Annotated in this window: 189 protein-coding genes, 3 tRNA genes, 6 rRNA genes, 4 pseudogenes and 2 riboswitches (2 of these 204 cut by a window edge); of the genes and pseudogenes, 36 read left to right on the forward strand and 166 right to left on the reverse strand. The window is 42.3% G+C overall.

The window, feature by feature from the left end:
* From ACZ42W_RS11390 to ACZ42W_RS11485, 20 genes are all read right to left on the reverse strand, one after another.
* Positions 1 to 900, reverse strand: the 5' portion of a protein-coding gene (locus ACZ42W_RS11390; protein ID WP_464165482.1) for an acetyl-CoA hydrolase/transferase family protein. Its footprint begins 429 nt before the window's first position; 900 of the gene's 1,329 nt are visible here — the first part of the coding sequence; it begins with the start codon at positions 898 to 900; its stop codon lies off the left edge, out of view.
* A 358-nt stretch (positions 901 to 1,258) separates the two neighbouring features.
* The gene (locus tag ACZ42W_RS11395; RefSeq protein WP_464165483.1) at positions 1,259 to 2,401 is read right to left on the reverse strand and encodes an acyl-CoA dehydrogenase; all 1,143 of its coding nucleotides are present in this window, start codon (positions 2,399 to 2,401) and stop codon (positions 1,259 to 1,261) included.
* A 113-nt stretch (positions 2,402 to 2,514) separates the two neighbouring features.
* Positions 2,515 to 3,354 (reverse strand): 3-hydroxybutyryl-CoA dehydrogenase, encoded by an 840-nt coding sequence (locus tag ACZ42W_RS11400; protein WP_464165484.1) that lies wholly within the window; start codon positions 3,352 to 3,354, stop codon positions 2,515 to 2,517.
* Between the two features lie 44 nt (positions 3,355 to 3,398).
* A complete protein-coding gene (locus ACZ42W_RS11405; protein WP_464165485.1) occupies positions 3,399 to 4,544 on the reverse strand; it encodes an acyl-CoA dehydrogenase in 1,146 nt (381 codons plus the stop codon).
* Between the two features lie 582 nt (positions 4,545 to 5,126).
* Complete coding sequence (locus ACZ42W_RS11410) at positions 5,127 to 7,241, reverse strand: sigma 54-interacting transcriptional regulator (protein ID WP_464165486.1); 2,115 nt, start codon at positions 7,239 to 7,241, stop codon at positions 5,127 to 5,129.
* A 292-nt stretch (positions 7,242 to 7,533) separates the two neighbouring features.
* Positions 7,534 to 8,403: an aldo/keto reductase gene (locus ACZ42W_RS11415; protein WP_464165487.1), complete on the reverse strand. Its 870-nt coding sequence runs from the start codon at positions 8,401 to 8,403 to the stop codon at positions 7,534 to 7,536.
* A gap of 80 nt (positions 8,404 to 8,483) precedes the next feature.
* Positions 8,484 to 9,995 carry a glycerol kinase GlpK gene (glpK, locus tag ACZ42W_RS11420; protein WP_464165488.1) on the reverse strand — a complete coding sequence of 504 codons (1,512 nt, stop codon included), beginning with the start codon at positions 9,993 to 9,995 and terminating at the stop codon, positions 8,484 to 8,486.
* 126 nt (positions 9,996 to 10,121) lie between these two features.
* Entirely contained in the window at positions 10,122 to 11,129 is a 1,008-nt protein-coding gene (locus ACZ42W_RS11425) for a lipoate--protein ligase (RefSeq protein ID WP_464165489.1), read from the reverse strand.
* Positions 11,130 to 11,146: 17 nt separating this feature from the next.
* A complete protein-coding gene (locus ACZ42W_RS11430) occupies positions 11,147 to 12,883 on the reverse strand; it encodes a LytS/YhcK type 5TM receptor domain-containing protein (RefSeq protein WP_464165490.1) in 1,737 nt (578 codons plus the stop codon).
* Between the two features lie 81 nt (positions 12,884 to 12,964).
* Entirely contained in the window at positions 12,965 to 14,359 is a 1,395-nt protein-coding gene (gene dsdA, locus ACZ42W_RS11435; RefSeq protein WP_464165491.1) for a D-serine ammonia-lyase, read from the reverse strand.
* A 96-nt stretch (positions 14,360 to 14,455) separates the two neighbouring features.
* Positions 14,456 to 15,361: a GNAT family N-acetyltransferase gene (locus ACZ42W_RS11440; protein WP_464165492.1), complete on the reverse strand. Its 906-nt coding sequence runs from the start codon at positions 15,359 to 15,361 to the stop codon at positions 14,456 to 14,458.
* 319 nt (positions 15,362 to 15,680) lie between these two features.
* A complete protein-coding gene (locus tag ACZ42W_RS11445; protein ID WP_464165493.1) occupies positions 15,681 to 16,619 on the reverse strand; it encodes a DMT family transporter in 939 nt (312 codons plus the stop codon).
* 307 nt (positions 16,620 to 16,926) lie between these two features.
* Complete coding sequence (locus ACZ42W_RS11450; protein ID WP_464165494.1) at positions 16,927 to 17,781, reverse strand: DUF6544 family protein; 855 nt, start codon at positions 17,779 to 17,781, stop codon at positions 16,927 to 16,929.
* Positions 17,782 to 17,843: 62 nt separating this feature from the next.
* Positions 17,844 to 18,386: a TetR/AcrR family transcriptional regulator gene (locus ACZ42W_RS11455; RefSeq protein WP_464165495.1), complete on the reverse strand. Its 543-nt coding sequence runs from the start codon at positions 18,384 to 18,386 to the stop codon at positions 17,844 to 17,846.
* A 476-nt stretch (positions 18,387 to 18,862) separates the two neighbouring features.
* Positions 18,863 to 19,732 carry a ribosome small subunit-dependent GTPase A gene (gene rsgA / locus ACZ42W_RS11460; protein WP_464165496.1) on the reverse strand — a complete coding sequence of 290 codons (870 nt, stop codon included), beginning with the start codon at positions 19,730 to 19,732 and terminating at the stop codon, positions 18,863 to 18,865.
* A gap of 528 nt (positions 19,733 to 20,260) precedes the next feature.
* Positions 20,261 to 20,674, reverse strand: a complete 414-nt coding sequence (locus tag ACZ42W_RS11465) for a DUF3830 family protein (protein WP_464165497.1) — start codon at positions 20,672 to 20,674, stop codon at positions 20,261 to 20,263.
* A 107-nt stretch (positions 20,675 to 20,781) separates the two neighbouring features.
* Entirely contained in the window at positions 20,782 to 21,390 is a 609-nt protein-coding gene (locus tag ACZ42W_RS11470) for a hypothetical protein (RefSeq protein ID WP_464165498.1), read from the reverse strand.
* 15 nt (positions 21,391 to 21,405) lie between these two features.
* A complete protein-coding gene (gene floA / locus ACZ42W_RS11475; protein WP_464165499.1) occupies positions 21,406 to 22,410 on the reverse strand; it encodes a flotillin-like protein FloA in 1,005 nt (334 codons plus the stop codon).
* Between the two features lie 52 nt (positions 22,411 to 22,462).
* A complete protein-coding gene (locus tag ACZ42W_RS11480; RefSeq protein ID WP_464165500.1) occupies positions 22,463 to 22,942 on the reverse strand; it encodes an NfeD family protein in 480 nt (159 codons plus the stop codon).
* 48 nt (positions 22,943 to 22,990) lie between these two features.
* Complete coding sequence (locus ACZ42W_RS11485; protein ID WP_464165501.1) at positions 22,991 to 23,584, reverse strand: DUF1836 domain-containing protein; 594 nt, start codon at positions 23,582 to 23,584, stop codon at positions 22,991 to 22,993.
* 364 nt (positions 23,585 to 23,948) lie between these two features.
* Between ACZ42W_RS11485 and ACZ42W_RS11490 the strand changes: the two genes are divergently transcribed.
* The 3 genes from ACZ42W_RS11490 (at position 23,949) to ACZ42W_RS11500 (ending at position 27,342) form a co-directional block, all read left to right on the forward strand.
* On the forward strand, positions 23,949 to 25,178 hold the full coding sequence (locus ACZ42W_RS11490; RefSeq protein WP_464165502.1) for an aminopeptidase: 1,230 nt from the start codon (positions 23,949 to 23,951) through the stop codon (positions 25,176 to 25,178).
* A gap of 251 nt (positions 25,179 to 25,429) precedes the next feature.
* Positions 25,430 to 26,299, forward strand: coding sequence for a DMT family transporter (locus tag ACZ42W_RS11495; RefSeq protein ID WP_464165503.1), 870 nt, complete (start codon positions 25,430 to 25,432; stop codon positions 26,297 to 26,299).
* 206 nt (positions 26,300 to 26,505) lie between these two features.
* On the forward strand, positions 26,506 to 27,342 hold the full coding sequence (locus tag ACZ42W_RS11500) for a CvfB family protein (protein ID WP_464170972.1): 837 nt from the start codon (positions 26,506 to 26,508) through the stop codon (positions 27,340 to 27,342).
* Between the two features lie 234 nt (positions 27,343 to 27,576).
* Here the strand turns inward: ACZ42W_RS11500 and ACZ42W_RS11505 are convergent.
* Both ACZ42W_RS11505 and ACZ42W_RS11510 read right to left on the reverse strand, forming a co-directional pair.
* Positions 27,577 to 28,788: pseudogene (locus tag ACZ42W_RS11505) on the reverse strand (DEAD/DEAH box helicase); the annotation flags it as partial.
* A 73-nt stretch (positions 28,789 to 28,861) separates the two neighbouring features.
* Positions 28,862 to 30,112: a DUF401 family protein gene (locus ACZ42W_RS11510; protein WP_464165504.1), complete on the reverse strand. Its 1,251-nt coding sequence runs from the start codon at positions 30,110 to 30,112 to the stop codon at positions 28,862 to 28,864.
* A 439-nt stretch (positions 30,113 to 30,551) separates the two neighbouring features.
* Here ACZ42W_RS11510 and ACZ42W_RS11515 point away from each other — a divergent pair, with 439 nt between their 5' ends.
* Positions 30,552 to 31,127: a hypothetical protein gene (locus tag ACZ42W_RS11515; protein WP_464165505.1), complete on the forward strand. Its 576-nt coding sequence runs from the start codon at positions 30,552 to 30,554 to the stop codon at positions 31,125 to 31,127.
* Between the two features lie 101 nt (positions 31,128 to 31,228).
* A complete protein-coding gene (locus tag ACZ42W_RS11520) occupies positions 31,229 to 32,581 on the forward strand; it encodes an MATE family efflux transporter (protein ID WP_464165506.1) in 1,353 nt (450 codons plus the stop codon).
* 122 nt (positions 32,582 to 32,703) lie between these two features.
* On the opposite strand, the gene ACZ42W_RS11525 is transcribed toward ACZ42W_RS11520, so the two are convergent.
* From ACZ42W_RS11525 to ytvI, 12 genes are all read right to left on the reverse strand, one after another.
* Positions 32,704 to 33,906, reverse strand: a complete 1,203-nt coding sequence (locus tag ACZ42W_RS11525; protein ID WP_464170974.1) for an LUD domain-containing protein — start codon at positions 33,904 to 33,906, stop codon at positions 32,704 to 32,706.
* 35 nt (positions 33,907 to 33,941) lie between these two features.
* On the reverse strand, positions 33,942 to 34,934 hold the full coding sequence (locus tag ACZ42W_RS11530) for a (Fe-S)-binding protein (protein WP_464170976.1): 993 nt from the start codon (positions 34,932 to 34,934) through the stop codon (positions 33,942 to 33,944).
* A gap of 321 nt (positions 34,935 to 35,255) precedes the next feature.
* Positions 35,256 to 35,870, reverse strand: a complete 615-nt coding sequence (gene thiE / locus ACZ42W_RS11535; protein ID WP_464170978.1) for a thiamine phosphate synthase — start codon at positions 35,868 to 35,870, stop codon at positions 35,256 to 35,258.
* 37 nt (positions 35,871 to 35,907) lie between these two features.
* Entirely contained in the window at positions 35,908 to 36,726 is an 819-nt protein-coding gene (gene thiM / locus ACZ42W_RS11540) for a hydroxyethylthiazole kinase (RefSeq protein WP_464165507.1), read from the reverse strand.
* Positions 36,705 to 37,922, reverse strand: a complete 1,218-nt coding sequence (gene cytX / locus ACZ42W_RS11545; RefSeq protein ID WP_464165508.1) for a putative hydroxymethylpyrimidine transporter CytX — start codon at positions 37,920 to 37,922, stop codon at positions 36,705 to 36,707. The genes thiM and cytX overlap by 22 nt, the downstream gene beginning before the upstream one ends.
* Positions 37,919 to 38,722 (reverse strand): bifunctional hydroxymethylpyrimidine kinase/phosphomethylpyrimidine kinase, encoded by an 804-nt coding sequence (gene thiD, locus ACZ42W_RS11550; RefSeq protein WP_464165509.1) that lies wholly within the window; start codon positions 38,720 to 38,722, stop codon positions 37,919 to 37,921. Before thiD ends, cytX begins: the two co-directional genes overlap by 4 nt.
* An 82-nt stretch (positions 38,723 to 38,804) precedes the next feature.
* Positions 38,805 to 38,916: riboswitch (TPP riboswitch) on the reverse strand.
* 52 nt (positions 38,917 to 38,968) lie between these two features.
* A complete protein-coding gene (locus ACZ42W_RS11555) occupies positions 38,969 to 39,667 on the reverse strand; it encodes a response regulator transcription factor (RefSeq protein WP_464165510.1) in 699 nt (232 codons plus the stop codon).
* A gap of 185 nt (positions 39,668 to 39,852) precedes the next feature.
* Positions 39,853 to 41,286, reverse strand: a complete 1,434-nt coding sequence (locus ACZ42W_RS11560) for a sensor histidine kinase (protein WP_464165511.1) — start codon at positions 41,284 to 41,286, stop codon at positions 39,853 to 39,855.
* An 8-nt stretch (positions 41,287 to 41,294) separates the two neighbouring features.
* On the reverse strand, positions 41,295 to 42,047 hold the full coding sequence (locus ACZ42W_RS11565; protein ID WP_464165512.1) for an ABC transporter permease: 753 nt from the start codon (positions 42,045 to 42,047) through the stop codon (positions 41,295 to 41,297).
* Positions 42,019 to 42,759, reverse strand: a complete 741-nt coding sequence (locus ACZ42W_RS11570; protein ID WP_464165513.1) for an ABC transporter ATP-binding protein — start codon at positions 42,757 to 42,759, stop codon at positions 42,019 to 42,021. Before ACZ42W_RS11570 ends, ACZ42W_RS11565 begins: the two co-directional genes overlap by 29 nt.
* A 72-nt stretch (positions 42,760 to 42,831) precedes the next feature.
* Positions 42,832 to 44,091 carry a hypothetical protein gene (locus ACZ42W_RS11575; protein ID WP_464165514.1) on the reverse strand — a complete coding sequence of 420 codons (1,260 nt, stop codon included), beginning with the start codon at positions 44,089 to 44,091 and terminating at the stop codon, positions 42,832 to 42,834.
* Positions 44,092 to 44,441: 350 nt separating this feature from the next.
* Entirely contained in the window at positions 44,442 to 45,506 is a 1,065-nt protein-coding gene (gene ytvI, locus ACZ42W_RS11580; RefSeq protein WP_464165515.1) for a sporulation integral membrane protein YtvI, read from the reverse strand.
* A 300-nt stretch (positions 45,507 to 45,806) separates the two neighbouring features.
* On the opposite strand from ytvI, the gene ACZ42W_RS11585 reads away from it, so the two are divergent.
* Complete coding sequence (locus ACZ42W_RS11585; RefSeq protein WP_464165516.1) at positions 45,807 to 47,129, forward strand: radical SAM protein; 1,323 nt, start codon at positions 45,807 to 45,809, stop codon at positions 47,127 to 47,129.
* A 199-nt stretch (positions 47,130 to 47,328) separates the two neighbouring features.
* On the opposite strand, the gene ACZ42W_RS11590 is transcribed toward ACZ42W_RS11585, so the two are convergent.
* From ACZ42W_RS11590 to ACZ42W_RS11655, 14 genes and pseudogenes are all read right to left on the reverse strand, one after another.
* Positions 47,329 to 48,075, reverse strand: coding sequence for an aspartate/glutamate racemase family protein (locus ACZ42W_RS11590; protein ID WP_464165517.1), 747 nt, complete (start codon positions 48,073 to 48,075; stop codon positions 47,329 to 47,331).
* A 120-nt stretch (positions 48,076 to 48,195) separates the two neighbouring features.
* Positions 48,196 to 48,966: a fumarylacetoacetate hydrolase family protein gene (locus ACZ42W_RS11595; RefSeq protein ID WP_464165518.1), complete on the reverse strand. Its 771-nt coding sequence runs from the start codon at positions 48,964 to 48,966 to the stop codon at positions 48,196 to 48,198.
* 145 nt (positions 48,967 to 49,111) lie between these two features.
* Positions 49,112 to 50,437, reverse strand: coding sequence for an MFS transporter (locus ACZ42W_RS11600; RefSeq protein ID WP_464165519.1), 1,326 nt, complete (start codon positions 50,435 to 50,437; stop codon positions 49,112 to 49,114).
* Between the two features lie 359 nt (positions 50,438 to 50,796).
* The gene (locus ACZ42W_RS11605) at positions 50,797 to 51,999 is read right to left on the reverse strand and encodes an MFS transporter (RefSeq protein ID WP_464165520.1); all 1,203 of its coding nucleotides are present in this window, start codon (positions 51,997 to 51,999) and stop codon (positions 50,797 to 50,799) included.
* 451 nt (positions 52,000 to 52,450) lie between these two features.
* The gene (gene recQ, locus ACZ42W_RS11610) at positions 52,451 to 54,745 is read right to left on the reverse strand and encodes a DNA helicase RecQ (RefSeq protein ID WP_464165521.1); all 2,295 of its coding nucleotides are present in this window, start codon (positions 54,743 to 54,745) and stop codon (positions 52,451 to 52,453) included.
* 155 nt (positions 54,746 to 54,900) lie between these two features.
* Positions 54,901 to 56,721 (reverse strand): carbon starvation CstA family protein, encoded by a 1,821-nt coding sequence (locus tag ACZ42W_RS11615; RefSeq protein ID WP_464165522.1) that lies wholly within the window; start codon positions 56,719 to 56,721, stop codon positions 54,901 to 54,903.
* Positions 56,722 to 56,912: 191 nt separating this feature from the next.
* Entirely contained in the window at positions 56,913 to 57,662 is a 750-nt protein-coding gene (locus ACZ42W_RS11620) for a LytR/AlgR family response regulator transcription factor (RefSeq protein WP_464165523.1), read from the reverse strand.
* A gap of 24 nt (positions 57,663 to 57,686) precedes the next feature.
* Positions 57,687 to 57,830, reverse strand: a pseudogene (locus ACZ42W_RS11625) (cobalamin B12-binding domain-containing protein); the annotation flags it as partial.
* Between the two features lie 7 nt (positions 57,831 to 57,837).
* A pseudogene (locus tag ACZ42W_RS11630) lies at positions 57,838 to 57,960 on the reverse strand (GntR family transcriptional regulator); the annotation flags it as partial.
* A gap of 209 nt (positions 57,961 to 58,169) precedes the next feature.
* Positions 58,170 to 58,724, reverse strand: coding sequence for a Vitamin B12 dependent methionine synthase activation subunit (locus tag ACZ42W_RS11635; protein ID WP_464165524.1), 555 nt, complete (start codon positions 58,722 to 58,724; stop codon positions 58,170 to 58,172).
* Between the two features lie 44 nt (positions 58,725 to 58,768).
* A complete protein-coding gene (locus ACZ42W_RS11640) occupies positions 58,769 to 60,634 on the reverse strand; it encodes an ASKHA domain-containing protein (protein ID WP_464165525.1) in 1,866 nt (621 codons plus the stop codon).
* 351 nt (positions 60,635 to 60,985) lie between these two features.
* Positions 60,986 to 61,618: a cobalamin B12-binding domain-containing protein gene (locus ACZ42W_RS11645; protein ID WP_464165526.1), complete on the reverse strand. Its 633-nt coding sequence runs from the start codon at positions 61,616 to 61,618 to the stop codon at positions 60,986 to 60,988.
* An 89-nt stretch (positions 61,619 to 61,707) separates the two neighbouring features.
* Positions 61,708 to 61,887, reverse strand: coding sequence for a hypothetical protein (locus ACZ42W_RS11650; protein WP_464165527.1), 180 nt, complete (start codon positions 61,885 to 61,887; stop codon positions 61,708 to 61,710).
* Between the two features lie 61 nt (positions 61,888 to 61,948).
* A complete protein-coding gene (locus ACZ42W_RS11655) occupies positions 61,949 to 63,124 on the reverse strand; it encodes a uroporphyrinogen decarboxylase family protein (RefSeq protein ID WP_464165528.1) in 1,176 nt (391 codons plus the stop codon).
* 228 nt (positions 63,125 to 63,352) lie between these two features.
* On the opposite strand from ACZ42W_RS11655, the gene ACZ42W_RS11660 reads away from it, so the two are divergent.
* The gene (locus ACZ42W_RS11660; protein ID WP_011459365.1) at positions 63,353 to 64,546 is read left to right on the forward strand and encodes an IS256-like element ISDha1 family transposase; all 1,194 of its coding nucleotides are present in this window, start codon (positions 63,353 to 63,355) and stop codon (positions 64,544 to 64,546) included.
* A 439-nt stretch (positions 64,547 to 64,985) separates the two neighbouring features.
* On the opposite strand, the gene ACZ42W_RS11665 is transcribed toward ACZ42W_RS11660, so the two are convergent.
* The 14 genes from ACZ42W_RS11665 to ACZ42W_RS11730 form a co-directional block, all read right to left on the reverse strand.
* Positions 64,986 to 69,233: an acyl-CoA dehydratase activase-related protein gene (locus ACZ42W_RS11665; protein WP_464165529.1), complete on the reverse strand. Its 4,248-nt coding sequence runs from the start codon at positions 69,231 to 69,233 to the stop codon at positions 64,986 to 64,988.
* Between the two features lie 417 nt (positions 69,234 to 69,650).
* Positions 69,651 to 70,520: a PGRP and LysM peptidoglycan-binding domain-containing protein gene (locus tag ACZ42W_RS11670; RefSeq protein WP_464165530.1), complete on the reverse strand. Its 870-nt coding sequence runs from the start codon at positions 70,518 to 70,520 to the stop codon at positions 69,651 to 69,653.
* Between the two features lie 86 nt (positions 70,521 to 70,606).
* The gene (locus tag ACZ42W_RS11675; protein WP_464165531.1) at positions 70,607 to 71,071 is read right to left on the reverse strand and encodes a type II toxin-antitoxin system RatA family toxin; all 465 of its coding nucleotides are present in this window, start codon (positions 71,069 to 71,071) and stop codon (positions 70,607 to 70,609) included.
* Between the two features lie 26 nt (positions 71,072 to 71,097).
* Positions 71,098 to 71,505 carry a YbaN family protein gene (locus ACZ42W_RS11680; protein WP_464165532.1) on the reverse strand — a complete coding sequence of 136 codons (408 nt, stop codon included), beginning with the start codon at positions 71,503 to 71,505 and terminating at the stop codon, positions 71,098 to 71,100.
* Between the two features lie 105 nt (positions 71,506 to 71,610).
* Entirely contained in the window at positions 71,611 to 74,868 is a 3,258-nt protein-coding gene (locus ACZ42W_RS11685) for a DEAD/DEAH box helicase (RefSeq protein ID WP_464165533.1), read from the reverse strand.
* Positions 74,869 to 74,890: 22 nt separating this feature from the next.
* On the reverse strand, positions 74,891 to 75,229 hold the full coding sequence (locus ACZ42W_RS11690) for an arsenate reductase family protein (RefSeq protein WP_464165534.1): 339 nt from the start codon (positions 75,227 to 75,229) through the stop codon (positions 74,891 to 74,893).
* A 215-nt stretch (positions 75,230 to 75,444) separates the two neighbouring features.
* The gene (locus ACZ42W_RS11695; RefSeq protein ID WP_464165535.1) at positions 75,445 to 76,248 is read right to left on the reverse strand and encodes an aminotransferase class IV; all 804 of its coding nucleotides are present in this window, start codon (positions 76,246 to 76,248) and stop codon (positions 75,445 to 75,447) included.
* Positions 76,245 to 78,299 carry an aminodeoxychorismate synthase component I gene (gene pabB / locus ACZ42W_RS11700; protein ID WP_464165536.1) on the reverse strand — a complete coding sequence of 685 codons (2,055 nt, stop codon included), beginning with the start codon at positions 78,297 to 78,299 and terminating at the stop codon, positions 76,245 to 76,247. Before pabB ends, ACZ42W_RS11695 begins: the two co-directional genes overlap by 4 nt.
* A 237-nt stretch (positions 78,300 to 78,536) precedes the next feature.
* On the reverse strand, positions 78,537 to 79,463 hold the full coding sequence (locus ACZ42W_RS11705; RefSeq protein ID WP_464165537.1) for a hypothetical protein: 927 nt from the start codon (positions 79,461 to 79,463) through the stop codon (positions 78,537 to 78,539).
* Positions 79,464 to 79,687: 224 nt separating this feature from the next.
* Complete coding sequence (gene tig, locus ACZ42W_RS11710) at positions 79,688 to 81,055, reverse strand: trigger factor (protein WP_464165538.1); 1,368 nt, start codon at positions 81,053 to 81,055, stop codon at positions 79,688 to 79,690.
* An 844-nt stretch (positions 81,056 to 81,899) separates the two neighbouring features.
* Positions 81,900 to 82,016 (reverse strand): 5S ribosomal RNA (gene rrf, locus ACZ42W_RS11715).
* A gap of 138 nt (positions 82,017 to 82,154) precedes the next feature.
* A 23S ribosomal RNA gene (locus ACZ42W_RS11720) occupies positions 82,155 to 85,067 on the reverse strand.
* Positions 85,068 to 85,247: 180 nt separating this feature from the next.
* Positions 85,248 to 85,323 (reverse strand) — tRNA-Ala (locus ACZ42W_RS11725).
* Positions 85,324 to 85,515: 192 nt separating this feature from the next.
* Positions 85,516 to 87,081 (reverse strand): 16S ribosomal RNA (locus ACZ42W_RS11730).
* The 16S, 23S and 5S rRNA genes sit together here with 1 tRNA gene alongside, the layout of an rRNA operon.
* A 409-nt stretch (positions 87,082 to 87,490) precedes the next feature.
* Between ACZ42W_RS11730 and ACZ42W_RS11735 the strand changes: the two genes are divergently transcribed.
* Positions 87,491 to 88,183: a YczE/YyaS/YitT family protein gene (locus ACZ42W_RS11735; protein ID WP_464165539.1), complete on the forward strand. Its 693-nt coding sequence runs from the start codon at positions 87,491 to 87,493 to the stop codon at positions 88,181 to 88,183.
* A gap of 85 nt (positions 88,184 to 88,268) precedes the next feature.
* Here the strand turns inward: ACZ42W_RS11735 and ACZ42W_RS11740 are convergent, their stop codons facing one another.
* The 8 genes from ACZ42W_RS11740 to ACZ42W_RS11775 all read right to left on the reverse strand — a co-directional run bounded on the left by ACZ42W_RS11740 (position 88,269) and on the right by ACZ42W_RS11775 (position 96,572).
* Positions 88,269 to 88,868, reverse strand: coding sequence for a flavodoxin family protein (locus tag ACZ42W_RS11740; RefSeq protein WP_464165540.1), 600 nt, complete (start codon positions 88,866 to 88,868; stop codon positions 88,269 to 88,271).
* Positions 88,869 to 88,978: 110 nt separating this feature from the next.
* Positions 88,979 to 90,169: an amidohydrolase family protein gene (locus ACZ42W_RS11745; RefSeq protein ID WP_464165541.1), complete on the reverse strand. Its 1,191-nt coding sequence runs from the start codon at positions 90,167 to 90,169 to the stop codon at positions 88,979 to 88,981.
* Positions 90,170 to 90,204: 35 nt separating this feature from the next.
* Complete coding sequence (locus ACZ42W_RS11750; RefSeq protein ID WP_464165542.1) at positions 90,205 to 90,597, reverse strand: PaaI family thioesterase; 393 nt, start codon at positions 90,595 to 90,597, stop codon at positions 90,205 to 90,207.
* 51 nt (positions 90,598 to 90,648) lie between these two features.
* Positions 90,649 to 92,343, reverse strand: coding sequence for a M3 family oligoendopeptidase (locus ACZ42W_RS11755; protein WP_464165543.1), 1,695 nt, complete (start codon positions 92,341 to 92,343; stop codon positions 90,649 to 90,651).
* A gap of 273 nt (positions 92,344 to 92,616) precedes the next feature.
* Positions 92,617 to 92,943, reverse strand: a complete 327-nt coding sequence (locus ACZ42W_RS11760) for a YggT family protein (RefSeq protein WP_464165544.1) — start codon at positions 92,941 to 92,943, stop codon at positions 92,617 to 92,619.
* 252 nt (positions 92,944 to 93,195) lie between these two features.
* Positions 93,196 to 94,143 carry an AmmeMemoRadiSam system radical SAM enzyme gene (gene amrS / locus ACZ42W_RS11765; RefSeq protein WP_464170980.1) on the reverse strand — a complete coding sequence of 316 codons (948 nt, stop codon included), beginning with the start codon at positions 94,141 to 94,143 and terminating at the stop codon, positions 93,196 to 93,198.
* Positions 94,144 to 94,243: 100 nt separating this feature from the next.
* On the reverse strand, positions 94,244 to 95,506 hold the full coding sequence (gene amrA, locus ACZ42W_RS11770; protein WP_464165545.1) for an AmmeMemoRadiSam system protein A: 1,263 nt from the start codon (positions 95,504 to 95,506) through the stop codon (positions 94,244 to 94,246).
* Positions 95,507 to 95,657: 151 nt separating this feature from the next.
* Positions 95,658 to 96,572, reverse strand: a complete 915-nt coding sequence (locus ACZ42W_RS11775; protein ID WP_464165546.1) for an RluA family pseudouridine synthase — start codon at positions 96,570 to 96,572, stop codon at positions 95,658 to 95,660.
* Positions 96,573 to 96,840: 268 nt separating this feature from the next.
* Between ACZ42W_RS11775 and ACZ42W_RS11780 the strand changes: the two genes are divergently transcribed.
* From ACZ42W_RS11780 to ACZ42W_RS11790, 3 genes are all read left to right on the forward strand, one after another.
* Positions 96,841 to 99,069: a cell wall-binding repeat-containing protein gene (locus ACZ42W_RS11780; protein WP_464165547.1), complete on the forward strand. Its 2,229-nt coding sequence runs from the start codon at positions 96,841 to 96,843 to the stop codon at positions 99,067 to 99,069.
* A gap of 459 nt (positions 99,070 to 99,528) precedes the next feature.
* Positions 99,529 to 101,187, forward strand: a complete 1,659-nt coding sequence (locus tag ACZ42W_RS11785; protein ID WP_464165548.1) for an L-lactate permease — start codon at positions 99,529 to 99,531, stop codon at positions 101,185 to 101,187.
* 260 nt (positions 101,188 to 101,447) lie between these two features.
* A complete protein-coding gene (locus ACZ42W_RS11790; protein WP_464165549.1) occupies positions 101,448 to 102,020 on the forward strand; it encodes a xanthine phosphoribosyltransferase in 573 nt (190 codons plus the stop codon).
* Positions 102,021 to 102,195: 175 nt separating this feature from the next.
* On the opposite strand, the gene ACZ42W_RS11795 is transcribed toward ACZ42W_RS11790, so the two are convergent.
* The 14 genes from ACZ42W_RS11795 to ACZ42W_RS11860 form a co-directional block, all read right to left on the reverse strand.
* The gene (locus tag ACZ42W_RS11795; RefSeq protein WP_464165550.1) at positions 102,196 to 102,561 is read right to left on the reverse strand and encodes a DUF4363 family protein; all 366 of its coding nucleotides are present in this window, start codon (positions 102,559 to 102,561) and stop codon (positions 102,196 to 102,198) included.
* Positions 102,562 to 102,575: 14 nt separating this feature from the next.
* Complete coding sequence (locus ACZ42W_RS11800) at positions 102,576 to 103,304, reverse strand: DUF421 domain-containing protein (protein ID WP_464165551.1); 729 nt, start codon at positions 103,302 to 103,304, stop codon at positions 102,576 to 102,578.
* A 192-nt stretch (positions 103,305 to 103,496) separates the two neighbouring features.
* Positions 103,497 to 105,620 (reverse strand): ATP-dependent helicase, encoded by a 2,124-nt coding sequence (locus ACZ42W_RS11805; RefSeq protein ID WP_464165552.1) that lies wholly within the window; start codon positions 105,618 to 105,620, stop codon positions 103,497 to 103,499.
* 6 nt (positions 105,621 to 105,626) lie between these two features.
* Positions 105,627 to 106,553 (reverse strand): MBL fold metallo-hydrolase, encoded by a 927-nt coding sequence (locus ACZ42W_RS11810; RefSeq protein ID WP_464165553.1) that lies wholly within the window; start codon positions 106,551 to 106,553, stop codon positions 105,627 to 105,629.
* 329 nt (positions 106,554 to 106,882) lie between these two features.
* On the reverse strand, positions 106,883 to 107,383 hold the full coding sequence (locus tag ACZ42W_RS11815) for a heterodisulfide reductase-related iron-sulfur binding cluster (RefSeq protein ID WP_464165554.1): 501 nt from the start codon (positions 107,381 to 107,383) through the stop codon (positions 106,883 to 106,885).
* 22 nt (positions 107,384 to 107,405) lie between these two features.
* Entirely contained in the window at positions 107,406 to 107,711 is a 306-nt protein-coding gene (locus ACZ42W_RS11820) for a DUF2325 domain-containing protein (RefSeq protein WP_464165555.1), read from the reverse strand.
* Between the two features lie 146 nt (positions 107,712 to 107,857).
* Positions 107,858 to 107,990, reverse strand: a riboswitch (molybdenum cofactor riboswitch).
* Between the two features lie 227 nt (positions 107,991 to 108,217).
* Positions 108,218 to 109,456, reverse strand: a complete 1,239-nt coding sequence (locus ACZ42W_RS11825; protein ID WP_464165556.1) for a DUF438 domain-containing protein — start codon at positions 109,454 to 109,456, stop codon at positions 108,218 to 108,220.
* A gap of 13 nt (positions 109,457 to 109,469) precedes the next feature.
* Positions 109,470 to 109,697, reverse strand: coding sequence for a DUF1858 domain-containing protein (locus ACZ42W_RS11830; RefSeq protein WP_464165557.1), 228 nt, complete (start codon positions 109,695 to 109,697; stop codon positions 109,470 to 109,472).
* Positions 109,698 to 110,406: 709 nt separating this feature from the next.
* Positions 110,407 to 111,594 carry an MFS transporter gene (locus ACZ42W_RS11835; RefSeq protein WP_464165558.1) on the reverse strand — a complete coding sequence of 396 codons (1,188 nt, stop codon included), beginning with the start codon at positions 111,592 to 111,594 and terminating at the stop codon, positions 110,407 to 110,409.
* A gap of 163 nt (positions 111,595 to 111,757) precedes the next feature.
* Positions 111,758 to 112,015, reverse strand: coding sequence for a PadR family transcriptional regulator (locus ACZ42W_RS11840; RefSeq protein ID WP_464165559.1), 258 nt, complete (start codon positions 112,013 to 112,015; stop codon positions 111,758 to 111,760).
* A 4-nt stretch (positions 112,016 to 112,019) separates the two neighbouring features.
* A complete protein-coding gene (locus tag ACZ42W_RS11845) occupies positions 112,020 to 112,412 on the reverse strand; it encodes a rhodanese-like domain-containing protein (protein WP_464165560.1) in 393 nt (130 codons plus the stop codon).
* A 99-nt stretch (positions 112,413 to 112,511) separates the two neighbouring features.
* Positions 112,512 to 112,739: a thioredoxin family protein gene (locus ACZ42W_RS11850; protein ID WP_464165561.1), complete on the reverse strand. Its 228-nt coding sequence runs from the start codon at positions 112,737 to 112,739 to the stop codon at positions 112,512 to 112,514.
* A gap of 52 nt (positions 112,740 to 112,791) precedes the next feature.
* On the reverse strand, positions 112,792 to 113,808 hold the full coding sequence (locus ACZ42W_RS11855) for a permease (protein ID WP_464165562.1): 1,017 nt from the start codon (positions 113,806 to 113,808) through the stop codon (positions 112,792 to 112,794).
* Between the two features lie 97 nt (positions 113,809 to 113,905).
* Positions 113,906 to 114,274 (reverse strand): ArsR/SmtB family transcription factor, encoded by a 369-nt coding sequence (locus ACZ42W_RS11860; protein ID WP_464165563.1) that lies wholly within the window; start codon positions 114,272 to 114,274, stop codon positions 113,906 to 113,908.
* A 313-nt stretch (positions 114,275 to 114,587) separates the two neighbouring features.
* Between ACZ42W_RS11860 and ACZ42W_RS11865 the strand changes: the two genes are divergently transcribed.
* A complete protein-coding gene (locus tag ACZ42W_RS11865) occupies positions 114,588 to 115,187 on the forward strand; it encodes a hypothetical protein (RefSeq protein WP_464165564.1) in 600 nt (199 codons plus the stop codon).
* A 335-nt stretch (positions 115,188 to 115,522) separates the two neighbouring features.
* On the opposite strand, the gene ACZ42W_RS11870 is transcribed toward ACZ42W_RS11865, so the two are convergent.
* From ACZ42W_RS11870 to ACZ42W_RS11995, 26 genes are all read right to left on the reverse strand, one after another.
* The gene (locus ACZ42W_RS11870; RefSeq protein WP_464165565.1) at positions 115,523 to 117,193 is read right to left on the reverse strand and encodes an FAD-dependent oxidoreductase; all 1,671 of its coding nucleotides are present in this window, start codon (positions 117,191 to 117,193) and stop codon (positions 115,523 to 115,525) included.
* A gap of 5 nt (positions 117,194 to 117,198) precedes the next feature.
* Entirely contained in the window at positions 117,199 to 117,792 is a 594-nt protein-coding gene (locus tag ACZ42W_RS11875) for a class I SAM-dependent methyltransferase (RefSeq protein WP_464165566.1), read from the reverse strand.
* 63 nt (positions 117,793 to 117,855) lie between these two features.
* A complete protein-coding gene (locus tag ACZ42W_RS11880; RefSeq protein ID WP_464165567.1) occupies positions 117,856 to 118,203 on the reverse strand; it encodes a glutaredoxin domain-containing protein in 348 nt (115 codons plus the stop codon).
* Between the two features lie 118 nt (positions 118,204 to 118,321).
* On the reverse strand, positions 118,322 to 118,537 hold the full coding sequence (locus ACZ42W_RS11885; protein ID WP_464165568.1) for a hypothetical protein: 216 nt from the start codon (positions 118,535 to 118,537) through the stop codon (positions 118,322 to 118,324).
* Between the two features lie 16 nt (positions 118,538 to 118,553).
* Entirely contained in the window at positions 118,554 to 119,102 is a 549-nt protein-coding gene (locus ACZ42W_RS11890; protein ID WP_464165569.1) for a TlpA disulfide reductase family protein, read from the reverse strand.
* Between the two features lie 15 nt (positions 119,103 to 119,117).
* Positions 119,118 to 119,834, reverse strand: a complete 717-nt coding sequence (locus ACZ42W_RS11895) for a cytochrome c biogenesis CcdA family protein (protein WP_464165570.1) — start codon at positions 119,832 to 119,834, stop codon at positions 119,118 to 119,120.
* 20 nt (positions 119,835 to 119,854) lie between these two features.
* Positions 119,855 to 120,544: a hypothetical protein gene (locus ACZ42W_RS11900; protein ID WP_464165571.1), complete on the reverse strand. Its 690-nt coding sequence runs from the start codon at positions 120,542 to 120,544 to the stop codon at positions 119,855 to 119,857.
* Positions 120,534 to 120,725: a histidine kinase gene (locus tag ACZ42W_RS11905; protein WP_464170982.1), complete on the reverse strand. Its 192-nt coding sequence runs from the start codon at positions 120,723 to 120,725 to the stop codon at positions 120,534 to 120,536. The genes ACZ42W_RS11900 and ACZ42W_RS11905 overlap by 11 nt, the downstream gene beginning before the upstream one ends.
* Complete coding sequence (locus ACZ42W_RS11910; RefSeq protein WP_464165572.1) at positions 120,718 to 120,921, reverse strand: DUF362 domain-containing protein; 204 nt, start codon at positions 120,919 to 120,921, stop codon at positions 120,718 to 120,720. The genes ACZ42W_RS11905 and ACZ42W_RS11910 overlap by 8 nt, the downstream gene beginning before the upstream one ends.
* Before the next feature lie 85 nt (positions 120,922 to 121,006).
* Entirely contained in the window at positions 121,007 to 122,365 is a 1,359-nt protein-coding gene (locus ACZ42W_RS11915) for a radical SAM protein (RefSeq protein WP_464165573.1), read from the reverse strand.
* A gap of 319 nt (positions 122,366 to 122,684) precedes the next feature.
* Complete coding sequence (locus tag ACZ42W_RS11920; protein WP_464165574.1) at positions 122,685 to 123,305, reverse strand: methyltransferase domain-containing protein; 621 nt, start codon at positions 123,303 to 123,305, stop codon at positions 122,685 to 122,687.
* A 113-nt stretch (positions 123,306 to 123,418) separates the two neighbouring features.
* The gene (locus ACZ42W_RS11925; RefSeq protein ID WP_464165575.1) at positions 123,419 to 123,577 is read right to left on the reverse strand and encodes a hypothetical protein; all 159 of its coding nucleotides are present in this window, start codon (positions 123,575 to 123,577) and stop codon (positions 123,419 to 123,421) included.
* A gap of 81 nt (positions 123,578 to 123,658) precedes the next feature.
* A complete protein-coding gene (locus tag ACZ42W_RS11930) occupies positions 123,659 to 124,948 on the reverse strand; it encodes an FAD-dependent oxidoreductase (RefSeq protein WP_464165576.1) in 1,290 nt (429 codons plus the stop codon).
* 156 nt (positions 124,949 to 125,104) lie between these two features.
* On the reverse strand, positions 125,105 to 126,592 hold the full coding sequence (locus ACZ42W_RS11935) for a hypothetical protein (protein WP_464165577.1): 1,488 nt from the start codon (positions 126,590 to 126,592) through the stop codon (positions 125,105 to 125,107).
* Between the two features lie 3 nt (positions 126,593 to 126,595).
* Positions 126,596 to 126,961, reverse strand: a complete 366-nt coding sequence (locus ACZ42W_RS11940; protein ID WP_464165578.1) for a hypothetical protein — start codon at positions 126,959 to 126,961, stop codon at positions 126,596 to 126,598.
* A gap of 12 nt (positions 126,962 to 126,973) precedes the next feature.
* A complete protein-coding gene (locus ACZ42W_RS11945) occupies positions 126,974 to 127,600 on the reverse strand; it encodes a cytochrome b N-terminal domain-containing protein (RefSeq protein ID WP_464165579.1) in 627 nt (208 codons plus the stop codon).
* Entirely contained in the window at positions 127,597 to 128,052 is a 456-nt protein-coding gene (locus ACZ42W_RS11950) for a QcrA and Rieske domain-containing protein (RefSeq protein WP_464165580.1), read from the reverse strand. The genes ACZ42W_RS11945 and ACZ42W_RS11950 overlap by 4 nt, the downstream gene beginning before the upstream one ends.
* A gap of 15 nt (positions 128,053 to 128,067) precedes the next feature.
* Positions 128,068 to 128,964, reverse strand: a complete 897-nt coding sequence (nrfD, locus tag ACZ42W_RS11955) for an NrfD/PsrC family molybdoenzyme membrane anchor subunit (RefSeq protein WP_464165581.1) — start codon at positions 128,962 to 128,964, stop codon at positions 128,068 to 128,070.
* Positions 128,965 to 129,014: 50 nt separating this feature from the next.
* The gene (locus ACZ42W_RS11960; RefSeq protein ID WP_464165582.1) at positions 129,015 to 129,590 is read right to left on the reverse strand and encodes a 4Fe-4S dicluster domain-containing protein; all 576 of its coding nucleotides are present in this window, start codon (positions 129,588 to 129,590) and stop codon (positions 129,015 to 129,017) included.
* A gap of 11 nt (positions 129,591 to 129,601) precedes the next feature.
* On the reverse strand, positions 129,602 to 131,809 hold the full coding sequence (locus ACZ42W_RS11965) for a molybdopterin-dependent oxidoreductase (RefSeq protein WP_464165583.1): 2,208 nt from the start codon (positions 131,807 to 131,809) through the stop codon (positions 129,602 to 129,604).
* A 2-nt stretch (positions 131,810 to 131,811) separates the two neighbouring features.
* Positions 131,812 to 132,393: a YeeE/YedE thiosulfate transporter family protein gene (locus ACZ42W_RS11970; RefSeq protein ID WP_464165584.1), complete on the reverse strand. Its 582-nt coding sequence runs from the start codon at positions 132,391 to 132,393 to the stop codon at positions 131,812 to 131,814.
* On the reverse strand, positions 132,394 to 132,924 hold the full coding sequence (locus ACZ42W_RS11975; RefSeq protein WP_464165585.1) for a YeeE/YedE thiosulfate transporter family protein: 531 nt from the start codon (positions 132,922 to 132,924) through the stop codon (positions 132,394 to 132,396).
* 22 nt (positions 132,925 to 132,946) lie between these two features.
* The gene (locus ACZ42W_RS11980; protein WP_464165586.1) at positions 132,947 to 133,798 is read right to left on the reverse strand and encodes a cytochrome c3 family protein; all 852 of its coding nucleotides are present in this window, start codon (positions 133,796 to 133,798) and stop codon (positions 132,947 to 132,949) included.
* 410 nt (positions 133,799 to 134,208) lie between these two features.
* On the reverse strand, positions 134,209 to 134,487 hold the full coding sequence (locus tag ACZ42W_RS11985) for a metal-sensitive transcriptional regulator (RefSeq protein WP_464165587.1): 279 nt from the start codon (positions 134,485 to 134,487) through the stop codon (positions 134,209 to 134,211).
* 237 nt (positions 134,488 to 134,724) lie between these two features.
* The gene (locus ACZ42W_RS11990) at positions 134,725 to 135,852 is read right to left on the reverse strand and encodes a 4Fe-4S binding protein (protein ID WP_464165588.1); all 1,128 of its coding nucleotides are present in this window, start codon (positions 135,850 to 135,852) and stop codon (positions 134,725 to 134,727) included.
* A gap of 110 nt (positions 135,853 to 135,962) precedes the next feature.
* Positions 135,963 to 136,424 (reverse strand): DUF2680 domain-containing protein, encoded by a 462-nt coding sequence (locus tag ACZ42W_RS11995; protein WP_464165589.1) that lies wholly within the window; start codon positions 136,422 to 136,424, stop codon positions 135,963 to 135,965.
* Between the two features lie 190 nt (positions 136,425 to 136,614).
* On the opposite strand from ACZ42W_RS11995, the gene ACZ42W_RS12000 reads away from it, so the two are divergent.
* From ACZ42W_RS12000 to ACZ42W_RS12020, 5 genes are all read left to right on the forward strand, one after another.
* A complete protein-coding gene (locus tag ACZ42W_RS12000; protein ID WP_464165590.1) occupies positions 136,615 to 137,310 on the forward strand; it encodes a response regulator transcription factor in 696 nt (231 codons plus the stop codon).
* The gene (locus ACZ42W_RS12005) at positions 137,303 to 139,096 is read left to right on the forward strand and encodes an ATP-binding protein (RefSeq protein ID WP_464165591.1); all 1,794 of its coding nucleotides are present in this window, start codon (positions 137,303 to 137,305) and stop codon (positions 139,094 to 139,096) included. The genes ACZ42W_RS12000 and ACZ42W_RS12005 overlap by 8 nt, the downstream gene beginning before the upstream one ends.
* 226 nt (positions 139,097 to 139,322) lie before the next feature.
* The gene (locus ACZ42W_RS12010) at positions 139,323 to 139,952 is read left to right on the forward strand and encodes a YeeE/YedE thiosulfate transporter family protein (RefSeq protein WP_464165592.1); all 630 of its coding nucleotides are present in this window, start codon (positions 139,323 to 139,325) and stop codon (positions 139,950 to 139,952) included.
* Between the two features lie 10 nt (positions 139,953 to 139,962).
* Positions 139,963 to 140,193 carry a sulfurtransferase TusA family protein gene (locus ACZ42W_RS12015; RefSeq protein WP_464165593.1) on the forward strand — a complete coding sequence of 77 codons (231 nt, stop codon included), beginning with the start codon at positions 139,963 to 139,965 and terminating at the stop codon, positions 140,191 to 140,193.
* A gap of 15 nt (positions 140,194 to 140,208) precedes the next feature.
* Entirely contained in the window at positions 140,209 to 140,700 is a 492-nt protein-coding gene (locus ACZ42W_RS12020) for a YeeE/YedE thiosulfate transporter family protein (protein WP_464165594.1), read from the forward strand.
* A gap of 44 nt (positions 140,701 to 140,744) precedes the next feature.
* On the opposite strand, the gene ACZ42W_RS12025 is transcribed toward ACZ42W_RS12020, so the two are convergent.
* From ACZ42W_RS12025 to ACZ42W_RS12070, 10 genes are all read right to left on the reverse strand, one after another.
* A complete protein-coding gene (locus tag ACZ42W_RS12025; RefSeq protein WP_464165595.1) occupies positions 140,745 to 141,647 on the reverse strand; it encodes a selenium metabolism-associated LysR family transcriptional regulator in 903 nt (300 codons plus the stop codon).
* A 97-nt stretch (positions 141,648 to 141,744) separates the two neighbouring features.
* A complete protein-coding gene (locus ACZ42W_RS12030) occupies positions 141,745 to 143,271 on the reverse strand; it encodes a hypothetical protein (protein ID WP_464165596.1) in 1,527 nt (508 codons plus the stop codon).
* Between the two features lie 11 nt (positions 143,272 to 143,282).
* The gene (locus ACZ42W_RS12035) at positions 143,283 to 143,696 is read right to left on the reverse strand and encodes a hypothetical protein (protein ID WP_464165597.1); all 414 of its coding nucleotides are present in this window, start codon (positions 143,694 to 143,696) and stop codon (positions 143,283 to 143,285) included.
* 64 nt (positions 143,697 to 143,760) lie between these two features.
* Positions 143,761 to 144,384, reverse strand: a complete 624-nt coding sequence (locus ACZ42W_RS12040) for a cytochrome b N-terminal domain-containing protein (RefSeq protein ID WP_464165598.1) — start codon at positions 144,382 to 144,384, stop codon at positions 143,761 to 143,763.
* Between the two features lie 68 nt (positions 144,385 to 144,452).
* A complete protein-coding gene (locus tag ACZ42W_RS12045) occupies positions 144,453 to 144,881 on the reverse strand; it encodes a Rieske 2Fe-2S domain-containing protein (protein ID WP_464165599.1) in 429 nt (142 codons plus the stop codon).
* 124 nt (positions 144,882 to 145,005) lie between these two features.
* A complete protein-coding gene (nrfD, locus tag ACZ42W_RS12050; RefSeq protein ID WP_464165600.1) occupies positions 145,006 to 145,944 on the reverse strand; it encodes an NrfD/PsrC family molybdoenzyme membrane anchor subunit in 939 nt (312 codons plus the stop codon).
* A 1-nt stretch (position 145,945) separates the two neighbouring features.
* Positions 145,946 to 146,491, reverse strand: a complete 546-nt coding sequence (locus ACZ42W_RS12055) for a 4Fe-4S dicluster domain-containing protein (protein ID WP_464165601.1) — start codon at positions 146,489 to 146,491, stop codon at positions 145,946 to 145,948.
* A gap of 10 nt (positions 146,492 to 146,501) precedes the next feature.
* Entirely contained in the window at positions 146,502 to 147,080 is a 579-nt protein-coding gene (locus ACZ42W_RS12060) for a TorD/DmsD family molecular chaperone (protein WP_464165602.1), read from the reverse strand.
* A complete protein-coding gene (gene phsA / locus ACZ42W_RS12065) occupies positions 147,080 to 149,326 on the reverse strand; it encodes a thiosulfate reductase PhsA (RefSeq protein ID WP_464165603.1) in 2,247 nt (748 codons plus the stop codon). Before phsA ends, ACZ42W_RS12060 begins: the two co-directional genes overlap by 1 nt.
* 50 nt (positions 149,327 to 149,376) lie before the next feature.
* Entirely contained in the window at positions 149,377 to 149,982 is a 606-nt protein-coding gene (locus ACZ42W_RS12070) for a rhodanese-like domain-containing protein (protein ID WP_464165604.1), read from the reverse strand.
* 236 nt (positions 149,983 to 150,218) lie between these two features.
* Between ACZ42W_RS12070 and ACZ42W_RS12075 the strand changes: the two genes are divergently transcribed.
* Entirely contained in the window at positions 150,219 to 151,232 is a 1,014-nt protein-coding gene (locus tag ACZ42W_RS12075) for a rhodanese-like domain-containing protein (RefSeq protein WP_464165605.1), read from the forward strand.
* A 550-nt stretch (positions 151,233 to 151,782) separates the two neighbouring features.
* Positions 151,783 to 152,304, forward strand: a complete 522-nt coding sequence (locus ACZ42W_RS12080) for a ferritin (protein ID WP_464165606.1) — start codon at positions 151,783 to 151,785, stop codon at positions 152,302 to 152,304.
* A gap of 211 nt (positions 152,305 to 152,515) precedes the next feature.
* On the opposite strand, the gene ACZ42W_RS12085 is transcribed toward ACZ42W_RS12080, so the two are convergent.
* From ACZ42W_RS12085 to ACZ42W_RS12140, 12 genes are all read right to left on the reverse strand, one after another.
* On the reverse strand, positions 152,516 to 156,151 hold the full coding sequence (locus ACZ42W_RS12085; RefSeq protein WP_464165607.1) for a bifunctional glycogen debranching protein GlgX/4-alpha-glucanotransferase: 3,636 nt from the start codon (positions 156,149 to 156,151) through the stop codon (positions 152,516 to 152,518).
* A gap of 25 nt (positions 156,152 to 156,176) precedes the next feature.
* Positions 156,177 to 157,607: a glycogen synthase GlgA gene (gene glgA / locus ACZ42W_RS12090; RefSeq protein ID WP_464165608.1), complete on the reverse strand. Its 1,431-nt coding sequence runs from the start codon at positions 157,605 to 157,607 to the stop codon at positions 156,177 to 156,179.
* 19 nt (positions 157,608 to 157,626) lie between these two features.
* On the reverse strand, positions 157,627 to 158,697 hold the full coding sequence (glgD, locus tag ACZ42W_RS12095; protein WP_464165609.1) for a glucose-1-phosphate adenylyltransferase subunit GlgD: 1,071 nt from the start codon (positions 158,695 to 158,697) through the stop codon (positions 157,627 to 157,629).
* Positions 158,698 to 158,721: 24 nt separating this feature from the next.
* The gene (locus tag ACZ42W_RS12100) at positions 158,722 to 159,912 is read right to left on the reverse strand and encodes a glucose-1-phosphate adenylyltransferase (protein ID WP_464165610.1); all 1,191 of its coding nucleotides are present in this window, start codon (positions 159,910 to 159,912) and stop codon (positions 158,722 to 158,724) included.
* 39 nt (positions 159,913 to 159,951) lie between these two features.
* On the reverse strand, positions 159,952 to 162,360 hold the full coding sequence (locus ACZ42W_RS12105) for a glycogen/starch/alpha-glucan phosphorylase (protein ID WP_464165611.1): 2,409 nt from the start codon (positions 162,358 to 162,360) through the stop codon (positions 159,952 to 159,954).
* On the reverse strand, positions 162,341 to 164,269 hold the full coding sequence (gene glgB, locus ACZ42W_RS12110) for a 1,4-alpha-glucan branching protein GlgB (protein WP_464165612.1): 1,929 nt from the start codon (positions 164,267 to 164,269) through the stop codon (positions 162,341 to 162,343). Before glgB ends, ACZ42W_RS12105 begins: the two co-directional genes overlap by 20 nt.
* Before the next feature lie 188 nt (positions 164,270 to 164,457).
* Positions 164,458 to 165,195, reverse strand: a complete 738-nt coding sequence (gene truA, locus ACZ42W_RS12115; protein WP_464165613.1) for a tRNA pseudouridine(38-40) synthase TruA — start codon at positions 165,193 to 165,195, stop codon at positions 164,458 to 164,460.
* Positions 165,196 to 165,442: 247 nt separating this feature from the next.
* A complete protein-coding gene (locus tag ACZ42W_RS12120; RefSeq protein WP_464165614.1) occupies positions 165,443 to 166,354 on the reverse strand; it encodes a PEP/pyruvate-binding domain-containing protein in 912 nt (303 codons plus the stop codon).
* 4 nt (positions 166,355 to 166,358) lie between these two features.
* Positions 166,359 to 168,050, reverse strand: a complete 1,692-nt coding sequence (locus tag ACZ42W_RS12125; RefSeq protein WP_464165615.1) for a PEP-utilizing enzyme — start codon at positions 168,048 to 168,050, stop codon at positions 166,359 to 166,361.
* 22 nt (positions 168,051 to 168,072) lie between these two features.
* Complete coding sequence (locus ACZ42W_RS12130) at positions 168,073 to 168,681, reverse strand: TetR/AcrR family transcriptional regulator (protein WP_464165616.1); 609 nt, start codon at positions 168,679 to 168,681, stop codon at positions 168,073 to 168,075.
* 255 nt (positions 168,682 to 168,936) lie between these two features.
* Complete coding sequence (locus tag ACZ42W_RS12135) at positions 168,937 to 169,434, reverse strand: peptidylprolyl isomerase (protein ID WP_464170984.1); 498 nt, start codon at positions 169,432 to 169,434, stop codon at positions 168,937 to 168,939.
* A 208-nt stretch (positions 169,435 to 169,642) separates the two neighbouring features.
* Positions 169,643 to 170,671 (reverse strand): DUF7309 domain-containing protein, encoded by a 1,029-nt coding sequence (locus tag ACZ42W_RS12140; protein ID WP_464165617.1) that lies wholly within the window; start codon positions 170,669 to 170,671, stop codon positions 169,643 to 169,645.
* 262 nt (positions 170,672 to 170,933) lie between these two features.
* Here ACZ42W_RS12140 and ACZ42W_RS12145 point away from each other — a divergent pair, with 262 nt between their 5' ends.
* Positions 170,934 to 171,473 (forward strand): DUF2284 domain-containing protein, encoded by a 540-nt coding sequence (locus ACZ42W_RS12145; protein WP_464165618.1) that lies wholly within the window; start codon positions 170,934 to 170,936, stop codon positions 171,471 to 171,473.
* 121 nt (positions 171,474 to 171,594) lie between these two features.
* Positions 171,595 to 172,554, forward strand: a complete 960-nt coding sequence (gene msrB, locus ACZ42W_RS12150; RefSeq protein WP_464165619.1) for a peptide-methionine (R)-S-oxide reductase MsrB — start codon at positions 171,595 to 171,597, stop codon at positions 172,552 to 172,554.
* A gap of 71 nt (positions 172,555 to 172,625) precedes the next feature.
* Here msrB and ACZ42W_RS12155 read toward each other — a convergent pair whose 3' ends face one another.
* Entirely contained in the window at positions 172,626 to 172,709 is an 84-nt protein-coding gene (locus ACZ42W_RS12155; RefSeq protein ID WP_464170985.1) for a hypothetical protein, read from the reverse strand.
* Positions 172,710 to 172,797: 88 nt separating this feature from the next.
* On the opposite strand from ACZ42W_RS12155, the gene ACZ42W_RS12160 reads away from it, so the two are divergent.
* The 3 genes from ACZ42W_RS12160 (at position 172,798) to ACZ42W_RS12170 (ending at position 176,538) form a co-directional block, all read left to right on the forward strand.
* The gene (locus ACZ42W_RS12160) at positions 172,798 to 174,204 is read left to right on the forward strand and encodes an MFS transporter (protein ID WP_464165620.1); all 1,407 of its coding nucleotides are present in this window, start codon (positions 172,798 to 172,800) and stop codon (positions 174,202 to 174,204) included.
* Between the two features lie 635 nt (positions 174,205 to 174,839).
* Positions 174,840 to 176,012 carry a TraB/GumN family protein gene (locus tag ACZ42W_RS12165; protein ID WP_464165621.1) on the forward strand — a complete coding sequence of 391 codons (1,173 nt, stop codon included), beginning with the start codon at positions 174,840 to 174,842 and terminating at the stop codon, positions 176,010 to 176,012.
* Between the two features lie 148 nt (positions 176,013 to 176,160).
* On the forward strand, positions 176,161 to 176,538 hold the full coding sequence (locus ACZ42W_RS12170) for a desulfoferrodoxin (protein ID WP_464165622.1): 378 nt from the start codon (positions 176,161 to 176,163) through the stop codon (positions 176,536 to 176,538).
* A gap of 108 nt (positions 176,539 to 176,646) precedes the next feature.
* On the opposite strand, the gene ACZ42W_RS12175 is transcribed toward ACZ42W_RS12170, so the two are convergent.
* Together ACZ42W_RS12175 and ACZ42W_RS12180 are read right to left on the reverse strand one after the other, a co-directional pair.
* On the reverse strand, positions 176,647 to 176,910 hold the full coding sequence (locus ACZ42W_RS12175) for a thioredoxin family protein (protein ID WP_464165623.1): 264 nt from the start codon (positions 176,908 to 176,910) through the stop codon (positions 176,647 to 176,649).
* A 61-nt stretch (positions 176,911 to 176,971) separates the two neighbouring features.
* Positions 176,972 to 178,729 carry an ABC transporter ATP-binding protein gene (locus ACZ42W_RS12180; protein ID WP_464170987.1) on the reverse strand — a complete coding sequence of 586 codons (1,758 nt, stop codon included), beginning with the start codon at positions 178,727 to 178,729 and terminating at the stop codon, positions 176,972 to 176,974.
* Positions 178,730 to 179,242: 513 nt separating this feature from the next.
* Between ACZ42W_RS12180 and ACZ42W_RS12185 the strand changes: the two genes are divergently transcribed.
* Entirely contained in the window at positions 179,243 to 179,374 is a 132-nt protein-coding gene (locus ACZ42W_RS12185; RefSeq protein WP_464165624.1) for a hypothetical protein, read from the forward strand.
* A 235-nt stretch (positions 179,375 to 179,609) separates the two neighbouring features.
* On the opposite strand, the gene ACZ42W_RS12190 is transcribed toward ACZ42W_RS12185, so the two are convergent.
* A complete protein-coding gene (locus ACZ42W_RS12190) occupies positions 179,610 to 180,812 on the reverse strand; it encodes a glycosyltransferase (protein WP_464165625.1) in 1,203 nt (400 codons plus the stop codon).
* A 195-nt stretch (positions 180,813 to 181,007) separates the two neighbouring features.
* Positions 181,008 to 181,526 (reverse strand): TIGR00725 family protein, encoded by a 519-nt coding sequence (locus tag ACZ42W_RS12195; RefSeq protein ID WP_464165626.1) that lies wholly within the window; start codon positions 181,524 to 181,526, stop codon positions 181,008 to 181,010.
* Positions 181,527 to 181,783: 257 nt separating this feature from the next.
* On the opposite strand from ACZ42W_RS12195, the gene ACZ42W_RS12200 reads away from it, so the two are divergent.
* The 3 genes from ACZ42W_RS12200 to ACZ42W_RS12210 are packed head-to-tail and all read left to right on the forward strand — an operon-like array spanning position 181,784 to position 184,533.
* Positions 181,784 to 182,692, forward strand: coding sequence for an efflux RND transporter periplasmic adaptor subunit (locus ACZ42W_RS12200; protein WP_464165627.1), 909 nt, complete (start codon positions 181,784 to 181,786; stop codon positions 182,690 to 182,692).
* Positions 182,676 to 183,371 carry an ABC transporter ATP-binding protein gene (locus ACZ42W_RS12205; RefSeq protein ID WP_464165628.1) on the forward strand — a complete coding sequence of 232 codons (696 nt, stop codon included), beginning with the start codon at positions 182,676 to 182,678 and terminating at the stop codon, positions 183,369 to 183,371. Before ACZ42W_RS12200 ends, ACZ42W_RS12205 begins: the two co-directional genes overlap by 17 nt.
* A complete protein-coding gene (locus ACZ42W_RS12210) occupies positions 183,361 to 184,533 on the forward strand; it encodes an ABC transporter permease (protein ID WP_464165629.1) in 1,173 nt (390 codons plus the stop codon). The genes ACZ42W_RS12205 and ACZ42W_RS12210 overlap by 11 nt, the downstream gene beginning before the upstream one ends.
* Positions 184,534 to 184,563: 30 nt before the next feature.
* Here ACZ42W_RS12210 and ACZ42W_RS12215 read toward each other — a convergent pair whose 3' ends face one another.
* Positions 184,564 to 185,214, reverse strand: coding sequence for a superoxide dismutase (locus ACZ42W_RS12215; RefSeq protein WP_464165630.1), 651 nt, complete (start codon positions 185,212 to 185,214; stop codon positions 184,564 to 184,566).
* Positions 185,215 to 186,101: 887 nt separating this feature from the next.
* Between ACZ42W_RS12215 and ACZ42W_RS12220 the strand changes: the two genes are divergently transcribed.
* The 7 genes from ACZ42W_RS12220 to ACZ42W_RS12250 all read left to right on the forward strand — a co-directional run bounded on the left by ACZ42W_RS12220 (position 186,102) and on the right by ACZ42W_RS12250 (position 193,042).
* Positions 186,102 to 187,721: a spore germination protein gene (locus ACZ42W_RS12220; protein ID WP_464165631.1), complete on the forward strand. Its 1,620-nt coding sequence runs from the start codon at positions 186,102 to 186,104 to the stop codon at positions 187,719 to 187,721.
* 23 nt (positions 187,722 to 187,744) lie between these two features.
* Positions 187,745 to 188,917: a Ger(x)C family spore germination protein gene (locus ACZ42W_RS12225; RefSeq protein WP_464165632.1), complete on the forward strand. Its 1,173-nt coding sequence runs from the start codon at positions 187,745 to 187,747 to the stop codon at positions 188,915 to 188,917.
* A 9-nt stretch (positions 188,918 to 188,926) separates the two neighbouring features.
* On the forward strand, positions 188,927 to 190,033 hold the full coding sequence (locus ACZ42W_RS12230) for a GerAB/ArcD/ProY family transporter (protein ID WP_464165633.1): 1,107 nt from the start codon (positions 188,927 to 188,929) through the stop codon (positions 190,031 to 190,033).
* Complete coding sequence (locus ACZ42W_RS12235) at positions 190,030 to 190,248, forward strand: hypothetical protein (RefSeq protein ID WP_464165634.1); 219 nt, start codon at positions 190,030 to 190,032, stop codon at positions 190,246 to 190,248. Before ACZ42W_RS12230 ends, ACZ42W_RS12235 begins: the two co-directional genes overlap by 4 nt.
* A gap of 67 nt (positions 190,249 to 190,315) precedes the next feature.
* On the forward strand, positions 190,316 to 191,419 hold the full coding sequence (locus tag ACZ42W_RS12240; protein ID WP_464165635.1) for a GerAB/ArcD/ProY family transporter: 1,104 nt from the start codon (positions 190,316 to 190,318) through the stop codon (positions 191,417 to 191,419).
* A gap of 301 nt (positions 191,420 to 191,720) precedes the next feature.
* Positions 191,721 to 192,824, forward strand: a complete 1,104-nt coding sequence (locus ACZ42W_RS12245) for a GerAB/ArcD/ProY family transporter (protein ID WP_464165636.1) — start codon at positions 191,721 to 191,723, stop codon at positions 192,822 to 192,824.
* A complete protein-coding gene (locus ACZ42W_RS12250) occupies positions 192,824 to 193,042 on the forward strand; it encodes a hypothetical protein (protein ID WP_464165637.1) in 219 nt (72 codons plus the stop codon). The genes ACZ42W_RS12245 and ACZ42W_RS12250 overlap by 1 nt, the downstream gene beginning before the upstream one ends.
* A gap of 598 nt (positions 193,043 to 193,640) precedes the next feature.
* Here ACZ42W_RS12250 and rrf (ACZ42W_RS12255) read toward each other — a convergent pair.
* From rrf (ACZ42W_RS12255) to ACZ42W_RS12330, 16 genes and pseudogenes are all read right to left on the reverse strand, one after another.
* Positions 193,641 to 193,757 (reverse strand): 5S ribosomal RNA (gene rrf, locus ACZ42W_RS12255).
* A gap of 135 nt (positions 193,758 to 193,892) precedes the next feature.
* Positions 193,893 to 196,951: ribosomal RNA gene (locus tag ACZ42W_RS12260) — 23S ribosomal RNA — on the reverse strand.
* 168 nt (positions 196,952 to 197,119) lie between these two features.
* Positions 197,120 to 197,195, reverse strand: a tRNA-Ala gene (locus ACZ42W_RS12265).
* Between the two features lie 193 nt (positions 197,196 to 197,388).
* Positions 197,389 to 199,051: ribosomal RNA gene (locus ACZ42W_RS12270) — 16S ribosomal RNA — on the reverse strand.
* A gap of 228 nt (positions 199,052 to 199,279) precedes the next feature.
* Positions 199,280 to 199,353 (reverse strand) — tRNA-Gly (locus ACZ42W_RS12275).
* A gap of 181 nt (positions 199,354 to 199,534) precedes the next feature.
* On the reverse strand, positions 199,535 to 200,518 hold the full coding sequence (locus tag ACZ42W_RS12280) for an ABC transporter substrate-binding protein (RefSeq protein ID WP_464165638.1): 984 nt from the start codon (positions 200,516 to 200,518) through the stop codon (positions 199,535 to 199,537).
* Positions 200,519 to 200,661: 143 nt separating this feature from the next.
* A complete protein-coding gene (locus tag ACZ42W_RS12285; RefSeq protein ID WP_464165639.1) occupies positions 200,662 to 201,417 on the reverse strand; it encodes an ABC transporter permease in 756 nt (251 codons plus the stop codon).
* Complete coding sequence (locus tag ACZ42W_RS12290) at positions 201,408 to 202,169, reverse strand: ABC transporter ATP-binding protein (protein ID WP_464165640.1); 762 nt, start codon at positions 202,167 to 202,169, stop codon at positions 201,408 to 201,410. Before ACZ42W_RS12290 ends, ACZ42W_RS12285 begins: the two co-directional genes overlap by 10 nt.
* A 22-nt stretch (positions 202,170 to 202,191) precedes the next feature.
* Positions 202,192 to 202,800, reverse strand: coding sequence for a TetR/AcrR family transcriptional regulator (locus ACZ42W_RS12295; RefSeq protein WP_464165641.1), 609 nt, complete (start codon positions 202,798 to 202,800; stop codon positions 202,192 to 202,194).
* A gap of 202 nt (positions 202,801 to 203,002) precedes the next feature.
* Positions 203,003 to 203,875: an MBL fold metallo-hydrolase gene (locus ACZ42W_RS12300; RefSeq protein WP_464165642.1), complete on the reverse strand. Its 873-nt coding sequence runs from the start codon at positions 203,873 to 203,875 to the stop codon at positions 203,003 to 203,005.
* 32 nt (positions 203,876 to 203,907) lie between these two features.
* Complete coding sequence (locus ACZ42W_RS12305) at positions 203,908 to 205,524, reverse strand: AMP-binding protein (protein ID WP_464165643.1); 1,617 nt, start codon at positions 205,522 to 205,524, stop codon at positions 203,908 to 203,910.
* A gap of 942 nt (positions 205,525 to 206,466) precedes the next feature.
* Positions 206,467 to 206,697 (reverse strand): hypothetical protein, encoded by a 231-nt coding sequence (locus tag ACZ42W_RS12310; protein ID WP_464165644.1) that lies wholly within the window; start codon positions 206,695 to 206,697, stop codon positions 206,467 to 206,469.
* 95 nt (positions 206,698 to 206,792) lie between these two features.
* A pseudogene (locus ACZ42W_RS12315) lies at positions 206,793 to 207,112 on the reverse strand (4Fe-4S dicluster domain-containing protein).
* Positions 207,113 to 207,194: 82 nt separating this feature from the next.
* Positions 207,195 to 209,564, reverse strand: a complete 2,370-nt coding sequence (locus ACZ42W_RS12320; protein ID WP_464165645.1) for a molybdopterin-dependent oxidoreductase — start codon at positions 209,562 to 209,564, stop codon at positions 207,195 to 207,197.
* A gap of 129 nt (positions 209,565 to 209,693) precedes the next feature.
* The gene (locus ACZ42W_RS12325; RefSeq protein WP_464165646.1) at positions 209,694 to 209,930 is read right to left on the reverse strand and encodes a double zinc ribbon domain-containing protein; all 237 of its coding nucleotides are present in this window, start codon (positions 209,928 to 209,930) and stop codon (positions 209,694 to 209,696) included.
* Positions 209,931 to 210,175: 245 nt separating this feature from the next.
* Positions 210,176 to 211,462 (reverse strand): CoA transferase, encoded by a 1,287-nt coding sequence (locus tag ACZ42W_RS12330; protein WP_464165647.1) that lies wholly within the window; start codon positions 211,460 to 211,462, stop codon positions 210,176 to 210,178.
* Positions 211,463 to 212,001: 539 nt separating this feature from the next.
* Between ACZ42W_RS12330 and ACZ42W_RS12335 the strand changes: the two genes are divergently transcribed.
* A complete protein-coding gene (locus ACZ42W_RS12335) occupies positions 212,002 to 214,050 on the forward strand; it encodes a sigma-54-dependent Fis family transcriptional regulator (RefSeq protein ID WP_464165648.1) in 2,049 nt (682 codons plus the stop codon).
* Positions 214,051 to 214,121: 71 nt separating this feature from the next.
* Here the strand turns inward: ACZ42W_RS12335 and ACZ42W_RS12340 are convergent, their stop codons facing one another.
* The 12 genes from ACZ42W_RS12340 to ACZ42W_RS12395 all read right to left on the reverse strand — a co-directional run.
* Positions 214,122 to 215,408, reverse strand: coding sequence for a CoA transferase (locus ACZ42W_RS12340; RefSeq protein ID WP_464165649.1), 1,287 nt, complete (start codon positions 215,406 to 215,408; stop codon positions 214,122 to 214,124).
* Positions 215,409 to 215,524: 116 nt separating this feature from the next.
* Complete coding sequence (locus tag ACZ42W_RS12345; protein WP_464165650.1) at positions 215,525 to 217,357, reverse strand: acyl-CoA dehydrogenase; 1,833 nt, start codon at positions 217,355 to 217,357, stop codon at positions 215,525 to 215,527.
* A 296-nt stretch (positions 217,358 to 217,653) separates the two neighbouring features.
* Positions 217,654 to 218,043, reverse strand: a complete 390-nt coding sequence (locus ACZ42W_RS12350) for a hypothetical protein (protein ID WP_464171155.1) — start codon at positions 218,041 to 218,043, stop codon at positions 217,654 to 217,656.
* Positions 217,989 to 218,966 (reverse strand): GntP family permease, encoded by a 978-nt coding sequence (locus ACZ42W_RS12355; protein WP_464165651.1) that lies wholly within the window; start codon positions 218,964 to 218,966, stop codon positions 217,989 to 217,991. Before ACZ42W_RS12355 ends, ACZ42W_RS12350 begins: the two co-directional genes overlap by 55 nt.
* A 244-nt stretch (positions 218,967 to 219,210) precedes the next feature.
* A complete protein-coding gene (locus ACZ42W_RS12360) occupies positions 219,211 to 220,152 on the reverse strand; it encodes a 3-hydroxyacyl-CoA dehydrogenase family protein (protein WP_464165652.1) in 942 nt (313 codons plus the stop codon).
* 32 nt (positions 220,153 to 220,184) lie between these two features.
* On the reverse strand, positions 220,185 to 221,207 hold the full coding sequence (locus tag ACZ42W_RS12365) for a ketopantoate reductase family protein (RefSeq protein ID WP_464165653.1): 1,023 nt from the start codon (positions 221,205 to 221,207) through the stop codon (positions 220,185 to 220,187).
* A gap of 316 nt (positions 221,208 to 221,523) precedes the next feature.
* Positions 221,524 to 223,116, reverse strand: coding sequence for a class I adenylate-forming enzyme family protein (locus tag ACZ42W_RS12370; RefSeq protein ID WP_464165654.1), 1,593 nt, complete (start codon positions 223,114 to 223,116; stop codon positions 221,524 to 221,526).
* 289 nt (positions 223,117 to 223,405) lie between these two features.
* The gene (locus ACZ42W_RS12375; protein WP_464165655.1) at positions 223,406 to 224,194 is read right to left on the reverse strand and encodes an SDR family NAD(P)-dependent oxidoreductase; all 789 of its coding nucleotides are present in this window, start codon (positions 224,192 to 224,194) and stop codon (positions 223,406 to 223,408) included.
* 115 nt (positions 224,195 to 224,309) lie between these two features.
* A complete protein-coding gene (locus ACZ42W_RS12380; RefSeq protein WP_464165656.1) occupies positions 224,310 to 225,872 on the reverse strand; it encodes a 4-hydroxyphenylacetate 3-hydroxylase family protein in 1,563 nt (520 codons plus the stop codon).
* A gap of 231 nt (positions 225,873 to 226,103) precedes the next feature.
* Positions 226,104 to 228,134 carry an oxidoreductase gene (locus ACZ42W_RS12385; RefSeq protein ID WP_464165657.1) on the reverse strand — a complete coding sequence of 677 codons (2,031 nt, stop codon included), beginning with the start codon at positions 228,132 to 228,134 and terminating at the stop codon, positions 226,104 to 226,106.
* 209 nt (positions 228,135 to 228,343) lie between these two features.
* Positions 228,344 to 228,997: a TetR/AcrR family transcriptional regulator gene (locus ACZ42W_RS12390; RefSeq protein WP_464165658.1), complete on the reverse strand. Its 654-nt coding sequence runs from the start codon at positions 228,995 to 228,997 to the stop codon at positions 228,344 to 228,346.
* 369 nt (positions 228,998 to 229,366) lie between these two features.
* Positions 229,367 to 230,686, reverse strand: the 3' portion of a protein-coding gene (locus ACZ42W_RS12395) for a heterodisulfide reductase-related iron-sulfur binding cluster (RefSeq protein WP_464165659.1). Its footprint extends 738 nt past the window's final position; only the last 1,320 of its 2,058 coding nucleotides appear in the window; its start codon lies off the right edge, out of view; its stop codon occupies positions 229,367 to 229,369.

The raw sequence follows: 230,686 nt of genomic DNA on the forward strand, positions 1-230,686 counted from the left end.
ATCATTCACATAATCTACAGCGTAACTGGCACACATGGGATTATTGTTCAGAAAATCATAGGTTTTTTGCGTCCCCATTGTAAACGCATATGCTATCTTGTTGCGATCGATATTTTTCTTGGCTCCTGTAACCCGGCCAGATTCAACCATATCAACCATAGAATCCGTAAACATTTCTGTATGAATTCCCAGGTCCTTCAATTCGGATTGTGCCAGCATCTTGCCCATAGCATTTGGCATACCACCAATGCCAAGCTGAATGCAGCTACCATCTACCATTTCCGGTAAAATAAAGGAAGCAATCTTTTCGTCGATTTTACTTGGAGTTGTTGAAGGAAGCTGGAGCATTGGACGATCGGATTCAACAATCCAATCCACCTCTGAAATATGGATATTCTCGTCCTGTCCGCCTAAGCATCGTGGAAGGTAAGAATTAACTTCGAGAATAATAATTTTAGCCTTTTCGCATAGGGCTTTTGTATGGGAGACCTGGGGACCAAAATTAAAGTAACCATGCTCATCCATCGGTGTGACTGTAATCATTGCTACATCGACATCGGCATACTTCCGATAATATCCAGGAAGTTCGTGATAAAGCATGGGAATATACCAACATGAGTTTTGGTCATGAAGCTTACGATCTAAACCACTAAAGTGCCAGTTGTTAAAGGTAAAATGCTCTGCGTTAGGATCAACTTTTACTACCTCTGGCATCCTTAAAGAAGTAACCGCTCGAATCTTTACATCCTTCAGTTCGTCTTTGCGTGAAGCCAGAGCCTGATCGAGAGCAATAACTTGACCTGTGAATGAGCCATAATCTACCCAATCTCCAGATTTTACTACGCGAACTGCATTTTCTGGAGTTGTGAGTTTCTCACTATATTGTTCTTCGTAACTCAAATAAACCCCTCCGCTTATTTTATAATCTTAGGCACTTAATAAATCTTCTAGACTAGAATTTTAGCAATATCCATTGTGTCTGGATTACTATCAGCTATATCATTATTGGGTTTTGAAATCGACTGATAAGAGAAAATATATGGCCCACGTTGATAATGAGGGGGCGTTGCTTTTTTGCATACGCCCCTTATAAGCGACCAGTTCCTGAAATAGGTGGGTGAACTCCCACTTACACTAATTCTAAAAATAGGGTGAATTCCCCATATTACCTATCGGAAACTATCACTTATTGACGATTATTTCGAACTATTTAACAGCTAATATGAATTCAGAGGGCGAGTTACCGCAAGATAGGTCTTTAGCCCTTTAAAATATGGCTACCAATAACAACTCGATGGATCTCGCTTGTGCCTTCATAAATTTCTGTAATTTTTGCATCACGCATCATACGCTCTACCGGATAATCACGGGTGTAGCCATATCCACCAAAGATTTGTACCGCTTGAGTAGTAACCCACATTGCAGTCTCTGCGGCAAACAATTTAGCCATAGCTGCAGCCTTTGAAACTGGTTTGTGTTCAGTAGCTAGATAAGCGGCTTGATAAACTAGAAGTCTAGCGGCCTCAATCTGGGTTGCCATATCGGCTAATTTGAATTCGTTCGCTTGGAACTTAGCAATAGGCTGACCAAACTGAACTCTTTCCTTAGCGTATTTAAGTGCTTGCTCATAAGCACCTTGGGCAATCCCAAGTGCTTGGGAGGCAATCCCAATTCGTCCAAAATCTAAGGTAACCATTGCAATCTTAAAACCTTGACCTTCTTGGCCTAAGAGGTTTTCAGCAGGCACGCGAACATTTTCGAAGACAAGCTCGTAAGTGGCTGAGGAACGAATTCCCATCTTTTTCTCTTTTTTACCAAAGCTAAATCCAGGCATACCCTTTTCCAAGATGAAGGCAGCAATACCCTTATTTCCTTTGCTCTTATCCATCTGAGCAGTTACAACATATGTATCTGCTTCTTTACCGTTAGTAATAAAGATTTTAGATCCGTTGATAATATAGTCATTTCCGTCTTTGACAGCAGTCGTGCGAGTACTGGAAGAATCAGAACCAGCCATAGCCTCGGTCAGTCCAAAGGCTCCCATTTTTTCTCCTTTTGCCAATGGAGTTAAATATTTTAGTTTTTGCTCCTCGGTTCCAAAGAGATAAATTGGGTTAGCGCACAAACTGGAGTGAGCGGATACGGTAACACCGACTGATGCATCCACTCGGGAGAGCTCTTCTATTGTAATCGCATAGGTTAAGTAATCTGCCTCAGCACCGCCGAATTTTTCAGGAAAGGTAAGTCCACAAAGCCCAAGCTCTGCCATCTGGTTCCAAATCTCGCGTGGGAACTCTTCTTTTTCATCCCGCTCTTCAGCCCCTGCTGCACACTCATTCTCAGCAAAATCTCGCACCATTTTCTTCATCATTAAGTGGTCTTCAGTTAATTCAAACATCATTTTTACTTCGACTCCCCTCAAATATTATATGTTAGGGCTATTTTTAATTATCTGGATGCCCTTTACATCAAGTGTAGCTCCGTAAATTAGAATTATATTTATTTAACATTGACTTAATAATTATAGAAACCTCTTCCAGTTTTACGCCCTAACCAACCTGCCTTGACATATTTGCGTAAAAGTGGGCAAGGACGGTATTTGTCACCGAGTCCTTCGTGGAGAACGTCACATATAGCGAGTACCGTATCTAGTCCGATGAGATCAGCTAGTTCGAGAGGTCCCATAGGATGATTTGCTCCGAGTTTCATACAATTATCGATTGCTGCAGGCTTAGCCACTCCCTCATTGAGTGTCCAGACGGCTTCATTAATCATGGGAATGAGAATTCGATTTAAGACGAATCCTGGGGCGTCATTGACTTCGACAGGTGTTTTGCCCATTTCAAGGCCTAATTTCTCAATTTGTGCATAGACCTCATCACTTGTTGCTATACCCCGGATAATTTCGACAAGCTTCATAACAGGGACTGGATTCATAAAGTGCATACCGATTACTTTATCGGGGCGGTTAGTACACGCTCCAATTTCTGTAATTGGTAAGGAAGAAGTATTCGAGGCGAGTATAGTATGTTCAGGACAGACTTCATCAAGTGTCTTGAATATTTGTTCCTTAATCTTCATATTCTCTACGGCAGCTTCAATAACTAAATCTGCAGTTGCTGCATCTTGGAGCGAGGTACTTGACTTAATACGGCCAAGCATACTTTCCTTATCCTCAGCTGATAATTTCCCTTTTTCTACAGTGCGGTTTAAGTTTTTCTCAATTCCTTTTATACCTTTAGCTACAAACTCTTCTTTAATGTCATTTAATATGACATTATATCCCGCTTGGACAGCGACTTGAGCAATTCCAGAACCCATTTGACCTGCTCCAATGACCATTATGGTTTTCATGATATTCCTCCTCATTTTTACTCTCTTAAATCTGAAGTTTTAATCTATATGCTATTTCTTAAATGCTTTGCAATTACAATACGTTGAATCTGATTCGTTCCTTCGTAAATCTGTGTAATCTTAGCATCGCGCATATAGCGTTCGACTTTGTACTCCTTCGTGTAACCATATCCCCCGAAGATTTGCACAGCATCTGTAGTGACTTTTACTGCGGTGTCACTGGCGAACATTTTCGCCATGGAAGCTTCTTTGCTATACGGGAATCCTAAAACTCGGTTTGCTGCCGCTTGGTAGACGAGTAAGCGAGCCGCTTCCAGCTGAGTTGCCATATCTGCAAGCATGAACTGAATCCCTTGGAAATTCATGATCGCCTGATTGAACTGAACCCTCTCTTGAGAATACGCTAAGGCAGCCTCGAAGGCTGCTTGACCGATCCCTAAGGCCTGTGCCCCAATGCCGATTCGTCCGTCATCGAGTAAAGACATAGCGACTTTGAAGCCTTGTCCTTCTTGACCAAGTCGGTTCTCTACCGGAACAATAACATCTTCAAAAATTAGTTCACAGGTTGAGGAACCATGTAAGCCCATCTTCTCTTCTTTCTTACCGACTATAAAACCCGGAGTATCGGCATCCACGAGGAAGGCGGTGACTCCATTGGGACCTTTAGAACGGTCAGTGGAAGCCATAACGGTATATACACCAGCGTAGCCTGAGTTTGTAATAAAGCGTTTACTGCCATTTATAACATAGTAGTCGCCTCGTCGCTCCGCTGTTGTAACCAAACTTGACGCATCTGAACCAGAATTCTCTTCCGTGAGAGCGAAAGCTCCGATTATTTCTCCTCGTGCGAGCTTCGGTAGGTATTTTTGCTTTTGTTCTTCCGTCCCGAAGTAGAGTATGGGGAAAGTGCCGATGGATGTATGAACGGCAAGGATGACGGCTGTTGATCCACAACCGCGGGCGATTTCTTCAATGGCTAGGATGTACGATATGAAGTCCGATCCCGATCCACCATACTCCTCAGGAATTGGAATCCCCATGAGGCCGAGTTCCCCCATTTTCTTAATTAAATGAAGGGGAAATTCGTGAGTCTCATCTGTAATTACGGATTGTGGTATCACTTCTTCTTCCACGAAGTCTCGTACCATCGTACGCATCATACGTTGGTCATTGGATAGTGTGAAGTTCATTTACTCCGCCTCCTCGTTGCGAATAATTACTCGCTGTGAACTTCATGCAATATCCGTCTCTTTGTGCGGACCTGCTATAGATGGCAGTGATTCCTAGGGCGCTTAGATGGAAAAGTGCTAGATTCCTCTCCAATTCGTTGAATTTAATTACTATTTTGAATTTTTTAATTGTTTAATATATATTGCAAGAAGCATGCCATTCACTAACACTTCTTCACTGTATTGAAAATATATTTCTTGAGAAAGAGTAGAAAATATATTGAGAATGTTCAAAAATGACTTCAATGACCAGATTTCAAAATCTTCAAAGCGACTCTATAAGCGGGTCTCGAGAATCAAGCAACGAACCATGATTAAAGAAGACATAAGGAGAACCTAATTCAGATACTATCAATAAAATTAAAATCCTAGACTATTATGAAATATAAGAAAATTTGCACATATATTGTGATTGTGAGCTTTATGTGTTTGTGTCCGTTATTTGATACAGTGCATCTGGTTAAACAGAGTTAATATGTCGAAATCTGCTTAATATCATCATTGTCGCAAAAAATAGACAGTGTCTCGATTTAGAGACACTGTCTATTCCACGATATTAAGTTTGGCCATTTTTTTATAAAGAACAGAACGATGAATTCCGAGGATTCGTGATGCATGAACTTTGTTTCCTTGGACACTCCTCAATGCCCCTCGAATAATGTCCCGCTCTGCCTCCGCTAAAGCGAGTTCTAATGTTTTATCAACGAGATGAAGAGAGGCCTCTTGAATTCCAGGTAGGGAGAGATGCTTTGGTTGAATCCAAGTCTCGTCACATGAGACCATAGCTCGTTCTAGAATGTTTTCCAGTTCTCGAATATTTCCTGGCCAGTCATATGCGCATAAAGCTGAGAGACTCTCGGGAGTCAAACCATGGATTAATGTAGCTAATCGATTATTAATTTTTCGAATAAGCGCTTTTGAAATCGGGCCTATATCCTCTCTACGTTCCCTGAGAGGTGGCAGTTCTATCGTGAGTACATTTAGACGGTAATAGAGATCCAGGCGAAACTTGTGTTCCATCACCATTTGGTGTAAATCTCTGTGCGTAGCAGCAATGATTCGCACATCAATCTTGATCGGCTCAGTTCCACCGAGGCGCTCCACTTCTCGCTCTTGAAGGACACGTAAAAGTTTGGCTTGCATGGCTAGGGTCATGTCGCCAATCTCATCGAGAAAAATTGTCCCTTTGTCAGCGAGTTCAAATTTACCAGGTTTTCCACCTTTACGCGCGCCAGTAAAAGCTCCTTCCGCATATCCGAAAAGTTCCGATTCGAGAAGGTTTTCTGGAAGTGCAGCACAATTGACTTTAATACAAGGTCCTTTATTCCGTATACTCGATTCATGAATGGCATGTGCAAAAACCTCTTTACCCGTGCCGCTTTCTCCCAGAACCAAAATGGTGGATGTCGTTTGTGCAGCACGATTGGCTAAAGACTTTGCCTTTTTCATGATCGGGCTTTCTCCAATGATATCGTCAAAAGCAAATCGAGGCGAGTGAAATTTACCCAATTCTTCCTTATAATAAGCGAGGTTTTCTTCTAAACGCATGACTTTCTTGGCAAACATCTTAGCGATCTCCATGTTCTTAAAAAGGGTTTTTCCAATTGCGCCAACGACCTTTCCATCCCGTTCGATCGGAACGCGCATGATGATAAAATCCCGACCACCCACATGCCAGGCTTCCCCAAATTGGGCCAGACCTGTTTTTAGAGTCTGCGGGAGTTTAGAATCCGGGCTAATCTCCTGGATATGTTTGCCTATGACGTCCTGAGACTTGAGTCCCATCACATCCAAAAAGAACTGATTCATAAGGATAATACGTTCATGATCATCGATGACAACCATTCCCTCATACGAGTTCTCAACGACTGCTTCGAGTGTAGCCATCAGCTTTTCATTCGTACTTAAACGATGGGTCACAGCATCCAGTTCTGTTACATCTTTTAAAATGGCTACCGCTCCGAGGAGCTTCTCCTCCCCAAACATTATGGGCAAGAAATCCGCGTAAGTGTTGACGTCCCCAAATTGCACACGAATTCCCCGGAGTTCCTGTCCAGTTTCTAATGCTTGATAAGTTAGTGAGTCGGGGAAGAATTTCTTGATATGCTGCCCCATGACTTCTTTTTCTTGGAAGCTTAACGTCTTTTCAGCCGATGGGTTATAAAAGACGATTCGACCTTGAGAATCAATGGCGAGAATCCCATTATGAACAGACCCGATGATTCGACTGATAAAGTAATCAAGATCCCGAAGCATTTCTCGTGTAGCCTTCGTGATATGGGCTAAGCGAAGTTCACCTTGGAGATGGTCTTCTCGGTTAGTGACAAAAGCCGAAGCCCATCCTCGATTTATAATATGATCGATATTCTGAATGAGGCCATCTTCTTCGTAAACAATACGTTCTGGCTGGCGGATCAAGGACTTGACTGGAGCTAAAGGATTAAAAACTTGACTCGCAAGACAATCTAGAATATCTAAGCTTTCAAGGACCCCACGTAAACAGCCCTCGTCATTAACAACTGCCACACTCGAAATCTGATGCGATAAAATAAATTGGAGGGCCTCCTTCAGAGGGGTTTCTTCGTTGATCGAGGGAGTAGGTGCTATACATTCATGACATTCTAGCAAAGAGAGTCCAAGTGATATAAATTGTTCCACCTTATCCCCCCTTTAGTTTCAATCTCCTTCTGGTCTTGCTAAGCAAATGCAGCCACGCAAAATTCTACTGGATACTGTCAGCTGAACATAATGCACTCGAATTCTGTTTTATTAAAAAAGTAATTTATTATATCATAATTCTGAAAGTTTGGATATTTAAATGTAATTCACTCTAACTTCCCTTTTTCCCTGCCTGTAAGGATAAGTATTTTCTCGGATTTAGTATACAGGAATAATTAAGAGCTCCAGTTGGAGCTCTTAATACCATATCGTCTTAGATTTTAGATAACCTTTATAGCATATCCAAGAAAGTTTTTCTCGTTGGTGCTGGGAATTCATTCGACAGCTTTTCTAAATCATCGTCTGTAATCTTGAGTTCTGCCACCAAAGAGTTTTCATTTACATGGTCGATTGTTCCCGCCTTCGGAATCGCAACGACATTTTCCTGCTTCAACACAAAATACAAAAGCAATTGTTCCGGTGTTATGTCATACTTTTGAGAGATGGCTTTAATTAACTTATTTTCTACCAGGTCTTTTCTCATGTTTTGGTTGTGAGCCATAGGGCAGTAGGCCATCATCGGGATATGATGATCTTTTAGCCAAGGCAGCAGGTCGTATTCAGCACCTCGAGAATTCAAATGATACAACACCTGATTGAAAGCACATTTGTTCCCGTGCTTTATGTTCCAAAGTTCCCTCATATCCTGGGTGTCAAAATTGGATACGCCCCAATTTCTAATTTTTCCACGAGTAACAAGCTCATTCATACATTCTACTGTTTCAGAGAGTGGAATGTTCCCTCTCCAATGAAGCAGATATCCATCAAGATACTCCACACCCAATCGTTTCAAAGAAGCATTGCAGGAATCAAAGATATTCTTACGCCCTGCGTTATGCGGGTATACCTTCGATACAAGAAACACATTCGTTCTTTCATATCTGCTAATCGCCTCTCCCACCAATTCCTCTGACCGTCCATCGCCGTACATTTCCGCTGTATCGATTAACGACATACCCATTTCCAAGCCAAGTCGAATTGCCTCAACTTCCTGTTTCCATTGATTCTGCTGTTCACCCATATACCAAGTGCCCTGTCCCAGCTTTGGCATCAATGAACCATCAGGTAGACTAATGTTGTGTTTACTACATCCTACTTTCATCTTTAAAACTCCCTCACTTTTCCCTCAGTTCCTATGTGCCATAATTCTATCTCTATTTATTGAACTGTCGTTCCAAAGGTTTAGATGTCACTTTCTTCTCGTTTCCAGTCTTTAACGCGAGAAACGGCTTTCTGCCACCCTAAATAAAACCTCTTACGTTTGTCGTTGGGCATCTGAGGTTTAAACTGGTCATCAATTTGGTACCTTTGAATGAGTTCTTCTGTATCCGGCCAGAAGCCCGTAGCTAGCCCAGCCAGGTAAGCGGCACCAAGAGCAGTCGTCTCGATGCATTTGGGGCGTTCGACTTGAACTCCTAGAATATCCGCTTGGAATTGCATCAGGAGATTGTTGGCAACAGCACCCCCATCGACTTTTAGAAGCTTTAAAATAATTCCTGAATCCGCTTCCATTGCAGTTAGGACGTCCTTCGTCTGATAAGCCATCGATTCAAGGGCTGCTCTTATGATGTGATTTTTTCCACTTCCGCGTGTGAGACCGAAGATGGCACCTCGGGCTCGCATATCCCAGTGAGGGGCCCCTAATCCAGTAAAAGCAGGCACGACATACACTCCCCCATTATCAGGGACTTTGGAAGCAAAGTACTCTGAATCGGATGCGGTTTCGATGAGTTTTAGTTCATCACGAATCCATTGGATAACCGCTCCAGCAACGAAAATACTTCCTTCAAGCGCATAGGAAACTTGACCGTCAATTCCCCAAGCAATCGTTGTCAAAAGACCACTCTGAGACTCAATTATTTGGTTTCCAGTGTTCATCAACATGAAGCAACCGGTCCCATACGTATTTTTCGCCATGCCTGGTTCGAAACACGTTTGCCCAAAAAGAGCCGCTTGTTGATCTCCAGCAATTCCAGCGATTGGAATTGCATGTCCGAAAAATCCCCCAGGTGCTGTATTTCCGTAGATATGACTTGAAGGCTTAACTTCTGGGAGCATAGAGGCGGGCACTTGAAGTTCCTGTAGAAGCTCTTCATCCCACTTAAGCTCCCGAATGTTATAAAGCAACGTTCGCGAGGCATTGGAATAATCAGTGACATGCACTTGGCCTTGCGTAAGTTTCCAGACGAGCCAGGTATCCATGGTTCCAAAGAGAAGTTCTCCTCGTTCTGCCCTTTCACGAGCGCCCTGCACATGATTGAGGATCCACTTAATTTTCGTTCCAGAAAAATAAGCATCTACCACAAGACCTGTCTTTTTTCTGAACATAGGTTCCAGACCTCGAGCTTTTAAGTCATCACAAGTCTCAGTCGTTCTCCGACATTGCCAGACAATGGCTGGATGAATGGGCTTGCCCGTATGTCTATCCCAAACGACCGACGTTTCCCGCTGATTCGTAATTCCGATGCCTGCAATTTCTTCTGGATATATTTGTGATCGGGCAAGAAGTTCCGCGATCACCCCGTATTGTGTGCTCCAGATTTCCTCAGCATCGTGCTCTACCCATCCTGGTTGCGGATAATACTGAGAAAATTCCTTTTGGGCGATGCCGATAATGTGACTGTCACGGTCGAAGAGGATAGCGCGACAGCTTGTTGTGCCTTGATCGAGAGCGAGGATGTATTTTTTGTTCATGTGTAATCTTCCCCTCCGAAAGTTACAGAAGAATAAAGTAAGTCCTCGCAAAAGAGGCTTATTTCTTGTAAATCTGTTTCAAAAATATAAATGTGTAGGGTATAGATTTAAAGATTTTCTTCAGTATTAAAGCTCCTCAATTTTTGTTTTGAGCCAATGTTTCATTTCCTGAATCACTTGCATATCCTCTTCTGCACCCTTTACGGTATCCAGTGCTTGGAGTATGCTTTCACTCTTTAAGGGGAGGTCGACGAGAGACGAACCGATGTGCTCGATAAGATTTGCATTCATTGCATCAGAATAAATCTTTGACTCAGTGATTCGACCATTGCGAAGAGTCAGGCCAAGGTCAATGCCCCCCCAAGGGAAGCGAGTTTCAAAGATGACATCGAATTGAGGAGTCTTCCCATAGAGCCAATCCCAGGAAGAATACTTAGTATAGAGTTCTTTCAAGTCATGGTCAGTATTCTTGATAAGAATGGGTTCTGGGCATTCCCCATAAAGTTCTTGAAAGCTTAGTTTCAGGGTTTCCTTCATCTTCTCAATCGTCAGTGCGGGCAAGTAATTGCAAAGATTGGTGATTCGGGACTGAACTGAATCGACTCCTTTGGCAACCATCTTTTCCTTAGAGACTTGAAGATATGAGGCGACTTTATTAGCATCGACATCGATGAGTACCGTACCGTGGTGATAGGCTTTATTCTCTTCGAAGTAAAAGGCATTTCCGGAAAACTTCTTCCCGTCCACTGTTAAATCATTACGTCCGCTAAATTCAGCCTGAATCCCAAGCCTCTTAGTCGCTTGGAGAATGACTTGGAGTTGTTTATGAAGGTCATAGAGGGAGCGATCCATAATAAACGTAAAATTAAGATTCCCTAAGTCGTGAAATACTGCTCCCCCACCAGAAAGTCTGCGGGCGAGCTTTCCCCCATCACTTTCAAGCTTAGTACAACGGCATTCCTTCCATGCGTTTTGGTTTCTACCGATAACAACAGTATTTTGATTTTGCCAAAGATAGAGAATGACTTGATTTTCCTCCACATTTCGTAAAAGAGACTCTTCCAAAGCAAGGTTATGCCACGGATCATAAGAGTCCGAAAGCACGATTTTGCTTTTAACAGATTGATTGATCATGGTTAACATCCTCTTTCTTAAACAGGGACTTTAAACCAGACACACGTCCCCATCTTTAATTCACTATCGATATGAAGGCGAGATTCCTCGCCAAAATGATAGGTAAGTCGTTGATTGACATTATACAGGGCAAGTCCTGTCCCTTCTTGAGATTCGGCTCGACTGTGAAGTAACTCTGAAATTCGTTCAGGAGAGATTCCATTGCCGTTATCTTTCACTGAAATAACGGCATATCCCTCTTCTTCAGTGACGCGTATGAAGATCTCCCCGGTCTTTTCTAACCCTTTTAGGCCGTGCCTTATCCCATTTTCAACAAGAGGTTGGAGGGTAAGCGGGGGCAAGAGAACATGTTCGAGCTGAGGATTGACATCAATTTTTGCGCTTAAGTCCTCAGTGAAGCGAGCCTGCTCTATGTCCAGATAGGCATGGGTATGGTCGAGTTCCTGCTTCAGTGTAACAAACTCATGAAGAGATGAATTAAGGTTCTGTCTGAAAAAATACCCTAGTTGTATAAGAAGCTTCCGAGCCATGTCAGGCTTTGTTCGAATGAGAGAAACAATCGTATTCAAAGAGTTAAACAGAAAGTGAGGATTAATCTGTGCCTGTAAGGCTTTGATTTCCGCTTCACGAATGAGCTGGGCCTGGTTTTGTGCCGCGACGACTTCAAGCTGATGTGAGAGAAGTTTGGCAAGGCCTTGAGCCACCTCAATATCGACGGGTTTAATCTGCTTCGGGTTAGTAAAGTAGAATTTAAGCACCCCTATGACTTCATCCGATTTCTTTAAAGGGATGATAATTGCAACTGCGAGAGGACATCCTTTTTGCGGACAATGAATTTCATCGAGCGATTTTGGTATATACATCTCACCAGTATTAAGAACCCTCTTTGTTGCTTCAGTTAATACGGTGTGGCCAGGTAGGTGATGATCATCCCCTATCCCGACATGAGAGAGAATTTTTTCATGATCCGTGATAGAGACTGCGGACACATTCGTTGTCTTTAATAGAAGTTTGGAAATCGCTGTTGCTGATTCTTCTGTGATCCCTTGACCGAGGTGAGCAAGCATTTGATCTGCAATATGAAGAACTTTTTGGGCTTGATTCGCTTCGATGCGATCCTCTTCGTGTATGACAGAGCGAATGATTGCAATAAAAATGGCAATACCGATACTGTTAGCGAAAATCATGGGAAGGGCAATGACCTGTACTAAAGCCACTGCACTTTCCCAAGGTCGTGCAACAATAAGGATAATCAACATCTGTGCCGTCTCGGCGATCACTCCAGTAAGAAGCGCTTTAGAAGTTGAGACAATTCTGCGACTTCCAAGCTTGTAATATACAAGTCCAGCAATTAACCCTTCAGTTACCGTGGAAATTCCACAGGCCAAACCTGTGAAACCACCCAGTAAAGCTCGGTGAATGCCCGCGATGAGGCCAGCCCCAAGGCCAACCCAAGGACCTCCTAAAAGTCCGCCTATCGCCACTCCGACGACACGCGAATTTGCAAGGGCCTCCTCAAAACCCATTTGGTCAACACGGGGAGCCCAAAGAAACGAATGAGTACTAGGGCGAATCGAAATCCCCGTATAAGTGCCCACGATTCCAAATAACCCAAAGACGATTGAGAGTTTGATAATTGTCCCAAAATCGAGCTTATGATCGATGAGATTGCGGAACGTGGTTAGGCGCGTGACTAGGAACGCGATGGCAACAATCAATCCGATATGTTCTATCATTAGAAATAGAAGTTGCACAGTTAGGAAACTCCTTTACTTTGGATATGAAGATAAGCAAGTGATTTTTGACTGATTCAAGCTTGCCCGATTATCGAAAGATCAATGTGTACGGTTCAAATATTGGTTCATTACATCACTTGGGACTAAACTCCCACCAGTCGCCCAAACAACATGGGTGGCTTTATTCATTTTGTTCTCTAAATCGAATCGCTTTAGATACCTCTGTCCTGTTTCGGCTCGTAAAAGTCTTGCCACTCCAGGTATACCAGCAAGTGCGGAAGGCTCTAATTTAAGGTTCTCAGTTTCATTTAGGGCCATAAGCAAGCTGAAGAGTTCTTCATCATTAATAGTATAAACTCCACTGAGTAAGCTTTCAATCGCCTTTCCTACAAAGCTGGAGGGCCTGCCTACGGCTAACCCATCGGCTTCGGTCTTGTTATCAAGCCCTATATCTTGAACTGCAATCTGATCATGGAGTCCAGTTGCAAGTCCTAAAAGCATACAGGGAGAATGAGTTGGTTCAGAGAAGAAACAATGGACACTTTCACCGAAAACTTGCTTCAAACCATAAGTTACTCCTCCCGGCCCACCGCCTACACCGCAGGGAAGGTATACCAAGAGCGGATGTTCGGAATCAACCCTAATATCTAGCTCATCCAGCTGACGCTTTAAGCGCAAGGCAGACACCGCATAGCCCAAAAATAAGTCACGGGAATTCTCATCATCCACAAAATGACAGTTGGGGTCTTTTTTTGCTTGCTTTCTCCCTTCTTCCACTGCTTTGCTGTAATCTGAAGCGTATTCGATGACCCGAACGCCCTTTGAACGTAGGAGTTCCTTTTTCCAAGCCTTCGCATCCGAGGACATGTGTACCGTGACCTGGAAGCCAAGCTTCGCTCCAATCACGCCGATACTTAGGCCGAGATTTCCTGTAGACCCCACAGCTATCGAGTAGTGGGAGAAGAATTCTTTGAACCTCGGAGTATTTAGGATGGAATAATCGTCGCTAAGGGTGAGCATACCGTTCGAAAGAACGAGGGCTTCCGCAAGTTTGAGAACTTCATAGATACCACCTCGAGCCTTAATTGAACCAGATATCGGGAGATGGCTATCGCATTTGAGCCATATTCGTCCGGGTATAACAACGTCATAGCGTTTTTCAAGATATCTCTGCATGTTTAAAATAGGGATAAGAGACGACTCAATAAGTCCCCTAGCTGGGTGAGTTTCTGGAAACGCCTGGGCGATATAAGGTGCAAAGCGGAGAAGTCTTTCTTCTGCCTCATAAATCTCTTCTTCTGCTATTGGAGATGAGTTTTGTGGCGTATTCGAAGATCTAGAGTAATCTGCCCCGGATGGAGCTTGAGATAGAGATTTTGTATTGCATTTTGGGTTGATCCAGAATACCTCTTTAGCAGAGATTAAATCCTTGAGTACAGGGTATTCTAAAGTCCATTCTTTAATCGACTTGCCCTTGATAAAAGAAGTGTCCAAGTGAATTTTGCCTCCTCATACCGGTTTTGTAAAATGGAAACTTTAAAGGGTAATACCTTAATAGCAAAACATATCGCTCTGTGCATTAAAACGCCTCTATAAATCTCCTTTACTCACTTCAAAATAATCCATAGTCGATGTTACCTCAAAGCCACATGAGCTATATAGATTCAAAGCACTTTTATTCTTAACTTCTACTTGAAGCATGATGTCTTTTAAGTCTCTTTCTTTTAGCTTTTCTATCGCCCTACCGAGAATCTCTCTTCCATAACCCTTTTTACGATACTCTGGAAGGACTCCTAAACCATAAATACCTCCTACTTCATCACCAAATTCCAAATGAACTTTCCCTATTACTGTGTGATCAATCTCTGCTAAGTAGATACTTGTCCCACTCTGTTCTTCTTCCTCAGGCTTAATAAGATCCTCTTCTTTGAACTCAATCTCAAAATAAACTGCGTTTTGCATTGCGATTTCTTTCGCATCTTGATTGGTCGCTTTTCTCAAAACTACATTATTCAAGTTTAAATCTTCCTTTGGATTGCAACTCAAAAACATCTCATATTCTGAGTGATCATGGTTAGCTGCACAGTTACGCTTGATAAATTCAAGTCCAGAGAGAGAATTGTTATCACAAAGTAAAAGCATTTTTTGTGATTCTCTTTTGCCCCATTCATCTTTAACGAAAGAGAATAACGTTTTAAATACACCCCTCCTTCTATACTCAGGATGTACCATACCATTAACTTCTATGGCATCTCCACCAAAATGGCATATACCGATATAACCAATAAGATTATCCTCATCATAATACATAAATTCATTAATGTTATTTATGCTTCCGTTTAGTGCCTCTGACCTACGTAATTTGTAATCGAGCTCTAACTTTAATGTGGATTGATTCAGTTCTGAACAAAGCTTTTGAAGATTATTGATATCGGTATAGTCCTTTTGATCTAATTTTTCTTTTAATTTTAAATGAGGATTTATTAGGTCTCCCATGGCCTTTCTTTCCCTCCTGACGATACCCAGCTCCTACTTCCCCAGCGGATATTGATCTAAATTTCTCTGAAGAGCAAGGATTGTATTTTTCTCAACAAAACAACCCAGCCAAGCAACAAAGCTCTTTCAAGGTTCTGACACGAGGAGATGAAGGCAGCAGTTTCTTCAAGTTGTTCCTCGCTTAGGGAGACTATAATCATATTATCCAAAATAAGCTCCTATCTTTGTTTAAAACGAATAAAGGATTCCCTACCCCCAATTCATAATCAGGTTGTAAAGGAAATTAAACTTCGATTTCTTTAGTCTACGAAGAATACTTTTACTCTCCTTGCCCAAAGAAACTATGTAAAGTCATACCGAGAATAACAAGAAGAATTCCAACGATTGACCAAGGTGCAGGGTACGGACCTTGAAGGATTACCAATTCTCCTAAAAGTGCAAAAATAACTTCACCAGACTGTGTTGCTTCCACAGCAGCAAGCTTATGAACATTACCCTTCGTCATATCTGTTGCCGAGAAAAAGAGTATCGTTGCTATAACACCGGAGGAAAGGGCGACGATTACAGCTTGCATCGTCTGATTCTCGCTTGGAAGCCCGACTTCAGCTACCCCAAGAATCGATAATACAAACCAAAAAGGGAGGCTAGCGAGGGTCATTCCGAGGACACGTTGATAGGTATCGAACCGTTGCTCACACGCAACCATCATTTTGCGATTACCTAATGGGTAAGCAAATGCAGCAACTAAAACAGGCATTATCCCGAATAATACTTCTTTGGCCGTAAGAACTTGGGCCTGCTGTAGTTGAATTAAAGCAATTCCCATTAAAATAATCATAGAAATGGCTAAGCCTTTAAAAGGTATTGATGATCGGACTTTTTCTAGTCCAGTTCCATTTTGAATCGCGGTGTGAAAAAACGGAGCAAGGAGTGAGCCTGCCACGATCGTAATCTGCCACAGGCTTGCAACCAACCAGGCTGGTCCATAAGCTGCTGCAAAACAAAGTGGCGCATAGAAAAGACCAAAACCCACGGTACTCCATCCCAGCCAGATCGAAGGTCTTTTACGCATATCTAATAAAAGAGGCCTTAAATTCCCTCTCACCATAACCAATATAAGTAGAGGCGGCACCATAAAGACATATCTTAGCACTGCACTCCAGATCCAACTTCCACCGGATAGATCCATAGCTCGATTTAAAACAAAAGTTACTGCAAAAAAGAATGATGCTAAAATTCCAAGTACAATTGCCTTCAAACGTTTTCCATCCTATTTATAATATTCCAATTTCTTGTAGGAGTAAGAACATATTATTTAAATTATTATTTCTTTATCGAGGACTTAAAACCTTTAATTTTGAAAAACTCATTTGCATTTGTTTTAATTTACTTTTTCCTACTCCATATCCACTAGTTTCTAAATACTTATGCATGATTCGACACAAAGAAAAGGATCCGAAGTATCCCGTAGGACAAATCGGATCTATTTTGCATCCTTTGTTGAATTACATATGGGTCAGACTATTCCCTAAGACACATGGTGAAATATCAGTTTCATTGACACTCTAGAATCGTGCTGCTTTGTTGTATTCCATTTCCTTGACTTCAAAGTGGTACCAATGGAAATCTCCAGTTTTTAATTTCCAAATAAGATCACCTTGAGACGGAACTCTTAGCCCGTTAAACTCCTTGTATTCTGTCATAACGCAAGACCACGTTTCCAATCGGTACTCCCCATCGAAATCTCCATAGCGCTGGGCTACAAAGCTTAGAACCTCGCCTTTTTCGTTAAAAGTAAACACTCCAGAAGCATTTACTCCCTTGTAACTCATGGTCGCTTTGGCTGAGTTCGAGTCGATCCCTTCCCATTGGATATAGTCACTTAGGGCTGCTGTAGGAAACCACATGGTCTCTGCGAGATAGCGTAAGAGAGTTCCTTGATCGACTTCTTTTCCGCTTCCATTGGCAACGGTTATAAGGGATAAGAGTTTAATAAGCATATTTCCGCTACCCTCAATATACTGATCCCGTCCAACAATGTGGAACAGAGGTGCAGCTTTAATATCAACCGCCCAGATAAATCCGGGTTCTTCTGTTCTAAAGAATTGTTCCACTTTGGCACTCATCCAGGGCTGATCTGCTTTCAATCTCATGGTAACATCTTGCTTTGTCCGTACTGCGACAATACTCTCTTTGCCAATGACTTGAGAGTATTGCAACCAGTTTTGAACTGGTCGTGGTAAAGCTTCAAGGTCTGCACTCTGTATAATTTCATGTTTATTTTCCACGACACTATATAACTCTTTAACATCCTTATCAGTTTTTTGGTTGAATTGGAGATTTGCGATCATTGAAACAATAACAACCAACACTACAATGGCGACGAGTACACTTAGGATTACAAGAACAACTCTACTCATGATTCGGCCCTCCTTAACGGTTTTGACCTGCCATCTTTCTTCGGTTTCTCTTCGAATCGGATTCAATAAATGGGATGGTGTTCCTCCTTTCTAACTATAATCCCCTGAAATAAGAGGTTAAAATGCTGATTGATTAAACGATCGACCTGATCCGCCGAGATATCTTTCTCAACTAGAAGTTTAATAATGAGCCCAAAGGTTGCAGTCCAGATAATTTGAGCGGTCAGTTCCGAATCACAAAGGGAATAACAACCTTGCTCTACTCCCCTTTCGAGATTTTCGCATAAGACTCGCATTGTCGGACTCTTTTCCGAAATTCCTTTCTCAAGCAAGCCTGTTCTTTTCAAAATAGAAGGATCATCATTCAGCATTACCGCTTTATACTCTTCAGGTATGGAAAGAGCTACTTTAATATAATTTTGAAAGATCTCTTTCATTTCTTTTACAGGCTCATTTTCATTGCGTTTCACGGAACGGATCGAAGTGAGGATCTGTCCGAAGCCTTCATTAACTATGGTTTCAATAATTTCGTTTTTGTCCTTAAAATAATGATAGATAATCGCGGGAGAATAATCCATGGCATTGGTAATCTTACGGATGGACAACCCTTGGATCCCCTCCTTGGATATTATATTTCTAGAGACCTCCAATATAATATTTCTAATCTCTTCTTGTTTCTCTAACTGCCTTTTCTTACCCAATGTTGTACCGCCTTCTTTTATCAACCTAAACTCTATTTAATATTTGAACACTGTTTAATTTAATTATAGATTACTGTACAAGTTTAAGTCAAGTGCGAGAATACACTTTTTACGAAAGCGATATATGTTCTAAGAAAGTTTATATATGTATTAAGGAAGCTTACATCCATTGGGTTTCAACTCGTTTGGGGTTCAAAAAGTCAATTAGACTTTTCGCACTTGTTGGTTTAACATATCCTGGGCTTTTCCACTAATCTCCCGACTAAAGAAATAGGAGTCAAGTATCTGATAGTCATTAGATAAACATAAGACACGTGGCAAGGTATATTAACCCTTACCACGTGTCTTGATATAACTGCGGCTAGACATTTAACAAAAGCCTAACGTTGGCTTCGGTAGTGTTCCTTAAGCTTCTGGTTAATCTTTTTCCATTTCTTTTTCTCTTCAAGATGCTCGAAAAGATTTGTTTTACGCGAAATATAACTTGCTTCCTTCTGTAGCTTTTTGAAGCTTTCATAGCGTTCTTCGACGAGTGAGCCTTCAGCAAGTGCTCTTTGAATCGCACAGCCTGGCTCAGTCTCATGCAGACAATCGGAAAAGCGACAACGGCTGGCATACTCATAGATGTCCTCAAAAGCATCATATAGCCCATCACCTGTTCCATAGAGCTGAAGCTCGCGCATCCCAGGGGTGTCGATGAGAAGCCCGCCTTGGGGCAACACAAAGAGTTCGCGAGAGGTTGTGGTATGACGTCCTCTGCTATCGGCTTCCCTGACTTCGTTGGTTTTCTGAACCTCTAGGCCAAACAATTGATTGACAAGCGTAGATTTTCCAGCTCCAGAAGATCCAAGTAAGGCTACAGTTTTACCAAGACTAACGTAGTGTTTGAGTCCGTCTATTCCTTGGCCGGTTATACAGCTGACAGGGTGAACTGGGACTCCGGGTGCTGAGGCTTCGACCTCCTTGACTTTTGCCTGAACATCCTCACAAAGATCTGATTTACTTAAGAGGATGACTGGACTTGCCCCACTTTCCCAGGCCAGGGTAAGATAGCGCTCAATTCTACGAATATTGAAATCAAGGTTAAGTGCACTGACGAGAAATACCGTATCGATGTTTGTGGCTATGATTTGCTCTTCAGATGTTTTACCTGCAGACTTCCGAGAAAATTTGCTTTTTCTTGGAAGAATAGCTTGAATTATCGCAAGCTGTGAGTCTAAATCACTCTGTTGCTCTACAAGATGATCCAAGACAACCCAGTCCCCTACCGCTGGAAAATCGCATCGCTCAAGTGCTGAATAGCGCATTTTACCAGATACAGTAGCCCAGATTTCCCCGATTTCCGTGTAGACTTGAAACCGATTTTTATGCTCAGCAGAAATGCGGCCAATTTGAAAACCGCTTGCCAAATAGGGTTGGAAAAGCGTAGCAAAATGATCATTCCAACCAAGATCTTGTAAACTTAATTTTGAATTCAGATGGGAACCCTCCTTGACGTTGTTTTAGTCGCGGAAGTCCCGTTTTAGACGAGATTACTAAATGAGACGGTCCCCGCGACGTTGAGAATAAGCGTGAGTAGAAACAATGACAGATTCTTTTTTAACCATAATTCAACACCTCGCTAACACTAGAATACATTCATTGTATAAAATTAACAGGAATAACGCAAGAAAGGATATGTAAATTCGCCAATCAATGAGATCATTATCTGAATCGTACGATGATAGTAAAAAAGGCCCCCAAGACCGAAAGTCGAGGCAACCTTTAAAACTAAATTCTTATAGTCTCTCTATTAAAACATCCTGTGCGCCTTCCCAGAGTACAGTTCTTCCTAACTCGGGGAGTTGATCGAGTCCTTCGACTATGGTAAGGAAATGATTCCCCGCGAGTTGTCCCATTTTACTTGAAAAGCAGGTACTCCCGTAGGGGAATAGAATTTCTGTTTCACTAATTCCTCCGGGGTAGAGTAAAACTTCTCCTTTAGAAGGATGGCTCGTATGATTTTCAAAATCCACTCCAAACTTAAAATCTCCAAGTGGAATCCAAGTTGCTTCCCCGCTCCATCTCACGTGAATCATTTTACTCTTGAAGGGAAGATGACTCAAGAATACAACACAGGTTTTTGGTGCTTGATCTTCTTCGAGCCTCGCCTTAAACGTAAATTTTCCTACAGTTATCTTTAAAAAGGTCATGAAGTGCCTCCTTTAGCTTCCTAAGATTATTTTACACCTGAATCAGGTAGGAAGACAAAACTTGCCCCGCGACCCTTTGGTCTTGGGGCAAGTCGAATATTATAGATTTAACGCCTACGAGCGTATGACCATCCACCACGTGCTCTGGGTTTTCCGAGAACTTCTGCCCAGATTACTCCCTGCATTAAAGAATCATCCGTTATTCCAGGAAAACGTGTTGGACTTTCCTGTAGTTTCGGCTCTCTGGATCGAACTTCTTTGGGAGTAGGTTCAAGAAGCCCTCCACGATCCGGAATATCTTTACTTTTAGGCGACTCTTCTGTAGCATAGTTTCCTTCTGGTTCATTGTATCCCTCTGCTCCAATGGTGCCTTCACTTCCGAAGGTTCCTTCTGTGCCCCAGACACCTTCAGTATCTCGGGAGCCTTCGCTACCTGACATACCTTCCGTTCCAAAGCCCTCAGTCTTAGCATAGCCTTCTCTTCTTAGCTCTTCAGGACTTGGACGGATTGTTCTTTCAGGCTGGTGTGTCTGTGGCTTAGGATCGAATTCTTGAGGGAACCATTGGCGTTCCAGCTCCTCCATCCTCTCTCTCCAAGTCTCCTGAGGAGGAGAAGGATTTTGTCGTCGGTTCTTCGGTGCTTTATTCTTAGGATTAAACATGGTTACAATCGCATAGATAAAGATAATTATAGGTAAGAAGGAGAAAAAATCCATCTAAATTTCACCGCCCTACTTTTTAGGGGTAACATCGACTGTAGGATTGTTTTTATCCGATTTGGCAATGCTTTCACGCATGCTGGTATCGGCCAAAATATTTTGCATATTGTAATAATCCATGACGCCCATTCTTCCTTCTCTTAAGGCTTCCGCCAGAGCCTTTGGAACTTCAGCTTCGGCTTCAACGACCTTTGCGCGCATTTCTCGGACGGAGGCGACCATTTCTTGTTCTCTCGCAACAGCCATTGCGCGGCGTTCTTCTGCTTTAGCCTGAGCAATTCGTTTATCAGCTTCTGCTTGGTCAGTCTGGAGTTGAGCACCAATGTTCTTACCGACATCGACGTCAGCAATATCAATGGAGAGAATTTCGAAAGCTGTTCCAGAATCAAGTCCTTTTGCTAATACTGTTCGTGAAACCACATCTGGGTTTTCAAGTACTGCTTTATGGGAATCTGAAGAACCAATACTCGTTACGATTCCTTCCCCTACACGGGCGATGATGGTTTCTTCACCCGCTCCACCGACGAGCCGTTCAATATTAGCCCGAACGGTGACACGTGCTTTCACACGAAGTTCGATCCCGTTCTGAGCTACAGCTGAAACAATCGGAGTTTCGATAACTTTCGGGTTAACAGACATTTGAACGGCTTGAAGCACATCACGACCTGCAAGATCAATCGCAGCTGCGCGTTCAAACGGAAGTGGAATTGCTGCACGTTCAGCGGCAATCAAGGCGTTTACTACTTTATCAACATTACCACCTGCAAGGTAGTGTGCTTCAAGTTGGGCAGTTGTGATATCTAAGCCTGCTTTATGAGCTTTGATTAAGTTGTTAACAATTTTTGACGGTGTAACGCGGCGTAAGCGCATTCCTACAAGAGTAAAGATACCAACGTTGACACCTGCAGCTAAAGCTGAAATCCAGAGTCCAACTGGGATAAAGGTAAAGATAATACTGATCACGATAAGGACTAGTGCGAGAAGAAGTAAAGGCATAAGTGTTCCAATTCCAATCATGTTTTCCGCCCGATAAACGGGCTTCACCTCCCAAATTTAATATTTACACTTTTTACTTTGAGATTTCACGTACGATGACCCGTGTTCCTTCTACCTCAATTACTCTGATTCGTGCTTCTTTTGCTATAAATCCTCCCTCAGTCACGACATCAATTCTATTTCCGTTAAAATCTGCCGTTCCCGCTGGTCGTAATTGACTTAGGGCAATCCCTTCGCACCCAAGAAAACACTCAAGATCTTTGTTGGGTGCAACATATCCATCGCTTTTTGTTTGGGTAGTGGTTAAGGAAAGCCGCTTCCAAAGTCGCTTAGTCTTAGGGAATCGAAAGCTTAATACAATCAGAATACCCAGCACGAGTAGCATACTACATACGTATGCAATACCTTGAGCTGTAGAATCCGCAACCATAAAAACCCCTGTGGCTAAGAGTATAACTCCTACAGTACCGAGGATGCCCCCTGGAACAAATATCTCGAGAAAAAGTAGAATGACTCCTAACACCAACAAAGTAATGATCCATCCAGTCCCCATGTTACTCCCCTCCTAGATCAACATGTATATATAATTATATGCAGAGGCTCATGATTCCTTTTCCTGCTCTGAACTATTAGAAATGTTTTTCAACCAATGTTGAGCAATCTGTTTGTAAAGATTACCGCGGGCTAGTAGATTTAGTATAACTAAGGTCGCTGCGACTTTCTCTTTATCAACATCATTCATTTCTTCCCCAGCTAAGGATTCATTGACCTCTTTGGGTAACTGCTCAAGTGATTTCACCCAATCTTGTTGGGTGCGATCAAAGATCTCGCTGTAATACCGGTAAAGCTTAGCTGGATTGATCCTATCATCGGAATTGTCATCAAGCGCTTGGTTCACAAACCCGAGTAAGTTAGATGCTTCCTCCAAGGTCAGAATATTCCTGAGGTCATTGAGTAGAAGAATATTGGCTACCTGCTCTCGGTTGTACTTTTTCTTTTGGGGGTGGGGCAGATATTTTCGTCGAACCCAGTTCTGAATATGCATATTGTTAATATCATTCTGACTTACTCGTTGGGCGACTTCAACGACTTGGGAAAGCATCATAGAGTCTAACTCTAGATAGGGTAAGGCTTTGGATTTCGGTTCAAACTGATTGGCAATCTCCAATATTTCATTTAGATAGTTTGAATTCATTGAATCACCTCCTCAAGAACCTATGTTTGTTTTGTTCTTACCATCGAATTAGTGTGTCGTGTACCGGATATGTTATGTTCTCTATAATGATATTATATGTTCATTATGAACATATGTCAATATATATTTAAACGTATAATAAGTTCATATGATTATTATTCACTTTTAAAGCAATGTTCTAACACCCCTCCCTACAACACTTCATAAGAGGTTAATTTTAATCTAATGCTTAGAATGTGTTATAATCTTTCATTAGAGGTAAATAATTCCCACATAAGAGGCAAATAATTTCCGTATAGTTTTTACAGTATAATTCTGTGCCTCCATTAAAATTTACCCCTTGATACGAAAGGAGATACCACTTATGAATGAACAAATGCTTGAAAAGTATGCACGTCTTATCGTTAAGACGGGAATTAATCTCCAGAAGAACCAGGTTCTCGTGATTAAATCCCCGCTTGAGTGTGCTTCAGTCACTCGAAGGGTTGCAGAGATAGCATACCAGGAAGGAGCAAAGGATGTCGTCGTTTTTTGGCAGGATGAACTTTTCTCAAAGATTAGGTATCTCCACGCTCCGGAAGAGATTTTCGATCAATTTCCAGAATGGCAAAAGGAGTTTTATCTCTCTTATGTTCGCCAAGGAGCAGCCTTCTTGACTATATCAGCCTCGGATCCAGAACTGATGAAAGATGTTAATCCACAAAGAATGGTGAGAGCTCAAAAGGCGAGTAATGTTGCTCTAAAAGAGTTTCGTGATCGCCTCATGAGCAACCAGAATGTCTGGTGCGTAATTTCCATACCGACGGTTGCTTGGGCAAAGAAAGTTTTCCCAAACGTTTCAGAGCAGGAAGCCATTGAAAAGCTTTGGGACGCGATCTTCAAAGCTGTACGTGCTGACCAGATGGACCCGGTCTCTGCCTGGGAAGAGCATAAGGCAAACCTCAAGCGAAGTATGGAATTTATGAATTCGAACCGGTTCAAATCGTTGCATTATACAAATTCCCTTGGAACGGATCTTGTTATTGATTTTTCGGAGGATCATCTTTGGGTTGCTGGTGCGGACTTTACTCCGGAAGGAGTAGAATTTATCGCGAACATGCCGACAGAGGAAGTCTTTACCCTTCCGACAAAGACAGGCGTTAATGGAAAAGTCATCAGCTCCATGCCCTTGAATTACAATGGAAATTTAATCGAGAACTTCTCGCTGACCTTTAAAAAGGGTCGAATCGTTGATTTTACCGCAGAAGAAGGGTATGAGGCCTTAAAAAGCCTTATCGAGACGGATGAAGGCTCCCACTACCTTGGAGAAGTGGCCTTAGTTCCCCATAACTCTCCTATCTCCAATTCGAAGATACTCTTCTACAACACCCTCTTTGACGAGAACGCTTCCTGCCATTTGGCCATCGGCAAAGCATATCCAGTCTGCCTTAAAGACGGTGAGAAACGAAGTAAGGAAGAATTGGAAAAGGTTGGGGTCAATGATTCGTTGGTTCATGAAGACTTTATGATCGGAACAGCCGATCTTGAGATCTTAGGAACTACCACAGATGGTAAAGAGATTCCAGTCTTCACTCAAGGAAATTTTGCTTTTTAAGCTGGCCCGTAACATAAACTTCTTTCAGACGCTTTTAAGGAATGAGTTGTACATTTGCTCATTCCTTTTTACTTTTTCTAAAAAAGGAATGAGGGGATTTCTACTAGTAGTAAAGACCAGTGGTCTTTAGGCTAACATAAAATTTGCAGGAATATGCCAGTTTGAGGCGAATTCCTTTAAACAGAAGCTTATGCGGTAAATTACCCTAGAGGAAATTGCTTCTGAATTTTTAAAATATCGAGGGAATATTGATGAAGAAGAATCAAGCAGGTTCACTTTATTTAGCGCTTGCTGCATCCATCTGGGGTGGTATGTACGTCGTGAGTAAAGTAGTTCTTACGAAAATACCCCCTTTAGAGTTAGTCTGGCTACGTTATGCTGTAGCATTTATTACCCTGATTATCCTAGGAATGATGACTCGTCAATCTTGGCACATTAGAAAACGAGATCTCCCTCTTATCTTAATTATCGGCGCAATTGGGTATGCTCTGTCCATCTGGGCCCAGTTTATGGGAACGAAGCTCTCCTCCGCCCAGATGGGCGCTATGATTACCTCCGCTACCCCAGCATTTATGGTTATCTTTGCTCGTTTACTTCTCCAAGAGAAAATCACCTTTCGTAAAGGCTTATCCATTACGTTGGCGACTATCGGGGTATTGTTCATCGTCGGTGTAGATGATCCAGGTGAGGGATATCAACTGGGCGGAATTTTCCTAGGGATCGCCGCTTTAACTTGGGCGTTAATGTCTGTGCTGGTAAAAAAAGTCCCAAGTCATTACTCACAAATTGTCATTACCACCTATGCGGTCCTAGTTGCGATGATATTGCTAACACCTTATGCACTTTATCAGATGAGTTTTAATCACCTTCAGGTGCTCTTACAACCCGAGATAGGAATGGGAGTTCTCTATCTTGGAGTCGTTTCAACTGCTGTTGCTTTCTTTCTTTGGAACAAAGGCTTGCAGATGGTTGATGCTGGAAGTGGAGGACTCTACTTCTTCTTTCAACCGTTGGTTGGAACGCTTCTCGGTTGGTTTTTCCTCGGAGAACAGGTAGGATTTGCTTTCTGGGTGGGGTCTTTGCTGATTTTGGGAGGGGTGTTATTGGTACTCAGAGAATAGACCGTAACCCCCTCTACTAGAGGGCGTTCAGCTAAGGCAGAAACCCTACGGAAGGTGTACGATTGTCTACAAACTAGACCGTTAGTCAAGCAAATTTCCTTCCTTACTTCTTTGTGGTATAATCCTGATTAATAGCTACCAAATCATCATACATAAACTATTAAAACTCGCTTGTGTAGCGAGTTTATTTTAAGGAGGGTCTTATTATCATCCAGGTTGGAAAGATCAATCAACTCAAAGTCGCAAATATGGCTTCATTTGGGGTGTATCTCGATGCGGAGACTGGAAATCGCAAGGATAACGTCTTACTGCCAGGCAATCAGTGTCCCGACAATGTCAAAGAGGGTGATGTTTTTGACGTTTTCGTTTACCACGATTCGGATGACCGCCTCATTGCAACGACTCAAAAGCCTCTGGCTCAAGTGGGTGAATTAGCTTATCTTAAGGTTACTGCTAAGACACAGATTGGTGCTTTTTTAGATTTCGGATTGGAAAGAGGCCTCTTTCTGCCCTTCCGAGAGCAAAAATACCCGATCGAAGTAGGTAAGAGTTATCTTGTCCATCTCTATCTCGATAAAAGTGGGCGACTCACATGTACGACGAATGTTTATGAGCTTCTACATGCGAATTCACCCTATCAAAAAAATGAAACCGTTATGGGAACTGTTTATCAGATCAACCCCGAGATTGGAGTTTTCGTCGCGGTGGACAATCAGTACCTGGGACTCATTCCTCGTACTGAGAATTTCTCGGAATTAAAATGTGGTGACCGGGTTCAGGCTCGGGTCATCCGAGTTCGTGAAGATGGCAAACTCGATCTCTCCCCTCGTGGCCTCTCCTATGAACAAATGAATGTTGATGCAGAAAAGTTAATTAATGCGATGAATGAGAATCATGGGCTACTTCCCCTCAATGAAAAAGCCCGTCCAGAGGAAATTGAACGGGTTTTCCATATGAGCAAGGCAGCCTTCAAGCGTGCCGTCGGTACGTTATTAAAAAATGGCCGAATAAAAAAGACTGTGGATGAATTAAGGCTTCCGTGAACCCGACTTTCTAATCGAGGATTTCTGGGGTCGGCCAGCAGGATCCCTTAGAGCCGATTTATTGGGATAGTCAGGTGTGCTGTTAACGCGAGGTGGGGTATGTTTCCTGTCACTTCCCTTGGGTTCGCGCGTATTCGTAGTCGATAGCGTGCCGCTTTCGATAGGTCTAACTGCACGGTTAGATGGATTTCTTTGGTTGCGACCTGGCGTTGGATCTGTGAGTTCATTCCTTTGGGACCGGTTCTTCTGAGAGTAAAATTTTTCAGAAGGAGTCGGTCTTTTTTTGGTGGAATTCGAAGAACTAATCCGTGTATCAATAATGACTCCTTTAGACATATCTTTCGGGTCGATATGAATTTTGAATTGAGTTTCCACTTTCTTTAGTAGTCCAAGTTCTTTTTCATTTACAATGGATATTGCTAATCCGCTTTGACCTGCTCGACCAGTTCTTCCAACCCGATGCAGATAAAGCTGAGGATCTTCAGGTAAATCAAGGTTAAAGACATGGCTAATTCCATGAATGTCTAGACCACGAGCTGCGAGGTCTGAAGCGACAAGAAGCTGAAACTTTCCACTTTGAAATTCGGCCATCGCTTTTCCGCGTTCAGATTTTACAGTACTACCATGAAGTCCAACCGCATTGAGGCCATGGAATTGAAGTTTTTCTACAGTGACTTCGATTTCTTCACTTTTATTGATAAAGACAAGGGCTCGGTCAGGGTTAATTATTCGGACGAGTTTTCTTAGCACCTCGAATTTATCTCGTTGTTCTGCGAGAAAGTACTGATGAGTGATGGTCGGAGCGACTTGGGTCTGATTGCTGACTCGGACAACTTCAGGATTTTTAGCAAGTGCTTTGATTCGTTCAAGTATACTCGGGGCCATCGTAGCAGAAAAAGCCAAGAGTTGTCTATCTCTTAGTGTGGTTTTAATCACGGCTTCTACCGTCTTTAAATTATGATCATCGAGCAAACGATCAGCCTCATCAAGGACAATCGTTTTGATGGTTTGGGAGCTGATTTTTCTTTTCTGAATAAGTTCAAGAATTCTCCCACTCGACCCCACGATGAGTTGGGGTTTTTCTTTTAATTTATCAATCTGGCGGGTGATATTTACATTCCCGATGATAACTGCAGAGGTCACAGGAAGTCCAGAATTCTGAGCAAGACGCTCAATCTGCCTATGGATCTGTAGAGCGAGTTCATGAGTCGGGGCCAAGATGAGACCTTGTGTTTCCCTTTTCTGAGTATCTAGGGATTGGAAGATTGGGAGTAGATAAGCAAGCGTCTTCCCTGTCCCCGTTTCAGATTGACCGATAATATCTTTCTTGTCCAGAATCAAAGGAATACTTTCTTCTTGAATTGCCGTGGGTTCAAGTATTCCTTCTACTTTAAGCGCGGTGATCAGCGCTTTGTAAAGATTTAGAGTATCGAAGGATGTTTTCATAGAATTCAAATCCCATCTATATAAATTGATAACTTCAGCTCAAGTTCGATATCTTAATTTAGTATACCCTTTTTTAAGTGAATTGAGTTAACATGACAACAACTATAATGATCCCTTCCAGGAAAAGTACAGGTCTTAGGGCTTTAAAGATGTCGGCCTTGAAGTATTCTCCTGTTACAATAAGACATAGATGAGCGGGTGAAAGCATTGCTCCCGCGATGGCCATGATATAAGCCGTCGTAGCCGTGTTGATACTACCCGGGGCAAGTGCTGCGAGAATCGGGAAAATCACAGCGACGGACCCTTGAGGGGACCCTGTAAGTAGTCCTACAATGAATGAACTGAAACCCAGCATGATCACGATAGGTATATTCGTACCTTGAAAGATTGCAACCAATTCTTGAACCAATCCTGAGGCCGTTAATACATGCTGGAAGAGCATAATACTGATGATTCCCCAAAGAAGTTTTCTGTCAAAGGACTCTGTCAGCATTTTGACCACTGTGTTCTTATCTAACCGGAGAAGGAAGACCAGACCAAAGACAACTAATCCCATTGAAATCGCTGCGCTTAAGTGGAAGCAGACTACGAAAATAATGTTCACGACAATGGGACCGAGCGCAAGACATAAGTAGCGAGTAGAAATCGTAGATGTCTTAGCGGAGTCAGAGTTGAGTGAATTGGAGTCGCTAATCGTAGCTTCACTTAAAGAATCTTCTTGCTTCTCAGAACGAAATCCCTTTCCCGTGAGTATGAACACTAGCCCTAAGACTAAAGCAATAAGCGTATATCCAGCCATATGTGCCACGAAGGTACTAAGAGGAATGGAAGTAATTTGACTTGCGAGGAGCACTCCTGGAATGATGGGATTCGCATATTCCCAGATATGCCGAAACCAGTAATTGATCGTTGCTTTCTTTTCCGGTGACAAGGGATAATTTTTGCTCGCATGTTCTACCATCGGTGCAGAAAAAATTGCTCCTCCCAAAGAAGGTAGTAAACCTAAGAATGCAGGCATGAAAGCGAGGAGAACTCGGTCACTACGAAGTAAGGATTTCATAGATGACATAAATCCTGCTATGGTTCCACTTGTACGCAAAAGATGCTCGAGGCACATAACGAAAAACATCGCTAATACGACTTCCCACGTACTACTCTCCATTACAGTCGATCGAACAGCGATAAATGCTTTTCCGAAGGTCGGTGAGGCGAGTAAAAATAGTATAGCTGAGCCGGCTAACATGGCATGCCCGATCTGAACATGCTTTCTTAGAAGCCAAACTACAAGAATAAGAGTAGCAAGGATTTTTGCAACGATGATCATTGAATTAAACGTCCCTTCAACAAAATTTTGAACAAAAAATTGCTTCAAATCAATTTATATCCTAAGTTCAACTAAGTAACTTAATACTATTCTACATATTTAGACAAAATCCTCTAAATTAAAAAACTACGACCTACTTCTAGTCGTAGTTTTTTTAACACATTCCAACGTCTTTTCTACTCGTGTACCTCTTTGCCCGCTCCAACGATTACGACTCGCACTGAAATTACCTCCATTACGATGAACTAAATACCACTTAGATAAAATTAACAGCTATTCGTGAAGTATAGCAGAATTCCTTCTTGTGTTCATCATAAAACTAGCATAATCACCTTATCAAGTGAGTCGCACAAAGGGAGTAAATTTCATTTAATGGAATGTTTCCTCTAATTAAGTCATATGTATATCCCGAAAATCTAATATAAATTAGGGGGCTAGTATGTTCGGAAGAAATAGAAAAGACTGGTCCACAATTGTAGTCACGGGTTCCACAGCAATCTTTGCGATTATCTCGCTTATTAGTGTTTATGTTACCGTGAATTCCTGGCAAACCCAGAGAGAAGCTGCACGGCCTTACTTTACATTTAAAGAATCCCCGACTGTAGAATTAGTTAATCAAGTAAGCTTCGAATTTAAATTCCGCAATGTAGGATCCCATCCAGCTACTGAATTGACAAGTAAGACCTTGGTCTTTAATCAGGATCTATCTGGAAAACCTATCTTGATCGATGAATATAGTGTCGTCAATGATATCCCACGAGACACAGTGTCGAGTTTGTTGGTTCATTTAGATCCCAAGGAAATTAACCCAAACTTACCGAATATCCGCTCTTATTACATTGTGATTAGCTTGAGATATGCGGATCCAATTCTTAAAGATACCTATAAGCAGATTATCTATATTAAATGGCCTGGTGTAATTGAGAGGCAAACGCAGCCTCTTATACATGTTGAAGCAAGCGAAAAGCAGGCGATAGAAAAATATATGAAGTCTTTTCATTTGTCCGATGGCTAACCGCCATTATTGGTTCAAGATTGCTTGGATTTTCCTTCTCTTTCTGATAAGATGTTCATCATGCAAGATAACATCCTTTAGTTTGAAGGGAAAAACTACACATGAAACAAACATTTTCAATAAAGCAGAAAATGAACCAATTTCTTGCGATACTCCTCCCCATATTGATTACCCAAGTTACAATGTTTGCCATGACATTCTTTGATGCCGTAATGTCAGGACAAGCAAGTGCTATTGACTTGGCTGGAGTGGCGATTGGCTCAAGCCTTTGGGCACCCATTAGTACAGGCCTCGGAGGTATTTTCATTGCGATAACACCCATAGTTTCACATTTAGTGGGTGCAAAGAAGGATAATGAGGTACCCTATAAAGTGTTTCAAGGAGTGTACTTAGCCTTATTCCTTTCAGCATTCATAATTCTTGTAGGGAGCTTTACGCTCGATGGGATTCTTTCCCTGATGGATTTAGACGCTCCAGTTCGAGCGATTGCCCGAGGATATCTCTCAGCCTTAGCCTTAGGAATTCCGCCTCTCTTTGTCTATCAGGTACTACGCTCATTTATTGATGCACTAGGAAGAACACGAGTCTCTATGAGCATTGCACTTCTATCCTTACCTATCAATGTATCGCTTAACTATATCCTTATCTATGGTAAACTTGGCCTTCCGGCTTACGGTGGAGTTGGTGCAGGTATTGCAACGGCTTTGACGTATTGGTTCTTGGCTATTATAGCAGCATGTATCGTTATCCGGCACCCTTCATTTTCAAGGTATCATGTCTTCAGCCATATCTATCCTATTTCTCTTAAAACTTGGCAAGAACAGTTAACGATCGGAATTCCAGTTGGTTTTTCTATCTTCTTCGAGACCAGCATCTTTGCAGCGGTGACCTTACTTATGAGTGGCTTTAATACAGTGACTATCGCTGCACATCAAGGCGCAATGAATTTCGCCTCAATGCTCTATATGGTTCCCTTAAGCTCCTCGATGGCCTTGACCATTTTGATCGGCTTTGAAGTGGGAGCAAGGCGATTTAAGGATGCACGACACTATTCCTATCTTGGGCTCGGAACATCTGTAAGTATGGCCTTACTCACTGCTATCACGCTCCTTCTTTTCCGAGAGCAAATTGCCGGTTTTTATACAAAGGAGCTTGAAGTGATCCAGCTCACTCAACAATTTCTCCTCTATGCTTTGTTCTTCCAATTCTCAGATGCCATTGCTACTCCGATTCAAGGAATCCTACGTGGTTATAAGGATGTCAATGTTCCCTTCCTTACTGCTCTCCTTTCATATTGGTTGATTGCCTTGCCAGTGGGTTACCTCCTTGCACATTACACGTCTTTTGGAGCTTTTGGATATTGGGTCGGGTTGATTTCCGGAATTTTATTGAATGCTATCTGCTTGTTAAGAAGACTTTATCTTGTTCAGCGCAAACAGGCTTTTAACCCTTGATGATGAACCTTAGAATAAGAAAACACTCAGTGAATTTATGATATGCTACCTTAAGGGCAGACATTTCATTACTCCTGAGTGTTTTCTTCGTATAATGAATAGATTATTTAATGAATAGATTATTAGTCCATTACTTCTCCATTGACGAGCCTTTTTCTAAGTTCTCCTACCATAGAAGGAACATCGATTTGCATTGGACAGCGCTCAACACAACGTCCGCAACGCAGACAGTTATAGATTTGAGGAGCAGTAGCGTCTAGTCCGCCCGAGGTAAAAACGTTCCAAATCGTTCCGATTCCTCCAAGATACGTTTCTCCAAAGGTGCCTGCCGTAATTTGGAAGACCGGACATTCATACATACATCCACCACACCGCAAGCAGTGTAACGCTTGCTTGAAGTCGTCCTCTGCCGCCATTTCGTCTCGCCCGTTCTCTACAAAGATAACGTAAAATTCCTTCGGGCCATGTGCTCCGTAGGTTGTAACTTTCTCGATGTCTCCTGTTTTGCTCGGACCTGTCACGATATTGACATACGAGGGAACTCCATATTGTGCATATCGCCAAGTGACCTCGGCGACTTTCATAGCTTCTTGGAACGTGGGAACAAGTTTTTCTGTGCCGACGATGAGGAGGTGAACAGGGGGAACTGATGTTGATAAACGGACATTTCCTTCGTTTTCGATAATAACAAAGGCCCCAGTGTCTGCGGCCACGACATTTGCTGAGCTTATTCCGACATCTGCCGCAAAGTATTTATCCCTCATGAATTCTCGGACTGCAGCTACTTCCTTTGCGATATCTGGCTCAATTTCGCGACCAAAGAAATTCGTAAAGATTTCAGCGACTTTCTCCCGAGGAACGTGAACGGCAGGAGAGAGAATATGCATCGGCCGATCTTTTTTGAGTTGAAGAATGAATTCTCCGAGATCAGTTTCCCAAACCTCGTTTCCTTCCTCCTCTAAGTACTCTCGGAGATGTAGTTCTTCGCCGAGCATGCTTTTGCCTTTGACAACTGTCTTATTCTTGCCGATGATTTCGCTTGCCATGACTAAGGCCTCATGCTTATCTTTCGCATAGAAGGCTTTTCCTTTATTACGTTCAACAGACTCCATTGCTTGAGCCAGGAGTTCTTTTCTTTTTATTACAGATTGACGTTTAATTTCCCTTACTTCTGCTGCGAGTGCAGGAGTATGCGGGAAACGTTCCATAGTTGCATCCGTTGTTTCCCGGTATGCTTTAACTGCACGGGTAATGGCTTTACGGATATTATCATCGTTTTGGGCGCGGTTGATATCCTTAGAGTATTCTCCATACCCTTTTTGCATATCGATGGATTCATTTTTTGATTTCGAAAATACACTCATCCCACGATCCCCCTATATAGGAACTCGATCAAGTCCTCAACACTTTCTTTGTCCTGTTTCTCTGCAGAGCCATGAAGAGCAGACAAACAGTAGGGACAGGAGGTTAAAAAGACGTCTGCACCCGTTTCCTTGAGCTCATCCACTCTACGACCAGCGATCGTATGGGAAAGTTCAGGAAAAAGGAGTTTACTCGGGCCGCCGCAACACGTTGTCCAAGCGCGATTCCGTTTTGGTTCTTGGATTTGAACCCCAGCAGCATTCAAGATATCACGTATTTCATCAGTGATTTCCAACTCACGTGCTAAACGACAAGAATCATGAATTGCCACGGATTGTGTAGTATTGAATTTAGGAAGTTTCTCCCTTTGTTCCCAAACGAGCTCAACAAACGTTTTTACTTTGATGTCGTGAAGAATTCCAAGTTTTGGGTAAACTAATTTTATGACCTCAGCTGCGTGAGGGGACAAACAAACGATGGTTTTGGCATTACTTTCCTTGATGACCTGAGTAACCTTTTTACCGTATTCGGTTAGGTCTTCCCAGTAACCCAGTTCATAGAGGAGAGCCCCGCTATAAAGCTCATCTTCGGCCGAATAACAAAGGTCATAGCCTAATCCTTGAAGGATTCGTGCTGCTTTCAAACAAACAGAATTGAAGCGATCTTTATCTTTAGCCAGTACCGAGGCATAAATTTTCTCCGCATTGATGCCAGCCTTTTCTATAATGTTTCTGACTCCCAATAACATCGAAAAGCCCTTACTGGTCGCATCCACGACGGTCATCGTTTTAACTAAGGAATCGATGAACGGAAGGAGTTGGTACTCCCCACCTGTATAGAATAGTAGATCTCCCGTTTTCGGTAAATTAAGTTCCTTCGCCCAGACCGAAATCTCAGTCCCTTTCAAGGCTAAAGGATTTCCGTGTTTTACAATATTCCCTCTAATTAATTCTAACACCGGTGGCATTTTACGTTCCACCATAGGTAGCATCTCAGCTAGTCGTGTTGCCACGAGCTCCACCGCCCTTCTCGATCTCTCTATACCTCTTGAGACGTATACTTATAGAATACTCAAAAAGGGATCGGACTGTAAACTATATTTGCGTATGTATTATGTATTATTGTTAACACATTTATAAGATTTTGTATACAAGATGCATTACAGTGCACTGGAACTCTATCAAAACGAGGTAATTAGTGTGTACTAATAACCTTAATGTGCATCACATATTGTTGTGTGAGAAGTTGAAAAAGTAAAAACCCAGGAAGTGACTATTTCCTGGGTTTTTACTTGCTGCGATTACTCAGCTAATTATCCCTTAATTCTTTCCAATAAATCTTTCGCTGCTTTTTGGACATCTTGCTTGGCAAGAATTGCTGAAACTACAGACACTCCTTCAATTCCGGTCGCCATGATATTACGAACATTCGTCTCGTTGATTCCGCCGATGGCAACGACTGGGATCGAGACGGACCTTTTTATTACGGCTAACTGCTCTAATGAGACTGTTTTCGCATCCGGTTTTGTTGGAGTGGCATACATCGCACCCACCCCTAGATAATCTGCCCCTTGCTGTTCAGCAAGTATAGCTTCATCTAAAGTGCTAGCAGATACTCCAATGATTTTATCTTTTCCAAAAAGCTTTCTTACTACGGTTAAGGGTAGATCATCCTGACCAATATGAAGTCCATCGGCTTCAATCGCTAGGGCGATGTCGAGTCGATCATTAATGATCAAGGGGATTTGATATCGGGAGGTAATCTCCTTCACCGCGAAAGCGATATCGAGGAATTCTCGGGAGGAAACAAACTTTTCCCGGAGTTGGATGAGGGTTACTCCACCGCGGATGGCTTGCTCAATGCTTTCGTACAGATCACGTTTCGAGAGGCAATCTCTGTCTGTAACGAGATAGAGCCGGTAATCTATTTTTGTCTTATGAGCTGAATTAACTGTATGATCTCCGTTAACTTCGTTCACAGCGAATCCTACCTCCACTTGCCAAGCTATCAGGTGTCAGGTTGTAGATAGCGTCAAAGAGCCGCGCTTTGAACGTACCGATTCCTTCTTGCGGATTTAAGGATTGGTAAGCTGCTTCTCCTGCTAATCCCATGGAGGCAATCCCGGCTACAGTTGCTGTTAAGTAATCAGAATTTGCACCACAGTAGGCCCCGACCAAGGAAGTGGACATACAACCCGTCCCACTCACATCAGAAAGAATTCGGTGTCCATTTTCAATCAAATAAACTCTCTCCCCATCGGACACGATATCGGTTTTCCCTGTGATTGCAATGATACAACACCATTTAGAAGCGAGCTTCTTTGCGATCTCTGTACCATTCTCTTCATTTGCGACAGAATCAACTCCCTTAATCGCAACATTAAGTCCGGACAGAACCTTAATTTCAGACATATTGCCCCGGATGACATCAGGCTTAACATCTTGGATGAGTCTTTCAGCTGTTCGGGTACGAAGTTCGGTTGCGCCGACACCGACAGGATCGAGGATAATCGGAATCCCAAGGGATTTTGCTTTCTTTCCGGCCACAAGCATGCTCTCGATGGTTCGCTCATTTAGAGTTCCTATATTAATCACGAGTGCAGAGGCAAAGCGGACCATTTCCTCTACTTCTCCAATATCATCGGCCATCACTGGGGAAGCCCCAATCGCTAAGACGATGTTTGCACAATCATTGACTGTGACGTAATTCGTAAGGTGATGGATGAGTGGGCTCTTTTTCTTCACTGCCGCCAAGCTTTCGTTCAAATCTTTACAGATTTCCATTGACTCGTCAACCTCCTCGTTATTATGTGAAGTAAACCGGTAATCACCATAACTGGAATCGTCGCTCCTAAGATAAAATCAAGCTTAATTATTTGATAGTATATAATCGTACCCAGAGTACACACTGCAAGAGAACCCCAGTGGACAAAGTTTCCAGTGTCTATCGATTTCTTTTTGAGTATGAAATAATCGGTCAAGAGTATCGCAAAGAGGGGTGCAAAAACAGAACCGATCGCATACAGGAAGGTTTCGTAGTTCTCCATAGGCAAGGCAATGGAGAGGGCTGTTCCAATCGCGGTTATGACTAATGCCACGTATTTTTCATTTAACTTAGGAAAAATATTGGTAAATGTGACTCCAGCAGAATAAGCATCTAAAAAGGTCGTAGTTATCGTAGCAAGAACAATGATTCCTAGGGCAACGATTCCGAGATTCGCTGCGATCAGCATGCCTGAAGGGTCTGGGTCATTTGCGACAATGGCAGAGCCCAATCCAATGATGTACATCCAGCTACTTCCGATAAAGTAGCCGAGCCAACTCCCCCATGCCCCTGCTTGCTTCGATTTAGCATAACGGGTATAGTCAGCAATTAAAGGTATCCAGGATAAGGGCATCACGACCGCTAATTCAAGGGCTGATCCAAAGGACATTTCCCCTGTAGTAGGTCTTAAGAAAAGTTCGTTATTGCCGAAGATGATTACGCTTAGAACAAGGGTGAGGACAAATAGCAAGACGACCGCAATGTGGTTAAGTCTCTTCCATCCCCTATCCTTTCCTAACCAGACCCAAACAAAGATAAAGGCTCCTATGATGAGACTCCAAAAGGTCTGATGATCAAAGGACAACGTAATTTTTGTGATTTGGTTTACCGAGCGTGCCCCTGAAAGAATCATGATTGCTGTCCACCCGAGGAGCTGTAAGACATTAAGTGCGGAAAAGATATACGAACCATACTGACCAAAGGAGATTCGGGTCGTTACTAAGGCAGGAATTCGTTTTTCCGTTCCGATGATTCCTGCGAGTACAAGCAAGGTTGTACCGACTAGATGTCCTAAGAGAATTGCACCTAATCCGAGCTTAAAGCCCAGGGGTGCAAGAAGCCCACCCGCCAAAATTTCTGCGACTGAAATGGAGGCGCCGAACCAAAGGGTTGTAAAATTGAAAAAGCCTAAGTTGTTTTGCGTTTCAGAGTTCATTCTATTAAGCCTGCCTTCTTATAAAGTGTGTAGAAGTGATGCGTGGGGCCCACTCCTTTCCCGATATCGAGGGAATGCTGAATTGCGATTGTAATATATTCCTTCGCTTCTTTCACTGCTTGAGCGATATCATAGCCGAGCGCAAGATTGGAAGTAATCGCTGAGGAAAGGGTACAGCCCGTTCCATGAGTATTTTTCGTTTGAATCCTGGATGCGGAATAGTAGGTATATTCCTTGCCATTAAACAAAATATCTGTAGAACTGTCTTCAAGGTGTCCCCCTTTAAGAAGAACATTACTAGCACCCATCTGATAGATCATTTGTGCAGCTTCTTCCATATCTTTTAAGGTACGGATCCTTCGCTTAGTCATGACCTCGGCCTCGGGGATGTTAGGAGTAACAAGGGTCGCTAAAGGTAAGAGTTTTTTGATAAGGGCTTCTTCAGCATCTTGATTTAATAAGTGGTAACCACTTTTTGATACCATGACAGGATCCACCACGATATTTACAGGGTTGTAGCGTTGTAACTGTTCCGCAATGACCTCAATTGTCGGGATTTTTGAGACCATTCCGATTTTCACGCCATCAACTTCAATGTCTTCAAAGATGGCTTCGGTTTGCTTAACAATGACTTCTGAATCAATGTCTTGGACCGCAAAGACTCCCTGTGTGTTTTGTGCAGTAACCGCAGTGATTACACTCATCCCAAAGACCCCATGCGCGGAAAAGGTTTTGAGGTCGGCTTGGATTCCCGCCCCACCACTACTATCTGAGCCAGCGATTGTCAGTACTTTCTTCATATTTCATTCCTCCTTGTCTGTGAGCCATTTCTCCACTTCAAAACAAAAAAACTCAACCCAGAATAGGGTTGAGCTCTTTTTTAAAACAGAGTGTAACGCTACCTACGCTGGCATTATCCAGTTCAGGTTAAAGGGTCTTAGACTTTGTTGGGTCTATATCTCAGCCGGCCTTTCCAGCTCCCCTGCCTTAAGTATGTGGTTGTAAATTCAATCTAGCACTCGTTAGATGAGATGTCAATAGCTAAGTCATACTCTGAACCGGTACCCCGCTCCCCAAACGGTCTCAATATACTGAGGTTTCGAGGGGTCCGATTCGATCTTTTCACGAATTCGTGCTATATGTACTGTGACGGTAGCTGAATCCCCCAAAGATTCTAGCCCCCATATACGCTCAAAGAGATCCTCCCTGCCGAAAACTCGGTTAGGGTTCTGTGCTAAGTATAGTAGTAGATCAAATTCTTTCTGGGCTAAGTTTACTTCTTGGTTGTTCACGAAGACTCTGCGCGAGTCTTTTTCTATTCTCAGGCCGCGAATCGTTATGGCAGTCCTCTTTTTAATCCCTTCACTGAAACGGTGTTTAAGTCGTTCATAATTATCGATATGAGCTTTGACTCGAGCGACAAGTTCCCCGGGACTAAAGGGTTTGGTGATATAATCATCTGCCCCAAGGCTAAATCCTTTAATCTTATCAATCTCTTCCTTCTTGGCAGAAACGAGGAGAACTGGAATATCCTTTTCATCCTTCATGCTCTTTAGAATTTCTAGGCCATCAAGCCCAGGCAACATAATATCTAGAATGATGAGATCATACTCGTTATTCTGAATGGCTCGAAGTCCATCTACACCGTCGGCGCATAGGGAAACATCGAACCCAGCAACTTCCAGATAGTCTCTTTGAAGCTCTGCAATGCTGGAGTCATCTTCTACAATTAGAATCTTTTTCACTCGAGCTCCCTCCTAATAAATTACTTAAAGAACATGTACTTGACCCGTAAGTGTAGCGAATTTCACAGTACGAAAGTCCGATTGTCCGATTGTCGTGAAGACAATTGCACTTGTTTGATGACAACGCACTGGTTTCGTAGGTTTCGAGCTTAGCTGAACAATTGTGCGGAAGAACATCAGCTTTGTTAAATCCTCGGTAGCGAAATCATAATACTTGTTCCTTTATCCTTATGGCTAACAGCCCAAATTTGCCCTTCATGCCCCTCCACAATCTGCTTCGCGATGGCAAGTCCTAAACCGCTTCCCTTGATCTCACTTCGCGCCGTATCAGAGCGATAAAACCGATCAAAAATTTGAGGAACATCCTTCTCTGGAATCCCTGAGCCGTTATCTCGTAATTCGATGATCAGACTAGAATGAGTTTCTCTAAGAAAGACTGTAATCTGCCCCACTTCTTTATCCATGTACTTTCGCGAGTTATCGAGGATGTTCATGATGACTCTTCTCATTCGTTCTCGGTCGAGGAGAATTTCCCTCCGTTCTTTAAGTTCACTCACGAAAGAAAGTTTAATATTGTTTTGTTCTAACTCGTGTTCACTTTCGAGTAAGCCATCTTCGAGAAACATCGCAACATCCGTTCTCTCAAAGTTATAGGGAATTTGATTCATATCAAGCTTAGCGTAGAGCAGTAGGTCATCAATCATGGTATCGACCTGCAGAGCCTTAATATAGATGGTTTTCAGGTACTTTTCCTTCTTCTCCAGAGTTTGAGGGATACCATCAAGTAAGCCCTCGACATAGCCTTTGATAGACGTGACCGGGGTTTTTAAATCATGAGAGATACTTGAGATAAGTAATTTACGGTTGTCCTCATACTTTAACTGTGTATGGATTGATCCCTTCAATTTTAGTCTCATAAGTTCCAGATCACGGCAGAGCTCTTGAATTTGTTCATCCCCTTCTTCGACAATCGGATGATTTAAATTTCCCTGGCTAATCTCGGCGGCAGCCTTTTGCAGATGAGTAAGAGGCCTTAAAATACTACGACTAAACTGATAGGAGACAATGAAGTTCGTAATCACAAAAGAAAGTGCAAAAAGTATCCCTGCAAAGAGGAGTAAACTCGTGAGATCCATTACCGACCCATCAATCGGGGCAAGGAGCAGAATGTTTCCAGCTGCTCCATCATGAAAATTTAAATCAAGGGACTGCACAGTGTAGGATACATTCCCGATAGGCACAGACGCTCTTCCACTTTTGGGATTCGAGGCTTTAATGAACTTTGCTACATCGATTTTATTGAAATTTCGTGAAGAAAAGAGAATTTGATCGTCCTTTAAAATGACGACTTCTCCGTTAATTCCTGCAAGGCGCTCTTGTAAATGGCTTTGAAAGCTTACGTCCTTCACGACTTCAGGATTCACTCTCAAAAGACTTCTCTCACCGCCGATGAGTTCGTACTTGATTTCAGTTAAGGTCTGTACACTTTCAAAAGGTAGACTCTTATCGGATATCTTTCCCACGATAAAGATAAAAGCCAAAACACTAATAACAGTAATCAATACGGGAATGATTACTGTTGAAGCGTTGGCTAGAATTAAGCGCCGTTTGAGATTCATGCCTTCACCTAAAACTCTTTTTTATCAAACAAGTAAAAACCTGCTGTAAATAACATTATAGCATATCCAGCCATAATCAATAATTGCCGAAGAATTTTACTCCAGGGGAAAGAGTTTGCTAACCAGATATTATACCAATCCAGATAGGACGTGATAAACAAGCCAGAGTATTGGGAAAAGGCTAGTCCTAAAACCTTAAGAACCGCAAAGGCTAAGATGGCCACAAAAAAGACAGAAATTCCACTCTTAAAAAAATTAGCTAATAGCACAATCGCCAAAGCAAGAACAAGCATGGGGATAAAGCTCACAAAATAAGAGAGAAGCGTCTTAGCAAAAGCCCCAAACGTTGCAGAATTCGCATTGAAAAGGAATCCGGCAAAGGTGGAAAATACAAGTAGTAATAGAAGATTAGCTAAGATAAAGAATGCGATGGCGGTAATTTTCGCACTAAAAATCTTAAATCGACTGACAGGACGGGTTAACATAATTCGCATTGTATTCTGAGAAAACTCTCCTGAGAAACTGTCTATGGCGACTAGTGCAGTAAAAAGCGGCAGTATGCTGTTAACCACTACTGATAAGACCAACATGGGGAACTCGAGACTCCCAGCTCCTCTCAATCCGAAACCCGTTCTCACTCCGACGACGAGAAGTTGCCCAATGACGATCATCAATAGGGATAGAATAATCGCAACGGTTACTTTTTTCTTGCGATAAAGTTTATCAAGTTCATTAACGAGCGCAGCTTGAAACACGGCCATTTCTCTCTACCTCACTCACAAAGTAATTCTCTAAGGTCGCATAGTTTTTCAGGATATCCTGGGTACTTTGGACATTAAGGATTTTGCCATTATAGATGACCCCAATACGATCACAGGTAAGCTCCACATCGTGGATTAAGTGGCTGGAGATGAAAAATGTCGTCTGTTCAGTCTCTGCAAGGTGCTTAATGAGTTTACGTATATCTATCATGCCCTCGACATCAAGCCCATTCAGTGGCTCGTCCAGAATCACAACTTTAGGACGAGAAAGAATGGCGGCTGAAAGTCCCAGACGTTGCTTCATCCCCAGGGAAAACTTACGAGGTTTTTCCTTTTTATACTTAAGCATCCCCGTAAGTTCTAGGACTTCATCAATGCGCTTATCATCTACGGACGGATAAAAGCGAGCGTGCTGCTTAAGATTCTGGTAAGCACTAAGGTAGGGATAAGATTCAGCTATCTCAATAATACAGCCGACCTGTGCCATCGCTTCTTCATATTCGTCCGTTATACTATGTCCAAAGATCTTGACATCCCCATGATCCGCTTTAATCAACCCAGTCATGATCTTCATGGCCGTAGTTTTTCCAGCTCCATTCGGACCCAAAAAACCAAATATATCTCCTTTAAATATATCGAGATTAATATCATTAATGCCCCGACCATTGTTATAGAGCTTGGTCAAGTTCATAATTTCAATGACTTTTTCCATTCTCATAAACTCCTCCTAAGAATGTGTAAAGGAGCTGCCGGGAAGGATCCCGGCAGCCATTAATAAAGGGCGCTACTCTATCACAAGACTAAAGGACGAATCGAACATAAATCCTCCACCCATATTGGTTTGATTAAGGTGGAAATTGACTTTTCCAAAGTATTCATCAAGGTAAATGTTTCCTTCAATCTTACCACCTTTTTCTGTGGTGATCTCAAAACGTGCATCTCGTGAAGCTTTATTTCCGAACGGAGCGTTGAAAGTGAAGTCTTCAACCTTGTTGCTCGAATTTTCAAAGTCTGGTTTATACACTTCATGGTAGCGTCCAGTAATCCCTTCGCTATCGATTCCAGTGATTTCTAAGAATCGTTCCCCAGCTTTGGCAAATTTACCGTCTTTTTCGGTTAAGATATCATTCTTATAAGTAGCGACGAATTTTTGTGGATTCGTGAGTTCTGGTCCCATATTGGGTACCATGACTTGCTTTACTACTTCTTTGCCTGTGAGGTCAGGTTTAGAAACAGTGGTAGAATTCACATCTTTCAATTTGCCGAGCACTTCCACGCTAATCTCATGAACCTGTCCTTGAGAATCCTTACCAGTAACGGTCGCTGTTCCTAAGATGCTTTCCATAACACCATCTTTATCTATCGCTGCAGACCCCGTAACTTCTTTGACGAAGATATCCTGGGTAAGGTGTGGCCATTCGCTTGACATTCCGTTTCTACCGTTAAACTCTTGTTTTAACTGAAAGGAAGCCACCGCGTTGACAAGGGCTGGGATTTGCATTTCCGTTAAAGAACCTGTCAGTTCTTTACTTCCGTCAGAGTTATCCTTCACGATGACATGGTCTTTGAGACTCCCGACGACTGCATCAACGATCCGCTCCACGTCTTCTGCCCCATTTTCTACGAAGGGATTCGTGAATTGGCGGAGTTCACGGTCTTGAGTATATTCCGTGATATAGTATTTTTCATCCGATCCGATACCGCGTCTGATATCTGACTTATTATCAGAATAGGTATAGTATGAACCATTGTTTCCTTTAACACCTTCGCTTGTGTTCGTGGTTTCAGTTGCACTTTTCTTACGATCATTTTTCTCGACATGATTTTCCGACTGAAGGGTTTTCCCGTTGTCCTTTATAACATAGGTCATGTCGATGGTAAAACTATCAAATTCTCCACTAGCCTTTTCCGCGGTTACCTTGAGCCCATCTTTTAACTGATCGTACCCGCTCTTGCTCGTGATATCCGCAAGTGCAGTGGTGGCAAAAAGCAAAGTACCGATTGTAAAGCTTGCAAGCATTGCTGTCTTTTTTTTGATTTTCAATTATTTCACTCCTTTTTAATCATCCGGAAGCTTCCATATCTCTATTCTAACCCCTAGGTCTTGATTAATCTTAAACAGAGTATAAACAATATATAAACAAAACTTGCTTCAGGTGGAGTTTCAACTCTACCTGAAGTATAGTTGAGTTATCCAGGGGCTTAACGCCACTTATCTTCAGCTTAAAGTAGCTGGAGTCTTAGTGGCGGTTTGCCATCGTATAAACTAAACTTAGCAAATAAAAAAGGCAGCTCAGATTTGAGCGACCTCGTTATCTTTTGAGTCGAAATAAAGTGAACCGGTCATATCACATTAAGCGTTCAATGGGTTAAATACAAAAGATCAAGGTACGATCAGATCTTAAGCCGATAACGAATGACCTTCGCCTTCACACATGCCTTATAAAGTATAAGCATAAGTGGACCTAGGAAAACACCAAGGACCCCTAAAGCCTTGAACCCAACCCAGATGCAAATCAAAGTCGTCAAAGCACTTAATCCGATTCTCTCTCCAAGAATTTTCGGTTCGATAGCTCGGCGTAATACAGTGATACCAATAAACAAGATGATTAGACCAAAACCACGAAACATATTTCCTTGTGTAAGCGAAAAAATTCCCCAAGGGACAAGTACAGAACCCGTTCCAAGAATAGGTAGAATGTCCACGATGATGATGAGGAGCGCAATTGCCATAGCATAGCGTACTCCGAGAAAAGCTAATACGCTAAAGCTTACAAGATATGTAATCGTGCTGAGAATGACTTGTGCTTGCAAAAAACCAACCGTAGCACGGCGTAAGTCTGAAAGAATGACTTCAAGTTTTTCCCTCGAACTCTCCTTAAAATAAGAATAGAACCGTCTCTTAATATTGTTTAAATCAAAGCTTATCATGTAAAGGGAAACAAAGAAAAGAATACATACAATGAAGAAATTAGGGATCGCCGCAGTTAAGTTAAATGTCTGAATACCGAGGCTTGAAAGCAGGTTCACATCCGATAATTGACGCACAAACCCTGTATAAGACTGTTCAATTTGTGAGCCCATCTCAGGGGGAAGGATAAGAATAAAATCATTGATCTGCTGAAACAATTGTGAAAACCAGGTTTGAATGGTTGGGATATTCCTCTGAATATATTTAACTAAATCAATGGCTTCACGAATAATTTTCGTAGATATAATGTAAGAGAAGGCTAAAATGACACCTAAGAAAAGAAAATAGGAAAGGTTCACGGCAATCGGTCGTTTGGCCTTAAATCTCTTCATGAGCCTTTGGTTAAAGGGTTCTAGGAGTAGTGCGAAAAGAAAAGCAAAAATAAAGGGTGTAAGAAACGGTAATGTATGGTAGATAAGCAGCGGTACCAAAATAAACGCGAGAATCACGAGCAGGGTGACCGCGACCTTTTTTATGTATTCTTTCATGTATTGGTACTCTCCCCTATCCTTCTAATCGACCTTACACCTCATTTTAGGGCATTATATGTCGTTTGGCAATGTATATCATAGGATGTCGAAATACGCTAGTCTCTTTGGGATAAAATTCTATTCCCCACTACAGACTAATAGGAAAATCCATTCCGAGAAGTATCCCCTGAAGACTTATAGGCAAATAAAATACTCGCTTGTTAAACTATAGAATTTCTTAACAGTTTAGTTGATTTGAAGGAAACCCATAACCAATTGTCGAACTTTCAGTTAATACGTTGATATAAGGAGTTCACGATGATTATTAAATTAACAAATGAGACTCTGTCTGAAATTAAGAATCCAGATTTCTCTCAGTACGCTCAGATTTATACCCGAGTATATGATCACTTTATTGAGCAAGTCGAATCGACTGGAATGGAACTTGATCAAAATTTAGAGGAGGAAGCCAGTCTTAAACTCGAAAGGCTCCGCGAGAAAAAGGCTCACTTTAGGAATTCAGATAAAAGCATTACAACACATTGGATCTCCTCCGCCTGTGAGGCCTGTCAAAAGGGTGTTGGTACAGTTACTTTGTATGTCTCCTTAATGTGTCACCGAAACTGCTTCTTCTGCTTTAACTCCAACCAGGAAAGCTACGAACAATTTACACACCAGAAGCGAAATTGTGTAGAAGAACTCGGGCAAATGTTTAAGCAAGGTCAGAAGCTCTCTCATCTAGCCTTGACCGGAGGGGAACCTCTTCTTCATAAGAAAGAGATGCTGGAATTTTTCCAGTATGCAAAGGAAATGTCTGCGCGTACACATACACGGCTTTATACCTCCGGTGATTTTCTCGACCGGGAAATCCTTCAAGAATTGAAAAATGTAGGTCTTAAAGAAATTCGGTTCAGTATCAAAATGGAAGACCCAGAACAGATTAAAAAAGAAGTGTATGAGCGGATCGCTCTTGCAAAGGAATATATCTCCGATGTGATGGTTGAGATGCCAGTTTTACCCGGTAGTTTATTTGAGATGAAAGAGGTTCTCCTCGAACTTGAAAGAATCGGCATCGCGGGAATCAACTTACTCGAGTTTTGCTTTCCCTTTCATAATGCAGAAGAGTTTAAAAAACGCGGGTATAAAGTGAAGAATCCCCCCTTTGAAGTGCTCTACGATTACTGGTATGCTGGGGGACTCCCTATTTCACGTAGTGAGCTCGAGTGCCTTGACCTGATGGAATTTGCCCTAGAGGAGCAGCTGAAAATCGGTGTGCATTATTGCTCTCTCGAAAATAAGCAGACCGGCCAAATTTATCAGCAAAACCAGGGTCAAAAAGTGTCCAATCTAATGTTCTTTTCCCCCACCGAATACTTTTTCAAGTCTGCAAAAGTCTTCGGAGAGGATATTGAAAAAGTCCGGAAGGTATTTAAGAAAAAAAATATATCCCAGTTCCAGATCAATACGGACTATCAATTCCTGGAATTTCACGTGAGTCAAATTAAGCTTCTTAAAGATTTGGACATCGAAATCGGGATTTCTTCGAATATCATGGAAACCCGTGAGGATGGTAAATACCTTAGAGAGCTTAAGATTGATTTAACCTATCCGAAAGAGTTTGATTTGAAGAAGGATGTTTAGAAGAACACGAATGTTCATTCAATAACTTCTATCTGGTAGAAACTCATACCCAACTCTCTCTTTGATCCTAAAAAGATCTTTCCTTATATATACTTCCTGTACCAGTATCAATCCGATTTACAATTGGACTGAAAAAACAAAGGATTCTAGCAAAACTTCGCTGGAATCCTTTGTTTTTTGGAATAGGTTCGAGTATCTATTAGCGTGTGCGATCTAAAACTGCGGCCAGAGCTGTTGGCAACCCCTTGTTCGGTTTCACAGGGGGTTGAGCAAAACTCCCTTTCACTGCAAAGCCTGGATTAAGAGCAATCAGCGATTCACAATGACGAACTGCACTAGACACACCATCTACTACGGGCACTGGCAATTGTCCTTCAAGACTACGAGCAAGCCCAGCTAGAGGTGCTCCTGCTAGAATGATGACGTCAGCACCATCCTTCTCGACTGCCTCGATGGCAAGTTCTTTTAATCGCTCAGCGTGATCTTCCTGTACAGTGCCAATATCTCGTAACGTATCATTCAAGGACCGGATGCTTGCCAGACGTGTAGTCAGATGACTACGTTCGACAGTTTCCAAGTACCAAGCCTTGATCCGTGAAGAAATAGCGATAATGGAGAAACGTTGACCTAAGAGACAGGCCGATGCCAGAGCTGCTTCAGTCATTCCCACTACAGGAACGTTGAGCATTTCTTTTATACCCAAAAGTCCAGGATCACCAAAAGCGTCAATAATTACACCGTCATATTCACCCTTACGCTCAGCCGCAACGCAAGCTGAAGCATATCCACCGATAAGAGCTTCCATTCTGGTTTCTATATATGCTACGCCAAAAGGTGCCGTAGCAAATGTTAGTTCTGTGCCAGGGGAAGCAACACGCCGTGACTCATTCGCAATAAGTTCTGTGACGCTCTCAGAAATGTTCGGGTTGATAACTAAAATCCTCATTACATTTCACTCTCCTTTTTACTTTCGGAAGATGCACATTCAGTTCCCTTTCGCAATTCTCAAAAAGCAGTTCTAAAAAGGGTTTTCCGCGTTAGATTGCATTGTGTAAAAAGAAAAATATTATTCTTGGAAAGCGATAACACTATTTGTCAAACGCCCGATTCCCTCGATTTCGAGATCTACTCTATCGCCTGCTTTCATCAATCCACCATATCCACCCGGTGTGCCAGTGAGGATAATGTCGCCTGGTTCGAGTGTCATAATATGAGAGATGTAGCTAATGAGATAAGGAACGTTCAGGAACATTTGATGGGTATTCCCATCTTGATAAAGTTCCCCATTAATCCAGGATCGAATTCTTATATTTTCCCATGACATATCGGTTCGAATGATAGGACCTAAGGGTAAAAAAGTGTCAAAGGACTTCGATCGTGTCCATTGACTATCAACCCTCTGCAAGTCTCGAGCCGTTACGTCGTTAGCAATGGTATAACCTAAGATGAAACTTTCAGCCTCTTCGATACTCACACGATGGGTTCTTTGACCGATGATTATCGCTAATTCGGCTTCGAACGTTAACTCTTTTACCTCTGGCCAATGAATGATCTTCTCGTCTGGACCAATGATACTACTCGTGGGCTTCATAAAAAGTAGTGGATCAGGTGAAATTTTCAAATCTTCGCCTGTCGGGTAATTTAACCCGACGCAAACGATTTTTGAAGGTAAGCACGGGTTGATTAATTGCACTTGAGAGGTATCGTATACAGCTCCTGTTCTTTGGGAAGAGACGAAATACGAGCCAGTCAGTTCATAAATTTCATTCCCTTGTAATTCTCCATAGGTTACTTTTTCTTCTTGCAAAAAGCGTACGTATCCCTTGATTTTTCTCACTCCCACTCCTATTAAATCCAAAGCACTCTAATCAAAGGTGCCCGTAGACGAGAATGTCCACGGGACACCTAATTGCCCAATAATTTGATTGGAGCTTATCTTGCTTTAATAGTCTCACTCAGGATCTCTACGATACTGGTAAAACTTATGCTACTCCTATTTTCTTTTCGTAGTTAATGATTGAACCCGCGATAGCAAGAAGGATGCCTGCTCCAACGAAAATCATAAGACCAGCGTGGAACGACCCAGTGAATTTAACGATTAAACCGATGTAGATAGGTGTGATAACCCCAGCAATGTTTCCAGCAAAGTTCATGCATCCGCCAAGTACACCGACGTGATGACGTTGCCCAATTGCTGCTGGAACACTCCAGAAGATACCAGCCCAACGCAAGAAGAACAAGGCAGTGGATAACGTAGCAATCGCCATGGTTAAGGAAGTTGCTCTTGAGAGTATGAAGATAGAGGCTGCGGTTGCGAGACCTGCTATTGCAAAGCAAGTTTTCATAACCGTGTTATATTTACCACCAGCTTCACGCCATTTGTCAACGACGACACCACCAATGAGCTCACCAATAAATCCACATCCAAAGATGACTAACGTGGAGAATCCAATAGCCTTAATATCAATGTTCTGAGTCTTAGCGAGGAAACTTGGTCCCCAAGTTAATAGACCATAGAATACGGTGTTGAAGGAGAACCAACCTAAACACATACCCCAAAAGTTTTTGCTTGTTAAGTATGTCCCTGCATTAAGCTTAGTCTTGGTTTCTTTTTGAGCCGCTTCGTATTCTTCAGCTAAATGCGTCTGGATATACTCACGTTCAGCCTGATTAACTCCCTTGTGGGTAGCTGGATTTCCCCTAAGGATATAATAACAGAAAATTCCAAGGACAATGGTCAATATACCAGCACCAATGAGCGCCCCGCGCCATCCACCAAACCAAGCCATGAAAGCAATGATGATTGGTCCACCGACTGCTGTTCCCAATGGAGCACCACTATCGATGATTGTCGCTCCTCTAGCTCTTTCCTTACTTGGAAGCCAAACACCCTGCAGTTTTGCTCCGGCAGGCATAATTGGAGCTTCTGTGACTCCGAGGAGAACCCGGAAGAACATAAGTACGCCCGCGCTGTTTACAAACCCGGTCATAGCTTGAGCAATTCCCCAGCCCACCGCCGAGCCAAGTACTACTTTTGATGGGTTAACCCTATCAAGGAGGAAACCAGAAGGAATTTGCATTGAGGCATAACCCCAGAAGAATGAACTTAGGATGAGTCCGACTAATGCGGGATCCAACATTAAGTCCTTCTGGATCGCCGGCATGGCAATGGATAAAACCGCACGGTCAACGTAATTGATTGTAACAAGTACTAACATAGCAATGAAAACGTGCCAACGTACCTTGGTCGGTTTAACGTTACTTAGCAGGGAGTTTTTTTCCCAATTCTCTTGTTTAATAACAGACATGATATTACCTCACTTCTTTCTTTTTTAAAATTACAAATAGTTGGGTGGATAGAGATAACTTCTTAGAGTTTTTCAGTTTTATAAGTTGGCTTCGTGTGAGTTTATATTCACAATGAGAAATGCTTTTGAGAAACCTCCTTCCCTGCAAGTGTGAACTGCAGCATGAGTACTGTCGACAGTATGCTGTCTTGAATGTAATATTCGCCATATCTTGTATTTATCCTTCATACTTTTCCACAAATTCAGAAAAAATTATTTCATTAACAATATTGTGTTTATCCATTAGATTAAACAAAAAAAGCGACTGAAAAGGTCGCTTTCATCTATTCAAATGGATTAACTTTAAGCGGTACTAGATGTTACCTCGAACTAGTTATTCCACTTTCAGCCGAGGGTCTTGCTATTTTAATTCGACTGGTCGCCAGGAGATTAATTACTGCGATGACCGCTCCGCCAATAAACACGTACTCATACCCTAATTTTAGCCAGATAAAGCCTCCCACAAAAGGCACAATCATGGAAAGTATATGATCCAGGGTTGTTCCCATCGAGAGAGTTGGAGAAACATCCTCTGGAACTATGGCAATTTTCTTGAGATAGGTAGCTCTCGCCATACCTGCAGCCATAAGCATCTGATCTAAAATAAAGCAAGCAAAGATAAAATAAAGTGCGAGTTCCCCTTTTCCGATTCCTTCGAAGAAGGTTTTTGAAAAGGCATAACCTAGACATACGAAGATTAGGATCGCTGCTTCCCCAGCCAGAACAAACCGCTCTCCAACTTTATCAATTAAGTGGCCGACCAAGGGTTTAAAGAAAATACCTAGCCCTGCGATGAAAAAGCCTAATAAGGCGAAAGTACTTACTCCTTGGTTGAAAACCTTAATCAGAACCCAGGGAGCAAAGGTGATGAAAATTTGCTTTCTAGCACCGAATAAGATATTCAGCCAGTAGAAAAGAGTATATTCTTTCTTAAGCACAAGCTTGAAGCCTTTAGGATTGTCCTTTGGGGTATGCGGTGTCATCAGTATAAGGAGAACAGCCGAGCCCAAAAAAGCGATTGCTCCAATTAGATAAACAATTTGATAAGTGACCCGAATATTTCTAAAAATGAGTGCAAAAGTTAAATTTGCTATGAGAAAGACAAAGGTATTTGCTGCGTTAATCTGGCCTAAGCGTTTTCCCATATTTGCGTGATCTGAAAGATTCATCGCTATACTGTTGGAGAAAGGCATAAAGAGGTGCTGCCCCATACTATACATGAGGAGCCAGACGACCATCACAGTCAGTTCAGTAGAAAAGAAACCCATCCCTAACATTCCAAGGGCGGCCAAGACATTTGCTACAGCCGCGACACGGACATCACCGAGAAAAAGAAGAAGTGTGGATACGAAAACCACTGCAAAACCAGGAAACTCGCGTGGAACCTCGAGTAAGGTTCTTTGAGAGACTGTTAAATGAAAGGTATCGTTTAGAAAATTATTAAAGAAAGAATTATCGATGCTTTGTGTAATACCAAGCAGCGCACTTGCAAGTAAAAAAAGTGTAAAGTCCCTCTTATTCATATCTTATCTCCTCATAACCTCTATCTCTTTTTATCCTCTTATCTCTATTTAATATTGCATCTCGTTATTCTCTGACAGGGTCTTTGTCGACGAATATATTCATTATAAATCAGGTACTCTTTCAGTACTAGCATCATTCAAAAGTAAATTGCTAATATTTGTACGGAATTCAGGGGGCTTCATTTTTAGATCGAAATTTCGTCAGCGAATCGGGGCAGGCTCCAAGGGCATCCAAGTTGTAAATTATTCCAATGATCTCAATAAAAGGATTTCTAGCTCTTTTGATTAATACGAAACTCATGCCACTCCTGAAAGCTGCATAGATAGGTCTATTAAAACTAAGAGTGAGCCGATACAAAACTGAATCGACTCACTCTTAAAATTACACGTATTACGTTACAAAGGTAAATAAATTTCCTGCATCTTGTATGAATCCAGGATCTCCAAGTGTCTAACCATTGTTTTTCGCCAGCACCACCTTAATCGTCATCCAATCGATCTCATCCGGTAAAGCATCTTTTATGGGGCGCAACTTTTCTCGTCCCACGTGTTGAACGACGTCGAGAATGAGCTGTTCTTGCCCAGAGGGAATAAAATCATTCCAGGCTGGAGAGTGCACTTCCTGGAAAGCACGGATGATATGATCCTGGATAGTCGGTAGAGAAAACTTCCTTAACTTGGAGATTTCTTCGAGGGAGTTTCCCTCTTGATACATAGTGTAAGTGATGATATGGCTAGGGATTTTATCTCCCTTATTCGCTGATTTTTGATCATCAACTAATGTATCGGTTCCTAATGAAGAATTTTTTTTATAACCCGAATTTAGAACATTACTTTGGTGTTGTGAGCGATTAGTTAATGAGCTATAGGTAATATGATTCTGGGTCGAAATCTTTGTAGAGATACCATGACTCTTATCTATAGCTTTATCTTTAGCTATGTCTTTATTCTCACCCTGAAAGTTTGGCTTATGCTCCTGCAAATACTCCTGGATAGCTGTCAGAAACATATCCCCATACTTCTCAAGCTTTCGTTCCCCTACCCCACCGAGACGAATAAAGGTAGCATGATTCTTCGGGCAAGCTTCTGCCATCTCACGCAAGGTACTATCCGCAAAAATCATATAAGGAGGAAGGTTCTCTTTAGCAGCAATCTCACGACGCAAAAGTCTAAGGTGTTCAAAGAGACTAAGGGACTCTTCCCTCTTTTGCTCAACTTTTCGGGGGATCTTCTGATACACTGGTTCTTCCCCTTTAAGTACAGGAATCGCTTTGGCTCCGAGTTTGACGATAGGGTACTCACCTGTCGTAAGGCGTAGAAAATCCTCTGAAATAAAATAGTTAATCTGATCCTTTATTTCTTGGACAGAGCGGTCTCGCATTAATCCATAAGTGGAAAGTTTGTCAAAATTAAGTTCTAGGACCTTTTTATTTCGTGACCCTTTTAGGACTTCGGCAATTAAATTCATCCCAAACCGTTCATGTATCCTGACGATACAGGAGAAAATTTTCTGCGCATCTACAGTTACATCGACTGTCTCCCGGTCATCAGTACAGCTTCCGCAGTTCCCGCATTCTTCAGCAACTTCGGTTTCTCCAAAGTATTCTAGAATAGTTTTACGTAAGCATCGGGTCGTATGACAATAATCCACCATATCCTGTAGTTTCTTAAGTTCATTAGCTTTCCGCTCTGGATGGAAGGTCGTTGTCTCGATCATATACCTTTGTAAAACTACATCCTGAGGTGAAAATAAAAGGATACATTCGGAAGGTTCTCCATCCCGTCCTGCACGGCCAGCCTCTTGGTAATAGGACTCCATGTTTTTCGGCATGTTGTAATGGATTACATAGCGAACATTAGACTTGTCAATCCCCATCCCGAAGGCATTCGTTGCCACGATTAGAGGTGTCTTATCGTAGAGAAAAGCTTCTTGACTTTTCTGACGGTCGAGGTCCTTCATTCCAGCATGGTACTTCCCAACGGGAAGTCCTTTTCCTTTTAAAAAGGTTTGTAGTTGGTCAACCTCTTTACGGGTTGCGGCATAAATGATTCCGGACTCCTCAGCGTGTGCAAGACAGTAATCAGATAGGAATATCTTTTTATTTTCCCCTCTTAGGGTCGAAAACGTTAGATTAGGCCGGTCAAAGCCAGTTACAAAGATATTAGGAGATTTAAGCTTTAATAGACGTACGATATCTTCCTTGACTTCTTCTGTGGCTGTCGCTGTAAAGGCCCCGATGAGCGGGCGCATAGGTAGTGTATCGATGAAAGAACCGATCCGCATATAGCTTGGACGAAAGTCATGACCCCATTGAGAGACACAATGCGCTTCGTCGACAGCAAGAAACGAGATATCCAAGGATTCTAAAAGAGTTAGAAAACTCTCCGTCTCTAAACGCTCAGGAGCAACATAGAGAAGCTTGTACTCTCCCTGTCGCGCCTTCTCTACTCTAGACCAAGCTTCCTTCATGGAAAGCGAACTATTGATGAAAGTTGCAGGAACACCGGCATCTTGAAGAGAATCTACTTGGTCCTTCATGAGGGAGATAAGTGGTGAAATAACGAGAGTAACCCCCTCGAAAAGTAGCGCTGGAATCTGATACGCTAACGATTTTCCCGCACCGGTCGGCATAATAGCAACGGTATCTTTTCCTTCAATCAAACTTTGAATCACTTTTGACTGGCCTTCTCGGAATTGAGAGTATCCAAAGTACTTTTTTAAGGCTTCTAGGGCTTTTTCGATCATAAAAAGTCGAACCTCTACTTTCCTTGGTTCCTATTTTCTCTATTCGTTACACGATTTAGATTTTCCTCTAGCTAAATATAAAGAAACCCGAAAATGGACTTTGATTCAATGTCCATCCTCGGGTTGAAATTTGATTTAATCAGCTAATACACTATTTACTTAGCAGCAAGCTCGCGAACGATTTTTTCATGTTCGACTTGCATTTCCTTCATTACCTTTTTATCGGCGATGATTTTTCTCCACTTGGTCATCGCATCAAAGACGATGATTAAGGATAGTACAGCCATAATGACAGAAAGAGCAATATTTACTGATAGTCCTTTCGGAATATACACATGAGTCAGATTATAATAGGAGGCAACAAGTGTGGTTATAAAGAGAAAGACGAACGGAATGAACGTTGTTAAGGCATAAGCGATACGTCCAGTGTTTTTGAGGATAAGGGTAGTTCCAACAACCAAAGCTAGCGAAGCAAGTAACTGGTTCGAAACTCCGAATAAGGGCCAAACCGTTGAAATATCTCCTCCAAATAAGAGGTATCCCCATGCAGCAGAGACAAGAGCCGCTGAGATAATCGCACCAGGCCACCAGTTAATTTGCTTAAAGGGTTTGATGACGACCCCAATCATATCTTGTACCACATAACGTGCAGAACGTGTACCTGCATCTACTGCAGTCAGAATAAATACGGCTTCAAACATAATGGCAAATTGATACCAGTAGGCGAGAAGGTGGCTTAGTCCAGGAATATTACTAAATACATAAGACATACCTACTGCTAAGGAAACAGCACCACCTGGGCGTCCAGCTACATCTTCCCCGATCATCTGACTTAACATCGGCAATTTATCCACATGCATGCCAAGATTTGCAAAGACGTCTGGCATAGTGTTGATAGCAAAATAGTCACCGACTGGAAGAACTGAAGCCGCAATTAAAGCCATCATTGCAACGAAGGATTCAACAAGCATACCGCCAAAACCAACAATTTTTATATCCTTCTCATTATCTAACATTTTGGGGGTAGTTCCTGCAGCAATCAAGCTATGGAAACCTGAAATCGCACCACAGGCAATAGTAATAAAGACGAAAGGCCAAACTTTACCGCCAATAATGGGTCCACCACCATTAACGAAATTGGTAACAGGAGGCATTTGGAGAACTGGATTAACAAAGATAATCCCAAGAGCAAGCGCCCCAATAGTACCGATTTTCAAGTAAGAACTTAAATAATCTCGAGGTGCAAGTAAGAACCATACTGGCAAAGCGGCAGCAAGGAATGCATAAATAGGAAGACCTAATTTAAGAACCGTCTCGCTGTAATCAAATAAGGGAGCAAGTGCAGAATTTTTAATTGCCGGTCCAAAAGCTACAGCGAGAAGAATAAGCACAACTCCGATGGCGGATGCTTCGCCTAATTTTCCAGGACGTATATAACGCATATAGAGTCCAATAAAGATAGCAATTGGAATCGTCATGACGACTGTAAATGAGCCCCAAGGATTATGCTTTAGAGCGTTGACAATAACGATAGAAAGCCCAGCCATAGTAATCAAGAGAACGAACAAAACTGCGATGCCTGCAGCCACACCTGTAACAGGTCCAATTTCTTTCTTAGCAATTTGGGCGATGGATTCTCCATTATGACGGATGGACGCAAAAAGTACGACCATATCATGGACAGCTCCCCCAAGTACACCACCAACGAGAATCCAAATGGCACCCGGAAGATATCCGAATTGTGCGGCGAGAACGGGTCCGACCAAGGGGCCAGCCGCAGCAATAGCTGCGAAGTGGTGACCAAAGGTTACCCAACGATTAGTAGGTACGAAGTCATGGCCATCTTCAAGGCGTCTAGCCGGGGTTGGAATATTCGGATTGACGGCTAGCACTTTGGATGCCATAAAGGTTCCGTAAAGGCGGTAGCCAATAACAAGAACACAGGCAGTAATAATTAAGAGATAAAGAGCATGCATGTTTTCCCTCTCCTTTTTAAAATGTTTAAAGTATTATTAGAACTGAATTTAGTATATCGCTTCAAATATTAGCTGAGGGGAAAACATACAAAATACGCAAAAAAACGTACCTAACCTGTACGTTTTTTGACCTGATTAACATGAGTGAAATCTATACTGACTGAAAATATTGAGCTTACTAATACATCGAATCAAAAATTTAATACACTTCGTACCTCTTTGATATATGTTCTACTAACTGGTACTGTTGACGATTTGTGGTCTTTCATCACCAAATTGTAAGCGCCATTAAACCAGGGTATGATTTCCCTAACCATTTCGGGATTAACGAGATAGCTTTTGTGAGTTCGTAGGAATCCTAGCTTATTTCCCAATTCGTTAAGGTTAAATCCTGTGGTATACTCACGCTCTTTCGTTGTGATAATGACCTGACGTTCGCTAATTGAACAGAAGACAATTTCATCAGGATCGAGTAGGATAATTCTCTCTTTTTCTTCAATTGGAAGCTTCGATTTCTTAGGCTTTTCGAGGAGGGAGAGAATTCGATTTAAGGGCTGCGATTCGGAACTATTAATCATCCGCTTTACCCTATCCATGGTTGAATGCAATCGTTCCTCACTAAAGGGCTTAAGAATATAGTCTACAGCATTCACTTCAAAGGCTTCCAAAGCATGCTGATCAAAGGCCGTAGCAAATACAATCACAGGTAATTCACTGGGTTCATAAAGAAGGCTTAATTCTCTACATACGGTTAATCCAGACATATCTGGCATTTGAATATCAAGAAAAACTAATTGTGGCTTAAGTTCGGATACCTTCTTTATAGCTTCCTTTCCATTCTTCGCTTCTCCTACCACTACAATCTCAGGTATTTGTTGCAAAAGATAATTCAATTCGTCGCGGGCTGGTGCTTCGTCATCAACGATTAAAACATGAATCATGGGGTCACCTCCGATTGCAATGACTTAAGTATTCCCCAAAGCTTGGCAAATCTCATATACCTTTGTGACATCATTGGCGCAATAATCTACGCCAGTAAATTCTTTTACCCTCTCATTCGCGGGGTATCCCCCCTCAACCACCTTAACCTGATCACGTAATCCTCCCTCTTCCATACTCAGTAGGCAGTGCTTCACCAGGTTTAAGCTCTCCGCGTAGAATTTGCCCCTCGAGAAGTTTCGTAAGCTGATAGTATATAGGAATCACAGAATTTTTATCGATAGAAGCTTCTTCATTCACACTTTGACACCTGTCTTTTCTCTGAATAGGCTAAAAATATGTCTCAAAGATTATACGGACTCTTTTTTCTTAGTTTGGCTGAGTTGACACGTTTTTTGTAAGTGACAGAAGTGGCAATGGGTCTTACCTTCTGTGTCTGGAATATTATTACCAACACCCATCACCACTGCAACAGATTTCCGCGGCATGATCAAATTGGAAGAATTCAGTCACAAATTGATTCTTTCCGCTTGAAGAAAATGAAATAAGACTTGAAGATCCTCAAGTCCTTTCCAGTAGGAATGTCCAGGACCCAGTGCAAAAGTACATTTCATATCCATACCGTGGTAGATTTCTTCTAAATGTTTTTGTACTATGTATATCAATTTTGTGAGATAGGCAGTTCCCGTAGCATCCAAGGCAAAGGCTTCGGATATTTTGCCCCCGTCTCGGTAGTGGGACAAGCGTTCTTCTATCCCTTCGCCAATTGTAACTGAATATATAACGAGCTTTTCTGCTGTACCCGCTACCTTGGTAAGAACGGCGCTGGTTAAAACCTTTCCGTCTTCAAGATATAGTTTTTGCCCTTCTACTCCTTTAATATCCACCTCACGCCAAATGGCTTTGGGGGTAATCCAAGTTGGGGCTTCATCGAGAATCCGACGATGAAGCTCGACCAGACTAGATCGAGGCGGACGCTTCGAGTAATCGGCCCCTTCTACTTCAAAAACATCTTCGATAGTAACCTCAGGCAAGAGGAGATCCATAATCACACAATCTTTCATGGTTTTTATCTCCTTCTAATCTTCACTTTATATTAATTCACGTTTTATTTTAACATAAGAGCATTCACGAATTCCTCTTGAAATGTCTTTTGTGTAGAGAGCTCGATGTGTTCAGCGATCAGAGCTAAGCGTTCTGCCCTCTCCATTTCTGCCATGGAAAGTAGAGCAAGTTGTGCGCCATTCCCTGCGGCGTTTCCTATCGATTGAATAATTTCAGGAGATACCTGAGGTAGAAGCCCGATTTCTAAGGCACTTTCTTTCTTAATATAATTGCCGAAAGCTCCTGCCAAATGAATTTGATTGAGCTCTTCCGCCCCGACTCCTAAATGATCAAGAAGAATTCGGACCCCTGCAAGGATTGCCCCTTTGGCGAGCTGGAGCTCTCGAATATCCTTTTGCGTAATGGTAATATCCTCACCAGTAGCGGTGTCTTCCTTCCACGCGAGGATAAATTCTCGGTTTCCGTCTACCTCGCGAATTCTCGATTGCAATAATAGTGGAAGTTTTTCCTTCTCACTTTCTAAGTGAATCATTCGGCCTCGCGAATCGATAATTCCTGCTTTCAGCATTTCCGCAATCGCATCGATAAGACCCGAACCACAGATTCCTCGCGCTTTTTCCTGGCCGATGATCCCAAGTTCAACATCGGAGGTGATCAGTACACGCTCGATTGCTCCCTCTGCAGCCCGCATACCATGCTTTACCCCAGCTCCTTCAAAGGCGGGACCAGCAGCTGTCGAACAGGTGAGAATTCGTCCCTTTCCGACCAAGACCATTTCTCCATTCGTCCCGATATCGACCAGCAGATGAATTCCTTCGAGCTGATCAGCCTGTGCTGCGAGCATAACACCTACTGTATCCGATCCAACATATCCGGCGATAATTGGTAAAACGCTTACAATCCCGTTACCAAGGATTTGAAGCCCTAACTCAGAGGCTTTGACGGTAACTAACTGACGAAATCCTGGGATAAACGGTGCTGGGGCGAGATATGTCGGGTCGATTCCAAGAAACAAATGACTCATCGTAGTATTCCCCACTACAACGGCTTGGTAGATTTCATCTCTTTGAATCGCTTGTTCTTCACAGAGACGGGCTATAATTTGATTGAGACCACCAATGACTTGAGTTTGTAACTGGTTTAGCCCTCCGGGCTGATCAGAAGCATAGGTAATTCGTGTGATAACGTCAGCGCCTGCTCCTTGCTGGGGATTCGTTAATGCTCCCCGAGTAACGACCTTTCCCGAGTTTAGGTCTAATAAATACACCACTAGGGTAGTCGTGCCGATATCGATAGCAAGCCCGAAGGATCGTGCTTGGGTATGACCTGCTTCAACAGCTAATAATTCATCTCCAGCAGTAACCGCTGTGACCTGAAAAGAGGCTTGACGCAAAATTCGTGGTAATAAGGAGGCGATTCCACGGTTGAAATGAAGGTTCAAATCGGATTCAGGCAACGCCGCTAAGAGACGCTCCCAATCTGAACGCTGATCTTCAATATTCGGAGTACTTACCTTTAAAGCGTGCTTCTGAATTCGAGGGGAGAGTGAGTGGACTCCCTTCGTTACTTCAAGCTTTGTTTTTCGATCATACACATCTTTTTGTTCATTCAAGTGAACGACCCTATCTGAATCCACTGTCCGTTTACAGGCGAGTACCCAACCCTCTGCGATTTGCTCTTCACTTAAGAATTTCTTTTCGGTATCTAAGGGTTCTGTGCGGTCTTCGAGAGAAAGCTGGACCCGACATTTTCCACAGGTCCCTTTTCCCCCACAGGCACTCTGGACATGTACTCCAGCAGCAATCGCAGCCTGGAGGATGCTACTCCCTACGGAAACTTTCCCAACTTTCTGTGAGGGTAAGAAATTCACACTCACCATTCTTTCCTCTTCATGTTTTCTTTCAGTCATCTCCAATTCCCCCTGCCTTATAAAGTATAGAGAGACGACCGCAAAAATCTAGCAGCCGTCTCGTTCTTTTACAATCGTTTTACTTGTAAGATTATTCGGTAAATAATTGCGAAACCCTCTTTTTCCAAGGTCTCTTCCCCGTAATTTTGGTATTATACCTTCGAAAATCCTCTCAAATACCTCTGCTTTAATTCTTCAAACCTTTGCCTACCCCTTACATAAGAAAAGACCTCCCCATTAAATTAGCAAAGCTGAACAATCGAGTAGCTAGGTTGGGGCCGCTTTCACTGCCCCAACCCATTTGAATTATCATGAGAATACGCATCCTCGAGAACCAATTAGAAGCGTTGATTACTTCACAACAAACACTTTTTCTGCGACTTTTACAGCATCACTAGCACTTGAGCCAAAATAATCGGCACCAACGTAGCCTTTTACGAATTCATCCACGTAGTTCCCACCAATGAGAATCGTAGTGCTTAGTCCTTCGGCTTTAAGTGCTGCTATGGTGGTCTTCATCGCTTCTTGACAGCCTGTAAGCAGTACACTCATTCCCACTAAGGGAGCGTTCGATTCTTTAATCGCTTCGATAAATTTCTCAGTAGGGACATCGACTCCGAGGTCAATAACATTATAACCAGCCCCTTTTAGGAGCATAACCACAATATTTTTCCCGAGGTCATGAACATCTCCTTTTACAGTTCCGATGACGATACTTCCTTTGTGTTGCTCATCCGCACCGCTTAAATGGGGTTCCAGCTCGGTCATTGCTTCGTTCATCATTTCCCCACAAAGAATCAGTTCGCTGAGGAAATAATCTCCCGATTCAAAACGTAGCCCTACTTCTGTCATCCCTTCTTGGAGCTTACTAACAATCTCTAAGGGTGGGGTACCAGCAGCGAGGCGTTCTTGAACTAGGGATACGATTCTATCATCTTCCAATTCCGCAATGGCATTGGCTAAGGCATCGGCTAACTTTGCCATAGGTTGATCACTCCTCTATTCAAGTAATATCTCATATCTGCTATTCCGTAATGTTGGTTTCCGAAAACCAGACTCAAGTAAGTTCTGTTCTACCGGTGTACCCACCACCATAGATAGATATAGGCAAACGCATCAAGTTTTTCCCATTCGTTTTTAATGAGCGTTTCATTTCCGGTGAGGGGGCCATACTCTTTTAAATTCTGCTCCCATGGGAGACAAACACCTGGTGGTAATCCTTTGATTTCTTGTGTTTTTGCTTGATCTGACATTCTTATCCCTCCTCGGTTATCATCCATTACAAGCCTAAGTTTACATCGATATGTGGATACTTTAGTACACTCCGAACTCGCGAGTCGCCTCGACCAAAGCAACAACATTTTCTACTTTCACGTCGGTCTGCATAACACCTGCGGTGTCAATTATGAACCCACCATCGGCCGCATAATTATTAAGTAGGCGTTTAACGTATTCGCGTACCTCCTCTGGTTTTCCATAAGCCATCAAGGTGTTCGGTACATTTCCACTGATGCAGAAGCGTCCTCCGAATACCTCCTTTACTTTAGCTATATCGGTCTGATCACAATGGAAAACAATACTATTATCCGGTAATTCTGCGATTTGTTCCAAGTAAGGAGTCCAATTTCCTTCAGCATAGAAGAGTGTTCGCTTACCATGAGCCCATAGTCCCTCAAGGAGTTTCTTCAGGCTTGGCCAATAGAACGTATCCCATTGTTTCGGATTCAAGAAGGGATAGCTTCCGCGATGAAGTGGCAAGAATGTCGGAAGCAAAGTATCTCCCCCTGATGTGGCTAAAGCATAGAACATATTATGCGGAACTAAAACGTCCATTGCTGCAAGGACTTTATCTGGCCGCTTCCGTAAATCCATCATGATTCCTTTGAGACCTCGGAGAGTATCTCCTAACGTATCAAATGGCGCTTTGACCATACCAGATCCACCCATCGGCATGCCATATTCCTTAGCCCAATGTGCGGAAGCTTGTTGATTTGCCCCATTGGCCATGACCATGGCGGCAGAGCCCTTGATTAAGGAAAGATTAGCACGGAAAGAACCGGGTTCGGAAAACTCCTCATGGAGACGTGGTAAGTAGGTATCAAGAATCCATTGGGTTGGATTTTCGATAAACGCATCGTAATCTTCAGGAACCATATATTCTTCTTCAACAAATTGAAACTGTTGATTAGGATCGAGTTGACGTCCCGCAAATTTAAGATACTTTGCCCCAACTGCATCGTGCAAGGAACCCCACCATAAACTGGGTGTTCCTCCTATCACATCCATATCAAAATCGTCGAGTATCTTATTCACTGCGGCGATGTTCTTGTCCAGATCATAGTAAATTTCTTGAAGTTCGAATCCTGCATATTTAGCCATAAATTCACTAAGTTGTAAGCGAATCGGAACCTTATCCGGTTTTTCACCATTTAAAGCAGTAGTATAGCGGGTTAACCTCTCTTGATATAACATCTCTTTGTTACTCGCCATTACGGCACCCCCTGTCTTTCTTTCCATTGTCTTCTTAATATATACCAATCTTTAAATTAACTTATGTTTTTTTAGACTTCCCTCCTTTTTTTGTCTAATTGTATAGACAAATCCGCAATATTAACTTACGATAGAGTACAATTAAGTTCGCAAAAGTAAAAAAGGAAAAGCCATCGGTAACTCCGAAAAGGTAAGTGCTGAAGCAAACCAAAAAGGAGTTGTTAACCGATGGCTTACCCAAATTCTACCGTACCTTTTGAAAAAATGCTAATGAAATTTGTAACCGAAGAAGATCCCATGCAGGCTATGTTAAAATGGCTCTGCGAAAGGCTGATGGAAGCAGAAGTGGATGCAAAGCTAGGTGCTGAAAAATCAGAACGGTCTACTGAACGTCAAGGGTATCGATCAGGCTATCGCGTTCGCCGTTTCGATACCCGGATGGGGACACTGTATTTAATGGTACCCAAACTGCGAAATGGCGGCTATATCCCTTTCTTTGTGGAAGGTAAGAAACGTTCTGAATTGGCCTTGATGAATGTGATTCAAGAAGCCTATGTTAATGGCGTATCCACCCGTAAAATAGAGAAACTCACTAAGTCCTTAGGCATTGACTCCATGTCACGAAGTCAGGTATCAAGCATCGCTAAAGAACTGAACGAACAGGTTGAAGCCTTTCGTAATCGAAGTCTCGATAAAGTCTATCCCGTACTCTGGGTGGATGCTCTCTATGAGAAAATCCGAGATGATCGAAGGGTCAAAAATATGGCAGTGCTGATTGTAACGGGTATTGATCTAGAAGGCAAACGAGATATTCTGGCCGTAGAGCCCATGCCAGAAGAGTCCACAGCAACCTACACCAGTCTCTTCGAAAAGTTAAAGTCACGAGGACTAGAGAAAGTCTGGCTGGTTGTCTCAGATGCCCATAAAGGGTTAGTTAAAGCTGTTCAAGAGTCCTTTATCGGGTGTTCCTGGCAACGCTGTAAAGTGCATTTTATGCGGAACATCCTCGCTCATATATCCGGTCGAGATAAGCAAGCGTTTGCTAATAAACTAAAGCAAATCTGGCTTCAACCAGACTATAGCAGTGCAAAGAAATACGCTAATTCTCTGATGGATGAGTTTGAGGCCAAATATCCTGAAGCCATTAAAACTCTGGAAGAAGGGTTGGAAGACTCACTACAGTTTTTCAGCTTTGCAGAGATTGATTCAAGAAAGATCGCGTCAACCAACCTGCTGGAAAGACTCAACCGAGAAGTACGTAGAAGAACCCGGGTGGTTGGGATATTCCCAAGTATGGATTCCTATATTCGGCTAGTAACCAGCTACCTTATTGAGTATAGCGAAGACTGGTGCAGTGGCCGATCCTATATCAATCCAAAAATCATCACTTCGATTGAGCAGGAACGTTCAAAAGCTGCGTAAGCCTTAATCATTAATTCAGAAAAGCATGACGCTCGGCGCTAGCCAAGCAAACTCTCTTTGATTTAGGGTTACTCTTTGGGGTGAAAGAGACTTTGCCGTCTTCAAGCGTTTTGGTAGGGTGCACGTGTCAATGGGATGATGCCGAGCATATCCTCGGCCTGACGGCCTCCGGTATCCCTCGCATCACCCTTGACACTCTTCCCAACTTACGCTTTTACATAAAACATTTAGCCTTAAGGGGTTCTGATGGTTTTTGCGAACATTTCTTGACACTATCTAACTTACTTTGCCACAAGGCGTCAATACAAATTATTAAATATTATGAAAATTATAACCACTAAGTACAAGGCACAAAAAAAAGTGGCTGTTTATAAGCAACTTGCTCATAGACAGCCATTGGCAATTATTTTTCAGTCCAGCCTTCTAAGGAGGATGTATATTACTTGGCAACTTCCACTGTCTTCATATTCTCCTTCGCCACGGACAACATAAGCTTAATCCGATTTAACTGATTGACCTCACTCGCTCCTGGATCATAGTCGATAACTGCAATGTTGGAGCGAGCATAGGAACTTCTGAGCTCTCGAACCATCCCTTTACCTATGATATGGTTCGGTAAGCAACCAAAGGGTTGCAAACAAGCGATGTTCATTACTCCACTGTGTAGAAGCTCAACCATTTCCCCGGTGAGGAACCAGCCTTCACCTGTTTGATTAGCGAGGGAGAGATGCTCTTCAGCGCATTTCGCGATTTCTTCGATCGGTTTGGGTGCTTCGAAACGCCGGCTAGCGGAAAGTGCCTTCTTCATATCTTTCCGGTAGGCATCCATGAATTTAATTGATATCATCCCATTGAACATGCTTCGGAAGCTACCTGAGAGGAGATCGAATTTCGCCTTATGGCAATAAGCACAGTACATAAGGAAATCAATTAAGTCCGGAAGGACAGCCTCAGCTCCTTCTGCTTCCAAGAGTTCTACAAGGTTGTTATTCGCTGTCGGATGATACTTGACGAGAATTTCTCCGACGACGCCGACCTTAGGTTTAACGAGAGTTTCATGAATCTCAAGTGTGTCGAAGTCTTTAACGATGTTGTAGATGTTTTCCTTAATTTGCTTCTTGTCACCACGCCGGAGGGCATCTTGGCATTTTACTACCCATGAATCGTAGAGCGCATTGGCCGAACCAGGGACCTTTTCATAAGGGCGTACTCTGTAGAGTACTCTCATGAGAAGATCTCCATAGACCAGCCCCCAAAGCAGGTCAGGAAGCATTTTCATGGTAATCTTAAAACCAGGGTTTGCTTCTAAGCCAGAAGCATTAAGAGAGATGACGGGAATCTGCTCCATTCCTACATCCTTTAAGGCTTTTCGGATAAAGGCAATGTAATTGGTCGCCCGGCATCCACCACCGGTCTGTGAGATCAATACAGAGGTATTTTCCAGATCGTATTTTCCAGATTTCAGAGCCTCAAGAAGTTGTCCTACAACAATGATCGTTGGGTAACAGGCATCATTATGAACATGCTTTAAACCTTCATCAATCGCCCCACGGTCAACCGAGGGAAGAACCTCCATCTTATAGCCCGCTTTTTCAAAGCCCGTCTTTAAGAACTGGAAATGAATCGGGGCCATCTGCGGAGCAATAATCGTATGGGTCTTCTTCATTTCTTCAGTAAAGACAACCCGCTCTTCTAAGTCGTAAAGCTTTTCAGGTATGAAGTTTCTTTTATCCCGCTCACTCATCGCTGCAAGTAAGGAGCGCACGCGAATTCGAGCCGCGCCCAGATTAGTAATCTCGTCTATTTTCAAGACGGTATAGATTTTGCCATAACGCTCTAAAATTTCCTTCACCTGGTCGATCGTCACTGCGTCAAGACCGCAGCCAAAGGAGTTCAGCTGAATAAGTTCGAGGTTTGGCTGTTCAGCAACAAAACGGGCAGCAGAGTAAAGGCGGGCATGGTACATCCACTGGTCAACGACTCGCAATGGCCTTTCGACCTTAGCAAGATGCCGGACCGCATCCTCTGAAATCACGGCGAGGCCGAAGGACTGAAGCAGTTCTGGAATCCCATGATGGATCTCAGGATCGATATGGTAAGGCCGCCCTGCTAAAACGATTCCTTTGATTCCATGATCCTCGACATAGTGTAGGGCCTCTTCCCCTTTTTCACGAACCTCTTTCTTGTACTGGTCGAGTTCGGCATAGGCCTTTTTCAGTGCCCTAGAAATCTCTTCCTTGGATAAACCTTCAGCAGGAGCAAGTTCTTCGATGAGACGCTTTAGCATCCGCTTTGGAGCATCAATGGGTAAGAAGGGCTGATAAAAGGTCACCTTTTCTTTCTCCAAGATATCCATATTCGCTCGAATCGATTCAGGATACGAGGTCACGATCGGACAATTGAAGTGATTATTAGAATCCTCATCTTCCTTCACGTTATACGGAATCGAAGGATAGAAGATTTTCTTAATCCCTTTATTCACTAAATTTACAATATGACCATGGACAAGTTTCGCCGGGAAGCATTCGGATTCTGAGGGAATGGTGTCCATTCCTGTTTCATAAAGCTTTTTCGAGGAACGTCCAGAGAGAACCACCCGGTAACCTAAATCCGTGAAGAATGTAAACCAGAAGGGATAATCCTCGTACATATTCAGTACACGGGGCAAGCCAATGATACCCCGAGTCGCTTGATCTTCTGGGAGGGGCTTATAGTGGAATATCCGCTTATACTTAAATTCATATAAGTTTGGAAGGCTCACAGAGACTTTTTCTTGTCCGGCTCCCCGTTCACAACGGTTCCCTGAAACGAAAGAAGCTCCATTCGAGAAGTGCTTCAGGGTTAAGAGGCAATTATTTCCACATAAGCCACAGCGTTTCATAGACGTTTCCAGGGAAAAGCCCTGCAATTCCTCCTCAGTCAATAACTGAGTTTCATATCCATCTTCATATCGTTCTTTGGCAATCAATGCTGCCCCGAAAGCTCCCATAATCCCAGCGATATCTGGTCGCACAACCTCACGACCCAGTAACTTCTCGAGGGAACGCAGAACTGCCTCATTGTAGAAGGTACCCCCTTGAACAACGATCTTCTCGCCAAGTTCTTCCGTATTGCGGAGACGTATGACTTTAAATAAAGCATTTTTGATAACGGACATAGAAATCCCAGCAGAAATATCACTCACGGAAGCGCCTTCTTTTTGCGCTTGCTTAACTTTAGAATTCATAAATACGGTGCAGCGTGTACCGAGATCAACTGCCTTTTTAGACTCTAAGCCCAAGCTGGCAAAATCCTTGACGTCCATATTGAGAGAAGTAGCAAAAGTCTCAACAAAAGAGCCACACCCAGAAGAGCAGGCTTCATTGAGCATAATGGAGTCAATCACACCGTTGCGTATGATTAGGCTTTTCATATCTTGACCGCCGATGTCTAGGACAAAGTTTACTCCAGGTAAGAAAAAGTCAGCCGCTTTAGCATGGGCAACGGTCTCAATCTCCCCAATATCAGCTTTTAGAGCAGCCTTGATAAGATGCTCCCCATACCCGGTTACCGCAGAATTTACGATGTAAGTCTTAGAATTGAGCGTAGAGTACATTCCCTTTAACGCCTCTATTGTCGACTCAAGTGGGCTTCCCATGTTGCTCCCGTAGTAGGAATAAAGTAAGCCTCCTCTACCATCAATCAAAGCAATCTTAGTTGTAGTGGAGCCAGCATCTATCCCTAGATAGGCATTACCTGTATAAGTCAGTGGATCCACTCGTCTCACTTGATGGCGAGCATGTCTTTCTTTAAAAGCTTGGTACTCTTCGTCATTCGCGAACAGAGGTTCAGCTTTAGTATCATCGTCCTGTATCACATCATGGATGCGTGGAACAAGCTCGTAGAGAGAATACGCTGAAAAAGCCTTCTCTTCCTGGGATGATAAAGCAGCTCCAAGCGCAGCAAAATACTGCGCATCCTCAGGAAATATCGCATAATCTCCTTCAAGCTTTAAAGTCTCCACAAACCGCTTGCGGAGTTCCGACATAAAATAGAGAGGTCCACCAAGGAAGGCGACGTTTCCACGAATCGGACGGCCTTGTGCGAGAGCAGTAATCGTTTGATTGACCACAGCCTGAAGCACGGAGGCAGCGATGTCTTCCTTGGCTGCTCCTTCATTTAAGAGGGGCTGAATATCTGACTTAGCAAAAACCCCACACCGCGAAGCGATGGGATAAATTGTTTTATAATCCTTGGCTAGCTCATTTAAGCCTTCCGCATCTATCTGAAGTAAAGCAGCCATTTGATCGATAAAGGCACCTGTTCCACCCGCACATGTTCCATTCATTCTTTGCTCGATGGATTCACCGAAGTAAGTTATTTTTGCATCCTCTCCACCGAGTTCTATCGCAACATCAGTCTGTGGGATCATCTTCTTAACAGCAGTTGTCCCAGCGATTACTTCTTGTACAAACGGGATCTCTAATTTTTTGGCTAGATTGAACCCACCTGAACCAGTAATCATCATCGTGATGAGTTGCCCATTCAATACAGATTTTGCATCTTCTAGCATCGAAAGAACTGTATCTTTGATATTCGAAAAGTGCCTCAAATATTGTTTGTAAACAATGCCTTGTTCAGGACTGAGAACCACCATCTTTACAGTCGTAGAACCCACATCGAGGCCAACATTGAGCACCTTGGTCATCCATTTTCCTCCTTAGATAAATCAATTATATCTATATCTTATATATACTATAACATAATCATGGTCATAATCTAAGATATTAGACTTTTCAAAAATATAATAATTTTAATATACAAATTTATTTTTTATTATCACATTATATATTTAATAGCACTTTAAGCCCGTGATTGAGGTCACAGTAATGAAGGATTTCATGGAAATTTAAGAAAAATTTATAAGATATTCTGGTGTTTTAAGTGATTTTAGGTCGTTAATGGCAATATATCGTCTTATAGGTTAATGTGCATCGATATAGATGCGAATGTTTAATTATTCTACATCAATTGCAATTTTCCTCTTGATTCAAGAAAATGATCCAGATCTAACAGAAAGTCTGCTATAATCTGAATCACCTTGCTTCATGTGACGTTTATGAAGTTATGCTCTGCAGTTTACTCCAAGAGCCGTCCAAGTCTTTATTCCCACAATCCCGTCTGGAACTAGATTTCTACTCTTTTGGAAAGCGATAACGGCGGCTTGGGTCTTCGGTCCAAAGATGCCATCAATCTTACCTGGGCTGAAGCCGTTCGCTGTCAATAGCCCTTGAAGCTTTACTACAGATGCACCAGTTGATCCCATCTGTAAGGTTGGACATGGCTGAGATGGTGGTGGGGTCATACAGTTGACTCCGAGTGCTGTCCAAGTTTTAATTCCGACGATGCCATCTTGTACAAGACCTCTACTCCCTTGGAAAGCAAGCACCGCTGCTTGGGTCTTCGGACCAAATATTCCATCGACCTTGCCAGGGTTGAAGCCATGAGCAATCAATAGTTCTTGGAGATTTACAACAGATGCTCCGGTTGATCCCATCTGTAAGGTAGGACATGGCTGTGGTGGCGGTGGAGGTGGTGTTATACAGTTTGCACCAAGTGCTGCCCAAGTCTGAGGACCAACAATACCATCTTGGACAAGATTTCTACTCCTTTGGAAGGCAAGAACCGCTGCCTCGGTCTTCGGGCCAAATATCCCGTCTATTGCTCCCGGACTAAACCCCGCAGCTAATAATAACGTTTGTAATTGCACTACGGCTGGTCCAGTGGAACCTTGTCTGAGTACTGGGCAATGTACGGGTTGCGGCATAGGTGGCGGTACAGGTTGAGGCGGTGCTGGGATATGAATGACTTGCCCTGGAAAAAGACAATTTGGATCCGTAATTTGTGGATTTAACCTTAGAAGCTCTTCAACTGTCGTATGAAACATACAGGCGATATCAAAAAGAGTTTCGCAGGGTTTTACAACATAAGTCAATGAATACACCCCTTTCGTTTAGATTCCGTATATCCTATGCAGGTCAGTAAGAAATGCTAAACATAAAGGGGAAATAATTTAAGATCTCATTGCAACGCGAAATTATTTTCCTTTAAAGAACTAAGATATCGATGCAAGCTTTTTAATACTCTCTTAAACTGTAGAGAGTGGATTGTAGAGATATTAACCACATTAGAAAATGCTCGAGGTAGTACCCCGTTAGGTTCGAGATCGATGGAGTAAGTTACCTTTGTCATTCCATTCCCAAGAGGGGTGATAGTCCAATTACTCTCTCCGAGAACGACCCCAGCATAGTACTGAACATCCACCCTATTTGGTGGATTTAAAGACGTCGTCGTGCAACGAAACCAGCCACCAGAAGCCCATACTTCAATTTTAGAACCCAGTTTGTTTTCATTCTCCTCAAGCACCTTAACCTTGACGCCACGGGGCCACCAATTCTTATATCCTGGGATGTCCGCGAGTACTTGGTAGATGAGTTGTGGCGAAAAAGGGTATTCGTAAGCATCACTTGCAATAATCCTTCTCATTAATTAATCCCTGTCCTTTTCAAAAATTAAGATTCTCTTTGAATATCCGTTTCGACCGAATCGCGTTTTAACGTTTTTTGTGAAAGCAAAAAGCCTGTAACCCCTATCGCGACAAGGAGTAGAATAATCCGTAGCCATAAAATCTTAACGAAAAACATCACAGAAATTCCTATTGAAAACCACAAAAAGCTAACGGAAATTACCTTTGCGCGAAGAGGAATACCTCGTTTTTCGTTATAGTCGAGAATATAATGCCCTAACCATTTGTTGTTGATAAGTCGATGATATAATTTTTCGGAGCTTCTCATATAACATGCCCCACTCAAAAGAAGAAAGGGCGTCGTCGGTAGTACCGGCAAAAAAATTCCTATGAAACCTAAGGCGATGCTTAGAGTTCCTACTCCTATAAGGAACGATTTGATAACAGAATTCATGGCATCTCCCTCCCTAGTGATGATTATAGCGAACTTACAACGCCAAGAATAGCCGTCATTATAAAACCCCTCAGAAATTTTGAGTTTCCGAGGAGTTCTCCACAATCACGCCAACTCAAATAATCCTGTTAATTCTTCTTCAGTGAGTTTAGACAAGAACGTCTCTCCCGGATGGATTACGGATTGGATGAGCTCCTTTTTCTTCTCTTGTAGGGCGTAGACTTTTTCTTCAATTGTTCCTTGAGTGACGAGTTTTATGACCTGGACCGCGTTTTTCTGTCCGATTCGATGGGCCCGATCAGTTGCTTGATCCTCAACAGCAGGATTCCACCAGGGATCGAAATGAATCACCATGTCAGCACCAATGAGATTTAAGCCTGTCCCCCCAGCTTTTAGAGAGATCAAGAAGACTTTCCCTTCTCCAGCATTAAAGGACTGAACCATCTGTAAGCGGTCTAAAGCCTTAGTCGCACCACTAAGATAGAAATGCGCGATTTTTTCCTTCTGCAGGTGGCTTTGGATTATGTCAAGCATGGAGGTGAATTGTGAAAAGACAAGAATTCGATGTCCACTTTCCAATGCATCACCAACGATTTCTTGAAAAAGAAGCATTTTTCCACTTTCCCCAGTATAATCCTCCAAGAACATAGCTGGATGAGAACAAATCTGCCGAAGCCTGGTGAGGGCTGCTAGGATTTTGATATGGCTCTTATCAAATCCAACGGCCTGGATTTCCCGAGCGATGTTCTTCTTCGTCTCTTGAAGAAAGGCCATGTAAATCTTCATTTGTTCCTCGGTCATCTGAGCCGTCATTCGAGATTCTATCTTATCTGGTAATTCCAGCAAGACCTCCTTCTTGAGTCTGCGAAGAATGAAGGGAGTCACATGTCGGCTCAGCTCTGCAAGAGGAACAGGGTCTTCCCCCTTAATGACAGGGATCTCAAACTTTTTGCGGAAGTTCGTGTGAGATAAAAGATAACCCGGCATGATAAAGTTAAAGAGTGACCAAAGTTCGGAGAGAGAATTTTCAATCGGAGTCCCGGTCAAAGCGAAATAGCCCTTAGCATTAATATGTTGGACGGATTTTGCATTAATGGTTTGAGGATTCTTTATTTGTTGAGCTTCATCCAGGAAACAATACGAAAAATTGAGTTCGGTATAAATATCGGTATCCCTTCTGAGTAAAGGATAGGACGTCACGACGAGATCCCAATTTTCCATATCAGCTAACAAAGTCTGCCGAATCTGTGGAGTTCCATCGACGACAAGTACACGGAGCTCTGGAGTGAACTTTCGCGCTTCTTCTAGCCAATTATAGACCAAGGACGTGGGTGCAACGACCAATGCTGGGCGAGTCTCAGAAGACTTCTCTGATAGGACAAAGGCCAAGACCTGCAAGGTCTTTCCAAGTCCCATATCATCAGCGAGAATCCCTCCGAGGCCATAAGAAGCTAGAGTCTTAAGCCACTTAAATCCAGTCTTCTGATAATCCCGCAAGATAGTCTGAAGCTGGGCAGGCACTTCAAATTCTCCGTCATGAGGCTCAAGGATACTTTGCACAAGGTGTTTAAACGCTTTATTCCGCTGAATCCCTGGTAGATTCGCTTGACGAAGATAGTTTTCGATATAAAGCGCTCGGTATTTCGGTAGAGTTAGCTCCTGCTTTCCTAGATCTTCTGCACTTAAATCCAAATTTTCTAGAAGTAGTGCGATAGACTCGAGTTCGGGCTGATTGAGATCAAGAAACGAGCCATCCTTCAAACGATAATACCTCTTCTTAAGATTGAGCGCCTGAAAAATTTCAGATAGCTCCGCATCCTTCAAGTCGTTATACTGGAAGGATACCTCGAGCAAATCTAACGTTTCATCGAGTCGAATTCGTCCTGCAAAGGAGACAGAGGATCGAATCGTAAGCTTAAAATCTTCTGAATAATACAATTCAGCTGACTCTTGTAACTTTGGAAGATAGGAGCGAGCAAATTGAAAGATCTTCTCATCGTCTTCAAGGTGAATTTTCCCTTGTGTGACGCTAAATTCAGCCCGTTCAAGAATACCGAGGATTCTTCGTTCCTCTTCACTATTTCGGATCAGGATGCGATCTTCTGGTGAGGGTTTATCCAAGTGAGAATTTCCTAGCGCACCAAATGGATTAATAAGAATCTCTCCATAATGGAATTCTACTCGGGCACTGATGCCGTTCTCTGCACCCTTTTCCCTTCCTCTTTCGAAGAAGATTTTAGTAAGCAAGGTCTCGCGAGTAAATTTCGTTGCAAGATTTAAATCGATTTCCACTTTACCGATTTTTTGAATGGATGGAAGTGCTTCTGAGACAAAAAATTCTCGTTTTCCTGAAGGCAAAATAACGGTGTTGGATAAGCCTTGACGGAGTGCCTTGAGAATGGCTGGAAGAATCTCCTGCTGAGCAGGTGTAGCGAGGAAAATCTCTCCGTAATAGATAAAATACTGCCCATCGGGAGTTAACTGCAAAGGGAACTGCTCTGAAGCTAAGGTCAGCGCAATATCCTGTTCGGAAGCTTGAAGAGAGAATTCGAGAGGAAGTCCTCCACGATTGACACAAGATAATGAAGGATGCATAGAGCCCGCATCTAGAACAATAGCTTTGTTACCGAGTAGGTCTAGGAACTTTTTCAGATAGAAGCCTGTCAAGGGAAGAGTCTTCTTAGGAAAGCTTTGAATATTGGAGAAGGAACTCTCCATTTCCTTCCATGCCAAATGCTGATCATACATTTCCATGAGCAAATCAACAACGGGCTTATCTTCTTCTCTAAAGGTCTGGCGAAACGGCTCAAAGGTGAATTGTTTGCCGAATTCCAGAGACTCCCCTATCTTTAAGCACCTCAACAATTCACCGATATCCTTAACTACATAAAGACGCTGCAAACCTAGCCTTAAAGATAGGTTCACTGAAGCATGGTAGCCCGTGATAATCTGGAGCTGTAGTTCAAGATTCAGTTCGTCCCGAAAGGGTTCTGTTGCATTGTTTTCAAAAAAAGATAATAATTCTTCAGCCGCTATGTTTTGCGCTCCTTTATTAAGTGGCGAAGACGCTCCTTTATCCTGGATGGCCTTAAGGACTGCGACGATGTGTTTACAGCCACCAAAATATCGGCTGAACGCTGGGCATGTACACTCATAGCTTCGGACAGAGCCGACACGCGTTAAGTCTATCTCGACATGATAACGTCTATTCCCCGTTACATAAGCCTCCACGCGTCGTTTATCCGGTTCATAACTCAGCTCATTAACGCGTCCACCGTGATAATATGAAATCCCGAGTTGATAAGCCATTTGATGGCTTGCGATGGATTTAATTTCGTTATTTGAAATATCCACTTGGATCATAGCGTGACTTACCCCTTCTCTTTCAGTCCCAATCTTTCCAAATCTCCGGCTGATAACCGACAGTAGCCTTTTTCCCACTCCGAACAATGGGAGTCTTGTAAAGCTTTGGGTGATTCAGAAGTAGCTCTTCTCGAATGTCACTGCTTCTAATCTGGTCTATATTCAGTGTTTTATATTCTTTGGCCTCTTTATTCATGAGGTCATTCAAATTCACTGAGGATCTAACACTCATGAGTTCCCCTTTACTGAGCCCTTTTTCGTTGAGATCAATAAATTGGAATTTTATATTTCGTTCCTTAAAATAACGTTCTGCTTTTTTGGTATCAAAGCATTTCTTCACACCAAAAATTTGAATATTCATGGCCTGATTCCTCCCGGTCAATCTGGTACTGGATACGTCAAGATAGAATTTTGCCTATCTACTTAGCATATCATAAGGACTAGGGTTACGTCTAATTGTCTCTCAGAAAAAAGAAGAAACCTCCTAGTAAAATATTACTAGAAGATTTCCGTGTTTTCGCTCGAGTCGTAAAAAATCCTGAGTATTAATTCAATACCCCTACCCCTTCAGCAAAGCTAAAAAGCGTTAGTGAGAACGAACTCCTCATAACTTCTTCGCAATTGAGCTGTCATAGAATCCGATTTTAGAGAATTAAAGGGTTTCAAATGATTTTCAACATTCCTTACAGGGAGCAGCCCCATTAAAGCATTTGTTAAGAAGACCTCGTCTGCTCCTTCGAGATGAGCACGAATAAAGCACCCTTCTCGAACAGGAATACCGAGTCTTCGGGCACACTCTATCACAATAAGTCGGCGTGTTCCGGGCAAGCATCCGCATTCGAGTGATGGGGTGTAAAGAACTTCGTTCTCTACGAAGAAAAGATTGCTAACAGTCCCCTCAACGAGATATCCCTTTGTATTAATCCAGATCCCCTCCCGTGCTCCCTGGTTTGTGGCCTCATTCTTGGCGAGGAGATTCTCAATGACATTGGTGGATTTGATATGTACACAAGGAGAATATTCATTTCGAGGATGAGTTAGGATACAGATGCTCACACCATCCTGATAGTCTGCTGCAGTATAAGGAATGGGCCGAACGTGATGAATTAACTGTGAGGAAGGTTCCTTCCGTGCTGCACCTCCACTCAAGGTTACTCGAAGCGCATAGGGCTCGAAACTCTGTTCACTCTTGACTATATCCCTGATTTTTCCCAACCAAATTGAGTACTCAGGAAGGGTGAGCTTCAATGCCTCTGCCCCTCTTTTCATGCGCTCATAATGAAGTTCTGGGACTTCTATCTGTTCCTCTGTAACGCGGAGCGTTTCAAATACCCCATAACCGTATAATACAAGTCGATCGTTGATGTCGATTGTACTCATTTGAGCCGTCCTCCCAAGACCTCGGCGAGAGCTCTTACCTTCTGTAATGATTCTTCGTATTCAGCCTCAGGGATGGAATCCGCTACAATTCCACCTCCACCATGAAAGTAAGCTCGCCCATCTTTGAGAAGAAGGGTCCGAATCACAATGTTTAAGTCCCAACTCTTATCATAGCCAATATAACCAAGGCTTCCCGTGTATATTCCACGTTTATAGGGTTCAAGTTCTTCGATGATTTCCATTGCTCGTATTTTCGGAGCACCGGTGATTGATCCCCCAGGAAAAATTGCTTTAAGAATTTCACTAGGGTTTAATTTGGGTTTGAGCGTCCCTACAATGGTCGAGACAAGGTGCCAGACGGTGGGGTAGCTTTCCAGGCGGATGAGATCCGTTACTCGGACGGAACCATAGGTACAAATTCGCCCTAAGTCATTACGTTCCAGGTCAATAATCATGGTGAGTTCTGCACGATCTTTGATACTTTCACTCAGTTCCTTGGCCAAAAGCTCATCCTCATCTTCGTTCTTTCCTCGGGGCCGTGTCCCTTTGATGGGACGGGTTTCTATTAACCCTTCGGAGTGAATACGGATGAAACGTTCCGGTGAACTACTAAGAATCTGAAAGTCCTCATAGGGTAGATAAGCCGCGAAGGGTGCAGGATTTCGTTCATGAAGTGCTTTATATATGGTAATCGGATCCTCAGTACAGGCAACTTCAAAGCGTTGGGTCAGGTTAGCCTGGTAGATATCTCCTGCGTAAATATAGTCGATGACCCGTTGTAAATCGTCTAGATACTTATCCTTTTTGACACTATTTGTGATTGTACAATGTTTTGAGCTTTCAGCCGAAGAACTAAGAGTCTCTGGACTTATTGGGTAAGAGTTGCTGTCAGTTTCGTAATCTACATAATCTGCAATCAGTCTCTCGATTCGTCTAATACGAAATTCTGCAACTTCTGAAATACACTTCCCTGTGTCGGACATACCACAAGAGAGAACATGATAGCGTGATAATTCATGATCGAAGACTAGAATTCCATCATACCAAGCAAAGCGCCAAAGGGGTAAATTTAAATCCTTCGATGCGTTCTGTGGCAATTTTTCAAGTTCGTCTTTTAAGTCATAGCTAAAAAACCCGACTGCCCCTCCAACAAAGGGAAAAGGAGTTGGATTATCTACATAGAAACGCTCTAATAGTTCATCGAGTACAGTAAGTGAAGTTTTGGTCTCACGTGGTATTCTATCGTCTCGAAAGACCTCAGGCCAGCTGAGGTCCACATATTCAGAATACGCGCTTGCGTATAGGAAGGGAAAGGCTCCCATAAAGGAGTACCGTCCAAGGGAACTATAGCCCTTACCGCTATCTAAAAAGAAGGGTTGAGGACTTTCTTTGAAAGCCTCCAATAGTTTGATCGGAGGGAGAGTTAAGGGTAACTCTTTTATAATCCATGGAGAATTAAGCAATCGTTGAGCCTTCCACCAGTCACGGGCATTATCGACGGCATTCTTTAGCAAAGCGTGTCCTTTTTCCGTTAATATGGCCTCTGGGTGAAATTGTACTCCCTCGACTGGAAGTTCCCGATGGCGAATTCCCATAATCTCACCATCCTCTGTTTCCGCTGTGATGAGGAGATCCTCTGGGATGCTCTCTCTACTTAGAGAAAGCGAGTGATAACGGGTTACGGAAAGTGGGTGGGGTAAGTTCTTGAAAACCCCTTGCCCATCGTGCTTTATCTTAGAGACTTTGCCATGGACTGGGTTTTTAGCCCGAACAACCTGGGCTCCAAAAACTTGCCCAATCCCTTGATGCCCTAGACATACTCCCAAGATCGGTACCTTTCCTTTAAAGTAATCGATGGTCGCAAGGGCAAGTTCTGCATCTCGAGGGGCACAGGGTCCTGGAGAAATGACGATGAGCTCAGGCTTGAGTCTTTCGACTTCTTCGATAGAGCATTCATCACGCCGTCTTACGATAACGTTCTCCCCTAATTCCCCGAAGTATTGGAAGAGATTAAAGGTAAAGGAATCGAAATTATCAAGGATAAAAATCAAATAAGAACTCCCCTCTCACAATGAGCGATTAATACAATTTTAGATTAAGATGGGATATCTAGTGTTCAGAAGAATCAATATAATTCTATAAGATTCGATTATTATCCTTCTTAACTTCTGATTTAAAATAAAAAAAGCAAGAAACTTCCCTGAATAGGGCGAAACTTGCTAATGGAGTAAGATCATATTAAAGGTGAGAGCCAAGCTTATAGCATTAAGACCTTATATTTTTTCTAGTTATGCTCTAAGTCGTCCTTCACTTTTTAGGATTAACTTTTGGATATTATCCTGAAGGCTCGAAGCATATATCATCTCTAACCAGGAGAGATAATTACTGATATCCCGTTGGTCTTGCTGACTTAGTTCCATGTAAGCAACCAAAGACATATACTCCGTCTCATAGAGTAGAGATGAGACAACCGTTTCGGCAAAGGTCTCAGCCCAGTCCGCGCAAGACATTTCTAACTCATCAAAAAGCTTATGGTGTAAATTCGCAAAACCTGGAGGTAATATGTTTAATTCCTCAGTGATTTGATAATGGAGGATGTGGACAAACGAATGAAGAATTGCCACCAGCGGATGCTCTGTCTCTTTCTTCGATTTGAAAAGTCCAAAGCAATGAAGTCTAGGAATGGATAAAACAGAACCACTTTTCACAGAAAAGTTCAAGATGGGTATAAGGATAGGTTCCCTGGTCACACCTTTAAAGAAGATTGGATATTTTTCTTTCAGCAAGGATAAGGCAAATTCCACCTCCTTAATCGGGAGATTGTGGACGTGGCTCTCCCTCTCTTCATTGGTTACTTGGGATAAGACTTTCAAGAGTTCTTGGACTTCACTTTCGAAAAACGAGAAACGCGATGTCTCAGGTAAACTTCCGAGGACATAGCTTACCCAAAAAGCTAGTGAATCTTCTGGTGGAATAATTATATATGTACAACGTGCCCTATAGTATTTGAATTGAAAGTCCTCGGCATTCTGCCTAAGAAATAGGATAAAGTGTTCAAGTGCATGCTTGTCCACATTTTTAAAGACATCGACTGCTTCTTGAAGCAACTGAATGGCTTCGGAGGGCTTTCGGATGGACTTGAATCTCTTCTGATAATTAATCCATTGCTTATTCTCAGGTTGGTTGTCAAGAACCTTCTTGTTCTTCCTGAACATTAATATCACATCCTAACAAGGCTTATTTAATTGAAGATTCTATAATAAGGGATCAAATACCTTGGTAAAATTTGTCTATTCGTCTTGGTATAAGAGAAATGCTGGCGTAAAAATAGCCAAGGGAACTTAGCGAAAATCGCAAATTCCCTTGGCTAGCAATATAACTAAAATAATACTTTCTACTCTACAAAAACAGTTTTTCTTATGTTAACTAGAGAAAGTTACTATTCCTGTTGATTAACTTGTTGCATTTCATTTGCCACTATGTTTATCTCAGGTTTTTCTACATTACTCTCAGCAACAGTAATAATTGCATGATCCACCAAATATTGAGCAGCCTTTTCTGCTTTTAAATCGAATAGGACTTTCTCCACGAGTGGACCAAGGTTCTTTCTTGTATTTTTCTTGTTTAAATCTACAGCCATTCCGATATTCATTGCGAAGGCCTCAATCCCAATATCTAGCTCCTCTTCACTTACCTCAAATCCCTTTTCTTCTATGACTTTTTCTAATACGTAACTCGATTTTGTCAGGTTTGTAGCGTCTTCCCATATCTGCTTTTTAAGGGTATCGACGTTGCTATTCATCATTTGAAGATAAAGTTCAACGCTTCCCCCCTGGTCTTCCATTTGCTTAGAAAACTGTTCAAGCATTTCTTTGGCATGTTGCATCACTATGAATCCAGGAACGGACAACTCACACCTTTCCAATAGGGCTTTAACGGCTGCTTGCTTCTTCATATTTGAAGTATTCTGAGTAGTCATTTCCTGTATCTTTTTCATAGTTAGTAAACGTAATTCTTTTAAGTTATTCACTTTGCCAATGTCCTGTGCAAATTGGTCATCTAATTCTCTGAGTTGAATATTTTCAACATTTTTTACAGTTACTTTGAAGAGAGCACTTTTGCCAGCTAATTGTACCAGCGTGTGGTCTTCAGGGAAACTAATTTCGATCTCCAACTTATCACCTTTTTTTACTCCCACCAATTTATCCTCGAAACCTGAAAAAAATGTGTCCGAACCAAGCACCAACTTGTAATCTTCTTGTCCATCAAAAGGGACGTCTTCCATTGTGCATTTATAGTCGATGGTTACTGTATCCCCGAGCACGGCAGGTTCATTCGTTTTTGCGATGACTATTTTATTTTGGGAACGCAAACCTTGCAAATAGTTCTCGACATCTTCATCAGTCACTTCTTTAGCCTTTTGCACTTGGATTTCCAAACCTTCAAGCTTCCCAAGAGTAACCTCAGGCTTAACTGGAACGCATACCTTTACAATCACTGGTTTTCCTTTTTCTACATAACCCACTTCAATATCGGGTTCACCAATAGTGTTAAGTCCCAACTCCCTAATGGCTGCATAATATTCATCAGGTACAATGAACTCAAGGGCATCTTCAAGAAATATTTCTTGGCCATGTTTCGCTTCCAAAATTGCTCTCGGTGCATTCCCCTCCCGAAAACCAGGAACGTTATAATTTTTAACATTCTTTTTGTATGATTTTTCAAGGCCTTCTTCAATCTTAGCAGCTTCAATTATAAACTCCAAGTAAGCTTCACTGTTCTCTACTTTTTCTAAGGTTGCGTTCATGAGTTCATACTCCTTTATATAAATTATTGATTTATTGATAAAATTCTTATTAGAAAAATTACATATTATTTCATTAAGAATCTTAGGGCACTTTACAGTCGAGTAAGGACTTCCCCCTAGGACTCTATGCTCTCGAAAATACTCATTACACTCCTACTATTTCGGGGTCTAGAAGAATTACTCCTCCTTTCCCTGCAATTATTTGTCAGTAATGTGAATACATTCAGGTAGAATTGACACGAAATATATTTCAAATCAATAGTAAGGTTTTGGATGGGGTATTCAGTTTACTTACTATATATTTTTTCAACATCCTCCAATCAAAAAACTTCAGGATTGCACTATTTGAACGATAGTAATCTTACTAAGAATAAATAAAAAAAATCTTTCGAAGTGATCTGTATGTATTTTGAAATATAGCAAGAAACATGCCAACACGAGATGCAACCTGAATATCCTGCTACTCCCCACTTCTGCCATTTTCTCTCCTTTCTACACATTCTAAAATCTTTTCTTTTTGAGTTTAATTTTTTCATATTGAGACAAGTAACGATTTTCATATTAATGTTGTTTTAGCCCTGGAGGACTTAACTTCCGTGTTCGAGATACGAAATGATATGGGATATCATTTCGGCCAAGCCGCTGTGCTGGAGAGAGAGACTTCGCGGCGCCACGAAACAGTCCGGTGGACTGTTTCGGCCACACGGCAAACTGTCAAAGGAATACTATCGCCGTGTGAGCCGAACGGGTGGAACCGACCCCAAAGAATCATGCACACTCCCGTCGTTCTTTACGCAGTAAAAAAGCAAAAAGACCATCTAAAATAGACGGTCTTTTTGCACTTACCTGGCAACGACTTACTTTCCCAGGACCCTGCGGTCCAAGTATCATCAGCCCTGGAGGTCTTAACTTCCGTGTTCGGTATGGGAACGGGTGGAACCCCTCCGGAATAATCACCAGATCTTTGAAGTTTCAAGCTCCTTTCGGAACCCTATTCCCTCAAAACTGCACAGATGTAATGTCTTAACTGTAATTAAGATAATTGTCTTCCTCACTTAAGATTGAGCCCAAAGTGAGTGAACCGCTTGTTAGCGTTTGTTAGGTCAAGCCCTCGACCGATTAGTACCCGTCAGCTCCACGCGTCACCGCGCTTCCACACCGGGCCTATCAACCTGATCATCATTCAGGGGTCTTACCAGCTTATGCTGTGGGAAATCTCATCTTGAGGTCGGTTTCGCGCTTAGATGCTTTCAGCGCTTATCCGCTCCGGATATAGCTACCCAGCTGTGCCTCTGGCGAGACAACTGGTACACCAGTGATCCGTCCAACCCGGTCCTCTCGTACTAGGGTCAGATCCTCTCAAATTTCCTGCGCCTGCGACGGATAGGGACCGAACTGTCTCACGACGTTCTGAACCCAGCTCACGTACCGCTTTAATGGGCGAACAGCCCAACCCTTGGGACCTACTACAGCCCCAGGATGCGATGAGCCGACATCGAGGTGCCAAACCTCCCCGTCGATATGGACTCTTGGGGGAGATAAGCCTGTTATCCCCAGGGTAGCTTTTATCCGTTGAGCGATGGCCCTTCCACTCGGTACCACCGGATCACTAAGCCCGACTTTCGTCCCTGCTCGACTTGTTGGTCTCGCAGTCAAGCTCCCTTTTGCCTTTACACTCTACGCGCGATTTCCAACCGCGCTGAGGGAACCTTTGGGCGCCTCCGTTACTCTTTAGGAGGCGACCGCCCCAGTCAAACTGCCCACCTGACACGGTCCTCAACCCCGATTCAGGGGTCTAAGTTAGAACTTCAGTACAAAAAGAGTGGTATCCCACCGGCGACTCCACCAAGGCTGGCGCCCTAGCTTCTCTGTCTCCCACCTATCCTGTACATTTTATACCAAAATCCAATGTCAAGCTACAGTAAAGCTCCATGGGGTCTTTCTGTCCTGTCGCAGGTAACCCGCATCTTCACGGGTATTACAATTTCGCCGAGTCCCTCGTTGAGACAGTGTCCAGATCGTTACGCCTTTCGTGCGGGTCAGAACTTACCTGACAAGGAATTTCGCTACCTTAGGACCGTTATAGTTACGGCCGCCGTTTACTGGGGCTTCAATTCAAAGCTTCGCTTGCGCTAACCTCTCCTCTTAACCTTCCAGCACCGGGCAGGCGTCAGCCCCTATACTTCTCTTTTCAGATTGGCAGGGACCTGTGTTTTTGTTAAACAGTCGCCTGGACCTCTTCTCTGCGGCTCTTCTTTCAAAGAGCACCCCTTCTCCCGAAGTTACGGGGTCATTTTGCCGAGTTCCTTAACGAGGGTTTTCTCGCGCGCCTTAGGATTCTCTCCTTACCTACCTGTGTCGGTTTGCGGTACGGGCACTCTCTTGCTCACTAGAGGCTTTTCTTGACAGCTTGGAGTCGGTTACTTCGCTACTTATTTTCGCTCCCCGTCACCTTTCAGGCTTCTCGCGAGGCGGATTTTCCTGCCTCACACCCTACGGGCTTGGGCGTGCTCAACCAACGGCACGCTTAACCTATCCTTCTGTGTCACCCCATTGCTCAAACGCTTAAGAGTGGTACTGGAATCTCAACCAGTTGTCCATCGCCTACGCTTTACGCCTCGGCTTAGGTCCCGACTTACCCTGGGCGGACGAGCCTTCCCCAGGAATCCTTAGGTTTACGGCGGGTGAGATTCTCACTCACCTTTTCGCATACTCATACCGGCATTCTCACTTCTAAACGCTCCACCATTCCTTACAGAACAACTTCGCTGCATTCAGAACGCTCCCCTACCCCTGTACACTGAGTGTACAAGCCATAGCTTCGGTGATACGCTTGAGCCCCGTTACATTTTCGGCGCAGAACCACTCGACCAGTGAGCTATTACGCACTCTTTAAATGGTGGCTGCTTCTGAGCCAACATCCTGGTTGTCTGTGCAATTCCACATCCTTTTCCACTTAGCGTATACTTTGGGACCTTAGCTGATGGTCTGGGCTGTTTCCCTTTCGACTATGAAGCTTATCCCCCACAGTCTGACTCCCGATCTAAATTATTGGCATTCAGAGTTTGATAAGGTTCGGTAACCCGGTAAGGCCCCTAGCCTATTCAGTGCTTTACCGCCAATAATCATCGATTCGAGGCTAGCCCTAAAGCTATTTCGGGGAGAACCAGCTATCTCCGTGTTCGATTGGCATTTCACCCCTACCCACAGCTCATCCCCTGCCTTTTCAACGACAGTGAGTTCGGGCCTCCAGTAGGTTTTACCCCACCTTCACCCTGTCCATGGGTAGATCACACGGTTTCGGGTCTACAGCATGTAACTTGTCGCCCTGTTCAGACTCGCTTTCGCTCCGGCTCCGGCTTCTCGCCTTAACCTCGCTACATACCGTAACTCGCCGGTTCATTCTACAAAAGGCACGCCATCACACCTCAAGGGTGCTTTGACTGCTTGTAAGCGTACGGTTTCAGGTTCTTTTTCACTCCCCTCCCGGGGTGCTTTTCACCTTTCCCTCACGGTACTAGTTCGCTATCGGTCGCTAAGGAGTATTTAGCCTTGGGAGGTGGTCCTCCCGGTTTCCCACGGGGTTTCTCGTGTCCCGCGGTACTCAGGATACCCTCACAGAATGTCTTCCTTTCGCCTACAGGAGTGTTACCTTCTTTGCTCGATCTTTCCAGATCACTTCGGCTAGAAATCCATTCTTAAAAGAGGGTCCTACAACCCCGATCCCCGAAGGGGTCGGTTTGGGCTCTTCCCGTTTCGCTCGCCGCTACTCAGGGAATCGATTATTCTTTCTCTTCCTCCGGGTACTTAGATGTTTCAGTTCCCCGGGTTGTCTTCGTTAACCTATGGATTCAGTTAACGATATCCAGATATGACTCTGGATGGGTTGCCCCATTCGGGTATCCACGGATCAATGCATGCTTACTGCTCCCCGTGGCGTTTCGCCGCTCGCCGCGCCCTTCTTCGACTCTTAGCGCCTAGGCATCCACCGTACGCCCTTAATAGCTTGACCAAACGTCCCGCCACATTAGGTTCTCAGATGTTTATCCTAATTTACAGTTAATTATTTTCTCTGTGCAGTTTTCAAAGAACATTTTTGCTTAGAGACTTTCATCTCTTAGCGGATTGTTAGTTTAGCATTTTACAACCAAACTTTCAATCTTTAATTTTTGCCAGAGAAACCAGATATAAATGGTGGAGGTAAGCGGGATCGAACCGCTGACCCCCTGCTTGCAAGGCAGGTGCTCTCCCAGCTGAGCTATACCCCCACGTCAGGTCTCTCAAAACTAAACAACAAGTAGTTTGCACTCAAACAGCTCTTTACAGGTTTCCCTGTTTTGCCTCTTCGGCATTTCGAGTCTTTCGACTCATCACCTTTGAACTCTTAATGCTTTCGCATCAGTCTTTCAAAGGATCGACCATAGGATACGCTCACTACTAGAGTGAACCGTTCTCCTTAGAAAGGAGGTGATCCAGCCGCACCTTCCGATACGGCTACCTTGTTACGACTTCACCCCAATCATCGGCCCCACCTTCGACGGCTAGCTCCCTTTCGGGTTACCTCACCGGCTTCGGGTGTTGCAGACTTTCGTGGTGTGACGGGCGGTGTGTACAAGGCCCGGGAACGTATTCACCGCAGTATGCTGACCTGCGATTACTAGCGATTCCGACTTCATGTTCTCGAGTTGCAGAGAACAATCCGAACTGAGACCGGCTTTCTCGGATTCGCTCCACCTCACGGCTTCGCTTCCGTCTGTACCGGCCATTGTATTACGTGTGTAGCCCAAGACATAAGGGGCATGATGATTTGACGTCATCCCCACCTTCCTCCGGTTTGTCACCGGCAGTCTATCTAGAGTGCTCGACCTTACTCGTTAGCAACTAAATATAGGGGTTGCGCTCGTTGCGGGACTTAACCCAACATCTCACGACACGAGCTGACGACAACCATGCACCACCTGTCTCACAGCTCCCCGAAGGGCACTCTCAAGTTTCCTCGAGATTCTGTGGATGTCAAGCCTTGGTAAGGTTCTTCGCGTTGCGTCGAATTAAACCACATAATCCACCGCTTGTGCGGGCCCCCGTCAATTCCTTTGAGTTTCAACCTTGCGGCCGTACTCCCCAGGCGGAGTGCTTATTGTGTTAACTGCGGCACAGAAGGGGTCGATACCCTCTACACCTAGCACTCATCGTTTACGGCGTGGACTACCAGGGTATCTAATCCTGTTTGCTCCCCACGCTTTCGCGCCTCAGCGTCAGTTACAGTCCAGAAAGTCGCCTTCGCCACTGGTGTTCCTCCACATATCTACGCATTTCACCGCTACACGTGGAATTCCACTTTCCTCTCCTGTCCTCAAGATACCCAGTTTCCGATGCACTCCCAGGGTTGAGCCCTAGGTTTTCACACCAGACTTAAATATCCGCCTACGCGCCCTTTACGCCCAATGATTCCGGACAACGCTTGCCCCCTACGTATTACCGCGGCTGCTGGCACGTAGTTAGCCGGGGCTTCCTCCTCAGGTACCGTCATGTACAGGCATTATTCACACCCATACCGTTCGTCCCTGAAGACAGTACTTTACAACCCGAAGGCCTTCGTCGTACACGCGGCGTTGCTCCGTCAGACTTTCGTCCATTGCGGAAGATTCCCCACTGCTGCCTCCCGTAGGAGTCTGGGCCGTGTCTCAGTCCCAGTGTGGCCGTTCACCCTCTCAGGCCGGCTACTGATCGTCGCCTTGGTAGGCCTTTACCCCACCAACTAGCTAATCAGACGCGGGTCCATCCATTATCGGTAGCATGTTCAGAGGCCACCTCTCCTTAAAAGCTGATGCCAGCTCTTAAGCGTATCCGGTATTAGCCCTCGTTTCCAAGGGTTGTCCCGATTTAATGGGTAGGTTACCCACGCGTTACTCACCCGTCCGCCACTAAGAACTCTCTAAGCAAGCTTATTGAGTTCTCCGTTCGACTTGCATGTGTTAGGCACGCCGCCAGCGTTCGTCCTGAGCCAGGATCAAACTCTCCATAAAATTTATGAAGAAAATTTGATTGCTCAAATTATCTAAATCTTTAACTCTTGACGAGTCATTGGCTGTTCCTTGTTGTTTAGTTTTCAAAGACCATTTTACGGCTTTCACCGTGTGCCGCACTTAGTGGCGACATTTATAGATTCTAGCAGGTTGAATTCCTGATGTCAATAGTTTTTTTCACATGTGTTTTTCACATCGTAAGCGTAGAAAGAATTTAGATCCGTTATAGCTATTTCTGATCTTTTATACTATGGAAAAAGCCTAAAGAGGCTGCTACAACTTAGTAAATACTTGGAGTTGTTAGCGATAACTACCACCTGTTCTATGCTATAATATTTCAGTTACATATTTTGTCTCTTGCATTTTGTGATTCAAATCTAGGCTTATTCATGACTTCGGGGTGTATAACTTGAAAAAAACAGAAGCTCAGATTAACTTAAATTCGATAGCTATTTGGGATAAAAGGCCCACTCGATTACAGCTTTATACGTTATTAATGAGGTACGTCTATTTCTTTGTAGGCTTGTTTATCGCTTGTGTAGGGAATTATTTTCTCATAGCTGCACAGGGCCTAGGAGTCAGTCCTTGGGATGTACTTCATATAGGAATCTCTAGGTATTTTCCTTCTATAGAGCTAGGGACAATCGGTATTGTTATTGGTATCCTAGTTCTAATCCCAGCCTCTTTCATGGGCATCAAACCACGAATAGGAACTTTTATTAATATCTACTATTATGGTATAGTCCTTAACTTGTTGATTTCGAGTCATTTAATAGAAACACCTCAAAGTGTCACCTTAAGTCTTCTTTATCTTATTGTTGGAATTATCATTTCTGGCTTTGGAACAGCCCTATATTTACTTGGAAATCTTGGTGCCGGACCTCGAGATGGTTTGATGTTAGGTCTTAATCAGAAAACACGCTTTAGTATTGCTCAAGTAAGAACTGGGATTGAAGTATTCGTTGTTTTCCTTGGTTTTCTAATGGGCGGCCCCTTAGGGATCGGTACTTTGATCTTTTCAATATCGATTGGGCTTTTTGTGCAATGGGGTATGCAACTCTTGAATCGGCTAAAACTAACTGAAAAGATACAAAGTAATTGATGTTAGAGAGGCTACCCAGATGAACGGATCATTCATCTGGGTAGCCTCTTTCATTCGTATTCAGAGTACATCAGCCTCAAAAGGTTCACTTTTTACGGAGGGATTGCGTCGCCCCACAAACTTCGACCATTCTTTTTCCAAGTAGCTCGGCACGGGTGAGTGCAAAATCATCGCTCTGGGCGGGTCGTTGAGCGATCACTCCATGATGACCACAGTCCTTTTCAATAAATCCATCCCCTACGATAATCATACCATGAACCAACATGATATCATGCAGGGCTTTCATTGTCGCTTCCTGCCCACCGTATTTTGATCCTCCTACGGTAACACCTGCGGCAACTACATTATAAAGCCCTTTATCGCGTCTAAGCATCCGAGTTTTATCGAAGAAGGCTTTAAGTTGTGCGGATACAGTACCAAAATAGGTAGGACTTCCGAAAATAACCCCGTCAGCTCTTTTTAATAGCTCATAGGATTCAGCTAGTTCTGTTCCCTTATAACAAACGCCGGAACAGGGGTTACTACAGACTGTGCAGAAGGGATGCTTTGCCAATCTAACAAGTTCAGCTACTTGGAGAATTTGTGTCTCAGCACCAAGAACGCTTGCCGTCTCGAGAACCTTATTTAACAGAAACCGTGTATTTCCGTCTTTATTAGGACTACCGTTTAGGCCGAGGATTAACAACTCACTCACCTCATTTTTGATTTACAGACGTAGCTAAATATTAAGAGCAATCAAGGGATGATCTTACTCACCTTGCTCCCTAATTATAAGGAAAAATCTAAAATGAGTGACTAATATTCCTTAGAAATATTGTCCATTTCTTGTATGTTCACTAACTGAAGCTGATCCAGTGATGATCCTATATCTAACTTTCCATATTCAGAAAGTTTTAAGATTCGAGCGTTTTCCTGGGTAGCCATTCGATAGACAGCTGGCCATGGAATTCCCGCTTTGCTCATCCAAACTATTTCGTCATGGAATCCTTCTGCATGGGGGACTTGATAGGCGCCAGCATCTGTACCTACTCCTAGTCGAACCTTTAAACGATAGGCTTCGTAGATTCGTGCGAGATGTGTCTCGAGAATTCGCTTTAACGTATCCACTTCCTGGGTAGAGTAACGATCGGATGGATATTTTAAAATATTCCCAATGGGAGCGACAGTAGGAACCCAAGCCAGGTTTTTTGCTCTCATCTGCTCTAGATGTTGAGTCGTCATATAGTACCCATGCTCGATCGAATCGACTCCAGCTTCAATCGCCCTCGTAATCCCCTCTTCTCCACTCGCATGTGCCATAACAGAAATTCCTCGCCTATGAGCCGACTCAACCAACTCTTCAAGTTCTTCGGCAGTCCACTGAGTCGGCCCTACGACCCCATATTGATCGAAACTAATTATCCCCGTGACGATGATCTTGAGCTGATCAACCCCTTGAGCAAAAAAGTCAGTCTCTTTCTCATGCCAATCATGGATACCCTCAAATCCACGCCCCAGAAAGCGACCGTACATTCCCCTTCGAGCGATAGCTTCATGTACGGAGATAACTTTAGGGCCAAACCATACCTGCTCTTTAACCCTATTCTTCGCGAGCCAAGAGAAACCCGGTAAGTCACCGCCATCTCTAATGGCTACAATCCCCATCTCTAAATAACGGTGTAAAAATTCCTGTAGGTTTTCCTCGATTAATGAAGGTTCCTTCCAATTCTCTAGGCACTTGTAAAAATCGATACTGTCTAGAGCTAAATGTACATGAGCATCTAAAAATCCTGGCATGAGGATATAGGAATCCCAGGCGTAAACATTTTCAGGAAGAATATTCGAAGAGTTAATGGGTTGTAAGGAACTAACCTTGCCCTCTTTCCATTCTAAAAGTGCAGGGCCTAAGGCGTTTTCACGTTCGGGAGTCCAATATCCAGCAATAGCTGCCGAACCGTTTTCTGGGATTTGCAGAATTTTTCTACCTGCGCTGCATGATATGAACATCCTTACTCCTTCCACAAAATATGGGTAAGCGAAAACTATCTGGTTTTTCGTATATAAGTTGAAGTCCCTATCGCTATGAGGTGATTCTCTTCATCAAGGACTTCGACTGTACCCGTGAGAAGCTGCTTACCTTGCTTTATAAGTTTCGCATATGCGTACAGATCGGAATCAAAGACTGGATAAAGATAGTTCACTTTTAACTCCACTGTAACGGCCGATTGATCTGGCCCAATCGCTTCATTCACGACAACCCCCATTGCAGCGTCAATAGCCATCGCGATAATTCCGCCATGAACATTTCCATACACTTGCTTAAGATTATCTGTATTCTTTATTCTTACGCCTCTTTGATTTTGTTCGTTCTTCACAATCTCCATGCCGATGTATTTCCAGACATTACTCGATTCCAGCGTATTCAATTCAACCATGATCTCCTCCAAAGCAAAGTGACTTTTCACTTAATACACCCTGGTGTCTCATTAGAATTTTTGATCATCCACCTGGTTTAGCCATCCCTCTATAACTCCAATCACTGATTTTATACAGCCATCTTCAAAGGGAGAAATTAAATGAGCGTGTTTCACTAATTCGATAAAGGATAGGCTGCCTCCAACCTGACAAAGCCCTAAGTAGTCTTGCCATGCCCTCTCCTTTTCTTCCTGAGATCTTTTCCAAAATTGAAATGCACAGATCTGAGCCAAGGTATAGTCTATGTAATAAAAAGGATTCCCAAAAATATGCCCTTGCTGATGCCAAAAGCCCCCACGCTCTAGATATTCATTGTCTTCGTAATTTCGGTGGGGCAGATATTTCTTCTCGATGAGACGCCATGCACTCTTTCTTTCTGATGGTGTAGCTTCTGGATTTTCGTAAACAAAGTGCTGAAACTCATCGACGCTGACCCCATAGGGTATAAAGAGAAGTGCCTCGCTTAAGTGATTAAATCGATATTTATCAGCGTTCTCTTTGAAAAACAACTCCATCCAGGGCCAAGCAAAAAACTCCATACTCATCGAGTGAATCTCACAGGACTCATAGGTAGGCCATTGGTATTCTGGTAGCGTGTAGTTTCGGCTCGTGTAAACCTGAAAGGCGTGTCCCGCTTCGTGGGTTAGGACATCGACATCCCCCGAGGTTCCGTTGAAATTTGAAAAAATAAAGGGAGCTTGATACTTACTAATATACGTACAGTACCCTCCACCAGCCTTACCCTTCTTCGTGACCAAATCCATGAGTTCATTTTCTACCATGAAAGTAAAGAATTCATTGGTCTCTAGTGAGAGTTCTTGATACATGCGTTGTCCGTTTTCAAGAATCCACTCTGGATCTCCTTCGGGTTGCGCATTCCCTGTTAAGAAACTAAACTTCTCATCATAATACAGAAGTTCATCAAGCCTTAGACGTCGACGCTGACGTTCCCGCAATTTCGTGGCGACAGGTACAATTTGCTCTTCAACTTGTCTACGGAAATTAGCGACCATCTCAGAATTATAGTCTGAACGTAGCATCCGAGCATAGCCAAGCTCGACGTAGTTAGCGTACCCAAGTTTTTGAGCCATTCGTGTGCGGACTTTGACGAGGTTATCATAAATCTCATCAAGCTTCTCTTCCTGCTCAATAAAAAACGAATACTTCGCCTCACTTGCTTTTTTGCGCAACTTACGATCAGTCGATTGAAGAAATGGTCCTAAACCAGGTAGGTTACGCTCCTCTCCTTCAAAGAGAATTTTCGCTGAGGCGATGAGTTTGGTATACTCTGTCGTCAGCTTATTTTCTTGCTGCAAATCTTCGATAATCTCAGGCTTGAAGGTCTTAAGTGTCAATTCAGCAATTCGAAAAAGCTGCCGTCCCCACTTCCCTTCCAGCTCGTCACGAAACTTTGAACCAACAAGAGCTCGGTAGAAATCTGAAATCAGCCCTTGGTAAATCGGCATATTTTCGTCGAAATATTCTTGTTCCTTCTCATAATATGAATCAGTCGTATCAATGGTCTGACGAATCGAGACGATTTGATACATCGAATCAAATTCTCCACGCAAACGATTAATTTCAACAAAGCTTTCATCTAACTCACCAAAGTTTGATGCATGAGTGAATTTCTCTAACGAACTTAGAAATTCCAACTTGAATTCCTCGATATTTGGCCGGGTGTACGAATAGTCCTTAAATTTCATAAGCTTCCTTTCCTCCAAAAAGCATTGTAGTTAATCCTCAAACACACAGTATCTTATTCTTAATTCCTTATAGTATCTCCTTCATTTTAATTAATGAATTTAGAACGGTTCTTTATTTTTTAATTAAATTAACAGAACCTTAGTTTTCTGTAGGTTAATTAAGTCCAGCTGAAATTCAGATTCGGCCAAAAAAAGAGACAGGTCGCCCAGTCTCATAAATGATGCTATCAGAAAACAACTTTCAACCCTATAACTTGGCTTTGAGTATTTATCCTAGACTTTACTTTTTGGTGTAGCCCTCATGATCTCTATCAGCTTAACAATTCCCCAGCCTATTACGGCGTAGACAATCATCGCAACTAGGGTCGCAGGTTCTAATATTGCTTGAGTTTCAACCCCACGGGTCGATGCCGTCCGGAATATCCCCGTGAACGGACTAAGAAAGATGCCTGATATGGTGTAAATGCCAGAAACAAATGTACTCGCCGGGTTTGCACCGAGTAATTTAAAAACGAGACGAAAAGCCAATAACACCTCTACTACCCCTAAAATATAGTAGACGATTCGTTTTGAGGATTGATCCTCTACATGATTAGTCATAATGCTCACTCTCCATAACGTTCGATAGATGTAGTATAGTGTGAGTTAGGGCTTTTTTATTCAAGGCTATGAAAAAATGATACTCCCCGAGCTGGAGCATCCATTTGGCAAAGAGAATACCTCTACCTCCAAATATTCATGATATTCCTTTGGGGTCATACAGTTCAGGCGTTTTGATGGCGCTTATTATTGTAATATTCCATATAATTCTCAATGGCTATTTTTAGGCTTTATGGTATTCCCGTCTTATCTTTATCTCAGACCCATCCCGAAGATTTCTTTGTCACACTGAGGGCAATGACCTTCCTTAAGAAGGTTATGAACTCGATAATTATCCCTGATAATTACCTTTTTCCCACAGCGAGGACAAAAGGTAGTCTCTCCCCCGCTGACATTTCCCATATAGACATATTCGACTTCCGCTTTCGCAAGTTCCCAAAGGTGAAGTAAGCTTTCTCGTTCTGTGGGAGGAACTTTGAGTTTATAGGCAGGATAATAACGGCTCAAATGCCAAGCCAATGGTGTATTTAGCTTTCGCAACCAACGAGAAAGCTTATGAATTTCTTCTGGTCGGTCATTTGCTCCGGGTATAACGAGAGTAGTCACCTCTAAGTGTACACGGCCTGCAAGTCGCTCTACTGTGTCTAAAACCCAGGACAACCTACCCCCGCAAAATTTTTGATAAAACTCCTCAGAGTAGCCTTTGATGTCTATATTCACTGCATCTATAAACGGTATAAGTTCCTCCAAAAAACGAGGGGCAATCGTCCCATTACTTACTAAAACAACTTTTCCGCCGTTTTTCTGGACCAAAGGAGCAGTATCTCGAATCATTTCAAACCATGTCGAGGGCTCTGAATAGGTAAAGCATAGCCCAAGTGAATCCCTAGCCTGTTCGGCTAGACTGGCAGGTGTAAACTTTGTCCCTCTTTGATGAGATTGTGAAATCTCATAGTTCTGACAGAAGTTACAGGACAGATTACAACCATACCCAGCTACGGAGTAAATTTGACTTCCTGGAAAGAAGTGAAATAACGGTTTCTTTTCTATAGGATCGAGATGACATGCAGCAACTTCACCATAATTAAGGGGTTGGACTCCTTCTCCTTCATTACCACGTACATGACAACGACCCGTTTGACCTGGCCTAAGTTGGCAATGCTGAGGACAAAGAAGGCAACTTGCCGTCTTATCTGTTATTGACACTCCATCACCCCCTTACAACTTATTCTTTAATTAGTTTCAACCACCCGCAGAACGTAGGCTTGGCTCCCTATTAAGCTTGTGTTACTCGTGGCCTTTACTCAAAGTATCTTACTACCTCAAAACGCCAGAGCTCTACAGGTTCTTCTACACTAAGGCCCGACTTTTGTTTAGCAATGCTTACCTGTTCTTCTGCAGTATCAATTCCTTCTAGGTGAGGAAGTAACAACCCGGTTCTGCCGCGTCCTCGAACGACCACACCATAACGCCATGGATCAAGCTCTTCAATACTCTGAATTTTCTCCATTTCCCCGAGTACGTCTACAGATAGTGTGAGGGAAGGTAATTCGTCATCTTCAACGGGCCAGAATCTTGGGTCTTCAGTTCCTGCAGCGATGGCATTATGTTCTATTTCCTGGGCGAGACTTTCTCGCCGGGGTTCAGTCGTTCCGATACAACCACGCAATTCCCCATCTTTCTTTAGGGTTATAAAACAAGCACGACGAAGCTTGAATTCCGGTGCTGTAGGAGGTATTAGTCCTTGGATGCTTCCCATATTAAGATAGGTCTTCAGGCATTGTCTAGCCCAGTGAGCTAAGGGTGAGGAATGATATAGTTCAGCAACCAGATATCCAACACCAAAAGGGCCTTCGTATGAAAGAACCTTCGGCATCCCCTCCTGAACCGCCAAAGCAAGACGTAGACTACGCCAGCCGCATTCCCCAGCTTCTTCGGCAAGCTCCCAGGGAATACGCTGAATTTGCGAGGGATCCCTGGATAAGGCATGGACGATTTGTTGGTCGAATTCTGGTCCTGAGTGGTGAAGACCATAGGGGCCGTCTTTCTTCAAACGATGAGATAGGTCACCACTCGCAATTAGAGCGATCCGTTCTGAAAAGACTTTAAGAGTTCGGGAAATTTCTTGTCCGTAGCTCTCAGGATCTTCCATAGGCATGCTAAGAAGAAGAAGCTTTCCCTGCCAACCTGCCTCGTGTAAGAAATACAGCGGGACGAGAGCTCCGTGGTCAAGTTTTGCTGAACAGAGTATCCCTTCTGGTAGTTGTGCAGCAAAAGCCTCAGCTAGTTGCTTTTGACAAGGAAACGATAGCTTAACCTGTGGAGCCCCAAACTGAGAAAAATCACCGACAATGAATTCCTCATTGACGATTGTAACCCCTTCACGCAAAAGGGTAGCGTGGGGCGATATGAGGAGTACTGTATCGACTTGAGCTTCTACTAAATTCTTAGCAACTTCACGATAGGCAGCAAGGGTAGCGGAACACTTCGTTTCCTCTCCCCGACCGATCTCTGGCACAATGATTGGTGGGTGGGGGACGAATGCAGAATATACTAAGGGCATTGGAATTCACCTCATTATTCTTCTCTAACTTAAAACCAGAGTGAAAGATTTTCTTAATAGCTTTACACCTGAAAATGTTTCTATACAGAAAAGACCTCACATCCTTTAATTCATGATGTAAGGTCTACTTGCTATTGCTATCTTACTTTGATTAAGAGCCAAAAAGACTCAAGAAATCCTTTGGAATCTCGGTCTCAAAACGCACTTCTTCCCCGGTAATGGGATGACGGAAGGCAAGCACTCTAGCATGCAACCCCATGCGCCGAAGGGGATTCTTAGTCGAGCCATACTTCTTATCCCCGATGATACTGTGGCCGATGTCCTGCATATGGACACGTATTTGATTCTTACGTCCCGTTTCCAGGTTAACCTCCAGCATAGAAAAGTTCTTATTCTTCTTAAGAACGCGGTAATGCGTTATCGCCTTTTGTCCCCCATTTTCCTTCGGACTCGAATACATAGTAAAGGTTTTGTTCTCCTTCAACCAGGAAGTGATTGTCCCTTCAGGCGAATTGACCGGTCCTTCAGTAATGGCGATATAGCTTCGCTCCTCGACTGCTTCCTTCCAGTCCTTTTGCAAAAGTTCCTTGACGTTTTCACTTTTGGCAAAGAGCATTACACCCGATGTATCTCGATCAAGCCGGTGGACGACAAAGATTCGATTCTTTGGGTCGCGCTTCTTTATATGATCACTCAGAATACTATACGCAGTTTGCTCCTTTTCTTGAGCCGTTGCTATAGAAAGCAAGCCTGCTTCTTTGGCGATGACAATAAGGTAGGGGTCTTCAAAAAGGATTTCAAGCCTCTGGGGCTGACTTTCCTTTCTTACCTTATCCCATTGGACCGATACCTGTTGACCTATTTCTAGAGGGTAATTATATTGAGTTACAATATCTTGATCGACTAAGATCTGTCGATTGGCCAAAAGGGATTTGATATTATTGCGCCCTTGCCCTGGTAATTGGGCGATTAAGAACTTCATTAATTCTTCAGATTCTGTAACTTGAAAAGAAGACGGTTTATCTTTTCTTTTCTTGCTATCTAACTCACTACGTGGTGTTTGCATGATTCTTTCTCCTATCTTTGAATTACAAATTGCTACTGTATATAAATTTTTAATCATTCGTTGATGGGCGCTCTGATTTTAGTTTAACACAGGCTGCCTATTTGAGGCAAAAACACGTTATCTAGACGGTAGCTCATACCATTGTTGAGTTTTATATTTTTTTGTTGTTATCCCACTAGGCCTTTTTTCCTATTTTTTCTTTTTAACCCAAAATGTACGAGCTTTTATGGTATAATCGACATAAAACGGTAAAAGAGAGGATGGAACTGTGAAAAAGAACATTTTAACAGTAATTGCTTCTTTTGCTTTCTTAGTCAGCATGCCCTTAATCACACATGCTAGCCCCTTAGCTTACCCAATTGAGCGTCTATCCGGGCAAGACCGGGTCGAAACCGCTCTTAGTATATCGCAAAAAGGTTGGCCCTCTGCTCAAACGGTTATTCTCTGTGAGTACGCCGATTTCCCAGATTCAATCGCCTCAACCCCTTTCGCAGTGAGTCAAAATGCTCCTATCCTACTTACACAAGGAGATTCTATCGACCCGCGTGTCGTTAAAGAACTGGAACGTTTAAAGCCGCAGAAAGTGATACTACTTGGCGGCGAGGGTGTATTAAAACCTTCCATAGAAAGAGAACTTGAGCAGCTTAAATTCTCCCTTGAATGGGAGCGCATAGGCGGAGCAGATCGTTATGAAACCTCAATTCTTCTTTCGAAACGCATGAATAACGACTCCTTGATTCTTGCGAATGGAGATGATTTTCCTGATGCCTTATCCGCTGCAAGCTATGCTGGAATTAAGCAAATTCCCATCGTGCTAACCTCAAAGACACTTCCTGAAGCCGTTCTTAAGCATTTAGCGGAAGCCCGACCCAAACACCTCATCGTGATTGGTGGCGAAGGAGTTATCCCCTCTGATAGTCTCACAAACAATAACATTAATATTGAAACCCGGTTGGGAGGTCAGGACCGTTACGAAACCAATACCAAAGTCGTTTCTTTCGTAGACGATACATATGAAGCAGATGATCTTTTCTTAGCATCAGGAATTACCTTCCCCGACGCAGTAGCAGGAACCGTCTTAGCTGCAAAATATAAGGCCCCCCTGTTACTTACTGAAAAAGAAGATATTCCTCCCTCCGTCTATTCCCTGATGCGCGAACATATGAAAATCGAACCTCCAGCAAAGAACACCCCAAGCGGGCCTGTTATTATTGGAGCTAAAAAAGGTACAATCACCGCATCTGGAGGTCTAAATCTGAGAGATACTGCTTCACCCACAGGTAATAAACTCCTCACTATTCCAGAGGGAACGTCGGTTGACCTGCTCGATCAACAAGGACAATGGTACAAGACGACATATCATGCAACTACCGGCTGGATATCAGCGGACTATGTAACTGTCACACACGAACCTCAAAAAGGTATTATTACAGCATCCGGTGGGTTAAATCTAAGGGAAACCCCCTCATCCACTGGAAAAGTGTTCCTGACAATTCCAGCAGGAACTACCATTGAACTCGTCGAGCAACAAGATAAATGGTATAGAACAACTTATCAATCGATAACAGGCTGGGTTTCAGCTGACTATGTTAACACTGTTTCATCTTCAACAAGTCATATCAGCGCTTCAACGACCGTCGATTTACGCGTAAATGGCACCGTTTATATTTTAGGTGGATCTGGAGTCATTAGTCCGAATACCCAAAGCATTATAGAGGGAAAATCCACGTCTAAGTATCAAGAGAATCTTCGGGACTTCCCACCTCTTCCTTCAGAAATAAAAAAACCAACGACTCCTTCAAGGGGTGATACCCCTCCTACTGAACCTAATACTCCTCCAGTTACAACCTACGATCCATCCAAAGAAGTTCTCATCGATCCTTTTCAAGGCATCCCTGTCAACTCCTTATCCGGCAAAACGATAATGCTTGACCCTGGACATGGAGGACCGGATGTTGGGGCAGTCGGCCCAACCCATACTTACGAAAAAAACAATACCCTTGCCATTGCGCTTGAGTTAAGTGATATCTTGAAAAAAGCTGGAGCTAAGGTGGTTTTTACTCGGAATAACGATAGTTCTCCCGCAGCGAATTACTCTGAGATAGAGGACTTAAAAGCTCGAGTAGAGCTAGCCAATAAAAGCAAAGCAGACTTATTCATCAGCATCCATAATGATTCCTTTACGAACCCAGAAACACAAGGAACTTCAGTTTATTATTCTGAAGCGAACCCCAAACAACTAGAAGCTGCACATCTGGCAAGTAATATTCGAACTGCAGTGATTGATACCATACAAACCAAAGACCGTGGACTTAAAGAAGCAGGATTTTATGTCTTGCGTTACACAGATATGCCTGCTATCTTACTTGAAACTGCCTTCATATCGAACCCCTACGAGGAAGCAAGACTACAAAACCCCACCTTCCAGAAAAATGTTGCTGGGGCCATTTTCCATGGCATCTATAATTACTATAAGACTCCCCTACCGAAGGATTAAAACGTTCATCTTCCTATTAGTTGTCATGCTTTAATAGATTGAGAGGCCACCTCACTACGCATCAGTAGTGAGACGGCCTCTTTCTTTTTTACTTTTCCAGTCATTAATCAAATTATAAAACAACATTAGAAAACATAATCAAGAAAAACTTTCAAAATAGCACCTAAGTCAATGTCGAAAGTTTGTGTATTTTCAGTCAATTCATCCAAATAACGAGAAACTATTTCATTGACGTAGTATAACGCGAAGTTGATAATGGAATTGCGAAAGTGCACACAATAATATAAATTTTTTTGTGGGTACTTGTCTGACCACCATTCCACGTCTGTCCTATTCAGCCTCGAAAACCAACAATCAATCAAGAAGCAAAAAATTTGATGGAAGGAGGTTGCAAAAGGTTGAATGGGCATCCCATTTGAGTAATTTGTCTCAAAACAAAAAATGGAGGTGGAACCCTGTATGCAATGGACACAAAACTATAGTGCTCTCGGTGATAATCTTTTCCTGACTGCTTTAGTTGTTGCTATTCCAATCTTCTTCCTCTTCTGGGCTCTAGCAATCAAAAAAATGAAAGGCCATATTGCTGGCGTCTTGACGCTCTTATTAGCTTTTATTGATGTAGTACTTGTTTATGGCTTGCCTGTTAGTGTCGCATTTTCTGCTACGATTCTGGGTATTATGAATGGCCTTTTCCCCATCGGATGGATTATTATTACAGCTGTTTTCTTTTATAACTTGACTGTTGAAGCGGGTTCCTTTGAAGTCATCAAGGGTTCAATTGCTACACTCTCAAGCGATCGTAGACTTCAAGCCTTACTTATTGCCTTTTCTTTCTCAGCCTTTATGGAAGGCGCTGCAGGTCAAGGTGCACCTGTTGCCATCGCTGCTGCGATGTTAATTGGTTTAGGCTTTCCGGCAGTCCCTGCGGCTGTTATCTGTCTCGTGGCGAACGTTCCTCCCGTTCCATTTGGTCCAGTAGGAACACCGACAATAACCATGGGTAAGGTTACTGCCATGAATGATGCCGTTCTTGCTCACGGCTTAGCCATTAATATGTCATTATTTGCAATTATTATCCCTATCGCAATGCTCCTAGTACTCTGTGGTTGGAAGGCCACAAAGGAAGTAATACCTGCTGCACTTGTTACTGGTATTAGCTTTGCAATCCCCTTCTTCCTCCTTGCTAAGTACAATGGACCAATGCTGCCGAGTGTTGTCGGTTCTGTTGTTTCTATTCTGTGTACCGCAGTCTTCATCAAATTTTGGAGTCCCAAGACTGTATGGCGCTTTCCAAATGATCCAGAGGTAAATAGTTCTACTCAGAAAACCTACACCGGTGGACAAATCTTTAAAGCTTGGTCTCCCTTCCTTGTTCTCATGGTCTTCATGGGAATTTGGGGCACACCTGCTTTCAAAACTTGGGTTGCGAACGACCTTCAATGGTTTATTAACATTCCGAAGTGGCCTGGTCTTCATGGCTACGTCATGCAAGCGGCTCCAATCGTAACAAAACCAGCGGTCTATGCTGCAAGCTACAAATGGGATATCTTTGGCTATGCAGGTACCGCCATGCTCATCTCCGCAGTCATTACCCTGTTTATCCTACGTATCAGCCCATCTACGGCTGTGAAAGTCTTTGTTCGTACAATGAAGCAACTGGCCTATTCACTCATAACAGTCATGTCTGTCTTGGGCCTAGCTTGGCTAGCAAACTACTCCGGTATGTCCTTCACCCTTGGTTTAGCATTTGCTTCTACTGGCGTAATCTTCCCCTTCTTCTCTCCTGTCCTCGGTTGGCTTGGTGTATTCCTCACAGGTTCAGTTACTTCTTCAGGTGCCTTGTTCGGAATGCTGCAGAAGGTTACAGCTACTCAGCTGGGCATGAATCCTGTTCTCACAGTTACCGCCAACTTGCTTGGAGGCTCGATGGGTAAATTGATTTCCCCTCAATCCATTGCGATTGCTTGTGCCGCGACAGGTTTGATTGGTAAGGAAAATGAAATTTTCCGTAAGACCGCTAAGTACTCTGTTTATTTGCTCCTCATTGTTATGGTTATCATTTTCTTAGAGGCATATCTTGCACCTGGGCTCATGCCGACAATCGCAACGACCAAGTAACCTAAAGACCCTACAATTCATAAAACGAGATGTGCCCTCCTAGGTTAGTTTATCTAACTTTGGGAGGGCACATCTCGTTTAGTAACAGGCACTGTTGGAGTTTTATGTCCAATGGTGTTTTTTGCATATCAAGGACTATCGACAAAAATCTAGTTGATTTTTGTCGATAGTCACGTTATCCTATTTATTATAACATTTTACATTGGCACTCCTGAAAGACTTTGGGAGTGTTTTTATACTATGAAGGGAGCACTTATATCATGGAACTCTTAAAAACCAAAATTCGCACCGAGGGGAAAATTACAGATAATCGGATCATCCAAGTCGATAACTTCCTAAATCATCAATTAGATATCACCTTGTTTAATGAAATAGGCAAGGAATTTAAGCGCAGGTTTTCTGGTAAAGAAGTAACAAAAATATTAACCATCGAAACGTCTGGCATTGGCATTGCGTGCATAGTTGCTCAATACTTTAACAATATTCCTGTCGTATTTGCGAAGAAACACGCTGGTATCAACATGAACCTCGATGTTTATGAGGCCAAAGTCTATTCTTATACAAAAGATCAAGAATATACGATTAAAGTGTCAAAAGACTTCTTACATCCGGAGGACAAAGTATTAATTATCGACGATTTCCTCGCGAGTGGTTGTGCACTAATGGGACTCATAAGTTTATTAACTCAAAGTGGTTCGGAGATTGCTGGAGTGGGTATTGTCATAGAAAAAGGATTTCAAGGTGGCAGAAAACTTATTGAAGAAAAAGGTATGCAGTTAGAATCTTTAGCTATCATCGACTCAATAAAGGATGGTCAAGTTATTTTTAAATAAAATCAGATTACAATAATGAAGAACAAAGCCAAGATGCACCCTTGGCTTTGTTCATTTATTGTAGATTAGTTTTTTTCCTAAACGTACGGATGAAGAAAAGTCTATAGTCCCTTTACCTTATGAACTTGATCTACTAAGGTTGCAGAAGACGAGAAAATAGGGTGAGTCAATGACCCTATTTACCAAGGGACTTCCAATGTAAATATGCCTCACTTAATTCCTGAAGTCCACTTGATTTATCCTGAGCTTGAATAGCCCCCCTAAGTCTTGCTATATTTATCGTGAAATCATCAATTTCATTGCGTTCAGAACTAAATTGTACTCTTTTGACGACCTTTTCCCAAGCTCTACTTAGTTGATCAGTGTCTTTATTTGAAGCTTCCCAGTTCTCATTATTAACATCCTGGATAAGGGTTTCTATTGTAAGTGGAATATTGTCATCATCTCCGAAAGGATGTTTTAAGAAGCCACTACTTATCATGACCAAGACGAAAAATATGAGTGTGACGATGGGAATAGTTATCACTAAAAATCTTCTCATTCAATCAGTTCTCCTTAGTAGGGTCCTTTGTAATCCCCTATATCTGTAATTTTCTTTAGATGATCCTCATACTTGTCCACATATAAACTTCCAGCCGGATCGAGCGTTACTAAAAAGACTTCTGATACATCCTTGATACCCTTCTTTTTGAGTTCTTTAAACAACCAATTTCTGTCTTTATTAAGCTGGCTTAAATTTTCATCGATAATAATTCCATCATAAACAAGTTCTGTACTTATCCCTGACGGGGAAACTTGTATATTCATGTCCATAGGAGTTAGGGGCAGATGTTCAGGCTTTAATAATACTGAAATTTGTCCATTGGGTTCTAAAATAGCAAAGTCAACTTGGTTCAAGTCAAATACTCCTTTGTTTCTAAGGAGCTCTAATATCTGGGAAACCCTATATTGCATTTTTTTAAGAGCCTTCTCCATAATCTTGCCATTCATAATAACAATCGTCGGCTCCCCTTCCAAATACTTAGCAGCATATCGCCATTTTGTTGAGATCATTTCCATCAAGTATCCCAGCGCAACCCAGGTAAAAAGCCCTACCCAGTGGGGCCACGCTCTGCTGGATAAATCCGTCGTCAAAGTAGCCGCTATAGAACCAATCGTAATTCCAAGCACATAGTCAAAGAAGCTAAGCTGACTTATCTGTGATTTCCCGATAATTCTTGCAAAAATAAGGAGAGAATAGAAGCCTATAAAGGCTCTCACAACTACGACTAACCCCTCATTCATATTCCATACCACTACACCTTCCATAATTTCTATGCTAAGTGGTATTATCTAACATTAATAACTCTTTATACTACCATGAGAAAAAATTCAGGGGGACGGTTCTTGCGCTTCCAAGCAGGAAGCATTCGAACCGTCCCCCTGATTCTCCCAGGATGGGTTGACCGGTGAACGGATTTTATGAACAAATTCTCTCTAAACCGCCCAAATCAACTTCTGCTTCTCACAGATATCCTTCATTAGCGTACGCTGTGATCCATCCTTGAAGCGAACAACAATCACATTACCATCCTCTTCAACGATGACTCCCTCTCCAAAGGTCTTATGTTCCACCACTAACCCTGCAGCCAAAACGCTATCGTCGATTGATACCCTATGGGGAACATCTTTCAAATTTTTCCCCTCAAGGACTAAGGCTACCTCACAAACAAAACGGGAAACTTTGACTCGTTTATTATGGTAATAGTCCATCGAGCATAAGGTCAACTGTCTCTTTGCCCGAGTCATCCCTACATAGAAAAGGCGTCTTTCCTCTTCTAACAATTCTTTCTTTCCGCTTTTTTCTGCGTTTACGGTCTCCCTCTCAGGAATAATACCTTCGACAAGATCAACGAGATAGACCTGTTCCCATTCTAAACCCTTCGCTGAATGGATGGTCGAGAGGGTCACGGCTTTACTGTGCTTATTCTTATAGGAAGACTTCATTTGCTCTTCAAGGAATGTCAGGCGATTGGCAAAATCCACTATGGTCGACTCATTCTGAGCGATTGATATTAAAATATCCATGAGACCTTCGAGATACTCCTCGGAAAAACCTAGCGAGTCACAAATTTGCCCTATAGCTTTATCATACTCCAGCTCGTTTCGGATAAAACGGATAGCCTTAGAGGGAGACAGTGAATTAAGCACCTTAAACTGTTTCTTAAGCTCTAAGTATTCAAGTCTACGTTTCGGTGTAACTTCCGGATACTCGGCAAGTATATCGAAGAGTGATCGATCGATTTGCATTTGCTTGAGATCATCGATCTGTTGTTTTCGAATAGGGCAACTCAACTTGGTCCAGATGCGCTCCAAGACAGCCAAGCTTTTGTCACTATAAGAGAAACGCAGGAAATTAAGTATATCCTGAATCGCCCAGTGCGAGAAAAATCTCTGTTTCCCCGCCTCTCGCATATAAAAAGGAATATTGGCCCTACTTAACTCTTCTGCTAATCCAATCGCGGATAGATTATTACGGTAAAGTATCCCAACCTTAGACAAATCCTTTTGGACTTTCAGTTTCTCGATAATAAACTGATTTTGTTCCCTTATTCCTTTGAATTGTCCAATTTGAAGGACCTCTCCCTTAGGGTTCTTTGTGAACATCTCCTTATCAAACCGTAACGTATTGGAACGGATGAACCTAGAGGATACATCTACGATTTGGGGAGTAGAACGAAAGTTTTGTTCCATACGGAGAATCTTCGCCCCTGGATAATTCTGTTCGAAGTCTAATAAATACTGTGGATCTGCCGCTCTAAATCCAAAGATACTTTGGTCATCATCACCAACGACGAAAAGGTTGGATTTAGGTTTTACGACAATTTCTATAATCTTATGCTGCAAAAGAGACGTATCTTGGCTCTCATCCGTCAAAATATAGGCAACACTCTTTCTGTAAGACTCCAGACACTTAGGGTTTTCTTTCAACTCCTGAAACGCAATAGAAAGCATATCGTCGTAATCGATCAGCCGTGGATGGCAGTCTCTCTTGTACTCCTCATAGTCGTGATAAATTAATGAGAAGTTCTTGATTTCATTACTCTTAAGCTCTTCAGGCTTTTTTAAAGTGTTTTTTACATAGCATATGGTGTTCTGAAGCCCTTCGAGTTGCTCGTCCGTAATAGTAGAAAAGTTATGCTTCTGATAGATTCTACGAAGAACTCCAATCTTGCTTTCTGTACCTTTTTGTTCCTCAATAATCTTGAACTGGGTGTTTTTTTGGCGAAAAGCTGAGCGAACCACCTCATAGGCAAAACTATGGATCGTTGAAAACTGGATTTTACCATTAATCATTTCTCCAAAGTTATTCACAAACCGCTCCTGCATTTCCTTCGCGGCTGCCCGACTAAAAGTAAGGCAAAGTATCGTTCGAGGGTCTACTTTTTTCACAAGAATTAAGTAAGCTAGCCGAACAGTTAGGACCATCGTCTTGCCCGCACCAGGAACAGCTAAAAGCAAAAGAGGCCCCTGGTCATGGACAACGGCCCTCTTTTGCTGCTGTGTTAAATTAAATCCTTTTGCTTCTATCCTATGAAAGAATTCCTTTACTTTTAACAAATCTATCTACTCCATTATTGCGACTTCCTCAATACACAATGAACCTTTAGAATATTTGAGAAAACCATGCTCTATATTTAGCTCTATACTTCCCGTTTCATTCAAATATTCAACATAGGATCTTAACATCCTTTCGATGACTGCATATCTATAGGTGCTCTTTACTTGAATGTCAAACTTCTTTATGGCAGCCTTGAAAATATCTTCCATAGTCATAGCACCGTCTATAAGTTCATATATCTTTGCAGCTCGATTCTTGTAGTAATTAATGTTATCGTTAATGAGTTTTGTTATATCATTATATATCCCTTTGTGTGCCACGACATATTGACTGCACTTAAGATCATGCAGCTTTACTTTACTTTTTAAATCTTCTCTGAGTATGAAAGCGTAGGCCATTTTAGCCCCTGCCATTACATCATAGCTAATGAGGGCATCACCTAAATACGCTACATCATCAGGAGTAATAATGCATATATGTGCTGGGCTATGTCCTGGTGTATGAAAAATTTTAAATTCATAACCACACATATTAATTCGATCTTGGTTATCCAAAATCATGATATCAGTTTCGCAAACCATATCTTCATAGTGCTCTTCAACAACTGATAGAGTTTGGGTACTAAAATAAGCCTTAAGATTGACTGTTGAACTACAAACGAGTGCCTCATAGGCTGACATAGCAATTGTACAGTTATATTTGTTCTTAAAATAGGCATTATTTCCGATGTGGTCAATGTGAGAATGACTGCAGATAATACTTGCGACCTTAAAATTGTTCTTTGCTAGAAGCTCATCGATTCCTTTTCTCTCTCCTTTTGCCCATCCGGAATCCAACAAGATAATTTCTTCTTCGTTCATTTTATAAAAAGGAATGTAGGTCATTCCCGTATCAATGCAATAGGTATTTCCCTTGATCTCTTTGATTTCCAAGCGATTTCCTCCTAGAATTTCATCCATCACACATTATAGCAAGTATCAACCTCCATTGCATCTCGATTTTGAAAGAACTCTTTTGTAATAGTGGAAGGCCCCTGAGAACTAGACATACTCAGGAGCCTTCCACTTCTTTGATCCATTCCCACTGACAGCATATGATGCAAAAGAGATGTTCCTTAAATTGATAAGTGCATCATCAAAACCATTCTATATCCATTTTATGGGATACCATCTAACAGTTGCTCCAACATTTGCGTTCGAGGTATTGCATTTTCAATTTTCGGTTTCAATAAGTACAAACTCCAGTAATTTAAAGCCTATTTTCAGTGAACTTTCCAATATGTTAACGAAGAAGTAGAATCTACCCCACACCTCCTGCCCTTGCTACAACTTATTTTTGACTTGGCATTACAGTGTATATCTTCATAGAATACAGATTGAAGTATAACTTCGAAATCGCCGCCATACTTACGATATTCGTTTTCCAATGTGACAAAGCACTGGGTACAGCTCGTTATTATTTTTTTAACCCCCAATGAATGCCAGAGTGCAATATTTCTTTTAGCGATTAAACGCGATAGATCTTCAAAACCAGCCTTCCTTGCTTTCTCACCACAACACCAATTTTCTTCACCTAATATGGCCATATTTACATGAGCATCTAGGAGTAAGCTCTTAATGGAATGAATTGATTCTCCTGCAGACTCGTCAGATAGTCTACAACCAGGAAAAAACAAGTACTCTGGATTAGGCTTATCTATCAATGTTGGGATCCACATTTCCCTAGCATAACTATATCCCATATTCTTCAAACCTTCTTTCACAAAGATTTCGCCCCTGCGCTTTCTACGCCGTCTTGCTTTTATGTTGACTTTCAATTGTATTCAGAATCGAAGCTAAACCTTGCTTGTGTGCGTAATATACCTTTTTATTACATTTCTTTGCCACAGCTTTCGCATCCCACATACTGCTATGCGAGCAGACCGATTGTACTATAATTACATAATCAGCATCTTTAATAAGAATTTCCATGCACTTTTTATTTCTTTGCTTAGGTCTCCCATCATGGAAACCAATCACCATATCCTCAACTTTACTTAAGGACCCTCCGTATCTTTCGAGATTATATCCCCCAATGATTGCAATTTTCATTGAATTCACCTCCTTGGATTTTTTCTAGAAACAGTAATAGCCTCTTTAAGAATCCCATTGCCTTTAATGCACAAAGAATAGCTTCATCATAAATCAAAAAGTCATGGCTCCACTCATCGAAAGTGGAGCCATGACTAAGTCCATTCATGGCTTGGAAATCCACCTCCTTTTCAATCGTGAAGGCCTACCCATTTCTGAGTACACCCGAGGGCTTATTGCCCTGGCCGAAATACCATGGATTACTCTTTAGGTCGTTTCGGCTCGGAGAAGAATATGAAATTAGTAACATTTAACACGGAGGAGAAAGTAAAAATTAATTATCCATTTTCCATAGACTAGCACGCACTATCTAAAACTAACTAGAATCATACATATGGTAATTATACATTCGTTTATGTTCTTTTACAATAGTTTTTATTATCATATATTGTAAGAGGAATGTCGAATTAGCGCTTATCTAGGGCAATAAAAGAACCCCTGACGCTCTCAGGGGTTTGATTTGATGGTTACTCTGACATTAGTCTCTTTTCACCCGATATCTCTTGGATCGGCTTAATATTCTGTGTGACTTCCATGATACCTAGATACTCGCCTGCCGCATTTCTAACGGCAAAGTATCGGATATAAACAAACATTTCTCCCATCTTAATCCAGAATTCCTCATGGTCTTTTTTACCCGATTTTAGTTCTTCGACGATCTTCTCCACGACATGAACACTTGCGGGTGGATGGCAATTTTGAACTTCCCTTCCAAGGACGGTCTTGGCCCGCGCGAATATCCGCTCTTTTCCCTGGGTGAAGTATTTTACGGTTCCATCCTTACCGACAAACGTAATATCCAGTGGCAGAGTGTTCAGCATGGCATTGATTTCTTCTGGCAGAAGGAGGCCCGCATCAAATTCAACATACCTATCATGGACCGGTCCTTCTCCCTGCTCCTTTTCCCCTGTTGTTTCGTTTTCCCTCTTCAGCTGGACGGGCTTCCAAGCTCCATGTGGCTTCGCTAGGGTATAACCAATTTCGTCGCTCGCTTCCGCGATTTGAACCCATTCCTCGACGGAAAAGGTCTCGAGTACCATGGGAAAGAGAATGTTTTCTTCTTTAAATATCATCTCTGGAATTCGAGTAGCAACTTCCTTCCCCTTTTCGAGTACTGATTCTTTACTTAGCGGATCGCCTGCTAAAAGTTTCCGAGTTTCTTTAATGGCAGCCCGTATTTCGTCATCGACCCCCCACATGACTTTTGGAGGAGCGGTAATTCCGTGTTTCTCCATGATAGGAAACAGTAGATTTTCCTTACGACTATAATGCTTATCGATTTCCCAGAGAGTCTCAAAGCCTTCTTGAAGTTGGTGTATAGTTTCCACACGTCCTGAGTCACTCAAGCTTTCTAGCCCGGGCAATATTTTATCATTGATCAACTTTTCAAGTTCTCTATTCTCAAGCTTGAAAGTATGCACAGGATGCCCTGGAGCATCTTCATCCTTTTGGGGGCTATGAATTTCTTCAATCGAACCTTTAAATACTGCTGCATGCACGTCACAAAGTCCCTGTATTTCTTCTACAGGCATTCCTTCTAAGATCAGAGCTTGTTCCATTTCAGATATTTCGCTCGGAGAAATTCCTTCGATCAGCTTTTCGAAGCGAGATTTTACCTCTTCAACAGTCTTACCCTTATGCAAGTCAGTAATCAGTTCTTTTAGAATTCTTTGACGGTGTTCACGGTTGTTGAATAATTCACTCATCCTGTTTCACTCCTTATTCTTTGATTTGATACCCTTTACTTATAAAGACTTCTTTCAGTTTATCCAAACTAATCTTTTTCATGACTGCACCTTTGGGAAGGGTCATTAGGCGTCCTGCAGTGCTTAACATTCCTGGGTTAGTAATCCCTTCAAAGCCTAATTCCTTCATGATGTCAATGACCTCTGGATCTTCTGTACAAATCTCATAAACCGTCTTGGATAGGTCAATCATCTTGCTCATATGAATCACCTCTTCTTTATTAAGGTCATCATACCAGATAGTATAGAACTCTAGCTGTGATTTCGCTCATACTTTTAAGTAAAAAAAGCATCATTGGAAAAAACGAAGGAAGCTAGATAACCGTCCCATTGTTTCTAAAAAAATAATTCAAAAGAGGCTTCGTTCATAAAACCTTGAACGAAGCCCCTGGCTGTCAGTTAAAGAAGAGCACGTAATGATCTACCTAGCACCAAGAGAGATAGTTTATTACCTAGCTATAATCTTTCGACTCATAACCAAGCAGAATCGCCACCCCAGTTGATGGTTCGTTCGACCATACTGGATATCTACCCGACCCTACTTAACCTTTCGGCTAAATAAGACCGATAAATTCATATATAGGTATACACCCTACAGTGTATGTCTATATACAAAAAATTTCAAAACCCAGGATGATCTTCGCTCGACCCTTGAAGATAAGTTGGAACCCTTAGATAATCAACGATTAAGTCGACTAGCTAAAAGCTTTTCCCTACCCCCAAGAATTTTCTCTCTGACAACTTATAAACTTTCGCCTATAAATTATCTTTGACTCGACCCACATACACCTCTTTGACAAAGCATATATAAATCTTGGCTCAACCATTACGTACCCTTCGAGATTATAATGTGCTTTTTCTAGGTTAAATATACGCTTACTTGCCTGAATTAAAATGACTTCTTCGCTAAATTAGCGAGCTATCATCCGTTGTGCCCGTGCCGCTGGACGGCTTTTCATAAGCAGCCCAATCAAACCTGCAAGAAGGGGTAGAAGAAAGATTATAGAAATCGCTGTTTGAAGCCCCCAAAGATCAGCGACGCGACCAAGCAGGATAACCGCAAGACCACCAATCCCACCAGCAAATCCCATGGTTAAACCTGCTGCCATCGCCTTGTTATTTGGAATGACTTCCTGAGCAGCAATTACCGTCACAGAAAAACTTGAAAGTAAAGCCGCACCGGCTAAGGCTAGAAAAACAACACTTAATATTCCTTGTGTTTTGAGAAAGGTAAAAAATAGAGGGGTTGAAATTAGAAGAGAACCGACAATCAAACGCTTACGTCCAAAAGAATCCGAGATAAAGCCACCAATAATCCCACCGATAGCCCCTGCCGCTAGCATTATGGTGACCAAATGACTGGCTGCAATATTGGATAAATTTTGCGATTTAAAGTATAGAGGAAGCATCGTTAACATTCCCGTATAAGCTAAAGAACGAACGGCAATCACCCCAACAATCGCTATAAGTTCCTTGGCAGCAGATTTAAGTGATAACATAACCTCAGAGAATTCAGGGGCAGTACCTGCTAAGACATCACTGCGTGGGGCAAAAAAGAAGAGCAGGATCGCGACGAAAATTCCAGGGACCACCGTAACTAGGGTGGCGTGTAATCCATACGTCTGAAATAGGGGAACTAAGAGAAGCGGTCCTAACGCAAAACCAAAATTGCCGAAAGCAACAAAGCCCGAAAGTAAAACGGCTTTACGATCCCCACTTAAAACGTTAACCATCGTTGAGGCCTGGGGGTGAAAAGCAGCCGTACCGAGGCCGGCCAGAGCCGCCAATGTGACAAGAACGCTATAATTCTCGACAATGCCTGTTATGCTGAGCATAATTGCCATCCATAATGTCCCGACATAAACAAGCCAACGTTTACCCTGGCGATCTAAATAATAGCCAAAGAAGGGTTGAACCAGTGATGAGGAGATCGTAAAGGCAGCAACCAGAATCGCTGCCCGCGTAGCTGTAAAGTTTGAATTCAAAACGACTAGAAACGGGAGCATCTGCGGAAGAAAGTTACTATACATATCATTGAGCATGTGAGCTAAAGATAATACTCCGATTTTGGAGTATTGAATCGGTTGTTTTATGTTCATAAAATAAAATCCTCTCCATAATAATGCCTATGTTCTTATTTGCGGGAAGTTATTGATCTTACTTAGGTGCCCTTATGATCATGATTAAGATCTTGATAACGTGTCAAGAAAAAATCAAAATTTGAAAGTCGTAGACAAATGTCTTCCGCTTGATTTCTAAGCGCTAGCTCTCCTTTCGTATTATCGTATACCATTTTCGCTTTTGACCAGTATCTATCAGTTTCCAACTTGTTTCGACCCAACCGTTTTTCTCCATTTCTTGCAAACTTCGATATACAATGGCACAGTCAGAAAAACAGTGAGGAAGTTCGGTTTCCATTCTAGTCAAAAGCAACGCTCCATAAGATGGACCTTCGACCAATAAAAGCAATAATAAAGCCGGAGTATGTCGACCATTTTCAGGGACATTATTTTTCACCATAAAACTATTTTAAACCGTATGCCCAGCCTCTTAGACCTTGTTTCATATGATAGATGTTACTGAAATTGTGCTTTAAGAGAACTCTTAATGCTGCAGGGCTTCTCCCCCCTGATGCACAGTGAACTAATATTGGAGAATCTTTATATTTGTTAAGTTCATTAATTCTTGAAGCAAATTCTGCTACAGGGATAGATTTTGAGCCGGGTATATGTCCTGATTTAAACTCTTGCACAGTTCTTACATCGATAATTATTACACCGTTGTTTGCTTTAATAAGTTGGTGCGCTTCTTCAGCTGAAATATTTTTTATATTCTTGTTACTAGCTAAGGAAAGCTTCGGATATAGGACAAAAATCAAAAGACCAATGATGAGAATGAGAAATGTATAGTCTTGCATTTAAACACCCCATAATTATAATTTTCGGATACGGAAATATCTAGTTCGTATCCATTTATATCTCCATTATACCACCGGGGGGTATAATGGCAAGGGTTTTTACAGATGCTTTTTGATTTCTTCCGGAGAAGCAACTCGTCCCATAATTTTGACTTTCTCATCGACGACTAATGCTGGGGTCTTCATCACACCATACCCTAAAATCTGCTTAAAGTCCTCTACCTTCTCGATTGTTGCATCAAGCCCCATCTCTTTTACTGCTTGTTTGGTGTTTTCCTCTAATTTTTTGCAGTTTGCACAACCTGAGCCTAAAATCTTAATAATCATTCTAAACGCTCCTTTTTGAAAAATATATTTAGAATCAATTTAGATCAAAACTTTAAATAAAGAAAATGGCAATAGCATTTAATAGATAGCCTATAATAATAATCCCAACTGCTACAATTGCAATAAATATCCCTAAGAGTTTTGGCTTCACCACTTTAGATAACATGATTATAGACGGAAGAGATAATGCTGTAACCGCCATCATAAAAGCAATAATCGTTCCTGGTTCGACCCCTTTTCCAAAAAGTGCCTCTGCAATCGGAATCGTCCCAAAGATATCTCCATACATTGGGATTCCTACAGTGGTTGCTAGAAGTACAGCAAAGGGATTGTCATTTCCAATCACCATTTCAATCATGGTCTGGGGTATCCAGTTATGAATCGCAGCACCAATCCCTACACCAATGAGCACATATAGCCATACCCTATGAAATATCTCAATAACTTGGCTCTTAGCATAGGATATCCGCTCCTCCCGGGTCATCTCAAGAATCTCAGCATCCGTATTTTCAATTTCACGCACATATCCTTCGACGTAGTGTTCGAGTCGAAACTTATCCATCAGTATTCCACCTAACACAGCTAATATCAAACCAACTACGACATATGCGATTGCGATTTTGGCCCCAAAAAACGACATCAAAATAAGGAGTGAAGCCAGATCTACGAGTGGAGAAGAGATTAAGAAGGAAAATGTAACACCTAAGGGAAGTCCTGCCGACGTAAAGCCGATAAAAATCGGGATGCTGGAACAACTACAAAACGGGGTAATTGTACCCAGTAAAGCCCCTAGAATATTTCCCTTAATTCCTGTGATTCCCCCAAGAAGTTTTTTTGTTCTTTCTGGAGGAAAGAAGCTTTGGATGTATGATATTAAAAAGATAAGTACCGACAGTAAGATAAAAATTTTAACTGTATCATAGATAAAAAAATGAATACTTCCACCTAAACGTTCAGTAATTGATAACCCAAAAATCTCCTCAACTAATAACCGAATAAGTTCGGACAACCACGTCATTTTCAAGAGTTGATCATTTAATATACCGAAGAATCCCACCATTATCTCCATATACTTTCCTCACCCAGCTTCCAATAAGACATATATATTACTTATACATTTTTCGTGCTTTCCAAAATAGAAGTTTATTTAATTCCTACTCCACCTTTTAGCTTTTCTCTAAAATCCATGAAGTCTTAATGGCACAGGATTCTAAATAAACATTAGCCTCTTTGCTTCTTTCTGAATCCCGTTGAAGAACAGGATAACTTTCAATATTACGAACGATTCCCTGTAGTATTTCCTGAAACAATGCATTCTCTAAGGTTAACTCATAATAGAAAAATTGCTCCCGCCTCTTAACCTTGACCAGTCCAATATCCCGTAGCTTAGCTAAGTGCTTAGAGACTTTAGGTTGAGACTCTTCCAGGATTCCATAAATCTCACAAACACAGTATTCCTTATGGAAAAGCAAAACCAAGATTCTTAGACGTGTCTCATCCGATAGAAGTTTAAAGAAACCAGTAAGTTTATTCATAAACACCTCCAAATATAATACATATATACGCATATGCGTATATATGTATTATATTCTCGATTTATTATTGAGTCAATATCGGATATTCAGCAATACCGATTCATCTATCCGACAAGCGCGACTTTTCACTGCATTAATCACTCAAACGAAAAAAATTGAACTTCGAAAAACAGTGACAAAACTCCGAACGAAATATGTCATTTCACAGTTCATACTTTTGTAACAAATCCAATCCCTCCACCTGATATAATCCAATCATCAAAGGATAATAAATAGTAAAAATATTTAAGAAATAAGAAAGAGGCGTTATTTTATGAAACAGTACTGGATTAAGTATTCGTACTTTTTTACACTTTCCTTCTTTATTCTAGGCTTTTTTAATATTATTTTCGCGTGGATGGGTTTTTTCTGTCTTATCATGCCCTTTGTATTTGCTGCCAAAGATAAGAAAAATTCATGGTGTCAAGGTTATTGCCCAAGATCTAATCTCTTTACCAAACTGTTCAAGAATATTAGCCTTACTGGAAAGCCCACCCCAAAATTTCTTTTAAATGGGACGGCAAGAACGGTAATGGTAACTTATTTCTCTCTTAACTTTTTTGTAATTTGTATGTCAACCCTGATGGTTTTCCTAGATAAACGAGAACCTCTTGAAAAAATCAGGTTTTTAATGGCTTTTAAACTTCCTTGGAATATCCCTCAGCTTTTGAATGTTGGTGTAATGCCTGATTGGGCAATTCACTTGGGATTCCGTGTTTACTCTATGATGTTTACGACAGTAACCATTGGTCTTTTACTCGGTTTATTATACAAGCCCCGAACATGGTGTACGATATGCCCAATGGGCACCTTAACTGATATGACCTTAAAAAATAAACAAACTTTAAAACCTGTTGTAAAGAACCTCCAATGAAAAATGTTAGGTCTGGATTGTACTAATCTAGACCTAACATTTTTTCTTTTATTTTTTATAATAAGGATTTTTTTGTTTCTCTATCTGACGAAGTTTAATTGCTTCAGCAAGATCAATCATTTCAAAAACTCTTTGTTTTTGATTGAATATAAAACCTTTGATCCATCTTTCTTCCCTTCTACCATACCCTGACTTTTCAGTACTGTAAGATGTTGAGAAGTGCTAGACTGTTCACAATTAAGATTGGAAAGAATAATACGAAAATCAAAAAAAAAACGCAAGGGTATCACTCCCTTGCGTTTTGTCGTCCTTATCCATAAATCTATTGCAACGTCTTAAGAGTATTGCCTTTGAATTTCAGCTATCGCTGGGCTGTAAGTAAGCCATCCTCCACTCAGATTTTTGACTTGATTGAAGCCATGTTGGTGAAGAATTCTATAGGCGATATATCCTCGAAGCCCAATTTTACAATAAACAATAACTTTCTTATCCCTGGGGATTTCTGCTAAACGAATCCTAAGCTCGTCTACTGGGATATTTTTTGCACTCTGAATATGGCCGGCTTCATATTCCTCTTGTGTCCGTACGTCAATAATCATTGTATCTTCAGGATCAAGGTTATGAAGTTCATCCCATTGGATAACTGACATATCCCCGTAAAGTATATTACTTGCGACGTAACCCGCCATATTTACTGGGTCTTTCGCTGAGGAAAAGGGTGGTGCATACGCTAATTCTAATTCAGTTAAATCATAAACAGTGTCTTCACGTCGAATAGCTCCTGCAATGTCATCAACACGCTTATCTACGCCATTAGAGCCTATGATTTGTGCACCAAGAATCTTACCATTATCGGAGCGAAAAATAAGTTTAATCGACATCATTGATGCGCCTGGATAATACCCTGCACTGGATCCAGAATGGGTAAATGAAACCTGATAAGGTATTCCTACGCTCTTCAGTAACTTTTCATTCGCACCTGTAGACGCTACGACAAGATCAAAAATCTTAACAATTGACGTTCCCTGTGTCCCCTTATATTCAGCCTTTCGTCCAGCTATAATATCAGCAACAATACGACCTTGCTTATTAGCTGGACCAGCCAAAGGAATAAGTGCTGCTTGACCCGTTACCCAATGTTTAACTTCAATGGCATCCCCAATCGCATATATATCTGGGTTAGACGTTTGAAGTTGCTCATTAACCTGAATCCCACCAAGCTTCCCTATGGTTAATCCTGCATCTTTAGCAAGCTTCACTTCTGGTTTTACCCCTATCGCTAAGATAACGACATCCGCAGTAATGTGTTTACCGCTTTGTAGTAAGACTCCAGTCTGTTCATTGGTTGATTTAAATCCCGCTACACCATCTTTTAAGATTATGTTGACTCCACGGCTCCGTATATAGCTGTGAACATTGGCGGCCATTTCAAAATCAAGAGGGGCCATCAATTGGTTACTCATTTCAACAATGGTGGTTTGAACATTTCTTGCAACGAGATTTTCCACCATCTCTAGGCCGATAAATCCTCCACCGATAACTACTGCCCTTTGAGGTTTCTTGTCGTCCAAAAATGATTTGACTAAATCAATATCTGAAACGTTCCGAACAACAAAAGCGTTGATTTGATCTAGCCCTGGGATTGGTGGACGAACAGGCATCGACCCTGGAGAAAGCACCAGCTTGTCATACGCTTCTCGATACGTACGACCGTCCTTTTCTTGGATTTCAATTTCTTTTTTCTTCGGGAAAATACTCAAGACTTCACTATTTACACGTACATCTATCTTGAATCGTGTTCTCATTCCCTCTGGAGTTTGGACAAGAAGATGATCTCGGTCATTGATCACTCCACCCAAATAATACGGTAACCCACAGTTTGCATAAGAGATATACTCACCTCGTTCAAACAGGATTATCTCCGCATCTTCATCTAAGCGCCTCAGTCTCGCCGCAGCGCTCGCCCCGCCTGCAACACCACCAACAATTAAAACTCGTTTCTTCATTTTATTCACTCCTTTGTCAAATACTCTTTTTTTACTGCCACAATGCCAAAAAAGACATCAGCAAGATGGTGTTCCTTAGTCACTTCAAAACCCGAAGCCGTCAACAGCTCCATCACTTCTTCTAAACTAATTCGATGGTCAATCGGCGGCCCCATTTCGGTTCGCTTCTTCTCCCAGTCAACCACGGCTATTCTCCCTGCAGGCTTAACTATTCGATTAGCTTCCTTAAGAAACCGCTGCTTGTCTTCAATCTCATGAAGTACATTAACAATAAGTGCAAAACTCACAGATTCATTAGGTAGCTTTAGGTCATATTCTTCCGTCTTTATAGTAACAACATTTGAAAAGCCAGCTTCCCAAGCTCTGCTTTCAACCTCGGTTAGCATTTCTTCGGAGGTATCCAACGCAAGTATCTTATTTGTTTTATCAACAATTTCAGCTGCTGGAATTGTAAAGTATCCTATCCCACATCCAAGGTCGGCCAGTGTATCTTCAGAAGCCAGGCCTAATTCTTTCAAGGTTGGGATTGGCGGTACGTTCTTTTTCCGCCAATCGCTTTGAAGTTTGTCTTTATTCTCCGGATTAAACTTATGACTCATAATTTCCTCCTAGCAAGACTTTATTATTGAACCTTTAATTCGTAAGACAAGGTTTACTGTTAATCAGAGATTACTTGGTGTTATTGTAAAACTATACGCACACTTTGGACAAGTAACGGTAATAGTTCCTTTATTAAGTGGCACCCTCATCTTGGCATGGCATTCTTCACATTGAATGACTCGGTGATCGACAAGCTCAAGAATTTTTGCTTTATCTAATCCGACCACTACATCGTCACCGATAAGAAACGTGGGGACTCCACTAATATTCCTACGCATTAACTCGGAACGAGCTTGATCATCAACATTGATATTCTTTTCTACAAAGTGAATTTTATGCTGCGAAAGGAACTCCTTCGCCATAGTACAGTATGGTCAGGTTTTCGTTGTAAACATAATTACGTTCTTCATCACTATTCTCCTTACTCCAAGTTATTGAAAAGGGCTTGGTATATTTTATCAGTCTCTTTTCCGTCACAGAAAGTAGCACATTCTTTAAACGTCTTAAGGAACTACCCTGCAGGTCTAGCTATTCTCTCTTTGCCAGTTCAGCTTTGAGTTCAGCTATAGACTGAGTCAACGCCACTGTGTCCGCCTGATATCTTTGTACTTTAACCCCACCGATGTGCAGTCCAGTCTGCTTAAGAACGTAGTTTTTTTCTTCTTCCAATTCCTCGATTTCCTCTTCGAGTGTCTGCAAGCGCCGCTTGATGTCGGCTAGACTCAGGTCATTTAGGTCATCCAATTAAAAACACCTCCAATTATTTAATGCTACCAAGCATTGATTTCATGGAATTGTAGGTCATTGGTCCAACAAGCTTCCGTTGAATCACTCCTTGAGAGTCGATGATAAAGCTGGTCGGAATAGATGCTACATCGTACGACTTACTAACCTTCCCGGTTTCGTCCAGAACCACTGGAAATGTAATATCATTTGCTTTCATAAAACTTGTTACATCTTCCCTGCTCTTTTCTGTATTGGTTAAATCAACAGCCAAGATTTCAATTCCCTTGTCCTTTTGATCAACATAGAATTTTGCCATATCGGGCATTTCTTGGCGACAGGGTGGACACCAACTTGCCCAGAAGTTCAAAATTACTTTTTTCCCTTTAAGACTTGAAAGTTTTATGGGATCTCCTTCTACGCTTTTCAACGCAAAATCCGGTGCTAAGTTTCCTTCTTCAAAACCTACTATTAATTGGTTTGTGTTAGAGGAAGTCGCATTCGATTTAGAGTCGGTATTTTGGGCACTATAGAATCCCCAAATAACCAAGCCAATAAAAGCAGCAACTGCTAAGTATTTCTTCATTGCTTCACGTCTCCTCTAGCTCACAAAATACGTAAATCTGGATAACCAAGCACTAATCTTCTGTAATTGGCCAGAGTACAATAATAGCCCCATACCCACCAAAATCCACCCGTTAATAGTAGAGAGCAACCCTAAGCGTCGATTAATGGATTTTACAACTTTAAAAGAATACGTGATGATTATGGAAATGGCTAGAAACGGGACTCCCAGACCCAGGGAATAAACTAAGAGCATAAACATTCCGCTATAAACCGTATTTCCAGAGCCGGCCAGTAAAAGGATAGACGATAAGGCCAATCCAACACAGGGAGTCCAGCCCGCTCCAAACGAAATCCCTAGGATGAAGGAACGCCAAGCTGAGGTCTCCTTCTTTTGTTTTCCTTCCCACCGTTTTTCCATCATCAGAAAACGAAGTTTCAGCACTCCTGCCATTTGTAAACCGAAGACGATAATTAATACTCCACTAACCTTCTGAATAAAATCTCGATTGTGAGCAAATAGACGGCCCACAGCACTAGCGGATGCCCCCATTATCACAAATATTATACTAAAGCCAAGGATGAAACTGATCGAACGAATCAATAATAGGCGTTTAGAAACCTCTATCCGATTATCAGAGAACGTTGAACCCGTAAGATTTGCTACATAAGCAGGAATCAAAGGAAACACACACGGTGATAGAAACGATAAGATTCCTGCCGTGAACGCAAATAGAACGGAGACCTCCTCCATAAAATTCCTCCCCAAACATCTTAATCAGCCCGGTTCTTCGGCCACCAAAAATCGATAATAATGCAAAATGCAGCAAGTATTAGAATGATGATCTGCAACTCGGAAAAGCCCAACCAAAAATACCGTTTCAATGGACTCAAAAACGCAATGAAAACCTGGCCAAGACTAAACCATATTAACGCCTGATTCAGGTCTCTAAGGTTAGCTGTACCTTTATCTTTCCTAAAGTAAAGTCGATACAGAAGTATTAGTAAAAGGATCTGACTCCCATAAACCCCTACCGTTTGTTGATTCCCCAAAAGAGCAAATAGTGAGTACACCATCATCCCGACTAAAGAGCCAGCAGCTATTAAATCCCCGTAAACCCCAATCAAGATATGCTCTTTCTTTGAATGATAATAGAAATATAGAAAAAGGAGAATAATTGCGAGCCAGATCCCAAGTTCTCCCCCAGAGTAGTATATGATCGATAAAGGATTGGTTACTACTCGCACCGGATCAAGAAGAAGTAGGCTGAATTTCCATGTTAGCAGTGCAATAACTATACTCTTTTCAATCGCTTCAATGATTCGTTCTTTAACTATTTCTTCTAAACCCGTGATTCTCTTTAAACGGTACCTTGCAACAAAATACCCGACGAAAACGGAAAGAATGATGACTAACCACTGAAGTTTGAGTACAAACGGTCCAAGTTGAAGACTAGAATTCATCTTTATTTTTATCCCCGTCTAAAAGTTTTTGAAGGTTTTCGATTTCCTCTTCTAAATCCTCTAATTGAATAATCATTTCAGGTTTAACTGAGTGAGCTGGCAAACGAGCTCGCAGGTCACTTAACGACATCTGCAGTTTTTGGAGATTCACTTCATTAATTGTTTTCTGATTTTCACCCATGGGCACTTTCCTTTCCCCCATCCTCACGGAAAGTAATCGCTCCCTGCATACAGACATCTACACACTCTTCACATTCAATACATAATTCGGAATTAACAATCGCCTTATGTGCCACCATTTGAATTGCGTTTTGTGGACAGGTATGAACACAGCGTTGACACCCACGACATAACTTCTCTAAGATATACGCCGACATCAAACCCCTCCCTCTAGCGTCCTCTTCCAACGCTCACTTCGTCTTACTTAATACTTATACTTTCCTGTAAACCATGCTCTATCCTCTAATAGCCAATTTTTTGAATTTGATCGTCATAGTACTCTAACCCTAAAGTGAGTAATTTTTTAATGGGTCGGCAATCAGGTCCCTGTACACGACCTGTTCGATTTTTTGCAATAGCCCCACATCCGCCACCACAGATTAAACTAACGTCACAGTCTTTACACTCTGGGATGGTTAGGATACTACGTTCTTGCCATTCTTTAACTTCTTGATCTTTAATCTGGTACTCCGGATAAAAAGTGCCTAATTTATATTCATCCTGTCCAGCGGACGCAGTACATCCATAAATGTCTCCATAGAGATCGAAGACCCATTCTGTTTTACACGCGGGGCAGGTATCGTACGTAGGCAAGTAAAGTTCGCTGGTCTGAACGAGATAATTGATTCCTTTAAATTCTGGGGTATGAAATTTCTTAAGAATTGGGGATTTTTCTGCTAACTCCATAAACATCGCCCAGTGCTCTGCATGACCTAATAGGTGCTGAGGAGTTGCATAACACTCGAATAATTCATAGTTACGACCAATAGCCGTTTTAAAACGTTGGGGGGGAAGATCAAGCCAACCTCGACTATCCAAATCTTCAGCCAAAAGCACCAAATCCTCAAAATTTGTCTTATCCACTACTGTGCGAAGATTAATCGGCACTTTCCTTTGGATTACTTCTTCGAGCCCCTCCATAATCCTATCATAAGTACCTTGACCGCCCGCGGTTGGGCGGCGTTGATCATGGACAGGTTTGGGACCATCAAGCGTAATTTGGATTTCCTTAATCTCAGCCCGCCCCAAGATATCCAGATATTCCTTTAGATCATATCCATTTGAAACAGCCGATATAGCATATCCTTTACGGGCTGCTTCTTTGACGATATAATCAATCATTTCCTTTTGTCTCGTTGAATTTTGTAAAGCCTCCCCACCAAATAAGGTGATAAACGGCTTTTGATCTGGAAATTGCTTGCCTAAATGTCTAAAGAAAGCGTCGACGGTATCCTTGCTTACCAAATCTTTTTTATGCTTAATCCCGTTTTCATAGCAATAGGGACAGGCTAGATTACAAGTATACGTGGGTACAAAAAGAACCTGAGGTGCAGTCTCATGAAGCGCTTTATTAAACTCCGGCCAACGCTCTTGCAGACGTTGGTCTTCAGCGGCCTTATCTAAGTAAAGGTAACCCCTCCTTTGCAAGTAACTCATGAACTCTGAATCCTCGACTGATTCTCCACGCTTCAAGGCCATCAGTTTCTCATAATCTTCTTCAGGGACAAGGTCAAATCCTCCCGAAAGCGAGTTCAAAATTGCATAAGGGAACTTTTGATTCTCTTTCATTGGTAAAATCAAATTATATTGACTAAAGTACATTTTCCCACCCATTTCTCATTAAAGTTCTTATCTTTTAAATAATCAATATGCTTCTTCTCCATATATCTTCACCACTAAAGGGTAAAATCCATGTTAAAAAGGCGACAGAACCTTTCTGCCGCCACACGAATCAGTCGTGACAACCCGAGACGATTTGGGAAGACTTCGAGCAACATTGAGCAACGGTGAGTGCTAGACTTGTGTTACAGCAGGCCGAAGATGTTGATGTGATTGGACGCATTCTTTCTCACCCCCTTTCAAGTAAAAACTTGAGTTACAGCAAAAAACTACAGAGAAAATATAAAGATCCTAACACCAATTAGGTTTTTCGCCCTTGAAAAGTACGACTAATCATTTTATACCCATTTTTCATATAGCGCCGTTCTTTAAACACATCTACTTTAGAAAAACCCGCTTGATTTAGGGCAGCTTCATATTCCTGAACGGTAATCGCTCCCCCAAAGCAGTCCGCGACGGCTTTGGGGTCTTCTCTTATTTCCTGTGGCAGAGGCAGCTCTGTCATGATATCTGAAACCACAAAGCGCCCGCCCTGCTTAAGAACACGATAAATCTCATGATAGACGGCGACTTTATCCTCGACATGGTTAATCGCGCAATTACTTAGAACCGCATCTAAACTATCATCTTCTAAGGGAATATGATCCATAGATGCTAAAAGAAACTCAACATTTTGGATCTGTTCATTATGAGCCCGTTCCTGAGCAAATCCGATCATTCGAGGAGTTATATCGAGCCCCCAGGCGAATCCCTTTGGACCGATACGTTGAGCTACTTCGATAGTTTCTCCACCACGTCCACAGCCTAAGTCAAGAACCTTTTCTCCCATTTTCAGTTCCAGATATATAATATTCCCGCCACAACTCAAATTCGCATTTACATCTTCAGTTGTATACCTTTTCACAATCTCGAAAGTCGACACGTTTTCCTCCACTCCCCAACCCTCTACGGGGTATACCACTCTCTTCATCTAATATATTGCATACAGCAAACCTCAAGTGTTTAAAGCTACATTTCCACTTTCCTCTAAAACTTTTATAGACTAGCCCCCGCTTGGAGTTTATTCAACACATGTTGCAGCTTTTGGCAATCCGGGCACCGATGACCTAATCCGCTCTCTTGACAGGTATTGAGACAGTTATTACCTGATTTTAGAAGGATATTGATCTCGTCTCCAGTTAAATCGATGTTCATATGGGAAAACCTCCTTAGATTAATTTCCTTACAAGTTTCCCCATTTATATATATTACTCTTAAAAGCGTAAACCTAATCACTTACTTTATCTGACTTCTTGTAGCTAGATAGCGTTCCGCATTGACTGCAGCTATAGCTCCATCCCCAACGGCGGTTGCGACTTGGCGAACGGTCTTACTCCGAACATCTCCAGCCACAAAGACACCTTCGATATTCGTCATCATCTCATCATTTCCCTCAATATATCCCCAGTCATTCACTTTCAACTGATCTTTCAGCATTTGCGTCCGAGGTGTCATTCCGATATACACGAATACCGCACTAGCCTTAACCACACTCATTTCATGAGTCTTGACATCTTCAATCGTAGCTCCAGTTAAATGTTTTTCCCCAGCCAGTGAACGCACCTCGGAATTCAAAAGGATTCTAATCTGATTATTTGCTTTTGCTACTTCTTGAGCAGTTTTTGACGCTCGCAAATTCTCAGAATGGTGAATAATCGTAACGTGCTTTGCAAATCGAGAGAGGTAAACCGCTTCTTCCAGGGCAGAGTCCCCACCTCCGACAACAACAACATTCTCAGCATCTTGATACATTGCACCGTCGCAAGTGGCACAATAGTGTACTCCATTTCCACGGAAATCCGCTTCCCCTTCTATGGGAAGGCGCCGAGCCTCAGAACCTGTGGCAACCACCACGACAGGTGCACGATAAATCGCGTCTTCTGTCACAATTTCCTTAATTGCCTGGCTTAAGTCGATATCGAAGACCTCTTTCAGGTCATGAATTTCAGCTCCAAAGCTTTTCGCCTGCTGAATCATGTTTTCCATTAAAGCTTTCCCACCAAGGGTTCCTGGCGTACCAGGATAATTGGCTATGTGGTACGTAGTGGCTGCTTGCCCGCCCGGGAGACCTTCATCAATCACTATCGTCCTCAACTTAGCGCGAGATGAATAAATTGCTGTGGTTAAACCTGCTGGGCCGCCACCCAAAACAAGCACATCGGCTTCAATTACTTCTTTTTCAATTTGCTCATTTTCTATGCCTAGTAAATTCTCCAAAGTCACTCGCAATAGAGATTTAGCGATGTATCCGCCCAAGCGTTCGCCAACCTCTTGGCCATTTTCAAAGAAAAGAACAGTCGGGCTACCTTTTACCCCAAAGCGCTCTGCTAATGGACGGTGCATTTGGCGCATCATCTTGACGAACTTGACATGAGGGAATTTCTCAGCCATTCTTTCGTAAATTGGAGCAAGCTGTTCACAGGGGGGACAATCCTCAGAAAAGAAATCTAAGACTAACAAACCTTGATGATTCTTTAATTCATATTCAAATTCTTCTGTCGTTAAATGAAAAATAGTTTCATTCATATTACTACTGCTCCTTTGCACGTTAAAGTGTATTACTCAGATTAGCTATTATCCCTACTCACACTTTTATATATACCTATACCCCCTAAGGGTATCTAATGAGTATATAAATAATATATTCAAAGTTAAGTGATTTGTCAATACAACTTTAACTTGTCAGTGAGTTTGATCATGACATTTATGGCAAGAATCTGCTCCTTGTTCCTTCGGGTTTTGCTGACAATTACTTCCCAGGACTTGAGGTATATTGAACGTTTTTCCTGTGACACGACTCACTTGAAGCCACTCGTTTTCTTTATGACGTAGAAAGGGCAACTCTTCCCCCTTTTCAGAAAGGAGTATTTCATCTCCGAGTTCCGAGGATGGAAAATTCGTATTGGTGATTTTCTCTTCAAAAGCTACGTCTTGATGACTAACAATTTTTTTGGTTTGCGGAAGTTTTTCCGAGGTTCCGTGACAATCCATGCACTTAATATGCACTGCATCATATTGTGAGGTCCATAATTTGTTATCTCCCATGACATCCTGACGTGTATGACAGTCAATACAATCGAGGCTTACTTCACACTGAGCGAATATTTCACCCGGCAAGTAGTAATCTTGCACGCGATCCGAATTTGTAATTTCGCCTGCTGTCCAATCTCTGATTATCTTACTTTCATCCTCGCGTACGGTGAACTTCATATTGATGGGATCATGTGTTCCTTGATTATGGCATTGATTGCACTGCGTGTACGGAATTTCGGTCGTTAAACGATGTGTCATTCCACGTCCGCTTGTGTTGCCCTCTAGCGTAACGTCATCACCTGCGTAGTCATGTGTGGGATTCGTTAAGACATGACATACCTCGCAACCATTTCCTTCAGCGTAATTATGAGCGCTACTTAAAGCACTATTTTGGGCACTACTCCGATCATTTTGTGTAACAAAGGTAGGAATATTACCCCCACTTTGATGACATTGACTTAGGCAATCTTGCTTAAACAAATTTTCTTTGGGCCTTCCCTCTAAAGGATTGGGAAAAAGGAACGCAAGTTGTCCTTTCGTTAGATTGGGGACATCCTTGGTTTTATCTATACCTAACATAATGCGTATGGAACTTAACTCTCCTGCTTTCGTGGACATTATGGATGTCTTTACAAGGTCCACTTCATTTTTCTCAGTTTCTTGGTTGCCACTATGACACGACACACCATCTACGCCTGTTCCTCCACAGCTTAAAGTCACAGCATCTAACGAGCCAGGGTGACCTTTTCCATTCATTTGGGAATGTGCAGTTTCTTTGTCGAGTGACAAAGGATTTCCACCATGACACACTGCACACCCAAACGTATTACTAGGATGAGAATCCGAAATTTCTTCGATTCCAATATGGCACGTTTTACAACGTTCGACTTGACCATTAGGCAGGACGAGATTGATGATCTCAGGTTCTCGATTTTCATAACTTTCAATTTCTTGGTCAAGTTTCTTTTGGCCTTCTAAATCTTTTGCATAGCCCAACTCTACTTTTAAATGGGCGATTTGTTGTACAAAATACTTTTCCTGATATGTTGTCCAGTCCTTAGTGGACTCCTGTTTTACCGTAAGTATTACCATGAGGACGAGTAAAAGGCTTGTTAGTAAAAATAATTTCTTTTCCATAATTTACTTCCACCAAAATTCTTTCAGAAAGAACACCATAAGAAGAACGAGGGTACTGCCAAAGAGGGTTATAAAGACAGAGTGGCCGAATTTGACTCCGAAGCGGTCAACAAGCCACGGTAACCCCAAAAGTCCTGTAATAACAATCACAGGATAAATAATCGCACCTAACCACGTCGGAAGATAAAGCAAAAGGATTTGGATAGGGCCAAAAATCCAGGGTGCAACTGCGTGCCCGACGGCAGGTGCTAGATTGCTCGATCCAATACCTGGCGCAAACTTCAGGGCGAGCGCGGTACAGAAAATCAAAAATAACAGTGTCGCGATTCCCTCTTTTTCAACAAGCCGTTTTATAGGTGAACGTTCCATCAGGTCTCCCCCCTAGAGTGGGCGTACTCCCCCATCTTTACGGATACGCCAGAAATGATAAAGTTGTAATAAAAAAGCAACTAATGGAAACAGGAAACAATGCCAAACATAGACAATGAGAGTACTGCCCCCTAGAGCTGAAGGCCGACCCAATAGGATCTGAGAAATTGGCAGCCCTATACCCGGGATTAATTCTAAGATACTAACCGCCACAGTTGCTGCAGCACCACTTTCTTGGGAACCGCGTAGAAGGTATCCGGTGAAATCTAAAATTAAAACCAAAAGGAGAAGACCCACCCCCACAAGCCAATTCAACTGCTTGGGTGGCTTATAAGAGTGAGTCCAGACAACGCGTAGCATATGCAAGTTGACGGTGACAACCATAACTTGACCTGCCCAGAAATGGAGATTCCGTATGACTCCCCCGTAAGGGATAACAGATGCAAGATTGAGTATGCTATTGAACCCTGTACCTTCCCCAGGTTGATAATGGAACATTAATAGAAGTCCTGTGATCCCCAAGACTAAGAAGGCCAAAAAGGTTAATCCACCTAGACAAAAGGTATACACAAGGGAAAGAGCCACTTTGGCAACATAACGTGGTCTTATATGATTAAAAAAATTCGACTGACTTTTCATTTTGCCCGCGCATCCATTTCTACCTTTTTTGCAGTATTCACAATCAACGAACCATCAGGTTTAATCTCAACGGCCACGCGCGAAAGAGCCTTAGGGGCAGGACCTGAGGTTGGCCTGCCCTCCCTGTCATAGATACTTCCATGACAGGGACAAAGCCACTGTCCCTTTTCTGATTGATACTTAACCTCACAGCCTAGATGTGTACAGGTTGCAAGGACAGCCATACTACCTAGATCATCTCGTTTTACCCAAGTACGCGTATTCGCTACTTGTTGCCAGTCCGTGTTGATCTCCAACTCTTTATTATAAGTTACAATAGGGGATTGTGGCTGGTCTTCGTCACTTCTAAGATATTTAACCAGAGGCTCAAGCGACAAAACGCCAGTTGCTACGACTCCTACCCAAGCAAGGCGGAGAACCGTACGTCTGGTCCATTGATATTCCTTTGGCATCTCCAAGCGCCCCCCTTAAAACCAGCTGGACGATTGACCTGCATAGGTCATGACGTAACGCACGAAAAATCCGCCCAATAAGACCAGAAAGCTACTACTCAACGTAATTGGTACCGCCCACTTTACAGGAATTTTGCCTTTAAGTTCGAGTAATTCCAGTATTAGGGGCAGGATTAAGCCTAGTCCAACAATACAAAGCCAAAAAATCCAGGCAAAGTCACCAACTAACAAAGACCTAAACGCACTAGCTTCACTTAAAGAACTCGACCTTCCAAGGATAAACATTAACCCAAAAATTATACCTTCGACAACAATTAATATTAAATCAAATCGAACCAGAAAATTCAATTCTCCATGTCGGGCACGGTTTCTGCGACTGAACGAAGCCAGTAAAATTACAGCAGCTATCCCTGTAGACAAAGCTGACACAAAAAACAATACAGGAAGTAAGGGGGTAGACCATAATGCTCGTTTTGCGGCATTAAGAAGGATACCTGTGTAGGAGGCCACAATTACTGCCAAAACGGGCATGAATTTGGCAAATCGGTTCTTCCATCGTTCCCCGTTTTTCAGGCGTCCAAGGATTTGAACCTTTTCTGGAAGCCAGAGATAAAAGTAAATAAAGCTCAAACCTGTAAACAAAAAAATTGCCCAACTTCCATAGGACATAGGTGATTTAACTTGTAACGTGAGAAACAACTGGTAAAAGTTAAAGGGGCTTCCCAAATCCAATAACAACATACCGGTTCCCATAGCAATTGGAAAAGGTGAAATATAGGCACCCCAGCGACTAATCCGCTCAAACGCTTCGCCGCCACGAAGCAAAGCTATATTAGAAGTTAACATCGCTCCAGCGCTCAGTCCTGCGGTGAAGAGGTATATAACAATCATTAAACCCCAGGTTACTTCCACTAAGGATACCTCCTAGTTGGTTATTGATGTCCATGTTTAGCTGGACGAGTTCACTTTCCTTCAGGTATTTCGGGAACAAGTTCATCGATATAGTAAATGTTCGGTCCGGTTCCTAAGGGTTTTAATAACTGACGAGTCGGATACTTTGACAGTAACTTTGAAACGATACTCTCTGGGGCATTCAAATCGCCAGCCTGGCGCGCCTTGCCCAAACAAGTATGAACGCATGCAGGCTCTAGACCTTGCTCCAGACGATGTAAACAGAGTGTACACTTATCTGCCTTTCCCGTTACAGGATTAGGAAAACGCGCATTGTAAGGGCAGGCCGTTATACAGTATTTACACCCAATACATTTGCTGTCATCAACAATGACGATTCCATCCAGCCTCTTTTGAGAGGCACCCGTTGGGCAAACATCTACACAGGTTGGGTGATCACAATGCATACAATTTCCGGGTTCAAACATCTCCTTAACCTTAGGAAACAGACCTTGAACTCCACTCCCCTTTACCCAATTACGCGTGTGCCCGAGTGGTACTTCATTTTCGGCACGACAAGCCACCATACAAGCATCGCAATCGATGCAACGCGACGTAATAATGACAAACCCCATGCGCATTGTCATTTTCTTTCCTCCTAAGCCTTCCTCACTGAGACGAACGTTTCACTTAAAGCCGAACCCCCTGAAATAGGATCTGTGACTGTTTTGTGCAAGGCTGAATCACTTGCCCCTAGACCATAGGCCACTTTTAATCCTTTGCTGATGTGCCCAAAGCCGCCAACCATAAATATACAATCGGGGCGGATCCCCTCTGTCACATTGACCTTAATTTGAACTTTTCCAACCTCACTCTCGATAACCACGTCATCATCCGTTTTCACACCAAGCTTTTGAGCAACTGAGGTATGGATTGTTGCCTTATTCTCAGGATAAACCTCTAAAAGCCATCGATTATTCTGGGTAAACATCTGAGTGTGTTGGGCCGTTTTTCCCGTGAGGAGGTAGTATTGATCTGGGTTGGGCCGTGGCGGCTCGTCCCAAGTAGGTATTGACTTCTTCCCCATTTGCGCCATGATACTTGAAGAGATTTCGATCTTGCCACTACTCGTTTGGAATTCAAAGTCTTTATAAAAATCTTTTTTAAAGTTCTTTTCTTCGTAATGTCCAGCTTTCTGTAATTCCTCAAGGCTTACCTGAAAGGGTTCTAATTGCAAATTGAGCAAATCCTTTTCATCTTTATAGGGTAAGAATTCCCCAAGCCCGAGCTTATCCACTAACTCCTTATAAATCATCAAGCTGCTTTTTGTATCATAAAGAGGCTCAATTACAGGCTGACGAATAAAGATTTTATTGCCAATTGGAATCAACCCGTCATAGCGTTCTAGATAACTGGATTCCGGGAGAATGACATCGGCATAATAGGCAGTATCATTTGCTTGAATATCAATTACGCCCACAAAATCTAACTTCATCAGAGCGTTTATGGTTTTTTGACGTTCGGGAATAGAGAGCACGGGATTTTGGCGCGAAATGAGCCATCCCTTAGCCTCGTAAGGTTTACCGGTCAAAATATTATCTCGCATGGTTTGGATAACCCCGTAGGATAAGGGAACCAGAGGATATTGCCAAGGCACCCCATCTAGGCGCATACCCTGAGCAGGTGGAAACGGAGGATGAGAAAGGACTCCGAGTTTAACGGTATTGATTTCCTGATCTGGAATTAATCCACCCGGTTGCGCCCAGTTTCCGATTAAAGCATTGAGAACTGCAATGGCTCGTTCCGTTTGAAACGAATTAGTGAAATTCGAAGTACGCCAATTTGGATGAGCGATAGCGGCAGGAGCAGCCGCTGCAAAATCATGGGCAATCCGCCGAATTGTGTCTGCCGAGATCTCACACTTTTTCTCTGCCCACTCGGGGGTATACTCTTTGACCTCGTTCGCTAAATCCTCAAATCCTTGAGTGTATCGATCTACGAACTCTTTGTTATAGAGATTTTCACCGATGATAATATGAATCATCGCCAGAAAGAAAGCGGAATCTGTTCCCGGGCGAACAGCTAACCATTCGGTAGCCTTCGCAGCAGTCTTGCTGAAGCGGGGATCAAGAACTATGACCTTAGCTCCCCTGGCAATCATCTCAATCATTTCCTGGGTCTCATTATTAGAAATCCCTTCGGCCAGATTTCGTCCAGTAAAAATGATATACTTACAGTTACTGTAATCCGTCCCTGGCTGTGGTACCCCATAGGTATACAAGAATCCTGTTGTCATCGCATTAAAGCATAAGCTTCTTTGTGTCCCATAGTTAGGTGTCCCGTAAGCCTTTAAAAGGATCTCGAAAAACGGTTGGGATAGATTATCCGTGGAATTGAACATCATTGCTTTAGCGCCATACTTGTCTTTAATCTTATTCATCTGGTCAGCAGTATAGCTTAAGGCCTCATCCCAGGATGCCTTACGCCATAACCCGCTTCCCCGTGCTCCAGCCCGAATGAGCGGAAACTTAATTCGATCTGGGCTATATAGCGTTTCGATGCCTGCATTTCCGCGGGGGCATAGTTTCCCGAGGTTATTTGGATGGTTAGGATTCCCTTCTAATTTTTTGACCTCGCCATCAACTATCTTTGCAATAACCCCACAGCGCCAAACACATTGTTCACAGATGGAGTGTATATACTTTGTATCCCCAGGCGTTGACTGAACGGTGTTATCTGCACCCCAGCTTATATTCGGTGATAAGAGAGTTTTTCCAGCCGTTGCTCCGAGAGCTGCAGCTCCAACTGCACCTTTGATAAACGTACGGCGACTGAATAATTGGTCCCAAGTATAAACTTTGGACACCTTTAAACCTCCCTTCCTTCAGAACTGAGATTCTCTAGTTTGGCTTCACTCGATTGTTCTGCAATTTTTGAACCGATATAGAATACTAGCGTAAATAAGACAAAGAGTGTAATAAACAACCAGTGATTCACCTGAAATAAATCTTCAAGTGTCTTTTGTCCGTAAGAAGCCATGGTAGAAATTTTTAGAAAGATAGAGGGATAAGTAACACCAAAAATAACCCCTCCCGTGAGAAAGCCTAAAAGTCCCGGAATCAAATAGTCTAAATTTCCCTGACCACAACCTGTGATCAACGTACCCGGTCAGGTGCCAGCTAAGGCCATACCTGCGCCAAAGAGCAGTCCTCCAATGAGATTACCTACGATATAAGTCGATGGTACTTGATCCAGCTGGATCAAGCCCAAATCCTTTAAGGCATAGATACCAACTAGACCCACAGAAATGCCAGTCATCATGAACTTCATGATGGTGTTATCCTTAAAACGGAACTGATTGACGATACGATGATAATGTCCAAGCCCAGCCTTCTGGAGTGAAAACGCAAAGAAAAATCCAATAACTAAAGGCACGATATACGCTGTCATTTAATAATCCCTCCCGTATAAAAGCTTCGTTGTGATAATGCCGGTAACAAATAACCCTCCAATGAAAATGAGCCCCGCTGGAGAAAGTTGCATCGTTCCGGAAATGGCCAAACCACTAGTGCACCCACCTGCAATCCCCGCCGCGAACTCGAGGATGATTCCTCCGATAAAAATCATGAACCAGCGTTTAGCTTTACTCGGTCCAAATTTTTGAGTCCATTGCTGATCTGGCATCATCCTAAACTTGAAATCCTTAGACCATTTGCTTGAAACAAAGGCACCCAAAAGCATACCGATAAATAAAACAACTTGAAAGGAGATAACAGGTGGCATCTGGTATTTAAAATACATCGAATTCGCCCAGCTTAGGTGAAATATATTCGCTAGCATGCTATCGATGCTTTCTATTCCACCTGAAGACCCAATCGTCTTATCTGCCAGAAGATAAGATGCTGTAGCCGTTATCCCTAACAGCACGCCCGCAACCCAAGGAGACCACGTTTTTCTCTTCATAAGTTGATTCAAACCCACTTTTTTCCCTCCTTCTAATTACCTATTTCTTATCCATTTCCCGAAGCTGATTTAGAGCCTTTTCCGGCAAATGTGAGACTACTTCTAAGAGCTGAGCGCCATCTTCACGCTGAAGAATACTTTCTAGGGCTAAGATCGTTGACATGTCACTTTTTTCTAAACGCGTTAGTACCTCTTGTGCTTCAATCGGAAGTGAATTCAGGGAGATTACTTTTCCTTTTCCTGAAAATAGCGTCCAAAGCCACAGTCCTTTTTTCCATCGCAGAAGAAGTACCCCTAAAATAAAGAGCACAAAAACATCTATAATTCCAATCGCCCATGCTAACCAAGGCGTTTTGTCTTGTAAATATTTATTAAAATCAATTAAATCGAAATTCGAGCTTGCCCCTGGGGGCACTTGAGTAGCCGCAGCTGAAGGAGCCGTTGTTCCAGCTGAATCCCCGGGACTATTCCCTGCATTGGGCGATGGGCTTCCTGCGCTCGAAGCTCCGGTGGGGGCAGCACTTGACGCTGAACCGCCATACTTCGCAACGCGTGTAGCGGTATCTGAAGGATGACAGGAAGAGCAGGATTGATCCGATTGAGCTAAGGGCTTAGCAATGACGCCTGCATGAGCCTTCGTTTTGTCATTTTCTGTTGCTACCCCTAGGTGACAGGCTTGGCAAAAGTCTCCAAAGGCGTGCTGTACGTGCCAATCCCCTTTTTTTGAGACGGGATCTTCACCTTTAACCTCATGACAAGTTTTACAAGATGAGGTTGATGCACCACAGGCTGCTTGAGCCGTTTTTTGTGGTACTAAGTAATAAGAACTTGCTAGAAAAACACTGAATAGACAGAAAAACGATAAAAACAAAATCCACTTTTTTTTATTCACGTTCTCTCAACACCTCACATCATTTATTGGCTTAATAACTTGATGCGCTTAAATCAATAGATCACCCCCCTTGACATTGTCTAATATAGCGCTCTACCGAGGATCACAGTTTTCATCAAATTGATTTAGTTGGCCTTATAGCAAAGAATCTCCATTTGAACATGTTGGTCTTTTCACATAAATCTGGTATGTGGTATTGGGTACAGATAGAAGGCCCTCCTTTTCCCCCACCCCCTAGGGAGGGGGTTACATCAAATATACCTCTGCTTTATAAATACGTCAATACACTATTACGACTTATTTTCAGCTATTTTATTATATTTGGAGCATCAACATAAATCTAAAATTAAAAGAGTGCCTCCATACAGAAGCACCCTAATCTCGCCGAAATTTATAAATAAAGTCAAAGTTTATTGGTTTAATTTCATTAACCTTTCAACTGCTTTATTCATGACATCCTGCTGATTCTCGCCTTTTTCCATAGCCTCAATCAAACATGTACTAGCGTAGTGTTGAGCAACAACGACAGAAACCTTTTGCACTGCAGAACGAATAGCGACCAATTGAAGCAGAATCTCATCGCAAGTCTTTTCTTCTTCGATCATCCGCTCAACAGCTGCAACATGCCCCCTAACGGTTTTAAGACGAGTCAATATTTTCTTCGTTTCATTAGGATCTATACTTGCCATATCTTGTCCTACTTTCTTTTACACACTCCCCTGACCCTCAAAGTTTCAGGATGTTTCCCAATCAACTCGGCAACAGTACCCATAATATTTAAGCCTTTTTCCTTCATCAAATACAGAATCACCACATTCTCTATCTTTTCAGATCCACACCAATGATTATAACCCAACTATATATTCAAGCACAAAGTTTCTCAATATTTTTATTGATTCTTAATTCTGAAAAAGTCCTTTCGTTGCTTATTTTGATTCTTCCTCAAAAGATTCTTTAATTTTATCAAAATTATAGTCAGGAGCCAGTTTACTGATATCTTTCATTTTCGTTTCTGGTGGAACATTGTTAGAAATTTTGAATTCATAATAAAAATCTTTGATATTCAAATTAGTAGCTTGTGCTGCTTCGTTAATTGTCATATATCCTTTGACTTCATCAAACCCAATAACTTCTCCTGTCTTCAATTGTTCAGGTATGACTTGGTAAATACCTACAGCCTGAAATATTAATATTGAGCCAAAGAACAGAGCCATAACCAAAATAATTACTATTATGGGCTTAATGCTCTTTTTACCTTCTTTATTTTCAAGAGCCCCCGATACTGGACAGCTTAGAATACAGGTCTGGCAATTGATACATTCTGCTGTCGTAACGTTAGAACTGTGCTGGACATCAATATTCACTGGGCAGACTCTATTACATTTTCTACAATCTATACAGAGACTCTCGTTTCTAACGACCCTAAAAGGACTCAATTTTCCTAGAATTCCATAAAGAGCTCCCATAGGACAAAGGTACTTGCAAAAAAAACGGTCATAGAGAAGTGAACCCAGAATTGAAATCATTAATAATATCAAACCTACTGCATATTCCGACCATACACTTTCTAAGCCTGCCGAAAGATGATTATAAGCAGCCCATGGGTCATAAGGTGACATCCAAAGACCTGCAGTTTTCCAGGCATAAGCTACTGTCAATATGAGAACAACATATTTCAAATACCTTAATGGTTGATCCACCATAACGGGTAGTATGTATTTTCTCTGGAATAATTTCTTTCCCAGTTTCCCTGAGTATTCTTGAATTACGCCAAAGGGACATATCAGGCCACAAAAGCTACGTCGAAACACTAGAGCTAAAATAACCGTTATTCCGAAAAGAATCATCGTGCCTGCGAAAATTTTACTGATGAAACTCCCCGTCGCAAACAACTGAAATATACTTTCTAAGCCACCATAGGGGCATAAAGCATGAGCTGAAGGAGCTTTTCCTCCACCCAACACTTGATGCATGGAACTTTCAAAAGTTACATAAGCCAGGATAAGGAAAAGTAGAAGCAGTCGTAACCATTGTATCCGCATATTTTCTTTCATATAATCCTCTCCTCATACAAATGACGAGTATATCGATAGTCCATTGCTCCATAAGACAATAGCTGCAAAGCTTAAACTTCGCTTTGCAGCTATTCCTACGAATTTATATGTTAAAATCTACTTCCCACACCTGCTCCGTAACCCATTCCTCGGCCAAAACCTTGTCCTCTACCTTGTCCATTCATCATTCCATTACCAAATCCAGCGCCGCATCCCATTCCAAATTGCGCATTACCGATTCCATAACATGTTGTCTGATTGTTTTCGATAGCACTGTAAATCGCATCTGCCTGTTCTTGTGTTAGATTTCCCTCTTTAACACGCTGGTCTAACACCGCTTTTTTCTGTTCCAGAATTTCCTGTTTAAAGGGGTCGAGCTTCCCAGCTTCATCGGCAATTGTTCCGTAGGTTTTACCCGTAGCTCTTTCAGCACTTACCTCTTCAACCGTTTTTCCAGTCAGGCCGGAGACAATCTCCGCGGGTGTCTTCAATTCGGCAGCATAAGCTGTTCCAGCTACTCCGAGAATCCCCAATGTTGTAACCAAAGCAATAAGTTTTGTCTTGAGTTTCATACAATACACTCTCCTTTTTATTTTCGGTTGTTCCCTTCAACCTTGATTGCATTATACGAGGCAATTATGGCAAAACTTTGTCAAAAGTTCGAAACAAATTTGTCATTTTGGTTTTCATACTTTTGTAACAATTTGATTCCGACTACCTGATATAATCAGATTATAATAAGATGTTCTGGAGGAATTGAAAATGAACCGTACGATCCTTATTGCCGATGATCATGAGGGGATTCTCGATATACTTAAAAGTTACATTACCAAAGCGGGGTTTACTCCGATCTTAGCTCATGATGGGGAAGAAGCCCTTAAACTATTTATAGAATACTCACCTCTTCTCCTCTTACTGGATGTAATGATGCCAACGAAAGATGGTTTTGAAGTCTGTCGTGAAATCCGCCAAACCTCTAATGTCCCCATTATTATGATTACGGCGAAAGGCGAGGATGCCGATCGAATCATGGGGCTTGATATCGGAGCGGATGATTATGTTGTCAAACCCTTTAGCCCGGGTGAAGTCATGGCCAGAATTCGCGCTGTCTTAAGACGTCTTGACCTTTCGGAGGAAGAAAAGAAAGATATCATTCGTTTTCCTGGTCTTGAGCTCAATATCTCAGACTATGAAGTCAAGACCAATGGGCAACCTACCAATCTAACCAAGAAAGAAATAGAAATTTTATGGCTATTAGCCACTAACCCTGGGAAGGTTTTTTCACGAGATAATCTCTTAAACAGTATTTGGGGCTACGACTATTTTGGAGATACCCGCACAGTGGATACCCATATTAAACGGCTCAGAGCGAAACTAGACATCTCTACCGAAACCTTTGACTGGGATATAAAAACCATCTGGGGAGTGGGTTACAAGTTTGAGGTGAAGCATGTTTAGAAAACATATAGCCTTTCAACTAATGGCTGGCTTCGTTCTGATCGTCTTGATTTCCATGCTAACCATTGGGACATTCTTTATTCAGATGTTTCGTCAATATACCTTTGAAAGCCATCAATCAACCCTGTTAACCCGTGCACACAGCATCTCAGAAATGATGTCCGAAAACGCGCAAGGCAACAGTTTCATGAGAGGTTATGGTGGATTGATTCGATTCCTTGATACGATGTCTGAGGCAAAAGTCTGGATTACCGACACTGAAGGAAACCCTGCTCTAATGTCAGGAATGGGGATGGGGATGATGGGCTCTGGTCAGGGTATTTCCACTCAGTCTGAGCCACTGCCTGCCGAAGCGGATAATGTCATCAAAGCCGTGCTTTCTGGAAAAGAGTCCGTGAGTGAAAGCTTCAGCAGCGTCTATAATGAATCAACACTAACCGTCGGGGTTCCAATTTTAAACTCGGATAAGCAAGTAATCGGTGCTGTACTTTTGCATGCTCCTGTCACTGGAATTACAGAGACCTTAAACCGGGCTGTTCGTATCTTAGTTATCAGTCTGCTTGCTGCGCTCATTCTTGCCGTCGGCTTAGGCTTTTTTTTCTCCGCGCGCTTCACTCGTCCATTAAAGGCCATGAATCAAGCAGCCCTCGAAATGACACGTGGAAACTACTCAGCACGGACAGGAATTAACCGCCTTGATGAATTGGGGCAGTTAGGTAACTCCCTTGATCATCTGGCCGCAGAACTTAGCCATACCATAAGTCAACTTTTCCAAGAGAAGGGCAAGATGAGCGACATGATTTCGAGTATTTCTGAAGGGATCATAGGGTTTGACCTAAACCTCAAACCCATTAACATTAATGAAGCCCTTCCAGGAATTATGAATCGACCCATTCCCTACATGGAAGAGACTCTCATCAGAGATATTGAAACACTTGGAATTGCTTTCAGTCTTAAAGAAGTTATGGAAAATAAAAAAACCTCCTATGTCCTAAAGGATTGGAACGGTAAAAAGCTAAAATGGACCTTATCTCCCATCATAGATCAAGATAAAAAAGTGACCGGCTGCGTGGTACTGATCCAGGATATCAGTGAAAGCGAACGTCTAGAACAATTCAGAAAGGATTTTGTCGCTAATGTCTCTCATGAATTCCGTACCCCGCTTAGCGTTATAAAAGGCTCCCTTGAAGCTATTATAGATGGTACAATTGATCAACCAGAAGAGATTCAACGTTACCATAAGAGAATGCTTTCAGAAACCCGAAGCCTTGAGAGACTTGTTAAAGACCTATTGGAACTTTCTCGTCTTCAATCTGGAAAAGTCTCCATTATTAAAGAAAAAGTCCATCTTCCCTCACTTCTTGGGGATGCTGTAAAAAGCCTTCAAACCGTCGCCGATAAAAAAGGGATACGGATAGATTACGTGCAAGACACATCGAACATCCCCCCGATCTGGGGTGACTATGACCGGTTAAGACAACTTTTTGTTATTTTCTTGGATAATGCTGTGAAATACTCTCCAGAAAATACAGTAGTTACGGTTGAATCCAAAGCCGACGAAAGAGTTGAGATTACGATTCGTGACCAGGGCTATGGGATTCCGGAAGTTGAGCTTCCTTATATCTGGGACCGATTTTACAAAGTGGATAGAGCACATCGAGGAAATGGAACAGGGCTGGGCCTTGCCATTGCTAAGCACCTTATTGAGCTACACAAAGGCGCTGTTTCTCTACAAAGTGAGTTGAGTAAAGGGACATTAGTAAAGATAACACTTCCAATGGTTTAAAGGGGAGGGCACTTTTCTTACGCTGAGGGATTGTAGGAACTTCTGAAAGAACTACCAAATATGAATAACAAGAGAATGCAAATAATAATTTATTTCACTAAGCTCTTTACTATAAAACATCCAATCTCTATAATAATTATTAGATAGTGATTTTCAGAACTTTTATTGAAAGTAAATAATCAATATATTCCTCAAGTTGTTTTAAATTCACAAAGAGGAGAGTAAGATGGAGAATAATGCATTTCATTCCCAACGGAAATGGAACTTCGGATTTATTCTATTTCTTACATTGTTGGTCGCCCTCCTTTCTCAGATAAGTATCCGTCTTACGCTACTCTTTGCACTAGGAATAAGTTTAGGTTTTGTCTTACAAAAGTCTCGTTTTTGTCTTGTAGCTGCTTTGCGCGATCCACTATTGATCGGTATGACTCAACTCACTCGAGCCTTTCTTTTGCTTTTGGGGATTAGTATCCTTGGCTTTGCGATAGTGTACTGGGGAGCGTCGCAGAAAAATATCCCACTGGCTCTCAATGTTTTTCCCATGGGCGTGCATACCGTTGTCGGTGGAATGTTGTTCGGGATAGGAATGGTATTGGCCGGCGGGTGTGCTACCGGAATTTTAGTACGTATTGGGGAAGGCTTTGCAATGCAAATGGTGGCTTTTTTAGGTTTTGTTGTAGGCTCTGTTTTGGGAGATCGATCATTGATAAACTGGAAAAACACCTTTGGTGAATCACCGGGGATTTTCTTGCCCGATATTTTAGGTTGGTTTATAACCCTTATTCTGGAGATCACTGTATTATCTGCCTTATGGATGTTGGCTAGATGGTGGCAAAAAAAACAATTAGGAGAATAGGTGAACAACTGTGGCTCGTTATTCAATAGATATATGGGGAGAAATGTGTCCAATTCCCCTAATTAAAGCAAAAAAGAAATTGTTGTCTATGCAATGCGGAGATATTTTAGTCCTTGAGACTGAACACAGTTGTACCTCAAGAGGTATTGTCGTTTGGGCAAAAGCCAATCAGTATATTATTGAAGAGGAAGAAGTGGCCAATGGAATATGGCATCTTGAACTTACGAAAACGCATGATTAGGAAGAGTGTAAAGCGATGAAAAAGACTTTGCAGACAATCATCCATGGACCTTGGGCTTACTGGATCGGAGCCATTATTTTAGGTGTGCTTAATATACTTGTACTAATCGTGAGGCGTGAACCTTGGGGAGTCACTTTAAATATCGAGATCTGGGCGGAATGGATCGGAACTAACCTTGGAGTGCTCAATGACCGGGGATATACGTTTAAGGAATTAATGACTTCCTCTGGAACCTATTTGAACTTCGGATTACTGCTCGGTTCTTTTTGGGCAACTTTGGTCGCTTCGCAGCTTCGATTTCGGCCAATTCGAAATAAGAAATTCTTTTTTTCTGCCCTGATCGGTGGACTCTTCATGGGTTACGGAGCTCGGATTGCTTATGGTTGCAATGTAGGCGCCCTGTTGAACGGAATTGCTTCTAGCTCTCTTACCGGATGGATTTTTGCAATCGCGACATTTTTAGGAACTTTGCTAGGTTCAAAACTTCTCCTTAAATATTTAATGTAAAGAGAGACAGTTGCACTGTCTCTCTTTACATTTTCACTATTCTTTTAACAAAGGCAGCTTTCCTCAGGACTCGTAAGGAATTTAATAAATAGCTTTGTTTTGGTCGAAAGGGATCGATTTATTGGATAAACGAGATTAAAGTTTATGGGCATTTCTAAATCGGTAATGGTAAGAACTCTAAGTGATCCAGTATAAGCTTCTTTGCGAACCGCGAGACGTGGCACAACCGATCCGCCCAATCCAGCTTCAACCGCAGATTTAATGGCATAAGTATTCCTCATTTCAGTAATTACGTTCAGATGATTCAGGGAATAGCCTTCACGTGCTAAAGCCGATGCCAGAACTCTCCGGGTACCTGATCCATCTTCTCGAAGAATTAACGGATGTTTGAGGAAGTCTTGAAGGGAAATAACATCTCCTTTAGCGGGATATTGAGGAGGTGCAATAAATACTAATTCATCCGATGTGACAGGAAGCGCTTTAAGTGTAGAAGAATCTGGATCTCCTTCCACAACTCCGATATCAACTTCTCCAGACATAACCATGCGCAGTACTTCATCGGCATTAGAAATATTCAAGTTAAGCTCAACCTCTGGGTGCTCTTCTTTAAACAAATAAATCGTGCAAGGAAGAGCGACATTTCCAATAATGGTGCTTGCCCCAATCATGATTTTATTATTTACATGTTTAAAGATGGTTTCAAGCTTTCCTTCCATTTCGTCCTGAAGGTCGAGAATCTTTTGGGCATATTCATATAGTACTTCGCCAGCCTTAGTCAGCGTTACTCCCTGTGGAGTTCTGGAAAGCAATTGCCCTCCATAGTATTCTTCTAAATTTTTTACATGTGTACTTACGGCTGGTTGGCTCATGTGTAATAATTTCGCTGCCTTTGAGAAACTTTGCTGACGCGTTACCATACAAAAGATGTTGAGTTGGTTACTATCCATTACAATTCACCATCCCCTAATTTACCTAGGAAACTAAACCTTGAATTGGTTTTATTCTATAGCCCAACATATTAAAAATCAACGAAATGTGATAACTCTATTCCCCATTAATATCCAATGGTACATCTAACTTTCCTCCCGAGGATGGAGTATCCTTCGAGACATCATGGCATCTATGGCAGTCATCTGAAGACTGTTTATCCGGATCCTGGAGACACCCACTGCCAATGACCTGTGGAATTTCGAATTTTTCTGCATTCGTTTTACGATAACTAAACCATTTGCCATCTTCCTGGCGTACGTATGGTAATTCCTCTCCCTTTGCTGTCTTTAGAATGACATCCCCTATTTTGAGAGGGGGAAAGAGTTTATTGATACGATCTTGTACCCAGGCTACATCGGATTTATCCGTTATTTTCCACTCAATAGGCTGACCAGCAGTACTTCCATGGCAGTCCCGACATTGGATTTTCAACGCTTTCCATTCAGAGACGTACATTTCTCCGTCCCCCATAACCTCTTTTCGGGTATGGCAGTCTATGCAGTCCAAGTTAACTTCGCATTTAGTAAAGACCAATCCCGGAGAATAAACATTCTGCCAGCGTGTTCCCAGATCTTCCTTATCCGGGGATGGAGAAGCTTTAACTTGGTCCAAATCATGGCGCGGAATAAAATCCATGGTATCGAGTTCATATTCTCCCTGATTATGGCATTGATCGCACTGTGTGTATGGGATTTGCACGGTTAAGCGGTGGGATATCCCATAGCCTGATTTTTCTCGAGGAATAGTTATGTCGTTTCCCTCATAGGTATGTTGCGAATTGGTTGGGACATGACAGGTCTCACAACCGTTAGCCTGCATTCCTTCTTGCCCAAGCAGTTCCTCTCCTGCCTGGAGTTCTTCGTATCCAGGGAGCTTTCCCCTATCCAAGTGGCAAGACAATAAGCAATTCTCCTGGAATTTTACCTCTTCCAATCGACCGTTAAAAGGCGCAGGCACATCCGCAGTTGTCTCCCCAGGTTTTAGCAGCACCTTCGGAGGGATGTCCAGCCCGTACATGTATCGGGTCATGGAGAGTTCACCCCCTTTACTGGCCATTAAGGAAGTGTTCAACAAATCCACCTGATTGTCAGCTTCTTGTTTATTGCCACTATGGCACTGCCCAACAAAGGAATTACCTCCGCAACTCAGGCGAGCCACCTTCAACTGAGCTGGGTGCCCTTTGCCATACATCCCTTCATGTGCAGTCTTTTCATCCAAAGATAGGGGATTTCCCCCGTGACAAGCCGTACATCCGATACTATCACTGGAGTGAGAATCTGAAATTTCTTCAATCCCCAAATGACAGGTCATGCAGCGTTCAACGCGCCCGTTTGATAGTCGAATTTCCTGTACTACTGGCTTCTTTTCCCGCCATTCTTTGATTTCCTGTTCCAATTTTTTAGCTTCCTCTGCATCTTGAACCATGGAAATATCATGCCGAAGCCCCGCTATCTGGGCCTGGAAATACTTAGTTTGCCAGTCCTGCCAAGGAGAAGTGCCATACGACCTCACGGCCAATAAAAACATCGCTAGGCAAAAGGTAATTGCCAACCCAAGAAGCACTAGTAAACGTTTAGACATGCTGGCCCCCCTCAACCCACAAACATATACAAAAATGTTAATCCTACCCAAATAAAACTAAAAATCAGGAAAATTACCCAGACCCAACGAGTTCCTACTTTTTCTCCCCATCGAGGCAGGGTGAAGAGCACTGCCATAGACAAAAGCGGTATAACCCACCCGCTCAACCATACTGGCAACCGATGTAAGAGCCATTGGATTGCACCAAATACCCAAGGGGCTTTTGATACACTTACCGCTGTAGCCTCTGGTGAGCTATCCAAAGGTACTTTTATTACAACGGTCAACCCCAATAAAAGGCCCAACCATAGAAAGGTGCTAATGTATTCCCTCAGTTGCAACTCATTCAGTAGTACTTTTTCTTTAGGTCTGCTATATTCAATCTTTTCCGTCACTTGAGACCTGTCACTTTCTATTGGGTCCATATTCTCACCTCGCGCCCAGTGCACATACTTTTGTCCATAATCTCGCCCACCTACAGCGCATCCCTTACAAAGGCCTAATCCCACCATTTTTCCGAATCCGCCAAAAATGGAACATCTGTAGAAAACCTGCTACTCCTGCCAAAATAAAGGCGTGCCAGGCAAAAATATTTAAGGTACTGCCATTGAGAGGCGAAGGCTGCCCAAAAAAAATCGTTGCCAAAGCCTGTCCCCCAGGTAATATTGTGAGCAAAGTTTTCCCAACCGTTGCCGCAGCCCCGCTTTCTTGCCCCCCTCGGAGCAGATATCCGGTATAGTCTAACATCACGGTTAAGAGAAAAAGCACGACCCCGATCACCCAATTAAGCTCCTTTAGAGGGCGGTAGGCTCTCAACCATACTACGCGTACCATATGCAGGAAAACGCTCACCACCATCATCTGCCCTGCCCAGAAATGCAAGGAGCGGACGAGTCCCCCGTAAGGCAGAGCAGAATCAATTTCGCTTAAAGAGGCAAAGGCTCTATCTCCGGGTTGGTAATAGAACACCAGTAACACTCCAGTAAGACTCAATACAATAAAGGCCAAAAAAGATAATCCACCAAAGCAAAACGTAGCTCTAAACCGTAGAGTCCCTGCCCTTAATTGGCGGGGGCGAATATGTTCCAAAAAGGACATTTCCTGCTTTGACATCGTAGCGTATTCTCCCTATCTCCTCAATTCGGCATACCACTTCTTTTGAACTCCAGCACTCATGCCTACTATCCTAGCGGCTGCTGTAGATGATAAAAACCATCTTTTTCCTTCAATTTCGCCTGCGCCAAAGGCTTTACCGCAGGGCCTTTTAAAGGCTGCCCCTCACTGCTGTAACAGCTGCCGTGGCAAGGACAAACCCACTGATTCTTTTCTTGCTCATAGTGTACCTCACACCCCAAATGAGTGCAACTGGCCCACATTGCTTCAACTTCATTGTTTCCTTGCCGTAGCCAAAAACGAGTTTGTCCAAGTTGCTGCCAATTATTGCTCAAAGGCAACTTGCTCATGGCAATTCGGGCCTCAACTAGCGGGTTTTCCTTAGCTGTTAAAAAGCGACTGAACGGATAAAGACTAGCAACCCCTATCACAATCAGAGCCTTTCTCCCTATATTTAAGACTTGCCGCCTGTTATAGAGTAACCGATCACTGGTCAACAATTTCACCCCTTTTTACTCGATATGGAAACATAGATAAATCTTTCAGATTGCTCCTGGAAAAAGTAAACGAGCTAGAAGCTCGTTTACTAAGAGAATTTTTAATTATTGTTCACTGGCAAGATTATCTAAACAACTGCCCAGTATACACAACAAAATATCGTAAACATAAACCCCCAATAATAACCAGCCCACTGACAGGTAATATAACATTTTTATGTTTAACTATACTATAGATTGATAAAAGCAAGGGCAGTACTAGTCCTAAAGCAACAACGCCTAGCCAGAACGGGAGAGCCATACTTCCTGTAAAAAATATAGGTTTGACGGATAAATAAAGAAGGGCGATCAAAACGAGCTCAATAATAATTAGAACCATATCAATTTTTTTGAAGGTTGTTATATCCCCACTGTTTACTGCTCCAATCAAGGTTGCAGCTATACCTGTAGAAGAAGCAGACACTAAAAAAAGTATCGGTAAGAAGGGAATCGCCTCAATCCCAAGAAACGGAGTGTGCCAGAAGCTACTGGTCGTAACAGCCGATAGTAAGAAACCCGTGTAAGTCGCAGTCCCAACAGAAAAGAGCGCTCCCAAGGCAGCTACCGGTTTGCGGAAAGTCTGAAGACCCTGGCCCGCAGAAGTAGCGCCTACTTCTGCAAGAGCAGTTTTATCATTGGTGCCCGCAGAAGTAATCTGAGTCTGTTTTTTCACTGTAGCATTCGACCATACCAGGTAAGCATATACTACTGCCAAAGCTGAGAAAGCCGAGATTATAAAGACACCGACAGACATTACGGAGCCAAAGTTCACATTAAGGAGAAGTTTCCAGAAAGTTAATGGGCGACCTAAGTCAACAACTAATAACCCTAGGCCAATAATAATTGTCACTGGAGCGATATAAGCTCCCGACCGAATAACCTTTGGATACTGCTTTTTACTAAAAAGATCAGTCAATGAAGCAGTTAGGAATGCCCCGCCAGCAATCCCTGCCAGGAACAAATAGAAAGCAATTATGCCGCCCCAAGCGACCTCATTTACACTTGTACCCCATGTAATATCCACTCTACTTCACCACCCCTTCATAAATGTAATAAACATCTGGATGGGTGCCTAACTCAGGCTTACGAACTTCGCCTTTATGTTTTGCTAAAAACTGTGAGGCTTCACTAGACGGATCATTAAGATCCCCAAAAATCAAAGCACTTCCGACACAGGTTGAAACACAGGCTGGTTTTTCCCCTTTTGAAACCTTTAATTCGTAACAGAAGGTGCATTTATCTGCTGCACCCGTTGCTTTGTTTAGAAAACGAGCATCATAGGGACAAGCAGTCATACAATACTTGCAACCAACACACTTATCGATATCGATTAAGACCACTCCATCATCATTGTAGTGAGAAGCCTTTGTCGGACATACAGTGACACAAGGCGCATTTTGACACATTTGACAGGCTTCTTTAATAAAATATTGTGAAAGATTTGGATAGGTCCCTTTTAGCCCATTTGCCAGAGTCTTAGTTCTGTACTGTTCATCAGGTACATTATTTTGAAACTTACAAGCGACTGTACAAGCCTGACAGCCAATACACTTCGCAAGGTTGATAATCATGGTATACCTTTTAGTCAACAAAATCACCCACTTTCTGTAAATTCGTTTGAATAACTTTAAGAATTGAGGCAACCTCAGCGTAAACCGGGCGATGAGAATTTTTAATCTTGGGTAAAATACACTTTAAAAAAGGAGTCAAATGAAATTCTTCAAAATCTCTTAGTAATTTTCCCTGTCCATTTCGGGCTAGCAACGCGCAGAATTCTAATTCAACCGCTAAATGATCAGGAAGTTCTCCGCTATCTCCTATTTCAAACCCGCACATTGCATAAAATTGTTTAACCATAAATGCTTCTTTACCTAGAACTAAACCTTCTTCTCCTAAATAAACAGAAGCATAAGGAGTAGCTTCTACTTCACCTGTTTCAAAAAGCGGGATATAGTGTTCCCATAAAGCATTAAGGCGCTGTTCCCCTGGTGGAAATCGAAGACAAAAACTGCTCAAACTCTGAACTAAATCGTCTATTTCTGGAATGACTTCCGACCAGAGGTCAATGAATTCTTCTAAATGATTGGCGACCTCTTGATCAGGTCGATGAAAAACTGCTGCAAAAGACATATAGAGTTCAGGAATATTTTCTTTATGCATTATCCTTTTCGAACAGTTACAAAAGTAGCCGAAGTAACTGTGTTACCCACTTCCCCAAGTTCATTAGGAATTAGATAATTACCATTAATACCTTTCCCAAAGGCTCTTTTAAGCTCAGGTGAAATACGTCCAAAGCCATGATAACAGAAGACGGTATCTGGCCGAATTCCTTCCGTCATTTTCAATTTACCCTTTTGCTCATACTTCCCAGAGGAAATTACAATGTCATCTCCATCTTTTAAGCCAAGTTTTGTACAACTCACTGTATTCATCCACAGTGTATTTGCTGGCATAAGCTCATTCAGGATCGGGACATTTGCTGTTCCAGCATTTGTGTGCACAGCGACTTTACCCTGCACAAACCGGAATTTACCCCCTTCCGGCTGAGGATGACTAACATATTTCGGGACACCCTGTTTTGTTGCTTCTTCAATCTCTTCCGAGAAGATCTGAATCTTTTTACTTTGGTTTGTCAGAACATTATCTAAGGATGCTTTGGGATCGTTAGCTCGAAGATAGAATGGCTTCATCCCTGCTGGGGTCCAAACTCCGATTTCCTTCATTTTGCCTATGGTTAAACCAGTAGGAGCGAGTTGTCGAGTTATAAAGTCTTCCATATCCTTGAAATCAAAATAATCACCAAAGCCCATCTTTTCCCCAAGCTCTTTATAAATCTGCCAGTTGGGTTTTGTATCTGGGTAAACAATCGGTACAGCAGGTTGTCGAATTATATATTTAGGAGTTAAAGCCGACATATCAAAAATCGGCTCGAAACGTTCTAGATAGGTGCATTCTGGCAATATCACATCAGAATAATAAGCTGTGTCCGTCATATAGACATCACAGGTTACCAAAAGATCAAGTTTTTTGAACGCTTCTATGCTCCTCGCACTTTCAGACGATGAGATATAAGGATTAAAACGATGAACAAGCCAAGCTTTGATCGGATATGGCTCTCCAGTTAGAATGCTTTCGATAACTTTCCCAACAGACCCATCATAAGCAGTAATGAGTTGTCCCGGTGTGCCTTTTATGCCTGTACCGTCAATACGGGGCTTGTCAGGCTTAGGAGAACTCGGTTGTGCTACCCCACCTAACCCTTTAGCGTAACCCGCTTGATCCGGGAAATTCTTCAGGAAACTTGCTGGTTTAGTTGTATAATATCCTCCCGGAACTTCTAAGTTTCCAATCATCGTATTTACGATCAGAATCGCACGACGCAGTTGATAATCGTTAGAAGTATACGTCGTTCTCCAGCCAAAGTCTAAGATAGCATTAGGTTTTGCAGCAGCAAACTCCCTGGTAATCTGAATAATTTTGTCTTTGGAGATTCCGGTCTCTTTTTCTGCCCACTCTGGAGTTTTATCCTTAACTTCTTCGACCCATTTTTCAAAGCCCTCCGCATATTGGGAAATATAGTTTTGATCATAGAGATTTTCCTTAATCATAACGTTGGCCATGGCCATGACAAAGGCTAAATCAGTGGTCCCTTTGATAGGTAGCCACTCACCTTTTGAGGCAGTAACACTAAACCTTGGATCAAGGACTACAAGTTTAGCTCCATTGCTAATTGCTTTGGAAACTGCTCGGGTCTGAGAAATGTGAATTCCTTCAAACCAGTTTCGTCCTAAAGCTATAATATACTTTGCATTGGCATAATCAGCTGCAATTGCTTCATTTCCAAAGGTAGCATCTAAGGCCACGGAACGAGTCATCGGACAGGTTGATTCATGTGAAAATATATTAGGAGTACCCAAAGCTTTACCAATCGTCCGGAAGAACCAATCGTGGGGTCCTTTACGGCTAGCTAAAGCGATAGATTCCCCACCGTATTGATCCTTTACGTTATATAATTTATCAGAAATATAGGTATAGGCTTCGTCCCAACTTACTTCTTTAAATTTGCCATCACCCCGTTCACCCGTACGAATCATCGGTTTTTTAATCCGTTGGGGATCATAAAGAAGTGATGGGCCTGCATTTCCCCTCGCACAGATTACCCCACCAAAAGCCGCGTCATTGGGATGTCCATCGATTTTGGCGACGTACCCTTCTTTAACCTTTATAGCAATGGGGCACTGGTTTCTACACATTTCACATGCAGAATAAACCGTGGTTTCAGTCTCGACACTCGTAGCCTTAGCCTTGAGCGGGTCTAGATAGTTAAAGGTACCAAATCCCCCCATGAGTGTCATGGAACCACCTGCACCATAGAGTATACCCTTTAAGAAATTTCTACGTTTCATTTTTTCCCCTCCCCACAACAACATCATTATTGTTCAATGATTGAATTAATTTAACATCCGCCTTTCATTTCCTGTACCTCAGCCTTAGGCGCCCCAGCACTACCACCGCTACTATTAGCATCTCCACTAGTTTTGCTACCAGCTGAGCTGACAATTCCTCTCCACTCCATCATGCCCCCAGATAAGACTTTAATCTTGTTTTGGTCATAACCGTTCTTTATAAGAGCATGCCACGCTGTCTCTGCGCGAGTTCCGTTTAGATCAATCAGTACTACGTCTTTGTCTTTACTAATCTGAGTAAGGTTTTTTTCCAAATCAGCCAAAGGTCTGTTAATCGCCATCTTAATATGCCCGGCAGCAAATTCTCTGGATTCCCGCACGTCAACTAACTGCAATTCTTTATTTGTCTTTATGCTCTCCTCCAATGCATTAGCCGATAAACTAGCCGTATACGGTAGGTCGACAGTGACTGCTTGACCTTGTTGTGATGCATTCTGGCTGGTATTAGTTGTGGGTTCTTGCACTTTGTTAGCTGTCCCAGTAGCTGACGGACTATTACCACAGCCGGATAAAAACAAGATACCAAAAACTAACATTAATAATGCATAAACAAAGGTTAAACTACTAGACCTCCTTGACTTTGATTCTACTCTCAAATCTCTCGCCCTCCTCTTAGAATTTAATTCACATGATAACTCAGAGATAATTTGTTAATCTTCTCAGAAATCAGCGCTTATTTTTATTTCGTCATGTGATATTTTTCTCCTTTATTTGACCTTATACCTAAATACTATAAGGCTATAGTAAAGGTTTATAGCCTATATAAAGGAATTTTACTCCTTTAAGAGAATATATTTTTTAGTGAAATATAGAACTTGAAAGGATGTTTATTATGCAAAAAAGAAAACTAGCTCTGTTCTTGTCTCCCCTCCTAATTGCCGGCCTACTTGTCACGGGTTGTGGTCAAGCAAAGCCTGCTTCTACACCTGCATCAAATGCAGCAGCAGCAACTTCATCTGCTCCTGCTCCATCTGCACCGGCTGAAGACCCAACAAAAGTTATTAAAGGAGCAATTGAAACTTACTTCAATGATATCGGTACTAATGTTAAAAATTCTTATAAGATTACTGAGAAAGATTTAAAGGACGAACTCGATAAAACCCCAGAAAAATATGTTGTATTCGATATTCGTAAAGCAGATGTTTATGCTCAAGGACATATCAAAGGAGCGATTAACGTACCATATGGTCCAGATATCGCCAAAAACTTAGATAATATTCGTGCAATCGCCAAAGACAAGACCGTAATCGTTGCTTGCTATACTGGACAGACCGCTGGGCAAGCTGATTCACTTCTGAACGTTGCTGGAATCAAAACCCTCTCCTTAAACTCAGGCATGGGGGGTAGTGGTACACCAGGCTTTGAGGCAAGAGGCTGGTTGGGAATGAAATATCCAACGGTAACAGAAGCGACTCCTATGCCGACAGCTCCAGCAGTTGCCTCTAAGAACAAAGTAATTGACGCAGCAGTCCAAAAGTATTTTAATGAAGTACCAGCTGACTCCTATAAAATTGATCTTCCAGCAATGAAAGATGCGCTTGCTAAAGAGGCTGACAAATACTACATTGTTGATGTTCGTAAAGCAGAAGATTTCGCCAAAGGTCATATTAAAGGTGCTATAAATGTTCCTTACGGCCCTGATATTGCGAAAAATCTCGATTCTATCAAGGAAAAAGGTAAAGGCAAAACCGTCGTTGTCTATTGTTACACCGGACAAACGGCTGGCCAAACAGACTCCTTGCTTAATATCTATGGAATTAACACCAAGAGCCTGAATTTCGGATTCGGTATGGATGGCTTTGCTAAAGGGTGGAGTGCTGATAAATCGTACGAAGTTGTAAAATAATCACTTTAACAATAACAATAGAATAACCCTTAATAAGACGAAAGAAGAGATGGCTAATCCATCTCTTCTTTCGTTTACAGAAAGGTAACTGCCCTGGCTGAAACAATTTCTCGAATTTCATTTTTGATTGCCACGATTGAAATAGATTCAACCGCGACAAGTTTAATCCTCCCAACACTAGATGCATGGGTCTTTAATAAGGTCCCCGCTACTAAAGCAAAAATCGCTCCGAGATTGAAGCTATTAACAAAAGGTCGTAAGAGAACATAGGCAAGATTCCTACCAATAAAAAGAGTACGGAAAGCAGAATTCCCGCCGACTTTCCGGAATACTGAATCAGACTTCCTGTCCCTTTGCCCATAAGTCTAAAAAGGACACCGAGAGCATGACTCCTGCTGCAAAGCCTAGTGAAACGGATAGGGTCTTTTCACTTTTCGACTTTGTCACAAAAAAAGTCCTTGTATACCTTGATAGTTGCCCCTATACTCTCGACAGTTTCTTGACATTGCTTGTCCTATATGACAAATTATAGTAAAGGAGAGTGATTTAAATGATCCATGTCAAAATGCAGGAAGCTCTAGTACAGCAGCTCAATAAAGAACTTTATTCTGCCTATCTATATCTTGCCAAAGAAGCATATTTCTCAAATCTAAATTTAGATGGTTTTGCTCACTATTTCCACATACAGATTCAAGAAGAGCGAGATCATGCTATGGGTTTTTTCAATTATCTCACTAAAACGGGTTCTCAAGTCAAACTTCCAGCAATTGCTCAACCTCCTGCAACCTTTAATAGCCCTTTGCACGTTTTCGAATTAGCTCTTAAGCATGAGGAATACGTGACCCAATCGATCTATTCTTTAATGGATATTGCCCAAGAAGTTAAAGATCATCAGACACAAGTTTTTCTGCAGTGGTACATTACCGAACAATCTGAAGAAGAAGAAAATATGACTCGTGTTTGTAATCGATTAAAACTTATAGGGAACGACGGTTCTGGACTCTTTATGCTAGATAACGAACTAGCCCAACGCATTTATACCCCGGCTGTTATCCCTGGTGTAACAATCTAATTTTCTAGCTTAGATTAGTAATATGACTCTGGCAAAATTGTAAATTTGTATAATTTAGATTGTAGGGAACGGCCGTGTATCGTTTTAAAGGGACAAAGATCCCCTTTATTGGATTTGAACAGAGGCAATTCCCTATTTTTTTACTACTTTAGAAAATACTCGAGGAGGACCGATGCGGTCCTCTTCTCCTTTTAATACATATTGACAAGGCTTAGCCGCGATGAGCACTTCTGGTTAGAACTTGAAGATACTCTTTAACTTCATCCGTCAATACTTCCTGTGCTACCTGCCATTGCCAATTATCCCCGACGGTACCAGGAACATTCATCCTGGCCTCATTACCTAGCCCTAAAATATCTTGAAGTGGCAGAATCACCCAGGTAGCCTCACTTAGATACAACTTTTCAATCAAGCTGCGACAGGCACGTTTACTATCCATCTCATCGATTCCCTCAACCGAGAATTTCGAGGAGTACCACCCTAGCAATGTATCGTTATCATGAGTACCCGAGTAATAAATCACTTGAGAATCTTTCACTATTCCCCCTTCTGAAAGCGGAGTAAACTGAAGAACTTTCATGCCAGGAAAACCAAAAATCCGTCTGAGGGTATCCACTTCAGGGGTTATATCCCCCAAATCTTCTGCAATCAGGGGTAGCTCTCCAAATTCTTCGATTAGGCTTTCGAAAAAACGCTTTCCTGGTCCCTTTAGCCATCGTCCTTTGATTGCCGTTTCTTCCCCTGCATCAATTTCCCAATATGCCTCAAGTCCTCGGAAATGATCGATACGTGTATAATCAAACAACCTCAGTGTCTGTTTGATTCTTTTTTTCCACCAGGTGTACTGTGTCGCTGCTAAGGCACCCCAGTTGTAGACTGGATTATCCCAGCGTTGACCCGTCTTGCTAAAATAATCAGGTGGGACCCCAGCTACCTTACTCGGTCTGCCTTTTTCATCTAGCTTGAACAGTCCACGGTTAACCCATACATCACAACTATCTGATGCCACATAGAGTGGCATGTCGCCGATGATTTTAATATTCTTACTGGCTGCATAACTCTTCAATTCCTGCCATTGAACATAAAAGGTATACTGTAGAAAACGTTGGTATTCTATTTCCTCGACGAGTTTCTGAGAATATTCCACCAGCTTCTCAGGTATCCGTAAGGCGATTTCACCTTCCCAATCAAACCAAGATATCCCCTGAAAATGAGTTTTCAGTGCTCGGAAAAGCGCATAATCCTCAAGCCAGTCAAAATTATCCCTGACAAACGCTTCATAGTTTGCCAAAGTCAAATATGGAGTTTGCTCAGAGGGCGAAGCCATAGAAGTAGAAGTATGGGTATATGTTGGTGTTGAAATAGGTGTGGGAGTAGGAGTATACACCAGCGTAGACGCGGCAGTAGCCTTAGCAGTAAATGATGATGCTTTTTGTTTTACCAACAAACTAGCAAAGGATTGAAAGGCATTACGTAATAGTTTATCTTTGATTGGCTTGAAAGCCTCGGGATCAGGAGATTTATTGGTGGAAAAATTCCTTGCAAAGGTATCCCGAACTACTGCTTGTAAAATCCCTTCTCTAATCAAAGAATCAAAACTGATAAACATTGGATTCCCTGCAAAGACAGAATCACTTTGGTAGGGAGAATTCCCTGGTCCTACCGGATTGAGAGGTAAAACCTGCCATAGTCTATGATGAGACTCAGACAAAAAATCAACGAAGCGAAAGGCCGATTCACCTAGATCCCCCGTTCCCCAAGGTGAAGGCAAGGAACTGATATGAAGCAGTACACCACTCGCCCTTGAAAGCTGTGGTGTAGTCTGTCTATGAAAATTTTTCTTAGCAAAGAAGACACGGCTTGATAAGGGCTCGATGTGTACTGTGAGCTTTTCCTGATCACCCTTAGCCAGCACTTCGCCACTCATTAAATCGATCACTAAAGGCCTATCCTGAATATCAAGGTTCAGTTCAACCTCCTGCATCACACTCGGATTTCTGTTAATCAGAACGGTAACCGCTTCTCCCCCATCCGCTCGCTGAAAGCCGTAGACATCCTGCCCATAATAATACGATTGGAAATCTCCCGTTTGGAGCACTTCGTATTCCCTACGCAAACGAATAAGGCGTCTGAACCAATTCTCGAGGTCTAGATCCTCTTTCCCCCAGGGAAAAGTCCTCCGATTATAGGGGTCTGCATAACCTTCTAACCCTGCCTCATCTCCATAGTAGATACTTGGAACCCCAGGAAACATCATTTGGATGAGACTAAAAAGTTTAAGTCTCCGTAAGGCTAATTGGCGTTCTGAAGGTGAAAGTCGAAAGGTCCGCCGTTCACTGTCCGATAAAGTACCTTCAGAGGGTGCCCCCCCTAAAACGGTTAATATTCGAATTCGATCATGACTCCCCATTAAGTTCATGAGTGCATAAAAGTTCTCCCGAGGATATGTCTCGTACAAACTCATCACGTGGCGATGAACCTTAATAGAATCCCATTCCCCAAGCAAAAAGTTCAGGAAGATTTCCCGGAAAGGGTAATTCATGGTTCCATCCAGTTCCTGCCCCCAAAAATACTGACGCAGCTTCCCATAACTCATTTTGTTAGATGCATTCTCCCATACTTCCCCGATCAACACCGCGTCAGGATTTGAGGACTTAACTGCCTGTCTCAGCTCCTGGATAAACTCATCCGGCAGCTCATCCGCAACGTCCAGACGCCAACCCACAACCCCTTTTCGCATCCATTTTTGGATCACACTCTCTTGAGTGCCATAGATAAATTGCCGATACGAGCTATTCATCTCGTCCACCTCTGGAAGGTCTTCGATATCCCACCAGGATTTGTACTCATGAGTCCCAGGCTTGAAGCGATACCACGCATAATAGGGAGAATTGGGTGACTGATATGCTCCTACTTCAGGATAATGGCCATATCGATTGAAATAAAGGCTGTCTCTCCCCGTGTGACTGAAAACCCCATCGAGGATAATGGATATTCCATAGTGTTTTGCTGTTGTCACCAGACGATCAAATATCTCATCATTCCCAAACATAGGGTCTATCTTGTGGTAATCACCGGTATCATATTTATGATTGCTGACCGCCTCGAAGATGGGGTTAAGATAAAGTATGCTAACCCCTAAGCCCTGAAGATAGGGTAGCTTCTGAAGGATCCCGTCGAGATTGCCACCAAAAAAGTCCCAATGTGTAACTCTACCCTTTTCATCCTTGATGTAAAAGGGAGTATCCTCCCAATCCAAATGAACAAGAGCATTCTTCTTAACATATTCCTGCTCAGAGTAGGCCTTTTCTCCTTTGTAATATCGGTCCACAAAAATTTGATAGATGATTCCCCGCCGATACCATTCGGGAATCTGCATCGGGTTATACACGGTAATTTGCCAGGAAGGCGGTTGTTCTCCCTTAACCTGGCCTATACCACCTAACTGTTCTTCATTATTACCATAATAGAATTGCTGCCCTTCGACCTTGAAAACGAAATAATACCAAATGAGTCCCGGTAAAGCAGGTGTGTTAAATTCTCCTTCAAACCAGATGCTCGATGACTCCAAATCCCAATCATCCTCTGAATCAATGGAATCAGACCCTCTCTTCAGAAGGATTCCTTGATTAAGGGTGCCTGTGCACGGATCAAAGTCTGATTGATTTTGGATATGCATAGGGATAAGTTTCTCTCGTTCTGATTCGGTCTCCCATACACGAAGCCAACATTGCTCCACCGTGGCTGAAGTTTGCAATCGGATCACAACCTTCTGTCCACAGACAACTGCTCCAAAAGGTTCTCGATAGACACGATTCTGAGAATGATGTCTTGCCTTTACTTCCATATTGATCTCCTGCACCGCCAAAGTCTTATAGTAAATCTTCGTAAAGGTCTAGATAAGCTCGCGCTGAGCGATCCCAACTAAAATCAGTAGCCAATGCGTTATTCTGAATATGCTTCCACATCTGCTGATCTTCTCGGTATAACCTCACAGCGCGTTGGATTACGTACAGAAATTCGTGAGCATTATAATTGTCAAAATGGAATCCGTTTCCCCACTCTGGGTCTTCTTCCCAAGAAAGAACAGTATCCGCTAAGCCCCCTGTATTTCGCACGATAGGAATAGTCCCATAGCGCATAGCCATCATTTGCGACATACCACAAGGTTCAAAGAGTGAGGGCATGAGGAAGATATCTGCACCTGCATAAATCTGGTGAGCTAATTCCTCATTAAAGGTAATGTGTGCAGCTACCTTATCTGGGTACTTTTGAGCAAAGTGGCGCAGAATCTCTTCATATTGTGGCTCACCAGTTCCTAGAACAACAAACTGAACCTCAAGCGATAGAATTTCTTCGAAGACATGAACTAATAGATCCAGTCCCTTTTGATCCACTAAACGGGTTACCATGCCGAGCAAGGGAACCTCATCATTTACAGGAAGTCCTAAGCGATTTTGCAAGTAACTCTTGTTCTTTTGCTTAGCATCTGGAGATGAAGAGAAAGGATACATTATCAAGGAATCTTTATCAGGGTTATAGATCTCATAATCTAATCCATTTACAATCCCGACCACATTATCTGCCCGCTGTTGTAACACCCCTTCTAAATGTTCACCAAAATAAGGAGTCTGAATCTCGAGAGCATAGGTTGGACTAACTGTTGTAACCTTATCTGCATAGATGAGAGCGGCCTTCATGAAATTTATCCCGCCATTAAACTCAAGTAGACTTTCTTGGAAAAATTCCTCTCTTAATCCTAGAACATCTGTGAGAAGTTCTCTCCCGAAGACCCCCTGGTACTTTAAATTATGGATTGTAAACACTGTTCTGAGGCGAAAATGGTAGGGCTCTTGTCGATAAAATTCTCTAAGCATCAAGGGGACCATTGCCGTATGCCAATCATGGCAATGTAAAATATCCGGATGAAATTCCGGAATGTGCAGAAGGCTTTCTAAAACAGCTCTCGAAAAAAATGCGAACTGTTCAGCCTTGTCGAACTCATCATATAAGGTTTTCCGATTAAAGTAATACTCATTGTCAATGAAATAATAAGGAATACCTTGATAGATCGTCTCTTCTAAACCACAGTACTGCTGACGCCAAGCGACGGGTACCTGAAAATGAGTAATCGGTTTAAACTCATTTCGAAGGTGCTCGGGAATAGTATAGGACTTGGGCATGATGACACGTACATCTGCACCTTGTCTATGCAGCGCAGCAGGTAAAGAACCTGCTACATCACCCAAACCCCCTGTTTTGTTAAAAGGTGCCGCCTCCGCAACAACAAATATGATCTTCATGGTTCTTCCTCCCTCACCTTTAGATCAAACGTTTTTTCGGCATCACTAGGGGATGATTTTCCTGTCCCTTTAATATATTCCCTTCATCCACTTCTAAGGACTTATCAAGAATAACGTATTCTAATTTTGCATCAGCACGAATGATACACTTTTGTAAAATAATACTATTCTTTATTTGAACCCCCTTTTCCACGACGACTCCTCGAGAAAGCATGGAATTTTCCACTTCTCCATCGATCTTGCATCCACTGGCAATCAAACTATTTCTCACTCGTGAATGGGATTCATAACGTGTCGGAGGATTATCAATAATTTTCGTATGAATTCGGTTGGGTCCTAATAACAAATTCTTACGGATTTCTAGATTTAAGAGATCCATATTCCCCTCGAAATAATCTTGAACTGAATTAATGCTCTTCATGTAACCCGCGAAAGAATATCGATAGACTTTAAGCGAGTTCAGGTTTTTGGTAATAACATCGATGAGCTCCGCGGTTTCTATCGCATGATAGCCCTTGATGATTTCCATAAGGAGTCGGCGTCGAATAACAAGGATATTCCACGGATTGGCGTTTTCGCCGTCTTTCTCTTCCTCTGTCACATTCCGAATTCGCTGCTCGGCATGTTCCTTCCCAACCTCAATCATGGTTACATCAGCCTTCATCAACTCATGAAAGTCCAAGACATCCCCGTAATGAAGATTGAAGACCTGGTTACATCCACTAATAATGACGTTTTCAGCAAAATCCTTATAGAGAAACTCGAAGTTCAACTGAAGATCTTTGATGTAAAACTTTCCATCATTCCCTCTTAACCCATGGATCGCTCCTGGCAAAATAAAGAGTCCGCCGGCTTTTCGATCAAGAAACCAAGACTTTCCTGCTCCGAGATGATCTAATAAGGGGCGATAGAGAAAAGGGGTGATCAAACCTATGGTCCTTAAGCCCGAGTTAACCATACTGGATAAGGCAAAATCGAGCAAGCGATATCGTCCTCCAAAGGGAACTGCAGCGACCGGACGATACTCCGCCAGTCCCTGCAACCTGTCATTGTTACTATTTCCATACAAGATACCAATTGCTTCACGCATCACGATTCCCCCTTTCGAGAATTCTTAGCGTTCTCGATAAATGTTACTTCCTGCATCAAACATTGACCCAGGCTCGATGACTTGGTTTCCCTCAATCACTGTAATTCCTTCTTGGCTTTGAGAGTCTGATGATGTCACTCCAACCCTACACTCAGGCATAAGGACCGCTTCTTCCCCGATAATGGCTTTACGAATTTCAGAATGATCAAGAATTCTGGCATTAGGCAAGACAATCGAATCCTTAATGACCGCTCCCTCTCCGATAACGACACCGGGCGCTAGAATGGAATGGCTTACTTCTCCGAGGATAGTACACCCATTTCCAATCAGACTATCTGCAATGAGGGCCTGGGGTCCAATATATTGTGCTGGTAAAATATCTTCATGAGAAAATATTTTGTAACTGGGATCAAAAAGATCGATCGCGTCTTCTCCCTCTAAACATTCCATATTTGCATGATAATAGCTTTCTATTGTACCCACATCACGCCAATACCCATGAAAGGGGTAAGCGAAAATCCTTGTTTCTTTACTTAATTCCTTCGGAATAATGTTTTTCCCAAAGTCATTGTCTGAATTCATGTCTTCTTGGTCTTTCAATAACGCTTGCTTGAGAACGGGCCAGTTAAAAATATAGACTCCCATTGATGCTAGGTTGCTCTTAGACTGAGAGGGTTTTTCTGCGAACTGGCTCACCCTACCCTCCTCGTCTGTCGTCAAAATTCCAAAGCGTGAAGTTTCCTCCCAAGGAACGGTGAGCGTTGAAATAGTAATGTCCGAACCCTTCCTCTTATGGAATTCGAGCATCTCAGTATAATCCATCTTATAGATGTGGTCACCCGAAAGAATTAGGACATACTCCGGGTCATAAAGATCAATAAAGTTCATATTATGATAAACGGCATTGGCTGTGCCACTGTACCACCCACCTTCTTTACCCTGATAAGGCTGGAGAATATGAACCCCACCCTGGGGATCGTCTAAATCCCAGGCCGAACCCGATCCAATATAAGCATTGAGGATAAAGGGCATGTATTGAGTAAGAACCCCAATCGTCGTAATTCCTGATTTGGCACAATTACTTAGGCAAAAATCAATAATCCGATACTTTCCGCAAAAAGAGACGGCTGGCTTGGCGACGTGACGTGTCAACGGCCCTAAACGACTCCCTTGTCCACCCGCCAATAACATAGCTATACATTCTTGCTTCGACATATACAAACACTCCCTTCTCCCGAAACCGATGTCATATCTTTACCTTTCCTTCCAGATATCTTTGGCATATTCGCTGATCGATCGATCACTAGAGAACCTCCCTGACTCTGCAATATTAATGAGGGACATCCGGCTCCATTGCTCAGGTTGGCTATACGCTTCCTGCAGTTTCCTAAAAGCCTCGATATAGGCAGAAAAATCTTGGAGGACAAAAAACTCATCATTGTAGAGTAAAAGTGAATCATAAATCACCCGGAATTCATCGCAGTGATCCTGATTAAAGAAACCATTGATGAGTTGATCAACGACTCTGTGCAAATCAGGATTCGAGTAATATATATCCCAGGATCGATAATTCCGCTTATCGATATAACGAAGAACCTCTTGGGCATCAAGGCCAAACACAAACATATTCTCTTTGCCTACAGCTTCACAGATTTCGACATTGGCTCCATCTAACGTCCCTAGGGTGACCGCACCATTCATCATAAACTTCATATTTCCTGTCCCTGAAGCTTCTTTACTTGCTGTGGATATCTGCTCACTGACATCAGCAGCTGGATAGACAACCTCCCCCACTGAAACATTAAAATTTTCCAAGAAGACAACCTGCAAGACCTGTTGCGCAAGTGGATTCTGTCTAATCTTTCGAGCCAAAGCATTAATCAGCTTAATCACCGTTTTGGCGTAATGATAACCAGGTGCTGCCTTCCCGCCAAAAATGAAGGTATAGGTGTGTTTTAAGGAAGCGGGATTATCTTCGAGTTGATTATATAGATGCATGATTTTCAAAACATTAAGTAACTGTCGTTTATAAGCATGCATACGCTTAACGTGCACATCAAAAATCGACGAGGGATCCAGGACAATGTTTTGTTTTTCCCTGATGAGATGAATCAATTGGGATTTGTTCTGATATTTTACCTCTGCCAAACGATCAAGGAAACCTACATCCTGTTGAAAGGAATGTAATCTCTGTAATTCTTCGGGATCTTTAATCCAACTTTGCCCTATACTCTCACTGATCAAACGGGACAAACCTGGATTAGAGGCAAGCAGAAACCTTCTGTGATTTACACCGTTGGTTTTGTTATTAAACTTGTAACCAAAAATCCTGAAGAACTCTTTGAAGGTATTATTTTTGAGTATTTCTGTATGAAGAGCTGCGACGCCATTCACCGATAAACTACCAATAACGGCTAGATTGGCCATAATAACTTGTCCATCCCGGAGAATCCTTGTCTTCTGGAGCAACTCCGCCTCGCCGGGAAAACGCTGATTGATCATCTTCAAGAATCGGCGTTCAATCTCTTCCACAATCATGAATATTCGAGGCAGAAAACTTCGGAACATCTCTATTGGCCATGTTTCCATGGCCTCTGGCAGGATCGTATGATTAGTAAAGGAGATGGTATTGACTGTTATCTTCCAGGCCTCATCCCAATCAAGTCCCTCTTCATCAATAAAAATCCGCATGAGTTCAGGGATACATAAGGTGGGATGAGTGTCATTGATATGAACAGCCAACCAGCGCGCAAAATCGCTCAAAGGGGCCTGCTTTTTCTTATACATGTGTACGATTGCTCCCAATCCAGCAGCGACGAAAAAGTACTCTTGCTTTAAGCGCAATTCCTTGCCAGCATGAGTGCTGTCATCGGGATAAAGCACATAGGAAATCGATTCTACTTCTGGATTCGTCATAGGTATCAATTCCCCGCGATTAAAGGATTCCAAATCCAATTCTTGGGGAACAGGCTCAGCACTCCAAAGTCGCAAGTAATTAATCGTAGCCGAATTCTGATAGCTAATGATGGGCACATCATAAGGCATAGCTAAGACAGGCTCATAGTTTTCATGATAAAACTGGAGCTTACCTTCCTTTTCTCCCATCACTACATTTCCTTTGAACTTAACGACAATTGCTTTATCCGGCTTACGCGTTTCCCAAGGAAAGCCCTTACGCAACCAGTTATCTGCCACTTCATGTTGATAACCGGTTAAAATTCGTTGTTCAAACATACCGTACTTGTAGCGAATGCAATTACCATGTCCGTTAATGCCCAAAAAAGCCATAGAATCTAGAAAACAGGCAGCCAGCCTGCCTAAGCCACCATTCCCCAAGCCAGGATCATTCTCTTGCTCTAATAATCTTTCAAGATCAATATCGAGTTCGCTCAATCCCTCACGAACAATATCCTTGATATCCAGATTGACAAGATAATAATTCAGAAGCTTCCCTATCAAAAATTCCATCGAAAAATAATAGACCTGTTTCAAGCTTTTTTCACGCGGCTTCGTCGATGCTTCATAAGAATTTATGAGCTCTCGCAGTAAGACAACCAGGGTTTCGTACTTATTCCAATTCGTCGCCTCTTCCAACGGGATCCCTTCAGATTTTACCAATTTATCGACATAGGCTTGCTTAAAACTATCCTTGTCTTGAAACATCTTCTTCTCCTACTCTTTCTTCGACTTTAACCAATGGCTTCAAGATAATACAAGCCAAGGAGGGTAACGTAATAGTGAGAGAAAAGTCCCGCCCTTGCCAGGCTATCGGTTCACAATAGAGCACACCACTGAGTCGCTCGGTATTACCGCCAAAGTCACTGAGATCTGAATTGAAAATTTCCTCATATTGAGCCTCCTGTGGAACTCCAATCCGGAACTCCGGATAATGCTGAAGTTGAAAATTAAGGACTATCACAAGATAATCGTTTGGATCTTTCCCACGTCGACAAAAAACGAGAACGCTTTGCCCATTATTGTTCGCATCAATCCATTCAAAGCCCTCCCAATTCGAGTCGATTTCCCACAAGGCTCTCTCCCTTTGATAAAACTGATTGAGGTTTTGGACATACTCTCTTAACCTCTGATGAGCTTCATAGTCGAGAAGAAGCCAATCGAGTTGTGTGGCATCACGCCACTCAATGAATTGCCCGAATTCTCCCCCCATAAAAAGCAGCTTCTTTCCCGGATGGCAGAAGAAATAGCCATACAAGGTTCTTAATCCCGCAAATTTCTGTTCATAATTCCCAGGCATTCTTGATAGCAGTGACTTTTTGCCATGGACAACCTCGTCGTGAGAAAGCGGAAGGATAAAATTTTCAGTGAATGCGTAAGTTAAGGAGAATGTGAGTAACTGGTGATGATTTCGTCGATGCGGAAAATCAAGCTGCATATATTGCAACGTATCATTCATCCACCCCATGTTCCATTTATAATTGTAGCCCAGGCCGTTAACATGAATAGGGTAGGTCACCAGTGGCCAGTCCGTAGCTTCTTCCGCAATCATCAAGACGTCTGGAAACTCGCGAAAGACGACTTTATTAAGTTCCTGCATAAAGGCTATCGCTTCGAGATTCTCCCGTCCTCCCTTGATATTGGGTTTCCAAGAACCTGCTTTTTTAGCATAATCCAAATAGAGCATATTACTGACTCCATCTACACGGAGTCCGTCGATATGAAACTTAGATAGCCAGAATATCGCATTGGAAATCAAGAAACTCACAACCTCTGTTTTTCCAAAATCGAAATTGTAAGTTCCCCATTCCTTATGTTCATCTTTTTCATACACTGCTTCCCCATTCAAACGGCCCAGACCATGAGCATCCTTACAAAAATGGCCGGGAACCCAATCCAGGAGAACTCCTATCCCCGTCTGATGACATTGATCAACAAAATACATAAAATCCTGTGGATCACCATAACGGCGGGAACACGCATAATACCCCGTTATTTGATAACCCCAAGAACCATCGTAGGGATGCTCCATAATCGGCAAGAGTTCAAGATGGGTATAGCCCAACTCTTTAACATACGGTATTAGTTCAGCCGCTAATTCCCTCCAACTATAAAATTCTCCGTTAGGATGTTGTCGCCAAGAACCAAGGTGTACCTCATAAATCGCCAGCGGACGATCAAACGAAGACCTAAGGGGTCGCTGTTCAAGCCAAGCCTGGTCCTGCCAGACAAAGCCACCAAGTGAGTTGACGACTGAAGCGGTATGGGGGCGCAGTTCAGCACAAAAAGCAAAGGGGTCAGCTTTATGAAGCACTTCACCCTTCATCGTATGAATCTCATATTTATAACGCTGTCCCAAAAGGTTTTGCGGCACAAAGAGTATCCATACACCCGTATCATCAACTTCCTGCATTGGACTTTTCTCTGATGAACCCCAATTGTTAAAATCCCCGATAACATTAACGTGCAGGGCAGAGGGAACCCACACCGCAAAATGGGTTCCTTGAATTCCATTGTACTCAAGAAGATGAGCTCCAAATTTCAAAAAACTATGATACAGTTCTCCTCGATTAAATAGATAAATCTCCTTCTGAGTTAAAAAATCAATGTTATACATTTTATTATTCCTTCTTCATCTGTATCCTCTATCAATTTAAAGATTCTTCAAATACAATACTTATCCTTCCCGTTTGACGGGAATTTGAACTAAAAAAGCCACGGAACTTTTAATTCCTATGGCAACAGAAGATATTGAAAAAGCTTAGACCGAAAATGCTCGTATCTAAGCTTTGTTTATCTATACCCTTAATATTGGACCTCTCTTAAGAATAATCCTTTTGCTTGAGCTAAGGGGCCCGCTTCCCATCGTTTCTTTTCAGATAATATTTTTTCCACATCGACGGGTTTAAGGTTTCCCTTACCGACTTCGATAAGTGTTCCGACAATGATTCTTACCATATTCCACAGGAAGCCATCTCCATTGACTTCTATTTCTAGAAGACCCTCCTTTTCAATAATAGTTATAAAGTTGATCGTTCTAATCGTCGATTTGTTACTATTTCTCGAGTTAGTAAAACTCTGAAAATCATGATTACCGATTAAGAACTCTGCAGCCGTTCTCATTGCGTTTAAATCAAGTTGATCAGCAAGGTGATATCTATATTTTCTGTTAAACACATCTCTGAATGGGTTGGTATTTATTCGATAGACATACGTTTTTGACTTTACATTGTATCTAGCATGAAATCTCTCAGCTGCATCCTCCATTGATTTTACGACGATATCTTCAGGTAAAAACTCATACAAATAATATAACATCGCTTTGATACTGAAAGCAGACTTCGTGTGGAAATTTGCCACGTAATTTTCTGCATGGACTCCCGAATCGGTTCTTCCACAGCCCACGACCAGAATCTCTTCACCCGTCATTTTAGATAATACAGCTTCTATTTTACCCTGTATTGTGAGGTCCGTCTCTTTTTGCTTTTGCCAGCCTTTATATCTGGAACCATCATATTCGATCATCATTCTTATATTTCTCATTAAGTGCCACCTTTTATTTATTCACGAATGCATTTTTTTGCATTGGCCTTAGGACTTGTAAAATCCTTAAATATTTAACTACATGTCAGTATACTACACTAATTATCAGAAAGGTATACAGAGTGTGGTTTTGGTTATTTAATAGGACCATTGCTTGAGCTATGGGGGACAATAAATTCGGGTCTCTGCGATAATGGCCTCTTCAGAAGGAAGAGGCCATTATCATAAACATGATAAACCAAATGATCTAAGAGTTCCCCTTTAGTGTCGTGATTGGCCTGCTCTGAAGCAGGTAAAACTCCCCTGAGCCATAACTCCATTCAATATCTTGGGGGACTCCACCAAAATGTTCTTCGATACGCAGGCAAAGGCTGGCTAACTCCCGAACCTGTTGCGAGGTTAGACATCCTCGGGCAGGGCGAGGCGAACGCAGGAAGGCGGAAGGAGCTTGCCCTTTCTTTGGGGCAGGTGTGAATTCTAGGACTGCACCATCAGGACGTCTAGCAAGCCATTGATCGGGAATGATCTCTCCTTGAACCAAAGCCTCTCCAACACCGGGTGCTGCATTAATAATCAGCTCACTTGCATCGTTTAGAAGAGGGTTAACCGTAAAAACAACTCCCGAGACCTCATGAGGTGCCATTTCCTGTATAACGACCGCTAGTGCGACCTCACTCTCTCCAAAACCTTGCAAAGCCCGATATTGCACCGCACGGGGTGCCCAAAGGGAAGCCCAGCATTTTTTTATTGCTTCTAAGACTTCACTTTCTCCTTGGACGTTAAGATACGTTTCTTGTTGACCGGCAAAACTTGCACTCGGTAGATCTTCTGCCGTTGCTGAGGAACGCACTGCGACTATAGGGCTGCCCATACTTCTGTAGGCCTCAATAATCTCTGAGATTACATCATCAGGAATACTAACATTTTCGATCTGTCTCTGAATCTCATCAGTTACCTTATCTAAAGCCTTCATATCATTGACGTCAACTTCCGGTAACATAGCCTGCGTTACACAACGACGGTATCCTTCAACCGTCAGAACACACCCCTGGGGTACCTTCATCCCAGCCAGCACCAATTCACCCAGATTAGCACCTTTTCCACCCGCTAGGGGTAAATCTTCTCTCGTCAATTCTTGAAGAAACCTTATATATTTCATCGCTTTATTCCTCATCAAGGATTTGAAGTTTTCCTGCTGCTCCATCTACGCGGACACGTTGCCCATTGCGCAACACTTTTGTCCCATTTATCGTGCCTACAACGGACGGGAGTCTATATTCTCGGGCAACGATGGCCGCGTGGGATAGGGCGCCACCCGAGTCGGTAACTAAGGCTGCCACATGCGGAAAAAGTACCGTCCAAGTCGGAGTGGTGAAGGGGCAGACTAAGACCTCCCCTTCCTTAACCAAGTGAAACTCCTCTGCCGTATGGATAATCCGAACGGGTCCCTCTACAACACCTGGAGAGCCCGGGGTGCCCAACAATTCTCCCTCTGGAGATAAGTTCCTAGACGGTCCCTGCTGTGCTTCGATGAGTGAGACTTGCTTCACAAAGAGTTTCATACCCTCTGCTGCAACAGGGGGAAACACCTTCCAAGGTGGATCCATGGGCATTTTCCCTATCGTTTGTGGTGGCACTAACGTGAAATTCCGGGTACGCTCAGCCTTCCTTTCGGCCACTAAGCCTTTTAAGCGAGTGAGATCATAATCTCCTCTAAGTGCAGAGAGTAACTCTTCTCGGTAAAGGAATAAACTATCCTCTGAGTTCTCAAGAATTTGATTCTGCACCCATCTTCGACCTGCCTCAATGGCATCATAACGCGTATGACAAAGGGGAATATTAGATAGAATGTAGTCATGGATTTCGGTTAACGGTTGAGCATGCTCTGCTAATTCAAGCCAGTTCTCAAACTCCTCCCGAGCCTCTCCCGTTAAAGTGCTACGGTGTTCATTAATCCGTTGAAGGCGGTACGATTGGAAATCAGCGTCTTCGGTCGCAGGGTCATAATCCGAGTTCATAAGCCCTTTGATAATCCCAACCACTATCTCAGGCATTTCTCGCCACGTTGGTTCGAATTCGAAACTATCAGCAGGGCGATCTCCTTCAGCTTCTAGAAACTGCTCGAGTTCTTCCATAAACCAAGTATTGGATAGCTGCAAAAGTGCCTCTTTACTGGGTAACGACAAAATAGCGCTAATCGCGGGATCTGAGGCAGCACGCCGTGCCAGGGTTAGAAGACGATTCGTCGTGTTAAATACCCTGGGATCATTAACCTGAATCAATTCGTAGGCTTCAAATTCGGTGAGATTAAGAAGTCTTTGACACACCTCCACCCAGCGCTCCCGAATATACATACCGATCATGACAACTTTTATATGGGGATTCCAAGACCAGCATAGAAAGTCATAACATTGGTCAAGGTGATCTGCTAACTCCTCTAAACTCGCATGTGTTCGATCAAACTGCCGGATGGGTTTGAGACGATTCTGAGCTTCCGGCTCCCATATATCCTTCCACGCATGGACGTGACGTTCAAACCCCTTCTCCTTAAGAAATCGATCAAACCCCAAGACCCGGCTTCGCAGCTTCGGATCAAGTCGCCACAGATGAAAGAGAAACGGGAACCGCTCCATGATGGGTGGTGTATCTCCCCCTATGGGCTCCGTTCGTTGGAAGACATAGCCCTGGAGTACAAGATAGGCGTTTCTCAGGGAGGGAATGGACCATTCCTCATAGGCACGTTCTGATCCGACTTCAATTGGATGGAGTCCATAGGAGACAAACAGTGGATGCACCGGTCTTGGCCAGTGAATATTATCTCGCATCCAGAAACCTTTAGCTTCCCAAAGAGACATTTTTTTCAACCTCCATTGTTTTCTACTTGATTTGTTCTGTAGGATGAGTCAAAGCACCCGTTAAATACGTATTTACCGCTGACAGAAGCACGGATAAGAGGTCGTGTTGTCTGCCGGAATGATACCACCTCACCATGTGAACCATATATAATCCATCGATATCATTGGCTAAATCCTGTGGTCGTCGTTCTCTCGTGACGACTCCTCCGATCAGACCACGTTCAAAGGCTTCTGTCATCATCCTCCGGAAGAGAGTACCATTGGGATGCTCTGGAGTTATTCCACGCTTCATCTTTTCCAGCATTGTAACCCAGACAAGTTCCGGTCTTTTATTGGTCCACTCCACAGTATAGCTAAGTATAGCTTTAATTTGATTTTCCGTACCTGAAGTAGTTACAAAAAAATCCTCCACCTGCTGTATCGTTAATTCTTCAGTCTCGTAAACAAGCTCTAGAGCTAAATCTTCTTTAGTCTGGAAATAATTATAGAAGGTCCCCCTCGCTACCCCAGCTTTACCGGTGATTTCTTCAATGGTTGTTTCATTAAAACCTTTCACTCTGAAAAGTTCTTCACCTGCACATACAATCGCTGATTTAACTTCCGCTTTTTGCTTATCTCTCAGTTTCTGCAAAGTCTTTCACCTCGTAGTCAATAGTAGAAGGCTGTACTAACGTGTCTCTATTCAAATTTATATACACTGTACATACAATGATATAGTTCATTATATTTACAATAAAAACACTTTGTCAAGCAAAACACCTTCGTATTGGAGTAGTCAGCCCTTCGTTCCGTGCAATAAAAAAAGCTTAGACCAGAGCTAAGTGGTCTAAGCTTTCTATGGTATACGCCCTGTGCTTGGCGCATCCCTTGTTACTTCTAAGAAAAGTTACTTCTTAATGACCTCCGGCTCACCATAGGTTACGCCTAAGGTATCCACCGTGACAGTTTTCATGACTTGACTTTGTAGTGGCTTATCTGCTTTGTCTCTTTGGCTGTTTACTATTTTATCAACTGTTTCCATCCCACTTAACACTTTACCAAAGGCTGCATAGTTATTATCTAAGCTGGTCGCTGCGGCCACCATAATGAAGAACTGCGATCCAGCAGAATCCGGGGCATTCGTTCTCGCCATCGATATAACGCCTCGTTCGTGTTTCAACGTATTATTAAACCCATTTTTAGTAAACTCACCCTTGATACTATACCCCGGACCTCCTGAACCATTACCCTGTGGATCTCCCCCCTGAATCATAAATTGAGGGATCACACGATGAAATGTAGTCCCATTATAAAAGCCCTTCTGCACTAAGGAGATAAAGTTCTTCACGGTATTCGGGGCGACATTGGGATAGAGCTCTAGCTTGATCTCTTCCCCACTCGCCATAGTAATGGTGACTATAGGATTCTTTGCATTGGATTGAGTCCCCCCATTGGCCTGCTCTGGGGTATTTGAATTGTTGGTAGTATTGGTTGGGTTCGCATTATTTTTTGTGGTGGTACCACACCCGATGACGGTGAATAGAATTAACGATACACATACAAGCAAAGCCACTTTAAGCTTCCTCATGAAAATTCCTCCTTCAAGATAGTGTTTAGATATGTTCAAACATTTCTTCTCGAAACTCCTCAGCGAATTGGAGATACTCTACCTTTTCTAACTTAACTCCGAGCTGCTCACAAACATCATGCAACAAATAATAGGTCTCATCACGAGCGACCATTATTTTCGCAGGTTTGAGATGATTCTGTTCGATAAAACTCATCAGATTTTCAATAAAGTTATACCCTTCGATCTGAATATCTTCTACCATCTCAACAGATAGAGCCATACCGCTCTGGTGATCAATGAATACGCATACTTTAGGGAAATAAGGTCTACCTTCCTCTTTGACAGGCGTAGGAAGATAATATGTATCCGCTTCTATGATAAGGTTTTGATTTGACTTAACTCCTTTAAGCCTGCGTAGGCGGATTTCATCTCGGATACAAAATGAAGCGAATTCTGGGCTAAACTCCTCTGCGGTTAAATATTGATTGTTCCATTCAGGACGACCGTCACCAGATTTCTGGTAGCTCCTAGTCAGGAAGGTCCTTGTAAGGTCATGCTTAAGTATGGTTTTCTCATCTTGACAATGAATCGATACCGTTAAGGCTTGGTTTAGAATATGAGTCAGAAATCGACATTGCTCCGAATTCAGAAACCAAGGAGCCTTCCCGGGTTCATAACTTTGAAAAAATGGCCATTCATTTTTGCCCCTAAATTTGAGATTCAGGTCTTTAATGAGTTTTAAATCTTTTGGACCGAGCATAGCTCGATCTTCAAAAGAACACATTAGGCATTTTTGCGAAAAAACATGATCAAAATTTTCTGGGTCACTATCCCCTGAAAGCAGACCAAGGACACCCTCTAAGCCCTCTGGCCCTAAGTAAGCCGCAATCCCATAATGTTCTCCAGCATTGCCCATGATGCAGCAGTAGGCAACTTCCCCCGTCTCAGGGTTTGCAACTCCAAAAATATCATCATCATACATCCATTTCCAACACGAAGCACGCTTGAACATTGCAGCCGCTTCGTAAAGCGCTCTCCACTCTTCCTGTGTTGGTTGGTTAGTTCTTACCATGCGTTTTTTTCTCCTCATTTCTGACGTATTACTTATCTTTCTGCTGAGTAAAGGCTTTTATAGAAAAGTTCAATGCAGTACCTATATAATACATGGAATCTTAAGACGAATAAAGTAGAGAATGACTGAATAAGTACTACACTAATATTCTGTTTACTCGTCACATACTTTTTGATATCCTGAACCTAGCAAAAGTTGGGTCGGCAAGCAATACATGGATTGGATTGCTGCGGAAATGGAAAATTGAATTGAGGGTGCAAAAATGACTCGAATAGAAGAAATAATCTCGCAAGAAAAAGAAAATCTGAAGATCCATGAATATGCTTTTATGAAATCCAATGCAGTCATCTTTTCGGATGAAGTAAGAAGGTTATGTGAGAAAAACGTCTGTGGCATGTTTGGCACTTCCTGGGCCTGCCCTCCTGCAGTTGGAAGTGTTGAAGAGTGTAAGAATAGATGTAATGGTTTTGAAAATGCTTTTATGTTTACTTCCTTAGCCAAACTCAAAAAGAAGTATGATATCGCTGGATGGGGTGAAGCGCGTAAAGTACATGAAGCAATCACAGAGAAGGTAGCGCAAATCTTCCGGGATGAATTCAAAGAAACCCTCATCCTCTCTACCGAAGGATGTGCTCTGTGCGAAAGATGTACTTATCCGGAAAAACCCTGTAGATTTCCTAACCGTATGTTTCCTGCGACTGAAAGCTTTGGAATTATGGTTATCCAACAGGCTCCTCTATGCAATATCCAATATAACAATGGTGAAAATGCCATTACATATTTTAGTATGATATTTTTCTAAAAGAACGAATCATAATCCCTCTTTAGTAACAAATACTAAAGAAAACAGAAGAAATTATCAAATACTAGTGGGAATTTCAAATATCTAAGGAAATTATTAAGGCCAAGAAAGAAGGAACGCCATGAACGTAAGTGAACAAAAAATGGAACTAGCTACTTTTGCTGGCGGATGCTTTTGGTGTATGGAATCAGCCTATTACGAAACAGACGGTATCCTTGAAGTTATATCGGGTTACACAGGGGGCCACCTCGAAAATCCAAGCTATGAAGAGGTATGTTCCCAGACAACGGGACACCTCGAAGCCATACAGATCAAATTCAACCCTGAGCGCATTTCATATGAAAAACTCCTTGACCTCTTTTGGCAACAAATCGATCCAACCGATCCAGGCGGACAGTTTAACGATCGTGGGGAAACCTATCAAACGGCGATTTTCTATCATTCGGAAGAACAACGTTTGACGGCTGAAGCCTCCAAGAAAGCTTTAGCTGAAAGCCAGCGCTTTGATAAGCCCATCGCAACACGCCTTCTTCCAGCTACGACTTTTTACCCAGCTGAGGATTATCATCAAGGTTACCATAAAAAGAATGCCTTTCGTTATGCGCTCTACCGCCAAGGCTCGGGTCGAGACGCTTTCATCCAAGCGCATTGGCAAAAGAATAAATCTGATCTTAAAGAGAGATTAACGGAGATACAGTATCACGTTACTCAAGAAAATGGAACCGAGCCTCCCTTCCACAACGAATACTGGGATCACAGGCTTGAAGGAATTTATGTCGATATCGTCTCTGGTGAACCCCTCTTCAGTTCCCGGGACAAATTCGACAGTGGCTGTGGCTGGCCAAGTTTCACTAACCCCCTTCCAGGAAGTAATCTCAAAGAAAAAGCGGACGTTAGTCATAATATGACCCGCACTGAGGTTCGTAGCCGCGAATCTGACTCTCACCTTGGTCACGTTTTTAACGATGGACCTGGCCCAAAGGGTTTGCGTTATTGTATTAACTCAGCCGCTCTGCGTTTCATACCTAAGGAAGATTTAGAGCGTGAAGGATTTGGTGATTTTCTCATCCTATTTCGTTGATCTGACTAAAGGACAAAAGCCGACTGAGAGACAATGGTATGTCCACTGCTTCTCAGCCGTCTTTTTTATATTTAGTTCTTGATTATCGCCACACGCCAGACGTCGGGGCCTTCTTCAAGGTACTTCCATTCGAATTCCCCTTTTCGTTTTGCCATGAGTTGATAATAGAGTGGTAGCCTGGCAGGATTCTATAAATATATCTAGAACACTGTTATTTAGCATTAATTTGTGGAGGCAAATTCTATGACCTATACTAGAAGCTTTATCAGGCTGACCATGGCAATTACTTTAATCACCTCGTTTATTGCACCCTTCATGGGTAATGCAGTAAATATCGCTATTCCCTCTATTAGCTCAGAATTCGGCGGCAGTCAGTCCCAACTCAATTGGATTGTAAGCAGTTATTTGTTATCAAGCGCGGCCTTTGCCTTACCCTTTGGCCGTTTAGCCGATATCGTCGGACGCAAGAAAATGTTTACCTTAGGTATTATCCTCTTCGGTCTGACTTCACTATCGTGCGGCTTAGCTTTTTCGTTATATTCACTCATCCTATTTAGGTTGTTACAGGGAATTGCCTATGCTATGGTTTTCGGTACCTCAATGGCGATCTTGACTTCTGTAGTTCCTCCCCAAGAACGTGGAAGAGCCCTAGGTATTAATACTGCTGCTATATATATCGGTCTCTCCCTCGGACCTGTTTTAGGCGGTGCAATCTGCAAGTATATCAATTGGCGAGGAATTTTCCTATTGGGGTTTATACTAAATATTATTATTCTTACGTTAACCCTCCTCAAGCTTAAGGGAGAATGGAAAGGTTCTGAAGGTGAAGCCTTTGATATCTGGGGCAGTATTTTTTGCATCTCAGGCTTAGCTTTATTATTACTTGGCTTATCTAATTTGACCTCGGCCTCCTCCTATAGCCTCATATTACTGAGTGGGATAGTTTTAATTGCACTTTTCATCGGGTACGAATACAAAACGACCTTTCCCTTGCTCCCGATTAGAAAGTTTGCCAAGAATACAACTTTTATCTTCTCGAATCTCGCAACTTTAATCAATTATAGTGCAACCTTTGCACTAGGTTACCTCTTGTCCTTATATTTACAACTTGTCTTAGGACTTGATACAACCTTCTCTGGTTTAATTTTGCTCTCCCAACCTATCATTATGGCTACTCTATCCCCTCTCACAGGGAGAATATCTGATAAAATTGAACCTCAGATCCTGGCATCGATCGGTATGGGTATTACAACGTTAGGGCTTTTCCTTTTTATCTTTCTAAGCGCTAATACTTCCGTGATGCTCGTTATCCTTAACTTAATCCTCATCGGTATAGGTTTTGCTCTTTTCTCCTCACCAAATACCAATGCAGTGATGAGTTCTGTGGATAGAACCCATTACGCTATTGCTTCCTCAACCATGGGAACGATGAGACTCCTAGGACAAACCTTTAGTATGGCGATCGTATCCTTGGTCACCTCCGCACATATCGGAAAATTAGATTTGAATTCTAGTGAATATCCGCTCCAATTCCTTCTAAGTTCGCGTATTTCTTTTATTGTGTTTACAGCGTTTTGCTTTTTGGGAATATTCGCCTCAATGGCAAGAGGCAAGATGGATAAAAACATCCATCTAAAAAAGGATACGTAAAAAATCATCACCATGGCAGCAGCTCTAGCAAGTGCCAAAGGGATTGCAGCCTATACAGAAACAAGTTCCCAAAAGCCCTTGTAAAATTTTTTACAATAAATTATTTAATTATTACCAAGAAGACCTAAGTAATATTACCATTCCTAGTAAAATGCAAGAAGCACGTTGAAGTAACAATCAATGTGCTTTTTCCATATATTACATCAGACAAGTCTTTGTAAGTTTCCTGCTTTCCTTTTTTCTGGGAGGTAATGTAACAATATCAATCAACAAGGAGGTATCATAAGAATGTCTCATCGCAAAGATATATCTAAAAATGAAAAGTTAGACAGAAAGTAGAAGTTGAAAATACTATTGGTAATGCTGGCAATCTAGGAGCCATTGAACGCTAAATTAATAATATCGAGTTCAAGCTAGCAATCCGTTTTTTGGTCTGGCCGAAATCAAAAAAGAAGTTAGAGACATCAAAGTGCCAATTAACGTGCTTCCCGCATTTTCATTTCTAACCTAACTGCCTCACTTTCTTTTACAAGAAAGCCTATAAACGCTACAATAAAAGATGTATAATAGTAGAAATCTTATATAGTACTGGATTGGTTGTTAGAATAATGAATTTAATTAAAGGAAGGTAATCTATGTCTGAAGAAAACCAAAATATAACTCGAGTACATTTAGAAGGTAAGGAAATTATCCTTATTGGGACCGCGCACGTATCAAAGCAAAGCGCAGAACAAGTCAAGGAAGTTATCGAAGCTGAAAAGCCAGACTCTGTTTGTATCGAATTAGATGGACAAAGATATCAATCCATTTTGGAAGGAAACAAGTGGAAAGAGACTGATATATTCAAAGTAATCAAAGAAAAGAAAGCCACTTTACTCTTAATGAATCTTGCCCTATCCTCTTTTCAAAAACGCATGGCCAAACAATTTGGTATTAATGCTGGACAAGAAATGATTCAGGGAATTGAATCCGCTAAGGAACTAGGGGCTAACTTAGTTCTAGCGGACAGAAATATTCAAATAACCTTCTCTCGTATTTGGCACAATGTGGGGTTCTGGGGAAAAACAAAGCTTATCATGGAGATCGTCTATAGTATTTTCAGTGACGAAAGCATCACAGAAGAGGAACTTGAGAAGCTGAAATCCCAAGATATGCTTAATGGGATGCTTGGTGAATTCACCGTAAGTTTTCCTAAATTGAAGGTGCCCTTAATTGATGAGCGGGATCAATATCTAGCTCAGAAAATCAAAGATGCTCCAGGGAATAAGGTGGTTGCGATTTTAGGAGCTGCACACGTTCCGGGAATAAAAGAGGAACTCAATAAAGAACATGATTTAGACCGTTTATCTCAGCTTCCTCCCAAATCCAAAATTCCTAAAATTCTCGGATGGGCCATCCCCATTCTCATTCTTGCGGTTATTGCCTTGACCTTTTATGCTAATCCTTCTGCTGGAGTCCAGCAAACCATAAGTTGGGTGCTCTGGACAGGAACTCTTTCAGCGCTTGGAACTGCGGTCGGTTTTGGACATCCTCTAGCCATTCTTTCTGCCTTTGTTGCAGCACCGATATCCGCCTTACATCCACTCATTGCAGCGGGTTGGTTTGCGGGGATTGTTCAAGCCTATTTTCGCCGACCCAGTGTTGGAGACTTTGAAAATCTATCTGAGGATGTATTAAGCATCAAAGGCTTTTGGAATAATAAAGTAACGCGTATTTTACTCATCGTTTTTCTGGCGAACATAGGAAGCTCCCTCGGTGCCTTTATCGGTGGCGCTGATATAGCCCGTTTATTTCTCCAAAACTTGTAACTTTCTCCTATAAAACTAATCAAGTCGCATAAAATAAAATTTTTCTTAAATAATAACGACTTTTTAGAGGAAAAGATTAGACAGTTGCAGAATAATATTCTTAAGATTAACTATCCTAATCAATAATCTAAGAATGAGGTGTAAGAATATGACAAATGTAAGAGAGTTGTACAAATGCAACATCTGCGGCAATGTTGTTGAGGTGGTTAACCCCGGTGCACCCGCCTTGGTCTGTTGTAATCAGCCTATGGTAAAGCTGGATCCATCGGAACATGATGGTGCTATGGAGAAGCACGTCCCTGTGCTCGAAACCTTGGCAGAAGGACTCTTGGTCAAAGTAGGAGATATTCCACATCCAATGGAAGAAAAACACTCCATTCGCTTCATCGAGGTCTTAACCGCAAATCAAGTCCTGAGAGCAGAACTATCTCCCGGGCAAAAACCTGAAGCTGTTTTTGCAGTGTCTAAAGAAGATGTTCTCGAAGTTCGTGAATACTGTAATGTACATGGGCTTTGGAAAGCCTGATTCATGAGTAAATAAGCAAACTTCATGTCAAAGACCCCTTGGGGATCCTCCTACTAATTAGGATTCCCAAGGGGTCTTAATTTTAATTAAATGGGATTCTTATAACCTTCATTGTCCAAGGCATCTGTCAAATACATTGCGAACGATATCCTTTGTAGCAGCTCCTTCATGAACTTTAATTCCATCGACATAATACGTGGGCACGTAATAGTAGTCGTACTCCTTAGCAAGGTCAGGTTGGAGATTTTCATCAATGATATTTACCTCGACTCCCCTATATTCAGCATGTTCATTTCTGATCTCTTCCATCCAGCGAAGAGCTTGTTTGCAATAAGGACAGGATTTCAAAACAAACAGGAGAACCGGTTTCATATACATCGCACTCCTTTTCCTAATGTTTAAGTATTGACTAACATCCACTTCAAGGACCGTTTTAATCCCCTACTGAATCTCCAATTTCCAAGCCTTCAAATTGCATCATATAGTAATGCGAATAGATACCATTATTTTCGAGGAGTTCTCTATGACTACCGCGCTCTTGTACTCCCTCATCCGTAATGACGATAATCTCATCTGAATTTTTGATTGTACTCAGGCGATGAGCGATCACAATCGTGGTTCTATTCTGTGAGAGTCTCTCAAGGGATTTTTGAATATACCGCTCACTCTCATTATCCAGTGCCGAGGTTGCCTCGTCTAGGATTAGTATCGGAGCATTCTTAAGAAATACACGAGCGATTGAGATTCTCTGCTTCTGCCCACCTGAGAGTCGGACCCCACGCTCCCCTACTAAGGTCTCATATCCTTCTTCACACGACAGGATAAAGTCATGAATATTAGCCTTCTGGGCTGCATCCATGATTTCTTCATCGGTAGCGCTTGGTTTCCCATAGGCGATATTTTCCTTAATGCTCCCTTCGAATAGATAGACATCTTGCTGCACGATACCAATAGCATTACGTAACGACTCTAGAGTAAAGTCTCGGATATCCTTTCCATCAATTGTTATGGCACCCGCTGTCACGTCATAAAATCTCGGTAGCAAGGAGCAGAGGGTTGTTTTTCCTCCACCCGAAGGTCCCACCAAGGCTATTTGCTGCCCTGCTCCAATCTTGAGACTCACATTGTTTAAGACATCATATTCATCATTGTAACGGAAAGAGACATTGTGGTATTCAATCTCACCTTTGACCTCAGTAAGTGGCAGGGCATCCTCTCGATTCACAATCTCAGGGTCTGTCTCCAGGACTTCCACGAAACGTTTGAAACCCGCGTACCCCTTTTGAAATTGTTCCGTAAAGTTAATGAGCGTATCGATTGGATTAACAAAGACATTGATGTAGAGTACATATATAGTTAAGTCCGTCAGTTTCAGGGAACCACTCGCAATAAAAACACCCCCGAAAACAAGAACTACGATATAGAGCAATCCTACTAAGAAGGAATTCCAAGCATGATAGGTGCCCATTAGCGCATAACTGCTTGTTTTAGAAGCTAAAAATTCTTGATTGCTTTGATTGAATTTTCTTCTCTCCAAACCTTCGTTAGCAAAGGATTGAACAACTCTAATCCCTGTCAGACTATCCTGAAGCCTAGAATTAACTTTAGCAATTTTAACCCTATTATCAGTAAAAACTGCCTCCATCTTATAATTCTTATAAAGACTAAAGACCACCATGATCAGCGTAACGAATAATAGAATAAGCGTCAACGGGATGTTGATCCACATCAAAAGAGCAAAAGAGCCAATGATTTTCAGGGTTGATATAAAAAGATTTTCTGGTCCGTGGTGTGCAAGCTCAGTAATATCAAATAAATCGACGACCAGCTTCGACATCATTTCTCCACTATTATTGCGGTCGTAATAAGAAAAGGAAAGCCTCTGGAAATGATCAAAGAGATCTCTCCTCATATCCTTTTCCATTCTGGCACCCATGATATGTCCCCAGGACGTAATAAACTTCTGGCAGAAGAACTTAATGAAATAGAGGGCAAGTAAGGCGATCCCCACGTAACCCATTGAGCTTAGAATGATATCATTGCCTAGAGTAAATAAATTCTTGAGGAGATAATTAAAGATTTGAGGAAAGGCCAAATCCACAATGGAGACGACAATGGCGCAGAACATATCCATGTAAAATAGAAACCGATAAGGCTTGTAGTACTTAAGAAACTTCTTGAAAATTGGCATAAACACAGCGGTCACTCTTCCTTTGAATCCACTTAGGAACGGCTATAGCCTTCCTTAAGCAATATCTCTATTTGAGTAGATATTATATCACGAAATTAAAGTGAAACACTAATCTATTAAACTTAAGCCTTCTGTTAAGTCAGAAGGCTTAATAATAAACGATAGTAGATTTGAAGATATTCTTGGCACACTAAATTTCATTCACTACTTTCCAAACGTGAAAATTCTTGCTTCATACGGTCGAATACTCTAATCTTTTCCGATCTATTATCATCAACTGTATTGAAATAAATTGCCTCTCCTATATGAATGCAATGCTTACTTTCGCTAATGTGTAACGGAACGAAGGCAAGATGCCTATTAGTCTGCTTCCTATAGTTTTTTTCCAGGTCAAGAAATCCGTGATACATTTCATTTATACTCGAGCCTGTATCCGTATATTCAATATCGGGGCAAATCAAAAGGCTCTGACCCTCGGTCAAAGCTGAAATACTTTGCCTGAAAGTCTTTACTATGGCCTTTGAACCGCGAAAAACAGGAATTGCTCGTATCGAATGCATTAATCCTGATACGCAGAAGGACAACGGAAATGCAATGACTGCAGCAAGTACCTTTGGCATCCTGAAACGCTTTGTAAAGGTATAATCGTAAAATTGGCGGAAACATGTGTTTTGATCACAAAATACGCTCAGAACCCACGGGCGAATAGATGTATTAAACCAAACCATGCTGATAATCGGCCCCCGTAGGTTCTGATGATGCACCACATAAACAACAGGTGTTACTGTTACGTTTGGAGGGCAAACCCTATATCGCGGTGTAAAGCATCGAGCGCAAAAGCGACAAAATCGAAAAACACTATGATATATTATATTTTTCATTACATTTTCCTCGTAAAACGTCTTAAGCGAAAATGTCTTTTGATTCCTAAAGCCGAAGAGACTTTTGAATATTCCTTGTCGCGGAAAACCCAGCGTAATTGAACCTGATAACTGAATAAACCCAAAGCAATATCAATGAAAATCTTTATAACTGATTCGTTGACTCTCCAGAACAGGCTGAAGGTGTAGACCAGACTAAAGGAGGTCAACATTAAAAAAATACACAAAATATAGTAACGTAATACCGAACTCGCCAACTTGCCGTTGTAAGCAAAGATAAGATTTCTGTTCATTAAATAATTGCATAGGGAGGATATCACCCGAGCAATGACAGTACTGACAAAAATCCGTACAGGTGCAGAAAAAGCCGCGAACACAACACTATTCAGCATGAAAAAGCCAAGTATGTCGAGAAATCCAGAAAGAATAGTTGCCCCAGAGTACTGTATCAGTCCTGAAATAAGGCGAAGGAAAATACTTGACGCATCCTTGACCGTACTGAAATGTGATCCAGAATTGTTATCGTAATATACCGTCTTTATAGATATCGTTGAAAAACCGATATTACGATGCCTCGCTTTTATCAGCATATTGATTTCAAAATCATAACGTTCTCCATTTAACTCAACCATCCATACAAGCTCACTTACTGGTATCCCTCTAAGACCTGTTTGCGTATCCTGCAGATTATAGCCATAGAGCACCTGAAAAATACGACTGGTCACCCGATTTCCCATGTAACTTCGCTTTGGCACATTTTCCGCTTTGAAATTTCTAACACCTAAAATAAGATCATTTTTCTTCAGAGACAGCCTCTCACATATTCTGCAAATATCCTCTACTGTATGCTGACCATCCGCATCAGCAGTAACCACACCGTCCAGATGAGAAAAATGTTCGATAACATAGGAGAACGCTGTTTTCAGGGCTCTACCCTTGCCACGATTCTCTTTATGTGTGAGCACAGTACAATGCTCTAGCTGTTCTACCGAATGAAAAATACTATTAAAAGAAGCATCACTTCCGTCATTTACGATGATAACCTGCGGCACACCATGTTCTAAAAGATCACGAACAAAGTCTGCTAAATTTTGCATTGGATTTAGGGCAGGTATAACAACTAAGCTATTAACGTTTACTGACCTTGTTTTCTCCTTTTTTTCTCTAATAAAGGTTAATGTCCTTTTATACTTTCTATTCAACGATCACATCATCCCTACTAACTTTTCTTTTCTATCCACTCCCTGCTTCCTAAATCTCGCATTATTTTGTATGACTGAAACAAACGACATAAATAAACCTCCATTCATTTTCTTGTTAATTAATACAAGATATGAGTGGAGGTAACTATTGATGAGAACAATCGTCCTTTAGCTTAGAGCTTATTACATCTTGCCCTACCTGGCAATACGCTTTAGGGCAACATCTAAAGCCTCTTGAGCAGTTTGTGCGTATGCCAGTTCAATGCTTCTTCTTTCATCAAGGTAAGCTTCTTCGTATGCAATTCCCCTTACCTTCCCAGCCCAACCACCAGAGGATTCAAGAACCACGACCGGTTTACGATTTAGATAGGCTGTGGAAAGTTCACCCAAGGTGCCATTGCCACCACCCACCATAATCAATGCGTCGGAAGAGTGTACAAGAATCAAACTCCGATAATCAAAGCTTAATCCCGTTGAAATTGGAACATCTATATAGGGGTTGGCAGTATCTAGGGTGTCTCCTGGCAAGATTCCTACTACGAGTCCCTTTGCCTCTTTTGCCCCTCTGGAGGCATATTCCATAACTCCACTTGTGCCACCTGTTAAGAGAACACAACCCCTTAGTGCAATTAGCTTCCCAACTTCATGGGCTAAGTGTTGAATTTCTTGGGGTAATTCACCTGACTGACCTATTACTCCGATGCGTATCACCATTTTGCCACACTTCTTTCTCAATTTTAATAAACCTGGCCCATATGCAGCCCTGGATACACGTAATACTAGTTGCCTAAAGGCCTTGTACTTTAACTATTAATCCTTCATATATTAGGGAACCGAATTATATAGTCATTATTATGTATTAATACTCCTTCTTGATTCATCTAAAGAAGCCCTGCTTATAAAGCTTGCATATTTATTAATGCATAAGGAAACTTTATGATAAAGGTTGGAATAAACTGGAGGTTACCCTAGTGAGTGCAAAAAGAAGGTCAAAAACAAAGAAATGGATTCCCCTTGGTATTATAGCAATTATAGTTGTCGGTGTCGCTGCAAGCTATCTTACGCGACCAGCTTCAACATCCTATGAAAGCGTAGTCGCTAAAATTGGAGATATTACAACGTACAATTCCTTTTCAGGAAATGTTGAAACAAAAAACCGTCAAACTGTAACGTCTGAAAAGGTTATGCAAGTTTCCGAGATTAAAGTCAAAGAGGGAGACCTGGTGAATGAAGGCGCTGTGTTAATCAAGACAACAGCAGGGGATGAAATTAAATCTAAAATCAGTGGCGAGATTGTTAATATTACGGTGGAAGAAAATGCCCAAGTCATGGCTGGTATTAAACTATTAGAAGTCGTTGATTATAATAATCTTGAAATCAAAGTTAAGGTTGATGAATATGACATTGTGGCAGTAGAGAAAGGCAAGGAAACCACTGTCAAAATAGGGGCAATAAATAAAGAGATTAAAGGTACAATCAGCAGTATGTCTAAAGAAGGGCAGATCATGAATGGTGTGACATTTTTTACTGCAACTATTGACCTTGAAAAAGATGAAAGCCTTAAAATTGGTATGTCGGCAGAGGTAAAGCTTATTAGTAATAAGGTTACAGGGGTTGTAACCTTACCTATGACGGCTATTCAGTTTGATGCTAATAACAAGCCCTATGTTCTAAAAAAAGATGAAAAAGGCGCAGGCGTTAAAACTGAAATAACAACTGGCATAAATGATGGTACAACTGTTGAGGTTAAAAGTGGTGTTTTAAGCGGAGATACAATTCTGTATACCAAGGCTACCGCGACACAAGGTATGGGATTTCCCCGAGGCAGAGCAAATAGCGACGGTGTAAGCGGAGGCAATAACAATGGCAGAAATCCTTAGTATGCAAAATATCTGTAAAAGCTACTACATGGGTGAAGAAGAGTTAGAGGTTCTGCATAACGTAAACTTATCAATTCACACCGGTGAATTTCTGTCCATACTTGGCCCGTCAGGCTCTGGAAAATCTACAATGATGAATATCATCGGCTGTCTTGATGTGCCTTCGTCGGGAAAGTATTTTCTCTCCGGTCATGATATCGACGACCTTGATGAAATCGAGCTTGCCAAAATACGAAACAAAGAAATAGGTTTTGTGTTTCAGAGTTTCCAGCTTTTGCCAAGAATGACCGCACTGCAGAATGTGGAGCTTCCCTTAATTTATGCTGGTGTATCCTCTTCAATGCGCCAAAAACGGGCCAAGGTAATCCTGGAACGTGTTGGATTATCTGATAAAATGGTAAATCTCCCGAATCAGCTTTCCGGCGGACAGCAACAGCGTGTCGCTATTGCTCGTGCCCTGGTTACAGAACCATCAATCCTTCTGGCAGACGAACCCACAGGCGCCTTAGACCAAAAAACTGGAGCTCAGGTCATGCAGCTTTTTGAAGAGCTTAATAGGGAACGAAGAACAATTATTATGATTACGCATGATAGCAATATTGCCCGTCACGCCAAGAGAGTTGTCAATATTTTAGATGGGTATTTAACGGAGCAGGAGGTACAATCGGATGCTCCCTGAAAGTATCAGAATGTCATGGGAAAATATTATTAACAATAAGCTGCGTTCATTTTTGACAATGCTGGGTATTGTCATCGGCGTAGCCTCTATTATCGCCTTGATTACTATTGTTCAAGGTGCGACAAACAGCATCAGCAATCAAGTTAAAGAGCTAGGTGCCAATAAGATTACAATTACTGCTATGGGCACTCCTCTCAAACAGGGCCTTAACCAAGATGATATGAAAAAGATCTCTGAAGTCAATAATATCAATGGCATTTCGCCTACGATTTCTGGAAAAACAGGAATTGCTTATAGTAGCAAGGTCCTTGAAAACGTAACTGTTCAGGGTAAAAATGAGGTTTATTTTAAACTTGATTCCAGTTTACTCAAGTCAGGAAGGTCCATAAATATTCTTGACTTAGATAGTAAAAATCAAGTAGCAGTTATTGGGAGTAATATTGTAAAGGAGCTTTATTATGGCGTTGATCCAGTAGGAAAAGAGCTAATCATCAACGGAACAACCTATACTGTAATAGGTACACTTACCACTTCTAATGGATTTAGTATGGGATCCAATAATGATACAGTGATAATTCCTTACACAACAGCACTCCGCAGCTTGGGTGTAAAAAACATCTCAAGTCTTGATGTGTTTTTGGTAGATACTAATTTAGCCGACGATACAGTGACCGACATTAAAGGAGTGTTAAACCCGGCGTTTAACTACAAGGAAAATGCCTATACCATATTTAACATGGGTGATATGATAGAATCCTTCCAATCGATGATGTCAATGATGTCCCTACTCCTTGCTGGAATTGCCGCGATATCACTGGTTGTCGGCGGTATCGGCATTATGAATATGATGCTTGTCTCTATCATCGAGCGTACGACTGAAATTGGTTTGCGGAAAGCGTTAGGTGCAACACCCTATCGAATCCAACTTCAATTTCTAATCGAATCGATATTCCTTTCCTTATTTGGAGGACTCATAGGATTGCTACTTGGTGCTCTAATTGCCTATGTTGCGTCAACACTAATTGGCATTGGTTTCTCGATCTCACTATCAACTATTTCGCTTGCTGTAGGATTCTCTGCAGCCGTTGGTATAGTCTTTGGATATGCGCCTGCAAGTAAAGCAAGTCAATTAAATCCAATAGACGCGCTTCGAAGTTTATAATTAAGTTGAACCGGATGGACGACCCATTTTCTAAAAACTTGTTAACGGCATCTGCCCTTGCATTGCCAGGCTAAGTCTCTTTTCTACTTCGGCCCAGTTAGCTATTTGCCACCAAGACTTAACATAATCTTTCCGTTTAGATTCGTAATCCAGGTAATACGCATGCTCCCATACATCCATGACAAGTAGCGGAATACTTCCCACTTGTAAGGAATCCTGATGCTTTTCAGCGGCTAGGATTTCCAACCGGTTCCAACCCGGTTGCCAGACTAACATGGTCCACCCCGAGCCTTCCACATTGATTGCAGCCTCACTAAATTGTTCCTGAAAGGCATTGAAACTTCCGAAATAGTTATTTATTTGCCCATGCGTTTGGGCACCCGGAGTAACCCATCGATTCATAACTGGAGCCATAGATGTCCAATAGATACTATGAAGAATATGGCCAGAACCATGAAAGGCAAGTTCACGTTCCCAGTGTTTCACTAGACTAAAATTCTTTAATTGCCTTGCTTCCGCTAGCATTACCTCAGCTTTATTTAGACCATCTACATAGGCTTTGTGGTGTTGCGTATGATGGATTTGTAGTAGCCTAGTGCTAATCACAGGTTCAAGTGCATTATATGGATAAGATAAATGTGGCAATCTGTGTTGCCCAAGGGGTATCGTATACAGTTGCATATTATCTGCCCCTCCGATCAATTCACTATGGTAACACTAAAATATTCTATTACGATTTTTCCATTTTGTGCGGGATAAATCTGTAGCCATGCGCAAGCCCCGACAACCCCACCTACCCAGACAGCAACGCCAGCAGCCTCGGGAACACTGGCTGTCGCCCCATCCTGTCTACACCACAATCTGGTGCAGTAGACACTGTACAATCGGGATTAGTACCAGTTCAAACGTCCAGTGGGATTTACTATGTAGATATGGGCTCGGCTGATAAAAAATAGGAGCCGCAATCTGTTGTCCAGGAGGCGCCAACCTATCTTTTCTAAATGCTTTGTAGAGATACTTCGCATTGGCCTCATTATTTGAGTTCAACTGGAAAAGACTGCGTTCAAATGTTTATAAAAAAATAAATAAAAAATATAGAGCTGTTCAGACAGCAAAGTAAGCCCGACTTTCGTCCCTGCTCAAATTGTTGGTCTCGTAGTCAAGCTCTCTTTTGCCTTTATAATAAGGGATAACCGTTTTCACCTGGGTCTGCAGCAGCATCACTTCAGAAACCCAGATATGATACGGATTATCCATTCTTCGCCAAGGAAAATCCCTTCTCACAGCATGATATCAAGTTAATAGTTTCTTAAGCCATGCGATTCCATCCGACCTTTGAATATCAGCACATCCATAATCCATCAAGCGCCTTCTCATTCTTAGGCATGTTTCCTTCCATTATACGACAAGCACCTAAAAGAAGCTTTGGATAAATTGCCCATACTTATAACAACTGAAACTTACTAGCTACATAACCCTAGCTATTTGTTAATTCCCTAATAATTCACAAATTTATGGGGAAAATAATCCAAATCCCCCAAATTGGAACATTAGAGGAAGGTCTATGCATGTTTCATTTTCTCAAGAAGCAACTCCGAACGATACAACTAATGAACCAAAATTCCAAGAATGATAGAGAAGAGAAAACTGAGTCTCAATCCGACCTTTCTCGAGATCTCAAACAAAACTTAGATTACGTAAAAGAAGCCTTAGGTATAAGTTATGACGTGACTCTACGTGAATTTAACTTCGGAAATCAAGGTCAAATCAAGGGCGCTCTCGTCTTTATAAAGGGCATCACCGATAAAAAGACCATTAATGAAAGTATCATCAAACCCTTGATGTATGAAAGCCAACTCCTGAATAAACAGGAAACCGCAACGTATAATATTGATACCATCAAAACAACGATGCTTTCAGTCAATGATGTTCAGGTCGTCACTACGATCAATGAAGCAGTCGAGGGTTGCCTGTCAGGGGATACTCTTTTACTGATTAATGGCCTGAAAGAGGCTTTACTCATTAGTACGGCCGGAGGAGAGGTCCGGGGATTAGAAGAACCTAAAACTGAAACCGTTATTCGGGGATCACATGAAGGTTTTACCGAAAGCCTACTTACGAATACAACCCTATTACGGCGTAGAATCAAGAATCCTAATCTCACCTTCGAAACTATGATCATTGGAAAACAAACAAAGACTACAGTCTGTGTCGCCTATATCAAAGGAATATCTAATCCTCAACTTATAGAAGAAATTCACCGTCGGCTCAAGAGAATTAATACGGATGCTATTCTAGAGTCAGGATATATCGAACAATTTATCGAAGATGCGCCTTTCTCAATTTTTTCTACTGTGGGTAATAATGAAAAGCCAGATAAAGTTGCAGGTAAGTTACTTGAGGGGCGTGCAGCCATCTTGGTTAATGGCACTCCCTTTGTCCTGACCGTCCCGATGCTTTTTTTGGAGAGCTTTCAAACTTCAGAAGATTACTATTCTCGTCCATACTATGTAAGCCTAGTTCGGCTTCTACGGGTGATAGCCTTTACGATTGCTACCTTAGCCCCTGCAATTTATGTCGCCTTAACAACCTTTCACCAAGAATTGATCCCTACTCCGTTATTATTTACTATGGCAGCAGCAGAAGAAGGGGTCCCTTTCCCATCCGTAGTCGAAGCCTTTGTGATGGGGTTAATCTTCGAAATTCTGCGGGAAGCCGGTATACGATTACCCCGTGCTGTTGGTCAAGCAATTAGTATTGTAGGAGCTTTGGTTCTCGGTGAGACCGCCGTACAAGCCGGTCTTGTCGGAGAACCGATCCTCATTGTTGTGTCTCTTACGGCTGTTTCCAGCTTTGTTATTCCTTCACAGACCGATTCAGGAGCTATCATACGATTAATTATGGTTCTCCTTGCAGGAACCTTGGGCATCTATGGGATTATGCTTGGACTGTTGGGGATATTGATCCATCTTTCGTCCTTAAGATCCTTCGGTACCCCTTACTTATCACCTTTTGCCCCACTTAGTGTTAAAGATTTAAAAGACACTCTGGTGCGGGTACCCCTATGGGCGATGTTAACTCGTCCTCGATTAATTGGGTGGAATGACCCTCAAAGGGAAGAATTCAGATTAAAACCAACCGAACCAACAAAAGATAGTGAAAACTCAACTTCCACCGAAACGAAATAAATGTGGCACTGTAGGTGTATCAAATGAAAAAACGGCTACAAAAAATTTTATCTTATTTTCTATGCCTTCTATTAGTTTTCAACATCGCAGGATGTTGGAATCGGCGTGAGTTAAATACTTTAGCAATCGTCCTTGGCTTAGGTATGGACAAAGCTCCCGAACCCAATAAAATTAAGTTGACTGCCCAAGTCGTCATCCCAAGCGCACTGAAGTCTTCCGCAAAGGCAGATACCGGTGGGACCAAAGCGTTTTGGAACATAACCAATTCGGGAGATACACTTTTCAATACGCTTAGAGATTTTACCCATGAAAGCAACCGGAAACTCTATTTCCCACATATCCAAGTAATAATTTTCGGTCATGATCTTGCAGCGAAAGGGGTTCAGGAACAGATGGACTTCTTTGCCCGAGACCATGAGACACGACTTAATACCTGGATATTAGTCTCCGAAACTACAGCGAAAGAAGCGCTCGATAATGTCCCTGAATTAGATAAGATACCCTCAAGTAATATTTTTAAATTAGTTGAAGCTCAAAAAGCAACATCTCAATCCGTTGAGGTTAACTTAGAGCAATTTTTGGCCCGATTGATGAGTCAAACCACAGCCCCCATTGCTCCTCTCATCAAAATCAAAGAGGAAGATAAGGAAAAATCCGTTCTTGTCGAAGGGACCGGCGTATTTAAGAAAGATAAGTTAGTGGGTGAACTGAACAAGACAGAAACCCGTGGCCTCTTATGGGTTATGGATAAAGTCAAGAGCGGAATAATTGATGTCAATCGCCCAGATGATGACAGTAAAGCCAGTCTAGAAATCCTTCGATCGAAAACAAAAGTTAAACCGGAGATTATAGACGATCAAATTGTTATGAAGATCGATGTTAAAGGAGAAGGAACGATCGGTAGTCAGTATACCCCTGAAGAACTCGTATCGCCAGATAAGGTTAAAGCCTTAGAGAGTGAAGCGTCCGATGCGATTAAATCAGAAATTATGGCTGCCCTAAAAAAAGCAAGGGAACTTAACGCAGATGTTTTTGGCTTTGGAGATTTTGTTCATCAACACTACCGCGATGAATGGAAAGAGTTGGAGGGTAACTGGGATGAAATTTTCCCCACTGTTGAAGTGGAAATAACGGCCGAGTTTAAGTTACGCCGATCAGGTAGAATAAGTAGACCCCCTGTACCTGCAAAGGAGTAAAAAATTTAAATGAAGCTTGAAAAAGGAACGATATCCAGTTCACAATTCACATTCTTAATCGCAGGTATTATTTTCGGAAGTGTAATGACCTTGACCTTTGCAGCCCAAATTACGAAGCATGACTATTTGCTTCCTACACTTGCCGGATTCGGATTAAGCTTACCTTTCGTTCTTGTTTATACCGCCCTTGCTCAAAGATTCCCTGATAATAATATTCTCCAGATTAATGATATCCTCTACGGCCCCTATCTGGGTAAATTCATTTCCACTACGTATCTCTTCTTTGTTTTTACAATCCTCATTTCAAATTTTCGTTTTATCGGGGATTTTATCAAAACTTATCTCCTGCCGGAAACCCCACTATCCGTCATTATCATTCTCTTTGCTTTGATTTGTGCTTGGACAGTACGAAACGGAATAGAAGTCATCGCTCGGGTGGGTCCAGTTCTAGTCGTTATTGCAGTATTCTCCATATTATTTACCACTATTTTAGTAATAAAAGATATGGATCTAACGAATTTTTTACCCATTTTCGATATTAAATTAACCGAATTTTTACAAGCCACCCATATTATTCTATCCATTCCATTCTGCGAGATATTTATTTTTCTTTTCTTTGTTCCTACCTTGAACAAGAAGCAACAGCTAAAGCGCTCAGTTTTAACCGGGGTCAGTTTCGCCGGGGCCTACCTCTTGATTAACGTATTGAGAAATATTGCCGTTTTAGGACCGATCATAGGCATTATTGCCTCCCCACCTTATGAAGCGATTAGGCTCATTAATGTAGGAGGATTTCTTACACGATTAGAAATCTTTTTTGCGATCTCACTAATTGTCATGGTGTTTTTAAAGGTTAGTATCCTATATTATGTTACAGCCCTTGGGACGGCCCAGTTATTAAACTTACGATCCTATCTTCCTATGGTAATTCCCTTAGGTATTTTTAGTATCATTTTTTCCATAGTGATGTATGATTCGAGCATGGAACAAGCGCAAGTCGGGATTAGTGTTTGGCCAATCTGGACTATACCTTTTGAGTTTATCCTTCCCATAATCACTCTGCTCTTAGCTAAGCTACGAAAAATACCCAAAAAACAGGGGGCCAAAAGCAAATGATTGTTTTATTGATCTTAGCATTTCTCGGTGCTGTCTTATTTGAAGTCCCTGCCCTTATTCAAAAAAAAAACTGGCGTGAATTGATCGCTTTTTCTTTTTTTCTAGCCATAGCCTTCGGACTATCCCTACTCCATACGATCGGCATTAAGATCCCAAGCCCTGTCCGCGGTATTAGTTATCTTATTGAAAATGTACTCCATTTAAGTTATAAGTAGATATTTTTAATGGGGACAACCCCGATTACTATATTTAAGTCCCCTCGTACCTAAAAAGGAGTAAGCTATGAAGCTTGAAAAAGGAACGATATCGAGTTCACAATTAACCTTCTTGATCTCAGGTTATATAATCGGCGGTGTCATAACCGTAGCCTATGCCACCCAAATCGCACAACATGACACCTGGCTCTCTATTATTGCCGGATTTGGATTAAGTTTACTACTAATTCTTGTCTATATTGCTCTTGCTCAAAGATTCCCCGGAAAAAATTTGATTGAGATTAATGATATTATATACGGTTCCTATCTAGGAAAATTTATATCATTGATGTACATCTTCTATATTTTCACAGTCTTCATTTCCCAATTATTTTTTGTCGGGGATTTTGTTTTAACCTTTCTCATGCCGGAAACTCCAATATCCGTCGTTATTATTCTATTTACATTAATCTGTGCATGGGCAGTACGAGAGGGAATAGAAGTTATCTCCCGTATGAGTTCACTCTTAGTCGTTATTTCCTTAACCTTTCTGTTATTAACCACTCTACTCGTTATAAAAGAAATGAATCTTAGGAACTTTTTACCCTTTTTTGATGTCCCTTTAATTAAACTTATACAGGGGACTCATGTTATTACCTCGATTCCCTTCTGTGAGATATTTATTTTCCTTATGTTTTTTCCTACCTTGAACAAGAAGCATGAACTAAAGAGATCTGTCTTAATCGGGGTTTGTATAGGCGGGGCTTCCTTAATGATTACAATCTTTAGAAATATTGCAGTATTAGGACCAATCATGAGCATTATTACTTCTCCTTCTTACGAATCAGTTCGGCTCATAAGAATAGCAGAATTCCTGACACGCTTAGAAATCCTTTTTGCTATTTCATTAATCGTTATGCTCTTTTTTAAATCGAGTCTCCTATATTACGTAATAGCCCTTGGGACGGCTCAATTATTAAACTTGTGTTCATATCTTCCCTTAGTGCTTCCCTTAGGTATACTCGGTATTATCTTTTCCATAGTGTCGTTTGATTCAAACATGGAACAAGCTTATGTAGGAAGTTATATTTGGCCCTTCTGGTCTCTTCCTTTTGAATATATCCTTCCAATTATCTCCTTACTCTTAGCCAAGATACGAAAACTACCCCAAAAGCAGGAAGCTGGAAGCTAATGATTGTTTTGTTGATCCTAGCATTTCTCGCTGTATTATTATTTGATGTCCCTAACCTTATTCGTAAAAAACACTGGCGCGAAAGAGAACAGTTCTAAGCGAGCTGAAGCCGGACCAATGCTTTTTGTAGAAGTAATTTACATAGAAAAAATATTTTTGTAAAGAATAAACACCAAAATGTTGAGTCGAAAGGCTGGATATAGGAGCCGAAGACCAAAGCGGTCCTAAAGGAACAATCAGGGAAGAAGGAGATATGTTATTGAAAAATAAGTTATGGCAGCCCTTTAAAAGGCAATAATGTATGGAAATTGAAAAAGGAAAGATCTCAAGTTCTCAATTGATACTTTTATTGGCAGGTTTTGTCCAAGGCTCAGCTTTGACAGTAACTTTTGCCGTCAATATCGCGAAACAAGATACGTGGCTAGTTGTAGTATCAGGAACAGTACTCGCCTTTGCTTTGGTATGGATTTACTTAAAACTTTCGCTCATGTATCCCGGCAAAAATCTGATACAAATCAATGAACTTGTTTATGGTTCCTTTCTGGGGAAGTTTGTTTCCGTAGTTTATATTTATTGGCTTATGTCCTTGATTCCACAGCATCTGAGATATATCGGTGATTTTTTTCTGTCGTATTTTATGCCCGAAACCCCGATGTGGGTTATCTTGACACTATTTACCTTTCTCTGCATATGGGCAACTCGCGAGGGAATAGAGGTCATAGCCCGTACAAGCTTTATTCTGGTCATGATAACAGTGATCACGACTATTATTATTTTTTGTTTATCTCTTAAAAATATGAAGTTAACCAACTTTTTGCCGCTGTTTGAGCTTACCAGGAGAGATTTTATCCAGGGTACCAATATTATTCTCACGATTACTTATTGTGATCTGCTTGCTTTTTTGATGGTTATCCCCTATGTAAATAGGCTGAAGGAAGTTAAAAAATCCATATTTTGGGGACTGTTACTGGGTGCTATCACTATCAGCACCGTAACGTTTAACTTCATCGCTGTACTTGGTACTATTGCGACGATTATGACATCTCCTTTTTTAGAAGCAGTGCGTCTTATTGACATCGGTAAGGTCTTTACGCGCATGGAAATGCTGGTGACGATGGCGCTGTCTATAACGGTGTTTTTAAAAATAAGCGTTTTGTTGTATGCCACAGTGTTAAGCCTGGCTCAGTTGTTTCGTTTGCAAAGCTATTTACCGTTGAGCTTCCCAGTTGGTATTATTTGTATTTCCTTAACCATCCTGCTATTTGATTCAACGATGGACCAATTTGATTGGGGACCTAATATTTGGCCGATCAATGCGCTGCCATTTATGGTTTTACTTCCTACTCTTTCTTTATTTATCGCCAAAATACGAAAGATGTCCCGTAAAAGAAAAGGGGAATACTGATGGTCTTTTTATTGCTATTTGGATTTGCAGTTATTGTATTTATCGAAGCTCCAAATCTGATCAGAAATAAACATTGGCGCGAGCTTACTGCATTTTCGATTTTACTGGCAGGGGCATTTATCCTGACCTTACTGCAAACGACTGGGATCAATATTCCCAGTCCATTTCGCTTGAATGCTTATCTGATCCGGGATATTTTGCATTTGAGCTATAAATAATTAGAATATCATCAGCCCTGGAGGCCTTAACTTCCGTGTTCAAGATACGAAATACGAAAGTGTCCAGTGGACAGTTTCGCCGAAGCGGCAATTCTACAAAAAAAACTTAGCAGCTGAAGTTGTAGTACATCATTTCGGCCAAGCCGCTGTGCTGGAGAGAGAGACTACGCGGCGCAGGCGTACGGGTGGAACCGACCCCAGAGCACCATGCACACTCCGTAGTTTTTTACAACGTAAAAAAGCAAAAAGACCATCTAAATAGACGGTCTCTTTGCACTTACCTGGCAACGACTTACTTTCCCAGGAGGCCGCGCCAATCAGTCATTCTATGCGGATGTGGCGCTGGCCGCGTAACAGTCCACTGGACTGTTACGTCTGCGGTCCAAGTATCATCAGCCCTGGAGGTCTTAACTTCCGTGTTCGAGATACGAAATGATGTAGTACATCATTTCGGCCAAGCCGCTGTGCTGGAGAGAGAGACTACGCGGCGCCGGCGAACGGGTGGAACCGACCCCAGAGCATCATGCACACCCCGTTTAGTTTTTTACAACGTAAAAAAGCAAAAAGACCATCTAAAATAGACGGTCTCTTCGTTGTTACCTGGCAACGACTTACTTTCCCAGGACCCTGCGGTCCAAGTATCATCAGCCCTGGAGGTCTTAACTTCCGTGTTCGAGATGGAAACGGGTGGAACCCCTCCGGAATAATCACCAGATCTTTGAAGTTTCAAGCTCCTTTCGGAACCCTATTCCCTCAAAACTGCACAGATGTAATGCCTTAACTGTAATTAAGATAATCTCTTCCTCACTCAAGTTGAGCCCAAAGTGAGTGAACTGCTTGTGTCGTTTGTTAGGTCAAGCCCTCGACCGATTAGTACCCGTCAGCTCCACGCGTCACCGCGCTTCCACACCGGGCCTATCAACCTGATCATCATTCAGGGGTCTTACCAGCTTATGCTGTGGGAAATCTCATCTTGAGGTCGGTTTCGCGCTTAGATGCTTTCAGCGCTTATCCGCTCCGGATATAGCTACCCAGCTGTGCCTCTGGCGAGACAACTGGTACACCAGTGATCCGTCCAACCCGGTCCTCTCGTACTAGGGTCAGATCCTCTCAAATTTCCTGCGCCTGCGACGGATAGGGACCGAACTGTCTCACGACGTTCTGAACCCAGCTCACGTACCGCTTTAATGGGCGAACAGCCCAACCCTTGGGACCTACTACAGCCCCAGGATGCGATGAGCCGACATCGAGGTGCCAAACCTCCCCGTCGATATGGACTCTTGGGGGAGATAAGCCTGTTATCCCCAGGGTAGCTTTTATCCGTTGAGCGATGGCCCTTCCACTCGGTACCACCGGATCACTAAGCCCGACTTTCGTCCCTGCTCGACTTGTTGGTCTCGCAGTCAAGCTCCCTTTTGCCTTTACACTCTACGCGCGATTTCCAACCGCGCTGAGGGAACCTTTGGGCGCCTCCGTTACTCTTTAGGAGGCGACCGCCCCAGTCAAACTGCCCACCTGACACGGTCCTCAACCCCGATTCAGGGGTCTAAGTTAGAACTTCAGTACAAAAAGAGTGGTATCCCACCGGCGACTCCACCAAGGCTGGCGCCCTAGCTTCTTTGTCTCCCACCTATCCTGTACATTTTATACCAAAATCCAATGTCAAGCTACAGTAAAGCTCCATGGGGTCTTTCTGTCCTGTCGCAGGTAACCCGCATCTTCACGGGTATTACAATTTCGCCGAGTCCCTCGTTGAGACAGTGTCCAGATCGTTACGCCTTTCGTGCGGGTCAGAACTTACCTGACAAGGAATTTCGCTACCTTAGGACCGTTATAGTTACGGCCGCCGTTTACTGGGGCTTCAATTCAAAGCTTCGCTTGCGCTAACCTCTCCTCTTAACCTTCCAGCACCGGGCAGGCGTCAGCCCCTATACTTCTCTTTTCAGATTGGCAGGGACCTGTGTTTTTGTTAAACAGTCGCCTGGACCTCTTCTCTGCGGCTCTTCTTTCAAAGAGCACCCCTTCTCCCGAAGTTACGGGGTCATTTTGCCGAGTTCCTTAACGAGGGTTTTCTCGCGCGCCTTAGGATTCTCTCCTTACCTACCTGTGTCGGTTTGCGGTACGGGCACTCATCAGCTCACTAGAGGCTTTTCTTGACAGCTTGGAGTCGGTTACTTCGCTACTTATTTTCGCTCCCCATCACCTTTCAGGCTTCTCGCGAGACGGATTTACCTGTCTCACACCCTACGGGCTTGGGCGTGCTCAACCAACGGCACGCTTAACCTATCCTTCTGTGTCACCCCATTGCTCAAACGCTTAAGAGTGGTACTGGAATCTCAACCAGTTGTCCATCGCCTACGCTTTACGCCTCGGCTTAGGTCCCGACTTACCCTGGGCGGACGAGCCTTCCCCAGGAATCCTTAGGTTTACGGCGGGTGAGATTCTCACTCACCTTTTCGCATACTCATACCGGCATTCTCACTTCTAAACGCTCCACCATTCCTTACAGAACAACTTCGCTGCATTCAGAACGCTCCCCTACCCCTGGAATGGAATTATTAAATCCTTAGCATTGACTTTACGCTGAGCCCCTAAAGACATTTGGGAATTTTGCTTTGATTAAAACTTTTGTCTTCCTTTGTGGAAGCAAAATTCCTGAAGTAACGTCTTTTGTGTTCTCTATCTAAAGACTTAATAATTCCATTCCAAGCCATAGCTTCGGTGATACGCTTGAGCCCCGTTACATTTTCGGCGCAGAACCACTCGACCAGTGAGCTATTACGCACTCTTTAAATGGTGGCTGCTTCTGAGCCAACATCCTGGTTGTCTGTGCAATTCCACATCCTTTTCCACTTAGCGTATACTTTGGGACCTTAGCTGATGGTCTGGGCTGTTTCCCTTTCGACTATGAAGCTTATCCCCCACAGTCTGACTCCCGATCTAAATTATTGGCATTCAGAGTTTGATAAGGTTCGGTAACCCGGTAAGGCCCCTAGCCTATTCAGTGCTTTACCGCCAATAATCATCGATTCGAGGCTAGCCCTAAAGCTATTTCGGGGAGAACCAGCTATCTCCGTGTTCGATTGGCATTTCACCCCTACCCACAGCTCATCCCCTGCCTTTTCAACGACAGTGAGTTCGGGCCTCCAGTAGGTTTTACCCCACCTTCACCCTGTCCATGGGTAGATCACACGGTTTCGGGTCTACAGCATGTAACTTGTCGCCCTGTTCAGACTCGCTTTCGCTCCGGCTCCGGCTTCTCGCCTTAACCTCGCTACATACCGTAACTCGCCGGTTCATTCTACAAAAGGCACGCCATCACACCTTAATAGTGCTTTGACTGCTTGTAAGCGTACGGTTTCAGGTTCTTTTTCACTCCCCTCCCGGGGTGCTTTTCACCTTTCCCTCACGGTACTAGTTCGCTATCGGTCGCTAAGGAGTATTTAGCCTTGGGAGGTGGTCCTCCCGGTTTCCCACGGGGTTTCTCGTGTCCCGCGGTACTCAGGATACCCTCACAGAATGTGCAACTTTCGCCTACAGGAGTGTTACCTTCTTTGCTCGATCTTTCCAGATCACTTCGGCTAGAAATCCATTCTTAAAAGAGGGTCCTACAACCCCGATCCCCGAAGGGGTCGGTTTGGGCTCTTCCCGTTTCGCTCGCCGCTACTCAGGGAATCGATTATTCTTTCTCTTCCTCCGGGTACTTAGATGTTTCAGTTCCCCGGGTTGTCTTCGTTAACCTATGGATTCAGTTAACGATATCCAGATATGACTCTGGATGGGTTGCCCCATTCGGGTATCCACGGATCAATGCATGCTTACTGCTCCCCGTGGCGTTTCGCCGCTCGCCGCGCCCTTCTTCGACTCTTAGCGCCTAGGCATCCACCGTACGCCCTTAGTAGCTTGACCAAACGTCCCGCCACATTAGGTTCTCAGATGTTTATCCTAATTTACAGTTAATTTCTTTTTCTCTGTGCAGTTTTCAAAGAACATATTTAGAAACCATTCTCCATCGATTTTCTCGATTCAAATTACTAGATTCTTTCAAATCACGAAACCGAGTCTCAAAAAATCGAGTGGTGGAGGTAAGCGGGATCGAACCGCTGGCCTCTAGAGTGCGATTCTAGCGCTCTCCCAGCTGAGCTATACCCCCAACGTCTGGTCTCTCAAAACTAAACAACAAGTAGTTTGCACTCAAACAGCTCTTTACAGGTTTCCCTGTTTTGCCTCTTCGGCATTTCGAGTCTTGCGACTCTTCACCTTTGAACTCTTAATGCTTTCGCATCAGTCCTTCAAAGGATCGACCATAGGATACGCTCACTACTAGAGTGAACCGTTCTCCTTAGAAAGGAGGTGATCCAGCCGCACCTTCCGATACGGCTACCTTGTTACGACTTCACCCCAATCATCGGCCCCACCTTCGACGGCTAGCTCCCTTTCGGGTTACCTCACCGGCTTCGGGTGTTGCAGACTTTCGTGGTGTGACGGGCGGTGTGTACAAGGCCCGGGAACGTATTCACCGCAGTATGCTGACCTGCGATTACTAGCGATTCCGACTTCATGTTCTCGAGTTGCAGAGAACAATCCGAACTGAGACCGGCTTTCTCGGATTCGCTCCACCTCACGGCTTCGCTTCCGTCTGTACCGGCCATTGTATTACGTGTGTAGCCCAAGACATAAGGGGCATGATGATTTGACGTCATCCCCACCTTCCTCCGGTTTGTCACCGGCAGTCTATCTAGAGTGCTCGACCTTACTCGTTAGCAACTAAATATAGGGGTTGCGCTCGTTGCGGGACTTAACCCAACATCTCACGACACGAGCTGACGACAACCATGCACCACCTGTCTCACAGCTCCCCGAAGGGCACTCCTAAGTTTCCTCAGGATTCTGTGGATGTCAAGCCTTGGTAAGGTTCTTCGCGTTGCGTCGAATTAAACCACATAATCCACCGCTTGTGCGGGCCCCCGTCAATTCCTTTGAGTTTCAACCTTGCGGCCGTACTCCCCAGGCGGAGTGCTTATTGTGTTAACTGCGGCACAGAAGGGGTCGATACCCTCTACACCTAGCACTCATCGTTTACGGCGTGGACTACCAGGGTATCTAATCCTGTTTGCTCCCCACGCTTTCGCGCCTCAGCGTCAGTTACAGTCCAGAAAGTCGCCTTCGCCACTGGTGTTCCTCCACATATCTACGCATTTCACCGCTACACGTGGAATTCCACTTTCCTCTCCTGTCCTCAAGATACCCAGTTTCCGATGCACTCCCAGGGTTGAGCCCTAGGTTTTCACACCAGACTTAAATATCCGCCTACGCGCCCTTTACGCCCAATGATTCCGGACAACGCTTGCCCCCTACGTATTACCGCGGCTGCTGGCACGTAGTTAGCCGGGGCTTCCTCCTCAGGTACCGTCATGTACAGGCATTATTTACACCCGCACCGTTCGTCCCTGAAGACAGTACTTTACAACCCGAAGGCCTTCGTCGTACACGCGGCGTTGCTCCGTCAGACTTTCGTCCATTGCGGAAGATTCCCCACTGCTGCCTCCCGTAGGAGTCTGGGCCGTGTCTCAGTCCCAGTGTGGCCGTTCACCCTCTCAGGCCGGCTACTGATCGTCGCCTTGGTAGGCCTTTACCCCACCAACTAGCTAATCAGACGCGGGTCCATCCATTATCGGTAGCATGTTCAGAGGCCACCTCTCCTTAAAAGCTGATGCCAGCTCTTAAGCGTATCCGGTATTAGCCCTCGTTTCCAAGGGTTGTCCCGATTTAATGGGTAGGTTACCCACGCGTTACTCACCCGTCCGCCACTATCCAGCATCTAACACCCAGTATTCTCTGCTTCGTGTTGGTACTTATTGAATGCGTGGAGCGCTCATTCTTCGCGCTCTCGCAAGGCACCACTTACGAGCTCCAAAATACTCGGTGTTAGACACTGGACCGTTCGACTTGCATGTGTTAGGCACGCCGCCAGCGTTCGTCCTGAGCCAGGATCAAACTCTCCATAAAATTTATGAAGAAAATTTGATTGCTCAAATTATCTAAATCTTTAACTCTTGACGAGTCATTGGCTGTTCCTTGTTGTTTAGTTTTCAAAGACCATTTGCCGGCCGTTCTTGCGGCGGAATCTTATAATAGCATTTCAGAGATTAACCGTCAACTATTATATTTTTCCAGTAGCTTATTTCTGTTGTATAGAGAAATGGCCAGCGTGTATTAGTTGGATAATGAGACTAATGGAGCGGGTGATGAGAATCGAACTCACGTAACTAGCTTGGAAGGCTAGCGCTCTACCATTGAGCTACACCCGCTTAAAGTATGATGATTCCACTGAAGTGGCGGAATTAATTCTATCAGGTTGACTTTTCCAAGTCAAGTACTAATTACTTATCTAATTACTTCATACCCATTAACATCACATTAGCCCTATAAACTCTCGAGAGAATATTCTCTCTAATTGATAGGAACTTGTTTGGAAACAATCTTATCTGCTTAATATAATCCAGTCTGAACAAAGCCTTGATAATTGACTTCATTCTTCAACAGATTCTTATTTTTTAACCAAGCAAAAATACTGTTAACATCCTTTTCAGCAGGGAGCTGGGGTTTTGAGTAGTGCTGAACTTTATAACTATCTACTATATTCTCAGGGATATTCACGTTTTTAACGAGTAAATCCTTATATTGATCGGGCGCTTGATTAATCGCATCCACGGCTTTGGCATAGGCTTTGTAAAAGCGGGATATGGCGTCTTTTTTATTGTTTAGTGCTTTACTGGTCATAATCGTAACCGACTGGGTTAAGTTTTCACCCTTTGTATCTTCAGCAATGATTTTAGCACCTTGAGCGACAGTGTACGAAATTTGAGGGTCCGGAATTGTGATGGCATCGATCTGATTATTTAGAAGCATCTCTAAACGGAGAGGGATTTTTGCAACGACCGTTTTCTTCACCTCGGAAGGATTGACTCCTCCTTCTTGCAGAAGGCCATCTGTCACATATTCGATAATTGAATTGCTGGAGATCCCAATACTCTTTCCTTTTAAATCCTGAACCGTTTTAATATTGCTCTTAGGAGAGGCTACAATGGCAAAGCGTCCTTCTTGAGGAGTCGCGCCAAGAGCGATAGAGGTCACGCGCAAATCTTCCCCAGAGCTTTTAAGCAATGCAGCTATAAGTATATCGGTAATCATTCCGTCAAGCTGACCTGACTGGAAGGCACTTTGGCTTTCGACAGGGCTCTGAAAAGGAACCAATTCGACCTGGATATTTTCCGCGGCGAAATAACCATTCTTTTCCGCAACTAATATAGGTAAATTTTCCTCAATCGTTAAGGATCCAATTTTCAATTTCGTGGTCTCTGTTTGCTGGGAATTATCTCCTGGTTTAACTGGGCTGTTCTGAGCGCAGCCGGTCACAACTGTTAAAACAAGGATCATTGCAATCAGAGCACTAAAGCATGATTTACGACGCATCTGGATTTCCTCCCGCCACAATTTTAAATTATGAACTCTTGTTCATTTCTTGGATAATTTTATACCCACCTACGTATGGTGTCAATATCTTAAAAATAGTTACTAAGACTCATGAGTTTATTTAATAAAGTCTCCTTCCTTTATCACGGATTAACCCAAGAACAAAGTGCTTTTTCGCACGTATCTAATAGTAGATAGAGGAGAAAGCCCATTAGCCCCATAGCGATGATCCCTGCAAACATTTTGTCGTACGCCAGACTGCTCCAGGAATCCATGATAAAGAAACCGATACCTTCCTGGGTGGCATAAGTTTCGACTAAGAAAAGAACCGCCATTGCCGTTCCCAGGCCGAGTTTTAAAGAAGTAAGAATAGCTGGGAGACAGGCTGGAAAATACACATGTTGGTAGAGTTCTCTAGGTGTGGCTCTCAGAGACTTCACAGAAAGAACATATTCTTGCTGCACATTGCGTGCGGCATCTCGAGTCGTTACTAGAATCTGATAAAATACGATTAAAGTAATCATTACGATCTTGGACATATTGCCGATACCCAGAAGAATTAGGAAAATTGGAAGAAATACAACCTTAGGGACGGGAAAGGTAAGATAGATCAGAGGAGCAGAGAATCGATCCGCTCTTTTATTTTTCCCCAAGAAAAGGCCTAGCGGGACACCCAACGCTGCAGCAATAACAAGGCTCGCCCCGACTCGATACAGGCTAATCTGCAAATGTGGGATGAGTTCACTGTAAAAAAGCTTTATAAAAGTCTTAAGAGCCTCTTTAGGTGGAGGAAATGCAGGGGTCTGGAGAATCATAGATAAAAGCTGCCAGGAAGCGCCTAAAATTAGGACTGCCATTAAACTATAGAGTACCTTATGCGTTAAACTTTTTATATGCACGCTTGGTCCCTCCCTCTTAGGCTCAAACGCAGAGAATTACACATCTCCAAGAACTCCATTTTCCCACGGGCGGCATAATCACCCGCAAGTGGGTTTTCGATTTCCTGAATTATCGTACCTGGACAGGCGGACATGATAAAAATTTTCTGTCCAAGGAAAACTGCCTCTTCTATGTTGTGAGTGATTAAGAGTATGGTCAAACCCGTCTCCTTCCAGACATTGAGTAGAAGATCCTGCATTTCTTCCCTAGTGAGGGCATCAAGTGAGGAAAAGGGTTCATCCATTAATAGAAGCTCTGGGTTAAGAATCAGAGATCGTGCTATCGCCACTCTTTGCCGTTGACCTCCACTTAATTGGATCGGATACCTTTTTCTCAGATGAAGTAACCCCAATTTATGTAGAATCGTTTCAGTCCGATTTGCGGCCTCTTTTGCAAAAATCCCTTTAACCTGAAGACCTAGCTTGACATTGTCCCAGACCGTTTTCCAGGGCAAAAGGCCATATTCTTGCAGGATTAAAGCTACTTCACTGCTTTCTTTTGGTGGCTTGCCATTGAGTAATACGCTACCTTGGTATTTATTATTCAGGCCAGCCAAAACACTTAAAAGTGTACTTTTTCCACATCCTGAAGGCCCGATAATTGCACCTATACTCCCTAAAGGCAGAGAAAGACTTACATCTTTGAGTGCAGGAGTTATTTGCTTATTTTGAGCGTAATTTACTTGTAAAGAATCGATTGATAAATAATCCATCTTAATATCTTCCTTAATCAACTTAATATCTTCCTAACCCACGCATGTTGAATTCGATCAGAGTCTTATACGCAAGATCCATATCACTCGGCTGGCCCTTGCTGATCCAAGTTAAAATAACCTCACGGAAAGTTCCTACAAAAGCAGTTGCACTGACTTGTGTGTCTTGCTCAGGAATCAATTTTTGTTCCTTGAGTTCGTCTAGGTCAAGCTTTGTGAGCCTGATTAAATCATTTTCGATATCGGCATATTTTGTATTGAAAGCGGCATTAACCTGTGGGAAATGTTCTAAGAGGATTTTTGCTAAGTGTCTTTCTTTCATAAATAAGTGAATACAGACTTCCATAGAGGCCTGTAGCTTGTCAAAGCCGTTTGTGTACTTGGCTCTTCCCTGTTTAATGGCGTCTAGAAGTTCAGTGTAGATTTCTTGAATAACCATATCGAGTAAAGTTTCTTTATCCGCAAAATATAAATAGAAGGTACCCGTTGCTATCCCTGCTCTTTTAGCAATTGATTTGATCGAAACATTACCCATCTCTTTTTCGGAAAGAATTTCTTTGGCAGCTTTGACAATTTTTTTCCTTCGTAATTGCTGTTTTTCAAGTATTTTTTCGGTTTTATTGTAGACCATTTTAATCTCCATAACTTAAAGTATAAAAAAATTAAAGTATAAAAAATAAAAAACTGAACTTGCATTCAGTTTATGGATTAAATATTACTCTTTTAAGTATTTGCAGTCAAGCCTTTAGCAACTCATAGTTCCCCAAATCCCCGTGACATATTTTAAACTGCTTTTAGGCATCAGATAATATAGTATTTTTGACGACAATAATTTATTTTAGATAAAAGTATTGATCGTTATATATTATTCTTTCCTTGGATAGTAAACGACGCAGATGAAGGGAAATGGCGGCTTTCTCAAATACTCTGCGAAATTCATAATTGTTCTTAATTGGACCATAGAAAATGAACAATTCAGCTAACTCATCTAGTGTAGAAGGTTTCTTCAAGCTTTCTAATAATTTCTCTTCTCTTTTGTATATTACATCCAGATAATTCTGCAATCGTACTTGGATGTCTTCTGTGATGATTCCATTGTGTGAGGTTATTATCATGTCAGGGTTAATTTCCTGGCATAATTCAATGGACTCAATAAAATCGTCTATATTACTGCACAGATGCCCATACCAAGGCCCAAAAGGACGCATGTCAATGTCTCCACTGAATAAGATCGAATCTTCAAAGAGAAAACTGCTGTGTCCTGGAGTATGTCCCGGTGTATGAATAACCTTGAGCCGCGTTGCCCCAAAATCTAGGATTTCCCCGTCATTTAACTCTCGATTCACCGGAGTCGGATGAATATCAAACCGGTTGATATATTCTTCCCACACGCTTTTAGCATTTAATTCAAGAAAACCATAGCAATTCCTAAATACATCGAGTGACCGAATGGCCGGGGCATCTTTTTCATGTGCCCAAATTTCTGCCCTGGGAAATTTATAATTATTCAAGATGTGGTCTTCGTGAAAATGAGAGTTAATGATGATATCAATATCCTGACTTAGAAGATAATCGATGTTTTCATTTCCGCAGGAACTGTCTATCAGCACTTTAATATCATCATCTATAAATAAACTATTTGAATAAGGAGAACGGGCTTTATTCGGTGCATCAAGGAATTTGATTTCTCCTTTAATAAGCTTCACCAATGTAATCTCCCTCTTCTATAAATATGGGACTAAATCGATTCTCGTAGGCGTAATGTCTTGCGGTCCAATTTCTGTACAGAAGTACGGGGGAGTATATCAATAAATTCTACCAGCGCAGGTACCTTATATGCAGCTAGATATTGTCTGCAAAAGTCTTTGACCTCTTCTTTTGACAACGTTTCACCCGGTTTAATCACAACATAGGCCTTCACTGTTTCTCCCCTTCTTAAATCTGGAACTCCAATCACCCCTGCCTCTAATATCCTGGGATGACTCGTCAAAACATTCTCTACTTCATTACAAAAAACATTAAAGCCGCTACATATAATCATGTCCTTTTTTCTATCAAGAATAAAAATAAAACCATCCTCGTCCATGTAGCCAATATCTCCTGAATGCCACCAGCCATCTTTAAAAGTTAGAGCCGTCTCCTCAGGATTTTCCCAGTACTCCTTTACTACCTGTGGGCCTTTAAAACATAATTCTCCTACCTCACCTAGTAACAGTTCCGTGTTGCCTGTATTAATATCAACGACCTTAAAGTCTATATTGGGATAGGGTATACCTACACTACCCACTTTCCTGTGTTGCATTGGATTGCTAGCGACTGCCATGGATGTCTCAGAAGCTCCATAGCCTTCAATAATCGGTACTCCTACTACGCTTTCAAATTCTTTCATTAAAGAAATTGGAATTGGCGACGCGCCACATCCTATATGCTGAAGTCTATTCATTTTAGATTCAGCAAAATCTGGATGCCTAGTCATTGCCCCAATCAAAGCTGGCACTGTCAACCAAACATTAGGTTCATACTTATTGATCGCAGATAATATGTTGTCCGGGGTAATTTCAGGCATTATTACAATACTCCCACCCATGAGAATGTTCGCATTAATGGCGGTCTGAAACCCATGAACATGATACATCGGTGTGGACGATAAGATTTTATAATGATCAACGTCAGTAAAGAATTGGCACATCTGCTTATACCCCGATGCCACGGCAATAAGATTGGCGTTAGTGATACAGCATCCTTTGCTGACACCCGTAGTCCCACCAGTATACATGATTAAGGCCAAATCCTCTAAAAAGATATCTACCTCAGGTTCAACAGGCAGGCCGTGATTTATCAAATTGTTATAACTCATTATGTTCTTATCTACAGGAAGGTTAATCTTTGAATTAGCCTTGGAAATAACAATGATCCTTTTTATAGAATTTGGATTTTCCTTCATTATTCCATGATTAACGTTTACATACTGCTCAAAACAAATAATCGTTTCTGCCCCGCTGTTAAGATACTGATAGATAAGCTCGCGTTTAGTATACCGAGGATTAGTCGGCACTACAATTGCTCCAATTTTCAAGCACGCTTGCACCATGATAACGAATTCTGGCATATTGGGAAGGGTAACCACAACACGATCACCTTTCTGAATTCCTGCATTGATTAGAGCATTGGCCAATTTACAGGCTTCGGCATTAGCCTCCTTGTATGTTATTATTTGGTCCAAAAAGTATATATAAGGCTGATCAGGATGTCTTTTGACCTGCGCGATAAATTGATCTTTAAGTGACATGGTTAAATAAGTTGGAAATAAAATTACACCAGGATCATAGTATCGTTGCCAAAGTCTGATTTCCATATTATTAGATGCCTCCTTATCGTGAGCTCTAACTCGAACAGTAGTGAAATATTGGAGAGTTCGAGAGTCTTTACACGATCAAACGTCTATATTCCATTGCATTTTTTATGCCAATGTGAAATAGCCCACTTTTACGTTGATCCCCGAGAGGGGTGGGACAGGAATCACCATTTGAGAGAATTTTGTGTCCCATATTAAACCTCACAAATTATTGATATATGCCCCAGATCACTGATAATCCCCGGTAAAAAGGATCTTCCGTTCTGGCATGACAATTGCATTGTTAATTAATTAAGCAAATGTCGTTCTTAGGAGGCGTATCTAGGAATAAGCGAGCATTGCCCACTACATTTGAAGGGACGATATATCAATGTGTCATCATTGTTTCGGCTGCAACCCCTATTGTTCAAACCGTCACGATGGGAGGCCGGCACGAATTCCGCCAATTAAGTGCCCTACTTGCGGGCGAGCCAATCTAGCAGAGAATCTGAAATGCAAAAGATGTGGTTCTGACTTGCACAATAATTCTCTAGAATCAACTCTATCTCCTTCAAAGTGTCTATACACGGGAACAATATGCGAAAACACGTGTTCGATAGCGAAGGTCATAAATCAAAATGCCGAAGTAGCTCAATGCCCAAGAAAATTATAATCGCCCTGAAAAAAGTAGCAGCACCTTTCGCCGCTACTTAGACTAGCGACTTTGGAGCCTAGGTCTTTGACCAAAAATTGGAGAGATCCTGCTCGGCATCAGAAGCCCAGGTAGTATAAGGAGCGAACTTCATCAGTTTCACCTGGATGAAAATTGTAAATGAAAGATATATAGTTAAAAGGAAGAAGCTTTTTCTATGTCCGATTGAACATATGTAATAGCTTCTTCCTTTTCAACAACACTCTTCCATACGATTATCGTTCTGTAATCTAAGAGCAATGCCTGTTTTCTTACGGCCTTCCATCAGCAGCACAAGGTTCTGATGATCTCCACTCCACAACATACTTACCTGATTCTAGTTTTAACGCGACGTACTTAACCTTTTGCGGTAGATCTGGAAATTTCTTGCTGTTCCGTGTTAATGCTTTGGCATAAAGCGTAGCTGTTGCCTCATCATCAATTTCTTCCCTATTGTCATAGGCTTTTTTGGCATTCAGAATGTCTTCTTCAGTAATTAGCATTTTAAGACCTCCTTGGTTATCTTTTACCTGGGGCCAAAGGGGGAAAGAGCCCCTTCGTCACCAGGCAAACCGTTCACTTAAATACCCATATCAACTTATTTTGGCGTAAATAAAACCATTTTTGGCTTCCTAGCCATTTTATCTGCTAGTTCCTTAACAGTGCCATAACTGATTACTAGCGCCTGGCAATGTTGTGCGCAGCTGGGCATTTTGCCTTCAGCTACTCGATCCTCACACAGGTTACATAGTGAGGTAGGCAAAGGAATATTATTCAAGTCATATTTACCATTAGGCATCTGACGAGGTCCATCTACCAGCACCTTGATACCATACTGATTAAGAGGAAGATTTAACTCTTTAATACAGGCAACTTCACAGCATGGCAACCTGTACAAAATTCGTAGTCAATTAACAGACCATATCCAGATGTATCCTCTGATTTTAGACGGCGCTCAAGACCTTCTCTGGCAGCAGGATACGCGGATGCTTTGGTCTCTTTAGAGAGTAGCTCTGACATATTCCCATCCTCCTCTCCTGGTGACTTGTTCACCAGGCATTACTTTACTATTTTCCTCTGTCATTTTATAGATCCGACAAAGCAAGTTTTTATTGGGAGCTCCATAACCGGTGGGCCCATTCTGGCATTGGGAGGTCACGTTGTTAATATTGGAATCAAATACTCCGAACAAGCTGGGTTCTGCAGCCTCTTTTTCCGGGAACCACCAACCATGCTCAGCGCTTACGACTCTGGGATCAATGGTATCCTTAAATTTGGCGATTTGTTTGCATCTTCCACGCTTGCTTTCAATCCATACCCACTCTCCATCATTAATGCCAAGTTTCTGAGCAGTATCAGGATGAATTTCGACTAATGGCTGGGGATGGAACATTCTCATTGTCGGCTGCTGCCGATGCTCAGAGTGGAAGAATTCCCATGAACGTGCACCTGAAGTCAGAATTAATGGATACTCTTTATACAGATCAGGTGTTGAATATGGACTTTCTGGTGGTTCAATATGAGCCGGTAGCGGATCAACGTCAAATGCATCAAACAGATCAATATACAATTGAACCTTACCATCAGCAGTATTGAACCCAGGCTGTCTATCCCTACGAAGAAGGCCTTTCTCATATTTTTTATACTCCCATTTGGGGTAAATATAAACCTTTTCCTTAAGTTCCGTATAAGTAAGACCTTGAGTATTACCTCTTTCACGGAACTTTTTACCTTCTGCGGACCATTCAATCTTTAAGGCGTCTGGATATTTCTCTTTGTCATTGCCCATTTTCCAGTTCATCCAATCTGGCACGGTTTCCCAGGGGAACGCTTCAGGGTGCAGACGTTTACCAAGATCAAGAACAATCTGCTCGTCCGATTTACATTCCTCATAGTCAACAATCTTGGTAATAGCACGCAGAGGTGAAAACCATGCTCTGAAGCTGTCACGTTCCGCACTCATACCTGCAGGTAGGACGATATCTGCACAGGCAACTGCAGTCGGAGTCATAAAGAGATCAACGACTACATTAAATTCCACACTTTTCATAGCATTATAAATGCGGGGTGCCTCAGATGCCATATTAGCAATGGGATTAGTGGTTTGTAACCATAACATCTTCACTGGGTAAGGATGACCACCATTTTCAATAGCCGTGAGGACTGAATCGCCATGGGCGGTAGAAGCCAATCCATACTTTTTAAGAGGATTATTTTCATTTCCAAAGCGCTTATCCTGCATTTCCTTAGTAAGCCAGCCGTAACCGCAGCTATAGCCATCATCAACATTGTATCCGCTCTTGGAAATGACGTTTCCCCCTGGGACATCCGTATTTCCAGTTATTGCCCACAAGCTATTGACAGCCTGGGCAGTTGCAATACCGGTTACTTGCTGGTCTATGGCCAATCCCCACTGGATAGCTGCCGGTTTAGCTGTCGCATAACGACGTGCTGCAGCTTCGATGATTTCCTTGGGCACCCAGGTAATCTCAGCAACCTTGTCCGTGGGATATTCCTGAACGCGTTCTTCCAATTCTTCAAATCCTGAGCACCAATTTTCAACAAAGTCATGATCATAAAGATCTTCATTAATGATGACGTTTAGCATTCCCATTGCCAGCGCACAGTCGGTTCCGGGTCTTAACTGAAGCCAATAATCTGCCCTTGCTGCCAGCCACGTCAGACGGGGGTCAACAACGATGAGTTTAGCTCCCATTCTCATCTCGTCAACAATCCAGTGTCCAAAAAAGCCATCTCCATTAGTGATGATGGGATTATTACCCCAGATCATAATCACTTCCGGATTCTTAAACTCGGGGTTGTCATAACGGTCTTCCATATGTTGCGCACAGTCGCAAACGAAGAAATCACTATTCATAACAGCCTGCTGAGCAGCTCTGGGCAGGTAACAAGAGTCACCACTCAAAAATCCCAGTACATAGTTCGGACTACCAAATGCCGCATAAGTTAGATAAGGTACCTGCCAGATGATATTTCTACCCGTACCTTCCATACCGACAATTGTTTCTGCGCCAAATTCTTTTTGGATATATCTTACTTTATCAACAATGATATCGTAGGCTTCATCCCAACTTATACGTTCCCATTTATTTTCCCCACGTTCACCTACACGCTTTAAAGGCCATTTTAGACGTTGAGGACTATTGTATGCTTCAACCTGATTTAGGCAACGCATACACAGTCTGCCCATATTATAAGGGTTATCTAAATCCCCCTCGACCTTTACCAGTTTGCCATCTTTCGTGTAATACCGAAGGCCACACCCATCATGACAGCCCGGCCCTGACCAGTGCGTAGAGCGGGTTACAGTGTATTCACCTTCTTGATACTGCCATTCTTTTGAAGACATTTTGTTGTTTCCCTCCTTAAAAAATAGTCTATTTTATAACTTCATATTTTGATCTGCCGTTATTGCAGGTAGTACCACTTCCTGAAAGCAATACTACCTACAGACAGATAAAAATACTTTTGCTATTGCCTAAGACTGCTTACGCTTCGCCGGGTCACCTGAGCCGGGTTTTCCGTTAAAGCCACAATTACTACATACTTTATTGCTCTCGGGCTGCTGATCGCCGCATTCTACGCAGGCTATCGTTGCTTCAGGCAGGGCTATACCACACTTTTTACAGGTTTTATTCTTACCTGGGTTTCTTGCCCCACATTCAGGACACTTTTTTGGGGCCGCCAAAGTCGCTTCTGGTGGTCTAAAGCACATGTTCTTATTCACTCCTTTCATTATTGCTTAATCATCCAACATAATCCTATTGCCATAAATGAATTAGGCATATTCAATCCCGACAGAGAGAATTAGCTCTGTTGGGCACTGTTGGCTTTATATACAATTACTATTGCAATTATCATGCCAAACAGTTAAATTCCCATTTTTCCAGGGGCTTTAAATATCCTGGGACATAAAGCGGTGATTGTGAAATAAACGTGTCCCATATTGATATACGGCGTTTAGTCAATAACACCCTTTCCTTTAAAAGCTTCAATTTCGCTATCACTATATCCGAGTAGTTGGCTAAGGATTATCTCTGTGTCCTGTCCCAGAGCTGGAGCACCACGCCATACCTTTCCAGGAGTCTCTGAAAATTTGGGATGTACACCAAAGGCTTCAACTTCCTTACCCGTCGTTTCATCAGTATACTTGACAAAATCTTCTCTCAGGTGCCAGTGCGGATCGTTATACGCCTCCTCAACGGTCTTTACGATACCAAGACCAATCTTATTAACCATACAAATATCCAAGGCTTCCTGAGCAGTATGTTCTTTGAAAAACTGTTTGAACTTTTCATGTAGCTCACGTCCGAGTGGACTTTGAATCGCGTCAGTAGAGCCTCCCGCATTTTCGTAGGAGTACTTAACCGGGTCTATATCAAAGGCCCTTAAGACTTTATAGTAAGCCCCTACACCAAATGAGCCTAAATTAACATACCTTCCATCTTTACTCTCAAAGACACCGCCAGGCTGAAAGGTCGAAATATGAACACCAAATCTATTCTTAAGATATCCTAAATTACACCATGCCGAATAGTTGTCATGAAGGACCCTCATCCAAGCCTCGCCGAGGGTAGTCTCAACGATCTGGCCTATGCCTGTCTTTTGAACATTTAAGTAAGCCGCCAAAATACTGCCAAATGCCATCAAGGCGACGATATAATCACCTACAAATTGACTGGCATACGTAGGTTCACGATCAGGAAACCCTTGAAGTAGGGCAAAGCCTGACTCAGACTGCCCAATAGTGTCATACGAAGGTCTATCCATTTCTTTTTCAAGACCACCGAATTGTGGTGTACCGAAACCGCTTATGTGAGCAATAGTTATTTTAGGATTGACTTCAAGCAACATTTCATCAGTGAGACCCAACTTATCAAGCCAAACCATGTTTTCGATCCAAACATCTACGTTCTTGATGAGGGATAGAAATATCTCTTTCGATTCTGGAATATTCAGGTTAGTCTCCAAGGAAAAACTCAGCTTGTTCCTGGCATTCTGAGCCCAGGCGCAACTAATAGACTTATCTCCTTCTACTATCTGAGGTTTCTGATAACGAGCAGAATCGCCGCCCACCTTTGGCCTTTCAAGGGCAATAATCTCAGCCCCTAAGTCGCCTAACATCGTGGCCGTAAAAGGCGCTGCTACTTCTGTTCCGTTTAGTAACACTCTCATTCCTGATAGGGGTCCAAAGGTTGGAGCAAAAAGGGGCGTAGGTTTGCGTTCAATTGTTTCCCATCTTTCCAAGTATTTCCATGCCTCCTTTGTTTTTCACGGATAATAATTCATTCAAGTTTTCAAACAGCCTATTTATGAAGAAACTCTGGCTCTATAATAAAGTAATATTGCAATTACCGTGCCAGAAGGTAATATCCACATATTTTTGCTTCTATTTAAGGCCAAGGGACATCAATCCTTAATTGTGAAATAATCATGTCCCATATTGGTTTTCTAAGCCGGAGGGAATTTGTTGTAGGTCTTTGTTACTCACTCGGAATGGGTTAGAAAACTAGTAAGTTGAATAGTTCTTAGATATATGCATATATTTCTTCCGGTGAGCGAAAATTTAGATAAAAATATATAGCGCAACGACCAAATACATTCGCATAAGAACCAATTCTTTGGTATAATTTATCTATAGATTGAATTCAAGCGAAAATAACTGTAATCATATGAACCTCTTTTATACTTGCCTCGAATACCAGATGGACTAGGCAAGTTTTATTTGAGTTTTTCCTTTGGTTTGGTGAAAAATGGTTTAAAATTAAACCATGAGGAGGAGTTCTGTGCAATCTTTGGAACATTTGCTGAGTCCAATCATAACGAATATAAAAGATATCAGTACTTATGCCATTAATGAAAATGACAAAATACTAATGGAAAGAATCAAAAAGCAAAAACTTGATGTAATTGAAAAGCGTATAAAACCATCACAGGTCGATTTAGTTCGACCAGAAATTGTTGAGTCATGGATTAGGTCGTGTGAAAATGGTCTTGATCCTTTTAAGTATAATTTCCCTCCAATCATGGACCTACATTTATTTGAAGAGCGTCTCAAGGAAAAGGAATTTTTAATTCAAGCGGCAAATCCATACATCTGTCACTTAGAAAAAATGTTATCCAATGTAGAGTGTTATATTTTTCTAAGTGATGAAAAGGGAGTAATTCTTAGCATTGTGCAAGCTCTAGGGAAAAATGGATTTCGACTTGTCCCAGGTACGATTTGGACGGAAGAAACGATAGGAACCTGTTCACATGGTATGTGTATCCTATTGAGAAGTCCAATCCAACTCTGTGGGCTCGAACATTTTTCCCATATTTTTGAAAAAATCTCATGCTCTTCTGCTCCAATTTTTGATGTAAACGGTAAACTAGAGGGAACTCTTACAATCGCCAGTCCAAATTTGCATAATCAAAATTCGCAAACACTAGGCTTGGCTGTTACGATGGCTCTAGCCATACAAAAGGAATTTCAGCTGTCAGTAAAAAACGAGTTGTTTAACGCTGCATTAGCAACGACAAATGATGCCATGATATTTACTGATGAGCACGGTAAGATCACTGGTTCAAATACTGTTGCTCTTAGAATATTTGAATCTTTGGGAAAAAACTTAATAGGGTCACATATCGAAGAAATACTTGGTGATCTGCCTTTAATTAAGTCTGTGTTAGAATCAGGAAATCCACTTTTTAATATTGATATGTACTTTAAAAAGTGGAAAAAGAATTTATTTCTCTCTTCTATACAGCCAGTTAAAAATTATGATGGTAAAAACGTGGGTTGTATATTGAACATTAGAGAAACAGATCAAACAAAGAAGATTGGGAAATCAGCTCATGGATCTGTAATTAAATTTAGATTTGACAATATAGTTGGCACATCCCCGCAATCGATGAAGTTGATGAGTATGGCTAAAAAATTTGCCCATTTTAATACCAATATACTTATCCAAGGGGAAAGTGGTACTGGAAAAGACGTATATGCCCAGGCGATTCATTTTGAAAGTCGACCTGCTGGTCCATATATTGCGGTAAACTGTGCGGCAATTCCTAGTAGTTTAATTGAAAGTGAATTATTTGGCTACGAAGGGGGAGCTTTCACGGGAGCCGAACGTGAAGGCAAGCCGGGGAAGATTGAGCTAGCCAATGGGGGAACGCTATTTCTAGATGAAATTGGCGATATGCCTCTAGAATTACAGTCGGTACTACTAAGAGTACTCGAAGATAAAATGATAATGCACGTGGGGGGTAGCCGCTACATTCCTGTGGATTTCAGATTGATTACGGCTACTAATAAGAATCTATTAGATCTAGTGGAGAAAAATCAATTCCGTGAGGATCTGTACTATCGTATATCAGCCTTTAGATTGGGTATTCCCCCCTTGAGGGAAAGAGGTTCAGATATTTTTCAACTAATTGAGCACTTTATCAGTACTTATTCCCGAGTACAGTGTTTAACTGAACCTGTTTTAAGCAATGCGGCTAAATACATTTTATTACAGTACAATTGGCCTGGAAATGTACGGCAGTTGCAAAATGCTATTTCCTATGCTGTATGCATGAGTAATGAAGGTATTATTCGTCCTGAAAACCTTCCTGAAGAAATTCTAAATTATCACCCTACTCCTAACTCAGCCAAAGATCATCTTCAAGTAGAATTATTAGCTGATGACAGTGTGGCGGAAAATAACCTTTCCATGAAAGATATTGAAAAGATGGCAATAAAAAAAGCTCTTGATGAAAGCAATAATCATATTCGTGGTGCGGCAAAAGTTTTGGGTCTTAGTAAGTCCACACTATATAGAAAAATAAAGGAATATGAAATTTGGGAATAATAAAATGTGGTCATATAAATACCCCCAACGATAGGTTACATTCTATCGTTGGGGGTATAGTATTTCATCGTTTAGTCGATAACACCTTTACCTTTTAAAGCTTCGATTTCACTGGCACTATAGCCCAGTAGATCAGTGAGAATCTTTTCGGTGTCCTGCCCTAGTGAAGGAGCACCACGCCATACTTTTCCTGGAGTCTCTGACAGTTTGGGTACAATACCAAACGCTTCAATTTCCTTGTTAAGAGTTTGATCCGTATATTTTATCCAGTCGCCTCTCATATGCCAGTGTGGGTCGTTATAAGCGTCTTCAGCGCTTCTTACCACAGCGGCACCGATTTTATTATCAATGCATATATCTACAGCTTCCTGGGCAGTATGTTCCATAAAAAATTTCGCAAAAGTTGCATCCAACTCTTGTCCAAGCGGGCTAGCTACTGCTTCAGCATTACCGCCTGCTTTTTCGTATTCGAACTTCTCGGCGTCTATCCCAAAGCCCTTCAGAACTTTATAGTAAGCCGTTGCACCATAGGAGCCTAAATTAACATATTTTCCGTCTTTAGTTGGGAAGACACCACCAGGCTGGTAATTTTTTTGCTTTATGCCCTGTCTGTGCTTCAGAATACCACTCTGTGTCCAGAGTGTAAAGTTGTCATCCATTACCCTCATCCAACCTTCAACTAGGCTGGTATCAATAATCTGACCCTTACCAGTCTTTTGGACATTTAAGTAGGACATTAAAATACCGTTAACCGCAAACAATGCAACCAAATAATCGCCTACATACTGTTGGGCATAGTAAGGTTCACGATCAGGCCAACCTTGCAGTAAGGCCCAGCCAGACTCCGACTGTCCTAATGGGTCATATGAAGGTCTGTTCATTTGTCTTTGATCACCACCAAATTTAGGGGTCCCATAACCATTGATGTGGCAGATGATTAATTTAGGATTGACTTCCAGTAACATCTCATCAGTGATGCCCAGCTTATCAATCCAAACCATGTTTTCAATCCATACATCAGTATTTTTAATTAGAGAAAGAAATATCTCTTTTGATTCAGGAATATTCAGATTAGTCTCGAACGAAAAGCTCAGTTTGTTCCTTGCATTCTGCATCCAGGCACCGCTAATTGATTTATCTCCTTCGACGATTTGAGGTTTCTGATGCCTAGCAGGATCTCCTTTCATCTTAGGTCTTTCCAATGCAATAACTTCGGCCCCAAAGTCGCTCAACATAGTGGCTGAAAAGGGTGCAGCTACTACTGTTCCGTTGAGTAAGACCCGAATTCCACTTAAAGGTCCAAAAGCAGGAGCAAAAAACGGTGCGGGTTTGTGTTCGATTGTTTCCCATCGGTTCATTAATCAATTCCCCCTAAATGTTATTATCTACAGAGGCGAACACTGATTAACTTCAGTGGTCGCCTGCGTAAATTTTTAAAATTTCTTGATGATAAATTATGTGTGATGAATTAATCTTAACCTAGACTATCTTCATCAATATCTATAGCGGTGGTATCACCAATCTCAAATACTTTACGTGTTACAGCTATCTCAGGTAAGACGTTCTTGGTGAAGAAGCGGGCACTCGCGATTTTTCCTTTATAGAACTTAGCATCGAAGTGATCCTGACCTAATTCTTGTAACTTCTTATTAGCTAATAATCCTTGGTCTAGTATCAATCTTGCACAGTATAGTTTCGAGGAAGCATGGAGAATACGGGTGGAAAATAGCGGCATCATTTGAACTTTGCCCTCTTGATTATATTTTTGTAACTGTGTGATAATCGCATTATAATCTTCAAAGGCATCTATCAAAATCTTAAATTCTTGTTCGAAGCCTGCTTCATTCTTATTTACTTCAATAAAAGTGCTGATATCATCTAGCCAATTCTTAAATACACGGCCCTTGCCCATAGTAAATTTACGGCCTACCAGATCCAGGGACTGAATAAAGTTCGTTCCTTCCCAAATCGAAGAAACTTTAACGTCACGTGCTACTTGCTCGACCTGGTATTCCGAGACATAACCATATCCGCCGTGAACCTGGATAGCATCAGCAATAAGCGGCCAAGCCATATCTGTAGCAAAGGCTTTGCACATCGGGTTGCAAATTTGGAACATACCATCCGCAAATTCACGTTCAGCTGGATCCTCACTATCATGGGATAGATCCAGATAATAGCAGCTCTTAAGAATCAAGGCCCGAATAGCTTCTACAGTAGATTTTTGCAGCATCAGCATACGGCGAATATCTTCATGTTCAATGATTCGGACTTTTGGTCCTTTGGGGTCCGTAAACTTGGTACCTTGTACTCTTAATTTAGAATATTCGCGGGCCAAGTTATAAGCTAGAGACGCTGCCGCCAGCCCTTGGACCCCAGTGTTCAAACGTTCTTCATTCATCATTACAAACATTTGCGCTATTCCTTGGCCTTTGCCGCTGGCATCCGGGGCATCACCAATAATATATCCGCGGCAGGAATCATTTTCACCATAGCTCAAAGAGCAGGTTGGTGAGCCGTGTTGACCCATTTTTTCTTCAATACCTGTAGTAATTACATCATTAAATTCACCAAGACTACCATCATCATTCACCCAGAATTTCGGGACTATAAACAGTGATAATCCAGCAGTACCTGGGCGGGCATTCTCAGTACGCGCCAAAACCAAATGAATAAAGTTTTCACAAATATCATGATCTCCCGCTGTAATAAATATCTTGTTACCCTTAATTTTATAAATGCCCGGTTCATCAGTAGGAAAAGCTTTGGTGACATTCGCACCAACATCAGAACCTGCACCTGGCTCTGTCAAGTTCATTGTACCTGCCCACTTACCATCGCACATCTTGGGCAAGAACTTTTCTTTAAGGAAATCACTACCGTGCTGCTGAATAAGCGATATAGCTCCAGAAGTAAGGCCCCAATAACCCGTAAAAGCTGTACACGCATGGGTAAGCATTTCATAGTTGGACTGAATTAAGGTATAAGGCAGATGTCCTTCAGCTTCACGATCCGCATTTGAAGCCCCTAGACCAGCAGCATTGATGGTTGCGAAAGCTTTCTTAAATGAATCGGGGGTAATTACTTTGCCATCCACAAAGTGAACACCAATTCTATCCGAGTCATCATTGACTGGTGCAATTTCATCTCGGCAAATTTTATAAGTCGTGTCGATAATAGGATCAATCTCATCGACACTATAATACTCACTGTAGCTAGGTAAAGATAAGAGTTTCTCCATATCCAACCATTCTTTAAGCACAAATTTCAGTTCACGCATATCATATAAAAAAGTTTTACCTGCCATGTCTATTCCCCCTGCTAAATAATATTCTCTGTTACTTTTTAACATTGCCCATCTTATTATTACGGCGTGGGCGAGCCGTTGTTAGAATTGTGTCACACGTATTTTCGTACTCCGTAGTAAGACTTGGCATGGGGACGTCGGAAGCTCCCGAGCTTCATCCTCTACCCCTTAATGCATCCGACGTAAAGTCCCATGTCAAGTCTACCTTAGAGTAATCTTTATCAAGAACTTTAACGCTGAACAGTTAGAATCTTGCACTTTTGTCCAGAATAGAAGTTCCTTTGACTCCGTTTTTTTTAATAAATAGTAGCCGCCATAATCAATGCGACAATTAAACAAATGAAACCACCGCTAAATCCAAAAAGAAACATTTGGCGATAAACGTCCTTATGTTTTACACCAAATACAGCCATGCAAGAGAATAAGAAGCCGCTATGTGGCATAGCTGAAAAAACAGCAGAACTTAAGGCTGAAATTCGATGAACTGCCTCAGGGGCAATGCCAGCAGCGATCCAAGCTTTACCAAATGTAGGAATAACAATTCCCAACGCGCCTGATGCTGAAGCGGTAACCATTGAAATGAATCCGGTTATGAGGGGTATCTGGGTTAAGGCGCCACCAGGCACTGCACTCATACCAACTTGTAATACTTTAAAGCCAGGAGATGCAAATACAACGGCTCCCACACCTGCCGCTGCGCAGTAAAAATAATGGGTAGTAAAGAATTTGTAGCTCCCGCATTGAGTGTCTTAAGTTGATTAGGTATATACTTATTAAGACACACTGCAGCTAAAACAACCGCTATAAGTAGTGCCGGGACGATAAGATTAGGAATTTTCATCGCACTACCGACGAAAATGATAACAATTAGGGCTAACATTGGCAGTATGGCCAAAAAGATTGGGGGTACTTTAGATGTGTCACCGAGATCAATCACTTGACCACTCTCTGAATAAGTCTCACCTGTAGCAACCATTCGTTTCAACTCATATTTCATCATGAAATATCCCCATGTCATTGAAATAAGAGTAATAACAATACTCATTAAAGGTGCAGCAGTTAGGGTTGTACCCAGTTGTGTAGGAATAACATTCTGAATGGAGGGCACTCCTGGCACCATAGTCATGGTAAAGGTAGTACCACCGTAAATCATCGGTACCATTACGAGGCGCCAAGGTAAGTTTAATTCCTTAAAGATTGGTCTGCAAAGTGCAACTACAGTAAAGATAACAATAAATAAGCTAATTCCGCCATAAGTCAATACTGCGGCAATGATTGATATTGCTAACAATACTTTCATCGGGCTATCTTTACCTACTAATTTAAAAATGGCATTAGCAATACTCACCGTTGCTTTACTATCTTCTAAATATTTACCTAACAAAGCTCCCAGGATAAATATCGGTAGATAAGATGTAATAAATCCCCCGACTGCGGTTAAATAGGCGGATTTACCTGCAAAAAATGCTGATTGGAACTCCATACCATTGGTTAAGATAATCAGGACTGCGGCAAATGGAGCAATTACTACGATGTTGAAACCTTTCCATGCCAAGAATATCAATATTACAATACCTAAAAGAACACCTAGTGGAGCTAACCAACTCATAAATGTCCACCTCCAAATTTATTTTTTTCTATTCGCTAAGAGTATGAAAAAAGGGGTTATTTTGAATATTACTCTTCAATGGAGACCGCAGTTCTGCACCGTAAACTATTAGCTTCTGACTTACTTACGCGTTACCAAAAGACGATTAACAATTATTTGGATAGAGTGCTCGTTCTTTAACTAATGTTCGCATTTCCCATTTAGGGAAAAGAGGGAACCATGTAGGCAAGTGCACCTCAAAAATTTAAAGCTCTTTAATAGCTTTTACCATTTTGATAATCTTGGCTGCCCTTTCATTCATAAACTGCTGTGGGTTTACACCTGAATAATCGTATACACCTTTACCTGATTTCAAGCCAAGTTCACCTTTGGCAACTAATTCTTTACCCAGAGAATTCCCAATTTCGGTATCATTACATAGTGATTTATGAACACCTACTGATACAGACGTTGTCAAATCCCAGCCCACAATGTCATATAACGCCATAGGACCTTCAAAAGCGTAGCGAATGCCACTCGTATTTCTTATAGCACTATCAATATCTTGCGCTGTAGTCCAACCTTCAGTTACCATATAACCAGCTTCTCGGGTAATAGCTGTCGCTATTCGGTTAACAATAAAGCCTGGAATGTATTGTTTAAGTACAGCCGGCGCTTTGCCTAACTGGATAAGTAGTGCTTTTACTTTATCAAGTGTTTCGTCTGAAGTCTTCGGACCCATTACTACCTCTACTAGGTCCATAATAAACGGTGGGTTAAAGAAGTGGCTAATTATCAGGCGTTCAGGATGTGACACAGGTGCAATTTCAAATATGTTTGAGGCCGAGGTATTACTGCAGAAAAGGCAATCAGGAGCACATAGTTTATCAAGTTGTTCGAAAATTTCTCTTTTCGCATCAGCATTTTCGAAAATACTTTCCAATACTAGGTTAGCCTGGGGTGCACATTTTTCTAATTCAGTTTCATAGGTGATTAATGTCTTAGTTCTGTCGGCTTCGGTCTGGTTTGCTAAGCCTTCCTTTATCAGGTTATCCATGTTATTACTAATCGCTTTTTTTGCTCGGTCGAGTTGTTCAGGGAATTTATCAAAAAGAGTGACCTGAAACCCATTACAGGCATATAATTGTGCAATGCCACTCCCCATAAGGCCAGCTCCCACAACTAATATCTTCCAGTTCTCAAACATATACATCCCCCTTTTACGTGTTAAGAGCTATTTTACTCTTGAGGTAGTACTGGCAGCTTGATCAGGTCCACATTGGACGGATCTATTTTAAGTTTGCCTGCTGCCATCGCATGAACTAAGGTCGCTACCTGCTGATTAACCGGTGTTGGTACGCCATATTTGTAACCCATTGTGCACTGCATACCGTTATAGGTAGTGTCTATTTCGGGGTACCTTCCGGCTTCCATGTCATAAAGCATTCCGGTTCTGATATTACGATGAACTTCTGACGCTATAAATGCAGGTAGATGCTCCTCTAATTCTTTTTCTGTGGTAAATGTATATTTGTCGAACTCAGCTTCCTGGAACTTTTCCACAGTAACACCCGCAGCCTTAGCGATGGCCATGGATTCATTCATAATGTGGATCGAACATCTAATAGCATGGGGATGATCAAGTACGTCTCCGAAAGGACCTGCAACAATAGCAGACATACCGCTGAAACTACAGTTGGAAGTCCATTTGGCCCACCGCATACCGATCAAATTAGTAACCATATTTACTGTTCCAGAATGAGATAGTATTTCTGCGATCATTTTCAGACGTTCGGTTATTTGGCCGTCCTGTTCGCCAATTTCAAAAATCATGTGGTCCGCTGGGGAAGTGAGTTTTGAAACTCCTGGTTCCATCCAGGTTGCTCCCCAACCAGTTATTTGACCAATTACTCTCTCTTTGCCAACGATGTCATTTAAATTCTGTTCCGGCATACCATTTTGTCCAGTCACCAATACTCCATCCGGTTTCAGGTATTTGGTAACATAAGGTAGCGAACTTTCATCATGAGTGCTCTTGGTCAAATAGAAAATGAGATCATATTGTTCGGTCATTTCATCAGGGGTTAGTGCTTTAACCGGTTGTTCTAATTCCATAAGACCGACAATTTTTGCTCCCTTTTCATTTAGGGCTTTTACGTGAGCTTCATTTACATCAATTAGATCAATATCATACCCATTTTTAGTCAATAAGGCTCCAAGAATTGTTCCGAGCGAACCTGCTCCGTAAACTGCCATCTTCATAGAAAATCCCTCCCTTTTATTTACAGTTGCTAATAAATGGGTTACCTAGGGTTATCTACACCAACTACTATTACGCTTTTAGCTTAGCTGATGACTCACCTCCATTTTTTTCAAGGGTCCCTGCCAATCATTGAATACTCTTTGTTGAGTAAATTACGCCTAGCAATCGCCCCTTTCTCTTTAATTGATATTGCAATTATTGTGCCATGTGAAAATGATCCCTAATTTCCCTGAGTTTTTAACTTCATGGGACATAGATCGTAAAATGTGGAAAATGGTGTCCCAAATTGAAGTCAAGGTTTAAAAGATCGGTTTCCTAAACTTTTCTCAGCTCAAACTTTTGAATCTTTCCACTTGGAGTTCGAGGGAGTCGATCCACAAATTCATAGAATTCTGGGACTCTATACTTTGCCATGCGTTCCAGTAACCACTGCCTAGTTGCCTCTGCAGTCATAGAACCCTTTTGTCTTGGGACGATATAAGCTTTTACTCGTTCACCTAAACACTTATCAGGGACTCCAATGATTGCTACCTCTGCCACTTGAGGATGCTCTTCTAGCACAATTTCTATCTGGCGAGGATAGATGTTTTCACCCCCGCGGACAATCATATCCCCTTTGCGATCAGTGATATACAAGTAACCTTCGTCATCAAAATGACCTATGTCACCCGTATGTAAATAACCGCCCCTCATGGCCTCTGCAAATTGCTCAGGCTTATTTAAGTAGCCCATCATTACACAATCGCCTTTGATGCAGACTTCACCATCTACATTGTTGGGCAGTATATTACCCTCATTATCCATGATTTCGATATCTTCCTCTGGATGGGGCATCCCACAGGATCCTTCCTTAAAATACCCTAGGGCAGGCTCAGTGGTATTTCCCCCACCTCCCTCGGTAAGGCCATAACCAACGAGAAGGTCAATATTGTACTTTTCCTTAAACCCCCGACGTGTTATCAAGGAAAGGGGCGCCCCTCCCGTAAAGGCATAGCGTATCTTCACCTTGGATAGATCAATACCGGAGGGATCAATCTTATTCAAAATATAGTCAAGCATAGTAGGCACACCCATAATAACCGTGATTCCATATTGCATAACCGTCGGCCAAAAATCGTCAGGAGAAAACTTAGTGCGAATACATAGGGCTTGTCCCGCATAGCTCATTGGATATGTAAATACGCAGAGTGGATTGGTATGGAACATGGGCAACATAAGTAACATAACATCATCACCTTTTATGTAGCCCTGTTGGTTAAAGTTGCGACATTGTGAAAGCTGTGCTCTGTTAGAAAGTAAGATCCCCTTGGGCTGTCCAGTCGTACCCGATGAGTATAATAACAAAAAAGGATCATCGAGACTTTGCTTAACTAAACATTCATCCGTAGGATACTTATACAAAATGTCGGTCAACTTTTCATGTATTACTTTTGATTCCTGTTTTTCTTTGGTTAGAACTTCAACCACATTAGCCTTTAAATCGATCTGATCTTGTCCTTTTGTAAATTCGTTCAAGAAATTACTACCGACAAAAGCGACCTTGGGTTTGGCATCATTGAGTACATATGCTATTTCCGGGCCCTTCAAGCAATAGTTAATCGCCAAGGCTATTGCTCCCAGCTTTTGAGCACCCCACATGGTATAGTAGATTTCAGGAGCATTCTGGATCATCACCGCGACGATGTCACCCTTTTTGACACCCTTTTCCTTAAGATAATTGGCGACCTGGTTAGCTCGATCATTAGTATCTCTATAGGTTAATTTCTGATCATAGTAATATACGTGTGGCGCTTCCGGGGTTTCGTTTGATCGTATAGTCAGCATTTGCGCTATGCTCTCAAATTCCAAACGTCTTCCTTTTAGGTGATGCAGTGCCTCCAGCGGTATTATTGGCATTTTGGGTCTCATTGACATTTGCCCCCTTAGATTAGACGATGTCACAACAGTGTTAACGTTGATTTCCCCTGGAGAATTGGCTCTAATACTTATAAATGAACAATTTTTCACGTATTAAACTGAACGATTTCATAAAAATCCTTCTATTTCGCATCTTCAGCTTATGTTTCTTATGATCTAAATCCCTATCCTACATACTCCCACATAAACGGATAAGTGATCCCCATCCGTTCATGTGGGTATATTCTCAATCTAACCTACTCTTCTCTTTCTATAAAGTTTCTTCCTACCCTTCCAAGGGTCAGCCCCCGATAGTTTGACCACCGTCAATGAGAATATAAGTCCCGGTCATGTAACTAAAGCAGTCAGAAACCATTGCAAGCACGGGACCGGCAATCTCTTCTACGCTGCCCAGTCTACGGACGGGTGTTCTCTTCTCCATTTTGGATTTTATCTCAGGATTAGCAAAAATATCCTCATTGAGCTCGGTAATGACATAACCGGGGCAAACTGCGTTTACTGTGATACCATATCGCGCCCACTCATTGGCCATGGTTTTAGTAAGGCTTAAAAGGCCTGCTTTTGAAGCACCATAAGGAGCGACACTCTTTCCACCTATTAATCCGCCAACGGAGGAGATGTTTACAATCTTGCCGCCTTTCCCCTGCTTTGCCATCTGTGCGACAACAGCTTGAGCAAATAGGAAGGCGCCCTTGAGGTTGGTATTTATAACCTTCTCAAAATCACTCTCGGTCTGATCTAGAAGGGCAGCTGTCTTTCCACTGATACCCGCATTGTTGATAAGAATATCAATCTTGCCGTATGCTTCAACGGTTTTAGCAACCACCATGTCGATTTGCTCCTTATTGGAGGAATCAGCAGAAATCCCGAGGCATTTAACGCCATAAATAGTTTCAATGTCCTTTGCCGTACGTTCACAATCAGCTGGGGTACGACTAGTAATAACTAGGTCGCAACCGTACATTGCAAATGTAGCTGCGACACCGTAGCCGATACCTTTAGTGCCGCCGGTGACGATGGCTACCTTGCCAGTCAAATCAAAGCTAGGCTTTTTAATTTCCTTGGCCATTTGAACATCTCCTCTAGTTTTTTATATATCTGCACACCGTTACGACGAGCTATTAAACCCGTCGCAACGATGTGCTAATAAACATGGTCTCTTGACTTGGTTTTCTTCGAAGTGCCTACTTTTGAGTCTTCTTAAATTTGTCAAGCATGGCTCTCGGAGTCACTGTTGGACGCTCGTAACGAGGACACTTTACGCCTTCAAAGCCAGCAAGATATTTCGCAAGATCCTTGAGGGGCTCAAGATCGTATCGGCTCATCATGGTAATGGTCTCCATTAGCGGAGATCCGCCACCGTGTACTCCGGCAACAGCCTGAGCAGACTCAAAGGCATCGCAGAGCTTATCCTCCATCATCCGCATGACTCTATGTGTTTCTTCCGCAGTATACGCCGGGTTGCGCATAATGTACTTATTACATAGTTCAGCGGTCTCAGGAGCGAAGAAGGATTCCTCTGTCGGCAGTGAGGCGCAAACGCCTCCGGTCAGGTCTGCTAATGTCTCATATTCATGGTAAATTTTCTGTCCTGCTAATTTGCGTCCGGCATTGGTTAGGATCTCATCCGGTACCCAAGAACCATTCGGGAATTTAACTGCGCGCAGTGCGGCAGCCTGACCGGAAGCAAATACAAGCTCAGCAGTGCTGATGATTTCACAGACTTTCTCACGAACATGATGCTCCTGTGCGATATCATTCACATCGGCAACTAACGCTGCTTGGGCCGCGATAACTTCCGAAACTGCTGTCTTACAGCCGGTATATGAATGTCTGTGGAAGTGAGCGAACATGAGTGCTAGATAACCAGCGTATTGAACTACATCTGGATTGTCAAGGCCGTTCATGAATACTCTTTCATTGGGAACGAAAACATCATCAAAAATGGTCAGGGACTCTACGTCGCCAACCTGGTTAAATGGAGCTTGAAGATGCTTTCTCTTGTGATGCTGGCCAGGAAGAGCCATTAGCTTAATGCCGTCCCAGTCGGCCGGTAGCGCAAAGGCGATCGCATAAGCCTCATCCCCCTTACCCATAAATTTGGTTGGGTTGACGATGATTTCATCAACATAGGGAGCATTGGAGTTGCAGATCTTTGCACCACGGACGATGACCCCCTTACAAGGTTTTCCATCAACGCCTATGCCGTCCACATCGGTCTTAACCACATGTACAAACTGATCCGGGTCGGGCTGCATATGGGCTCTCTTATATTTGGGATTACGGGAACCCTTCACATCAGTCTGGGCGCAGTTGGCTATAAGGTCATTTTCTTGAGAGTACAGAAGATATTTATTAAAACGCTCGGTATAATTTGTACCACATGCCTGATCGCAGTCATAGGTGACTACGGCGAGAGCATTGAGTGCGTCCGCACCCATGCAACGCTGGGTACATCCACCGACATGTTGGCAGAGCAACCTTGTCATTAGTTGCTTATTGAGCAAATCTTCCTTGGACTGATGAATATGTGTAAAACGGTTGATTTTTTTACCGGTGAGATGAGATGTTGCCGTGCATACATCATCATACTCAGGATCATTAGCCAAATCATAGTTCTGCTTCATAACATAACAGCCGCCATCGATCCAACTGCCCGATCGGTCAACCTTTTCCCCATTAAGATAAACGTTGGGTTTCATTTTGAGTAATCGTTCTTTATACTCCTCATACGTACCTATTCCCATTGTTTAGTCCCTCCTTAAATTTTTCTAAATTGAACGCTCGCTCTAAATATACTTGAGAAAAAAAGGACTTGCATCCAATTACAAATTAAGAATATCACATGGTAAAATTTGCGTCAAGATAATTTTGAATATTTTAGAATTTTATTCTACAATCCAAAGCTCTATAACAGAAATACTCCTTCTAACTCTTCCATAGTTTCATCATAGACTAAATGACCTTTCCTATGAATTTTAAATACTTATGGCTTCATCATAGGCCTCTCTGATAGCATCTAGAATCTTCCTCGGTTTGGAAGCATCACCGATTATACTAATTTTATCAATATTACCTTTTAACTCTTCATATAAGCTATTGCTAGAGCGTGATCCTACGGCGAGCACAACTGTATCCGCAGGGATTAGCTCCTGGCCCTCAGGTTTCTCGACGAGAACTCCATCTTTCTTAATTGTAATCACTTTTGTTAGCTTTAATGTTTCTACACGGAATTGTTTAAGCCTTGCCAACATCGACCAGCGAGAGCTTGCGCCAATATCCTTACCTATCGACTTCGCCATTTCAACTAGTGTAATATGTTTACTGCCATGGGTGAGCAAACGATATAACTCGTCCGGTGTCTCAGCCCGATGGAGCATGAGATGCCGTAAGGTTTCCGCATCAATGGTTCCGATCTCTGCCAGCATCAAGGCTGATTCAACCCCTACTGCTCCTGCCCCAACAATAACAACCTGTGAACCTACTTTAGTTTGTTTTTTCAAAACATCCCATGCCTGGACTACTGTAGCACCCTCTTCAGTTGGAATATTTAGACGGACAGGTTCAGCGCCCGTGGCAATTACAACTCGCTCAAAAGCACCTGCTTTGACCTTATCTAAAATATCTTCCTTCGTTGCTTTCTTTTGATAATCAATCTGTACGCCTAGCTTCTCGCATGCACAAGCCAGATACTTAACTAAATACTCAAAATCCTGCCGCCCTGGAGGTGCAGACGCAACCTCAATTTGACCACCAGGTAGACTATTCTGTTCCCAAATCGTCACGCTATGACCGCGCATCGCTGCAACGCGAGCATACTCCAAGCCTCCTAAGCCTGCGCCGACAACCAATATTTTCTCAGGATGGGACGTTGTAACCTGTGACGGCAGAGAGGAACCCCGCAAAAGCTCAGATTCCCTACCCGCTTCTGCGTTACATAAACATACAACTGCTGTGTGAGCCATGATACGATCTAAACATCCCTGGTTACAAGCAACGCAAGGCCGAATTTCATCCTGCTTTCCTTGCCTCGCCTTATTTACCAACTCTGGATCAGCGATAAACGGACGAGCCATTGCAATAAAATCTGCATTACCCTCATCCACAACTTTTTCACCCACTGAAATATTCATACGGTTACTCATAATTACAGGGACGGATACGGACTCTTTAATCCCTCGTCCTAAATAACCATAGGCGCCGTGCGGGACCTCCATTGTAATTTGGGGAACTTGGGCCTCATGCCAACCGCCTGTAATGCTAATAGCATCAACTCCGGCTTTTTCCAAAGCAACAGCAATCTTTCTCGCTTCGAAATTGGTATTCCCCCCTTCCATGAAATCATTGCCTCCCAGCCTAACTGTAATGGGGAAATCTGGGCCAACTGCCTCACGAATTGCAGCAACAACTTCTAACAGAAACGTCATGCGTCCTTGCAAATCGCCACCATAGCGATCTGTCCGCTTATTCGTGACCGAAGACAAAAATTGTCCGATTAAATAGCCTGAATTAGTGATGATCTCAACTCCATCAAATCCGGCTTGGACAGCTCGCTTGGCACCACTAGCAAAATATGAAATCAAATCCGCAATTTCCGACACAGTCAGTTCACGAGGTGTCTCTCCGGTATATCTTGAAGGAACAGCTGAGGGGGCTACCGCTTCCATTCCGTTATATTCTTTCGAACGCGCGTAGCGACCGGCATGAAATAATTGAGCAAAAACCTTCCCTTTTTCCTCATGGACTGCATCCGTCAAACGACGAAGTCCCTGAATTGTGCTATCATCATTAATATAAACAGCATCATATTCCGTTTTATGAATCGGGTCAACTTGTAAAGCACCTAAAATAATAAGTCCAACTCCACCTCGGGCCCGCAATCGAAAAAACTCAACCATTCTGTCAGTTATCAGACCTTTGTTAGAATAACCCAATGCCATAGGGGCCATAACTAAGCGATTTTTCAATTCTACCTGCCCGATTTTACCCGGCAAATATAACTTTGACATATCCCTAATCCCTCCTTACTCAATTATCCACATGTGTCTAAAAATGCTATTTGAGTGTAACCCGAAGACACCAGCTAGTTTATCGTCATATGTGACTTATATAAAGAAAGAGGAACCTGAGCTGTGGTTCCTCTTTCTTCAAGTAAAGAATACTATATGGTTAAAAGTTAACGCGGATAGTAACCCCATTGCCTCGTCGATGGGTACATTTAATTTAACAATTTTTCAGCCTCTTCAAGTACAGATTGCCCTAAACTTTTAAGTATATAATCAAGTAAGCAACGATTTACTTCATTTATCGATTTATTGCTTACTGTCCAACCCTTCAAAGCGGAAAATGGTACAACATAAGCTACTATACTAGCTAACACCTCTAGATCAGTATCGATTGGGATTTCTTTATTTATATCTACTAATAGTTGATAATAATAGCCGATCGTAAATTCTTTTTCCATTTCCAAAACATCTTTTAAATATTTTTTTTCAAGATATTTTGTCTCAGTTGAAATAAAATTTATTAATTTTTTATTTTCCATTACAAAAATCAGATTAGCTTTAATAAAATTAATAAGTTTCTCAAGTGGCGAAGCAGACTCTTCGATCTTTTGAGCTTTAATGAAATCATACATAATCTTATGAAAATGCTTGTGGACTAAATATAGCACGTCATCTTTAGAAGAAATGTAGTGATAGAGCTGCCCCATAGACATGTTACATTCCTCTGCAATCTGACGTATAGAAGTCGGGTGGAATCCTTGGGTGAAAAAGAGCTTACATGCCCCCTCCACTATCTGCATTTGTTTACTTTCGATCAACGCCTCATCTTTAGAAGAAGAAATAGCGTAATTATCTTTTAATTGCATGTTTTCTTCGTGATTCGTATGTGTCTCCTCCTATCAACTAATAACTAGAGTAAATTTATATAAAGAAAGTTTGCGACTTTAATTACTGATTTTTTTTCACAATATGAGTCCCCCTACACAAGCCCTAATCTCTGCCTTTATTAGGGCTCATATAGCGCGAACGATTAACTTGTACATAAAGACAACTTCTTCAAGAATTAGGCGATGTACTTCATTTATAGCTACAAAATATAGATAGAATATATGCATATTACCTTACTTTAACAACTCTACTAAATAGTATTTTTTTTGTCAAGTATTACTTGGATCCGTCAAAACTGTCTTCCTTTTACCGACATTACTCGGTTTCATCGGTAGTTAAGAGAGGCCTTAAATCAACTTGACAATAAGCTCGGCCGGATCGACAACCGGAATCTGTGCATCGTCATCCATTTTAACTTTAACTCCGTCCTCTAACATCGTAATGCAATAGGGACAATTGGCACCAATGGCTTGGGGCTCTTTGGCAAGTGCTTGATCTACTCGCATGTTATTGATTCTTTCGCCAAGATGTTCTTCCATCCACATCCTGCCTCCACCGGCACCACAGCAAAAGCTCTTATCATGATTACGATCCATTTCCACCAATTGGACTCCAGGAATCTTGCTAAAGAGTTCTCTTGGTGAGGTATACACTTGTTGGTAGCGGCCTAAATAGCAGGAATCATGATAAACAATCTTCTGAGCTTCCATTTGGACATCTTTGTTTAACTTAAGCTTGCCATCGTTGATCAGCTCGTTAATAAACTGAGTATGATGAACGAGCTCGTAGTTGCCACCAAATTGTGGGTACTCGTTTTTCAGCGTATTGAGACAATGTGGACATGCGGTAATAATTTTCTTGACCTTATATCCATTCAAGGTCTCTACATTTTCTGCTACGAGGGATTGATACAAATATTCATTACCAGCACGTCGGATATAATCGCCACAACATTTCTCTTCTGCTCCTAGTATGGCAAAGTTCACTCCTGCTGCATTGAGTATTTTGGTTACTGCTGTAGTGACTTTTTTTGCTCTGCCATCGAAGGAGCCTGCACACCCAACAAAGTACAGATATTCAACATCCTCAGGGTTTTCAACTTCACTCAACTGTTTTACGTTGAGATCAGCAGCCCATTCGGCACGTTTGTTCCAACCCACTCCCCAGGGGTTAGAGTTATTCTCTGTATTACGGAAGGCTGTTTGAAGTTCCGGGGCAAAGTTCCCTTCCATGGTAACAAGATATCTGCGCATATCAATGATTTTATTCACATGCTCATTCGATACAGGGCATTGGACTTGACAGGACATGCATGTCGTACATGACCAAATTACATCTTCAGTGACCACATCATTGATTAAACTCTTCTCTAAAATTGCTGCGTCTTCAGGATTCGTTTCAGCAATCTTAGCTATTGCTTCGGCAGACTCTTCCCCTGTTGACGTTAAGCCATACTTCTGCATGACAGCTCCTTTTTCAAGAAGGTGATTCTTCAAAGTCCGGCTTATAAGTTCTTTAGGGTTTAAGGGTTTTCCTGAATTTGTCGCTGGACAATTCTCCATACACCTTCCGCACTCGCCGCAGGCAAAACTATCTAATAATTGGTTCCAAGTAAAGTTTTCAATCCGTGATACTCCAAATTCTGATACGGTTTCATCTTCCAGGTT

This window comes from Desulfitobacterium elongatum, assembly GCF_055378975.1.

Coding starts and splice junctions, on each gene's coding strand:
- ACZ42W_RS12075 (WP_464165605.1), top strand. CDS start 150,219: ATGCAAAAAAGAAAACTAGCTCTGTTCTTGTCTCCCCTCCTAATTGCC.
- ACZ42W_RS11605 (WP_464165520.1), bottom strand. CDS start 51,999: ATGAATAAGAGGGACTTTACACTTTTTTTACTTGCAAGTGCGCTGCTT.
- ACZ42W_RS11660 (WP_011459365.1), top strand. CDS start 63,353: ATGGCTTACCCAAATTCTACCGTACCTTTTGAAAAAATGCTAATGAAA.
- ACZ42W_RS11650 (WP_464165527.1), bottom strand. CDS start 61,887: ATGTCAGATCAAGCAAAAACACAAGAAATCAAAGGATTACCACCAGGT.
- ACZ42W_RS12295 (WP_464165641.1), bottom strand. CDS start 202,800: ATGGTCTACAATAAAACCGAAAAAATACTTGAAAAACAGCAATTACGA.
- ACZ42W_RS11480 (WP_464165500.1), bottom strand. CDS start 22,942: ATGGGGACTGGATGGATCATTACTTTGTTGGTGTTAGGAGTCATTCTA.
- ACZ42W_RS12385 (WP_464165657.1), bottom strand. CDS start 228,134: ATGTCAAAGTTATATTTGCCGGGTAAAATCGGGCAGGTAGAATTGAAA.
- ACZ42W_RS12240 (WP_464165635.1), top strand. CDS start 190,316: ATGAAGCTTGAAAAAGGAACGATATCGAGTTCACAATTAACCTTCTTG.
- ACZ42W_RS11515 (WP_464165505.1), top strand. CDS start 30,552: ATGTTCGGAAGAAATAGAAAAGACTGGTCCACAATTGTAGTCACGGGT.
- msrB (WP_464165619.1), top strand. CDS start 171,595: ATGAACGTAAGTGAACAAAAAATGGAACTAGCTACTTTTGCTGGCGGA.
- ACZ42W_RS11665 (WP_464165529.1), bottom strand. CDS start 69,233: ATGACCAAGGTGCTCAATGTTGGCCTCGATGTGGGTTCTACGACTGTA.
- ACZ42W_RS11750 (WP_464165542.1), bottom strand. CDS start 90,597: ATGGTTGAATTGAATACGCTGGAATCGAGTAATGTCTGGAAATACATC.
- ACZ42W_RS11600 (WP_464165519.1), bottom strand. CDS start 50,437: ATGTCTGTTATTAAACAAGAGAATTGGGAAAAAAACTCCCTGCTAAGT.
- ACZ42W_RS11640 (WP_464165525.1), bottom strand. CDS start 60,634: ATGACTGAAAGAAAACATGAAGAGGAAAGAATGGTGAGTGTGAATTTC.
- ACZ42W_RS11485 (WP_464165501.1), bottom strand. CDS start 23,584: ATGAATTCAAACTATCTAAATGAAATATTGGAGATTGCCAATCAGTTT.
- ACZ42W_RS12185 (WP_464165624.1), top strand. CDS start 179,243: ATGGCCTTTGAACCGCGAAAAACAGGAATTGCTCGTATCGAATGCATT.
- ACZ42W_RS12375 (WP_464165655.1), bottom strand. CDS start 224,194: ATGGCCAAGGAAATTAAAAAGCCTAGCTTTGATTTGACTGGCAAGGTA.
- ACZ42W_RS12170 (WP_464165622.1), top strand. CDS start 176,161: ATGACAAATGTAAGAGAGTTGTACAAATGCAACATCTGCGGCAATGTT.
- ACZ42W_RS11940 (WP_464165578.1), bottom strand. CDS start 126,961: ATGGAACGTTCACCTATAAAACGGCTTGTTGAAAAAGAGGGAATCGCG.
- phsA (WP_464165603.1), bottom strand. CDS start 149,326: ATGAAACGTAGAAATTTCTTAAAGGGTATACTCTATGGTGCAGGTGGT.
- ACZ42W_RS12085 (WP_464165607.1), bottom strand. CDS start 156,151: ATGGAAGTAAAGGCAAGACATCATTCTCAGAATCGTGTCTATCGAGAA.
- ACZ42W_RS11560 (WP_464165511.1), bottom strand. CDS start 41,286: ATGAATCTCAAACGGCGCTTAATTCTAGCCAACGCTTCAACAGTAATC.
- ACZ42W_RS11675 (WP_464165531.1), bottom strand. CDS start 71,071: ATGAGAAGGATTATTGCAAGTGATGCTTACGAATACCCTTTTTCGCCA.
- ACZ42W_RS12245 (WP_464165636.1), top strand. CDS start 191,721: ATGGAAATTGAAAAAGGAAAGATCTCAAGTTCTCAATTGATACTTTTA.
- ACZ42W_RS11890 (WP_464165569.1), bottom strand. CDS start 119,102: ATGAAGAAATACTTAGCAGTTGCTGCTTTTATTGGCTTGGTTATTTGG.
- ACZ42W_RS11910 (WP_464165572.1), bottom strand. CDS start 120,921: ATGTCGGCGTATATCTTAGAGAAGTTATGTCGTGGGTGTCAACGCTGT.
- ACZ42W_RS11520 (WP_464165506.1), top strand. CDS start 31,229: ATGAAACAAACATTTTCAATAAAGCAGAAAATGAACCAATTTCTTGCG.
- ACZ42W_RS12365 (WP_464165653.1), bottom strand. CDS start 221,207: ATGAAGATGGCAGTTTACGGAGCAGGTTCGCTCGGAACAATTCTTGGA.
- ACZ42W_RS11990 (WP_464165588.1), bottom strand. CDS start 135,852: ATGAAAGAAAATATGCGGATACAATGGTTACGACTGCTTCTACTTTTC.
- ACZ42W_RS11865 (WP_464165564.1), top strand. CDS start 114,588: ATGAAACAGTACTGGATTAAGTATTCGTACTTTTTTACACTTTCCTTC.
- ACZ42W_RS12140 (WP_464165617.1), bottom strand. CDS start 170,671: ATGGTAAGAACTAACCAACCAACACAGGAAGAGTGGAGAGCGCTTTAC.
- ACZ42W_RS12215 (WP_464165630.1), bottom strand. CDS start 185,214: ATGCAACTGTATACGATACCCCTTGGGCAACACAGATTGCCACATTTA.
- ACZ42W_RS11400 (WP_464165484.1), bottom strand. CDS start 3,354: ATGAAAACCATAATGGTCATTGGAGCAGGTCAAATGGGTTCTGGAATT.
- ACZ42W_RS12210 (WP_464165629.1), top strand. CDS start 183,361: ATGCTCCCTGAAAGTATCAGAATGTCATGGGAAAATATTATTAACAAT.
- ACZ42W_RS11695 (WP_464165535.1), bottom strand. CDS start 76,248: ATGAGTACAATCGACATCAACGATCGACTTGTATTATACGGTTATGGG.
- ACZ42W_RS12225 (WP_464165632.1), top strand. CDS start 187,745: ATGAAAAAACGGCTACAAAAAATTTTATCTTATTTTCTATGCCTTCTA.
- ACZ42W_RS12380 (WP_464165656.1), bottom strand. CDS start 225,872: ATGGGAATAGGTACGTATGAGGAGTATAAAGAACGATTACTCAAAATG.
- ACZ42W_RS12055 (WP_464165601.1), bottom strand. CDS start 146,491: ATGATTATCAACCTTGCGAAGTGTATTGGCTGTCAGGCTTGTACAGTC.
- ACZ42W_RS11450 (WP_464165494.1), bottom strand. CDS start 17,781: ATGAGTAGAGTTGTTCTTGTAATCCTAAGTGTACTCGTCGCCATTGTA.
- ACZ42W_RS12000 (WP_464165590.1), top strand. CDS start 136,615: ATGAACCGTACGATCCTTATTGCCGATGATCATGAGGGGATTCTCGAT.
- ACZ42W_RS11790 (WP_464165549.1), top strand. CDS start 101,448: ATGGAACTCTTAAAAACCAAAATTCGCACCGAGGGGAAAATTACAGAT.
- ACZ42W_RS11985 (WP_464165587.1), bottom strand. CDS start 134,487: ATGGCAAGTATAGATCCTAATGAAACGAAGAAAATATTGACTCGTCTT.
- glgB (WP_464165612.1), bottom strand. CDS start 164,269: ATGTATAACATTGATTTTTTAACTCAGAAGGAGATTTATCTATTTAAT.
- ACZ42W_RS11470 (WP_464165498.1), bottom strand. CDS start 21,390: ATGGATTTTTTCTCCTTCTTACCTATAATTATCTTTATCTATGCGATT.
- ACZ42W_RS11800 (WP_464165551.1), bottom strand. CDS start 103,304: ATGAATGAGGGGTTAGTCGTAGTTGTGAGAGCCTTTATAGGCTTCTAT.
- ACZ42W_RS12010 (WP_464165592.1), top strand. CDS start 139,323: ATGGAGAATAATGCATTTCATTCCCAACGGAAATGGAACTTCGGATTT.
- thiM (WP_464165507.1), bottom strand. CDS start 36,726: ATGGAAATCTGTAAAGATTTGAACGAAAGCTTGGCGGCAGTGAAGAAA.
- ACZ42W_RS12195 (WP_464165626.1), bottom strand. CDS start 181,526: ATGGTGATACGCATCGGAGTAATAGGTCAGTCAGGTGAATTACCCCAA.
- glgD (WP_464165609.1), bottom strand. CDS start 158,697: ATGCGTGAAGCAATTGGTATCTTGTATGGAAATAGTAACAATGACAGG.
- ACZ42W_RS12135 (WP_464170984.1), bottom strand. CDS start 169,434: ATGGCGAGTGGGGAAGAGATCAAGCTAGAGCTCTATCCCAATGTCGCC.
- ACZ42W_RS12120 (WP_464165614.1), bottom strand. CDS start 166,354: ATGAAATATATAAGGTTTCTTCAAGAATTGACGAGAGAAGATTTACCC.
- ACZ42W_RS11635 (WP_464165524.1), bottom strand. CDS start 58,724: ATGAAAGATTGTGTGATTATGGATCTCCTCTTGCCTGAGGTTACTATC.
- ACZ42W_RS12060 (WP_464165602.1), bottom strand. CDS start 147,080: ATGCATAAAGAAAATATTCCTGAACTCTATATGTCTTTTGCAGCAGTT.
- glpK (WP_464165488.1), bottom strand. CDS start 9,995: ATGAACAAAAAATACATCCTCGCTCTCGATCAAGGCACAACAAGCTGT.
- ACZ42W_RS11415 (WP_464165487.1), bottom strand. CDS start 8,403: ATGAAAGTAGGATGTAGTAAACACAACATTAGTCTACCTGATGGTTCA.
- ACZ42W_RS12235 (WP_464165634.1), top strand. CDS start 190,030: ATGATTGTTTTATTGATCTTAGCATTTCTCGGTGCTGTCTTATTTGAA.
- ACZ42W_RS12100 (WP_464165610.1), bottom strand. CDS start 159,912: ATGTCGAAGCAAGAATGTATAGCTATGTTATTGGCGGGTGGACAAGGG.
- ACZ42W_RS12020 (WP_464165594.1), top strand. CDS start 140,209: ATGAAAAAGACTTTGCAGACAATCATCCATGGACCTTGGGCTTACTGG.
- ACZ42W_RS11785 (WP_464165548.1), top strand. CDS start 99,529: ATGCAATGGACACAAAACTATAGTGCTCTCGGTGATAATCTTTTCCTG.
- ACZ42W_RS11690 (WP_464165534.1), bottom strand. CDS start 75,229: ATGAATATTCAAATTTTTGGTGTGAAGAAATGCTTTGATACCAAAAAA.
- cytX (WP_464165508.1), bottom strand. CDS start 37,922: ATGAACTCTGAAACGCAAAACAACTTAGGCTTTTTCAATTTTACAACC.
- ACZ42W_RS12040 (WP_464165598.1), bottom strand. CDS start 144,384: ATGTCAAAGCAGGAAATGTCCTTTTTGGAACATATTCGCCCCCGCCAA.
- ACZ42W_RS11525 (WP_464170974.1), bottom strand. CDS start 33,906: ATGCAAAAAGGGTATGGAGAATACTCTAAGGATATCAACCGCGCCCAA.
- ACZ42W_RS11925 (WP_464165575.1), bottom strand. CDS start 123,577: ATGAACATCGATTTAACTGGAGACGAGATCAATATCCTTCTAAAATCA.
- amrA (WP_464165545.1), bottom strand. CDS start 95,506: ATGCCCTTAGTATATTCTGCATTCGTCCCCCACCCACCAATCATTGTG.
- ACZ42W_RS11495 (WP_464165503.1), top strand. CDS start 25,430: ATGAAGAAGAATCAAGCAGGTTCACTTTATTTAGCGCTTGCTGCATCC.
- ACZ42W_RS11655 (WP_464165528.1), bottom strand. CDS start 63,124: ATGGCGAGTAACAAAGAGATGTTATATCAAGAGAGGTTAACCCGCTAT.
- thiD (WP_464165509.1), bottom strand. CDS start 38,722: ATGAAGAAAGTACTGACAATCGCTGGCTCAGATAGTAGTGGTGGGGCG.
- ACZ42W_RS12035 (WP_464165597.1), bottom strand. CDS start 143,696: ATGGACCCAATAGAAAGTGACAGGTCTCAAGTGACGGAAAAGATTGAA.
- ACZ42W_RS12205 (WP_464165628.1), top strand. CDS start 182,676: ATGGCAGAAATCCTTAGTATGCAAAATATCTGTAAAAGCTACTACATG.
- ACZ42W_RS11680 (WP_464165532.1), bottom strand. CDS start 71,505: ATGAATTCTGTTATCAAATCGTTCCTTATAGGAGTAGGAACTCTAAGC.
- ACZ42W_RS11905 (WP_464170982.1), bottom strand. CDS start 120,725: ATGGGTGAAAATCAGAAAACAATTAATGAAGTGAATCTCCAAAAACTG.
- ACZ42W_RS11620 (WP_464165523.1), bottom strand. CDS start 57,662: ATGATTCATGTTTTAATCGTTGATGACGAAGCACCAGCCCGCGACGAA.
- ACZ42W_RS12280 (WP_464165638.1), bottom strand. CDS start 200,518: ATGCGTCGTAAATCATGCTTTAGTGCTCTGATTGCAATGATCCTTGTT.
- ACZ42W_RS12310 (WP_464165644.1), bottom strand. CDS start 206,697: ATGCTAATTACTGAAGAAGACATTCTGAATGCCAAAAAAGCCTATGAC.
- ACZ42W_RS12325 (WP_464165646.1), bottom strand. CDS start 209,930: ATGTGCTTTAGACCACCAGAAGCGACTTTGGCGGCCCCAAAAAAGTGT.
- ACZ42W_RS11755 (WP_464165543.1), bottom strand. CDS start 92,343: ATGAAATTTAAGGACTATTCGTACACCCGGCCAAATATCGAGGAATTC.
- ACZ42W_RS12220 (WP_464165631.1), top strand. CDS start 186,102: ATGTTTCATTTTCTCAAGAAGCAACTCCGAACGATACAACTAATGAAC.
- ACZ42W_RS11900 (WP_464165571.1), bottom strand. CDS start 120,544: ATGAATTCTAGTCTTCAACTTGGACCGTTTGTACTCAAACTTCAGTGG.
- ACZ42W_RS11895 (WP_464165570.1), bottom strand. CDS start 119,834: ATGGAGGAGGTCTCCGTTCTATTTGCGTTCACGGCAGGAATCTTATCG.
- ACZ42W_RS11915 (WP_464165573.1), bottom strand. CDS start 122,365: ATGTACTTTAGTCAATATAATTTGATTTTACCAATGAAAGAGAATCAA.
- ACZ42W_RS11995 (WP_464165589.1), bottom strand. CDS start 136,424: ATGAAACTCAAGACAAAACTTATTGCTTTGGTTACAACATTGGGGATT.
- ACZ42W_RS11850 (WP_464165561.1), bottom strand. CDS start 112,739: ATGATTATTAAGATTTTAGGCTCAGGTTGTGCAAACTGCAAAAAATTA.
- ACZ42W_RS11490 (WP_464165502.1), top strand. CDS start 23,949: ATGAATGAACAAATGCTTGAAAAGTATGCACGTCTTATCGTTAAGACG.
- ACZ42W_RS11930 (WP_464165576.1), bottom strand. CDS start 124,948: ATGAATGAAACTATTTTTCATTTAACGACAGAAGAATTTGAATATGAA.
- truA (WP_464165613.1), bottom strand. CDS start 165,195: ATGAGAAATATAAGAATGATGATCGAATATGATGGTTCCAGATATAAA.
- ACZ42W_RS12125 (WP_464165615.1), bottom strand. CDS start 168,050: ATGTCTCTTTGGGAAGCTAAAGGTTTCTGGATGCGAGATAATATTCAC.
- ACZ42W_RS11870 (WP_464165565.1), bottom strand. CDS start 117,193: ATGAAGAAACGAGTTTTAATTGTTGGTGGTGTTGCAGGCGGGGCGAGC.
- ACZ42W_RS11760 (WP_464165544.1), bottom strand. CDS start 92,943: ATGACTAATCATGTAGAGGATCAATCCTCAAAACGAATCGTCTACTAT.
- ACZ42W_RS11795 (WP_464165550.1), bottom strand. CDS start 102,561: ATGAGAAGATTTTTAGTGATAACTATTCCCATCGTCACACTCATATTT.
- ACZ42W_RS12105 (WP_464165611.1), bottom strand. CDS start 162,360: ATGTTTCAAGACAAGGATAGTTTTAAGCAAGCCTATGTCGATAAATTG.
- ACZ42W_RS12250 (WP_464165637.1), top strand. CDS start 192,824: ATGGTCTTTTTATTGCTATTTGGATTTGCAGTTATTGTATTTATCGAA.
- ACZ42W_RS12290 (WP_464165640.1), bottom strand. CDS start 202,169: ATGGATTATTTATCAATCGATTCTTTACAAGTAAATTACGCTCAAAAT.
- ACZ42W_RS11395 (WP_464165483.1), bottom strand. CDS start 2,401: ATGATGTTTGAATTAACTGAAGACCACTTAATGATGAAGAAAATGGTG.
- ACZ42W_RS12390 (WP_464165658.1), bottom strand. CDS start 228,997: ATGCAATTAAAAGATAATTACGCTATTTCTTCTTCTAAAGATGAGGCG.
- ACZ42W_RS11530 (WP_464170976.1), bottom strand. CDS start 34,934: ATGCTACCTATGGTGGAACGTAAAATGCCACCGGTGTTAGAATTAATT.
- ACZ42W_RS11845 (WP_464165560.1), bottom strand. CDS start 112,412: ATGCAAGACTATACATTTCTCATTCTCATCATTGGTCTTTTGATTTTT.
- ACZ42W_RS12080 (WP_464165606.1), top strand. CDS start 151,783: ATGATCCATGTCAAAATGCAGGAAGCTCTAGTACAGCAGCTCAATAAA.
- ACZ42W_RS12030 (WP_464165596.1), bottom strand. CDS start 143,271: ATGTCTAAACGTTTACTAGTGCTTCTTGGGTTGGCAATTACCTTTTGC.
- ACZ42W_RS11960 (WP_464165582.1), bottom strand. CDS start 129,590: ATGACAATGCGCATGGGGTTTGTCATTATTACGTCGCGTTGCATCGAT.
- recQ (WP_464165521.1), bottom strand. CDS start 54,745: ATGATCGAAAAAGCCCTAGAAGCCTTAAAAAAGTACTTTGGATACTCT.
- glgA (WP_464165608.1), bottom strand. CDS start 157,607: ATGAAGATCATATTTGTTGTTGCGGAGGCGGCACCTTTTAACAAAACA.
- ACZ42W_RS12320 (WP_464165645.1), bottom strand. CDS start 209,564: ATGTCTTCAAAAGAATGGCAGTATCAAGAAGGTGAATACACTGTAACC.
- ACZ42W_RS11825 (WP_464165556.1), bottom strand. CDS start 109,456: ATGAGTGAATTATTCAACAACCGTGAACACCGTCAAAGAATTCTAAAA.
- ACZ42W_RS11745 (WP_464165541.1), bottom strand. CDS start 90,169: ATGTTCATATCATGCAGCGCAGGTAGAAAAATTCTGCAAATCCCAGAA.
- ACZ42W_RS11440 (WP_464165492.1), bottom strand. CDS start 15,361: ATGGGAGACCTAATAAATCCTCATTTAAAATTAAAAGAAAAATTAGAT.
- ACZ42W_RS11950 (WP_464165580.1), bottom strand. CDS start 128,052: ATGCCAAAGGAATATCAATGGACCAGACGTACGGTTCTCCGCCTTGCT.
- ACZ42W_RS11425 (WP_464165489.1), bottom strand. CDS start 11,129: ATGATCAATCAATCTGTTAAAAGCAAAATCGTGCTTTCGGACTCTTAT.
- ACZ42W_RS12025 (WP_464165595.1), bottom strand. CDS start 141,647: ATGGATAGTAACCAACTCAACATCTTTTGTATGGTAACGCGTCAGCAA.
- ytvI (WP_464165515.1), bottom strand. CDS start 45,506: ATGAAAGAATACATAAAAAAGGTCGCGGTCACCCTGCTCGTGATTCTC.
- ACZ42W_RS11830 (WP_464165557.1), bottom strand. CDS start 109,697: ATGAGCAAGATGATTGACCTATCCAAGACGGTTTATGAGATTTGTACA.
- ACZ42W_RS11840 (WP_464165559.1), bottom strand. CDS start 112,015: ATGGTGAAAAATAATGTCCCTGAAAATGGTCGACATACTCCGGCTTTA.
- ACZ42W_RS11405 (WP_464165485.1), bottom strand. CDS start 4,544: ATGAACTTCACACTATCCAATGACCAACGTATGATGCGTACGATGGTA.
- ACZ42W_RS11875 (WP_464165566.1), bottom strand. CDS start 117,792: ATGAGTCATAAGTTTAATCCGGAGAATAAAGACAAACTTCAAAGCGAT.
- ACZ42W_RS11615 (WP_464165522.1), bottom strand. CDS start 56,721: ATGCATGCTCTTTATCTCTTAATTATTACTGCCTGTGTTCTTGTTATT.
- ACZ42W_RS12305 (WP_464165643.1), bottom strand. CDS start 205,524: ATGGAAATCAGACTTTGGCAACGATACTATGATCCTGGTGTAATTTTA.
- ACZ42W_RS11570 (WP_464165513.1), bottom strand. CDS start 42,759: ATGGAAAAAGTCATTGAAATTATGAACTTGACCAAGCTCTATAACAAT.
- ACZ42W_RS12230 (WP_464165633.1), top strand. CDS start 188,927: ATGAAGCTTGAAAAAGGAACGATATCCAGTTCACAATTCACATTCTTA.
- ACZ42W_RS11775 (WP_464165546.1), bottom strand. CDS start 96,572: ATGCAAACACCACGTAGTGAGTTAGATAGCAAGAAAAGAAAAGATAAA.
- ACZ42W_RS11465 (WP_464165497.1), bottom strand. CDS start 20,674: ATGACCTTTTTAAAGATAACTGTAGGAAAATTTACGTTTAAGGCGAGG.
- ACZ42W_RS11590 (WP_464165517.1), bottom strand. CDS start 48,075: ATGAGGATTTTAGTTATCAACCCGAACATTTCTGAGAGCGTCACAGAA.
- ACZ42W_RS11585 (WP_464165516.1), top strand. CDS start 45,807: ATGATTATTAAATTAACAAATGAGACTCTGTCTGAAATTAAGAATCCA.
- ACZ42W_RS11705 (WP_464165537.1), bottom strand. CDS start 79,463: ATGTTCAGGAAGAACAAGAAGGTTCTTGACAACCAACCTGAGAATAAG.
- ACZ42W_RS12160 (WP_464165620.1), top strand. CDS start 172,798: ATGACCTATACTAGAAGCTTTATCAGGCTGACCATGGCAATTACTTTA.
- ACZ42W_RS12370 (WP_464165654.1), bottom strand. CDS start 223,116: ATGAGACCCAAAATGCCAATAATACCGCTGGAGGCACTGCATCACCTA.
- ACZ42W_RS12155 (WP_464170985.1), bottom strand. CDS start 172,709: ATGGCAAAACGAAAAGGGGAATTCGAATGGAAGTACCTTGAAGAAGGC.
- ACZ42W_RS11935 (WP_464165577.1), bottom strand. CDS start 126,592: ATGGAAAAGAAATTATTTTTACTAACAAGCCTTTTACTCGTCCTCATG.
- ACZ42W_RS12355 (WP_464165651.1), bottom strand. CDS start 218,966: ATGAGTTGGTTAGCTCCACTAGGTGTTCTTTTAGGTATTGTAATATTG.
- ACZ42W_RS12005 (WP_464165591.1), top strand. CDS start 137,303: ATGTTTAGAAAACATATAGCCTTTCAACTAATGGCTGGCTTCGTTCTG.
- ACZ42W_RS11860 (WP_464165563.1), bottom strand. CDS start 114,274: ATGAATAAACTTACTGGTTTCTTTAAACTTCTATCGGATGAGACACGT.
- ACZ42W_RS11820 (WP_464165555.1), bottom strand. CDS start 107,711: ATGAAAATTGCAATCATTGGGGGATATAATCTCGAAAGATACGGAGGG.
- ACZ42W_RS12165 (WP_464165621.1), top strand. CDS start 174,840: ATGTCTGAAGAAAACCAAAATATAACTCGAGTACATTTAGAAGGTAAG.
- ACZ42W_RS11685 (WP_464165533.1), bottom strand. CDS start 74,868: ATGATCCAAGTGGATATTTCAAATAACGAAATTAAATCCATCGCAAGC.
- ACZ42W_RS12345 (WP_464165650.1), bottom strand. CDS start 217,357: ATGGCAGGTAAAACTTTTTTATATGATATGCGTGAACTGAAATTTGTG.
- ACZ42W_RS12340 (WP_464165649.1), bottom strand. CDS start 215,408: ATGAACCGATGGGAAACAATCGAACACAAACCCGCACCGTTTTTTGCT.
- ACZ42W_RS11835 (WP_464165558.1), bottom strand. CDS start 111,594: ATGAACATAAAACAACCGATTCAATACTCCAAAATCGGAGTATTATCT.
- ACZ42W_RS11855 (WP_464165562.1), bottom strand. CDS start 113,808: ATGGAGATAATGGTGGGATTCTTCGGTATATTAAATGATCAACTCTTG.
- ACZ42W_RS11645 (WP_464165526.1), bottom strand. CDS start 61,618: ATGGCAAAGTTAGCCGATGCCTTAGCCAATGCCATTGCGGAATTGGAA.
- ACZ42W_RS12145 (WP_464165618.1), top strand. CDS start 170,934: ATGACTCGAATAGAAGAAATAATCTCGCAAGAAAAAGAAAATCTGAAG.
- ACZ42W_RS12180 (WP_464170987.1), bottom strand. CDS start 178,729: ATGCCAATTTTCAAGAAGTTTCTTAAGTACTACAAGCCTTATCGGTTT.
- ACZ42W_RS11565 (WP_464165512.1), bottom strand. CDS start 42,047: ATGGCCGTGTTTCAAGCTGCGCTCGTTAATGAACTTGATAAACTTTAT.
- ACZ42W_RS11510 (WP_464165504.1), bottom strand. CDS start 30,112: ATGATCATCGTTGCAAAAATCCTTGCTACTCTTATTCTTGTAGTTTGG.
- ACZ42W_RS11945 (WP_464165579.1), bottom strand. CDS start 127,600: ATGAAAAGTCAGTCGAATTTTTTTAATCATATAAGACCACGTTATGTT.
- tig (WP_464165538.1), bottom strand. CDS start 81,055: ATGAACGCAACCTTAGAAAAAGTAGAGAACAGTGAAGCTTACTTGGAG.
- ACZ42W_RS12360 (WP_464165652.1), bottom strand. CDS start 220,152: ATGTTTGAGAACTGGAAGATATTAGTTGTGGGAGCTGGCCTTATGGGG.
- floA (WP_464165499.1), bottom strand. CDS start 22,410: ATGATTGGAATTGGAACACTTATGCCTTTACTTCTTCTCGCACTAGTC.
- ACZ42W_RS12175 (WP_464165623.1), bottom strand. CDS start 176,910: ATGAAACCGGTTCTCCTGTTTGTTTTGAAATCCTGTCCTTATTGCAAA.